Origin of the sequence: Planctopirus limnophila DSM 3776 (assembly GCF_000092105.1) — a bacterium.
GTDB classification, from domain to species: Bacteria; Planctomycetota; Planctomycetia; order Planctomycetales; family Planctomycetaceae; genus Planctopirus; species Planctopirus limnophila.
The window spans coordinates 1,449,900-1,680,585 of record NC_014148.1 but is presented as its reverse complement, the minus strand read 5'-3'; the positions used below and the strand labels follow the sequence as shown (position 1 = coordinate 1,680,585).

The window sequence follows — 230,686 nt, the reverse complement described above, 5'->3', positions numbered from 1 at the left end:
GACTTCAACTTCATACGGATTCCAGACTTAAACAGCGTCTTGTGTGCCATGCCTGCGGCTCCGAGCAAGCAAGATCAATGACCGTCAACTCACGGTTGATGCCTGGGATGTGTCTCAGAAGTTGCAAGCAATTGAGACATCCCTCAGAAAGGAAAAACCTCACACATTCCGACCAGTTCAGTCGAGTTGTGTGAGGCATGTAGATGGCGTTTATCGATGGTCGATCATCACCAGACAAGATCTTCGGCTGCAGGAACCGGCGGGGCCGCCGGAAACGAGAGGGGCAATGGGGCCTGATAAGGTGAAAGATACTTCAGGGCCGTGGTTCCGACTGTTGGAAGTGTGTAGGCATCGCTCGACCATCCCGTTGAAGGAGCAGGAATCTCACCGGCATGGACGGCGTTCAATTCCGGCTGTGAGCAAACGGCAGCTTGTGGCATGACGGATACCGAAGTTCCTTCCCAGTTGAACGGTACCGGCACCACTGGTACAGAATCGGCCCAACTGGCTGCACCATAGGTCACTCCGTCAAGGGCCTGCTGACAACCCACGGGAGTCCATTCGGGAGCACTGCAGGCCAACGGTTCACTACAAACGAGCGGGCGACGGGCATGATGCCTGCGGCGACCACTGCAACTTTGGCATCCAGAAGTGGATTCCCACACCGGCGATGAACAGACACTTCCAGCACATGCAGGCCCAGAACATGCAGGCCCAGAACAAACGGGTCCGGCACAAACGGGGCCAGAGCAGACCGGCTGAGCACAGGTATATCCAGGGCCACCATTCGCCCAGACCAGTCCAGTTCCTCCCGAGAACGAAGAGCCGGCACAGGTGGCTCCGCTGCATGTTGGAGCAGAACATCCCGAACAATTCGATCGGTGTCGATGGCCCGCTTGTAAAGATTCTGAGGGGTGAAAAGATAACGACAGCAAAAGAGCACTTGCCAAAGTCGAGATGGCAGCCATGCGAAACATTTCGAATTCCCCGTTATGTGATTCAAACGTGTTGGTATCGGTCGTAGCGAAAATCAAAGGCACGGCTGAAGCCACACATCTGGAAGACTTCGCAACCATGCCTCGCTGGAGAATACACGCAATCGAGGGTTTGGCAAGATGCCCGTCATGCTCTCTGGTTCAGAAAAGAGAAGGCTCCTGCCAGCAGGCTTTCAAAGTGTAAAAGACTTTGAACACCGCGTTGCGATCTCGCATCAAGATCAGCCAACCTCACCACTTGTTATTGAATGGCGAAGTCTGCGGCCGCCTGGATTTGAGTGACCAGTCGGTGGAGATCTTCGACGGGAAAGAGGCACCAGGGATACTCGCGCGACTTGAGAATTTTGTTCGCAGCCACTTCCTGACGGAGAATTTCGATATCCTCACGAACCTTTTGGATCTGCGGAGAAACGATCGTGAGTAACTCTCTGCGAATCTCATTCAATCGAAGGTAACGTTGACGATTTTTTTGACGGCGCGTTCTTCGCGGTAGATTTCGATCTGCTTTCTGATCACAGATCTTTTGCTCCATCAGCAGTAAATCCCGCTCTTGACGAAGCTGGGCCAGTTGTCTGCACAGCATCTGGTGATTGAGATCTGCCCGCGACGAGAGTTCTTCACATGAAGGGAGATGCCTCCACGGGTTCTGCTCCAAATCTCTCAGTAAGGCCTGATGTCTGCGCACATCCGCCATCGTGGCCGAAAAGCCTTCACCCAGTGGCAGATGTAATGTGGCCGTTACGACAAGAAACTGCGGGATGTGCTGACCATAAATTGTTTCAATGAGCCGATCTGTAATCTGATCGTAAATCGCGCCACCGATCCCGTGAATGAACAGATCGCAAAGATAGAGCCTGGCAAACAAGGTCGTCGTCAATGCTCGTGAGCGGATGCGTAGCCCCTCCTGTGCCCAAATGCTGAGTTGTTGGATTGCCGCCTCTGCATCATCGGGTGAGGCAGGCAGGTAGCCAATGATTTTTCGGGAAGTGGAGAGTTCGAGCTGCTGGTCAACATGCCGCACAAAGAGTCGCTCTCGTTCGACCGATGCTGCCTCTTCAGGCTCATTCCATACCCAGAAGGGGATCTCCACTCTTTCGCCATTGAGACTTTCGGGGAATGCGGAATGATCAAGTGCCGATACTATTAAGAGATTCGGGACGGGTCGCTGTTGCCCCTGGATTCCATATTCATCCCGGAACGCCTGAACGATCCGATTGTAGGCATGGCAATGACTGACTGCGTTTCGCATCCAATCGAGCAGAAAGAATTGAAACGATCTGGTACTGGCAATCTGAGAAAGGGGAATCTCCAGGTTCTCGATCTGCTCGCTACGTTCCCACTGCAGCCGGACGGAGGCAATCAGATCACACAGGCGGGCATCATTCGGGCTGAGCGAATCCTGTTCATTGCGCTCCACGTCGGCATGCTTTGAAGGATGATCTGCAGAGGGCATTTTGAGAGCAGAGATCGCGGGTACGACTTGCCATGGCTTTAACGCTTCGAAAATGTTCTGCGAGAACTGATCGAATTTCAGATGATTCTGATTACGAACTTCTTCCCAAGGGGTTCGTTTCGTCAAAGTGAAAAATGGCAAGGGATTGATCTGCGGAGCTTCCCGGGTTCCTGTGGGAACGGGAACAGTGACATCGTCCAGCTCGTCACTGTCGACAATCAGATTGATTGCGATGGCATTTTTTCCCGATTGACGGAGCTTTTGAGCAATCGCATGGGCGGCAATGTTTTTTGCCAGAACGCCGGGATGAAACCACTCCGGTTGATGGCCTGTCGCAATGATCAGATCAGGATTAAGTTCCGCCGAATTCAATCTTGCTGAAATCTGACTCGCAGGCACCCCTGCCCATTGAGCGAGCTTCCTCGAGTATTCGACTGCGAGGGTCAGAACTTCATTTCGGGCAACGTTCTGGCCGGGAGTCCGATACGCGGGGCTGTGCTGAACATCCTCAAGCAAAGAATTGATGACCGAGCTGATCGATGGCTCAATCAGAAGCTCGCCATCCCCTTGCGGGGCACGATAGCGACGAACGGTCATGCGAGTTTTCTCCGCTGCTGAAACTCTACTTGTCCGATCTGCAGTTGGATCGGCCAAAGGACGACTGGAAACTGGCATTGGCCTTACCCTCTGACACTTCCCGCGAGTCGCGCATGAATCACTCTTCGCCACAAAAACCCATAATGCATCTTAGCTGTCAGCTCCCACTGGCAACAATCAAACCCGCAGAAAGCCCCCAAAAGTATCCGCAGCCGCCTCGCGAGCATCCATCAGATCGGGTTCAGCAGCGTTGCAATGGGTCGTTTTGGAATCCATGCGCTGCCATTCAAATGCAGCCTCGATGCTCAGATCTGATTCAAAACGATCTGCTGATGATCACTGACACCCGTTTCAAACAGTCCCGTCTCGATCAGCGCCTGACGAATCACTGCCTCATAATGAGCTTTCCTGCGGACGGAGTCATCCAAAGATCCACCAAACGAACGCTCTTCTTCGAGGTACACTAAAGGTACTGGAAACTCCACAATCTTCATTCCAGCAGCGGCAGCCTGAACCCAGAGCTGCAGGGGCATGGCATACCCGAGATCCGTGATTTGAAACTTCTTCAGCGAAGGAACTCGGTAAGCTTTAAAGCCGCAGAATGTGTCTGTCAGATTCCAATGGAGAATTTCATTCAGGTACGCAGTGATCTCCATGTTGATCCGCCGGCGATCAACGGGAGGAAGGCTATCACCTGGGAATCTCTGCAGATACCGACTCCCGGAAACAATTTCGACGGCGTCTCCACTCGCGGGATAAAGCGCAGCAACCAGTTCTGGAATCAAACGAGGTTCATGCTGCCCGTCACAATCAATGGTTACCAGGGCATCATAATGGTGAGCCAAGGCATAATCGAAAGCCGTTCGCAAACCGGCTCCATAGCCCTGATTCTTCGAGTGGTGAACGACGTTAATCCCGGCAAACTCGGCAAGAACCTCGGCAGTTCCATCCGTTGAGCCATCGTTCACCACGAGAATGTCATCGCTGTACTTTCGAACGACAGAGAGCACCTCGTGAACGTGCCTGGCTTCGTTGTAGACCGGGAGTGCGGTCAACACGCGGTGTTTCTCGAAAATTGCTGGCTTCACCATTGTCGTCTCGATCTTGAAAGCAGAGTTGCTTGGGCAGGTTCAATCAGGGGGTGTTCAGAACCAGTTATCTTGTCCAACTGTCACCAGATCCCCATCGGCAGTGCATAGAAATGACGCTTACCGCCCAATTGTAGCTGGCCCCAGAGGAAGATCCCCACTCATGATGATCATGTTTCCCACACCGGGGTGACTCCCGCATTTCACAGCTTTCCAACTGCTTGGTCATACTTCCGCGGTGGTGAGGCAAACAAAATCAACACATCTGTCATTACCCCGGTCTGTTAACGAATCTTACAGACAGCTGCCAACCTTGCATTAAAATAGTAACCTCACGATCACTATTAATTGTGCCGCCGGCTTGAACTGGAAAAAGCCGATTCTCATGGTGGGACAGAGACCACAACAGGGCAGATGTTCTTTTTCTACGCAAATTGAAAAAAAATCCTCGATTCTCGACTCAATTCTTGACCATTCCCAAAATGACGCCCTAGTCTGGAGGAAGAAATACTGTGCATTAGCACCAGACTCACCAAGACGCTTCTGGTTTCAAGCGTCAACCGGTGCTCATCTGCTGACACATTCACTGACGGCAAAGTGCCATTATGAAATTCATCCACCACCTGCCAATGCGTGCTTTCTTCTGGGGAGCTCTGATCGGCCTTACTCTCCTGGGCTCTGTGCCTGCCGAGGCCGGAGGGATTGCCAGCACAGCAAGCTCATTGGCAGCATCCTCAAGCAACACCTCTTCGGCCGCGACAGGCTGGTACTGGGGTTGGGGTCGATACGGCTACCGCGGCTATGGCTGGGGTTACAACCATCCTTACCACCGCACACCTTATCTCAACTTCGCCTACAGCAGATATGGCTGGGGCAACACCTATGGTTATGGCCCGTATTACAATTATTACGGATACGGCTTCAATGGCCGTGCTCCCTACGCCTGGGGCTGGCCCTATCGATACACCTATGGCTGGAATGCAGCCATGTATGCACGACCCTTGGGCGTTTATTCGCCAGGTTATTACTCCTACCAGGGAATCAACGGCTACGCTTACACCGCCTCAAGTGCTTACTACGCTCCTGCTGTAAGTGGTGTTGCCATTGTGAATACAGGATTCGCAGGAGATTATGCGCCGTACGTCTATTACGGCGAATCTCAGTACGCTCGCCCGGCACTGATGGGCTTGCAGGGCATCAACGGTTCCTGCTGCCAGGATCAAGGTACGCCGGTCATCAACAGTACAGGCTCTCAACCCATCCAGTAGCCGACAAACAGGTCGTAGCCAATGTGGCAACCTGCAGCGATCCCAATGCCGCGAAAGACCAGCAGAGCTCCGAATAAACTTCCTGCCAGGCAGCGAAAGCTGAATGCGGACCAGACATCACGGTGCTGGATGATGTAGTCGGCTGTAGCCAGCAGCGAAATTCTCCCGGTCTCAAGATCCACCTGAAGATAGTGGGCAGCAGCAAAAAGTAACGAGCTGGCCCCGATGGCAATCACCAGTGTGATCACCCGCGGAATCCCCAACATTCGCACAAGCCCATAGAGAACTGGAATCAGGCCCAGCCGGAAGAGAAACTCTTCATAAATTCCCGCACCGAGACAGGTGACCCAATGCAATCTGGGAGATGGATTGGGCCATGCATCCGCCACAGGCGTCGCCAGCTTGCCAGCGATGTTTCCGACAGTGTTCTCAGAGAGCAACAGAGCTTCTCGTGAATGAAGCAGCTCCATTTCTTGAGGAAACTGGGGAATGTTAGCCGAGCTCCAGGGAATTAACTGACCAAGAATCACCAGCAGGGCGGCAAACAACGCCGCTTCGGCCATCATGCCACCGATGACTGAAGGTCGAATGTTCCAATCCTGGCAGGACAGAATGTGCCTGCCTGCCAGCGTAAGGAGGACTAATGCCGGGACACACCACTCATGATCGAAACCCAGCCATCCCATTTGCGTGCGGAGCCAGATGTCGACACCGTTACGCAGAGTGATCACAGCGGATGAATCTTGGCAGGCGGCATGCCATTCATAGATCAACAATAACGGCGCCAGCAGCACCAGACCTGCGAGTGGTCGGGAAGCTTCATCCCAATACTCTCGATGTGAAACAGCTTCTTCTCGGGAGTTCATGAAGCATCAGCCTCCACAGAGGCCGTGATGTTCTGCTTCCACTTCCGCATCGCGTGCAAACCCGCATGACGTCGTCTGAGCTGTTTTCGATTTAACCAATGAGGCCCATTCAGTAGCGCTGCCGCAGTCTGTCCCTGATCGACCCGGTAGCGTCGTCCTTCGAAGGAGACCGTTCGCAACTCCCCGAGTTCCTCAGGCGCCAGGGATTGTGCGAATGTACGAATCAAATCTTTGGAGAGTTTTCCCCGCAAAGCATCTTTCCAGACATGTCGGATTCCCGCTCGCCAGGGATGATTTTCTTTCCCCTGATCACTAATGGAATTGACGAGCTGACAAACTTTCAGCACAGCCATCAGGTGCTCCATCCCTGGTGCAATCGTCAATCCTGCATAGGTTCGGTGAGTCTCGCGAGTCACTCGGTTTCGATGACGATCCAAAGTCAATTCATGGTCTGCAGGAACTGCATCATCAACGCCATGCTGACTTACCCACGATCGAAGTCTGGGAGTGACGGACTCCACCGACATCATCATGGCGGCACTGATTTGCCCATGCTGATGCTGGTAGGCTGGCCATTGTGAGGGCTGAATTTTTTGATGTTGGAAGTGAACTGCCAGTAAAGACCAATCACAGACCAACAGAGCCAGTGCCAGTTGATACTGATCTCGCCTGGTGAGTTGGATCTCCCGTTTCGAGAGTTCGCATAACAACTGCCCACACTGCAGCGCAGCGAGAATGATGTGAACTGCGTCCTGATCCTGTTGAAAACAATTTTGAAGCCCGACATCCGCATGAAGGCGATTGAGCATCAATAGCGGTAATCGACCTTTGGGAATGGCAGGGCTGGAAATCCATTCCAGGACAATTTCGCTGGCGACCTGCACATACTTGTGAATGGAGTGCCGGGCTGCATTGAGGAGTTCTCGGCACCAGCCTTCGCGCTTTGTCCACTGGGCTAGAAGTGCTCTACCAGCCTCCAGTTGCAGTGATAATGGCTCCTGAAATGTCAGATGGCGAATGAGCCGAAAGGCCGGAAGCATCGAAACCGGGCGAACAGCAAATTGATCCATGGCAGAAAAGAACTCCTGCCGCTCAAGATCAAAGGCTTCCTCGCGATCGCCAGAAGAATGCACATTTTTTGGGAGAATGTTTTGAGTGAACGAACGAGCATGCCAGTGATCATTCCCTTTGGGCTGTGGAATTTCGTTCCAGGGCTGGTCAGATCGTATGGGCATGGCACATCATTTCCCTCGGGAAAACTCTCGGTGTCAGCAATCTCCAAAACCGCTTCTTCCACAATAGAAGGGCATGGGTGCGTCGCTGATCTCGTCAGGTTTCATCGACGGACGGGCCTGCTGCTCCAAGAAACAGATCGAACTCTGGAATTGATGATAAGTTCCTTGCTCAATGTGACTTACAACATACAAGGGGTGCCAGTGGCAGAATTGACCAGACGATTTTTTGGCAGAAAGTGCGGAAGGTAAGTTTTACGCGAACTTCTCCAGCAATAAGCAATCTGACACTGGCAGGAATTTTTCACGTCCGGAAGAATGTATAGCCGACCTAGCATGGTGGTAGATGCAGATTATATGGGAGAATCATTCGACCACTCCGGATCGAACGAAACCCAGGTGTCCCTGACAGCAGCAGAGACTGAAGTTGCTGTGGATGCATTTCCGGGAAGAATTAGGGACTTTGTTATGGCTACGGATCTTCGACTCAAAGACCAGTTGCCGGAAATCACTGATCGGATTGTCGAATCGTATCGCGATTTTGCGACGACCCACCATCTGGGACATTGCCCATTGCCCAGCAGTGAAGCGGTTTACGAGATCGCGCAGGATCTGCAGGAGATTCTCTTTCCGGGATATCGCCGTCGGCAGAATCTGCACATGGGCAATGTGACCTATCATGTGGGCGATCTGGTCGACAGTCTACATGATCGCCTGACCCAGCAGATTGCCCGTGCACTAAGGCATGATTATCGCCGCCAGCATGGGATTTCCTGCGCCGATGAAGTCTCACACGATTTTGAAGCGTTGGCCCAGGCCAAAACCATCACGTTACTGGAATTATTGCCGCGTTTGAGAAGAACACTCGCGCTGGATGTGCAGGCGGCATTCGATGGTGATCCTGCAGCCGGAAGCCTCGATGAGATCATCTTCTGCTACCCGGGACTGCATGCTGTCACGATTTATCGCCTGGCTCATGAGCTATATCTGCTCGATGTTCCATTGATTCCCCGCATGCTGACGGAATGGGCACACAGCCAGACCGGAATTGACATCCATCCCGGTGCCACCATCGGACATTCTTTCTTCATCGATCACGGGACGGGGGTGGTGATTGGAGAAACCTGCGAGATCGCCAATCATGTCAAGCTGTATCAGGGTGTAACTCTGGGCGCACTCAGCTTTCCGAAAGATGAACAAGGAAATCTGCTCCGCCGGCACAAGAGGCACCCCACGATTGAGGATCATGTGGTTATTTATGCCAATGCGACTGTCCTCGGCGGAGAGACTGTCATTGGCTCGCATGCCGTGATTGGATCAAGCGTCTCGCTCTCGCACAGTGTGCCACCGAACACGATTGTGACCATTGAAAAACCATCGCTACGATATCGCGAAGCGAGTTGAATTCGATCAGTGGGAGAGTCGCTGGAATGGATTCCCACCAGCGGCTCACCCTTTTCGATGGCTACTCCTGGCGGGCTTCTTGCACAGCGCTACGGCCTTCAAGTTCTGCGGAATGAGCCAGAGCGAGTTGTAATTGAGCCGAAGTCTGGACTCGACGAACTCCCTTGATGGTTTCCAGCAACAGGTAGATCCCGACGACAGTCACCACCAGACCCTGCATCAGTTGTGGCTGGCCATTGGCAAATTTACCCAGGAGCAGCACACTTCCTGTGGCCAGTGCCCCTGCAGCGAGCATCCCTTTCACCAGCACCTGCATGCGTGAACGTTTCCAATGACTGCTCTTGACGGCCGTCCGTGCAGAGACATTGGCGACTTGCCGCATCGATTCCAGATGAGCACGGAATTCGTCTTTATCGACTTTGTGCCGGGGTTCTTCACTCCAGGTAACGGGGACTTCCGGAGCTATTGTCGCGACTTCCTGCACAGGTTTGTGACTTGCCTGTGATAAGGCTGAAGATTCCACTGATCGGCTTGTTTTGGCAAGTGCATCGGCCTTCTGTCCATAACGTCCCAGCAATCTGGCCATGTACGAAGCGACCGAATCTTCTTCTTCATCTGCGGTCTGCGTGGCGTCGTTCTGAGTTGACTCGCGACTTACGGAACTGGCCGAATAGGTATCCGCAGTGTCCATCGACTCATTGGGCGTAGCCGATGAATCTGCTGAGAAATTGCGTGTTTCTGGTTCCTGTATCTCTGCATCCAAAACTGGTTCGGAATAAGACGCGGCTGAGACTTCTGCATGGGCAGCCGTCGAGTCTGGTTGATCATGGGTATGGACAGGTGCTGGATATCCAGCGGCTGAGTCGTCGTGGCTCGCAAGCTCTGCTTCCTGCGATTCAGACTCTTCCACTGACGATCGACTGGCACCCAGATCCTGGATTCCAAAGAGTTGAGCCAGTTCTGCCCGAAGACTGAGTGCCGGATCTGACGCGGCAGAATCGTTCGTCAAATGGTCATTTGTCGTATGACCGGTCTGCTGAAGACTGGATCTCTCCAGATGGCTCAACGAGGTGAGGCTCGCAGGTTTCGCTGCCGGGATTTCGTCATCGGGCTCATTCCACAAGCGGCGACTGGCTAGAGGTTCTCCAAAGGTCGACTCAGCGGGTTCTTCAAGATGCGACGCATCAGCCAAGACTTCATTGGCCCAGGGGTTGATACTGGAGATATCAAACGCAGGCAAACTGTCCGCCTGATCTTCTGCTTCGAAATTGCCATCCAAAGATTCATGCAAACCCGAGGAGTGACCAACCGGAGTAAACTCATCTGTCGGGTGATAAGGCTCCAAAGGACTCAAATCACCAACAGGCGAGAATTCCTGTGAAGCGGCAACTTCCAAAGCTGCGGCCGGGTCGACCGGCGTGGAGATGGTTTCTGAATGATCGATTTCAGGAACATACGACTCACCGGGTGTCACCGGCAGCCAATCGACAGTACCAGGCATGATCGTCTCGGTATCACTCTCGATCAGGGCGTTCGGTTCGATAATCAAGTTCTCTGGAACAATTTCAGAGTGATCAACAAGAGTGTCTTCCGCCAAGGCAGGCTCGGCTGTATGGCCACTAATCTCAGTATGATCAATGGCAGGGTTCTCAATCTTTGAATGAGATTGTGCCTCTTCCGTATCTGCACGCTCGGCAGGTTCATCCGAGATTGAGAGAGCTTCAACTGCTGCTGCGATGGTCTCCAAGGCAGCGGCAGCCTGCTCGGACGCAGGAATATCTGTTATGGGCTCCAAAGTCGATGCGACGATCGCAGGGTGATTTTCAGCCTGGGTATCGAAATTTTCATCGACCGCATCAACAGCCAGTTCCTCTACGGATTCAGGTTCTGAGAACGGAGAACTCAAGGTTTCTGGCGTCATCTGAGGGCCAGAGGCCATGGATTCGAGTGAAGCCCGCTCCTGTTCGAGGGCTTCCATTTGCGAGCGGAGATCGGCTGTCGCCTTTCTCATCGATTCATCCCAGCGACTCCAGGTCTCTTCCTGTCGGGCCTGCTCTTCCTGAAGCGAAATTCTGGCGGCTTCAGCAATTTGTTCAATGCGGTTTTTCTCGTTGACTAACGCCCGCTCACGAAGATCTAAAGCCTGATGACACTCGTCGATCGCTGCTTCTCGAGCTGCCTGTTCACTTTGTTGAATGGCCAATTGTGCCAGATCGTGCGAGAGTGTTGACCGCTGTAAATCCACTTCATGCCGGGCACGCTGAAGCTCTTCTTCCTGCTGGACAAAAGCGGCTTTCAACTGTGACAGTTCAGAGTCTTTGGATGCGACTTCCGCCTCCCGGCGGCTCAACGACTGCTCCAGGAGTGCTAACGCTTCACTGCGTGACTCCATGTCGGCAAGCTGCTTTTCGATCGATTCCGCTTCGCTTTTCTGTGCCGCAAACTTCACCTGCCAGATCGCTTCGTCATCGCGAAGTTCGGCCTCGCGCTGTGCCAGTTGCAGCTCAAAATCAGTCAATGCCTGTTTCTGGATTGCCAGACTCTCGACTGCCTGAGCATGTTCGGCCTGGCTTTGCAGAAGGTTCCGCTCGAGTTGCTGCAGCGAGGCTGATTTTTCTTCGACTTGCTTTTGAAAACCTTGTTCCGCTTCAGCCAGTTCGACTTGCCGCTGCAGCAGCTTGATCTGAGTTCTTTCAAGTTCTTTACGCAAGGTCTGCTGGGCAGACTCTGTCGTCTCAATGGCCTGCATTCGCAACGAAAACTCGGTCTCCCTTCGGACAAGTTGAGTGCGCAATCGCTCCAGTTCGGTACGTTGCTCAACGAGACGGCTATTTTCTACAGCCAGCGTACGGGTTTGATCGAGGGCCGCTTGTTCAAGGTGCAACCTCTGTTCCATAACGGAGGCCAGCGTGCGCTGCAATTCCTGCTTGATCACTTCCCGATCAGCGAGTGCTGACTCTGGTTTTTGTTCGACTGGAGCTGAAATTTCTGCGGACTGAGTGACATCGCTCGCGAGATCTTTCTCCAGCCGATTGTCGGAAATCGACAGACTGGAAGGGGAAGAGCTGGCAATTCCCGCAGTGAGTTTTGATTCTGTGATTGGCAAAGAGACTTCTGGCACTGCGATGACAGGTAAAGCTGCTGTTACGTCGCTAACGACCGATGGATTGGCTGCTGTTACGTTGGACCCAGAATTTTCGGGTACAAACTGGAGGAGTTCATCAGCCGTGGCCAATCGAAAGCGGAATGTCCATGGCCCGATGGTGAGCCGATCATTCGGCTTGAGTGTTGCTTCCCGGACGGGCCCATCATTGATCCAGGTTCGGGAATCCCAGGCTTTCACAATAGCCGATGAGGGCCCCACAATCAGCAGGCAATGCTGAGCACTGATCCCTTCACTCGATAGCTGCAAGGTGGCTTCTGACCCGCTGCCCAGCACATGTCGCCCTCGACGAAGAATCCATGGTGCCCCACCTAATGTTGGCACGAGCACAAATGCGCCAACAGTTTCCGTTTCACGAGGTTGAAATGCGATCGGGGCCATCAATGTCGTCACTCTGGAACTCCTCAATCAAGAACCGCTGGGAAGTATGCGCAATACAACCCACCATGAGCCCTATAGCTTCTGGATGTCTCGCTGCGCGCGTCATGTTGCCTGTAAGCAACATTTCCAGTTTCAGCGAGAATGACTTTTCCGGTTGTTCCGATTTTGACGATTCACAGATCGGCCATTGAACCACGGACTTGGTCGCCTAATAATGCACTCAATGAATGGATGACATGGCGACTCAACAGGTGGAACGCAAACTGGGCAACTCAGCCTTTTAAGAGTGTGAGTCTATGGCAGGCTGGTTCAGCCAATCTTCGAAATCTGCTCAATCGGTTCCACCGGTCGCGGTACCCTTTGAAATTGCCTGTGGATGTGGCAACACAATTACGGGGGAACGTTCCTCTTCGCATCAGTTCATCCCTTGTGTGCAATGCGGCCAGAAGGTCTTTGTCCTCCCGGCAAACGTCTATCCACCGGTGGCGATAACAAAGACTCTTTCGAAAGCCCAGCCGGAGAGTTCGCAAAACTCAGGCGATGATCCGGAACTGAACGAAGCCCTAATGGCTTCGACCGCTGGTGAAGCCCCCATCGTGAAAGGTGCCAAAGCGATTGGCCGGAAGGTGAAGCCGCTTCCAGTGCCGATCACCTTACCTCAGGATGCAGCACCACCCGAACCTTCGGCTGTCGAAAAGTTGATTGCCAGTTGGGGAAAACGCCTCCATCAGCTGAAATCGTCCTGGCGCATCTGGCACTCAATCGTGAGTGCGACAGCAGTCGTTCTGGTACTGACGGGACTGGTGCTCTGGAGACAGTCGGCCATTGCCTCCGCCAAATTGCGAGTTGATGTGGCCACTGAAGCCGGGATCAAAGCTCTCAAAGAAGGGAATTTCCCGGAAGCCAATCGCCAACTGACAGATGCCGTCACAGCACTCAACTTATTGGGAATTCAAACAGACACATCGCGAATGGTGCGGCAATATGCTGCCGAGGCCAGAGCTGCAGCAAATCTGGTGGAGATCCCGTTTGAGGAGGGATTGCCAGACCTTCGCGGGCCGCAGTTTTCAAGAGAACTCAAGGATAGTGTCCGTCGAAACTATGCCGGCAAGTGGCTAATTTTCGACAGTTCCGCAGAGCGTGACCGGTCTGAGCCTGAGACAAACGGCTGGAAATTTGATCTCCCGTTGCAGGTTGCCGGCCGAAAAACGATTGTGCTGCTCAATCCGGATCGGATGAGATCGAGTTTTCCCAATGGTGATGAATCGCAGCGAATGATTGTGGCTGGGCAGATACAGGAGATTGAAGTTCCCGCAGATCGGCCTGAACTGCGTATTCGACTCAGAGGCGATACGTTTTCACTGTGGGCACATGAGGAAGTGCTGCAGACGCTGGGACTCGATTCCATTGATCCAGATCTGAAAAAAGAAACTCAGGAGATTCTTGAGCGTCAGATGGCAGCGATGGGCTTCAAGAGCACCGGACAAACGGCTCCCGGAGCTGATCAAGCTGGCGAGAACAACTCCGGTAAGAAGGAGTCATCGCCATGAGAATCGCTCATTTCATGAAGGCCAGACGTACCATGGCGGGATTGATTGGATCGTTACAGGCTGCTCGACTGTCCATCATGTTTACGCTGGCATTGTTTTGCCTCGTCACGACATGCCAAGTCGAAGCGAGTGAAGAAGCCTGGTCTACCCAGCATTTCAATGATCTGAAAGATCGCTGGGATAGCCTGGTCGATGTTCCGGTAACGATCGAAGGCAGAATCACCTCGCTATCGAAAAATTCGATGCGACTGGCTCGATGCGCGATGCCATTCGTTCTCAAAGAGGAAGATGCCCGGCAGGTTTCAAGTGGTAAGAGTGTGGTTGTGCGAGGGACAGTCCGCAAAGAGAAAAACACGGACAAACTTCTGTTTGATGTTTCCAAAGTCAGCGTGGTTGCGGGCGATGGGGAAAAGTATCGCATTCGAGCCGGAGAGATTCGTGCCGGCGAAGCACAGCCGTGGTATGAACTGGCTGACTGGGCTGAGAACCGAGCCACTTTTTTTGCTGATAGCGAGCTTAAGGTATTGGCCGACAGTGCCCGCATGCGGGGGTTGCAGACAGAAGCTCGAATTCTCAACCCGCGAACCCCCGAAGCCCTGGAGAGTTTGGCCAGAAAAGCCCGCGAATTGAAGCTCGATGAACGCTTCGCGATGGAATTGCAATTCGAAGGCATGTGGCTCCAGGTCACGACCATGATCCGCGATGGACAGCCAGATCCGGCAGCACTGGCCAGCACCGTTATGCAGATCAGTCGCAAGTTTTCCGGTGCAGAGACTCCCTTAGCGAAATGGATTCCGGTTGATCTGCAGAAAGCCGAGGTTCTTAATGATTATGCTGCAGCCGATGATGCAAACCGAAAACTATGGCATCGCCAGTTGATGATTGCTGCGACAGCAGCAGAAATTCAGGCACGCTTGTTGTCTGATGGCAGGAATGGCGTTGAGCTGGCAGAAGAATGGCGGATCCGTCTTCCGGAAAGGGCAAATGAAAGCCAGAGTTTCCTCGACCGCTATGATGCATTTCGAATGGCACGGCTCAAGACGATGACTCGCGAAGAACTCCTGGCGTTTACCAAGGATCTCGAAGCGCGGAAAAAAGCCGACGTTGCCACTCAAGCTCGCCGGGCATGGATGGAACATCGAGCGGAACTCTCCATCCCGCAAGGTGGTGCAGGTGTCGTCCGCATGGCTGAAAATCACCGCGCAATCTACAACGATGAACAAGGTACGATTGCCATCCTGCAAAACGGCTGGCTCAAATTTCCTGAGGACAAAACCCTTCGTGAAGCATTTGAAGGACTAGGTTATCGGCTCAGTGGAAATCGCTGGACGAGAGAACTCTCAACAGCCAATTCACCCGCAACCACTTCAGCGAAGGCTCCTGGTGAATTGGCGAACGGCATGACAATGGAACAGGCCAAGAGCCTCCTGGGTGCTCCGCCTCGACGAACACGGCTGATTCTAGGCAGCGGGCCGATTGAACACTGGATTTACGGCGAAGGGGCGAACCGTCTGATTCTTGAATTCAAGTCGGGGCCCGGCAGTTCATTTCGTTTGAGTTCGTTTTACACAGATGCAAATCGATAATTCAGCTATCTGAATTTATTCAGTTATGATTCGTTTGGCCTTCATCTCGAAACGTGGCAGAACTCCCGGTTCGACAAGTTCGATGCTGGCTTCGAAGTGATGCCGCTCTTTGATCTGCTGGCGAATTTTCATGGCGCAACTCTGACATGCTGCCTCACTGAGACCGCGCCGGCATTCGATCCGTATACTCACTTCCTGCATCTGCCGGTGAGAATGAACACGAAGCTGGAATTCCTCCACTTCCGGTATCGAGCGAATGATTGCTTCCAGACTCGAGGGGAAGACGTTGTTGCCACGGATAATCCACATATCGTCTGTGCGGCCCTGGATTCCACCCATGAGCCTGACAAAAGGGGGATCGCCTGCGACCCGCTGCCAGGATGGTGTCACGATATCACCTGTGGCGTAACGAAGCAGTGGTGAGCCGACTCGCCCCAGATTCGTGATGACCAGTTCTCCGGATTCTCCTTCTGCGACGGCACGATGAGTCTCAGGATTGAGGATTTCAACGATGCATTCTGTCTCAAGCACAGATAACGAGCCGGGATCATGTTCGGTTTCCATGGCCAGCGGGCCCACCTCAGTCATGCCCCAATGATCAAAAACCCTGGCATTCCAGGTGGTTTCGATCAGTTGTCGGGTCGCTGGGATATTTCCACCGGGTTCACCAGCCACGAGAATCGCGCGAACAGATGACTTTGTCAGGTCGATCCCCTGCTGCCTGGCCACCTCGGCTAACCGGAGTGCATAGGTGGGAGTACAGGCGAGAATCGTGATCTGATTTTCATCGATGAGTTTCAGACGAGCTTCACTGCTCATACCGCCAGCAGCCAGACAAAGATTTCCCATCTGTGCAGCCCCTTCGAAGCCTGCCCAAAAACCGAGAAACGGGCCAAAAGAAAAGGGGAATATCAGGCGATCTGTCGCTCGCAGCCCCATAAGTGCATAGATCTGCTTCCAGCACGACATGATCCAGCCCCATGATTCCGGCGTGTCGAGCCAGCGTAAAGGCTTCCCGGTGGTCGTGCCGGAGGTCTGATGTAACCTCGCGTAGTCTGAAAGAGGAAACGAAAGATTGGTGCCGTAAGGTGGGTTTTGTAACTGATCTGCCACCAGCTCGGCTTTGCGAACGATTGGCAGCCGATCCAGCAGGGCTCGCAAGTTTTCCGCAGTCGGAGGGATGGACGAAAGTTTGTCTGATGTCCACTCCGCTGATTTGAGCCTGGGTTGCCAGAAGGCGTTGTGCTCCAGTCGACCGACAAGTTTGGCCAGACGCTCGAACTGCTGATCGAGAAGTTCTTGCCGATGCGATGGAAAGGAGACGTTCATCCGCTGGGACCTTTTCACGGTTGTCAGACGATGGGCTTACCAATCTTTCACAGGAATCTTGCAAAGATCTACCACACAGTCTGATTTCATCGTGCGTAGCCCCTAAGTGATGGACTCGAATCAGCCAATAACCCATCTCACCCAGTACCAGCCAACACTTCAACACCTCTTCAATCGTACGAACACTAAAGTTGCTTTTGCTTTCAGAAACCTCTTGCAAGCCTATTGCATTAAGTGTGTTGCATGGTAGGCTAATGTTATCACGGGATTTGTTTTCATCATTTTCATTACCCACTGAGAGTCAGCCCATGTTCACGATAAATGCTCCAGGTTTATCGAAGATTTGTCCTGCAAAACATCATACCCGCAAAGGATTTACACTGATCGAACTGCTGGTGGTGATTGCGATTATTGCCATTTTGATCGCTCTTTTATTGCCAGCAGTTCAGCAGGCTCGTGAAGCGGCCCGGCGATCACAGTGTGTCAACAATCTCAAGCAATTGGGATTGGCACTGCACAACTATCATGACACACACGGTGTTCTGCCACCGGGCTGGATTGGAGTGGATGCAGCCACTCGGCAGCCACATGCCGAAGATGGTGTCTCTGGGTTCTCGTGGGGAACGATGATTCTTCCAATGCTGGATCAGACACCACTTTATAACCGTATCAACTTTTCTGACTCATGCATGAGTACTGCAGGCAACAACAACCAAACTCTGCTGCGTACGATTCTGCCAGCCTTCCGCTGTCCATCGGATAGTGGGCCACAAACGTGGCAGATTTTCGATGAAGCGACTGGCGCTACCCCATTGGCAACTCTGGCAAATGCCAACTATGTCGGAGCCTTTGGAAATTCAGTTCAAGGATATACAAACTACTCATGGGAAGATGACATCGAAGATAACGGGCCAGATCATCAGATTCGTGGCAATGGGATGTTCTGGCACAACAGCAATGTTCGCTTCCGTGATGTCAGCGATGGACTCAGCAATACGGTACTGGTGGGCGAACATAAAACTGACTTGCTTCCAGATCCCTCAGAGCCTGACGAGCAGTGGTTCAGCACCTGGGGAGCCGTGATTCCTGAAGGGGCCGAAGCGATTGCCCGCGTGTTGGGTCTGGCCGATCACACGCCGAACCATCCTTCAACTCACCTGGACGATTTTAGCAGCCCGCATGTGGGCGGGGCTCACTTTCTCTTCGGAGATGGTCGCGTGCGATTCCTGACCGAAAACGTCGATCTGGGTCTGTTTAAAGCCATCAATACTCGCGCAGGCGGTGAAGTGGTCGGCGAATACTAATCGCCAACAGTTAAGTCTTTACATAACGACTATCACCAGGAAGCAGACCATTTATGGTTTGCTTCCTGCATTTACTGCTACCCTAAAAGCAATGAAAACAGTGCTTCAAGGAAGTCTGGTGAGAATCTGATCAGCAGTACGCTGACGGCTGCCAGGTGGAACTTTGGCGGGATAGCCGTACCAAATCAGGCCCACGATGCGGTCGTTTTCTGGATTGAGACCACAAATCGTGGCGAAGTCCGCTCGCTTTGTGATGTCGCCTGTGGACCATTTGCTGGCAATGCCTCGTGACCACAGACTTAACGTGAGATTCTGTATTGCACAGGCACAGGCTGCATAATCTTCTTCGGCAATTTCCGGGTTGTCCGAGACTTTACAACCGACCACCAGCCAGCCGGGGATTTCAGCCCACTGTTTTCGCTTCGTGGCAGCAAATTCGGCCCCTTTACTGGCTGTGAGAATCTGATCGTTCAAGGTCAGAACTTTTTCGATCGTCTCAGGCCCCAGATTGACAAACAGCCATGGTTCTGTCCGCCGGTGGTTCGGAGCCCAGCGGGCGGCTTCAACCGCTTCGAGCAGAGCATCCTGAAGCCCGTTGGCTTCAGGCAAAAACGCACCAATTGTCCGGCGAGTCGCCATGAGTTCCTGAATCGACTTCGACACATCAGATGGAGGCAATAAAGACTCTGTCATAACGAACGCAAATCCTGCAAAAAACGGGAGAACCTGATCCCATATCAACAACCAGCCATATCACTGGCTCAGGGCTTTTTGGCGGCTGGTTCCGGGAGTGAGTCGACTCGAATCTCAAACAATTGAGGCCAGTTTTTCCCGGTGACAAACAACCGGCCTTTCACTGGATCATAAGCGATTCCATTTAGAACTGCCTCCTGATGAGGACGACGATTGGAAGGAAACAGATGGCTCAGATCGATCCAGCCAATCCCCTCTCCTGTTCGAGGATCAATTCTCAGGATGAGATCGCGATGCCAGACATTGGCCCAGATTTCGTTTCCCACAGTCTCGAGTTCATTGAGATCGGAGACCGCTCGACCATCCGCGCGGACCGAGATTTTTTTTAATACTCGAAAGGTCTCTGGTTCTAAAACCTTGAGTACAGATGAACCATCACTCATGACCAGATGTTCGCCCCAGCGAGTGAGACCCCACCCTTCACCCGCATAGCGGATCGTCGATTTGTATTCCAAAGTTGCTGCGTCAAACACAAAGGCTTCGCGATTCTTCCACGTGATCTGAATCAGTTGGTCACCCCGTTTGGTGAGCCCCTCACCGAAATACTGATCGTTCAAGCGAACAATCTTTTGAACTTTCCCGGTTTCCAGATCCACAATCCGCAACGAAGAACTTCCAAACAGGCCCGTACTTTCGTAGAGAGTACCGCCCTCGACCACCAACCCCTGGCTGAAGGCTTCTGGATCGTGTGGAAAAGCGGCCACAACCTCGGCCTTTTCGACAGGCAAGACTCGATCTCGTGAGTGAGCCGTCGAGTGATCGCAAGCGACCTGAGACCACATGCAGCACAGGACAACAAAGAGCGACCATTCCCTGGAGAATTTGATTGGCATGTGAGCTCTCATTGCTGCCGCCAGTTGGATTCGAAGACTGATTTACCTCTTTGGTCATACCCGAAACACCAAGATCAAACCAGACGAAATGAGCCTTCGGGATAGCCGAGGTTTGATCGACGGCACGGTCATCCAAGAAATTTATCTCACCAGAGGTGGATGATGGCCACCTGAAAACTACTGGTCGAGTTGGCGAATAAAAATGTAAAATTCCGAAGCAACACGTTTTCTCAACAGAAGTAAAATCCAATATCTCGCTTCCTTCCGTTCATTTTGACGGACGACATAAAGAGAACCTGATGGCTGAACTTGATGCAACGATGCTGACCAAGGGTGAACTTTCACACATGCTGGGTGAAAATGTCGTCCTCGACACTGTGGCCAATTATGTGATTGCCGGTCGCCTGGTGAGTGTGAACGGCGTTTTTGCGACATTAGCCGATGCTGATGTTCACGATCTGCGAGACTCGAAATCGAGCCGAGAGTTATATGTGATTGAAACCAGGCGGTTGGGAATTCGAGTCAACCGCAAACAGGTCCTCGTTCGGTGGCAGGAGGTGGTGGCTCTTTCCTGCCTGGCAGACGTTGTAATCTAGCCAGATTCCATCTTCACAAATGCACAATACGCAGAGATTACCGGGTTCGTTTCTGTTCCTGAAGTCCGAGGACCGCATAAGTTTGATTCTAGCGATTCAGAGGCCACGAATTGCGGTAGAATTCAGGCATCGACACCCCACGACTGGCAAACCGTAGTCAACCGAAATACCATTAGGTGCAGAAAGATGATGAGATTGTCTTTGACGAAGCGATCCATCCCCTGATGGAGATAAGGACTGTCGGAGACGATTCTGGTCAGCATACCTGGCCATCATCGATCGTTGTATTCACCGTATGGCATCCCTGACGAATTTCATCCTTTGACGATACCAAAGCTATGCTGCTGATCATTATTCGAATTCTGTACGCGGTCATCTGCGCGGGAGCCATTGCATCCTTCGTGGCACCCTCCAGCAATCCTCCGGCGTTTATCGGAGATTATCCATTCGTCTGGTTTGTGGGGCTGATGCTCTTTACGCAGGCCTTTACGCTGGCTGACTTACTGATCCCCCGCAAACGGTTGGATCTGATTTCTTCGATTTACTTCGGACTTTTGATTGGTGTCCTCCTGTGCTATCTCCTTTCGGTGGCACTCGAACCACTCAGCCTGTTGCCATATGTGAAAAGTGCCGTGATTGGCTTGGGACTGATTGTGCTGCCCTATGTCTGTATTTCGCTGCTGTTGCAGACGCGCAACGATTTCCGCTTCGTGATTCCTTATGTCGAGTTTGTGAAGGAGATCAAAGGGGGCCGGCCTCTGGTGGTGGATACCAGTTCGCTGATCGATGGCCGCATTGCCGATCTGGCAGAAACAAAGTTATTCGACACAGAGATGATTGTCCCGAGCTTTGTCCTGGAAGAACTTCAGGAGATTGCCGACAGCAATGACAAATTGCGACGCACACGCGGGCGTCGCGGTCTGGATGTGCTGACCCGTCTACAGCAGAACTCAAAGGTCGACATTCGTGTCGAAGAGGTGAAAGAAAAGAATCCCGAAGGTTTGACAGTCGACCAGAGAATTGTCGGACTGGCCAAACAGCGTGGTGGCCGTGTGCTGACCAACGACTTTAATCTGAATAAAGTTGCCAGTGTTCAAGGTGTGGATGTCATTAATCTCAATGATGTCGCGAATGCATTAAGACCCAGATACCTCCCAGGCGAGCAGTTGCGAATCAAGATCATCCGTGAAGGTGAAGCTTACGGGCAGGGCGTGGGATATCTTGATGATGGCACGATGGTGATCTGCGAACAGGGGGCAGTTCATCTGAACCGCGAAATTGAAGTCGTGGTGACCAGTGTGCTGCAGAACAGTGCCGGCCGTATGATTTTTGGACGTATGCAAGGCACCCCTGCCCCAGCACCAGCGAAAAGCGTCTAGAAGATTCCACCTGTGGTTCGAGGCAGTCTCTATCCCTCTGAGAACATGCCAATTGGTTGAGGATCTGCTGGATATCGATCGGTTTTGGATAAAATCAGGATACTCAACATTTGCAGGATGTGATCCAGGCTCGCCATGCTCAATGTGAGTGTTTTCTGCATCTTTGCCAGCTATCTCGTGGCCTTTGGCTTTGAGTTGACACGATTACGTGGCCAGGGCTGGTTGGCACGAACACTGACTCTGGGCTTCGCGACTGCCGGGCTCCTGGCTCATACCCTGTATCTGCTGGCAAGAGCCAGTGCTGAGAACTTGCCGCCCTTACTCAGTTCCTCACATGACTGGCTGCTGGTTCTGGCCTGGCTGCTGATGGTGCTATATCTGGTCCTGACAATTGTCGATTCGCAACTGGCTGTCGGGATCATTTCGTTTCCGTTGATTATTGGACTCGTGGCCACCTCATGGCTGCTTCCAGAGACATCGGCCCGGAGTTGGGATCCTTTAAGATCGTGGGCCATGCTGCATGCCAGTTCGCTAGTACTAGGGACAGCAGCAGTCCTCGTCGGATTTGTCATCAGCCTGCTCTTTTTGTGGCAGAATGAACGCCTCAAACAGGGGGCCATTGCCAAACGCAGTTTGAGCTTACCAAGCCTCGAACAACTGGCGCGACTCAACTTATGGGCGATTTCGACAGCCGTTCCACTTTTAAGTGTGGGAGTCCTTTCAGGCATCATCCTCACGAACTGGACCTCCGAAAATGTATGGATCGACCCTGTGGTTCTCGGCGGCACGATCGGCTGGGCATTGATTTGCGGCTTGCTGACATGGCAACTCTCTCGAACACGCACACCGGGCCGGAAGGTGGCTGTGGCCACGGCGTGGTCATCGGGGCTGTTACTGCTGGCTTATGTCGGATTGCAGGTGCTGACATCGGCTGCCGGTGTGAGTTCAGTGCATGGAGCAAAACCTGCCAAAGAGGCTCCTAAAGCAGTAACTCTTCCCATAAAGTCTTCAAACGAGGAGGGGCAGAAATGAACCTCCATGTCGTCTCCTGCAATCATCAATCCTCAGGATTGGCAATTCGTGAAAGACTCGCTTTTTCCAGTGCCGAAGATATCCAGCGGGCTTATCAGGAGTTCCACGAGCGCTTCCCGACATCAGAAGTCGTGTTCCTTTCGACCTGTAATCGTGTGGAAGTCTATGCAGCGAACACTGAAGAAGATCCTGCCGTCGTCAGGCAGAATCTGGCTTCGTTTCTCTCCGAGTTTCATCATGTTCCTCTGGAAGAGTTTTCCGAGGAACTGACGGAACATACTGGCCCAGAGGCGGTGCAGCATTTGTTTCAGGTCGTGTCGAGCCTGGACAGCATGGTGCTTGGTGAGCCGCAAATCGTGGCTCAGGTGAAAGATGCTTATCGTAAAGCAGACGAAAACGGCAGTTGCGGTGCTTTGACGCATGCTCTGTTTCAAGGTGCGATCCGCACATCCAATCGGGTGCGGACAGAGACCAGACTTTCCAATGGTCGGGTATCGATTGCCAGTGTCGCTGTTGGAGAATTCGGGAAGAGCATTTTCGATACGTTTGCCGACAAAATCGTCGTGGTGATCGGTGCCGGCGAGATGGCGGAGGAGACACTCCGATACCTGGCGGATGAAGGTGTGCAGCAGGTCATTGTCGTCAATCGCAGCCGAGATCGTGCCGAGCGTTTGGCAGAGAAGTACCGAGGACAAGTTGCCGACTGGCAGCAACTGGACGAATGGCTGGGGAAAGCCGACGTGATTGTGAGTACCACTGGTGCGGATGAACCTGTGGTGACGATGGCTCGTTTTGAATTGGCTCGCAGAAAGCAGAACCGCTACAAGCCTGTGTTTATCATTGACCTGGGTGCTCCCAGAGATTTTGACGTGAAGATCGCTTCGCTCGATGATGTTTATCTGTATGACATTGACAGCCTGCAGAAAACCTGTGACCGCAACCGCAAGCTGCGTCAGGCCGAAGTTGAAAAAGCGAACCGCATTATCGAGGAAGAAACTCAGCGGTTCATGAGTGAGTTTTACAGCCGGGCGGGCGGTGCGATCGTTAAACGCCTGCGCGATGACTGGCATTCGATCAGCCAGCAGGAATTGCAGAAGCTGTTTTCAAAACTTTCGCATCTGCCTGCCGAAGACCGAGATGCCATTGAACGTACGGTCGCGCGAATTGTGAATAAGCTGTTGCACCCGCCGCTGGAAGCCTTACGTGACGAATCGAAGGGTGGCTCGCCCAATGGCTTGCTCGATGCTTTATCGAGACTCTTCCGCTTGCGATGAAATTGGGATGTCCGCTCATCAAAGCCGGGTGGCGTAATGATCGCTACCCGGCTCATAGGAATTCCAATAAACAATTGCGCGGCGGGTGGCTGGGGTTGAGTCTTCGAACCCCCAGCGATTTTCGGCACGAACTGGGGGTTCGAAGACTCAACCCCAGCCAAGAAGCGTAGCGGAATATTGAAATCCGTATCGAAAGACCCTGCCAATCGTAACCACAGACAACTCGAAGAACGAGGCTCGATAAGTGGCTCCAACTCTTGCTTGAAGACGACTATTCGTTGTGGAACTTCTCATGACAGGCTTCGCAGCGTTTCATCCCTTCAGCGAAGACTGTTTTGGCTTTTTCGAGATCTTTTGATCGCATGGCGGTCGCAGTCTCAGTCATTTCCTTCTGGAAATTTCCAGCCAATTCCTGCCAGTAAGGTTTGTCGGCTGCGTTTTTCACTTCGTGGGTATCTGCATAAGTGGCCACAGCCAGTAATGCAAGAGCAGTGGCATCGCGGGCCTCTTCCTCGGGTTTACGGAGTCTCTTGAGAGATCGGCGGACGGCGGCAGCTCGCGAGTTCATTTCTTCCATCGAGGGGTGCATTTTGGTGAGCTTAGCCCAATCGGCCTCAGGCTTCGCGTCGGCAGCAAAGCGACCAGCGACAGCTTCTGAAATCATCTTCTGGCCCGCTTGAGCTTCAGCCAGTGTTTTGCTGCGAGCAACTTGTATGGCCCCCTGACGAATGGAAGGTGCTGCCGACTTCAGTGAGCTGGCCTCGGGATGTTCGACAATCGCCTGCGAGACGACCGCTAACAGGCTGGCCCCCTGCTTCCAGACTTTGGCATCCTTCTTGTAAGTTTCTTCCGATTCCAAAGTTTTACCAACAGCAGCAATCAGAGCTTCTGCTTCCGCATTGAGATCGCTGACGGGAGCGACGTTGGCAATGGGAATCGGACTTTCTGCTGTAGCGAAGGTAGAAACTCCGATGATGCAGCCCAACACCATCGTGCTCTGCAGCAAACGACCGGCAATCACTGAAACCACTGGGTTCGTAAAAGACTTCGGCAGCACGGGTTTCCTCCTCACTGAGATTTAACTGAGAGTTTTCTTAGAGCGGTTTGTTAAAAGAGTCCTGGACTCAGGTAAGATTGTGGGGGTGTAAGTGCATGTCCGCAAGTGCCGGTCAGAGAGTTCACCGGAAAAGTGAATTTCCATCGATGGCGTAACCCGCAGGGATACCGAACGAGATGATCTTCGGAAAACAAATGCCACTGAATATCGTCGCCATCTGGTGCAGATCACTCAGTACACTCCTGCACTCGGGTGTGGCTCTGATTCGAGCCTTGGAACTTGCCGGCAAGCGGGCAGGCGATCAACGCTTCGGGCCTGTCACTCAACGATTGATTCAGGAAGTGCGGTCTGGCAATGGATTATCCGAAGCCTTGATCGCTGAAGGTTCCACATTTCCGGCTCTGCTGGTGGATATGGTCAGTGTGGGTGAACAGACGGGGAATCTTCCCGAAGTTTTGACATCACTGGCTGGGCATTTCGATCATCAGGTGCAAATGCGGCGCACCTTTATAGCCGCCATCACCTGGCCTGTCCTGCAGGCCGTCGCTGCCATACTGATTGTGGCCATTCTGATTGTCGTTCTGGGGATCGTAGCTCAGGTAACCGGCTCATCACCACTGGATGTTCTGGGTGTGGGATTGACGGGAACAACCGGCGCAGTGGCATGGCTGAGTGGTTGGGCCATGCTGCTGGTGGCCGGTTGTATTGGCTGGGAGATGATCAATCGCATGGGACAAAGAGGGGCCTTTGACCGATTACTGCTGACGATCCCTGTCGTGGGCCATTGCCTGAGATCGTTTGCTTTGTCTCGTTTCTCCTGGGCGTTTGCCATTACTCAGAATTCGGGCATGATGATTGGCCCAAGTATTTCGGCCAGTCTCAAAGCCAGTGGTAATGCCGCTTTCGCTGCGACGGCACCAGAAATCAACGCAATGGTTATGTCGGGCGAGGAATTATCGGATGCCCTGCAGGCCACGGGGTATTTTCCCACGGATTATCTGGAAATGATTCGCGTCGGTGAATCTTCGGGAACTGTTCCCGAAGTGCTGGAGAGAATGGCTCCCCAACTGGATGATGATGCCAGACGCAGCCTCGCTCAATTGACGATGGCCTTCAGTTCAGCCATCTGGGCAGCTGTGGCCATCATGATCATCGTCCTGATCTTCCGCGTCTTTTCGATCTACCTCGGATTGATCAATGGCGCACTCAAGGACATCTAGGCTGAACACTCATCGTCGATTGTCACCAGAGTTCCAACTAAACCTTAGAAGCATGTTGACGCTGCCGGTTGGTATCGAGCAGGCTCTCAAGACGATCCAGCCGGTCATCTAATGACTGAGCCGTCGCGGCATCAACGATATCATCCCCGAAGCGGACTTTATAAAACAACTCGGTCAGTTCTTCAGGGAGTTTCAACACAGATTCGTCGTGGAGTCGGTGCGAAAGTTTGTGAGTCACCTGCAGTGCAAATTCTCTCTGGGTCTGAGCTTCATCCCGCTTAAAGCCAGCCTGAGCGATGACTTTCTGGAATCGCTCGTAAAACTCGACAACCTTGCGTTCAACTTTTCGCTTCTGGGAATACTTCGAGAACCCCTTCAGTGAAAGTTTGATGCCGTATCTGAGGACATACAACAGGCCCGTGAACAAGACGAGAATAATCAGCAACCTCAACATACCACTGACAGTGAGCCACTCTTTGGGTGACGCCAGAATCGAGAAGAGGCCGTACAGGAGGCTCTGAATGCCACCGGTGCGATCCTTTAACTGACCACCCAGCGATGCCACCCAATCGCGCAGCGGGCCGTAGACCCCCTGCTCCTGATCATTCAGAGTGACATTCACCACATAGCGAGACCAGAACATGGAAATCTCACTCGACATGGCCTGCCAGAAAGTCATTTTGCCACCGATGGTTTCCAGTTCTGTATTCCGCTCTGCGACAGGCGTGGCATCAAAGGTGCCCCAGAAGAACTTGCCATTAGGCTCAGTTAGAAATGCCTCCACCCAGACATGAGCATGCCGCTGCTGGACTTCAAATCGGCCATTCAAAGGATTCGTATCTCCTCCTTTGAATCCACTCACTAAACGTGAGGGAATTCCGGCAGCCCGCAGCATGAGTGCGAGGGCTGTATTGAAGTATTCACAATGCCCTTCCTTGCGGTTGATGAGAAAATCGATCACGGGATCAACCGTCAGATCCACACGCGCCTGTTTGAGCGTATACTTGAAATTCCCACTGTCGCGCAGCCACGATTCGAGCGCGACTGCCTGTTGTACAGGAGTCAGTTTGCTGCCCACCTGTCGGGTTTTTTCTTCAAGAATGCGCTCGACAATCGGCCGAATCGCCGCGACATCATCATTGAGGATCAGCAGGTCTTCCAGATAATTGCGCGAGAGATATTCCTGCCAGAGCCTGGAGGAAACCGGCATGATGGCAAAGGGCTGCACAACAGCCGGCATTGGTGCCGAGTACGCAGTATAGCCAATCCGTTCCGCACTTCCCGAACGTCCCACGCTATCGCGTGTCAGCACAGAGGTTGTGGTATGCTTCACAACCCGACGGCGTTCGGAACCATCAAGATCGCAAGCCCTCACATCGCCAATGACAAAGAGCAGATCTGTCCCGACTGGCTCCAGAACATACTCCTGGCGCACTGCCGGCTCCGCGAGAATGCGTGGTAATGGATCTTGTGAAGAAAAGACCACATCGGCCAGCCATTGGCTCGATTCGTAACGGCTCAGCACAATGCCTCGAAAGAGAGGCTCGGCATAACCAAGTCGCTCACAATACTGATTGACATCGATTTCCCGATCTGTTTCGGAATCGAACAACCTGACCTGAAGCACCGGTGTTGAATTTTCCAGAATTTCGCCCAGTGAGCCCAGTTTCACCTGAGACGTGAAGCCTGTCATGGTATTGCGGCCCAGACTGCCCACCGGACCATCGGCTTCATCACCTAATGATAAACGCGGGCCAATCCACACTCGCGGCACAAGCGTAAAGAACACGCCACTGAGCATGAGCGACATGCCGGCAATGGTCATGACGCCCAGGATGAAACGCGGCGTGACCCACCTTGCCGAACCATCGTGACGAATAGTGCTCCAGGTTTCACTGGGCATAATCACGGAAGCGGTCGTCATGGCGATCGAAGAACCTGCCATCGGAGATCGAGACACCGGTTCGCGTCGTCCGGATTCAAATTGCTGATTGGCCTGATGCAGCGAAAAGATCGCCAGCGACCACATCGCCACTACGGAATAAAGGACGAGCATGCCACCATACCAACTGTCGTTCGTCAGAACGGAGGCGACAGCCACCTGCAATAAACTCAGTGCCGCCATAGCCCAGTATTGTCGATTGGTTTTCTTTTGCAGCAGCACAATCCAGTTCAGATAAACCACCAGATGCGCACCAGCCAGAAGCTTTCCTTCACGGTCACCCACAGTGAATTCAATAGCTGCGACGAGAAAGGCCACAAGCCCCAAAGCATTGGCGACAGGAACAGTGACCATCCATTTTTTGTAATGCTCAGTCAGCATGTAGCCGACCATGGCCACAAGAATCGTGAGATAAGGGATAAAGTTGCCCTCAGCTCGGCCCAGAATAAAGCCCGCCAGACAGATCGTGCCATACAGACTGGCATGAAAGACAGTTGTCAGCGGCATTGAAACATCCTTTGCAATCCCTGCGGAACGTTGTGCAATACTGATACGAAAAACAGCTTGAAAAGGCGTGTTAAAAATTGAGAAAGCCTGATTGCCCAAAGCGGCAAGCATGGCACAGATCGAATCAAAGCGACAATCGGCTTGCCGCCGTCTCAGACGGATTCCAATAACAAACTACGCTCCTTGGTATGGGGTGGCTGGGGTTGAGCGTCTTCGCGAACCCCCAGTTGGTGCCGAAGACTGCTGGGGGTTCGAAGACTCAACCCCAGCCACCCGCCGAAGAAAAGTCGTTGACGACCTTCCCTATGAGAATGCACAATTTGCCCGGGGCAATCCACCCTGTTTCCCCAGAGCAATCAGGATGACGTGCGGGAACCGTAATATCCTTGAGCGGTCAGCGATGTTTCCTGCTGCAAACGCTTCACAATGTGATCAACCTCGGCATCTGAGAGCGGTGTGACAATCGCTTCGGCAGGTGGTCGTGCGACTGTGTAAACCTGGACCAGAGAAATCTGGCCACCTGCGGAAAGAATGTCTTTTAAGCGGCCCAGCCAGGCGGAGATTTCGGCGTCTGTCGGAGGCACACCAGCCACATTCATAAAGAGGGCCTGGATCACGACAGGCCAGCGCAGCGAGACATCGAGAATGTTCTCCAGAATTCTCGCCAAGGGAATGCGAGTTCGTTCAATCAGGTGGTAATACTCTTCAGTCCCGGCATCGAGCTTGGCCCAGATCTCTCCCTGATGAGCCATCAGCACCACCAGCCCGCGCTGGCAGGCTGGTCGATGGAACATACTGGCATTGGTGATCAAGACCATCTTTACCTGGTCGACCCCGGCATTCATCTTCCTTTGAGCAACTTCATTCACAATCAAGTCGAAGTTTCGAAACGTGGTGGGTTCTCCATCACCGGAAAAGGCTATGTCATTGAAGCGACGAAACGCCTGAGGGGTGGCTCCGAATTTTTCATCGTCCCAGAGCCTGCCGCTAGTCACCAGTTCAATCACTTCATCGAGTTCGGCCAGAAGTTGTTCAGTACCGACAAAATTCGTCTCGGCTTCACTTCGCCGATCGACCTGACAATAGATGCAATCGAAGTTGCAGACCTTATCCGGATTGAGATTAATCCCGACGGAAATGCCACCGCTTCGTCTGGAAACAACCGGATAGACGTAGCGATTCTGATGAAACAACCTCGAATGGTCGCGATGAAGTGGAATGATTTCCGCCATAGGCCAGCCTGTTTGTTCGAAGTTCAGCGCCTATTGAAGACATACACTACTTAGGCGGGGATCAAAGATCACGCCTTTTCGCAGAACCTCCGAGGCGTGCCACCCATTTGATAGCCCGCTCGGTTGGGTACGCCAACAGATCAAGTGGAAGATCAGCCGGGGAAGTAATCAGGATTGTTGCCTGGTTTCCACTTGATGTTACAGCCAATCGATGGTGTCTGTTCTGCTGCAGGGCTTTGACCTTTGAGAACCGAGTCGATCGCTGCCCGCAGATCGCTCCCTGTGACGGGGATTTCATTCCCGGGTCGTGAGGCATCAAACTGGCCCCGGTAGACCAGCCGGTGGGCTGCATCAAACAGGAAAAAGTCTGGCGTACACGCCGCCCGGTAAGCTTTGGCCACTTCCTGACTCTCATCGAGTAGACAAGGAAAGGTGTAGCCCGCTTCGGCTGCTTCGCGTGTCATGGCTGCGAGATCATCCTGCGGATAGGCCACGACGTCGTTGGAACTGATGGCCACAATTTTGAGTGCTGTTTTCTGGTAATCACGTCCGAGTTGAGCCAGTCCACTTCGCAGATGCTTCACGAACGGACAGTGATTGCAGATGAACATCACCAGCAGAGGTGCACCGCTGGCAAAAGCACTTTTTTCAACGATTGTGCCATCGATATTTGGCAGTGAAAAACCGGGAGCAACTGTTCCCAAAGGGAGCATGGTCGAAGGGACACGAACCATTTTTGCCTCGCTGAAGTCGATACCAATGAATTGCAGAGCCAATAAACGACTCTTTGGTTATAGCGAGGTCGAGGCTTGCAGACACGCGTCGAGAGCAGGGAATCTGGTGCCAACAGCTGACAGTCACCAATAAGATGGTCACTTTCGCTGGCTGGCCACCTGATGGACTTTTTCCAGAAGTGGTTGAATCACAGCTTCGGGAACAAACTCAGAGAGTCGATTGGCAGAATTGCTATTCCCCAGCAGTGCAATCTGCTTGATCAACGAACTCGAAATGTGAGCATACCGCTCACCAGCCATGAAAAAGATTGTCTCGAGTTGTGGTGCCAGCACTTTATTGGCGAGCCCCATCGTGAACTCGGACTCAATATCTGAAAGGGAACGAATCCCGCGTAAAATGGCATTCGCCTGAGAGCTGCGGGCGAAATCAATGGTCAGGCCGGAGAAGCATTCGACGGAAACATTCGGGAGGTCAGCCACAACCTGGCGGGTGATCTCCAGCCGCTCCTCTGGTGAGAAGAGAGGTCGTTTATCAGGATTGACGCCGATCCCCACAGTCAGATGTGCAAAGAGCGAGGCCCCCCGTCGAATGATATCCAGATGCCCCAGCGTCAGGGGATCAAAACTCCCCACATAGACCACTCGCAGTGGAACAGAGGTCATGGGTATCCATCCGTGAAATGACGAGGAGAAATCAGGGCTGTCGGCTGGCAGTTTCCTTGGCTGCACTGGGCAATCGTTTCACAAGAGAGACGTTCTCTTCCTGAGTTTTGCCCAGCTCGCTCGAAACCTGCCGCAATTGCTGGCGAAGCTGATCGACATCGATGAGGAGTTGATTGCGCATTTCTTCCACTTCCTGAAGTGCTGCGACTAGACCGGCCTTTTCTTCTGTGGGTCGGAAATCTTCTTTGGGCAGGCTGGGGCCACCGATGATTTCTTCTCTTCGTCTCATCAGTTGTGCGGTGGCTTCTTTCAGGAGTTTCTGCTGCTCAGTGACATTCGCCGTGCGATCGACCAGGAGTTCGTCGTTCTTGACGAGTTGGAGCTGGAGATCGCTGTGGCGGGCGGGAAATGCTGCAGGAATCAGCGTACGCCAACGCCAGTTACCACTTTTGAGGCTGGCGATATCTTCCGCACGCAGACGGAAGGTCGGCACGAGTGCCGTCTGGTTATCACCCAGCTGGGCAATCTCAAAAGCCCCTCGATAGACAGGTTGTCCATTGGCATTGAGTTCAAAACCATAGAGCCATTGTTTGTCTTTAAGGCCGTTCGCCCGACCGAGATTGACGGTAATCCGCCCCTGACGAGGATCAATAACAGAAGTATCGCCCTGCAGCGGAGCACGATCCCAATTGAGCAATTCCCGTGCAAGCTCGGCCTTGAGTGAATTCAGTTCGGCCTCGGCCTTACCGAGTTGATTTGAAACGCGGGCAAAGTCCGCATCGAGTTTTTCGGCCTTGCGAGTGTGGCTGTTACGCACTTGAATCAGCTTGGCAGTCAAGACGGTTCCCGCACCTGCAGCCAGCACCACCAGCCAGATCAGCACTTTACCAACTGTATGCATGAGCACGCCTCTATCGGCTTCGTGATCGAAATCCGTCAATATGACTGACTCGATCACGGTTCATCGAAATAAGAAACAAACGAGATCGACCCGGCACAAACTCCACAGCCGCCTGTGAATAATGATCGGCAATGTCCCCTCGACTGGCAAAACTTCCTTACCAGTGGAAGAGTCAGTGACCCACACCTTTCTCAGACTTCCAGTCATACCGGGAATAACTGGAAAAAACGGTCCGCGATCAACCCAATCCTCTGTGCAAACTGACCAGCAATGAGCGTAAACTGCCTCAGGGAGTGTGGTCAACATGCTCCGGCGAGGATTGCACTGAACATCAGAAATTCTCCCATCGTCAAACTCAACCTCAGTCAGCCAGCGTTTTTAAAACAGAGCTTTGGATCGATCATATCACGAGCACAAGAGCTGATGATGCTGGTGATTGCAGCGACTGTATGCTTTTGGCAGGAATTAGCGGATGTTCTCGCGAATCTGGCAACAACTGTCAGCGGCTTCACCGGTTGCGAAAGTCACAGCCACATTGTGGCTCTGCCTGCTCGTACTCCTCGAACTTCTGGGTCGAGAGACGAAGTCGGACTGGTTTGACCTGGCCTCATTCGTGGCTTTGATTATAGCGTTCATCCTGACAATTCGAGTTCATCGCAGGCAGCCACTGGCCATTGTTACATGGCTGATACTGAAAATTGACCGGGGGTTGAAGCAATTCCGAAAAAGCCTGATGAACTTTGGTGTCGACTTTCGCCCCCCAGCCCAACACAGACTTTACGGTCTGCCTCGGCTTTGGGGTGCGATTGCGATCGCCACATTTCCGCTCACGCTGCTGGCAATCGTTACCACATTTTACCCGGCTGCCTTCTTAAGAGAGTTGGCCGCAGGGAATTTTTACCTGCCGTGGCTTGGCCTATGGTCACTGATCGTGATCACTGGCATCTCAGCGATGCTGATCCATGGGGTATTTTTCTATCTGGGTCTGCATGACATGCTGATGGAGCATGCGGGGAAACTGTTGAATAATCCCCGTCAGGCTGATGCAGAGGATGACCAGATCCGCCGCCGAATTCATCAACTTTCGTGCCTGGCGGTGGCCTTCGTATTCGTTGCTGCACTGCTGCTTCCATGCCGATGGGGAGTCAACCTCATCCTGGGCATGTATGCGCTGATTCTGCTGTCAATTCTCTGTTGCGGTCAGGGTTTACTTTTCACTTGCCGACAAGCCGCCGGAACACGACTGATGCATATTGATGGCCGCTGGTTAATGGCGATTCAGTGGTCATTTCCCATCTCTTTAGCTGTTCCGGCACTCATTTTTGCAGGGACGTTACCAAACGCGACAGCACATCAATTGCCGGCCCTGCATCTGCTGCAAGGATTGATCACATGGGTTGCTTGCCTGGGATCGCTGATGATCACTGTCATCAATCTCAGATATTTGCTGCTGGCAACAGTTTTTCACCCAGCGAGAATTCCTCACGAATTATCTGTGAAGCCAGTCGCGACTGTTCGCTGGAAACGATACGCACGACCTGTCGCACAACTCTTTTCCGCGACGTTGGGACGAATTCAAAAGCTGGTCATTTCCCAGAGGGTCCACACAGCGTCAGCAACCAGACCAACAGACTCTGCAGATTCGATGGAAGCGAATTCAAGTCTTGCGCCAACGGGCAGTTTGTGGCATGACTCGGAGACCTTTCTGCGCGTGAGACGATTTGAAATCGCTGCCCGGAGAGAGCTACTCCGTGGTCTGGAGAAACTCATGAAACCACTCGCCAGGCAGAGCGAATCTCCACCAACCGGGATTCTGGTGGGATTGCAGCACTGGTTCATGCTGGGTCTGGCTGCGGATGGTGACCGGGAATCCCGATTTCTCCGGGATCGAACCATTCTCGACCCGATTCTTTCATGGCCTTTTTACCGGGCTATTTCTATGCGTGCGAGACATCATTACTACCTGCTGACGAAAGCCCTCGATATCGATCTGATCTATCTTGAGAAGGGAATTTCCTTTCGTAAGTTTGTCAAAGTCTTGCGGGTGATGTTCGAAACTTACGACATGCATGGGGGCAGGCAACGTGCCGAAGAACACCAGTTTACCGGGCTTCGCGGGATTCGCGTGATCGTTGCCGAACTTGATATTCATCGCTCCCCGAATCTTGGTCGGAAGAACTATCCCGAGCCGGAGTACGATGAAATCAGCCGTGCCCGGATCCTGCATGTCTTTCGAGACCGGGGGATGGACGAAGCCCTGGAAGAGGTGCCGACAGATTTTGAAGGAGCCCCTGTCTTTTCGGGTTGGTAAGTTTTCTCTAATCGGTGAGCCCGACCCGTTGAGCGTTTTTGGCAAAATCACAGAATTTCAGCTCAGCCCGACCAGTAAAAAAACACGAATCCTGCGAGAAATATTTCATCAATGCTCGTGGATCTGTTTTGTGTCCAGCCTCAGTGGTAAACTTCGCGCACTGCAGAGCGATGGCCGCTCGCACATTCACTCATTCATGCCAAGAAGCACTGCTCATGTCGTACTTTCCTGAAATCTCGAAGATCGTCTACGAAGGCCCAAAGTCTAAAAATCCGCTGGCTTTCAAGCATTACAACGCGGACGAACAGATCGAAGGGCAATCCATGAAGGATCTGCTCCGGTACAGCGTGGCCTACTGGCACACCTTCCGCGGCACCGGAAGTGATCCATTTGGTGGAGCCACTTTGCAAAAGCCCTGGGATGACGGCACAGAATCCGTGGCCAACGCCATCAAGCGAGTCGATGTGGCCTTTGAGTTCGTCGAAAAGCTGGGAGCCCCGTTCTACTGCTTCCATGACCGCGATGTGGCTCCCGAAGGGGCCACACTGGCTGAGTCGAACAAGAATCTCGACGCCGTGGTCGCTCGACTGAAGGAGAAACAGCTGGAAACCGGAATCAAGCTTCTCTGGGGCACTGCCAATCTCTTTTCGCACCCACGGTACATGCACGGAGCTGCGACCAGCCCCAATGCCGATGTCTTTGCATATGCCTGTGCACAGGTCAAAAAAGCACTGGAAGTCACCCACGAACTCGGCGGTGAAAACTATGTGTTCTGGGGTGGTCGCGAAGGCTATCAGAACCTCTACAACACCGATATGAAACGAGAACTCGACCATCTGGCCAAGTTCATGCATCTCGCGGTCGAACATGCCAAGGCCATTGGCTTCAAAGGTCAGTTCCTGTTTGAACCTAAGCCGAAAGAACCGACCAAGCATCAGTACGATTTCGATGTGGCAGCCTGTATGAACTTCTGCCGGGCTTATGGCCTGACAGATTACGTCAAAATGAACATCGAAACGAACCACGCCACGCTGGCGGGCCACACGATGATGCATGAACTGGCGTATGCCTCAATGCAGAATGCACTGGGAAGCATTGATGCCAACACTGGCGACCTGCTCCTGGGCTGGGATACCGATCAATTCCCGACAGACATTTACCTGACGACACAGTGCATGCTGGTGATCCTCGAACAACAGGGACTGGCACCGGGTGGGATCAACTTCGATGCCAAGGTTCGTCGTGAAAGCTTCGAGCCGGTGGATCTCTTCTATGCTCACATTGGCGGAATGGATGCTTTTGCCCGTGGTGCAAAGATTGCGGCCGCCATTCGTAAAGATGGCGTGCTCAAGGATTTCGTAAAGAATCGTTACGCCACCTGGGATGCAGGGATTGGCAACAGCGTTGAATCTGGCAAGATCACCTTTGCCGATCTGGAAAAGTACGTATTGGAAGGTAAAGCGGTTGCCAAGAATCAGTCGGGGCGACAGGAACTGCTGGAAAACATCATCAATGATTACATTCAGTAATCTTTGGGCATGAATGTCGGCATGAGAAAAAGAGCTTCGTTCCCTGCAGGACGAGGCTCTTTTTTCAATCCGGCACCTCTTATACGGTTCCCAGGAAACAACTGTGTGTTGTTGGTCGCGAAGACATGCTTGCACAAGGCTGCAAGCATGGCACACGGAGCCCTTTGTTCTCATGGAAAGTGTATTAGCAGAAAGATGGTGGGCCTGGACTGCCTGGCAACCATCACGATCGTCCTTGCCTGCTGGCTTTTGCACTTGGGCTGTGTTAGAAACACTCTCGAAATGAAACCATAAGCGATGGGATGAGTGGCTCTGGCAACTCACTTCTGGCTTGTAGAAAGCTTGGATATTGAGCAGGTTGTAAACGTATTGACGGGAGCGTCAAGGCAAGATCGAGTCACCAGGCTCATTGATCTCTTGACCTGACTGCTCCCCGGAACCGTCCTGCTTTGATCATATTCCTTCGAATGCGAAGAACGGACGAAAGGCACATCTCATGTCATTTTACATCGGTGAAGCACTGGCTGGCGAAGGCAACGAAATTGCCCACATCGACCTCATGATTGGTGACAAGAACGGCCCCGTCGGCGTGGCCTTTGCCAATGCCCTGGCCGACCAGAAAGCTGGACATTCAAACCTGCTGGCTGTCCTCACACCGAATCTGGCTGTCAAGCCAGCCACCGTGATGATCACCAAGGTCACGATCAAGGGTGCCCGCCAGGCTGTCCAGATGTTTGGTCCTGCCCAGTATGCAGTAGCGAAGGCTGTGGCGGATTCTGTTGCCGAAGGGGTTATTCCTAAGGATCAGGCTGAAAAGCTCGTGATTGTTTGCGGCGTCTTCATTCACTGGGAAGCCGCCGATGATCGCAAGATTGTCGACTACAACTACGAAGCAACTAAGCTCGCGATTGCTCGCGCCATGAAGAACGAGCCGAGTGCCGATGAAATGATCGCGAAGAAGGATTCCGCCAAGCATCCATTCTCTGGCATCTAGTTTTCCAGTGCCTCAAGCACAACACAAAAGCAGCCCTCGGTTCGAATCGAAAGATTCAGCCGAGGGCTGTTTGCTGGAGTGATCAAGAAAACATGGTCGACCGAAGTCTTCAGACATAGCACTTAGCCAGTAATATCATTCATCCGGCCCGCAGCTCCCATTATGCAACATTCGTGTTCAGATCATCGGATCGTCATGGGAGATAGAGCAGCGAAAATCGGCGATCCGGGGGCAGATAACCGGGGTTCGTTGTCCCTTGCTGGTTGTTCCAGGAGTTAAAGGCCCAGGGCGGAGCCACCTGATAAGCCGCATCATTCCGCAAGAGTTGCCTGGCGTAGCCGGCTTCCAGTTGGGGAATCCCCTGTGGATACCAGCGCGCTGCCTGCTGTCCATACGCTTCCAGCGGGTCCTGTCGCACGCCGACGACCACTCCTGCTGAAGGCCAACCGGCAAACTGCTTGATGCTCTGAGGTGCCTGAGGACTTCCGACGAGATACCCCGGTTGCTGAATCATCATGCGATTTTCCATCCAGAGCACCTGTTCAATGCCGGGCTGAATCTGCCGTGGATCGATGGCAGGATCAGCCTGGGGCCGCATTGAGTCTGCTGGAGGCTCCATGATTGCTGCGGAGGAGACGGCCACTTGTCCAGGCGCAGGAACATCATCCAGTTCCAGTTTAGCGACTGTTGATCGATTCAAAGTTCGCCGAATGACCAGACCATCGCGTATCGTTTCAAGAATCAGACTCTGTCCATTGCCCGAAAATTCCGCCGTATCGGCTTTCAAAATCCGTCCATCGACCAAAGTCACCACAGCGCCAGCTTGCGCAACCTCTAAAGATCCCCAGAGGCATGTTGCAAGAATGCCACAGATGATTCGCTGGTTGACCATTGCGTTGCCCTTTGTCATCAAAACGAGGAGTCGTCTCCCCTGGTTGACAACAATCGCAAATTGAACGCCGGTCGAAAGGAATTCCTGGCTAGTGAGAACCCGGTTCCTGAGAACGATGGTCCAAGTCACCACCACGGAAAAGTAAAAACCTTCTCAACAGCAGTTGTGTTGAGAAGGTTTTTCATTCTGTCAGAATCTATTGATCAAAGTCTCAGACACTCACATTGATCTCATAACCCTTACGCTGTTCGCGCGAGAGCCACTGGTTCAAAGCGGGGTCGTTGGTGATGGTTTCCGATTGTGAATCCCAATCGATCTTCTTGCCTGTACGAATCGCGATGTTCGCCAGATGGCAAACCGTCATGGCCCTATGATGCGAGTAGACATCCGAGATGGGATCTGTTCGATCCTTGATGCATTCAAAGAAGTTCCCCATGTGATTACCGGGGACCTTCCCTTTGTAAATCTTCACGAGTGCTTCTTCGGTAATCGGGTTCTCTTTCAGATCTTCCACGGGTTTGCCCTTCATGGCACCCCGGCTGACGTGGAAGCGACCTTCAGTTCCTTCAAACAGAATTCCGTTGCCGTCTTTGGACTTGCTGACGATGTGCATTTCGACATCGTTCGGGCACATGACCTTGACGTCGAATTCCGTGGCAGCGTTGTAGCGATCGACCTGCTGAGGCCAGCCATCTTTCATTTCGCATGGATGTGTGGCCGAAATGCCTTCAACTGAGGTGGGGCCGCTGGAATCCATTTCGATGGCCCAACTGGCAATATCGACGTGGTGAGCACCCCAGTCGGTCATCTTGCCGCCCGAATACTCGTACCACCAGCGGAATTCATAGTGGCAGCGGCTGTTGCCCCATTTGCTGCCTGTCTGTTTGAAACGGAAATCGACCATTGGCGCCTGGCCCAGCCACATATCCCAGTTGATATCGGCGGGAGTGGGAACAGCCGGAATTTCTCCACTGGATGGAGCACCACCAATATCGCAGGTAATTTTCTGCACTTTTCCAATACGGCCATCGCGAATCATCGCGACCGCCTTGAGAAAGTTCAGCCCCATTTCACTGCGTTGTTGTGTGCCAACCTGGAAAACACGTTTGGTCTCTTTGAGGACCTTGACGATCTGCTTGCCTTCCTGGATGGTCAAAGTGAGTGGTTTCTCACAGTACACATCTTTGCCAGCCTGCATGGCTTCAATCGCAATCTTCGAGTGCCAGTGGTCAGGGGTGACAATCGTGACGACGTCGATATCCTTGCGATCAAGGATCCTGCGGTAGTCTTCGTAGGCCTCGACATCACGCGTGAGATTTCGTTTGCCGTGGATTTCGAGGACCTTTTCGCGTCCCTTGCCGACGTGGGATTTATCGACATCACACACTGCAGCCCCATCGGAATAGCGGAGTGCTCCACCCACAATCTGGTACCAGCGATCCCCTGTCCCGATACAACCCAGCACTGGTCTTTCGTTGGGACTTTGCATGGCGCGAACTGAGTTGGTCATCGCCCAGTAGGGCATCGTGGCACCGGCCAGAGCAGCCGTGGTTTTGAGGAAGTCACGACGATCGACGCCGGTTTTCTGAACAGAACGCTGAGTCATAGAGAGGTTGCTCCACAGAAAAGAGGGGTACAGACGAGGGCGACAGTATGGCCAGTTGAATCAACGTCATCAGATCACACACGTTGTTGATCAATGACTCCTCGAATGGTGACGAAAGAATCATAACGATCAACGATCATTGATGTAAACAATCTCTGTTCTGTTTGGATGAAGATCGAGACCGGATTCTTTGCATAGAAGATTTTCCAGGAGAAGGATTTCTGTTCTGCGAAATCAGGCAACGCCAAAGCTTGTCGTCAGTTGGAAAAATCAAAGGGCAGGACATCGCCTGGATGTCCTGCCCTTAAAATGGATCACAGCTATGTCTTAAAAAGACGTCTCAGGTGACTGAGGACGCTTCTCAATTCACAGATCATTCGGAAGCGAGATCGAAATCCTGAACACTGTATTCGGCTGTGTTGGAGCGCCGCTCATGATCGTAAGCTTTACGCCAATCGACCGAGTAGGCGTCTTCGTCATTGTCTCCCAGATCTTCCTGGCGACGTTGACATTCGACACAAACCGTGGTGAATGGGACAGCCTGAAGTCGGGCCAGAGGAATAGCTTTGGAGCATTTCTGGCAGACTCCGTAATGACCTTCTTCAATCAGCGCCAGGGCGCGGTTGATTTGCATCAACTCACGTGTTTCCAAGGCGGCTAACTGAGTATGAAGCTCGGACTGCTCCACCAGTGCAGCGGTTTCACCAAGGTCATTAATGCCATCGTCTGGCGAATAGGCCAGACCCATTTCTTCTGCAATTTTCGACCTGAGATCTTCACGTTGCAGGAGCAGGTGCTTCTTGATCTTGGCGACAGCGTCATTGCGAGACATGGTGCACCTCCTGCTAAATTAAAGCTCAATACTATCCGGGCACGAACGATCGCCCGGTTCCTTCTTTCCAACGCAGTTATCATGCCAGTCGATTTCAGCATTCGCCTCAATTATTTCGCTTGGCGAACGATTTTCCGCTGAAACAGCATTCACAAGATGTACCTGCGTAGAGCATCTGCCTTTCAGGCAAACTGGTTGAACGCTCGATGAATACTACGACCAAGACCAGAAAAGCGTGAGGAAAACTGATTTGTGATTCATTTGAATTTGCAAGTTTTTATGTCTGTCGCTGGATTTTAGAGAATCTTCCACTTTTGCAACTAGCTTTTCATGGACTGAAAAAAGCTCCCGCATCTCAGAGATGTCACAAAAAATGGACTTAACCATTGACTGCATTTAAACTTCTGTAAACAGATACCCAGCGATCCACCATTTGAGAAATCGTAAATTCACTGGAAACTCGCTGCCGCGCCTGCTGGCCCAGATGATGCCGCAGTTCGGGCTCATCAATGAACCGCCGCAGCCCTTGCATCAATCCCACAGCATCCCCGGCATTGAACAAAAGACCACTTCTGGCATTCTCGATCAACTCTGCGTTCGCTGGAATTGCACTTGCCAGGCAGGGAACTCCCCAACTCATCGCTTCTAACAGGCTATTGGACATCCCTTCAAAGCGACTCGGCAAACAAAACGCATCGATATGTCGATAGATCTCATCTGTTTTGTTCACATGTCCCGCAAAATGGACATGGGCATTGGCATGCACGGCATGTACCAATCTCTCCAGTCGACCTCGTTCCGGGCCATCTCCCGCAATGTAAAGATGACACTGAGGACGAATCTGCCTTAAGGTTTCAATAGCCCAGATCAGGTCTTGAATGGCTTTTTGCGGGGCCAGTCTGCCGACATAACCCACCACAAAACTTTCTTTGGGAATCCCCTGCTCGCTTCTCCAAGTCTCTTTGGAAGCCAGCGAAACTGGTTCGATTACAGGCAACTCAATGCCATTGGGAATACAACCCAGCTTGCTCTCTGGAATGCCCAACTTCCGATAAAACTCCACCACGCTTTTCGAGTTACCGATGAGTTGATCGGTCCCGGCGATGAGACGCCGATCAAGGAATGTCTGCCAACCAGCTTTCCAACTGTCGACGCAACGCTCAGAAACGACCACTTTGGCGCGAGGAACGGCTCTGGCAGCCAGACGACCATAAGCATTGGCAGCAAAAAGCCAGGTATGGACAATATCTGGATCAAACTCGATCAATTCGCGTCGAAGCCGTGAGTAAGCCCAGGGATCGAACTTCCATCGCTTGTTTAGAATACGCACTTCGATGTCGTGCTCTTGCAGAATTTTCTCATAAGGGCCGCCTCTGGTGAGTGCCAGGACTCTGCAGGTAAAATCCGCTTTCGACAAATGAGTCGCTAACAGCGTGAACTGCTTTTCAGCCCCTGACTGATCCAGCGTCGGAATGATCAGAGCAATCCTTTGTGGCACAAACACGTCCCTTAGCGAGCCTGACAGTCAATTTTCGAAAAACGAGCGTCGATTCCACTCAATTGGCTTCAATGACTGACAGACAAGATCGTCTTTAACTGAAAAAGTTGCAACAACTGGCTCACTTCACAACCCATCAAATCCATCTGTTCGACGGCAAGGAACACAGCTATCTTGCCGACGAACCAGCAAATGGCAATCCTCAACAGGCTTTCAGAGAAGCCGATCAGCTTGTCATCCCTTTGGGGTTGGGCCACATTCCCCCTGCGACCCGAAGGATCATCACCTCGGAACCATGACCTGAGCATCCCGTCACACAAGATCGATAACCATGTTGCCAGGCCATTTGATGAGCGATCCGCAACCGGCACTTGCCTCTCTTCCCGAACCGCGGCAGTTGGTCATGTCCGATGGCTCTGTGCTGAATTATCGCCTCTGGCAACCGACCCAACCGACTGGTCGTGCTCTTATTCTGCTGCATGGCATACAAAGCCACTCGCTCTGGTACGATCGATCCTGCTCCCATTGGGCTCAACAAGGCTGGCTGATCCTGGCCCCTGATCGACGTGGATCAGGACTTAACTCCACCCATCGAGGTGATGTCCAGCATGCCGATCGCTGGTTATTCGACATTTCCGCTTGGATCAACCTTGCCAGAAGTCTCACAACAGGCTCACTGAGGCAGTCATTTCGTGATCAACCCTTGGTATCATTCCAACCTCAGATTGTGCTGGCAGGAATGAGTTGGGGTGGTCGCCTGGCAGCCGCCTATGCAAGTTTGTGGCCTGAAAAAATCTCAGCCTGCATGCTGTTGTACCCAGGGATCTGTCCCCGGATCGAGCCGAATCGATTGCAGAAATTACTATTGAAATTCGTTCAAAACACCTCAATGAGCCCAAAGCTCAAAAAGATTCCCGGGCTGGAACCTGAGCGATTCACCAGAAACATCTCAGCTCAGGAATTTATTGCGCATGACTCTCTCGCCCTCAGAGAAGCCACATTACGATTTTTCTGGCACCACCATCAATTAGGGCCGCTGGCGCTCCAGGGGCTGAGCCATCCTCAAAGACCCGTCTTCCTCGCTTTGGCCGGCCAGGATCAGATAATTGACAGCCATCGCACTCAAGCTCTTTTCCAGAAAGAACTTCAACATTCGCCACTTCCCCACGAACTCCAGTGGTATGCAGAGGCGGCTCACACCATCGAATTCGAACCTTGCCACGCGTTGTTCCTCGAACAGAGTACAAACTGGCTCAACCGTGTCTGCCCTGCCTTCTCCCAAAGCGCATGAAGCTGCTTTCTGCCATACCTCATCACCGGCATAAACTGCCGATCATCGCCATAACCTCCTGAATTGGCAAAGAGTTGCATTGACCCATTCCAAGTGAGCGGCATATATCTTGCATGTTATGTCCTGTGCGAGAAGGAGTCTGGCACGATTGCTCGACAAGCCAACTCAACTGATATGAATTCTCGATCTGGTGTCTCCAACGGAATGGCTCCATGGCGGGCTTTCAGACACATATTGGCGTCGCAGCAGCAGTAGGCACGGGGTATGCCTACTGGGGCTACTACACCTTGCAAATGCCAGTTCCCACCTGCCTGCTGGCTGGTGGCTTCGTAACCATTGCGGGAATGATGCCCGATCTCGACAGTGATTCTGGAATTCCTGCTCGGGAAACGATCACCTTTGCAGCCGCCATTATTCCGATGATTTTGATGAATCGCCTGATCTCATCAGGGCTCTCAGCCGAACAACTCGTTCTGGTGGGCATTCCTCTTTATCTATTTATTCGCTTTGCCATCGGAACACTTCTGAAGCGTTTCACGATTCACCGGGGAATGTTCCACAGCATCCCCGCGATTGCCATTGCCGGAATGATTGGTTTTTTGATCTGCGATGCCGATATGCATGGAGCTCGTATCTATAAAACCATCGCCGTCATGCTGGGCTACACCACTCATCTGGTGCTGGATGAAATCTGGAGTGTCAATCTGAATGGTGCTGTCCCGACTCTCAAAAAATCCTTTGGCACAGCTCTCAAATTCTTCAGCAACGACCCCACAGCTACATCAGCCACTTACGGCATGCTCCTGCTGCTGGGACTGTTTGTCCTGCGTGATGCGTCTCCCGAAGTGAAACAGCGTATGGCTGGCTTCGTCCCGTCCATCTCGGCTTTTGCAACAAACGAAACAAACCAGAAATCCGCGGCGATTCCTCCCAGAAACTCTCCACAGAGCCGGAGTTCACGCGAAATATCTCCAACCATAGAGCAACCACCTGTGAGAGACTGGGCGAGAACTCCCTCTCGATCAACCGGGGATCAGCCAATGGACCCCTGGTCACAATCCGCGCCTTTGCCTCCATCGCAAAGATGGACACCTCCCCGCGATCCAACAAAAAATCGAAGTTCAGACTCCTGGTCAGAAGTTCGCAAGTCTGATGAATTCGCTCCGGATCATTTCAGTAACGGTTGGCGCTGAAACTGCTGTAATTGGTGCAAACTGCTCTGTATCAGAAGGACAAACTCTGTCAGATTCCCTACAGATTCCAGCTTTCAGGTTCATCGCCGATAACGGGCGACGACTCCTCGGTGCAAACCAGCAACGAAAGCTGGAATTGGTTCGCCAGATTCAAGGGCATTGCTCATGACCACTTACGACATCGTGATGCTGCTGATTGTGGTCGGTATGGCCATTCAGGGTGCCTGGCGCGGTCTCGCATGGCAGGTGGCTCCCGTCGCCTCATTAATTCTGGGCTACATGGTCGCAGGGCCAGTTTCTCCTTCACTGGCTCCTTTGTTTGGTGACCCACCTTTGGCCGATGTTCTGGCACTCATTGCCGTTTACGTGGCAGTCTCACTGGCCGTCTACCTGATGATTCGCTCGGTCAAGGAGTCACTCGAAAAACTCAAGCTGGCCGAGTTTGACAAGCATCTGGGATTCCTGCTGGGGGCCGTCAAAGGGGTGATTCTCACTGTGGTCGTGACTGTCCTGCTCATCACAGTTTCACCCGCTGCTCGCCAAATGATTCTGCAGACGGAATCTCATTCGATTGCTCGACTCATCATTGGGGAAGCTTTGCCCCTGATGCCCGAAACATTTCGCAATACCCTTTCGCCCTATCTCCGCGAATTCCAGACTGACTCAATTGCGTATCGAAATGATGACAGCAATGCCTACTCTGGGAACAGATCGCGCCCTGGAGTTCGTCCTTCACCGGCTCGCCCAGAGCCTGGGGAACTGACGGATCGGAGTCGCAGATCTTCCAGTGAAGTTCCCACGCAACCAGTCTCTCAAGGCTCATCGAGCAGCCGGCTGACACAGATGTGGGATCAACTTTGGGGGCAGACTGCTAATCCTGGTTCTGAGCCTCCTGCTGCCCAACCTCGTCAAAACCTTCCTGCAAACAACTCGCGGGATCGCTTCCGGAATTACGATCCTTATGGCGGTTCGAATAACACCCGCGAGAACCCCTACTCGGCCCCCACTCGAAGTTCTGCAGATGATCGCTTTGCACCGCCCCGCAATTACGAATCAACAAGTCAGTCGAATTATCGCAGTGAGCCAGTCCGTCCTTATTCGCCCGTTTTGTGGGGCGATAATGCGGAAGGTGGCGATGCCCCCCTGTTCGATGCCTCCAGTGTGACTCGCGATTTTGTCCGCGATCAGGTGATTGCTCCTGCCGTCGGCCGCATGCGTGACGAACTGGATCGCAGCATTCGGGAAAGCTGGCCCGACTCATTCAATCGCCCCACCTCTGGCAACTATCCCGGAAGCAGCTATGAGAGCAGCAGCTATCCGAGCGACAGATATCCGAGTAGCAGTAATCCTTCTGGCAGCAACTCGACCGCGAGTCCGGCACCAAGACGATCCTCCTCGGGTGGTTACTAGAACAATTCTGATTCACCGGGAATAGTTCACTTCTCGCAATCAGGCTGTTGAGAAAACTCGCTTCAAAGCCGCGGCGTGTAGCGATAGACCACAATCCCCGCCTGTGGATCTTCGAAGCAAATTTCGGTCTGATCTCGAAACAGGGCGATCTCTTTCCAATCGTTGACCGGACAGACACTGGTATCGATCACCAGATATCTTACTCCCGCCAGAGTCAGCAGCCGCATCGATTCTTCGCTGGGGAAAGTCTCCATGGCATCTCGCAATTCCAGATAGGCATCTGGAAAGAAACCTGAGTAACCATTGACCATGGGACGGTGATGCCGGGTTTGCCAGTACATCCACAGCGTCGTGGATTCATACGCACTGGCATCGCTTCCATTAGCAAATGGTAAGCAAGCAAGCACTTCATGCGGCTCCGTCGTCTGCCGGAGATCATCAATCCACTGAGGTGTCGGATGAACCTGCGGCACAGGATGACAGACCTGTGGCATCGGCCAGACCTCATAAACAGCCAAGCCCAGTACGAGGATGGCTGGCGAAGTCAGCAGCGCCTGAAGGCTGAGCTGTCGCCAGCCGAACTCATGATCTGGCCCGCTTTCGACCAACTTTCGGAACCATCTCCAGCGATCCAATGAAAATGCTTCCGCACCTTGAATAGCCAACAAGTGCCAGCCCAGTTGGACAAAAGCGCCAAATCGAAACGGGCTGCGCAAATGAGAAAATCCAGGATAATGATCGCGCAGCCATAACGATGGCGACCAACCGAAAATCTCGTACTCCGGCCCAAAGGAAAGGAGCAGCGAAACCACACTGAATGTCAGCACGGTACAAGTCAGCAGCCTTCGATCCTGTCGATAGAGACCCACGACCAATCCCCATGTGCCGAGGATCGTCACGACAGCACCACAGCCCATGCGCCAGATGTTTTGCCGGGCTGGCTCAATCGCTGTGGGATAATCCCCCAGTCGGGCTGTGAGTGACCAGGTGTAATCACTCCACCGGGCCGAGAGATTCTGCACGAGTTCTAACGGCCGCTCGGCTTGCCACTTTTCTTCTCGGGCGGCTTCCTGCTGAACACGCGCCATCGGCCCGATCAAACAGGCCGCCAGTATTGCTGCTGCAAACAGGCTGGCCCAGACTTTCCAGCGTCTCCAATCGGGGAGCAGAAACCAGCCAGCGGTGAACAGCAGCAACCCACTGATCCCAATCGATAAACTCAGTAGCAAGCCAAAATAGTTACACGACCAGTACGTCAATCCAAAACTCAAGCCCAAACCCAAAGAGGTTCTCCAACCTGGCTCCCGGCAACATTTCAAAATCCAGTAGATCGTCCAGAGGGGCCCCGCCAGTGCCAATAACTGCAACACACCCATTTGCCAGAACGAAAAGGGAAGTCGCTGGATGAGTAAGCCACCTAATAGTGCCAGAGGAGACGAAACATGGACCAACCGGAGCAATGACCAACTCGCATGTCCACACATTGCCAGTAAAATCAGCACAGCCAGGTTGTAGCAGAGAATCATGGAGTCAGTGGCGACATAGACGGGGGCTAAGAGCATCGTGGTGGGCTGTGGCTCTGAAAGTGCGAATGTCAGCTGCGCCGGTGAGAAGATCGGTGCATGCCAATACTCCGCAAAACCGTGTCCTAACTGATCAATGTTCCACCAGATGGTCCAGAGATTAAACAACGGTACCGTGGCCTCTCCTTCCAGTCCGATCGGGATGGCCGTCAAGAGCGTTGCCGACATGGGCCACGTCAACCAGATCGCCGTCAGTAGAAAAAACAACCCCGGCCACAGCTTGAGCAGCCATGGCATGAGCTTGGATCCCGCTTGTAAGGAAAGTTCTTTTTCAGTCACAACGAGGTCTGTCTGAGAGGCATTGATCGAAGGTCGTCCACAGGTGAACTGGCTGAAATGCAGCAAACGGAACATCGTCCATCGCAATCAGCAAGCGAGCTGAAACATGTGCAAATTGTAAGCATACACACAAATCATCGTTAACGATTCAAATCCCGCTACTTGACCCGCAGCGAGACATCGCTCCAGATCAATTGCATCCCCTGGTCGCCCGCCGGGCCACTCTTCGCTCTGAAAGTCAGCTTTTCTTCCTCAGTCACGATGAAATCTAACTGGAACGCTTCCGATTTGTTTTGGAGGTTCATTTCCTGGCTGCCCCAGAGAGTTTTTCCATTCTGCTCGATACTGGCCTTGGCAGCAGCGGAAAGTGTGGTGGCCCCCGGAACATGGACTCGGCCTGAGAGTTGATATGCCCCTTTTGCTAACCGCCAGGTCACCTCGGCTTCTGGAGACATACTGAGTGACCAGAAAGCGGTTTCGTCAAATCCTTCATGAATCCCCGTGAGACGATTCCTGCTTGTCTGTCTGGTGAGAAGAATGTTTTTGGTCGTTGAGGAGCCTTGAACGGTCGCCGGGAGCCAAGGGTGCCAGGCATGAGATTCCAGTGGCAGATCATCGAGCCATTGGAGCGAATCGGGAGCAAATTCGATGGTCAGAATATCCTGCATAGGAACTACCAGTCGAGTTCCCGTCATCAGCAGAAATTCGAGCTTTACTGGAGGTTCCTTTTCGCCATTGACAGTTCGAAGTTCTCGCACCGTAAACGCCGAACCGTCATTGGTCACCACGCGCCAGCGCTGCTTCGCAGGTTGAGGTACGACCAGTAGCTCTTCATTAAAGACCAGTGCCGCCATGCGAAAACGAGGAACCTGCACCGATTCTTTCAAACGCATCAATGTCGCCTGCTCAGCACCGAGTTCTATGAACTCGCCAGGGAATTCGTCGCCATTGGAGAGAAGTGCGACATCGTCCTTTCGAGCGGCAGCGTCTCTCAATGATTGGATCCGTCTGCGAAAACTGGCTCTGGCAAAGGAACTGGTCGGAGCTTTCAGGACAGCCACTTCGACCGATTCCAGCGGGATTGGCTCAGCCTGCCATTTGGTCTGCTCAACCCAGCCAATCTGGAGTTTTTCGTCTTGTATCTCTTTGACAAATGCGGCAATCCGGTCGCCGTTGGTCAACCAGATTTCGTGTTGAGGGACAGGGAGCCCATCGTAAGCTGCCTTCGACTCAGAACGAAAATCGATGCGAGCGATTTCTTTCCATGGCCAGCGCGATGGAGTCCCATCAGCCGCAGTGATCGCCAGCTCATTTCCATCCATTCGCACCTGATGCGCTGTAATCACCTGCGCATTGACGAGTTGAATACGAGCTGGCAAGGCGGGTTCGTGATCAGCACTCCAGACTGGTATCGAGCCCAGCAGATAAACGGGCATCAAAGCATTGAAGATCAGGAGTCGAGTGTTCACAGGCGGGCCCGTTATCGCTGAAAGATTGGCAAATAGTTATTGGGCATTTGCAGAATCAGACAGGCCATGGCAGTGCCATACTCGGCACAAATCAGCGAATCGGGCCAGCTTCCATCGGGGAGTTGCCGCTCGAGGAGTTCATCTCGAATGCCAGAGTACCAGTTTTCCCAACCCTCACCACCGCGATGCCACATGACCTGCACTGCGTAGTAATGGCCGTAATAGAAATGATTCTCATAGCGAAAGAGTTCTGCTCTGGGTGAAAACCTCAGCAGGTACTCAATCCCGGTGCGAATTTCCGGCCCTTCATAGATACCGGCACTGTTCAACGCCACCAATGCTGCAGCAGATCTCGGAAACTGGCTTTGTGGTCGGGGCTCCAGTCGATACCGGAATCCGCCATCACCATTCTGGCACTTCTTCACATATTCGGTACAGCGATCGACTGTTTCCCGAGGGACGGCAATCCCTGCATTTCGGGCCGCCCTCAAGGCCATCATCTGACAGACAGTCACCGAGATATCGGCATCTTTTCCATCCGGGTCATAACGCCATCCTCCTTCGGGATTTTGCGAGCCTACAATCAGATTCACGGCATTTTTCAGGGCTGTGCGCACATTTTCCTGAGGAGTCATGCCATAGACTTCCGCCAGATAAAGTGTTGCAAAGCCATGCCCGTACATGGGCCCATGCGAAGGACTCTCCTCGCAAAGAATGTAACCTGAGGGCTTGGAGTGCTTGAGAATGAAGTCGATCGACAGCTTGATTTCCGTCGCATACTTGCCGCGGCTGGGAGTACTGCCGGCAGCCAGCATCGACATCCCTGCCAACCCGGTGACTGCCACATTTCTCCGATAAATTGACCCGGAACCAAACGAACCATCGGTATGCTGGCGGGCAGCAAGAAAAGCCAGCCCTTTATTAATGCTGGCGTCTGTCGCGGGTGTCAGCAGCTTACGGGCATCGATCTCGATGGTATCCCGACGTGGGAGAGGTTTTTCAATTTGAACATCCGCTGGTGATCTTTCAGGCACTTGCGCTGAAGCGACTCTTCCCCCAAAGACCAATGAGATCGCCAGCAAATAGATCATGACTGCCGGCGAAAAATCTCGCTTCCGGCCACGCCCCTCAGAAAGGATCAACGGCCATGCCATTCGCAGTTGTCGCCACAGGCGGAGCAGCAACCATGGCCGCTCGACTGGACGGAAAACCACCGTCAGGCCGTGCGACCATAGTGGCGGCACCATCAGGCCCGGGAAACTGCCTTTGTTCGTAGACCAATCGAGGAGTTGCTTCTGGTTTCTGATAGGGCACCGGCTGCTCAGCAAAGGGAGAACCTGGGCGTGCCTGGCCAACTGTCGCCTGGATCGAACGGAGATCGAATGACTGGCGTTCGTCGGTACGCGGAGCAATGAATGCTCTCGGGCGGTTAAAAGTATCGGGGGCGACATACTTTTCAGGGTAAGGGTCATGTATTTCAGACGCCTTCCGTTCTGTGGCGATAGGCCTGGGCATCAGCGTGAGATAGCGGCCTTCACCAGCACAACCAGAGAAAAGTTGTCCTGACAGGATGAGTAAACCAATCGTCAACATCGAAAACAGTTGCGGGCGATCCATCGGGCAGTTCCTTCTGCACAGGGCTTCCTGCCATCTCCCTGAAGAACTGAGAAAGCCTAAACGCGACTATAGGCAATTTCTGCCGCTTTGCCTAGAACGGCTTTGTGTCGAGATTTTCCGATAGCACCGGCAACAGGAACGCTTGCCAACAGCCGTAGACCTTCGGCGAAAATGGAATATGCCCGTCACGGAACCATTCCGAGACGGGCATATCATTTTTTCATAGCCAGCTTGACGCAGCAAAACCTGAAAAGGCAAAGCCATGAGCCATGCTGATTAATAGCGATTCATCAACATCATCACGATTGATGACGCGTGGCTGATTCGATGTCACAGGCTGCTTCAATGTGAAAGCCGTCGCATGTGCAAGCCGAGGGCAAAAAAGCCTTCAGCATACGGCAGTCATCAGCAGAGCGACTTTAGAATATACCGCCATGGGTGCGATACGGTGTCGCCAGATCAGGCATATCGAGGCCCCAGACGCGATCCCAGATTTCCGGAATATGGCGATAGCCTTCCGAAACGTAGATCAGCTGGCGGGCTCGAACGTCTGGTGAAGACGAATAAATAGGAACTATGCATCCCACCTGAAAGGTGGTGGCTGCAAGCAGTAAAAGTCCGGCAAACAATCGAGTCCGCATGTTCCCCTCCCTGGGAAATTGTCCGACACACCGCGTGCATCAGACAGCCTGCAGGGCAGCTCCTTACCGCCCTGAATGGCTCTCGTTCTGCTGGGAGTTATCGACGCAATTCCCCGTTAACTTTGGAAAAGTCGTCGTATTCGCGCAAAACGTTTATCTTTAGGCATTCTTTGCTCTTACGTTTTCACATTGATGCAGTTTCTGCCTGTTGGAAGCCTGTTTCGACACACGATCTCCCTAAGCATCAGTGCTCGAACGCCACTGGCAACTGTGGCTTGATCAGAAAACGAAAAAACCGCTCTCTCGAGCGGTTCTCTGTACTGATGACAGGATAAGGCAGGAAACGTCAGGCGTCTTTAATTACGCATCAGACCTGCCCTGAGTCTTGGGAAGTGCCGGGAACTGCGGTCTCGCTGATACCCGATTCATGCCCATTGACTGAAGGCAACGGGGCTGGAACTGGGCTGATGGCAGCAGCAGGTTCGGCATAGCTCGGTGGAGGAGTTGCTGCAACTGGAGCAGGAATTGCCGCAACCTGCTCAGCGGCGCGTTCAGCAGCCTGTTCCTGTTCGTGGCGAGCCATGGCTTCACGGGCAGCAGCTTCTTCCAGCTGCCGCACCTTTTCTTCCATCTCTTTCCCGGGCTTGAAAGTGACCACGAACTTTTCGGGAACAAAGACCTTATCGCCCGTCCTGGGATTTCGAGCCTTACGGGCTGCACGCTTCTTCACTTCGAAGACACCAAAGTTGCGAAGTTCAATGCGTCCGTCCGCCACCAGAGTCTCCACAATGGCGTCGAACGTCTTCTGGACAATCTCTTTCGTTTTGAGTTGGGTCAGCCCAATCTCGTCGGAGATCGCTTTGACAATTTCTTTCTTTGTCACGTTCGAGGCCTCCCGAAGCTGGAAACGGCTAATGTGAAGCGGTTGTCAGTCCATGACACGGACGCTCAAAATGTAGTTCGCATTATGACGTAAAGTCAAGTGGTTCTTGAATCTGCCGCTTCTTCAAGGTTGACTTATGTCAAATTCATCACTTCCTGCCTATTTCGAAGTCCCCAAAGATATCTTCCCGGAAACCCTCGTCTGGAGTCGGTCAACTCCTCTCAATCCGTTAAGATTCTGGAAACAATTCTTTGGGCTAAGAGAACATTCCTCGTCGTCGAGAACCTGTTCCTCGCGGGGATCTCTTCATAGAAACCAAGCTCTCAACGAACATACTGGAACTGCATGAGCAACATCGGCCCCATCGAACTCGAAACCAAGCGGCGGTACCTGGTGGAGTTCGATCCCAAACGAATTCCTCACCTTTTCACCGATGTACTGATCATTGGCGCAGGCATTGCCGGCATGCGGGCGGCCTTGGCCATCGATCCCTCATTACAAGTCGTTGTGGCGACCAAAGACCAGGTCTACAACTCGAATAGTGCCTGGGCGCAAGGTGGCATTGCCGGTGTGTTCGATCCCTACGACGACATCGCGAATCATGCGGCAGATACCATGACGGCTGGCAAGGGACTTTGCGATTCCGTCGTTGTCGATACAGTTGTCCAGGAAGCCTCTGAGCGAATCCTCGAGCTTGTCGGCATGGGTGCCAGGTTCGATGAAGTGGCCGGTGGTGGGATTGCCCTGACTCAGGAAGGTGGCCATAGCCACAGGCGCGTCGTCCATGCCTTAGGAGATGCGACCGGGAAAGAAGTGATGCGGGCACTTATTGATCGAGTTCGTGCTTTACCCAACGTCGATATCTGGGAAAAAACCTTTACGATTGACCTGCTCACCAGAGATCGCGAATGCCGCGGTGCCCTCGTTTGGAACCCAAATCACGGCAAAACCTTCGTCTGGGCCAAACAGACAATTCTCGCGACGGGTGGTGCGGGCAGACTTTTCCGCGAAACGACCAATCCGGATATTGCCACGGCGGATGGACAGGCCATGGCCTTCCGTGCCGGTGCTGTTCTTCGGGATATGGAATTCATGCAGTTCCACCCCACGGTTCTTTACATCGCGGGTGGCTCGCGCCATCTCGTCTCCGAAGCGGTTCGAGGTGAGGGAGCTTACCTGCGGGATTGTCATGGATATCGCTTCATGGCCGATTACAACCCGCTGCTCGAACTGGCACCACGCGATGATGTCAGCCGGGCCATTACCCGACAGATGGAAAAAACGCGGCACCATTGCGTCTACCTCGACTTGAGTCACCTGCCCGTGCAGCTTGTTCGCGAACGGTTCCCGCACATCAGCCAGGTCTGCTCCGATTTCGGCCTCGATCTGGCCAAAGATCAGATTCCTGTTCGTCCCGGTGCCCACTATATGATTGGCGGTCTGAAAACCGACCTCGAGGCACGAACATCTCTGCCCCGGTTATTCGCTGCCGGCGAGGTTTCCAGCACGGGTCTCCATGGAGCCAATCGATTAGCGAGTAACAGCTTATTGGAAGGACTGGTCTTCGGTCTCCGGGCTGGGCGCAATGCCTCGAATGCTGCCCTGTCTGAGTCGGATGTCTTTACGGCCCATACGATTGATTCGTCGCCTCGTTCGCCGGCGGAAAACATCGAAGAACCTCTCCGCGTCGACGACCTGCTGAATTCACTCACCAGTGAAATGTGGCGTAACGTGGGGATCGAGCGAAATGCAGCCGATCTGCTGGCGGCTTTGCATCAGGTCGATTTCTGGGATCGGTACGTGGGCCGCAGGGAATTCTCGACGGTTGCCGGTTGGGAACTGCAGAACATGCTCCTCGTCGCCCGGACGGTGATTCATGCCGCCATGAAGCGCGAAGAAACCCGCGGCACACACAGCCGCAGCGACTTTCCGCTCACTGATCCTGAACAGGCAGACCATATTGAAGTGGTGCGAGCCAGCTAATCTGTGATTCTGCCGAGTTGTTGAGATCAAAGAGGGTAACATGTTTCCTCACCCTGCCTGAAACTGCTCAAATGGAGTGAGTCAATCCGTGAACGAACCTGACTGGTTTCGTGGAATGATCTTCGGATTCCTGGGCCTGATCATTGGTCCTGTCATCGCATGGCTTGTACTGGCGATCCCCACGCAACTCTTCTGGCCACGTGGTGGAGAAGCAACAATTGCTGCCTCGATGATTTATCTCTGGAGTGCTCCCGCTTATCTTCTCTCGGGTCTTGTCCTCGGGCCATTGGCTGGTCTGATTTGGGGCTTGTATTCACCAAACATCATCAGCCTGCTGAATCGATTGATCAACTGGATGATCAACTTCTTCCGACGTTAAAATGAATCAGCACATCGCGGAGATCATCGATCATGGCATTTTCTGGCCGCTCACCGAAGGCCTCAAAGCCAGCCCTTGCTTCATTGGAAAGCAAGCTCGAACCCGAAAACTCGATCCATTGCGAGAACCGCAATGCGTGGCGAGCGTGGCTGCAAACACATCACCTCGCATCGACAGGCGTCTGGCTCATCACCTACAAAAAAGGCCGGCATCACGAATGGCTGGGCTATGATGCCATCGTCGAGGAAGCGCTTTGCTTCGGGTGGATCGACAGCCTTCCACGAAAACTCGACGAAACCCGCACAATGCTTTATGTCTCTCCCCGAAAGCCCAAAAGCGGTTGGTCGAAAGTCAACAAAGAACGTATCCACCGTCTCGAACAACAGGGACTTCTAGCTCCAGCAGGCATGGCCAGAATTCAAGCGGCCAAAGAGGATGGCAGTTGGGATAAGCTGACGACAGTCGATGAACTCGAAGTGCCGGATGATCTTGCCGAGGAATTCGCCCGCTGGCCTGGTTCGTCGGCGAACTTTGCAGCTTTCCCTCCTTCGGCCAGACGCGGCATTCTCGAATGGATTCTCAATGCCAAAAGGCCACAGACTCGTCATGCGAGGATTGTCGAAACAGCGAGTCAAGCAGCGCGTAATGAGCGTGCCAATCAGTGGAAACCCAAATCATCGCCTGGGGCCAATTCCTGATGAACGTCCTGTTCTTTGCCTCAGGCCGAAATGTACCATCAACTCGCTTCCGCGTTGAACCTCTCGTGAGCATATGGCGTAAAAATGAGACCTTTTCATGTACACTTGGGCTCATTCGATTTTGGCTCCGCGGCATGCAATTTCATTAAAATTCCCTTATTAGTAATGAACGCTTGCCGTCAACTGCCCCGTGACCTTCCATATTGAGAAGAGTTGCTGTTTGCTCAAATTCAATTCTCCTCATCCTAAGCTGTCGTCATGCCTGCTAAAGCACGAATCATTATCAAACGTTTACTTGAGTGGTGTGGCCTGAAAATCCGGCGTACCGATAACGATCAGTTCTTCGATTTTGAAGCTTTGTTGTGGCATAGAATGCACCGTTCCAAGCTTTTTCGTTTCATTCAGATTGGCGCCTGCGACGGAATGCGATTTGACCCGATTCATGATTTCATCAAGGCCAATTCATCCACAATTGAGGGGGTGGTTGTTGAACCTTTGCCCGATCTTTATGCCGCTTTATGTCGTACCTATGCAGCTTGCCAGGGAATTCGTCCAATCAACTGCGCGATCCATAATTCTGCCACAACCATGCCCCTGCACCGTGTCCGCAGCAGCAGTTTAGGAACACTCCCCGAATGGGCGATCGGGATCTCATCTTTCGATCGTTCACATCTGCACCGACTGGGTATTCCCGACTCTGCTATCGAAGAGGTTCCTGTTCCGTGTCAATCGTTAGCTGAACTCGTCGAGAAAACGGGTTTCTCCTCGGTGGAACTCTTGCAGATTGACACAGAAGGCTATGATGCCGAAATCATCCTCTCCATCGACTTCTCCTCTTTTCGTCCCACCGTGATTCGTTTTGAACACAGTCGAAACAGCCAGGGCATGCCGGACAATATCTACCATCAGGTCATCGACCATCTGCATGCTGGTGGTTATGAAGTGATCCCCGTCGAGTCGGATGCCATCGCATTTCAGCGATCAATTCTTGAAACTTCATCGCCCCCTGGGAATCTCCGGGTATGAGCAGCGAACAATCTCGGATTCGTGTTCTGTGTGTGATCGGCTCCATGCATGGAGGAGGAGCAGAGAAGCAACTTTTCGAGATCCTGCATCGACTGAACCGAAATCGATTTGAACTCGAACTCTATCTCTCCCACCGTGAAGGAGAACTCCTGGAAAAGCTCCCGACTGATATTCCGATCCACTCGTTCTGGGATGGGTATGCAGGCACGATTCGCTCGAAGTGGGATCATCTCTGGGGAAGAACAGAGCAATCAAGAATCGGCCACTTGGCTCAAACAATTCATCGCAGGAAAATTGATCTCGTTTACGATCATTGCTATCTGGCGACACTTGATGCAGCACAAGCCTCTTTCAAAACAAAAGTTCCCCGCGTTTCGGTAGCAGTGATTGATCCTCAGAGTGAAGTTCACTTCTACTCAGGCGGTCATCCGGCTGACGAGTTGCAGAAAGCAAGCCAGGCCTATGCATCTGCCGATGCTGTCATCGCTGTCTCTGACGGAGTTAAACGTGGCTTAATCGCTGATCTCGCGGTTCCTCCCGAGAAGATTGAAGTCATCTTTAACATGATCGACGTCGAGAAGGCTCTCGAATTATCGCTTGCCCCCGGGCCAGATTTTGAAGTCGATCATTTCCATGTCGTGACTGTCGGACGCCTTGTCGAACAAAAAGGCATCGACATCGCGTTGGCCGCTATCGACATTCTCGTGAATCAACGAGGTTTGAAAAACTTACGTTGGCATTTTGTGGGCGATGGCCCACTGAAAAATGAATTGCATCAACTCGCTGTTAGCCTTGGTCTCGAACAGTACACCAAGTGGCATGGTTATCAATCGAACCCCTACCCGTTTTACCGAGCAGCAAACCTGTTTGTGCTCCCCTCGCGGTACGAAGGTTTTGGGTGCGTGCTCATCGAAGCACTTGCCTGTGGAATTCCAGTTGTGGCGACCGATTGCCCTAGTGGCCCGCGGGAAATTCTCGAAGATGGGCAATACGGCACTCTCATACCTGTCGAAAGCCCCCTCGATATCGCAGATGCCGTTCAGAAAGCGGCCTCACTTGCTCGATCGCCAGAAATGGAAGCAGTATCACAGCGAGCCTACGTCAGCAGCAGATTCTCATACGAAGCAGGGATCCCCCGCATTGAGACATTGTTCGAGCGTGTGATCGCCAGCCGACGGTGCATCTAATGTCTCAGACGCTCAGCGGTTCGCTTCAGAAGTCACCACGATAGTTCCCGTCATCTCTACCTTCCAATACTTCCCGAACGCGACATCCCTCGGCGTTCGGCTACCAGAGAGACACTTCCTGCGCCCAGTGCATCATTCAGCCCTTCGCGTAAATCCTGATTGCACGAAACCTTGATTGGTAAGGGCTTAAGGGCCGTGTATCTCAACCGCTGATCAGGATCCGCCTCATCGATGGTATCCACCACAATGATCACTTCGGATTTGCCAGGATATTTGCCCAGGAGATCTTTGACTCGCTGAATCACAGCCGCATCGTGAATCCCCCGCTGGAACTTGATCGCCAGTGCTTTGGTAAAATCCCGCTCCACTTCGGCCATCGTCCAGATCTGGTCAATCACCACGTTCGGCTCACGGCTCCGCTTATCGACCTTTCCCTTAACGAAGCGAATCTCATCCGCAACGACTTTTTCGCCCGCCACCGCATACTGCTCAGGCCACATAATGCACCGCACCACACCTGTCGGATCTTCCAGATCGAAGTTCACATACCGGCTGTGCCCATTACGGCTGGGCTTCTTTGTGGTGGCCTTCTTAATAGAGGAAACCATCCCTCCCAGCATCACCTCGACACCATCCTCAAGTTCGGCCAGTTGCATCGCCTGATAAGACGTGTATCGACCGATCGTTTCGGCCTGCTCGGTGAGCGGATGAGATGTCAGGTAAAATCCCAAAACTTCTCGCTCATAAGCCAGTTTTTCTCGATGTGACCATTCAGGCACATCGGGAAGTGTCGCCGACGAAGTGCTTTCACCGGGCTGAGAATCCGCTTCATCACCGCCAAACAGATTCTTCTGCCCCCGGGCTTTGTCTTTCTGTAGCGACTGTGCCGCCTGCACAGCCCGCTCAATACACGCGAACTGGGAAGCGCGTTTCGGCGAAATACTATCAAGTGCCCCAGCCTTTACGAGAATTTCCAATGAACCCTTCGACAGGCTCTTGGCATCGACACGTTCACACAGATCAAAAATGCTGGTGAAAGGGCCTTTCAACTGTCGAGCTTCGACAATTGCCTGCGTGGTCGCCTCACCAACACCTTTGATGGCTCCTAATCCAAAGGCCACCTGACGTGGCCCGCGAACCGTGAATTCCACATCGCAGTGATTGATGTCGGGCGGCACAATCTCAATGTTCATCCGCCGGCAATCATCAATATGCTCGTTAATCCGGTCGGTGTCTTCCATTTCGCACGAAAGAAGCGCTGCCATGAACTCTGCGGGATAATGCGCTTTCAAAAAAGCGGTCTGGTAGGCTACTGCGGCATAGGCCGTGCTGTGAGATTTGTTGAAGCCATAGCCGGCAAACTTCTCGATCATTTCGAACAGTTCGGTGGCTTTCGCCTCCGGCAAGCCGTTCTTCTGCGATCCCTCCACAAATTGAGCTTTATACTTGGCAATTGTCTCGAGTTTTTTCTTACTGATGGCTTTGATGCACTGATACGACTGAGGCAATTCGATGCCACCCAGCCGGTTCAAAATTCGCATCACCTGTTCCTGGTAAACCATCACGCCGTACGTTTCATCCAGGATGGTATCCATGATGGGATGAACACGCGGCAACGGTGCCCGTTTATGCTTCACTTCGACATAAGTCATCACCATGCCACCTTCCAGTGGCCCAGGGCGATAAAGCGCCGATGTTGCAATGATGTCGTTAAAACTATCAGGCTTCATCTTGGTCAGCAGGTCGCGCATGCCGCCCGATTCGAGCTGAAAGATCCCCTTGGTTTCACCACGCTGCAGAAGCGCGTAAGTCTCCTTGTCATCGAGTGGCAACTTCACTGGGTCGATGGTTACTCCCCGATGAAGAGCAACGTTCTTGACGGCCTTATCAAGAATTGTGAGATTTCGCAGGCCGAGAAAGTCCATTTTGAGAAGACCGGCCTTCTCGACTGTGGGCCCTTCCCATTGCGTGACAAGGTCTGTCTTGCCACTGATGGTCTGCAGTGGCACGTAGTCGGAAATCGGACGATCAGAAACCACCACACCTGCGGCATGAGTGCCAGCACTGCGGGCCAGGCCTTCGAGTTGAATGGCGTAATCAAACAGCTCGCGAATCTGCGGGTCTGTATCGTAGGCCGCTTTCAGATCACTGCTTTTCTCTAGCGCCTCTTTTAACTCAATACCCAGTTCTTCGGGGACGAGCTTGGCAATCTCATCCACACGCTTCAGTGGGACTGCCAACACGCGGCCGACATCGCGAATGGCGGCCTTGGCCTTCAATGTTCCAAAGGTGCCAATCTGTGAAACATTCGCTTCGCCGTATTTGGCCTTGGTGTAGTCAATCACGTCCTGCCTTCGATCCCGGCAGAAGTCGATATCGATATCCGGTGGCTCGGTACGACTGGGATCAAGAAAGCGTTCAAAGAGGAGATCGTACTTGATGGGGCAGACATGACTCAGCCCTAGCACATAGGCGACGAGAGCACCGCACGCCGAACCTCTCGCACTGGCGGGAATCCCTTTCTCGATAGCAAATCGAACAAAGTCCCACACAATCAGGAAGTAGCTGGGATAGCCCATTTTCTCGATCACACTCAGCTCGAAAGCGAGTCGATCGCGATGCTCCTGGCGGATATTCTCTTCGCCATAACGCCATTTGAGACCTTCTTCGCACAGTTCTCGCAGATAATCGATATCCCGTTTGTTTTCAGGCGTGGTAAAGACAGGAAAGTGCCTGGTCTTCAGGTCGAGATCAATATCGACCCGATCAGCAATTTCCTGTGACCTCGCGACGGCATCTTCGAAACCCTCAAATGCCGCGTACATCTCCTCGGGTGTGCGAACGAAGAGCTGGTTACCCTCCATTTTCATCCGCTTCGGGTCACTGCGTTCCGACTTCGTATTCACACAGAGCAGGACATCCTGAACAGCGGCATCTTCGGTATTCAGATAGTGGGCGTCATTGGTGGCGACGAGTGGTAAGCCCATTTTCTTCGCCAGATCGACCGTCCGTTCGAGACAATCCCGCTGGATCTGATATCCCGCGTTCTGAATCTCCATAAAAAAGCGGTCGCCAAATGTCTGCGAATACCAGTGGCACAGCTTCTCGGCCTCTTCGAATCGCTCACCTAGTAAATGCTGCGAAAGCTCTCCAGCCGCACAACCGGAAAGACAAATCAATCCTTCGCTGTGAGCTTCCAGAATTTCTTTATCGATGCGGGGCTTGTAGTAAAAGCCCTCAATGAATGCCTTGGACGAAAGTTTGACAAGATTCTGGAATCCCACTCGGTTCATGGCCAGCAGTGTCAGATGGTAACTGGCCTCTTTCATACGAGAGGCCCCGGACTTTTCGAGTCGTGACCCGGGAGCAATGTAAGCTTCCATCCCCAGGATGGGGTTAACGCCAGCCCCTTTGGCCATCAGATAGAAGTCGAGCGCGCCATACAGATTCCCATGATCGGTAATCGCGACGGAGTTCATCCCCGAAGCTTTAACTTTTTTGATCAGACCGTCGAGTCTTGTCGCACCATCCAGCAGGCTAAACTGTGAGTGACAATGCAGGTGTGCGAAGGGGCGTGATGAAGTCATGATTCGGGACACTTTCCAATTCGAAAGACAGGCCCCAGCCTGCCGATTCCACAATGAGAATACAAAGTTTCAAAACCTTGAAACATCCTCATCGAAAGAAAGATCACTCACCGACGGCAGGAGACAACAAGCCCAGACAGGCGGAGCTCAACCTCACGGTTGACCGTCTCCATCGTCAGGGAGAAATCTGCTCCCATTGACGTGTGGCGATGTCGATCAACAAAGCAAGTCTTAGTTGGTCGAACAAGCGACAACCTGGGTCTGTTCGTAAGTTCTGCGAGGGGCGACGTGGATCCCTTGTCGCTTCTTGGCGGCATCATCCACAGCCAGTTGATAGAGCTGCTCACCCATCGGTGTGGGGTATTCACCCGTCAAGCAACCCCGGCACAGCTTCCCTTCCGACATGCCCAGGCTACGAGCAATGGCAGGCAATGGCAGATATCGCAAAGAGTCGGCCCCCAGCACGCGAGCCATCTCTGCCTGAACTTCCGTCGTCAGTTCGGCATTCGACTGAATAAATCGAGGTGCGAAGAGCTCGCTGATCGATGACATATCGATCCCGTAGAAACAAGGCGCCACAATGGGGGGGCAGGCGACGCGAACATGAACTTCTTTGGCACCGCCACGCTCACGCAATTGCGAAATCAGCACCTGCATTGTCGTGGAGCGAACAATGGTATCTTCGACCAGCAGCACCCGCTTCCCTTCGAGAACTTCACGAAGAGGCGTGTACTTGAGCCGGGCTTTATCGGCGCGATCTTTGCCTTCGATAAACGTCCGCCCGATGTATCGATTACGAATCAGCCCTTCGAGACTGGGCACCCCCAGTTTGTAAGCCATTGCGTCAGCGGCAGCTTTCGAAGTATCAGGAACAGGAACCACGATCAGGTCGTCACCACGCTCGATATCTTCGAGGGCAGCAAGTTCTTCGCCAAGAGCTTTCCGCGAGAGATAAACACTGCGATCATCAAGCGTACTGGCCACGTTGGCGAAATAGATCCACTCGAAGAAGCAATGCGCCGTCTTGGGTGATTCGGCAAATTTTTTCACTTCGATCTGATTGTTTTGAATAATGACAGCATGGCCAGGGGCCAGCGTGTGAATGTTCTCATTGCGAAAGCCAAGATTCGACAGGGCCACACTCTCACTGGCGGCGGCGAACATGGGCCCTTCGATGGCGTAGCACAGTGGCCGCAGCCCCAGTGGATCACGGGCGACAAACATTTCACCCAGTGCATTCAGAAAGACAATGTTGTAAGCCCCATCCAGCTTTTTGGAGAGTTCAGTCAACAGCTCGACCAGCGAGGGGCGGCGGTCACCGGAAAGCTGCTGCGAAATCAGGTGCATCAGAATTTCAGTATCGGTCTGTCGGGCGAGATGAAACTCCCGCTTGGCCTGAATCTCTTCCATCAACTGTGTGTAGTTGGCAATCTGCCCGTTGAAGGCAAACGAAAACCACTTGTTCTTCTCGATATGCGTCCGCTCGAAAGGATGGGCATAACAGCGGTCTTCTTTGCCACAAGTCGCATAACGAACATGCCCGATGGCTGCCGGCCCCTTGAGCCTTTGCATCAAGGGGAGATATCGATCCTGATGCTGAATGTCAAAAACTTCTGAAACCGTCCCCACATCTTTGTGGGTTTCCAGAATCTGGGCACTTTCGGGATCGTACGACGTCATCCCGGCGGCCAGTTGCCCTCGGTTTTGAATCTCCAGCAAAAGTCGCGGCATATGCCACGAGGTATGACTTGCTCCCTGTCGCGGTGCCAGCGGGCTCTCCACCAATCCAGGCAAGTGGTAGATCGCCGCTACACCGCACTCGTGATGCAATTCCGCCATGTCGCTGGATTCCCGTTAGAAGTCAACCAGACATTTCGAATCATCAGGATTATCCACACTCAATCGAACAAAGATTGAGCCGACAAACCTATTACTGACAAACCTTGTACCGTCAAAACATTATCAAAGTCGAATCTCGAAGCACTCGAGCAATTTTTCCAAATCACAATTGAATTGCCATTGAGAAGTTTGCAGCTTCAAGTTTCCCGGCTGTATTCACACAGCTTCAATCCATAGCTCAGGCTCAGCAGCTGATGTGTTCAACTCATCAACGAAATGAACCGACCAACTTCAGTCTTTGAGCATGATCCAAGCTTCATACAGCCTTCATCATTCCGATCTTACAGGAAACCTGCAATCACTTCAGCCATGGTTTTTCCCGGAAATGAACTTCTGGCCATGCAGACGATCCCTTTCAGTTCTTCTGAGAGTAAACTGCACACTTGCAGGGTCAAGGCGTTTCAGCATCACATGCGTGGTTATCGATATTGGTAGAATTGTTTGACATTCCTGACGGCATCTTGGGTGAGTGAGAATGCGAAATCAGTCTGGGCATGCCTTGACTTTCGAAATCTTCGATACCGGTAAAACTTGATCCATTGAAACTTGATCTCACGAAATTCAACTTGCAACTTCGACCATGTCGGTTTGAAGTACAGATGGTCTGTCATTCATTGATTGACTATCCGCCCAACGGCAATTTGGAAAACTGATTGCGGGAAGACGCCGGATATCAACTCGTGATCACTTCGAATCAACGGACGATTGCCACACGAAAAAGGATTCCCTTTGTGATGACCCATCAACGCTGGCTGCTTTGGCTCATTGCCGGATTCGGTGTGATGCTCTGCGCCCTCGAAACGCAGGCTCAGGATCTCCCCACCATCAAGCTGAAGTCGGTCAAAACGGTAAAACTTGATGGGCCAGCCTATTCTGTCGCAGCACATCCACACCAGCCGTGGATTGCAGTGGGACTCGATAAATCGATCCTGCTGACCCATCTGGACGGTTCCAAACTTCACACTTGGAACTGGCCCGCAGGTCAAGTGCGTGGACTCGCGTTTTCACCAGACGGATCGACGCTGGCGGCTGGAAGTTACCAATCCGTACAGCTATTGAAAGTTAACGCAGGGACAGATGGAAACCCTACTCTGGAACCGCTGAAAACACTTCCCGGCCACCGTGGTTATGTGCTGGATCTGGCGTGGAGCCCGGATGGGAAACAACTGGTAACGGCCTGTGACGATGAAGCCACCCGAGTCTTTCTGGTTGAAACGGCCCAGCGCCAGTTAATGCTGATTGATCACGGTTTCCCGGTCACCAGCGTGGCCTGGTCTCCCTCTGGTGAATGGTTGGCGACATCGGCAGGCGATGAGACTCGAGCCTTCAAAGCTGGCGAAGTGTTTCTTCGAGAAGCGACCACTGGTGAGGTGCTTCACAAGCTGACGGGATTTGAACGCCCTGTCCTGGCGATTCAATTCACACCTCAAAGTGATTTCCTGATTTGCGGTGGTCTCGATGAGAAGTGTTTTGTCTTTCAGACCAAAGACGGACAGCCATTAGGCTTTTATGGTGGCCATGCCCGACCAGTTCGAAGAATTGTCACCGCGACCAGTCAATCTCCCCGGCTCCCTATTGCCATTACAGGTTCAGGGGGGCGATTTGCCGGTAAGAACGAAACTCACATCTGGACTGTCGATTCGGGCGACCAACTGGCCCTGGATGAATCCCACACATCTCAGATTACCGGAGTGGCACTGAGTCCATCAGCCAATCGACTGATCACTGTCAGCAAGGATCAATCGCTATCGATCTTTGAAGTGCAAGGCCTGGAAACTCAGCCACCGCCAACTTCCCCGCAAGACAAGGATGCTACTCAGCCTGCCCCCAGGACTTGGCCACCTGCACCAGCAACTCCTCGTGAATGATCACGAGCCGATCTTTTTCAAACTCCCTGGCAGACTCTGTTGCGAACTGCGGGGGCCATTGTTGTGACCCGACCATCCATTCAAGCGAAGAGTTCCATCACAGGTTGGGCTTGGCCATCGACCAGAGGAAACGACGATCCATCTGGCCCTGGAAGTGGATGCTCAATATCAATTCCCAGACTATGGTAAATCGTCGCGAGAATTTCTGGCGGTGAGACGGGCCGTTCGATGGGAGACCCGCCCAATGCATCGCTTTTTCCGACAATCCTTCCGCCCTGCACTCCACCACCGGCAAAGCCCACGCTCCAGCACTTCGTCCAATGATCTCGCCCGCCAGCCGAGTTGATCATAGGCGTTCGGCCAAACTCAGCCAGATTGCAAACCAGAGTGTCATTCAGCATGCCCCGTTCTTCGAGATCTCGAATCAGAGTGGCATAGCCTTGATCGTACATGGGTGCAATCAGACTTTTCATTTCCTCGACTGAGGCAAACGGGTGTGTGCCGTGAACATCCCAGGTGATTTCAGTTTCGATATTCAAGAACGTATTGATCGTGACAAAGCGTACTCCCGCTTCAATCAAGCGACGGGCAAGCAGGCACGACTGACCGAATCGACTTCGGCCATATTGGTCTCGCACCGCGTCTGGCTCATTGGCCAGATCAAATGCGGCCCGAGCCTCCGGACTGCTGATCAATCGAAAAGCCGCTTCACCATGACTGCCCAACTGAGTGGCCGATTCACTCTTTTCAAACTGAGAAAGCGAACTTTCCACCACTGAACGCAACTTCTGGCGACGATCCAATTTCACAGTTCCGAGCGAAGGAGGAACGTTCCTCTCTGCTCCGCTGAAATGGGGAAGTGAAGGGTCATCATTCAAGACCAATGGATCATAAGCTTTGCCTAAAAAGCGACCGGTTTGTTGATCAGCACGAGGATCTCGACCAGCATCCCTTCTTGCGGGAAGTACGACAAATGGTGGCAAACCAGCCCGCTTTTCCTTCAGGTAGCTTGCCACACTCCCGACATGTGGCGACTGCCAACTACCTGTTGAATATCGTCCAGTTTGGAGATATTGCCAACCGACATCGTGCAAGGCAGGTGCGTTGTGATAACAACTGCGGATGATCGAAAACTTCTCTGCAATCGCCGCATGCTGAGGCAGAATCTCTGTCAAAAAGATCTCGGGAGAAGCAGTCTGAATTGTGGAAAATGGGCCGCGAATTTCGCGTGGTGCCTCTGGTTTTGGATCGAAGGTATCCAACTGACTGGGAGCACCGAGGTTGCAAATCATGATCACGGATCGGCGATCACTTCCTTGATGACGCTCATCGCGAGAAGCAACTCGATCGTTGGTGGAAATGGCTTCCATTGAGATCAGATCAGCGAGGGTAAAACCTCCAGCCCCGAGAGATCCCACCTGGAGGAAGTCGCGGCGGGTGAATCCGATAGCAGGCCGGGCATATCGATCGTCCGTTACGGTAAGCATTAATGACTCCTGATGGATCGATTCCGCTCACGACCAACACTGCCACCTGGGGCGTTTGCTCCAAGTCAAAATTTGAAGCAGTCTTGAGAATAATCAAAACTCACGAGGAGCACATCAATTTCTGTTGATACCAAAAGAATGCCTGAGCACTTGATGTTTAAGGAGATTCGTGGGATGTCATGGATTTCCGTCGGGTTGAACCGCCTGAATCTCGTTTTGAAACCGGAAAACGCACTGGAAAACAGAAATGTCAATCCAAAGAGTGTGAAACTTGGCAAAACGGAATCTTTGTGACTTCCCTGAACGAAATGTCTCTGCTATGATCTCTGTCGAAAGAATGCATGCTGGGCAAGTCTCAGTCTGACCTCATTAGAGGTGAGTTACCTTGATTGGTAACAATGTCTCGTGGTTTGGCTGTCTTGGGTTTGGTGATTTGCTCTCATTTGATGAGAGATTCCCAAAAATTTGGAAGGCGGCCTCCAGTTTCGCACATCATTTTGACGTGTTTTGTATTTAAAGCACCAAAACTGATGGCGAGGTGTAGTCCTGAGCAGTTCCTGCCGCGTTCGATCGTCCCCTGCCATTTTAGCTGGTCATCATCTGATTCCTGAGTGAAGTTTTTCTTCATTTTCGAGTCTCAGATGTTGCAGCGGCTGACAATGGTATCGGTTCGAATGATGGTCCAGACGAATGCTCCCACAATCGATGCAACACATTACGTTGTCATCGCTGAATCGTAGTGTGGTTTTGGCATTTTCTGCGGGCAACATCGAGTGGGTAGTCATGTGTTCTCACATTTGCGGTAGCAATTGTGGATCGCCAGGGGCCTGAATTTTTGTGAATTGTCCAATCTTTTTGCCAGAACTTAACTTTCGAAATCGAGACACATGACTGAATTGCCCGCTGACATCGAAACCACCACGACTTTTGCTGATTTGAACATCAGCCCGCCGATTCTCTCGGCTGTCACTGCCTCCGGATATGTGAATCCGACTCCTATTCAGGCTCGGACGATTCCCCTGTTGATCGAGGGCCGAGATGTCCTTGGTATGGCTCAAACCGGGACTGGTAAAACCGCTGCTTTTGCCATCCCCATGCTACAGGCCATTGATCTCTCGTCATCGGCCACGCAAGTGCTCATCCTGGCACCGACTCGAGAGTTGGCGATGCAGGTGGCTGAAGCCTTTGAAAAATATGCTGCCAACCTCAAAGGGTTGCGTGTTGCCGCCATTTATGGTGGTCAGGATTACCAACTCCAGTTCCGCCAGTTGAACCGTGGTGCCCATGTGATTGTGGGAACCCCGGGCCGAGTGATGGATCATATTCGTCGTGGCTCACTCAAGCTCGATTCACTCAAGGGTCTGGTACTTGATGAAGCCGACGAAATGCTGCGCATGGGGTTCGCCGAAGATGTCGAGTGGATTCTCGAACAGACACCTTCCCAGCGTCAAATTGCACTCTTCAGTGCCACCATGCCCGATTCGATCCGTCGCATCGCGCAGAAACACCTGAAAAATCCTGCCGAAATCACTATCAAGCGTCGTACGGCGACTGCCGAAACGATTCGCCAGCGGTTTATCACCGTGCCGCCTTTCCAGAAGGAAGCGGTTCTCGCCCGCATTCTCGAAACGGAACCCATCGACGCGGTCATTATCTTCGTCAAAACCAAGAGCACGACAGTTCCATTGGCTGAATTTCTCGCCAGCCAGGGCTATCGAACAGCTGCCCTTTCGAGCGATGTTCCTCAAGCTCAACGCGAGCGTATTGTCGAACATCTCAAGTCAGGTCGGCTGGATATTGTCATTGCCACAGATGTCGCTGCCCGCGGACTCGACGTCCAGCGCATCACGCACGTCATCAACTTTGATCTCCCTTCGGATAGCGAAAGCTATGTCCACCGCATTGGCCGAACAGGTCGTGCGGGTCGTCAGGGCGATACCATTCTGTTCCTGCATCCCCGCGAACGTTTCCAACTCCGCCGCATCGAACAAGTGACTCGCCAGCCCATTGAACCGATGCAGGTGCCTGCTGCTGCTCAGGTCAACGAACGGCGCATTGAACGTTTCAAATCCAAAATCAAAACAGCACTCGATCACCGAGATCTGGAAGCGTTCTCTGGTATCATTGAAAGTCTGCAGAAAGAATCCGACACGCCGATTGAGCAGATTGCCGCTGCCCTGGCTGTGCTGGCTGCTGGCGATGCACCGTTGCTGGTGAAGGACGACATCCGGGATTTCAACTCGATTGAAACTCGAAATCGTGAACCAGCACCCGGGCGTGGCAATCCGCGGTTGGCACGTGCTCAGGATGCCGAGCGCAGCATGCGACCTCGAGGGCGAGAAGCGGGACGCGAAGAACGTGCTCCCCGTTCCGAAGGTCGCTCCTTCCGCCCGATGGAAACCTTCCGCATTCAGGTCGGGCAGATCCATCAGGTCAAGCCGGCGAACATTGTGGGTGCCATTGCCAACGAAACTGGTCTCGACAGTTCATGCATTGGGCGGATCGAGATTTACGATAACTACAGCACTGTCGATCTGCTGGCCGGTATGCCGGACGATGTGTTCCATTCACTCAAAGCCGTCGAAGTGCTGGGCCAGCAACTCAACATTTCCCGGGCCACAGAGCACCCTGCCAACGAAGAATTTTCCGCTCGGAAATCCAAAGGACGCTTTGACTCCAAGCGAAATCTGAAACCCAATCAGCAGCGATCGTAGATCATCTTGATTGTCAATGGATGACCATCATGTGATCCTGCTCACCATCAAGAAGACCGGCTTGGCATGCAGCCCAGCCGGTCTTTTTTCAATTGGTCTTTGAGCGATGAATAAACGCATCGACGATCATTCAATTCGACTTCAGTCGGATCGACTTCGCAAATTCCAGAATCGCTTCACGATGCTGTTGAATGGTGGCCTGGGGTCCGGTGGCTTTAATAAAGAAGTTTGTGTTCTCCAGCGGTAAGACGATGCCAACCATCGCTGCATTGGGGATCACAGCGTTCTCTTTCGCAAAGCCGTCGGTAAAAGTTCCCGCCAGATCGAGCACAATCGCCTGCTTGCCGGCAATCTCAATTTCCGTCCGCTTCGGGCGTACATCGCTACCGGCCGTCTGGAATTGTCCTCGCCAGCGATCCAGATTCATTTCGACATCGCCACCGGCACCGGAACAGGTCAATCGCCCGACCCCTTCTGTTCCGGGAAGCTGGAACTCAGCCATGAGGACATCGCTTCGCGGAGGGATTTCAAACCAGCCTGTGGGGACTGTGATTTTGAGCAGCCCCAGGTCTTTTTCGTACGGCTCAATGATCTCGGCCTGATCGCTGGTTGACCTGGAATCGCTTGTCGCTGTGGCATCCGGGGGTGTTGCCACAACAGGCGCAGCATTTTCACCACAACCCGAGAGCAGGAATCCGGCTACGGGCACAACCGTCCAAACCACTCGGTTCCATTTTGAAGGCTGGGCAGCGTCAAATTGCGTCAACATGGTTCCCCCTGAGGACAGGTCTCAAAGTTTCACTCCCGACGGGCCAACTCTCCACGAGTTTTCAACCATCGGGAATACCATGTTATACCTGCAAACTGCCATTTGCCCTCTATGATGAAATGTCGAAATTTTCTGACATGTTTTCGTTCTGATCGGCCTGCATCGTCGAACAAAATCACTGTTGCAACCAATGGGCAGCACAGCTTTCGATCATCATGCAGGAAGGGGATGCACGAACCAGCTCTTAGAGCCCACCCCAGATCAGATTCACTTCGCGGAACTTCTTTTGAAACTGCACGAAGTCCGATGGCTTCAGAATCTTTGACATCTTCGCTTCCAGTTCGGCGTTCCAACTTTCCATGGTCGGTGCATGCTCACCACGCAGATTCTGTACTCGACGATGATGCTCAGAAATGATCTCCAGCACAGTGGCTTCCTTCGCCGGAGAGAGCCCGTAGTCATACGCCATGATTTCTGCAATTCGCTTCGGCATATCATCTGGATTCTGCTTCATCTCCAGCAACGTTGCCCGCAGCCAGTAGGCATGAATGATGGCGCCCGTGACCCCACCAGCCAAAAAAATCCCCAGCCAGATCACACTCATCAACAAAAACCGCCAGCCAGATCGCTGGCGCGATGATGGCTGTTTACCACTTATCACCAGCATTTCCGCTCGATCGTCTGAACGAGCAGAGACATCTGCTGAAATCGCAAGGTCTGCGGATACTGGAGTCGTCATTGGGTCTTATTCACTCTGGATTTTGTCACGTTCACTAGGCACGAAGAATCCAATGTTTCGCCCGATCGGGACGACTTAGCTCATAGTGAAACGAGGACATTGGGGAATGAGAACTTCAAATATCAATGGCACGCCAGGCAAGGCTGGGTGAACGAATCCACATGCCCGTGGGATCGGAGAGAAATTGCAGCGAGGAGTAGCCCCACCAGATGCTGAACAGCATCAAGGCAGCCGAGGCTGCTGCAGCCCAGATCCCACTTCGCAGACCCGCATCGACCCTTCCCCACAAGCCGTCCGTGTGGCTCTTCAATGCGAAGGTGGCATTTTTCGTTGCGTAACGGCTGGCGAACTCTTCCTGATGGATCTGCTCCATCACGGCATCGACCACCTGGACTTCAGGAATCTTTTCAGCCCTGGCCAAGTGCAGCAGGCCTTCGAATTCTGCGAGCGGGGATTCACTCCCGAAGTTTGAACGATCTGGTTTCATGATTGAGCCCTCTCCAGGACCTGGGCCAGTTTTCTGCGCGCTCTGAATGCCTGCACCTTGACCATGGCCAGCGACCATCCCGTCAGCGCTGAGATTTCCTTCAGCGAACGCTCTTCCAGATGCAGAAGCGTCAACACCAGTCGATCTCGTGGTGGCAAAGTGGACAGCACCATGTGGACTTTGGTTGCGGCATCGTGGGCAGCCTCAGAATTGTCTTCCCGGGCGACGGGCTCTGGTAAAGCCTCCAGGCGGGCATGGCGTTGCCTCTGTTTGGCCTGCTGCTTCCAGAAACGGTACCCAGTCCGGGTGCCAATCACAGTGAGCCAGTGAAGGAGAGGAGCTTCGCCACGAAAGTTATGAATCTGCCGCCACGCTTCGATAAAGACTGTCTGAACGAGTTCTTCAACAACGGCCGGATCGCGAGTAAAGCGGCTCATTAATCGCGTCACAGACCGTTGATGCCGCTCGACAACAGCCCGATAGGCGGCTGAATCTCCCTGCTGAACCCTGTTGACATCCGCCCAATCCAGAGCCGCATCCGCCGTAACCTGCACGTTTTCAGCAGTAACTTCGGCAACTGGCATCCAAGCCCAGTTCCAGACGTCCCGAGTGAGCTTCGGAAGCCGATCAACAGCAACAGCACCGCGACAATGAGCAAGAAGATTCCAGTCAAGAAATCGACCACTCCACAATTCGGCAAAACCACTTTTTGCACACGACGGCATGCTTGTTTCCCAGGCTCACATTTTGCGGGAAGTTGAGAACCTGACAGCGTGGGTCTCGTTTTCTCAGGAGAACCTCGGTTCACTCGCTGACATAAATCTCAATATCCGCGTCGAAATTCTACCCTTCTTGTGGGAGAACATCGACAGGAGGTTACAGCCGTCAGCGACCATCGAGAATTTTTCACGCCAATTCAACTGGCATGATACTCTGCTCAGATGGCTTGCAATTCCTGTTTTCCTCTAAAAAAGGCCTGCTGCAAGTCCCACCAGCCCGCAGCTGGTGTCATCACAGTTGACGATCAGGCAGCCTGGGACTGGCTCGAATTCTCACTGTTATGAGCCTTCGCACGAGTTTGCCACTGGCGCAAATCCTCAAGATCTGGTGGATGCGAACCTCGCAGGAGCCTCTCGGCTTCAGGGGTTGTCAGAAAGTTATCCACGAGATCCCAGAGCGTTTCGATCTCGGCTTCGACAAATTCATCTTTCGTCTGAATTCCAATAGCCGTCAGAATCTGAGCCATATAGCCCCGGAACTTTGGAATCTCGCAACAGAGCCGAGCCTGACACTGCCATTCGTAAAGAGTGACAGAATCAAGCGATTTCTGGCTCAGTTTTCTGGCGAGTTCATGAGGTTCGGCATTCACAAACTCGCCAACCGTCCGAATCCCGGCGCTGGTGAATTTTTCGGCTGTTTTTGGCCCAATCGAAGGCGCCTTTTCCAGCGGCATATTCATCGCCAAATAGAATTGCGACTCATGCTCTTGAACCATTCGCCCGGTCGCTGGTTCTGAAACTGCTTGAACTTTTCCTGCTGTTGGCAAACCTTGAGGCTGAGGTTGAACACGATTCACCGAAGAAGGTGATGGTGGAGTCGAAACAGGTGGCTGCGCATGGATCACAGGTTGTGGCAGAGGTTTTGCCGTTGGCTTTTCAGCAACTTCCTGAGATTTCGTCTTTGCCTGTGACTTGGTTTGTTCTGCTTCGACTTTTAGTGCCTCTGCATGCTTCGATCCCGCTAAGGCCACCGATTCCTGCCCAAATGTCTCGACAGGAACTTTGCAGACTTCAGTAGCGTAGGCTTCGCGAACCACTTTCTCGTCAGCCGAAAGTGTCTTCTCACAGCGGCCAGTTTTTTCAACTTCCTTTGCAATCGCCAGAACTGCGGCCCGTTCGCTGGAATTGGCCATTTTCTTAGTCACAGAAAAAATCGGTACTGTCATGGCAGCCAGCACGCCATAAATCGTGACCGGGCTCGAAGGTGGTGTCACCCCGGATTCCTTGAGGCATTCCCCCAGCACCAGAGCGTACCCGCGTATCGTTTCTCCAAGGATGCGGGCGATCGCTCGCTTGCCGGTTTCGTCATAACCTTCAACCGGTTTCTTGGAACCAATCGCCAGCGAGTAATGCGAAATGGCCAATTCATACGACTGATTCGCGAATTGTGCACCCTGACGAATGATCTGAGGCAGCCACTCAACCCCTTGAGGCAAGCTCTTTGCTGGTACACCACCCAGTTCCTGGTCGAGCAAGAGCCGCAATTGATCGTAAGAGCAGGCAATGGTCCACTCGGCGGCCCGGTGAACAATCGTTTCAGCTTCCGACTGCCCCGTATGGAATGGCTGAAACGGATCGGTCACATAATGACTGAGGACACCCGCACTATAGACCCCTTGTGACCAATCCTTCTGACGGAAGGCTGTAACCGCTTTCTCGTACCAGATTTGTGCCGTCTTGATCGCACCGCCCCACTCGCGATCCCGCACATGCAGCACGTGGTTTTGAAAGTCTTTGAACTTGTCATCGGGAGCTTTCGATCCATCGAGATACTGATCGATCCGCGTCAAAAACAGATCGCTCCATCTCTCCGCGTCTGGTATTTCAAGATACCTCAGTGCATCAAGGGCCAGTTTGTGGTGCGTGTTCTTGCACTTGTAGGCAAAGAGGACTGAAAACAAGAGGGACATGTCAGCCACTTCCCGATACCAGGCGAAGTGTTCAGGCTTCGCCAATTGACCCATCTGCTTCTGAAACTGTCTTTTTCGCAGATTGAAGGCATGCTGACGAGTAATCTTCTTTCGGCAGAAACCGCTTATTGAACGAAGCGAATCCCTTGCTCCTGGGCTGCCCGGTGAGCAACAGAATTATTGGCGTAGTGCTTCCACGTGCGTTCAATCCGCCAGGCAAGTTCTGGAGAAACTTCACGGATCTGTCGTGCGGGAACTCCGGCCCAGAGTGTCCCTGGGGGCACAATCGTTTCTTCCAGCACCAGTGCGCCAGCCGCAATGAAGGCTCCCCGTCCGATGACAGCCCGGCTCAACACGTTCGCACTGATGCCAATAAGCACATCGTCTTCCACCGTGGCCCCATGCACCAAAGCACGATGTCCCAGCGACACCCGGTTTCCGATTTTACAGGGAGAATGTGGATCCACATGCAAAATGGCTCCATCCTGCAAATTGCTGTCTTCCCCGATGTCGATGCGTTCGTGGTCGCCGCGAACGACGGCTCCAAACCAGATGGAACTGCGCGCCCCGACAGAAACCCGGCCATAAAGCGTTGCCCCAGGGGCAATCCACGCAGTGGGATCAATCACCGGATTCTCGGTAATCGCCGAAAAATCCCAGTGAATCTGTGGAAAAGGGACTTCAGGGGGCTGGAACATTCAAAACCTCTTCAAGAGTAAGGCTTCGGAAACTTGGAAGTCGCACGCAACTCCTCTACTCTATCGGCTGATTCCGTCATTATCGAAACCGGTGTTGAAACCACATTTCACAGGGCGACAGTCAGCCAGACTGACGCACCGCATTGTTCCTGGATCAGGGTAAATTTTCATGGCCAAAAAGACCATTGCCGATGTCGACGTTCAGGGGAAGGCCGTTCTCATGCGGTGCGATTTCAACGTCCCGCTCGATGACAATCTTGTCATTACCGATGACCGCCGCATTACAGAAGCTCTCCCATCGATTGAATCCGTCCTCAAACGAGGTGGTCGTGTGATTCTCATGAGCCACCTGGGACGTCCGGAAGGTGTCGATCCTGCGGCCGATGCGAAGTACAGCCTCAAACCTGTGGCAGCCCGCCTGAAGGAACTTCTGGGAGTTCCCGTTCACTTTGCCAGCGATACGGTGGGTGCCGACGCCGAAGCCAAAGTGAAGGCTCTCCAGAACAATGAAGTTCTGCTCCTTGAAAACGTACGTTTCAACAAAGGAGAGAAGAAAGGCGAAAACAGTTACGTCAACATTCTCGCCACCTTTGGCGACATCTACTGCAACGACGCTTTTGGCACCTGCCACCGTTCCGAAGGTTCGATGGTCGGTGTGCCCAATGCCATGGGGAACAAACCCAAGGTCTGCGGCTTCCTCGTCGAGAAGGAAATCAAGTTCCTCTCCGATGCCATTTCGAATCCGGCCCGTCCATTTGTGGCGATTGTGGGTGGGAAAAAGGTCGATGATAAAATCAACGTTATCAAGAATCTGCTCTCCATCTGCGATACGGTTTTGATTGGCGGGGCGATGGCCTTCGCCTTCTCGAAGGCTCAAGGGGGCCAGATTGGCAAGAGCTATCTGCCGAATCCGCCCGAAGCCAGCCTCGCGCTCGCCAAGGAACTGCTGACAATCGGCGGAGAAAAGCTGCAACTTCCCGTCGATACCCATTGCGGCGATGCCTTCAAGGGTGACTGCAACAAGATGATCGCCAAAGCCGGCCAGATTCCCGAGAACTTCGAAGGTTTCGACATTGGCCCGGAAACTCAGAAGAGATATGCCGAGATCGTGAAAGCCGCCAAGACGATTGTCTGGAACGGCCCGATGGGTGTCTTTGAAATGCCTCCTTTTGATGCTGGGACTCGAGCGGTCGCCGAGGCGATTGTTGCCAGCGATGCCACCAGCATCATCGGCGGTGGCGACAGCGCTTCTGCCATCCAGCAGTTCGGTCTGGCCGATCAGGTCACGCATGTCAGCACGGGCGGTGGAGCCAGTCTCGAAATGCTTGAAGGCAAAAAGTTCGCTGCTGTCGAACTTCTCGACGACAAGTAGACTTTGCCAAGCTGCATTTTGCTTGCTGTCATGTCACGCATCGAAATGCGACGACTCTTCCCCCTTCTCCCATGCCGATGGGAGAAGGCCGGGATGAGGGCGAACCTGCCGAATAGGATACGTACGCAACAACTTGTTTCCGCAGAAACGAGCAACTGATGCTCTTTCGCAGTCGTCGCTATGCTCAATCCATCGTTTCCAGAGAGCCGCCTCTATGCCAATTCTCTCAGCCGTCACGATCAGCCTGGTCGAAGAAGCACGCGGCGGCCCCTTCGTGTTCTGGGATGATGTCGAGGCCAGTTGCCAGGTCGCGAGTGAACTGGGCTTTGATGCCGTCGAACTCTTTGCTCCCGAACCAGGCTTTGTCCCTGTCAAAACCTTCAAAGAAATCCTCTCGCGATACAATCTCAAGCTGGCAGCTGTCGGAACAGGGGCCGGCTGGCTTAAAAAGCAGCTTTCACTGACCAGCCCAAATGCGGAAATCCGTCAGGCCGCCAAAAAATTCATCACCAGTATGATTGAATATGGTGGCCAGTTGGGTGCCCCGGCGATCATTGGCTCCATGCAGGGAAAAGCCGCCTCGTCTGCTTCGATTGCTGAGTGCCGGATGTTGCTGGGTGAAGCCCTGGCGGAACTTTGTCATCACAGCCATAGCCGATTCGGCCTGCCGCTGATCTACGAACCGCTCAATCGTTACGAAACCAATCTCTGCAATACTCAAGGAGATGGTGCTCATCTTCTACAGACTTATGGTGCCCCGGACTGCAAACTTCTGGCCGACCTGTTCCACATGAACATCGAAGAAATCAACATCACGCAAGGGCTGCTCGATGGAGGCTCATGGATCGGCCACATCCATTATGTCGATTCCAATCGGAATGCGGCTGGAATGGGCCACATTGACTTTGCCCAGGTGATCGCGACATTAAAACAGATTAACTACGAGGGTTATCTTTCGGCAGAAGCCCGCAGCCTCCCAGATGCGAGGACAGCCGCCCAAGCGACCATCGACAGTATCCGCCAGCATCTCGGCAAATAGCCAGCCACCGGATGCAGACGCAAAAATTCGCGATTTGTGACTTTGCTGGCTATCCTTAAGAATGCAGGAAAGACGGTGTGATTACTAGTAAGCCATCTCTTGAGGACTCCCCATGACTGAGGAATTCCCCATCGACCAGCCAGCAGAATCCCAGTCCACCGCCATCACGACAACTTCCAGTTTTCGAGCGTCTCCACAACCAGATACCAGGCTGTATATCCCCAACCACGAAAACTGGCAGGCCCGCATCAAGGCCGACACTGAGAAAATTTACTGCTACTCAAAATTGCCAGGGGAAGACTTCTTCCATCTCATTCTCAATGGCGAAATCTACCTGATTGGGGAAACCGAAAAGTACTGCCTCCGCTGTGCTTTGAGGCTTGGTATCGCCACACAAGATCGACTCTTCTGGCAGAACCGTGTGCTCAAGCGGTCTTCTTCCAAGCTGTAAGCGAGCCTCTCAAAACCCGAGCCGGAATCATCGACTTCTCTCTGGAGGATCAATCGCCATGAAACAAAGACTTCTCATCGTGCTCGTCGTTTTACTGTGTCTAACGGCTTTCTTTGCAGGCATTGTGGCCGTTCAGCCCGAAGAATTTCATATCACTCGATCGGCAGTCATGAAGGCGACACCCGACAAGGTGGGCGAAAGAATCGATCACTTCAAAGCCTGGGCAGACTGGTCACCGTGGGCCAAACTCGACCCCAATTCGAAAGAGGAATTTGAAGGACCGGCACAAGGTCCCGGTGCCATCATGAAATGGTCGGGTAATGACGAGGTCGGCGAAGGGAAGATGACGATCCTCGAAACACGCCCCGGCGAGTACATTAAAATTCAGCTCGACTTCATCCGCCCCATGGTCGCCTCTAATCTCGTCGAATTTCAGTTAGAACCTCAAGGGGAAGAGACCAAAGTCACCTGGTCAATGTCGGGCAAGAACAACTTCGTCGGCAAAGCTTTTCACCTGATTGTCGATTGCGACAAAATGATCGGTGGTGACTTTGAAAAAGGGCTCAATAGCATGAAAGCTCTTGTCGAAGCCCCACCAGCACTCACAGAAGAACCTCAGTCAAAAGCAAAACCAGACGCTGATGCCGTCCTGGAAAAACCGGCTGAAGTGAACAAACCCAGCGAACAATCAGCCCCCGTTGATAGCGTGACCACTCCACCTGCTCCATGATTTCCCGGAGTCTCAACTACCGTAGTAACGATCAACGATCGATCAAGCATAGGCAGTTCCCGATATGACGTGGGCCATCGACAGAATCATATGCGGGATTCGTCTAATCGATTGATTGCTGGTCACAACTTGACTAGCCTGCAAGAGCGTTTCTGGAGAAGCCAAGGAACCTCTGACGATTGAAACGATCAGAGCAAGCTGTTTGAAGTTTCCACCTGCCCCGGCAGTTCCCCAGGGAGGATTCGAGCGAAGTTCTGACCTGCTCTCGGGTCGATAAGCTCTTCGGGATGAGGAAAACCGATTGGAAAGTTCAGACATCCCATTCACTTCGCCTATCCAGTCTGCGATTCTCTGTATTCGAACCGGTTCACGACCGGCCTTGGGTCACTGCCATTCTGACTTGCGGGATTGTTCATGACGGCGGCTTATCGCACAGCACCAGACCAGACCTTAACCACCATGCCTCCGGGCATTCCGTATATCATCGGGAACGAAGCCGCCGAACGGTTCAGCTTCTATGGCATGAAGGCCATCCTGTATCTGTATCTCACAAAATACATCGTGGATGCAGCGGGAGTATCGGCGGTCTATGACAAAGAAGATGCGACGGCCTTATTGCATCTGTTCGTCGCGGCGGCTTATCTGTTCCCGATTGTGGGTGGCCCACTTGCCGATTTTTATCTCGGCAAGTACCGAGTCATCCTGTGGCTCTCCTGGGCCTATTGCCTCGGTCATCTTTCGCTCGCTGCGATTGATGGGCGAAATGGCCTCTGGCTGGGACTGGCACTCATTGCCATGGGTGCGGGTGGTATCAAACCCTGCGTTTCGTCCCATGTCGGTGATCAATTTGGTCAGGGAAATCAGCATCTGATCAGCCGCATCTTCCGCTGGTTCTACTTCGTGATCAATGTCGGTGCTTTGGCGGCGATGTTCTGCATACCCCGCACGCGAGACATCTTCCTCTCCCCGGAGAACGGCCGGGCTTATCTGAAGTACATTGTTCCTGCCGACTGGCTAAACGCGATTCTCCCTCACTTCAGCCCGACCTTGGCACACCACGTGGCCTTTGGGATTCCGGGGGTCTTGATGCTTCTGGCCACGATTGTCTTCTGGATGGGCCGCAACAAATTCGTCCACATCCCCCCATCAACCGACGAATTCATGAAAGAACTCGAACCGATCCTGGAGCGAGCGCCGTTTCTCAAGTATTTTCCACCCATCATGTTCGTCGCCATTTTCATGAATCCCGAAAACCGGCGGGCGATCTTGAAACTGCTGCCGCTTTTTGCATTCATTGTCGTGTTCTGGGCGCTGTTTGATCAGACGATGTCCACGTGGGTCGAGCAGGCGACGCATATGAATTTGACTGTTCTCCGCTGGCGCGACTGGGAATGGAAAGTTCTGCCTGATGAAACCCAGACGTTGAATCCTCTCTTCGTGCTCATGTTCATACCACTGCTCGATTTTGTGGTTTTCCCAGCCCTGGCAAAAGTGGTTCAACTTTCGGCATTACGCCGTGTCTCGGTCGGTTTGTTTCTCGCCTCGATGGCCTTTGCTGTCAGCGGCTTTATCCAGATGGAGATCGATCAGAACTTTACGCCCTGGGTGCTGTGGCTTGTCTTTCCCTATGCCATCATCACGGTTGCCGAAGTTCTCGTTTCGACAACCTGCCTCGAATTCTCCTACACACAGGCTCCCAACCGACTCAAGTCGATCATCATGTCGCTCTACCTGCTCTCAGTGTTCGGCGGCAACCTGCTGACCTCCGGCGTCAACTGGATGATCTCCAGGGATGATGGGACCTCCATGCTTCCCGGGGCCAGCTATTACTGGTTCTTCTCGATTCTTATGTTCGTGACGGCGGTCTGCTTTATCCCTTATGCAGTCCTGTATCGCGAATCGCGATTTATTCAGGGTGAAGACGCACCCACGGCTCCACAAGGCAAACGTAAATAGTCAATCGACTCTTTCTCCAGCCACTTGAATGACTCACTTCCAACCTGTTAGGTTCATGGACTGGAAGTTTGTTTCAATTCGACTGGAGAACCACAACATGATCGCATTCAACCGCGCCGTTGCCTTATGCCTCACCCTTTGCACCTTAGGCCTTGGGGGAATCTCAGCTTCCGCTGCCGACCTCAAGGTGGGAGACAAAGCCCCCCAGTTTGAAGCACTGGATACGCAGGGCCAAGCCTGGAAGTCGGCCGAACATGTGGGCAAGAAGCTGATTGTCGTTTACTTCTATCCTGCCGATATGACGGGTGGCTGCACCAAGCAGGCCTGTGCCTTCCGCGACGATCTGTCCAAGCTGGCGGGCCAGGATGTTGAGGTCGTCGGTGTCAGTGGTGATTCTGTCCGCAATCACCAGTTGTTCTCCAAGAAGCATAATCTGTCATTCACGCTGCTCGCTGATACCGAGGCCAAAGTCGCTGAGGCGTTTGGCGTTCCCTATACCAAAGGGGAAAAGTCGGTGAAGGCCGAAGTCGATGGCAAAGAAGAAACGTTGCTTCGCAATGTGACCATCCAGCGCTGGACTTTCATCATCGACAAGGATGGCAAGGTCGCCTACAAGAACACGAAAGTCGCCGCCGCCGATGACAGCAAAGCTGTTGCAGAAGCCGTCGCGTCGATCAAGAAGAAGTAACTCCTGTCCGATCAAGATGTGAATCACTCTACAGCCAGAGTCAGGTCTTACGGCCTGTCTCTGGCTGTCTTCTTTTTTGCAAAGTCTCAACTTCCCGGAGTGACATCACTCCAGATCATTCGGCTTTCAGTGATCACGAGATCGACTGGCAGATCATGTTCTTCGACAGGAACTTCCTCGACCATTTGAACCTCAAAAGCCAGGCCCACTTTAATCGCATGGGGATTCAGCTCCATCAGCAATCGATCAAAATAGCCCCGTCCCTGCCCCAGTCTTCGCCCCTGCTCATCGAAAGCCAATCCCGGCAAGACGACCAGATCGATCTCCGCAAGATTCGCACAGCGATCCGGCTGAGTTCTCATTTCAGCGCGTGGCTCTGGAATCCCAAAAGAGCCAGCCGATAACTCATCGAGACTCTGCAGCCAGAACAGCCTCAATTCATCGCCGTCACACCACGGGACGATCAACTTCCGAGTGCATCCAGCGGTCTGTTCAAGCTCCTTCAGCACTTTCTCGACAAGCGGCCAGGTCATCACTTCGCTGCCACTGGAGAGGTAAACCAGAGGTACCCGGCACTTCTTCCATGGTTCTGAACTTTCCAGTTGATCGAGGATCCGATGACTCCGCTCAGACCGATCTGTCATTGCCAAACGGGCCGACCGCACACTTTGGCGAAGCTCTTCTTTTTGAGTGATAAAGCTCTTCTGGAAATTCTCAGATGACATGACTTTGCCCTGCCTCGATCATGCCGATTCCTCGTCATCGATCTCTAATCCGTCGCCAAAATTGTCCTCAGTCGTCGTTTCGACCAGAGGCAACTCTTCGCCATCGGCTTCACCAAAACCGGGTGGACGAGGTGGCAGTTCAATTTCATGTACCACGGGAACATCGTTGGTTTCCCCCTGCAGGACATCCCGTGCAGCATTGGTCGCCAGAGCCTGCTCCGTACTTTGGGGATCCACCGCCTCGCAGCTCCACGAAATCCTGGTTGCCAGTTCCAGAAGCTCATCTCTCCACGCTTGCGGATCTCGATGGGGAGGAGGGCAATCTGCAAATTCTTCTAATAGCAGCACCATTCTCAACAGATGCTTAAAAACGAGCCCTTCCTGTTTGGCCAGATCGCGACCGCCAATCAGCTTGTAGAAGTTGAAACCAAATTCTTCGAGATCGGCCACCACATAGACTGGTGTCATGGGGATACTGATGCCGGGATAATCGGATTGAAACAGCATCAACAGCTTCTCAGGCAACGTGGGTGCATACTTTCGCTCTTCCGGCGGCAAGGAGGGATCAAACTCGGGATACAAGTCTCCGGCAGGCAAAATCCCTCGAGCGATAATCTCCGGATCAAGCACCTCCAGAGCCAGTCGTCCCGGTGGCAAAAATCGGGGAGGCGGAATGCGGACAGACCTCACCAGCGATTTGGGGAACTCCAGGACACTTTCGAGTGCCAGCATCCATTCGATGCGATCAGCCTTTTCGAACTGATCCGCGAGAAACACTCCATAGAGCGGATGAATGCTGCGAAAGGCAAACATGCGATCCATAGCCGCCGTCGGTTTTGCAAGAAGTGGTCGATAGACGCTCTTTTCGGTTTCATCCTGCCGCTTCAGTTCTGTCGCCGATTTCTTCCCCTGCTGGGCGCGCTTCTCATCAATCGATTTCTGCAGATGCTGCGACAGCCAGCTCAGCTTTTCAGGAATCTCTTCAGTTATTGTTTCCGTCGTTTCAGGTTTTGAGGGTTCGCTGGCGACCGGTGGTGGAGGATCGAGTTCCACAAACCCGGCATGATGCAAGGCCACCAGCATCTGCTCAAAGTCACGTTCGCACGCATTGAGCCGACCAGGATCCATCAATCGTTTCCGCACGAGGACACGAATTCGATCCACTTCGGGTGAGAGTTTGAGCAGATAGGCCACCAGCCGAATGGGAAACTCGCCCTGACTCACCAGGTCTCTGGGTGGAGCCGTTTTCAATTTCTCGAATTGTGCATCGTTCCAATACTGTTTGGCAGGATTCCGCGTGGGCATCTTCTTTTTGAGTGCTTTTTTCGCCTTAATCAGCAGAGGATCTTTCGTATCCTCCGGTATCTGGTCGTACTTCTCCTTCCAGCGGGCAATCCGCACATCATCCTCGTGGGGTAAGGCGTAAACAAATCCCTCTTTATCAAATTGAGGCCGCCCCGCGCGCCCAAAAATCTGATGCGCCAGGCTCGCGTCGATCGGTTTCTTTTTGCCGGGTGGCCCTTTCAAGAGACAGGTCATGACGACCGATTTTGCGGGCAGGTTGATGCCTGCGGAAAGCGTTTCGGTGCAAACACAAATCGACAGCAGCTTCTCTTGAAACAGTTCCTCGACCAGCCGCCGATGCTTGGGCAATAACCCCGCGTGGTGGACGCCCACACCGCGATGCAACAGCTGCTTCAGCTTCGGCCCCACGCCATGTTTGAAATCGACATCTTTCAATCGGGCGGCCAGCTGCTTCTGCTGATCACCTTGAAGGACAGATCGCCCCTTCAACTCTTCTGCGGTGCTCCAGCACAATTCCCGATCAAAACAAAAGACGAGTGCCGGTGTCCTGCGAGCTTCCCCTTCCCCCTGAGCCATAAACTCCAGATGTTCGGCAACGAACTGATCACCAATCCAATGAAACGTGAGAGGAACCTTTCGCTCCGTCCCCACCACAAGTTCCAGTCTTCGCCCATGGCAGCGATGCAGCCACGTCACAAATGGATTGGCATTCCCGATGGTCGCAGAAAGGAGCATCAGCCGGACATGCGGCGGCAGCAAGGAGAGCGAGAACTCCCAGACAATGCCTCGCTCAGGATCAGAAAAGCTGTGAAACTCATCCATCACGACGGCGAAGACATTCGCAAAGTCGAAAGCATCCGGGTGCAGCAATCGATTGAGGAGAATCTCCGCCACCACCACCAGTACACGGGCATCAGGATTGACCTTGCGGTTGCCTGTCACCAGCCCCACATCGTCGCGCGAGAAACCCCAGCGTTCCGCAGCATCTTGAATCTCGGAAAACTTCTGGTCGGTGAGCGCAATCAGAGGTGTCGTATAATAGATGGTTTTCTGGTTCTTGAGGGCTTCAAAGATCGCCCCCTCAGCAATGAGCGTTTTCCCCGTCCCCGTCGGAGCCGAAATCAGCACACCAGTTTCAGAAGTAAACCAGGCAAACAGCGCTTCCTCTTGAACCGGATAAGGTGTGTAACCAAGCGTGTCGTAATACTGTTCGAGAACCTGGTCTCTTCGGAGTAATTCCTGATCAGACAACGACATCATCCTCAGCTTGCAGCCATTCAAATCGCGAAACAGTTTCAACCAAAGCGATGGACATAACCACCGGGAACCAGTTCTTTTGACTCTCCCGTCTCGCTGACGATCCTGCAAGCCTCTTCAGAAACAATCGTGCCAATTTTTGTGAGGGCAATGGGCAGCTTCCAGTTCTGCCGCAATGTCTCCCACTGAGCTGGGGAGAGCGTGAAGAGGAGTTCAAAATCTTCACCATCATGAAGGGCATGTGCGAGCGCCGGTGGAGAACTCAGGTTCACGACGTCGGCATGATGGCGGACATCCTCATGGACAGGAATCCGCTTCTGTTCGAGTACAGCACCCGCATGGCTCGCTCTGAGGATGTGCCACAAATCGGAAGACAGTCCATCACTCAAATCGATCATTGAGTTAAGTTTGGCCAGCTTCAATAGCTCAGCAGCCACATCCAAGCGGGGTTCGAACTTCAGATGCCTGCCATAGATCGAACCACCCAGAGCACCGCTCACAACAATGACGTCACCCACCTGCGCACCGGCTCGACGAATCGATGTCGCTTCAATCGTTTCGCCCACCACTGCCACATTGATCACCAGGCGACCATCCCAACTGTTCGTATCTCCTCCAGCAACAGGACAATCCCATTTTGCGGCCAATTCCAGAACGCCGCGCATTAATTCATCCGCTTCGTGGGCGTTCCAATTACGCGGGATGGCGATCGAAACAAACGAGGCGATGCACCTCCCACCCATGGCTGCAAGATCGCTCAAGTTGACAGCGAGTGCCTTCCGACCAGCCCAATAGGGGCCGCACTCCTCGACGACAAAGTGTACACCATCCAGGAGCATATCCGTGGCGACGAGTGTCTCTCTGTCTTCTCGAGAACCTAAACCGGCGGCATCATCACCAATTCCCAGAAGCACACGAGATGAACCCCCGGCTGCCTTTCGGATTCGCTCAATCAGGGCAAACTCGGGTCGAAAAGTCATTCTGCCGCCTGTCGCCTGCATACACTGTTCAAGATGGTTCTCGATTGAAGATTAGCAACCTGCTCCTTCGACAACCAAGCCGTCGCGAAAAAGATTAAGCCGCAAGCTCTTTCCGGACATCCGGTGAAAGCTTGCGGCATCGTCTTCACGCATGGTTCAAGTTAAAACGCATTCAGTCGACAGTGATCAGAATCTACTGGCGGCTGGCGGTCTGCAGGTGGCCGAACAATGTTTCCTGACCGCGTACAATGTAAAACTTGATTGGGTTCAGCTTGATTTCGTTCGATTTGTTGACGATCCAGGTCACGTTCTCGACAGAGAGTGTTTCCCAATCATGCAGACCGACGAGAATATCGCCCTTGGTGATCCCGTTCGAAGCAGCCGGGCTGTCCGGGCGGACATCGACGACTCGCAATCCACCACGGTAACGTGTACCTGTCAGCAGCTTTTGATCAGCAGCAATCGGTGCCAGTTTCAAGCCCAGAATCTGCCAGAACCGTTGAGCTTCCGTCTCATTGATTCCGGTGGATGCAGGACGAAATGCCTGATTCTGCACAAGAGAGATATTGGATTGCCCGAGAGCAAAATTCAGTTTTTCATCCCGATCATTACGCCGAACAACCAGATCCAGATTATCGCCAGGCTTACGGCCCAGGAGCGATCGTTCGAAATCGACAGAATCACTTACTTCCAGTGAACCGGCCTTGAGAACCACATCACCAGCCTTCAAACCGGCGCGTTGTGCAGGGCTGTCGGAGAGCACATTTTCAATAATCAACAGCTTTTGTGTTGCCGTTTTCAGATCTCTGAGAATCGCGCCGTGATAACCCAAACCCATCTGCTCAACAGAGATCAGTCGAGCCACCACCTTGCGAGCGTCGTCGATGGGAATCGCGAAGCCAATTCGCTGCGCCCCGGCCCGGATAGCAACATTCACACCGATCACATCACCGTCCATATTGATCAGCGGGCCACCGCTGTTGCCCGGATTGATGCTGGCGTCGGTCTGAATCAAATTGCGGTATGATTGCGTCTCATTGACTTCCACATCGCGGCCCAGAGCACTGACAATGCCTTCTGTCACGGTGTGGCGATAACCATAAGCGTTACCAATCGCCAGTACGCGTTCAGCAAGGTAGATATCGCTCGATGTTCCGAAGGGAGCGACTTTGAATGTCTTGGTGCCATCCACCTTGATGACCGCCAGATCCTGTTCTTTATCGACGCCGATGACGCGGGCATCGTAATCGCTGCCATCTTCGAATGTCGCACGAATCAGTTCGACATCAGCCACCACATGGTGATTGGTGACGATATACCCGCGTTCGTCAATGACGATGCCGGTCCCCATGCCGTTAATCTTGCGACCTCGGCTAGAGGCAAAGACAGAGTCCCGTTCCTGAGCTGACTTCTCAGTGTGAATGTTCACAACGGAAGCCGATGCCCTTTTGTAGGCCCGGACGGCTGGGGTTTCACGAAGCTCCGAGGCACTGGACAGCACTGCTGTCAGGCAGAGAACTCCGTAAATCGCTGGCGTGATAAGCCACTTAATCATGGGGAAGATCACTCGTGGTCCGCAGGGTTGCGTTGTGGTCAAACGGCTCAGGCTGCCACGATCCATCGTGTTGTATTGGAGCAATCCTCCATGGCTCCGCCGGGATGGCATCGACCAGTTACCCGGCAGGGTTGAAATGCACTTGCGTCATGGCGTACAGATTGCCAAGTCGTTACTCGTGAAATGGGGTAAACTCTTCGGCTGTGCGGCCGCTGAGTTCGTCCAAAACCAGAGGGTTTAGAGACTTTTGTTCAAGAGTGTCTGTGAAACTTCACCAAAGACCAGCAGTAGTAGTACGAATCGGCAGAGATTGCCGAACCGCCGGGATCACAACGAAATAATTCACTCCAACTGATAGAACACAGCCGGGGAGCAGTCATGTCGCGTTTAGAGAAATTGAAGCAAATGTTGCAGGAAACTCCTCAAGATTCGTTCCTGCGTTATGCGCTGGCCCTCGAGCTTGTCAAGTCGGGAGAAACAACCTTGGGGCTGGAAGCGCTGGACAGCCTCATCGCTGATGATCCTGATTACGTCGCAGCTTACTTTCGAAAAGCACAGGTTCTGGCCGAAGACGAACAGACCGCTCAAGCCCGTGATGCCTGCCGGGCAGGAATTTTGGCTGCTAAGCGTGTGGGAGATGCTCATGCCGCCGGAGAAATGACAGCTTTTCTGGAAACTCTTGAAGATTGATCGTTTCTCTGGCGAGCGAGAAATCTGAATTTTCACCTGGTGACAACTTCTACGGAATCCAATAAACAATTTCGCGGCGCGTGGCTGGGGTTGAGCGTCTTCGCGAACCCCCAGATGGTGCCGAAGATCGCTGGGGGTTCGAAGACTCAACCCCAGCCGCCCAAGACCAGGGAGCGCGGTCAAATACTGGTATCCGTATTAGTTCTGTGATGGACGGCTTTCTGGAAAGATCACTTTCCAGTCGCGCTGCATATCAATCACGATCCACCCTTTGGAAGTGGCGTCTGTCAGTGCCCGATCCAGCCGACCAAACGGAGACTGTCGATCGTAGGCAAATTCCCGAACAGCATCTGTATGGTGCACAATCAGACCCAGACCATTAGCCGGGCCCGATGTGACATATTCCAGCATTTCGTAGTCGCCATCCGAATTTCCTACCGCCATCACCGGTCTCCGACCAATGACTTGTCGGATTCCCACCGGTTTTCCCGCCTGATCATCAATGAAATTCAGTTCGGCAAGACGTACGAGCACAGGTTTTCCATCGCGCAGTTCGTACTTCAGTTTCACACTGCTGCCAATGACCTGTTCAGGAGGAATCCCATAGACTTCTTTTGCCCAGGGCCTCATGAATTCGATGCCTGCGCCCGAAACGATGAAGGTCTTGAACTCGTGCTGGCGCAGAAAGGCCAATAGCTCCAGCATCGGCTGATAGACACATTCGGTGTAGGGTCGATGAAACTTCGGGTGCCGGGCCTTGCGAATCCACTCGGTCACAATGTTTTCAAACTCGTCGTCTGTCATACCGGCATGAGTCGCCATGGTCAGTTCTGTCAGACCTTTGGCACCCAGCTTTGCCAATGCGGGGAGATCTTTTTCGATCACTGCGCGAAAAGGCTCTTCTGTCCGCCACTCGGGATGTTTGTCTGCCAGCAATCGCACTCGATCCAGCGCAAAGGCCAACTGCACATACATGGGCTGCTCGCACCAGAGCGTTCCATCGTTATCAAAAGTGACAATTCGCTCAGAGACAGGCACAAACCTGGGCGAGCCCTCAGTCGTTACCGATTTCACATATTCCAGAATCGCTCGGCGTGCTGCACTGTCATTCCAGGAAGGTAATGGTTCCTCTGCCAGCAAATTTGTCGCCATCCCCACCACCGCCAGTGCCATGAAAAAGATGTGCCTGGATTGTGTCATCGTTACTCGCTTTGAGTCATGATCTCTGAATTGCTCACGATTCAAATACACTCAAATCATGGCTGCTTCCCAACACTGTTGCAGAATAGCCATGCACTAACCCATCCTTCAAAGGAAATCGTGATTCTGTGTTGAATCACAGAGACGTTCTTGAATCACGGGCACGTTTCGCTGGTGATCTCTGGTTCGCTATTGCCGAGTCATAGCTTCCAGCGGCAGCGACAACTCCGCACTAAACTTTTCCAGAGCCTCGGGACTCACACTCCGATTTCGATCCCGCAATTGACAAACTGCTGATCGAACGGCCAGCAAATGCGGCTCAAGTTTCTTGAGAACGGGTAGCATTTCTTCTCGAATCTGGCCGGCAATGGCGAGCAGCATCCCAGCAGCGACCAGTTCATCTCGACAAGCACTCAATTGTTCCCAACTGTAAACGTCGGTCATCGTTTGACCCGTTTTCTCATAACTGTCAATCAGCACGCCGGCCAACTGTTGCTGGATGGCAAAAGTCTTGACTTCTTCCAGATCGGGGGCTCGTGCCGCAGAGTCAAAATAGGCGACTGCCATCCAGCGGAAACTGCGTTTTGACAGAGCTTCTGTTTGCTCTCGGAACTGGAGCCATTTTCGAGTCCAGCCTTCTTGATCTTCCCGTTGGCCTGCACACTGTTGCCGTCCACACTGAGCTAACCCCACTTTTAAGACATCAACGCCTTCCGGAATCGCACACGGTTCAACTTCTAAAAGTTCCCCGAGTGCGAGTGACGTCACCAAACCAGAATGGACACGAGTCGGCCTGCCTGAGGACTTTTCTGAGACCCCAGGCGCAACCCGATGTTTTCCGGCAACAGCCAGAATTTCTCTCCAGACAGATTCGTCGGCCCTGCCCAGGGCTCCCCGCGCAGGGTCTTTAACGTCCAGCACAGCGACCCCGGAATTGACCACCAGCCTGGCCTCTTCGGCATTCCGGACACTCACCAGAAGCTGGTTTCTCCTATGAAGGAGCTGATTCCAGGAAGAGGCCATCCCCGAACACATCAACAAGCTCCAATCTAATTGATCCAGAATCAGCCGATGAAATAGGTACGATCAATCGAAAATCCATATTCTTCGCGAGATTATCACAAGTCCCGGGCCGTGACAGGCTTTCGAGTCGGGAACTATGAAGATAGACTAATACCTTGGCAAAACCGCCTCAGGTTATTCAGTCTCAGGCTCATAGAACATCGGAACTGGTTGAAACCAGTTTCCGCGTCCGGTCTGGCTGAGTTTTGCGCGTCGACCGTAATGGTGGACTATGCGATGACTCAAAGACCGAGTTGCCAAACTAAACGCTGACAAGGTTGTCAGCCCCGTATTTCCTTGCGGTGAACTTACTGTTCGACCCGCCCAACTTTTTGATTTGAGAACATGAAGCGACGAAACGACATCCGCAACGTGGCCATTATTGCTCACGTTGACCATGGCAAAACCACTCTGGTGGACAGTTTGATCAAGTTCAGTGGCCAGTTCCGCGAGTCACAACTCCAGCAGGAATGTATCCTGGATTCTAATGACCAGGAACGCGAACGCGGCATTACCATCCTCGCCAAAAACATCGCCCTGACCTATGGCGATACCAAAATCAATATCATCGATACTCCCGGCCACGCCGACTTCGGTGGTGAAGTCGAACGCGTCTTGCGGATGGCCGATGGCGCCCTGGTACTCGTCGACTCGTTCGAAGGTCCACGCCCACAAACTCGCTTCGTGCTCCAAAAAGCACTGGAAGTCGGTCTTCAGCCACTCGTGGTTGTCAACAAAATTGACCGTCCCGATGCCCGGCCTCTCGATGTTTTGAACGAAACTTTTGATCTCTTCGTCGAACTGGGTGCCGACGACGCGACTCTCGATTTCCCTTATGTGTTTGCCAGTGGCCGCTCAGGTTATGCCTCTCATGATCCAGCGACACGCAGTGGAGATATCCGTCCACTGCTCGATCTGATCATTGAGCGGATTCCCGGGCCGGAAGTTGATGAAGAGGCTCCGCTGCAGTACATGGTCACTTCGCTGACCTACTCGGAATTCGTGGGCCGGATTGCGACGGGTCGTATTTCGTGCGGCAAGATCAAGACTGGCCAGACGATTTCGCTGATGAAGGCCGACGGGTCGATCAAGAACGAAAAAGTCGTCGCCCTGGAAGTTTTCGACAAACTGGGACGTACTCCCGTTCAAGAAGCGACCGCTGGTGATATTGTCGCGATTACCGGGCTATCCAAGCCTGAAATTGGCGATACCGTCGCCGACCCGGCCTTTCCTAAAGCCATGCCTCGAATCAGTGTGGATGAACCCACCATTTCGATGGTATTCACAATCAACAGTTCTCCCTTTGCCGGTGCTAAAGAAGGTGGCGGGAAGTATCTGACCACTCGCCACTTACGGGATCGACTGGATCGTGAACTTGAATCGAACGTGGCTCTGCGAGTGACAGAAGCCTCTGACAAAGAAGCCTTCAACGTCTCCGGACGTGGCGTGCTTCACCTCTCCGTGCTGATTGAGCAGATGCGACGCGAAGGCTACGAACTCTCCGTGGGCAAGCCACAAGTCATTCGCAAAAGAATTGACGGCAAGATTTACGAACCATTCGAAATTCTTGTCGTCGATGTCCCTCAAAACGAAGTTGGCCCCGTGATGGAAATTGTGGGGAATCGCCGCGGCGAAGTCACCAATATGACCACCAACAGCACCGGGATGTCCCACCTCGAGTTCTCGATCCCGGCCCGTGGCCTGATTGGGATTCGAACCCGGATGCTCAATGCGACGCGTGGCGAAGCCATTATTCACCACCAGTTCGACTGCTATAAGCCAATCGAAGGCGATGTTCCTCGCCGGGCGAACGGTGTTCTCGTTTCTCAAGAGCGTGGGAAAGTGGTCGCTTTCGCCCTCGGGAAACTCCAGGAGCGTTCGGAACTCTTCGTGGCCCCGGGCGATGAAGTCTATGAAGGGATGATCGTGGGAGAAAACTCACGAGATACCGACATGGTGGTCAACCCGATTCGTGAAAAGAAACTCACGAACATGCGTGCCTCAGGTTCTGATGAAAACATCATCCTCAAGCCACCACGCCGCCTCTCTCTCGAAGCGGCTCTCGAGTACATTGAAGATGATGAATATGTCGAAGTGACTCCCTCTATCATTCGTCTCCGCAAAATCCGCCTGACAGAAACCGAGCGCAAGCAGCACTCGCGAGGTAGTGTGACCGAATAGCTGCCATTTCCTGATTGATGTGCACTATGAGACTTCCATGGCATTTGCCGTGGAAGTCTTTCTTTGTAACCACTATCGAGAATTATAATCGTTTCAAGAATGTCACTTTCCCGATACCGTCCGAGTAGTAGTCAGGAACAGTCGCCACGTCGTTAAAGCCGTGCTTTCTATAAAATTGCCGGACTGGTCCGAAGTCGTCGGTGGAACTGGTCTCGATGAGAAGCAACCTTCCGCCCATTGATCTGATGTGCTCTTGGCAGGCCTCGATCATAAGCGAGCCAACCCCCTTGGTTTGGCGTGTTGCACGCACCATAATCATCAGAAGTTCCCATGTTCGATCAGTCAACTCCCTGGGTAAGTAGTAAGCCACGGCTATGAGTTCATCTTCGTCTTCACAAACCAGCGCATGATGTCCTAATCGCGATTTCGTCAAGTGATAATCATCAAACAGGAGTTGTAGCGTCGGAAGATCTTCGATCGTGAATAGACCTGTAGTCTCACAAATCGCCAGAAGTTCGGGAGTATCCTCAGGTCTAATCATTCGAATCATTTTCCCATCCTTGTCGAGTGCTGTTCCCGATCGCTACGGACGACCTCAAATACGATTTCATAATGCGTCCTATTCAAAATGGATACGAGGAAACGCATGAGGGTATCAGGAAATCTTTTGCTGCTTCCCCTTTTCACAAGTCGAAGGAACTTCAGGGCGCTACAACTCACTGGTTGTGAAAGTCGTTCTCTTCTTCTTGCGACCGGGTGGCTGGGGTCAAACGTCCTCGTTTGCCCCCAATTCGTTGAGCGTTGATGTTCAAGGTCATCATGATGAGAAGGAACGTTACCGGTGCAGTCATACTTGCGAATGGTGATGACCAGGTGGCGGATGAAGACATCCGACCCCTGCCACCCCGGCGTGAAGGCATGCTTGCCCAGAGCTGCAAGCATGGCACACAAAGTAAAGCAGAATCGTCGGATGCGTATCATTCTCTGAATATAGAATTCAAGATCTGGCCTTCGCAGCCTTTTCTTCTGCAGCACTGAGCCTTGCGTAGAAAGGCTCGAGCGTCCAGGGATCTGAAAACTGTGCCTGGTCATAGAGTTTCTGTGCCAGGCGGGCAATTGTGGTCGCGGGAGGAGCTGCCACGCTGGCTTCGATTCGCTGAGCTGCGGTCGATAACTCCACAATTCGAGACAATCCCGGGCCGATCAGCACATCTGTGGTCGTCAGGCCCGCGAGCCATTCCCGCGATTTAACGATCTGAATGGCATCACTCCGTGAAAAACCAATTGAACTTCGCTGGTAATGCCCCACGAACAATTCACCACGCTGGGCATCTTCAATCGCCCAGACTTGACGATGTTCGCCACTCCAGGCGGTCGCGCTCGCCAGCAGACTATCGACCGCCAACAGTTTCGCTCCCGTCGTATAGCAAATGGTCTTGGCGACAGTACAACCCACTCTCAGTCCCGTAAAACTTCCGGGGCCAATACTCACGCTAACAGCCGTGATCTCGTGAGGTTGCACTTGCGCCTCACGGCACATCTGTGCCAGCTCAGCCACGAGTGTTTGCGCATGCCGGCGGCCCGTCGTTTCGAGCTGACGGTGACCGACAATCTCGTCCCCTCGAACAAGTGCCAGCGAACCTTCACGGCCTGAGGTTTCGATCCCCAGAATCAGAGGCAGTTGATCGCTCACAACATTTCTCCATGTGGGGCGGGATGGCCGGTTCGTCCGCCGCCGGTTGTCCGGGATCGGGCCGCTGTATCAATACCCGCTCCCTCCGGAGCGGCAGTGGTTTCGATCGCAGTTCGCATTTCTTTCAAAAATCGCGACGGCTTGGTCTCGCGTTTCTTGCCCCATTTCACCCGGCTCTGCGAACGGGTAATTGTCAGAAAATCTTTCGCCCGAGTAATTCCCACGTAACAGAGCCGCCGTTCTTCTTCGACAGAGGATGGGTTTTCAAACTCTTCATCGACACTGCGTTTATGTGGCAATATCCCCTCTTCCAACCCCACAAGATAAACCCGCTCAAACTCCAGACCTTTGGCACTATGCAAAGTCATCAGAGTAATGGCATTTTCATCGGGTCGTTCGGGGGCAGCAAAATCAGATCCTCCCAAAGAGATCTCATCGAGATATCCCTCCAGTGAAGGGGACCTCGACTGGGCCTCATATTGCGAGACGGCATTTGCGAATTCACCCAGAATCAGATTTCTCATTTCCTGCTGCTCGGCTGATTTATAGGTTCGCTCAATTTCACGGGCGTAACCAGTGGTCTCGACCATCCGCAGGAATGTTTCGCTTAACTTGACCCCGGGTTGTTTAAAGGCTTCTCTCAAACCCGACATCTGCTTTTCAAACTGTCGCAGGTTATTGAGTGCCTTGGATGTAATCTCGCCAGCGGCAGCCGCATCCGGAATCACATCCCAGAATCGACGTTTCTCTTTGACAGCTCTGGCCAGTAATCGCTCGCAGGTTGCGTCACCAATCCCGCGCGGAGGTACGTTGATAATCCGCAGTAGCGAAAGATCGTCCCGCGGATTCACAAGCACTTTCAAATAAGCCTGCAGGTCTTTGATTTCCTTGCGATCAAAGAAGGATTGTCCACCGACAATTCGATAATGAATCTGCTTGCGGCGAAGTTCATGCTCAAAAATTCGAGGCTGCTCATTGGTGCGAAAGAGGATCGCGATTTCGCAGGGGCGAACATTGAGCTGATGAATCAGATAAGCAATATCCCGCACCACGCCTTCGGCTTCTGCCTGCTCATCGGGATATTCCCGGAACACCACCGATGTTCCCCCCCGATGAGCAATCAATCGCTTCTCATGACGACCACGATTATGGGCCACAAGTTGATTGGCCAACTGAATGATCGACTCTGTGCAGCGATAATTGTCTTCCAGTCGCACCACTTTTGCAGCAGGAAATGACTGCTTAAAACCTAGAATATGCTTCACCTCGGCACCGCGCCAGCCGTAGATAGACTGGTCATCATCACCCACCACACAGAGATTCTGGTGCCGCCTCACGATGGATTCGATCAATCGAAACTGCAGTTCATTCGTGTCCTGGTATTCATCAATCTGCACAAAGTCGAATCGATTCTGCTGTCGCTCAAGTGCTTCCGGATGATGTTTGAACAATTGAAATGTCAGGAATAGCAGGTCATCAAAATCGACTCCGCCAGCCGCCTTGAGCGCCAGTTGGTACCTGCGGTAAGCCATGCCGGCGAGTTGTTCATGATCCGAATCGGCAATCTCCTGTGCGAGATCGGGCATGACTCCCTGCATCTTCCAGCGACTGATCTGGGCGAGAAGATCTCCAGGTTTCAAAGCCGTATCGGTCATCTTAAGGACTTGCAGAGCTTTTCGTGCCGCTGACTCCTGATCTCCGCGATCATAAATCACGAACTGTTTGGGATATCCCAGTGAATCAATTTCCTGTCTCAGAATGCCCACACACCAACTGTGAAACGTCGAGATTGTGGGCCGCTTTTTCATGGTGCGGCCTAAGAGCAATGAGGTTCGATCCAGCATTTCCCGGGCCGCTTTATTGGTGAACGTCACCGAAAGAATTCGTTCAGGATCAACGCCAGCAGCGATGAGATCGGCCATGCGATAGGTAATGACTCGTGTCTTGCCAGTTCCAGCGCCGGCCAGAACCAGAAGTGGCCCGCGATGTGTCCGCACGGCCTCCTGCTGTGGGCGATTCAAATGCGAAATATCCAGCATAAGTCCCAGGAATCCATCGAAGACTTGATGAGAAACTGCCTGACCACACTCAAGACGGCCTCGTCAGACGCCGAGGTTTGTGGTCAGCATAATCAGAAGGCCCACTGCTTTGAAAGCTGATGGATACCGTTCATGAGTTCGCTGGATCTTTGGCACTCTGCTCCTGATGCACAGATCTTAGAACCTCAATCATTTCGCTGATCCTCTGCCAGCGATCATTCGTCTGGATAGCCAATCCCTTCATGACGGCCTGAACAATTCGATCATCAAGATCGGGGCAATAGGTTTTGAGATCGGCTGGTGGCGAATTTAAATGGGAAAGAATCGATTCGAGTGTCTGCCCAGATTCCCAGGGTAACTGGCCGGCAAACATTTCAAAGCAAGTGACGGCATACGAGAAAACATCAATCCGCTGATCTGTCCGTTGCCGGCGGATCAGTTCAGGTGCCATGTAGTTCGCAGTGCCTGTGCGATTACCAGGAGCCTGAAAATGCGGTGTATTGGGAACCACCAGTCCAAAGTCGATCAACTTGATGCGGTGATTTTCATCGAGCAGGATATTTCGTGGACAGATATCGCGATGGATCCAGTTCTGCCGATGGAAATAATTGATCGCCTCTCCCAATTCGATGGTCATTCGCAAGCAGTGCTTTTTCATGACTTCGTTCTGAGCACTGATCAGAAAACTCAGAGCGACCCCTTCGACAAACTCCATCACGAGATAAGCCTCGTTTTTGGTCGTCACCCCGTGCTCAAACGTCTTGACAATATGGGGATGTTTGAGGGTGATGGCAATCTCACCTTCGGATGGTTTTTTGAGCCCCTTAAATCGAGCCTCCAACCGGTTGGTCTTGTCGATGTCGAGGACTTTCAGGGCCACAATCTTGCCGAGTTTGGAATCCCGCGCTTTCCAGACTTTGGACATACTCCCCTGACCGACACGCCCGTAGAGTTCAAAACGACGGCCGATATCGACCTTCTGAACACGGGGTTTGCTTTGGAACAGTTTTTTTAGAAAGTCCATCACGAGAACGACTCTTCCACAAAGCGATTCAGAAAGGGTTCAGTAAGACACTCTCTCGATGGGCCCAAAGAAGTCTGCAACAATCTCAGTATAACCGGGAAACTGGCTCCGGACTACTGGCCATCAGGACCTGTTCAACCAGTCGACCACCGGAAGAAACAACGCACCACAGATTGGCACCTCAAAAGTCTCGTCAAACGGAAGTTGCCAGTCCCTCCCTCGATGACTCCTGATGGGAAATTGCTAATCTCGAATCGGCTTTACTTCCGAATCGAAGGCGAACTCGGTCAAGAAACAGGTACACCACAGGTGTTGTATACAAGGTTAAGACCTGGCTGAAGATCAAGCCGCCCACAATGGCAATCCCCAGTGGCTGGCGGATCTCGGCTCCGTTGCCAGAACCCACAGCTAATGGCAAGCCCGCAAAAAGTGCGGCCATCGTCGTCATGGTGATAGGACGAAACCGCATGAGACAGGCTTCAAAGATCGCTTCTTCCGGTGATTTCCCTGCGGTGCGTTCAGCTTCAATGGCAAAGTCGATCATCATGATGGCGTTCTTTTTCACGATCCCGATCAAAAGCAGAATCCCGATCAGCGACATGACATTCAGTTCATAACCACATAACAGCAAGGCCAGTAAGGCGCCGACTCCCGCTGAAGGCAAAGTTGACAGAATGGTCAACGGATGGATGTAGCTTTCATAGAGAATCCCCAGCACGAAATAGACTGAAACCAGCGCCGCCAGAATCAGGAGTGGTTGAGTATTTAACGACGATTGAAAGGCCTCGGCGGCACCCGCAAATTTCCCCTGGATATTTTCCGGCAAGCCGAGTTTGACCGAAATCTGCTCGATCTGAGGGACAATCTGACTCAACGAGACACCCTGGGCCAGATTGAATGAAATCGTCGCTGAGGGGAACTGCCCCGAATGATTGGCAGATAGCGATGAGTTCGTTTTCGTGATGGTGCATAACGCCTGAAGTGGAATTTGTGCCCCTTCCGGCCCCTGCACATACAGCCCGTTCAACGCATCCGGATTCTCAGCAAACTCCTGCTCGACTTCCATCACAACGCGGTATTGGTTCTGGGATTTGTACATGGTTGAAACCTGCCGCTGACCAAAGGCGTCGTACAGCGTGTTATCAATCTGCGCAAGCGAAACTCCTAACCGGGCCGCTGTTGTTCGATCGATCTCCAGCCGGGTCTGCAGGCCGCCATTCTGCTGGTCAGAATTTAAATCGACGATGCCCGGTATCTGCCGCATCTGGTCGAGAAGTTTCGGCGTCCATTCATTCAGCTCTTCAATACTGTCTGCCTTGAGGCTGTATTGATATTGAGCACTGCTTCCGCGTCCACCGATCCGAAGATCCTGCACGGACTGCATCAGAAGTGCAGCGCCGGGAATCTTCGAGGCTTTTGCACGAATCCGTCCCATGATCTGTTCGGGGGTCGCTCTTCGTTCACTCAATGGTTTGAGCATCACAAAGATTCTCGCTGAGTTTGTGGCGCCACCAAAACCTCCTCCAATCGAAGCCTGAACGGTCGCGACAGCCGGATCGTCTTCAATAACAGCGGCAAACTGATCGAGCAGAGCCGTCATGGCTCGAAAGGAGGTGGCCTGATCTGCCACAAGATTGGCAGAGAGACGCCCCGTATCCTGCTGAGGGAAAAACCCTTTGGGAATCACGGCATACAGGTAACCTGTCAGGGCAATTGTTCCCATGGTCACAATCAGTGTCATCCACTGATGCCGCAAGACGACACGCAAGCTTGAGGCATACATGCGAATCCATAAATCAAAAATCGCTTCGGTCCAGCGAAAAAACCAGCCGCGATCTTTGACTTTACGATGCTTGAGCATCCAGGCACACATCATGGGTGTCGTCGTTAAGGAGACCACCATTGAGACGCCAATCGCCACGGAGAGTACCACTGCAAACTCACGGAACAACCGTCCCACGAGTCCGTTCATGAGCAGGATCGGAATGAATACGGCGACTAGAGAAATACTGATCGACAAAACGGTAAAACCAATTTCGCGGGCCCCTCGAATCGAAGCCGCCATGGGCGACATACCCTCTTCCAGATGGCGAGAGATATTTTCGATGACCACAATCGCATCATCGACCACAAATCCCGTGGCAATGGTCAGTGCCATCAGCGAGAGATTATCAAGACTGTAATTGAGTAAATACATGGCCCCAAAAGTTGCCACCAGTGAGACAGGGACCGCTACCGAAGGGATAATCGTCGCCCGGAGATCTCTGAGAAAGAAAAACACGACGAGAATCACCAGGCCCACTGACAACATTAAAGTAAACTGCACATCTTCCAGTGATGCCCGAATCGTGGCCGTTCGATCCATCGTGACTCTCAATTCCATTTCAGCCGGAATCTGAGCATCTAACTGAGGCAGCATCGCGTTGATCTTGTCGACAATTTCGATGATATTCGCACCGGGCTGTCGGAAGATGAGCAGGGAAACCGAACGAACTCCGTTGCTGATGCCGTAGGACCGGCTGTTTTCGACAGAATCAGTCACACGGGCGACATCCCGCAGTCGAACAATTGCCCCATCCTGTTGATAAAGTATCAAAGAGGCATATTCTTCCGCCTGATAGAGCTGATCTGTGGCATCTAACGACCACGCTTTCTGACCATCGTCGATCAATCCCTTGGGTCGGTTGGCATTTGCATTACCCAACACTTCGCGAACATCTTGTAATCCGAGGCCAAGATGATTCAGCAGTGCTGGATTCACGTCAACACGCACTGCCGGTGCCGAACCACCGCCAATAATGATCTGCCCCACTCCGCGCACCTGCGACAATTTCTGCTGCAGAATCGTTGCAGCCGCATCGTACATTTGTGCTTGTGTGTAAGTATTAGAAACAATACTGATTCCCATGATCGGGGCATCGGCAGGATTCACTTTTCGATACGATGGGTTATTCGGTAGATTCGTGGGAAGCTGGCCTCTGGCAGCGTTGATCGCTGCCTGAACATCACGGGACGCTGCATCGATATTGCGATCCAGATCGAACTGCAACGTGATCGATGTGTTTCCCAGCGAACTATTGGATGTCATCTCTGTAACACCAGCGATTCGCCCAAACTGTCGCTCGAGAGGTGTCGCCACAGCCGATGCCATCGTCTGAGGGCTGGCTCCCGGCAGATTGGCACTTACCGAAATCGTGGGAAAATCAATCTGGGGTAAAGGTGCGACCGGTAAAAAAGAATAGCTGAGCGCACCCGCCAGCATGATTGCCATCGTGAGCAGCGTCGTACCGACGGGCCGTAAGATAAATGGTGTCGAAAGATTCATGCACGCTCTCCGGAAAGAGCGACAAAACCACTCTCATGGTCATCTCGATCGAGCTCTTGTTGCAGAATTTCTGCACGAGAAGCCGAGAATCCCAATCGTTCGCCGAGGTGTTCAAACCACAAGAAGATCACGGGTGTCGTATAGAGAGTGAGCAACTGACTGACAATCAGTCCGCCGATAATCGTGATCCCCAGCGGGCTGCGGAGTTCTGAGCCAGAACCATGACCTATGGCTAAAGGGACTGCGCCCAGCAGTGCCGCCATGGTCGTCATCATGATCGGACGGAAGCGTAACAGACAGGCTTCAAAAATCGCTTCTTCTGCCGACTTACGATCAACCCGCTGCGCATCAATCGCAAAATCGATCATCATGATCGCATTCTTTTTCACGATGCCGATCAGCAGAATAATCCCAATGAGACCAATCACACTGAGATCGACCCGGCAGAGCAGCATGGCAGCCAGTGCTCCCACTCCAGCGGAAGGGAGTGTCGAAAGAATGGTCAATGGATGGATAAAACTTTCATAGAGGACTCCCAGGACGATATAGACCGTCACTAAGGCTGCCAGTATCAGCCATGGAGTACTGCGCAGTGAAGCCGTAAAGGCCTCGGCTGTTCCTTGGAATCCACCGACGATACCTGCCGGCATATCCAGTTCCTCGTGGACGCGGTCAATCGCTGCGACCGCCGCTCCTAAAGAGACTTGCGGAGCCAGATTGAACGAAACCGTCACAACCGGAAACTGCCCTTGATGGTTGACCGTTAAGGCTGTATTCGAATCTTCCAGAGTGGCAAAAGTGTTCAATGGGATCGGCTGGCCGCCCGGAGGCTGGATGTAGATCTCACTGAGATCTTTCGGCGAGTTGCGGAATTCGGGAAGAACCTCCAGGATCACGCGGTACTGGTTCAGCTCTGTAAACATGATCGAGATCTGCCTCTGGCCATAGGCATTATAGAGAGCCTCATCGATCATGAACGGAGTAACTCCCAATCGCGAGGCAATATCACGATCGATTCGGACTCTCAGTTGCAATCCCCGATTGAGCTGATCACTGGCGACATCCCGGAGTTCAGGCAGCTCTCGGAGTCGCTCCACAAATCGAGGTGCCCATTCTTCCAGATCTTTGGTATTGGGGCATTCCAAACTGTACTGGTATTGAGTCCGGCTTAATTTCGTCTCGACTGTTAAATCCTGAACGGGCTGTAAATAAAGTTGAATTTCCGGAATGCTATCGACTCGTTGCTGAATCCGACTGAGAATCTCACTGGCACTGGCGTGGCGCTCTTCGAGTGGTTTGAGATTGATCTGAATTCGGCCACTATTGACCGTGGTGTTCGTACCATCAATACCAATAAAGCTGGAGAGACTGGCGACATCTTCATCTTCCAGTATCGCACGATTGAGTTCGAGCTGTCTCTGGGACATTGCCTCAAACGAAATACTTTGCGAAGCTTCTGAAATCCCCAGGAGCACTCCTGTATCCTGCACCGGGAAAAAGCCCTTCGGCACAATCATGTAGAGGTAGATCGTGGCGACGACGGTGGCCGCAAACACCAGCATTGTGGCCAGTTGATGCCTGAGAACCACTTTGAGTGAATCGCCGTAGCGGGCAATAATCCACTCAAAAAATGCTTCCGACTGGCGATAGAGCCAACTCTGCTGAGCCTGATGAGTTTCTTTGAGCAGGCGGGCACACATCATCGGAGTGAGCGTTAAAGAGACCACTGCCGAGACGAGGATTGTCACACTGAGCGTCACGGCAAACTCACGGAAGAGTCGTCCGACGATATCTCCCATAAACAATAGTGGAATCAGCACTGCAATCAGAGACACACTCAAGGAGATGATCGTAAAGCCAATCTGGCGGGCACCTTTGAGGGACGCCTCCAAGGGGGAATCTCCTTCCTCAAGGTAGCGGATGATATTTTCGATCATCACGATGGCATCATCGACAACAAAGCCTGTCGAGATCGTCAGCGCCATGAGCGTGAGATTATTTAGGCTGAAGCCCAACAGATACATCACGCCAAAGGTCCCCACTAAAGAGAGGGGAACGGCGACACTGGGAATGAACGTGGCGCGAAGATTTCTAAGGAACAAAAAGATCACCAGCACCACGAGTGCAATGGTCAGGAGCAGTTCAAAATGGACAGCTTCAACCGATTCACGTACCGTCTGCGAACGGTCTGTCAGGATGTGGATATCAATCGCTGACGGGAGTGATTCTTTCAGTTGTGGAAGCAGGTCACGAATCCTGTCCACCACTTCAATCGTATTCGCACCGGGCTGTCTCTGAATGTTCACCAGTACTGCGGGGGTCGTATTCAACCAGGCGGCCAGTCGTTCGTTTTCCACACCATCGATCACCCGAGCAACTTCCGAGAGTAAGACCGGCGCACCATTGCGATAGGCCACAATCAAATCTGCGTATTGGCTGGCGGCGTAAATCTGATCGTTCGCTCCAATGGTAAAGGCCTGCTTCGGGCCATCAAAACTTCCTTTGGCCTGGTTGACGTTGGCGCCCGCCACGACATTACGAATGTCATCCAGACTTAAGCCCAGATGAGAAAGGGCTGCAGGATTGGCCTGAATTCGCACAGCTGGCTTTTGGCCACCACTGAGACTGACAAGCCCCACGCCACTGAGTTGAGAAATCTTTTGTGCCAGGCGGGTATCGGCCAGATCCTGCACTTTCGACAAAGGTAATGTCTGCGATGTCAGGGCTAAGGTGAGTACCGGGGCATCGGCGGGATTGGTTTTGGTGTAGATCGGCGGATTCGGGAGATCTCGGGGAAGAAATGTCGAAGCGACGTTAATCGAAGACTGGATCTGCTGAGCAGCGACATCGATATCGAGTTCCAGTTCAAATTGTAATGTAATGACAGAACTGCCGTCGGAACTGGTCGATGTCATCTGCTGCAGGCCTGGCACCTGCCCGAACTGCCGTTCCAAGGGTGCGGTCACGGATGACGCCATCACATGGGCACTGGCACCCGGATAGAATGTCACCACTTGAATCGTGGGATAATCGACCTGTGGCAATGCTGAGACGGGTAACAACCGATAAGCGATCATTCCCGAGAGGAGAATCGCAACCATCAGCAGGACAGTGGCGACGGGCCTGAGAATGAAAATCCTTGAAAGATCCATTTCGATTTTCGATCCTCACCAGTCCCAAGCAATGTACAAAAACAAGTGATTCCGTTGATCGGGACTTCAGGCGGCATCGAGAGGTCTGCTTTGGCAAAGCCACTTGATGACTCACTCATCAATGCCCGGCACCCCGTTGAAAAGACCTATCTGGCTGCAGGCGGCGTGACATCGCTGGACTTTTCCTTGCGACCTGCCGGTTGATCGCGAAGAGTGATTTGTGCTCCCGGTTTGAGCTTATCGATTCCCTCGATCACCACGATCTCACCGACTTTCAGACCTGACTCGACAATCGTTTGATTCCCTTCAGATGGCCCGGTCTGAATCGGTCGGAAATCGACCTTCTGATCGGCATTCACCACATACACAAACGAACCCTCGGGTCCCTGTTGAATGGCTGCTGAAGCCACGGTGATGGCACCGATCCGCTCATCGATCAGAAGACGAGTATTCACAAACTGATTGGGAAACAACTGGTCGGCATCGTCTTCCACAATGGCTTTGAGCCTTAATGTCCCGGTGGCAGAGTCCACCTGGTTGTCGGCCGCCAGCAACTCCCCTCTCGCCAGCAGATTGGAAAAGTCTCGGTCGTAAGCGAGAACTTCAAGTGATTTCTGCTCGCGAATCCTCTGTTGAATGCGTGGGATTTCATCTTGTGAGACAGTGAAGACAATCGTAATGGGCCGCACCTGATTGATGACTGCAATCCCAGTCGGATCATTCGCGCGGACGATGTTTCCCAAATCGACCAAGCGCAACCCAATACGCCCTGAGACAGGTGCAGTAATGCGGCAATAGGCAATCTGCAACTCAGCGTTGGCAATGGCTGCCTGATCCGACTGAATGATCCCCATCGTCTGATCGACGATGGCGCGCTGCTCCTGTACCTGCTGCAAAGGAATGATTTTTTCTTTCAGCAATTGCTCGTAGCGATCAAGTGTCAGCCGGGCAGAAGCGAGTGCCGCTTCGTCGCGAGCCAGTTGCCCAATCGCCTGGTCTCGCTGCAATTCGAAGGGGCGCTTATCGAGCTCGGCCAGAAGTTCGCCTTCCTGAACCATTTGCCCTTCTGTAAAGGCAATTCGAATCAGTTCACCCTCGACTCGCGCCCGGACTGTGACCGTCTTAAATGGCGTGACCGTTCCTAATCCATTGAGATAAAGTTTGATGTTCTGTTCGCGAACTTCGGTTGTCCCGACGGGGATGATGCGGGACGGTGGCTTTTGAACTTCCGATTTCAGACCGACAAATGCCTCCACGCGGGGCCACCAGTCGTCTCTGAGATACCAGACCAGAAAGGCCATCACAAACAGACCGGTGAATACGAAGAATACCTTCTTCGAAGAGCGTGTGGTGGAAGGTGATCCGCCGGGCTGCTCGATTTGAGTGACCGACTCGACACGCTTTGCAGATTCTTGGTTGATCGTCATGAGAACTCACTCCTGAATGCAGGAGCACTCAAACTGGGGGATGCGGGGCAGGATGACAGACAGAGCTTCTTCGAGGACCGCCTGAATTTGCCAAAAGTTAGCGCGGCAGACAATCTCCTAAGAGCATACGTCTACCGGGGGTACTCGACCAGTTTATTGCGTCTTACAGACTGAAATTCATTGAAAATCAGAATTCAGGCTCACTTCAGTTTACCGCTAAAACTCGCAGAACGCCCTAACCGTTGAGGATCTTGTGTGAATCCCCTTCAGTGGATTGTGCATGTCATCTTCAAAGTCACCAGTGAGTTCATAAAAATACGACCTGGAAATACAAGAAGGCCCACAGAACTGCGGGCCTCCGTAAGAACTGAACGGCAAATTTCCCATTGAATCCGTCACTCAGGCAATGAGCTATTGATTGCCGCTCGTCAAATCCTGATTGACCATTCCCATCTGTGATTGGCAATTGCCGGTCGATTGCAACGTCACTCGGAATGGCTTGGCGGCTTGACTCTTGGGCAGCTTGACATGCAGCACTCCCTGATGGAGAGAGGCTTCGATCTGCGCCAGATCCACTGCTGCGATCAATTTGACGCGCTGTTCAAACTGACCATAGACCCTCTGATCGTTTTGATGCTTTTCCGCAGGTGCCTTGCGTTCGCCCTTCACCACGAGATGGTCTTCATGCACTGTGATCTCAAGATCCGCTTCGTGGATGCCAGGGAGATCCATTTCAAAATGAATCGCTCCTTCATCTTCCCAGAGACTGGAGGGAAAACCAGTCCAAGACTGGGACGCTGGAGCGAGAAAGTCTTCGAACAATCGGTCGAAGACTGGGGACAGCCGATGCCCTGGCAAAGCTGCCACCAGATGTCGGCCATTTGAGTTTTGAACTGCTGGAATCATGACGATCTCCTTGACTTGTCCACGGGCAACTTAGAAAAGAAAACCACTCTTGATTTGATGTCTGATTGTTGGTGCCCGTGCCCCCGGAACTCAGACGTTCCAGCAAAAACGCAAACGGCATTCCCAAAAATTCTCCGAAATGTATCCTGAAATTTGATGAACACTTACGACAAACGCCATCTTGGCAGGACGTTTCAAAGCCGCCATTTTGACAGCCAAAATGTCAGTTTGGCAATGCCCGATCTGCCCGTCTTCATTCTGAATCCTTACGAATGAAAATCACTTGGGCCAGTGGCCGCGATTCTGCAGGCAGGCGCGCACGACTCGCAATTTTTCGTAGGTGACCTGACCATTCAGCCGGTCAAACGCGGGCTTCAATCGGCGGTGATCCTCTGCCTCGAAAGCTCCCTCAATCTGAGAGAACTCGCTCTTTTCAACCCACGGGAGACCATCCTGCAGTCCCCGATCCAGAATGTATTCTTCCAGATATTGCGCGACAGTGGATCGGCTTCGCTCTAGAACTTTTGCCACAGCCTCAAGCTCCTGCCCGCTGGAGAACAATTCATATGCTCGCTTCTGGATCTCTCCGGGCTCTCGCTTGATCGGCGGGCTTTGATCGACAGTTGCCGGTGGAGAGTTTTGACTTTGTTCTCTCACGGCAAACTGATCGCCAGCCAGATTGCGTTCGTGACAATACCGCGAAATCACAGCGACAAAGACCTCGCCGTACAGGCTGGTCTTTTTATCTCCAATCCCACGAATCTGTCGAAAACTGATCGTACTCAACGGACGGACAGCCGCCATCTCCCGCAGTGGAGCATCTCCGAAAATGATAAATGGGGGCACTCCACGCTCTGTTGCCAGTTGCCTTCGCAAATCACGCAACTCTTCGAAGAGTTCACGATCAACACCTGCCCACGCCACTTGAGCAACACCTGTCTGTCTGAACGAGGTCGAATTCGCGACGAGTAATTGCGGGCTCTGGACACCCTTCAAAACAAGCCGACCTGCCGGCGTGACCCGCAGGAGGCCGTACTCGCCATATCGTTCGAGAAAACTTTGCGAGATGAGTTGCTCGATCCAATGGCGCAGGACTTTCAAGTCCACGCCCTTCAACAATCCAAATGTGCTCAGTTGGTCATGCCCACGATTAAGGATGTTTTTGGCGCGCGATCCCACCAGCACTTTACAAACATGATCTGCCCCGAAACTTTGTTCGACTCTTACGACACAAGAGAGAATCATTTGCGAGACCACCAACGAATCTTCAACTTCCGTCAGTTCGCCCAGACAGATATCGCAGGCACCACATTCACCCGATTCCCCCGCCTGTCCAAAGTATTCGATAATCGCTCGATGTCGACATTTTGTCGATTGGCAGAACCCTTCCATTCCAGCCAGGACCTGCTGCGCTGTCTGTTGAGCCTTCTCTGGAAGATTAGCCTGCAAGCTACGCCATAAAGCAAAATCCCCCTGGGCATAAAAGAGCCAGCACTCGGCATCGAGTCCATCGCGACCTGCCCGACCACTTTCCTGCTGGTAAGCTTCTAAAGATTTTGGTGCACCGGTGTGGATGACGAACCGGACATCCGACTTATCAATCCCCATGCCAAAGGCGACTGTCGCGACGATGATCTCGACATGATCATTGAGAAATGCATGCTGGTTGGCATGCCGCTCTTCATCGGGCAGACCGGCATGGTAAGGGAGTGCTCGAAATCCGGCCTGCTTGAGCATCGTCGTTACATCGTCGACATCTTTTCTGCGGAGACAGTAGACGACACCTGATTCTCCGGGATGCCGCCGGATGGTCGAAATCACCTGCTGATCTCGATCTTCTCTGGGGATGACCCGGTAGATCAAATTCGGTCGATCAAATGATCCGACATGGAATTGAGGATTGGCCAGGCCGAGTTGCCGGGCGATATCCTGACGAACTTCCTGTGTGGCGGTTGCCGTAAATGCATGGATGGGGAGTTGTGGAAAGCGATCTTTCAAGCCCGAAAGCATCCGATATTCCGGGCGAAAATCGTGTCCCCAGTCACTGATGCAGTGAGCTTCATCAATGGCCAGCATGGAAAGCGGGACTTGCTCGAGAAAGCCCAACATCCGGTCGGTCATCAATCGCTCAGGAGAAAGGTAGAGCAATCGAAGTTCACCCGAGCGGATCTGACCGGCAATCTGCTGCCGCTCCTGATTGGACAACCCGCTGTGAATGGCCGCAGCTGCAACACCTACTTCCTGAAGTGACGACACCTGATCAAACATCAGTGAAATCAACGGTGAAACGACAATCGCCAGGCCTGGCTTTAACAGAGCGGGAACCTGGTAGCACAGTGATTTCCCGCCGCCCGTGGGAAGCACCACGACACTTTCCCGCCCAGCGAGCAAAGCTTGAATCACCTGTTCTTGAAGAGGCCGAAAATCTTCGTATCCCCAAAGTCGTTGAAGTAACAAACGAGCTTCATTGAGGCAGGAACCTTGAGCGACGAATTGAGAACTCGAAGCTTGATCGAGTTTTTCACGGGTGATTTCGCAATCAGCCAAATCAGTAACGTCCACCATACTGACCAAGCTTTCCTCCCTGAATGCTGAACTGAGTGGCTGCAACCCGTGCATGGATTACAAGCCCTATATCCCGTAAACAGCCTACAAATGATTCACTCGATCCCCAAGTCACTGGCGGCTTTTCAATCACCGGCCACAGTTCCAACCAAATGGAACTTCAAACAACGGGGAGCAGCATGATCAATTTTAACGGTCATAAGTTCTTTTTCGGCATCGTCAAGCGTCAGGCGGTTTTTGCCACTGATCGCCCAGCAAAGGTTCTCACTCGCTGATCGAAGATCCGATGTTCATTGCGAATCAACGTTGTAGAGCTTGGCGAAGGTCTCGAGCATGCATCTTCATTTCCAGACGGAAAGAGAAACATCTGTGTTTCAGGTCGGCAGCACATCACAAAATGAGCCTATGTTCAAGCACTCATCTCACCTCGGGTTCCCTGGCTGCTCACAAAAAGTTTCTCGAACTTCTTCCCTGTGCACATTACCAGCCATGCTGCTGATGCTGGTGGGGACAGCCTCCACCGCCCTGGCGAATGAAACATCACTCGAGGAGCCAGGCTGGCTTCCCGTTGTAGTGGCGACCGGCCCATTGAGAACACAGATCGATGCGACGCCTATCGAGCTGAGGCCTTACCGTCCCTTGCACTTCTACGGGAATACGATCCGCCGGGTGTATTACCGCGGGACGCCCATGCCTCGCGTCGGCGAGATGGCAGCACTTCCATTTCGCACCATCGGTGTGGGCAGCCGTACCCGCCGTGAAGAATTTGCCACGGGTCAGCTCACTTCGAACCGCAGACAAACTTCTGGTTCCCGGAAGAAATAACTTACCCAATTGCTTTCAAAGCCCTCGGATCGCTGTTTCAAGCTACTTTAATGCCTGTTTCCGCATGATGAGGCTTTTGATTCATCCACTCGTGGATCTGTGCCTTGTCAATCAATGCGCCGCGAGGCATGCCTTTAATCTGATTGAGAATGAACATCACATGGGCATCGGTCGCCTGATACCCCAGATTCTGCAGATGATGAGCCACGGCACCTTTGCCACTATGCCTCCCCAGCACAAGTTCAATCGCGGGACCTCCGACGACTTCCGGCCGATAGGGCAAATAAGTATCCGGATGCTTGAGCAGGCCGTCCTGATGAATTCCGGCTTCTGTCGCAAAAATCGTGCGGCCTGCCACGGGTTTATTCAAAGCCATCGGTACGCCAGTCTTTTTCGCGACCAACTGGCAGAGCGGAAAGAGTGACTCATAGTTGAGCTTCACTGCACGGCCATACTGCTCCTGATTGACATAGAGCGCCATGGCCACTTCTTCCAAGGCTGCATTTCCGGCCCGCTCACCAATCCCATTAACTGTGCATTGCACAATGTGAGCACCAGCCGTTAATCCAGCCAGGCTGTTCGCCACCGCGAGGCCCAGATCATTGTGCATGTGCACCGCAACCAGAACTTTCCTAATCGATGGAACATGCTCCATCACATGACGAATGGCAACGTACGCCCTCTCAGGTGTCAGAACACCGACGGTATCCGGATAGCCGATGGTTGTCGCACCGGCCTGGATGGCTGTTTCGTAGCATTCCACCAGAAAGTCTGCTTCTGTCCGACTGGCATCTTCCGGGCTGAAGGCCACAATATCAAACTTTTTCGAGGCGTACCGTACCGATCGATCAATGATCGAGAGAACCTCAGTGCGAGATTTTCTGAGCTTATATTCCCGATGCAGAGGACTGGTCCCAATGAACAGACTCACCCCTCTTTTATGAGGTGCCAGACCGGCTAAAGCCTCATCCGCGGCGTCAACATCTCCCTCGACTGTTCGGCAAAGGGCCGTCATCACAGGCCGTTTGATCACCTGGGCCATCAGTCGAATCGCATCAAAATCCTGTTGAGAACTGGCGGGAAAGCCTGCATCAAGCGAGTGAATCCCGGCAGCTTCGAGAGCCAGAGCAATTTCTCGTTTCTCTTCGGGCTCCAGGGTCGCTCCGGGCATCTGCTCACCATCGCGAAGGGTGGTGTCACTCAGCATGATCCGGCCAGAGCGCCGATGACTCTGAATGATCGCCTGCTGAATCGGCTTCTTGATTGGTCGAATCCATGCTCTCAGCCAATCCATGGCATACCCATTTTTAAAAGCCTGCGGAAACAACCCAACGAAAATCTCAACAAGAAGAGAGTTCGATATCGGCGTTACCAAGTCTTGTAGAAAGTCTCGCGTCGATACTTACTTCAGGATCTGGGGTAAAGTCGTCTTCAAATCCTGAACTGTGGCTCCACGGTTCACCACACGACCAGCTCGATCTGTCAGAATCATCGTAGGCAATGTGATGACACCCAGTTGGACAGCCGCCGGACTTTCCAGACCACCTCGCTCGTAGATCTGCGGCCAGCGCATCTTGTTTTCCACGCGGAATTTGTTCACGTCCTGAGGTGACGTATCCACATCAAGGCAGACGCCTACAATTTCAAATCCCTGTGCGCGATACTGTTCGTAAAGGGCTCGAATCTGAGGGAGATCGGCTGCACAAGGCTGGCACCATGTGGCCCAGTAGACCACCAGAACTGCCTTCCCTTTCAGTTGCGATACATTGAAACTCCCACCCTCAAGCAAAGTTCCCGAAAGCTTCAGTGGCTGCCCATTGAGTTGAATTCGAGTTACTGCACCAGCGGCCCTTTTCCCCGCGATGGATTGAGGCTGTGCCGCTGCCAGCTTGCTGTACCAGGCGACGGCTTCTTTGATACGGCCATTGAACTCTTCGGTAATCGCCAGTTGCAGCATCGCTTCGCTGGCATCTTCTGAGTTCGGATAGGTCGTAATGAATCCTTCGAGGCTTTCCAGCCATGCTTTCTGAATATCCGCCCGCTTGGCCTCATTCGCGGTATTCATTTCGACGCTGTACTGGGCCAACATGCGACGGTAAGTGACATAAGGCACCAGTGGGGAAGCTGCTGCATCTTTTTTGAGCTTCGTTTCCATATCCTTTAATCGATCCAGACTGTCTCCACCCTGGCCCGTCTGAATAGCAGCGGCATAACCATCGGCCAATTGCTGCATCCACTGCTCTTTGTCATCTTCAGAAGTGGTGGCATTCACGATCTGCAGGAGCAGTTCAATGCGAGCATTGTTGAACTTCGCCATGGCTTCCGGTGTGCCAGCCAGGGAAGCCGAGGAAGCATCCAGTTTCTGTAGCTTATCCAGCAAAGCCTGCATTTCCGGGGAGACCGAGGGAGCCGCACTTTCAGCGCTGGCCAAGAGTGGCTGCATCAACACACCACCTGCGACGGTAATCGAATCGCTTCCAATCGGTTCAGGGATCTGAGTCAATTTCCAGGCATCGCCCACGCGTACCAGTTCCCCTAACTGAATCAGCGCGGTCTTGCCCCCACCGTTATCAACAATGCACATCGCATTTTCGTAAACCTGAAGATCGGTCTCGGCTTTTCCGTCGTCCGCAGGAATGGATCCGGGCATTAATGCATCAAATCGCACCCAGACAGACTTCGGTGTGAAATCTCTGGACTTGGAGAAAATCTGCCGCACTTTGGCTTCCGGCTGGCTGACATTCTCGAGCATTTTCTTTTGCAGTGCGGCGTTAACTCCCAGAGTTCGCAAATCAGCCGCATTGATCAGCAACGTCTCCAACAGGCCAAAATCCCCAGTTGTCATCGACTTGATGGCTTCTCGAGAGACTTCTGCGGCAGAAATGGATTTCCATGAATCGACTTTACCATCTTCATTCTGATCGATTCCCCAGCGACTTCCGCCCAGATTCACATAACGAAACTGATCGGGTTTCTCGTTGAAGTTGGAATCGACGTCGCGGTAGACCTCAATTCCGTGATTGTAGTAGCGCCACTGGTCAACTTTGTTATCACCGTTGGTATCCATGAAGCGACGAAGTAACTGGCCCTGAGCACCCAGCACCACGTATCCAGAGACTTTGCCCAGCCGTTCGACAGTCACCTGGCATTTTTCCAGATCAGCGGGCGTTGGCACCTCATAATCGACATCCTTTTGTCGAGGCGAGTAAGCCTGGAGAATCTGCTTGGCAGTCACCTGTGCTTGAGCTTCGCGGCCCGGGCACATCAGGGTAATCATCAACGCCAGCGCCAGGCTCGTTCGGAGTTGAATACTGGAGTTACTGAAAAGTGAACCTGTTGACCGCCCGGAGTAAGTCGCGCGATCCACCACGTTCTGTGAGTGAGAACCTGAGCCATCAACAACGGGGCGCACCCGTGAACTCCACAGCCATTGTTCGGACATCCGTGTCAACTCCATTCCAGATGAAGCTCAAAAGCCTCATTTTCTCGACTTTATCTGAGACCTCTCGTTCTCACCCCCGAGTCAACATCAGGTGCAGAACAGGTCATTTCCGATCAATCGTGTGACCGGATTTCGTGAGACTACCAGAAGTCCTCCAATCCGTCATGCCAATTTTCTCCTGGGCCACTCTTGCTGGAGTCGTGCCTGTTTCGCTTGACTTGGCCGTTGTGATGAATGAATCACGATCGCAGTTGCTGAGTCCACGATTCTGTAAGGTGACCCTTGAAAACGGTGACTTTTGAGCACTGATCTAGTGGCTGACTGGCGGCTTCGATAATGTTGATGCGTGTTCTGGCGAAGCCTTCGAACGTCGGCACCGCTCACTGCAGTATTTGACGTCGTTCCAGACGGACTCCCATTTCTTCCGCCACGCAAACTCCCGCCGACAAACCTCGCAAAGTTTTGTGGGCAGATTTCGATGATGAGTCATACTGACGCTTCCGGAAGTGTTCGACTTACCACCAATCCCAGGCAATTACCTCCAAATTCTATCCGAAATCAGACCAGCGACTGGTCTCGATCGCCTGCAGAGTAATGACCGCCAGCAGACCTCAATCTCATAAACGCTTCGCTCCCTTGCCAAATCGACGAATTCTCATTGCAATACATGCAGATCTTGATCCTCGATCAAGATGACTCGCGCCCATAGCTCAGCTGGATAGAGCATCGGATTTCTAATCCGACGGTCTGTGGTTCGAATCCACATGGGCGTAGTTTCGTTTCTCACAGCAACGGCTCGCACGGGTTCGCATAATTCGTTCTCTGGCAATGAGTTATGCGGACTGTCGCCACGTGCTGACTGGTCAGCCTTCTGGCACACAGCCGCAACCTTCCGCACTGCTCCGCTCTCTGACTGCTGTAATTTGCGCTGTAGGTCGTCGTCGGATTTGTGGCCGATTTTGGCTTTTTGGTACTCAGTCACCAGATCCACAAGCCCTGCCTGCTCTCCAGGCAGCAGATGACCGTATGTATCCATGGTTAAGGTAATGGTGCTGTGGCGCATGATTGCCTGGATGGCTTTGGGATTCGCTCCAGCCTGACTCAGCCAAACTCCGCAAGTGTGCCGCAATGAGTGAAAGTCGAGAACTCCCTCCGATGTCGAATCACAAAGGAATTCATCTTGCTGACGTTTTTGTTTCTCTGGGAGATGGATTTCATCAGATGACAGATAGGCTTTACGTGCAGCCAAAAGATCAGCACGCAACATTTTGGGAATACGTTCGGAGCGTGGCATGTCAAAGGCTACTTCGTTGTCACGCTTTGATTTCAGGAATTCATCCAATCTTGCTGCCAGATCAGATGGAAGGTATTGGCGGCACTTTTTCCGATTCTTGGTGGCATGAGCCAAACACAACACGTGCGGCTGATCAGTCTTCAGCACAAAGTTAGACTTCTTCAAGCTGCGAAGTTCTGCCGAACGGAGCCCCGAAACGATGGCCAGTTCGTACAGCAAGGCTCTGGCGTAACCAGACATCCCGAAAGCTCGTGGGCTGGCCTCAGTGACCGCTTTTAACCAATCAAACTCTTCAACCAAAAGAAATCGGCGGGTTCTCCGACGCTCTTTTCTTGGATCTGGCAGACGGATAGACGAAAGAGGGTCAACAGAAAGTTTGTGATTTCTCCACAGCCAGAGCGTGAATGCCTTCATGGCAGAAAGATGGGATTGAATCGTTCGTAAAGAACGTTTGCCTTTCAATGAGGAAGCGTACCGGTTGACGCCTTCCGCAGAAATTTCATTGATGCGTCCAAAGTGTGCTGCTGCTGAAATCTTGCGGACAACTCCCACGACATGTTGGACATGCTTGTCCGTACGATTGGAAGAGACCATGGAAGCCTCGAAGTCTTTCAAGTGGCTTTCCACTGAAAGCTGCCCTTGCTTTGTCAAGGTTTCCATTCTGGGATCAATCACATTCTCACGACGAAGTGCAGCCTGTGCTTCCCACTGCTTCACAATTCTTTCAGCCGCTGCTTTATCAGATGTTCTCGTGGATTGAGTCATGCGGTTTCCCAGATGGTCAAACCACGTTGCGTAGTAATTGCCTTTGCCATTTCGTTTGAAGACGCTGGACATATAAAAAACCTTCCTGGATGCTGATTTTCTGGATGATCTCTAAAATCGGTCTGATTTTCTGGGAGATAGTACCTTAATCACCTCACCGGGGTGCAAATCATACGATTTCGGCACTCAAACAGTGTGGAGAAATTGAAAAACCATTTCGTGAAAGAGGGGGTGAAACCCTATGTACATACCCCTAAACCGTGGGGAAAATGGCCTGCACTGGCAAAAACCTGAACAAACGCACCACACACCCCCCCTGGAGCGTGGGGAAAATGGACAGCCCCTCACGTGCGTGCGTGCGTTAATTACACAACCATAATAAAGTCTCTTAAAGAGCCTTATTATCTTCTCTGGGAGTTGGTTATTAGATAATAACCAACTCCCAGAGAAACTTCAGAAATTGTAATTATTAAATATATAATATAATAATTACGCACGCGTGCACGTGAGGAGGCTAGCCAGGGTGCCCTTCGTTGGCTTTTGCTGAAAAAGCACAAGATTTGCTCACTTTCCGGCCCTTTTCCTGGTGACTTTTCGGTGCGGCACATTTCAGGCACCGGGGGCGGTATCTTGGACAACGTCAGGTTCGGGAACCTCCCCCCCGGTACTGACTCTGGGTGGACTGCCGAATCCACTCTTCCAAGCCAATCACGGAATAACGAACACTTCGTCCGATTCGAATAGTGGGAATTCGGCGTTGGTTCGTTAAAGACCATAGACTACGCTCACTGATAGATAGCCGCCGAGCTGCCTCCTTAGCAGATATCAAAAGTTTCTCGTTAGGGTTGCTGTGGAAATCATCGGCTGGGCTGGCTGCGGTTACACTGGACATGCTTGGAATCTCCCTGAATGGATTGAAGTGTTTGAATCAGTTCCAAATGACGGTGTAAGCGTTCTGATAGCTTGAGCATGGAACGCAGGAAAGCGGCCTCCCTGGTGATGGCTCCCAGGTCACGCCGAATTTCGGCAGGTGGTGGAAGCTGGCGTAATGAAGGAGCACGAATTAAGGACTTGGACATAATCACCTCTCTCACAGGTCATGTTCTCCGCTCGTCGTTGATGCGGTAGGGGAACTATGCCACGAGAGGCCGACAAATCAGGGGACAGCCATGTCCTAAAATTTGTCCGCTGATTTGTCCGGCTGCTGGGAATTGCCTGAATGCTTCAATAGCTCGAACTGAACTCGGTCTGTGCTGGGATGAAACGAAATTGTCAGGTTGTCTGCAAATTTCAGATTGAGCCGCTGAATTGCCTTTTTCACAGTTTCAACCGAAGTGTCTGGCTTATCTCCCCAGGCAGCATCAATTAGACTTTGAATGTCGGATGCGTGCTTTCTCTCCCAGAAAAACCTGATAATCCGCTGCTCAAGAGGCGTTGCAGTATTCAACAATTTTTCTTTGATTTCTTCAGGCCATGCGTTGAGTTTGCTGGCTGGCGTTGCTTCTCCACCTGCTGGAGCACTGCCTGTAATGATTGGCTCCAGGTTTGTGGCTGGCTCAGGCGGAATGATTGCCACTGCTGAAGAGCTTTTGCCAAATCGTTCCGCCAGCACATCCAGGAAGACCACAGAAGCTGCTGCCAAATCCTTCAGGCCACTGCACCAACAGATGGGGATTCTGTCAGCAGGAATTGAAGACATTCCTGTTTTCTTCTGGGAGAGAGAAGACCAGAGTTTCCGTTTGATGTTGTAAGACGTCTGTGCAGGAATCCACTTCTCAATCACATAGGGTGAATGCACAAATTTCGATTGGCTCACCCAGTAAACCAATTCGGCCCACAGATGAGCCTGTAAAATGGGAGTGCACGAAAACTTCAAGGCTGGGCAGAACTCTCTCAGAATCTCTGAAGCTGGCCACCAGTTCTCCAGAGCCTTCAAAACGTTTTTCTGAAGCTTCTCCAGTTCAAAATCAAAACCGTGCAACTGTCCGAAAAACCTCAGTTCCATAACTCCACCAGAGAGCTGATGTCTGGATGTTGTGGAGGAAGTGGAATTTGTCACCTGCAAGATCTGGCCATCTGGCGTGGCATACGATCTTGACTGTAATGAGCTGGTGGCTGGGTTCTCTGGGAGTTGGCACTCCGACAGCTCATCAGCAGAGCTGGCCAAAATTTGCAGTTGAGCCGAACGTAATCCCGCTCCCTGAAAAGACTGGTCAGACCGGCCATCAAAACGAATAACGCGTTGAAATGGATCAGCTTCTGTGTCGTTTGGCTCGGGAGCACGACTTGGAAACTCTCTGGCCCACAAAATCTTGTCTTCCGTCAAATCCCAAACGTGATCTGGTGGTGAGCAGCCAGTGGCTGGGAACTCTATACCGGCAGATTTCCAATCCAACTTGCAGAGAATGACAACTCCCACTGTTCCATATTTCCCCCGGAACAGCTCGAACTCCCGACGATAGGCACGCAAAACGGCTGGCAGCTCGGACATGAAACCTCATGTGTCTGGAAGAAACTCACAATCAGGTCGTTGTGAGCATAACAGCAGCACTGGAATTTGACGCAACTTAAAACCTGCACTTGGGTTGTGAATTTCACACAAACATGAACAAAAGAACACACCAAGCATCGATGACTGATCAAAAACCGTTCATCCCGGACACGCTCTCATCGTCATTAAGGCCTCTCGCTGGCCCGGAAATCGCCTCTCGTGGCCCAGGACGAACAATCCATCATCCCGGCAACCAAAGCGATCTACGAGCGATTTCTGAGGCTCGGCCAAACTTACCCAAAAGCGCATTAAAACTGAACACAAGAACACACCCATGAGAGGGTGCCATACACCCTTGGAGTATGGGGAAAATGGAACACACTCTTGCCTGACCTACACAAACCGAAAATCAGTCACCTGGAATAAAGGCTGATGAATCTCTCCCATGCAAACACCCTTTCGAAGGGTTCACCAATCATCTACTCTTTTTCACTGGTACAACATTTTTCTAATGACGGCTTCCCCCTTAAGACTGCTCCTCTATCCATGGCCAACGGACACACCGAAATAGAACGCCGCTTGTGGGCTTCCGCAGATGAATTGCGGGCTAACAGCAAACTGAAATCGTCCGAGTATTCGGTTCCCGTGCTGGGGCTGATCTTCCTGCGGTATGCCGATCACCGGTTTACCCAGGCCGAACGAGAACTGAATGTTCTCTTTGCGAAAAAGAGCGGCAGCCGTCGGGCTATTGGCAAAGAAGATTTTCAAGCCAAAGGGGTGATGTTCCTCCCGCCAGAATCCCGCTTCTCCGCTCTGCTGGAACTTCCCGAAGGTGAAGACATCGGCAAGGCCATCACTACGGCTATGAAAGCCATTGAAAAAGAGAACGAAGAACTCAAAGGCATTCTTCCCAAAACTTACAGCAAAATTGAGAACACCACGCTGGTCTCTCTGCTCAAAAATCTTTCCTCCATCCCTGTGGATGCCGAAGGAGATACGTTCGGGAAGATTTACGAATACTTCCTGGGGAACTTTGCCCGAGCCGAAGGTCAAAAAGGGGGTGAGTTCTTTACTCCCACCTCATTGGTGAAACTGATTGTCGAAATCATTCAACCTTACCATGGCCGCATATACGATCCTGCCTGTGGTTCAGGCGGAATGTTTGTGCAATCGGCTGACTTCATCAAAGCTCACCACAACAACCCTGCTGTCGAGATTTCGATCTACGGACAAGAACGCGTGGATGAAACCCGTCAGCTATGCCAGATGAACTTGGCAGTTCACGGCTTATCAGGAGACATCCGCCAGGGGAACACCTATTACGAAGACCCTCATGAATCCGTGGGCAAGTTTGATTTCGTGATGGCCAATCCTCCCTTCAATGTGGACAAAGTCGATAAGGAGAAGCTTAAGGAAGATCCCCGGTTTCCTTTGGGAATGCCCCGAGCCGACAATGCCAATTACCTGTGGATTGAGTTGTTCTACTCGTCATTGAATGCCACAGGCCGGGCTGGCTTTGTCATGGCCAACAGTGCCGCCGATGCCCGGCAATCCGAAATGGAAATCCGCCAGAAGCTGCTCAAGGCTCATGTGGTGGATGTGATGATTGCCATTGGCCCGAACTTCTTCTACACGGTCACGTTGCCCTGCACGCTCTGGTTCCTCGATAAAGGGAAAAGCAATCTCAGCGGGAAAGGTTCCCAGCGGAAAGAGCAGGTGCTCTTCATTGATGCTCGGCACATCTTCCGGCAGGTGGATCGTGCCCACCGCAAATTCAGCCCGAAGCAACTCGAATACATTGCCAATATCGTGCGGCTCTATCGTGGTGAACAACCCGAATTCACCGCTGGAGACGACCTGGAGTTTCCTGGAGTCGAACCAGACCTGAAAGCCACCTTCCCGAAGCTGAAGTATGCGGATGTGGCTGGACTCTGCAAAATCGCCACACTCCAGGAAATTGAAGCCCAGGGCTGGAGTTTGAACCCAGGCCGGTATGTGGGAGTTGCCGACAAAGCCCCGGACGATTTTGTGTTTGCCGAACGGCTGGAAGAACTGAGTGAAGAACTGGAAGTTCTCAACAGTGAAGCCCGTGAGTTGGAAGAACGAATTGCCGTTAACGTCGTCAAATTGTTGGAGGCAGCATTATGAATATGCCTCCAAATGGCTGGACGACAGACGCCCTTAGCAATCTAGTGACTTTCAAGACGGGCAAGCTGAATTCAAATGCTGCTGTATCAAACGGTGCATATCCCTTTTTTACATGCTCGCAAGAGACGCTTCGCACAAACACTTTTGCCTTCGATACAGAATGTGTGTTACTCGCCGGAAACAATGCCAACGGCATATATCCACTAAAGTATTTTCACGGACGATTTGACGCGTATCAACGCACGTATGTTGTTACGCCACAAGATTGCACGCGACTCAACACGCGTTTCCTTTACTACTCTATGTGGCCCTTGCTTGAACATTTGCAAAGTATATCCACAGGTGCCGCAACCAAGTTCTTGACTTTAACAATTTTGAACGGTTTACAGTTGACATTTCCATCCGAGCCAGTCCAACGCAAAATTGCGGGGATTCTTTCGGCGTATGATGATCTGATTGAGAACAACACCCGGCGAATTGCCATTCTGGAAGAGATGGCCCAGGCCATTTACCGGGAATGGTTCGTCCACTTCCGCTTCCCAGGCCACGAAAACACCCTGCTCGTCGATTCCCCACTCGGCAAAATCCCTGAGGGTTGGCAGGTTAAACGATTGGATTCAATTTGCGAAAGAATTACTAGCGGAGGGACACCAAGAACTAATGTCAATGAATACTGGGATGGTGATATTCCGTGGCTATCATCCGGCGAAACCGGAAACACCTTTATTACAGAGACTGAAAAGAAAATCACACAGGAGGGCGTGACTAATTCAAGTACCCGTTTTGCACGATCTGGCTGCACTGTTATTGCAAGTGCGGGCCAAGGCAAGACTCGTGGCCAAACGTCGATGCTTTGCCTAGATTGCTACATCAATCAGTCAACAATTGCTGTAACGGCTGATGGTAAGCAAACTACTGATAGTTTTTTATTTTTTGATTTAGTGCAAAGGTATGACCAGTTCCGGCAGATCTCTGACGGTAGCTCTCGTGGAAGTCTGACAACAAAATTGATAGCGGATCTTGAAATTATTCTTCCGCAACCATTTTTAATTCAGAAGTTTGACGTTCTTACAACCCCCGTAGTAAAGCACATTGAAAATATCCTTAGAAAAAACAAAATCCTTCGCAAAACCCGTGACCTCTTACTTCCCAAACTCATCAGCGGTGAACTGGATGTTGAGTCTCTGGAAATCGATTTTGATGAACCGACCTTTCAACAGCCGGAAGTAGAAAAAGTTATCCAACCGCCAAAGCCGCAAATTGTTTCATCTCCGACTGCCGAAACAGGTACACCTTACAAAGACGATGCGGCGATTCTGTGCTTGTTACTGCAAGAGCTTCTTCATCTGGCACCAGATAGACCAAACAACGAGTTTGTCATTCAGAAGCACATGTTCGGCCTGAAACATCTCCGCAGGCATGCCATCAATTCAAAATTTGTCGCCCAGAAGGCTGGCCCCTGGTCACAGGAACTTCGCCATAAAGCGGTCTTTGCCGCCGCTGGCTTTGATTGGTTGCGATTTGATAATCAGGGGAAAATTCTGCTTCCCGGTCGGAAATTCACAAAAGGTGTTGAATACGCAAAATCTCTTCTGGGAGAGAAAGCAGCCCTTGTGACGGAGTTCGTGCAGGATCTCTCCAAATTCGGGAAGAGTGGCCTGGGGAAATGGATGACCATTTTTAAGGTCGTCTGTGATCTTCACGACGCTGGCCAACCCATCACGCGGCAGAATATCCAAACTGGAATCGACAACTGGCCCGGGAAGCGAGACAAAAACAATTTCTCTGTTGAGAATGTGGACGACACGATTTCAAAGATGGTGCGTCAGAAGTGGTTCACGTTGCAGGCAGGATCGTAGGTATGCAGCCACCACGCCAACCCGTTATTGAAATTCTGGAACCTGTGATGGTGGAGATTCTTCGTCAGAAGACTCCCGCCGAACGGTTGACTCAGGCATTTCGGATGTGGGAAACCGCCCGGGAAATGATCCGGGGGACGATACGTCAGCAACATCCGGATTGGAGTGAAGAACAGGTTCTGCGGGAAGCTGCCAACCGACTCAGTCACGGAGCCACTGAACGTGTCCCCCGCTGACCTGACACCTTTTCAACTGTTGCAGAAGACTGCCAACTGCTTTGAACGGCTGGGAGTGCCGTACCGGGTCGTCGGTTCCATGGCCAGCATGGCTTACAGTGAGGCCCGCTTTACGAACGACATTGATTTTCTGGTGGATCTGCAAGAAAGCCACATTGCTGAACTGGATCAGGAATTTCCGTCTCCAGATTTCTATCTTTCGACCACGGCTGTGGCAGAAGCCATTCGTACCCGCCACCAGTTCAACATCATTCATGTTCCGTCAGGCCTCAAACTGGATATTATCCAGCGGAAAGAGACGCCTTTCAGCCAGTTGGACATCAGCCTGGGACAAAGGCTGTCCAATCCCGGCTTTTATGATGCCTGGTTCGGTTCTCCGGAAAATATCATCCTGATGAAGTTGCGGTACTACCAGGAGGGGGGTTCCGAAAAACATCTGCGGGATATTGCCAGCATCCTGCTGATCCAGAAAGACGCCATTGACCGGGATTATCTCACACAATGGGCTGAAACTCTGGGAGTGACCACAGAATGGAAACTGGTGCTTCAAAGAATCCATGAGGCAGCCCCATGATCAATCCTTACACTGAAGATGCACTGGTTGAACAGCCCACGATAGCCCTGTTTCAGGAACTGGGTTATGCCACGGTGAATGGCTTTGCCGAGAAAGTGGGAGCCAACGCCACGCTGGGACGGGAAACCACCAGTGATGTGATTCTCTGGCCCCGGCTGAAATCTGCATTAGAGAAACTGAATCCCAGCCTGCCGGATGATGCCGTTCAACTGGCTATTGAGGAACTGGGAAAAGACCGCAGTGCCGCCGCTCCTGCTCAGGCCAACCGAGACGTTTACAAACTCCTCAAGGAGGGCGTGAAAGTCTCTTATGCCGATGAGAATGGAGACGATGTGGATGAAACCGTGCGGGTGATCGATTGGAATCAGCCCGCCAACAACGATTTTCTGCTGGTCTCTCAGTTCTGGATTTCGGGAACAGTTTACAAACGACGGACAGACCTGATCGGCTTTGTGAATGGCCTGCCACTACTTTTCATTGAGTTAAAGAAGACTCACGGCAGGCTGGAGCAGGCCTTTTCAGGCAACCTTCAAGACTACAAAACCACCATTCCTCAGCTCTTCTGGTACAACGCTCTGGTGATCCTCTCCAACGGGAGTGAAGCCAAGATTGGCAGTCTGACGGCAGGGTTGGAGCATTTTGCCGATTGGAAAAGGATCAACAGTGAAGGAGAGAAAGGGATTATCTCTCTGGAAACATTGATTCGGGGAACGTGTGAGAAAACGAAGTTTCTGGATCTCGTGGAGAACTTCACCCTCTTTGATGAGTCGAAAGGTCAGCTCTATAAGATTACTGCCAAGAATCATCAGTTTCTGGGAGTGAATAATGCCACATCAGCTCTCAACCAGATTCAATCCAATCAAGGACGGTTAGGGGTTTTCTGGCACACTCAGGGAAGCGGCAAATCGTATTCCATGGCTTTCTTTGCGCAGAAAGTCCTTCGGAAAGTTCCCGGCAACTGGACGTTTCTGGTCATTACCGACCGCACGGAACTGGATGGCCAGATTTACCGCAACTTCCGCAATACGGGAGTGGCCACTGAAGAGTGTCAGGCCCAGAGTGGAGAACATCTGAAGCAACTTCTTCAGGAAGATCACCGGTTTATCTTCACCCTGATTCAAAAGTTCGGCACCAAGAAAGGTCAGACGTACCCGAAACTTTCCGACCGCAGCAACATCATCGTCATGACTGATGAGGCTCACCGCTCCCAATATGACACGTTGGCTTTGAATATGCGGAACGCCTTGCCGAATGCGGCGTTTATCGGGTTCACCGGAACTCCGCTGATGGCTGGTGAGGAGAAGACCAAAGAAGTCTTTGGGGATTATGTTTCCATCTATAACTTCCGCCAGTCCGTGGAGGATGGTGCCACTGTCCGGTTGTTTTACGAAAACCGGATTCCCGAACTGCAACTGGCCAATGAAAACTTCCAGGACGATCTGGACGCTCTGATTGAATCGGCTGAACTCAATGAAGAGCAGGAAGATTTGCTGGAACGGGAATTTGCCCGTGAATATCACCTGATTACCCGAGACGACCGCCTGGAAAAAGTGGCGGAAGACATTGTGGCCCATTTTCTGGGACGTGAGGGTGGCGGCAAGGGAATGGTGATCTGTGTCGATAAGCTCACCGCAGTGAAGATGTATGAGAAAGTCCAGAAATACTGGGGTGCGTTTCTGGCAGATCTGAAGTCTCAATTGCTGGTGGCCGATTCAATCCGTCAGCCTGTATTACAAGAGAAAATTGCTTACATGGAATCCACGGATATGGCCGTGGTGATTTCTCAGCAGCAGAACGAAATTCAATACTTCCAGGAGAAAGGCTTTGATATCACCGTGCATCGGGCACGCATGGTGAATGAGGATCTGGAAAAGAAGTTCCGGGAACCCAAAGACCCTTTCCGTCTGGTTTTTGTCTGTGCCATGTGGCTGACGGGCTTTGATGCTCCGTGTGTCTCTACGGTTTACCTGGATAAGCCGATGAAGAATCACACACTCATGCAGACGATTGCCCGAGCCAATCGGGTGTTTGGAGAAAAAACCAACGGTCTGATTGTGGATTATGTGGGCGTTTTTCGTGACCTGCAAAAAGCATTGGCCATTTTCGGTACAGCAGCATCAGGGCAGGCCCAGGAGGGTGAATGCCCGATTGAGAAAAAGACGATGCTGGTGGAAGCTCTCCACGAAGCCATTGCGGAAGCCAGAGCGTTTTGTGATTCACGCGGCGTGAGCTTGGAAAGAGTGATTGACGCCAACCCGGAGAGTTTTCACAAAGCTGCGGAACTGGCCCAGGCCGCTCATTTGCTGGTGGAAGCCGAAGTGGTGGAAGCCGTGGATGATGCTGTTGAAAAAATCATCCTCAATGATGACCTGAAGAAGCAGTTTTTGTTTCATGTGGCCCAGGTGGTGAAGCTTTACAAAGCCATATTGCCTGACCCCAGAGCCAACGAGTTTGCGGCAATCAAAACGTGTCTGGTGGTTCTGGCAGAGAAAATCCGCAATCTGACCGACAAAGCCAACATTGATGATTTGCTGGATCAAGTGGGAGAACTGCTGGATGAATCTATTTCCACTGTTGGCTATGTGATCCATGCCACAGAAGAGACTTCATTGATTGATTTGAGCGAAGTTGATTTTGAGGCGTTGAAGGCTCATTTCAGTAAAGGCCGGAAACATACGGAAGCAGAAAAGCTGAAAGCATTGGTGAGCCAGAAACTCACCAGAATGGTTCAACTCAACAAATCCCGCATTGAGCTGTTGGATAAGTTCAAGACGCTGATTGAAGAGTACAACAAAGGAATGGATGTTGAAGCTTTCTTTGCCAAGCTGATGGCGTTTGCCAAAGACTTAAAGGAAGAGGATAAGCGGGGTGTATCCGAGCAACTGACTGAGGAAGAACTGGCCATTTTTGATATCCTCATGCGGCCCGAGTTAGACCTGACACCAGCCGAGCGGAAGCAAGTAAAGCAGGTGGCGCGTCGGGTACTGCAATCTCTAAAGCAAGCCAAGTTGGTTCTGGATTGGCGAAAGAAGCAGAGAACGCGAGCCGACGTGTACTCCACTGTAAAGGAAGTGCTGGATGATCTTCCGAGGCCATTCACACCAGAGCTTTACAGCCAGAAGTGTGACAATGTCTACCAGCATGTTTATGACAGCTATCAGGGAGAAGGATTGAGCCTGTATTCGACACTTTGAAATGTACGGCAGGATTTTCAGGCACGCTTGGCAGTGTGTTCGGCGCAAATGGTGATTTTGCGAAGATCCTGCAAACCATGACGAAATCCTCGGATCAGTGCTGAAGCAGTGAGGAATGCGACAGCCTGGAGGAACCCAAACAGAAGTATGACAAACACTGAACCTTGCGTTGCACGCTCGTTGTTAGCCTCTGCAAAGCTGATCATGATCGAACTCACCATGATCAACACTCCCAGGATTGCTGATAGCCAGCCGTAGGTTTCCAGTTCTCCGTATTTGGGAACGTCATCTTTTGCAATCCCTGACCACTTTGGGAGTTGATTTCTTACTGGTTGTGGAACAGATGCTGTTGGAACCTGTGGAATTGGTGGAGTGACTGAAGCTTTCTTCGCAGGAGTCTCCGAGTCTGAGGGAGAGTTCTGGGAGAAATCCTGATCCGACAATGTTGTCGGCGGAGTTGGCGTTGATGTCCCCAGGACGTTGTCAATCAAGGCTTCTATGGGATCAATGGTATTGGTTCCCTGATCCAGAATCTGGATTGCTTCAGCAGCAGTCATCCAGGCACCACCACTTTCTGGACGCACTTCAGTATCAGGTTCAATTCGTCCCATCTTCATGAGTTTACGAATCTGCAATTCGTTGAGTGGCCCTTGAGCTTTTCCATCTATTTTGACAAACCACTGATTCGACATTTTGGCCCCTTTGATTCTCTCATCTATTGCCAAACGCGTTACCACGAATGAATGCGCTTTGGCCAAAACACCTGACCACTTTTAAGAGCTACCAGATCAGTGAAGCTGATCGATTGATGAGCAGCCTATTACTGTGAATTCTGGCGGAAACTGGCTACTGTGAGCGCCAGTGATTTCCGCAGAAACTCAGGCAGGTGCGGCCATTCAGAAAGTATGTATAGAAGTGAAGCGTCGTCAATTGGCAGTGATTGTGGATTAATCGGCAACCATGCTGTAGTTTCCGAAAAACCTTCGTTTTCTAACTGGTTTTCCGCAGAAAGCATCGGATTTCTAATCCGACGGTCTGTGGTTCCAATCCACATGGGCGTAGTTTCGTTTCTCACAGCAACGGCTCGCACTGGTTCGCATAATTCGTTCTCTGGCAATGAGTTATGCGGACTGTCGCCACGTGCTGCCTGACCAGCCTTCTGGCACACAGCCGCAACCTGACGCACTGTTTTGCTCCCTTCCGTTAACACCTCTGCCGCAGGTTGCCGTTCGATGGATAAAGGCGTTCCTGGCTGGATGTTCTCAGCTTCCAGGTTGGCGTCACAGGCTTCAGAGCTTGAGATTGAATTTGTTCTGTGTTGAACTCAATGCAGGAATTGTCAGCACGTCGAATTCAAAACCATGGCTTCCCCTCGCCAACCAGTGATTGAAATTCTGGAACCCGAAATGGTGGAGATTCTTCGTCAGAAGACCTCTGCCGAACGGTTGGCTCAGGCATTGCGTATGTGGGAAACCGCCCGGGAGATGATTCGGGGCACCATACGCCAACAACATCCCGATTGGAGTGAAGAACAGGTTCTGCGGGAAGCCGCCAACCGACTCAGTCACGGAGCCACAGGACATGTCCCCCGCTGATCTGACATCTTTTCAACTGTTGCAATATCTTCGCGAGTCCCAAATATCATCGATTAAGAGTGACTCCAGAATGATGACCAACCATGAGTCGAAATTTGATAGGCTCTCTTTGCTAACTTGCATGCGATACAGAGCAGCGAATTTCTCAGAGCACCGGAGATGATGAGTCATGAGACAATGGTTGTACGGGCAATTGGAAGCAGGCTGTTCACAGATCTCTGCATTCGCTTTCTGCATGCTGGCTCTGGTGATCACCCCAGTGATTGCAGCAGATCGCCCCAATATCCTACTGATCGTCGGGGATGATATGGGATATGCAGACGTAGGCTTCCATGGCTGCAAAGACATCCCGACTCCCAACCTCGATGCCTTGGCAAAATCGGGAGTTCAATTTACCAGCGGATATGTCACTGGCCCTTACTGCTCACCCACCCGGGCCGGTTTACTCACGGGGCGTTATCAGCAGCGATTCGGACACGAGTTCAACCCGTCAGGTGCCAATACCGGTCTTCCATTAACTGAAGTGACGATTGCCGACCGATTGAAACAGGTCGGTTATACAACGGGCCTGGTAGGGAAGTGGCATCTGGGTTCGCAACCCGCTATGCACCCACAAGAACGTGGGTTTGAAGAATTCATCGGCTTTCTGGGAGGGGCACACAGCTTCTTCGACGCCCAGGGAATTTTGCGCGGTCACGAGCCCGTCAAAACCATCGATTACACCACGGATCTCTTTGGTCGAGAAGCCGTTTCATTTATTGAAAAACATCGGGACAAACCATGGTTTTTGTACCTTTCGTTTAATGCCGTCCATACTCCCATGCATGCCACGGAGGATCGCATGGCGAAGTTGGCCAGCATCTCTGATCAAGAACGCCGCACTTATGCGGCCATGATGCTGGCGATGGATGAAGCGATTGGCAAAGTCCTCACGCAACTGGAAACCACCGGGCAGAAGCAAAAAACGCTGGTCATGTTCATCAGTGATAACGGCGGCCCGACAATGCCCGGCGTCACCATTAATGGCTCAATCAACACCCCTTTAAGGGGCTCCAAACGTACTACTCTGGAAGGTGGGATCAGAGTTCCATTCGTCGTCTCATGGCCCGGCAAGATTGCACCGGCGGTCTTCGATTCACCGGTTATTCAGTTGGATCTCACAGCGACTGCGCTCGCAGTGGCAGGTGTAGAAAAAGATGTTAAATCGGATGGCGTTAATCTGCTTCCTTATCTTCAAGGAAAGCAAAGCGAAGTTCCACACGCCGCACTCTTCTGGCGATTTGGGGAGCAGATGGCTGTCCGTGCCGGCGATTACAAACTTGTCCGTTACGATTCCAATGCTGACACGCTGACAGGCAAAGGGAAACAGCCCGTGACCGCTGCCAGGCTCTATGACCTCAAAGAAGATCTGGGAGAAACCAGAGATCTTGCGGCTTCCATGCCCGAAAAAGTCGCCGAACTGCAAGCGCAATGGGATCGCTGGAATCAACAGAACATGCCCCCACTTTGGGGTGGTGGCAACAAGGTCGCAAGCGATGGCGAGCCCCGCTCTGGCCAATCGGGAAAAGCGTCTCAAAAATTTGAGAAGTCAGAAAAAAGAGCCAAACAGTCGACGAGTGGCGAAAGTCAATAACCGACCACGATCTGTTCGAGAAACCCGTCTGAACTATATCCTCGACTTTTTTACATTTTTGGGCGAACTTCTGTGTGTGAACCTCTGTCATTCCTGGCGGCAATTGTAGGCATCGCGTGATTCCTCCAATTGATTCACTGAGCATCGAGAGTAGCAGAGTTTCATCATGTCCCAACAGAGCGGATCTCAAGCCATACAACTGGTAGATGCCCAGAGGAAACACAGCCCCGTGGCATGTTTTCATCAAGTCGACAGCCAAGTACCGCATTTTTCAGGCTTGATCGTTTTGATCCGTGAAAAGTATCCGGCTAATGCAGAATCCGAGTTATCCAGTGAGCTCTATCGACTCAGGTGACAACTGCGGGATGTTCGCCCGGCTGATCAAGCCCGGCATCACCTGCTGAACAGCCAGTGTGATGCCGGGCTTGCTGTTGATATTGAAGCTCTATGCAACGAATTAAGGGCTGGTAGCTGAGATGGTGTAGCGTCTGGCTGAAGACCAGAAGACAAGGATTCGAGCGCCTTCCAGCCCAATTCATTTCCAGTTCAGAACTGAATCACAATTCACGAAAAGACAATCTGGCTCGTTCGACTTCTGGTGAGGTTACCAGCCTTTCACGCTGGGCAGGTTGGGTTCGAATCCCACACGAGCTAATGAATCATTCGGGATGAAGGGCACCGGCCGCCCGCGTGTCTTGGGCACACGACGAAGTCAGTTCGATTCTGACCTTCCCGACTCTTTCGTTCAGATTTGTTCCGCAACCAATTCATCTTGATTCAATAGTAAAGACTCCCTGATGACTATCGATAATCCCGATAAACGCCCCGCCCCTCCCTATTGGGGTTGTGGTGTAATGGTAGCACATCGAGCTTTTAACTCGTTCCGTGGGGGTTCGAATCCCTCCAACCCCATCCAGCATCTCAGGGTCTGAATCCTGAGAACAGATATCTTCGAATTTACGAGAGATCGACCTCATCCACACAAACTACGCACTCATGATGTAGCACCAATAACCCGTCTTGCCATGACGGAAGAGCTGGTTCAAATTCCGCTGAGTGCAGTGCATGATTTCAAGCGTCGGCTGAGTATGGGCGTACTCAAGTGGCTGTAACGCACCCGCCTGCGGGCATTGATGGTTCGAATCCGTCCCGACGCAATCATAGAAGCGGCTCTATATGAAATAGAACTCACTCGTCACGCATTCCGGACGATTTTCAGAAATGGGTTGAACAGGAAGTTCGATGACCAACCTTCAATGAGCCGAATTACACGATCAAGTGGTGCAACTGGTAGACACGCGACGCTCAAAACGTCGTGCCCGATTCGGGCTTGGGAGTTCGACTCTCCCCTTGATCAATTATCGAGAATCGATTCGCGGAGACGATCAGATACGCAAACTGGAAAAGCGGCCATGTCGAGAACGTGGTGAGTTTGTGGGTTCAACTCCCACTCTGATCAATGGCGCTGCGCCCTTCGCCTCTTCGAAAGACTCCAGCCCAACCTGCTGAAGAAAAAGGTACCTACCTATTGGCGATGATGACGAGATCGACCACAGGCGAGGGCCGGAGAGTCAGCATTTCGCACTAATAACTATCGAAAGTATTTTAGAACTTTCGATTCGACGACTTCTTCAAGGAAAGGAGCAGACATTGTGGTTGCCATGTTGACAAGACCCACTCTGGTGCTCAATCGAAACTGGCAGCCGGTCGGTGTCGCTTCGGTCGCACGCTCATTATCTCTAGTTGCCAGTGGCAGAGCGCGCATTGTTGACCCTGCTGATTATCAACTCTATACCTGGCAAGACTGGTCGAGACTCATCCCTCAGCAGGATAAGCCCTTCGTACAATCGGTCACATTCCGCCTGCGCGTCCCTGAGGTGATCACATTAACCGGGTATGATCGAGTTCCCCGCCAAGTGGTGACATTCAGTCGGCTGAATCTCTACAAACGGGACCAGTATACCTGTCAGTATTGTGACGCAAAACCTGGTTCAGAAGAACTGACGATCGACCATGTTCAACCGCGGTCGCGTGGAGGAACCAGCACCTGGGAGAATTGTGTACTGGCGTGTATTGCCTGTAACAACAAAAAAGCGAACCGCACGCCTCAGGAAGCCCATATGCCCCTGCGGAAAATGCCAATTCGCCCCACATGGCAGCCACTCTACTCCCGGCACAATCTGAAGATTCAAAGCTGGAGAAAGTTCCTGAGTGAAGCCTACTGGACAGTCGAACTGGATGGTTCGTAACTCATTGCAACCAACCAGCCGACGAACGCGGAAACGAATGATGCTGCATAGGCATCAAAAAAAGCTGGCGGTTAGAGAATCTTCTCTAACCGCCAGCTTTAAGTCTTCAGGCAACTTCAAATGGTGCGATCGATGGCACGCATGGCTCGTCGATGAACCAACACCTGTTAGCGACGAACGTCTGAGTAGAACTTGGTTTGTTCTTCGATCAGCAGTGGTTCTTCGATCGAGTTGCTGGTGACGCGGGCCCGGAAGCGGAGATTCCCTTCCTGTGTGCTGCGAACATGAACTCGGAAGATCGCTTCGGTTCCTGGAGCCAGACTGGCCAGTGGTTTGAAGCCGACGATGCGACCATCGCTGATGCCTTCTGTCGCACCCCGGGCATTGATCAATTCCAGACCGGCGGGCAGATCACAAGTGACAGTGACACCTGTCGCGGCCTTGGTCCCTTCGTTGGAAACTCGAATTTCGTAGGCTGTTTCGCCACCCACTTCGACAGGATCATCCAGATCGATCACCTTCATCGAGAGTGCTGAAGAACCTTCGACGTTCGTTGTTGTTGAGGCTTCCACCATGGAGGCGGTGTCGTTGGCAGCCTGAGCGGTAATGGCAAACGAACCCAGAGCATTGGCAGTCAATTCGCAGATCAGATTGACAGATTGATTCGGCTCAATCCGACTCACGAGCCAGGAAACCTGATTGCGGCTGGAATCGAACTTTCCACCCTTATCTGCCGATACAAATTCAAAGCCTTCAGCCACATTCTGAGTGACACGTACATTGGTGGTCGGGACACTTCCGTCGTTCTTGACTGTCACGACATACTTGGCATTACGACCTTTGTATCGCAAGCCAGGCCCCTCGATGGCGACCTGAAGTGCAGGTGCGAGAACATTGATGACAGACGATGCGGTATGACCTGCATCCGAGGTGCTGGTGGCAACGACCGTCACAGTTTGACGGCCACCTTTGACAGCAGCCACAGGGAGTCGAATCGTCTGAGATTCACCCGCATTGATCGAACCCACATCCATGACAAACTGACTACCCTTGCTGCATTCGAGCCCTTCGCTCAACGTGACGTCGAGCTTGACATCGTGAGCAATACCGCTGCCAGGGTTAGAAATCACCACTGTCTGTGATGCAGGATCACCGACCATGATGTCTGATGGCCCCTTGAGTGCGACCTTGAGCAAAGGCTCTTCCACGCGGAAGGCAGCGGAAGCCGAACCTGTCAGGCGGACAGTGGCGTTCGTTGCGAGCTCGCCACGACGGCTGGGAATCATCTTGATGGTAACTTTGTACTCACTACCGGCAGGAATCGCTTCGATGTTCCAAGTGAGATGATCGGTAATGGTCGCTGGTTTTGGCACAGCACTGGTCAAGCGAACGGTTGTCGGGAAAAAGCCATCAACCGAAACTTTTGACGCTGTCGTTGTCCCCGTGTTGCGAACAATCAGATCGACCGTGCATTCTTGACCGACGTTGATATCGGATCTGCGGACCCACTCCACATTCAGTGAAGGAATCTGTGGAGCAAGATCGACGCGAGAGGTGCTGTTCGCTTTAGGAGTGCTGCTCGCGGCTCGTTCTTCTGTATGACGCACAGGCTGAATAAAACTGTTATTCCCTTCGGCCTTCTTGAAGGCCGCTGTACCTAATGGAGCGTCGTTATCGGTCTCACTGCTCCAGGCAGCGGTTCGCTCTCCACCGGCACGCATCGCACCGGTTTTATCAGGTGCTGCGGATTTGGCTGAAGCTCCAGTGACTTTACTATCTTTAACAGGCGTCGCCTTGGGAGCTTCACCAAATAGCTCACTATATTTGCTAGAACTGGTGCTGCTAGTACCAGCCCCGGCCTGTGCAGGCTGAGTTCGCGAGTACTTCGTCGGCACATCGGCCGATGGTGTCGCAGCAATCCGTCCGGCTGGCTTGGTTGTTGAAGTTTCAGCAGCCGGGCACAGGCTGGGAGCGAGTGCAGCCGCTGCAGACATAGCGAGAACCCACACTCTTCTAGGCATCGAAACGCTCCTTCCATGAGCCGGTCAACGGCGATTTTCGCCGCAATTTGCCTCGTCATTCCGGAGGGGCTTATCTCCGGATCCATCCATCATCTCGTATCGGCGCAAATAGAACTGCGGATTGATTCGAATAGAGTGACTGTAACGATTTTTCTCAAGGTTCCAGATGTTTGTGAAGAATTGAAGGAGATGATGAGATTGCAGAGATCGAAATCCAACTCTCTAATTGTTCGCACCCCAGCGAACAATGGCGTGTGGAGAGGCTGTTAAACATGCTTGCTCAGAGCCGCCAGCATGGCACGATAAGGGCTGTTGAATCCTCGAATCAGTATTAAAACCTATTGATCTGCAGCAAAAAAAAACAGCCAGAGGTTGCCATCTCTCGGGCGAACCTCTGGCTGAAAGGAACTGGAACTTAGGGGGGGCTTATTCGTTGGGAAGTTCCGGCGCTGGTGTCGTATTGGCAGGAGTTGTGGCCTCATGTTCTGAAGGCAAAGCGGGAGCCATCGACTTGGCGGCAGCCTCTGTCTTTGCTGCGACATCGGCAGTACCGAGATGAATGGTTCCCCGACCAATTTTGGCCGAGACGGCTTCAGTGATTTCGACACCGGGTGAGATCGCCAATAGTAAACCATCATTTTTGGGAATGATGACGGAGTAGCCTTTCTCTTTGGCGATTTCAGCCATGACCGGCTTGATCTGCTCACGGAACTGGGCCACCAATTTCAGTCGCTCCTGGTCGAGCAGAGTTTTGGCGGTGTTACGAGCACTCGCCAGAGCACGATTCGCGCTTGCCTCGAACTGTTGCAGTTTCTGGGCTTCTTCACGAGAAGGCAATTCACCGGCTGCTGTTTTCCGGTTCGCCAGTTCCTGCCTCAATTTTGCTTGAGCAGTCAGCAGTTCACCATTGAGGGTCTGTTCTTTTGCAGCGAGTTTGGTTTTGATTTCTGCCGTGACGCCTGTCAGTTCTGCCACCTGATCCAGATCCACCACAGCCACGGCACCACCTGCTGGCTGCTGATTGCAACCGGTCGAAAACGGAGCCAGAAGGCTGAATCCGAGGAGTGGAGCGAAAAAATTCCAGCGTTTAGATGTTTTCAAACCGCACATAATCTTTGACATGGTCTTGGCTTCCCGAAACATAACTATGGGGCCCAATCGGGCAATGGGCGTGGGTTTCGCTCCTTTCGAAAAGCATGTCCAGAGGGAAATCAAACAAGTAGCAATACGTTCCAAAGAAAAGCGGCCAATCCTGCCGATCGGCAAGAGTGGCCGCATGTTTCTGCCATCCATTTGGTGCCTGTCGCCTTCAGCTTGCCCAGAATTCAGATTTTATCTGATCACGGGCAACAAGGTCAGCTTTGCCAGGTCGCGAAGATTTTATCCATACGCCCCGAGATCTCTGTCAGGCGTTCTGCACCACCGCCGCCCACTTCGGCAGTCGCCCAGCCCGAAAAGCCGACTTCCTTCAGTGCGGCAAGAACTTCAGGCCAGTCACAGTCGCCTTCCCCAATCTCGACGCCAAAACCAGCGCCCTTCCCCTGGGTATTGGCTTTCGACCGGCTGAATTCCTTGATATCGATTTTGCCAATCCGCGGGCCTAATGTCCGAATCCAATGTTCAGGCCAGCCATAATGGACAATATTGCCGACATCAAAATAACTGCCAACGAGAGGCGATTCGAACTCGTCGATGTAATGGGCACATTCGACCGGGCTGAGCAGGAAGTTATTCCATACATTTTCAAAGAGGATCTTAATCCCCAACTCTTTGGCTAAAGGCAACGCCTTGCGAATCTCTGCCTGTGATCGTTTGTAGGCGTCTTCGTACGAGATCTTTTTGTTGACGACTGCTGGAACAAGCAGGACGGTATCACCGCCATAGAATTTTGCGTCGTGCAAGGATTCTTCGAGTGCTGCCAACCCTTTGGCACGCACTGCTTCATCTGGGCTCGACAGCGGCAGTGACCAATGGTCGTAATCCACAACGCCATGAACAAGCAAGCCAGTCGATTTGGCAGCCTCGACGACTTCATTCTTGTCTTTAACCCGGGCATCCATGTCGATCCCCTCGAAGCCAGCGGACTTCACCGCTGCAAACTTCTCGGCGATTGTCCCTTTCACACCCACCATGCTGTATTTGACAGCTTTCCTGAGTGGCCCTTTGGGTTGAGGGGTACTCTGTGAGGCGGAGGGTTCCTGGGTCATCGCAAATCCATGGTTTGCAAGGAGGGATGTGGCACCATAGGCACTGGCGGCAGTCATCAGAAAGTCTCGTCGATCCATGGGGCAGTTTTCCTCTTGGTTGGCTGGGCACAGAGTTTGATACGTCCATCAAGGCAGGTCTGTGGGCTGGCAACACTGTGCCGAAGGGTGATGGCAGATCTGCAGACAGTCTGATCATCATCTTGCTGAAAATCTGTTCCCACGAATAAGCCAAGATTTTCGTAAAGATTTCTCGCGATTCACAGTCTCTATCTGGTACAGTGTTGCGGGCGGAAAAGTCAATCCGCTTGGTAACTTCCACACACGCCTTTTCAAATCCTGCCGAGGTATTGATGACAGACACCCCCGCCACACACCCATCAGCACAAGCCAATCGTCGAGACTTTTTGAAGACCTCTGCCGTCGGGGCCACTGCCGTGGCACTGGCTTCACAAATTGCCACACGGGCCTACGCCGCTGCTGACGATACGCTGCGGATTGGACTGGTCGGCTGTGGTGGCCGTGGAACCGGTGCGGCAGCACAGGCCCTTTCGGCTGACAAAAACACCAAGCTGGTCGCTATGGCAGATGCCTTTGGCGATAACATCGAAAACTCACTGAAAAATCTGCAGTCCAACGACAGCTTTGCAGGTCGCATTACCGTCGACGACGCCCACAAGTTCACAGGCTTCGACGGCTGCAAGAACATGCTGGCTGCGGGCGTCGATGTCATCCTTCTCTGTTCGCCACCACACTTCCGGCCAGAACATATGAAGCTGGCTGTTGATGCGGGTGTGCACATGTTTGTCGAAAAACCGATTGCGGTTGATGCCCCTGGCGTTCGCTCGGTTCTGGAGACTTCAAAGAAGGCGGCCGAAAGAAACCTGGCTGTTGTCTCGGGCCTCTGCTGGCGCTATGACTACGGCATGCGAGCTACGTTCGAGCAGATTCATCAGGGAACGATTGGTGATATCGTTGCCATGCAGTGCAGTTACGACACACGCGGTTTATGGCGTAAACCCCGCAAGCCCGAGTGGAGTGATATGGAGTGGCAGGTTCGCAACTGGCTCTACTTCACGTGGCTTTCGGGTGACCATGGCAACGAGCAGGCTATCCACAGTCTCGACAAGATGGCCTGGGCGATGAAGGATGTTCCACCAGTGGTTTGTAGTGCCACGGGTGGTCGTCAGGTGCGTGTCAGCCCCGATTTTGGCAACATCTACGATCACTTTGCCGCCACTTACGAGTATGCGAATGGCGTCAAAATGTTCTTCCGCAGCCGCCAGCAGGATGGCACCCAGGTCGATGTCAGCGATCACGTTCTGGGAACCAAGGGCCGTGCAGATATCTTCAAGCACCGGATTGTGGACAACGAAGGCAAGGTGATCTGGAAGTACGAAGGCCCGAAGAACAATATGTATCAAACCGAACATGACGAACTCTTCGCTTCGATTCGCAAGGGACAGCCGATTAACAATGGCGAATACATGTGCTACAGCACCATGCTTGCCATCATGTGCCGCATGTCGGCCTATACCGGTCAGAAAATCACCTGGGAGCAAGCCATGAACAGCCAGGAAGTTCTGGGCCCCAAGGCTTACGAGTGGGGTCCACTTCCTGTGGAACCAGTGGCCATGCCCGGCTTGACACAGTTCATCTAGTCACACGTCAGATGATTGACTCAATGCATGCTTTCGGGGCTCAATCAATGATTGAGCCCCGTTACTTTTCGACGTGGTTTCAGGCTGATACTCCAAATTCAAAGAGAGTTATTCAAGCGCCATTGAGAGAAACTCAGCCGTCCTGACGAGTCACTCGCAACGAGAGATCCATGGCGAGTTGAGGTCAATGAAGCATGCTTGCTCCGAGCCGCAAGCATGGCAAAATAGCGGTGGGGACCGACTGACTTCAGAAGAGATCAAATCGGGTTGGCGAACTTACTTGTCAGATCCCGATTTTTCTGGAGCGACCTGATCGAAGTAGGACTTGATCGACTCATGATAACCCGGGGGAATCTGCTCCTGCTGGATGGCTTCGGCAACGCCCTGCTTCACTGCCGTGGCGGCTTTTCGATAATCTTCGCTCGCCTGACCTTTTTCGCCCAACCCTTGAGTTTTGATCGAGAGGAGCATCTTACCGGCAGTGACCTGAGATTGTGACTTTTCATCAACGAAGGATGTTTCCACCGAATCATCCTCCTGAGCTTTGCCACCTCTGCCGATCCCTTCTCCTCCTAATCCATTACCATTCCCTTTTCCTTGTCCATCACCTTGACCATTGCATTTGGCCAGCATTTCCTTGTAGAGCTTCTCATAATCAGAAAGTGACTGGCACTGCTTGCACTTTTCCCCATCGAGAGGGTCAAGCTCGTTGAGCTTTTTGGCAGCCTGAATTGCCTTAAGGGCTTTCTCCAGATTCTGCATGTCCTTCAGATTCTCCATGGCCTGGGAGAGTTCCATCTCAGAGAGTTCCATCGATTCCATCGCAGCCTGCATGGCTTCGCTGGGATTTCCTCCATCTTTCTGGGCCAGTTGAGCCTGTTGCCGGGCTCGTTCGAGGGCTTTGGCCATTTCCTCAGAACCGAACTCTTCCCGAGCGAGCTTTTCGAGATTTTCCAGCCGCTTTTTCAATTGTTCCAGCTTCTCTGCCCGCTCGACAGGGTCTTCTGTCTTGGCCAGCTTTTCCAGTTCGTCCTTAATTTGCTCCATCGTCTCTTTGAGAGGTTGCATATTGCCCGAGCGCAACGCCTCTTTGGCCTTTTTCCTCAAGGTCTCGGTCTCTTCATCTCCAAATTTCTGACCTTCTTCAGAGGGGGATGATCGACTGGCCGAAGGTGAACTTTTCGAAGCGGCTTTGACCTTCCACTGCTGGCTGATCTCTTTCTGCTGCTTCAACAATTCTTTGCGGTTTTCTTCTTTGCGGGATGGTTCCATTTTCTGGAATGCGAGCTTGAGATTTTCCTCAAGCTGCTGGTCTTGAGTGGTGTCCCGTGATTCCTGGGCCCGCTTGAGCTCGGTCTTGCGAACTTCTGTCATCTTGCGAGTGAGGTTCAGTTGAGCCGAACGCTGCTCAATAACGGCGGCCTGTGCGCGATTGCCAAAGAGATCCCACTGGGGAAGAAAGAATTGGATTCCGCCTGCCAGCAAAATTAAGCCGAGCAGTGGACGAATTCTTCGTGAAGGATTCCAGGGTGACACTTTGGCTGGCACCACGGATTGGGCTTTGGCATGGGCCACAGCCAGGACGACAGGCTGATACTCTCCCACGGATGACGACAGACGAGATACTGTCAAAAACAGATCTTTCTCGCCCAGTGCACGATCCACCTGATGGGCCGCTTCCGAAAGTGTGGGCCGCTTCAGAAAAATGGCAGCCAGTAGTGCTGCTGCGGGGACAATCGCCAGCCAGACGTACATGATCATCTGTTCCGGCGCAAATGCCGTTAGTCGATTCACAATGGTGAGTACAGTCATGGAAGCTGTGAGCACCAGTAGATTGAGCATGGCAAGCTCAGCCCATTGGCCCAGTGCCATCCGTCGGCGAACTTTTTCGAGCAGGTGAGTGGTCACATCATTCATGGACATATTCCCGCCAGACTGAACAAAAACTTCATAACGAAGTATAGCCAGAAGTTAGCACCGAAACGAGAGGGGATTATTCAGCGAATCTGATGCAGATCTCGGGAAATTCGTTCCCGATTTCTCGACCTCGAACCAGAATCTCAGGTTTTGGAGATATTTTGCGTCAGAATCAGTCGCTACCTGGAACTGAATTCGTTCCCGGTTGCTGGCGAATCCTGGCCGGTCTTCACGACCCAGCGGTAGTTCAGAATTCGTCGGCCATTTTCCTGTTCAAGCCGCAACCAGAGCGTCTGACCATCAAAACGTGCCCCGTCGGGAAGATAAAAAATCTTCTTGTCGAGGCCCTCGCCAAGTCGAGGGATATTCACGCGTTGCCTGCGTTCATTGGGGATAAACAGGCTGCAACGGAAATCGACAATCTCTTCGGGAACTGTCCGATTCGTCACCCGCTGCTCGATTTCGAGTCGTCCATCGGGAAGGAGTCGATCAATCACTTCGATGGTAATGTCATCCAGCCCCACTCGATAAACCAACGGCATGCGGAATTCGTAGTGCTGATCTGCATCGATTTTGAAGACGATCTCGGCCTCGTGATCACCCAGACTGGCGGTGGCCGGCAATAGAAAGCGGAAAGGAATCCGCCAGGGCTCACGAGCTCTCAACTGAAGATTGCTGCTGCGTGGCTCCGCGTTCCATTCTTTAGGAAGCAAAAGCTCAACTGTGGCAGAAGCCCCTTGTGGAAACGTATTCGTGCCAACCAGTGCATCCTCATGCATCCCATATTCACTGCGGCATCGACCCCGTTCAAAATGAGTGGCTACGCGCCATTTCGCCAGTGCCGGCGAACATTTTCGAACAATGATCGGGACTGGGCCTACCGGGAGAAGCTGCTGTCCAGTGACTTGATCAATCAATAGTTTTCGCTGGCGTCCCCATAGATCGACGAGTACGGCCTCATTTCCCAGATGCGCTTTCTCGATGGTCTCCCGTTGGTTCCAGAGAACCACGCAGGCTTCATGCTCATCAATAAAGACCGCATTTTCGCTGCGCTGAGGCAAAGTGAAGGCCCCTGCAAACTCCTTTCCCGACAACGAGATCGCCAGAGTTCGCCAGGGGAGAAACATGTTTCCTGGCGAACCATCTGGACTGAACACTCCGGACTGTGGATGAAACGGATCTCCATGCAGAATGGTTTCGATACCAGCTTTGCGCTGCTCGATCATTCGTTTGGCCAGTTCGCCCGCAATCTGAGGGGGAGTTGTTCCCTTCAAATCGGATGCTTGCAGAACCACCCACTGCTCAGCAGTCTCCGCGGAATTCCGTTTGGGCAACTCGAGACTTGCCGGACTGATGACAAAGTCGATCCCGCGAGGAAGTTCTTTGCTTTGAGGTGTCCAGGCAGTTCCCACCATTGAGCCACGACTGATCGACTGAATTTCACTGCGGGCCACGCGAAAGCCAAGGACCGTATTCAGGCCATCAACAAAACTGTGATCGCGATCACTCCCCAGTTGCCAGCGTCTGATATGCGAACCATATCTGGCCAGGGCAGGATGCATCGAATCTGCCCAGATTTCTCGCGGCAGCGAAAAGATCTCGGCAGAGCCCTGCCACTCCTGGCTGGTCATGGCCTGTAATGGTTTGGGAGGCGCACCAAAGACGCCCACAATTGTGACACCCTTTTCGGCCAGATCTTCAAAGAACTCTGTCGTTTCACTCATCAGAGCTGGATCGTCGGCTGATTCCCAGACAGGGTACTTCACCCAGGAAGTCGCTGTCTGATCGACCATGGCCGAGAGAGTATTCAAAACTCTTTGTGGCATGACGGAAGGGACTGACCAGCCAAACTCGCCTGTGGTCAGTGGTTTTTCCAGAGTTTCGAAACGCACGAAGGGCCTGGTCTTCTGCAAGACCAGCACGCCAGCATGTGTCAGCCGGGCTTCCATCTGGTAGTGACCATACTCCAGTTGATCCAGATTCCACGTCACTCGCCTGGGTTCCGCCACAGTGGTGGGCTGCGCGTTTGCACTTTGATCGACAGGCTTTGACTGCTCAGGCTTCAAAGTGCGTTGATCTCGGGCAATCAAGTTGCCATCCACATCGCGCGCCGTCAGATCGAGTTGATACTCAAGAGTAGGTTCCAGCCCGGTAAATGCCATATCCAGATTGAAGTTCAGGTCTTTATCCTGAAAGCAATTGAGAGGCGAACTGCCCCAGTCGATATTGGGAAGTCGCACCACCTGCAGATCTGCAAACCAGACATCCCCGCGGACGTCGGTTTGAAGTCCATCCACTACGTGACAACCGACAACCACAAATGCTGCTTGAGGCGGGAGGGAAACGGGGCCAATTACAGCCGCTTCCCATGCCTGACTGCCGGAGACGGGCTGTGATAACCAGCGTGCCAATCGCTCTCTTCTGGCATCGAGAACTGAGATCGAAATGAGACCCGCAGAATGATTCAGCCCTGAGGTCTGAATACTCCCGGTCACCGCCAGATTGTAATTGGGATCGACTCGCACCAGTGGACTGTAAAAGACCGCCGGGCCACCGTTGACTCGAAATCGCAGTGCATGATGATCCAGCCCCGGCGGACTTCGATCAATCATCGATTCGACATAGCGTGGAAAAGGTGCCCCTTTGCGTCGAAGCCAACCATCCGGCAGGTCATCCTGATCAAGATCCTCCTGATCATCAAACCGAAATTCCTGAACAACCGTGGCTCCGGAAAAATGCCGAGCGATCTTTGGCGCCGAAAGTTCCTTGCGGAAAGTCTCAGCAACTTTTTGAGGAGCGATCACCGGCTGGTTGGCGGGAAGATTTCCTGAGGGGAGAGGTTCACTATGGGCGTTATCCAGATGAATATCGCTGGCGGATGGTTTACCTGCTGCCTGATTCTCGGGTGGTGCCGCTGGTCGAGATTCTTCGGCGAGCGTCTGAGTGTGTAAAACAATAAAATAGACCCAGACATACCAGCATCGAAAGATGACGGGCCATGTCTTGAACAAAGACCTTCGCAAGCTGGTACTCAGGCGGAACCTCAGCATATTGGCCCTGACGGCGAAAGAATCGCCCGCCAGACTCCCCTGGAAACTATGAATCTGCATTCTTGGAAACCTGGACATACAGATTCATCGGCAGAAATTGCAGCCCGAGCCGACGAGACAGTCCCTGATTGATCACAGGAGACGAAGGAGTTTGCCGAATGATTGCAATCTGTCGATTTCGAAGAGTTTCGGGGACGTCCGTGTTCCCAAATTCCCGTGTTCCCCAATACCACTGCGCACGAGTTCGGCTTTTGAGCCGACCGGAACAATAGCAGCCCGGCTTGCCGAGAAATTGCTCGTTCGACGTGAATCTGAACCCGGCTTAAAAATCCCAGTTCACACGCATGCCGACAAAATTGGCCGAGCTGGTACCGAAGTTTTGTTTGTAAAGGATCGGGTGAATGTAGTTGAACTGCACCTTCGTGTAAGGGTTCAGATACCAGTTGACCCCAAAAGTGAGGTCATGGAGATTGCCTCCCTGAATGTTCTGGTCATTCAGATCAAGCCAGGACCAGCGAGCAGCCAATTCCCAGGCACCCGGCCCCGAAGGTGTCTCTGTTGATCCCGGTGCTGGCAAAACATTAGTGAAAGGAATCGGGCGCCCAAACATGCCAATTGGCCTTGAGTTTTTGTTCTGGGCGACGGCGTAGGGTCGATGCTCACCAGTGACGAACCAGCTTACAAATGCATAAGCTCCGTGGAAATTCACACGCGGCCCATTGATCTGATCGACCTGCACATAGTTGTATTCGGTCTGAAATGAAAGCGGCCCACGCACAAAGGCCATTTCAAAATTGATCAAGTCGACCGTACTGGCAGGAATGTTCCCCGTGTTCACAAAGTTCGGAATGCTCGCCCCACCAGATTCGGACATACGGATTTCTGGTGTCGAAGCAATGCTGTAAAGACGATCATCCGGCCGCCGGATGCTGTGAGCAAATCCAAAGTGATTCAAATAGCGTGTGTTGGCTTTATCCAGCCCCGGTGCCCACACAATACGGTGAGAAAAAGCCCAGTCAGGAGAGTCTCCTGTGTCATCGCCGTAGTTGTCGCTGCCTGACTTGAAAAAGCCATATTGCCACATCAGACGCTGAGATTCTGTGGCGTTATGGACAGCGATTCCTGTGTTGCGTGCCGGAGCAATCGCATCGGCCAATCCTCGCTCCATAAAAGTGCTGAACCGATTGGCCGAGAGCCTTTCGAGGCTGAAGGGTTCAAAGAAATGCCCAACACGGATGGTCCCAAAATATTTGACATTATGATGCCCCACCCAGACATCCAGAAATGAGGGTCTGCCGGGGAGAGCAAAATCCATTTCGATGCGGTACTCGTAATACTCCTGATATCGTCCGACGGCTCCCAGCCGGGCTCTACGAAAATCGGTACCATTGGGTGCGTTGCCGACGGCCAGACGATTTTCCTCGGATTGATCGGAGAAGACCGTGTCGACCTGAAGTTGGGCAGTCCAATCGATGGAGGGAAGTTTTTGCTTGGCGGCCTTGGCTGCGAATTCAGACTTCTTCTGCTGTGCTCTTTCTTCCGCCAGCTCGTTCTCAATGAGATCCAGACGTTGTCTCAGGAGACGAAGATCCTCCATCAATTGATCATTTGTTGAATCCGATTCATCGGCGGCAGGGGCAGGCAGCAGCTCGTCGGGAAGCTTCAGAAAATCCTGATCGCTCTGTGTCAGTAACTCCGGCTCAAAGTGAACCGGTGCCTGAGAGTGCTGGGCAAGAACCGGGTCTGCACCTAGACAGAAAGTCCAGGTCGTTACCAGCCCAGCAATAAGCATCACTTTGGTGAAACGTAAAGTTCGCTGAAATCGGGCAGATGAATTCAAACCAATACGATGGCTCTTACGTCTTCGCTGAACCTCTGGCAAGAATATTTGCTGAGCAAACATTGGGAGGAGTTCAATCAGTGAAGAGGGGCAGGCAGGCTGAACTGGTGCCAAATGGCACGAACAGTTCAGATGAATGAAAGGCGGGATTAACGATTATATCGACTGGCGAAGCTACGAAAGTTAATCCACTGATATTCCATTTTTTGAACAATTACTGCTCAAAAGCCTCCATTATCCTCAATCCCCTGAGGCTTTGGCAGATTCTGCCTGTTCAAGCCCGGTTCCTTCCTCACGAACTCCAAATCAAATCGCGAGTAAACGCATCACTTTTCAATCGAACTGATGGCCTCTTTCAGGACGAGAGCGCTTTTTCGCAATCCCTGATGCTCCTCCGGAGCCAGATGCAACGGAATCGTCGATTGGACGCCAGAACCTCCCACAACCCGGGGCATCGAGAGTGTGACGTCCTCGACACCTTCAATCAGCTTTTCGCGCGCACAGACTGTCAGCACGGCTCGATGGTCATTCAGGATGGTTTTCACCAGTCGCGCCAGTGCTGAACCGATCCCATAGTAAGTCGAGCCTTTTCCTTGAATAATGCGATACGCGGCACCACGCACCCGGTCATCGATAATCTGCTTCTGATGCTCATGCAGACAGATTCCCAGCGAATGGCAGTATTCATCGAGGTGCAGCCCGGCCACTGTGGCCAGCGACCATGTTAAAACCTCGGAATCGCCATGCTCACCAATCACATAGGCATGGACATGGTGAGAATCGACCAGTAAGGCTTCTCCCACCAGCGTACGAAACCGCGCGGTATCCAGCATGGTTCCCGAGCCAATGACTCGACTCGAAGACATGCCGTAACGCATGGCGATATTCGCTGTGAGGTGTGTCATGACATCGACAGGATTTGAGGCCACCACAATCATGGCACCCGGCGCATATTTGAGGACCTGAGGAACAATCTCTTCAAAGACCGCCTTATTGCGGCCCAGGAGTTCGAGACGAGTTTCCCCGGGTTTCTGACTGACACCTGCTGTGAGAACAACAACACTCGCATTGGCCAGATCTGAATATCCACCAGCTTTTACCCGCAGATTATGGGCAAAAGGGACGGCATGAAAAAGATCGTCGGCTTCCGCTTCGGCTCGTGCGGTGTTGCGATCGACCAGAACAATTTCCCGGCCAATACCACTCATGATCATGGCAAATGCAGCCGAGGAACCGACCATACCACAACCGACAATTCCAACCTTCATGTGATGTTCCTATCTGTTCCGAAACGCCATCTTGCCGATGGACGCACCAGCAAATCTCCGGGCAAACACAGACTTCCCCCTCATGAGGTGAGTCTCTTCCCGAAAGAACTGCGAACCTGACAAATCGCATTAGACTCTGGCAGGGATCCACAAACAAAGAAGATTTCACTCGAACCTGTTGGCTTTGGGGAAGTGTGTCTTTTTCGCAGGTTCAGGTCAGCTCGACTGACGAGTTCCAGTCAGCTCAAAGAAAACATCAAAATGAAGTGAAATTCATGTGACCACAGGGAGCAGAATTGTTCTGATCGCAACTAGGGAATTGCCGCAGGATTTTTTGACGGTTACAATTCGCAAACCAATTGTGGATGACGACTCTCTGAAATGTGTACTGATTGTTTGTGGTTAGTATGTGACGGGTCTTGATTTACAGTTTGTGTTTTTGTCGAGCCACCAACGTGATGGATGATCCAGCCCGGAGCAGGAAAGGAATCAAGTCGCGATGATTGCGGGTCGAACGACAGGTCTGCATGCGAGCGTCCTGGCATTGAATCGCCATTACGCTGCCGTGCAGGTGATTTCCGCCAAGCGTGCCTTTTGCCTGCTGGCGAAAGAATTGGCAGAAGTTATTTCCGTAGAAGAAGGTTCCTACCAATCCCTTGATTTTGGACAGTGGCTGGAAATCAGCCAGATCAAGGCCTCTTTGGGAGATTACGAAGAGGATGCGGACTGGGTGCAATCGGTCAGCTTTGCAATTCAAGTTCCGAAAATCATTCGTCTGTTGTCTTACGATCGCATGCCTCGCAATGCCGTCAAATTCAATCGTCGCAACATCTTCCTGAGAGATGAGAATCGCTGCCAATATTGCGGCAAGAAGTTCAGTCTGCACAAACTCAGTCTCGACCATGTGATGCCCAAAAGTCGAGGCGGGCCGACCTCCTGGGAAAACATTGTCTGCTCGTGTCTGGATTGCAATGTACGCAAAGGTGGTCGTACTCCTCACGAAGCCGGCATGAAGCTGATGTCAACTCCTTCCAAGCCATCTCGCAGCCCGACTATGCAGCAACACCTGGATTCTTCTAAGTATCGTTCGTGGAAGGCATTCATCCATGGAGAGTGATTTCTGATCCGGGTAACTCACGGTCAGTTCATGCGTCTTCCAATTCTGGTCAATCAATGTGACGAGGTCTGAAGTCTACGCATTTTTTGATTGGCAGAACGACCTTAGGGTGCCTTCTTTTTGGGTCGAGCAAACCACAATAAACCCACGAATAGAGCGGCCGCTAAAACAAAATAAACCAGTGGAATGCGCACGCGGGACATGACGACGATGGCCAACGTCGTGCCACCGATCAGCCACCATGAGAATTTCGACCGGAGACTGAGATTCCACTGTTTCGGGCCCAGGAGCCAGAAGGCACCCACCACGATCCCGATGCGGATCAAGATTCCCCCCAGGCCATCCGCCTGTTCGCGATCTGTCAGAATCAGAAAGATCGCCGTCCCTAGAATGCCAATGGCAAGCCACCCCAGCAGTGTGCGATTCACTGAGGCGGACGGTGCCATTCGATTTCCTGGGACATGAGAATTTGCAAAGGGATGAATTCAAACCCGGAGGTGTGACCTCGCCTGATCGAGCTCGGATTACGTCGCAGGTTTCAGTTCACCCGAGGGGCCAGATTCTCCCGGTGTTCGCCAGCGATGGCCAGACTCCCACAGGAGTTCATCGGCTTCACGCGGCCCCCATGAACCTGCTCGATAAGGTTCCGGAACCACGGTTTTCTTCTCCCAGAAATTCAGGACCGGATCTACGAATTGCCAGGCGGCTTCCAGCTCGTCGCTGCGCATAAAGAGTGTGGAATCTCCGCGGAGAACTTCCAGCAAGAGGCGCTCGTAGGCCTCTGGCAAAGCCTGAGTGAAGGCCTCTTCGTACTTGAAATCCATCTTCACGGGGTGAATCTGGTACTGCATGCCGGGTTGCTTGGTCGAGAATCTCAGCGAAATGGATTCACTGGGCTGAATGCGGAAGATCAATGTGTTCGGACGAGCCCCCACGAGGTCACAGATATCCCCTTCACATTCCACCGTGCTGAAGAGATTCAGGGGTGGAAGTTTGAATTGAATGGCAATCTCGGAAACTCGTTTAGGAAGCCTTTTGCCAGTTCGCAAATAGAACGGGACACCGGCCCAGCGCCAGTTGTCGATTTCCACTTTCATGGCGACATAGGTTTCTGTGCGGGAATCCGGCGCGATGCGATCCTCTGAGAGGTAACTGATGGCGGTCTGACCATCGACCATCCCTGTGGAGTATTGGCCGGGAACAACCCAGGACGAAATATCCCCTTTGGTGCCTGGTCTCAAACATTTCAGGACTTTCAGCTTTTCGTCGTGCAGATCGGCAGCCAGAAAGCGAGCGGGAGGCTCCATGCCAATCAGGCAAAGAAGTTGCAGCACATGGTTCTGCAGGACGTCGCGTAAGGCACCCGATTTGTCGTAGTAACCGCCACGACCTCGTTCCATTCCTTGAGATTCTGCCACCGTAATCTGCACATGTTCCACGTGACTGCGATTGAGGAGTGGTTCAAAAATCGAGTTTCCAAATCGGAATAGCAGGATGTTCTGGACAGTTTCTTTGCCCAGGTAATGGTCAATGCGGTAAATCTGATCTTCACGCAGCAAACGCTTCAGATTGGCACTGAGTTGCTGGGCCGATTCGAGATCGTGCCCGAATGGCTTTTCAAAAACGACGCGCAACCAGCGCTCGTCGTCACGATCCGGGATCATTCCCGCCAATGACAGATGCTCCACAGCTGGTAAAAACAGATCTGGCGATGTCGCCATGTAAATGACTCTGTTAGCACCCTGAGCGGCTTGAGCCTCCAGAGCTTTCAGATCTTCATCCAGACCCGCATACTCGTTGGCATCTGAAATGTCTGTCTGTCGGTAATACAGCCGTGCGGAAAAACTGGCCCATTTTTCGGCAGGAATTTTTCCGTCGCGCACAGAGGATTGGATAGCATCGAAGATCTCGTTGCGAAATTCTTCATGCGATTTTTCTCGGCGGGCCACCCCCACAATCGGTGAGGTATCGCTGAGGTAACCATCGTTCCAGAGATCGTACAGAGCAGGAAGCAGCTTGCGTGCTGTCAGGTCGCCAGAGGCACCAAAAATCACCACGGTCGCTTGAGGTGTCGTCGTCGACTGACCAGTCATTTCTCTTCCTTCAGGACGGCTTGTCGCCAGAATCGTTGATGCCAGGCACTGCTTCAATCTGCAGAAGTCCCAGTGTTGGAGCATCCTGCCATGGGCACACGATTTGAGCAACTCCCCATGGGCGGTTTCAGACAACCACTCAATTTCATGAATATAAAATCAATAGCAGAGCCAATCATTCCAATGGAAGCAGTATTTCGAGTGAAAACTTGTTAGCCACAGAGATTCCAAGGAAATCGCCCTGGCAAATTCAACTTTCACCAAATGGAACGGGATGCTGAATCAGTGACTATTTGCACATGCAATCAACGGCCGTAAAAACATTAGAAACCATTGCGTTTCTACCAGCCCAAAACGGTGTAATTTCTGTAAATTCAGTGATTGTGTCGGGCCAGAAGTCGGATATTCTGAATACAGTCAAAATATTTGACATAACAACTTTGTCAGTTTTATCAACATTTAAATGCTCTTGCGAATCGTTCGCAGGCGAAGTCCAATCATTAACTGTCGATTCGACGACCATTCAAAGAGCATCGTTCGTTTGCTCAATGACCGACAACTTGTCTGATTTTCCGACACACTCATCTTTACAAATCCTTCTTTCAAATTGGGCCCATCTTGAGACAGTATGATTTTGAAAGCAGTGTGGGGTATTGGTTAGGGACAGCCACACAGAGTTACCAACGAGCACTCAATGCCGAACTCGAGAAGTATGGCATCACCTATCGTCAGTCCCATGTGATTGGATGGCTGGCGAAGGATAAGGAACTATGCCAGACCGAACTGGCCGAACGGATGATGATCGAACCTCCCACACTCGTTCGAATTCTGGATCGAATGGAGCAGGCAAAACTCATCGAGCGGACAGAAGCCTATGGCGATCGCCGCAAGAAGATCATTCGACTGCTCCCAGCGGCAGAGCCCATCTGGGAAAAGATCGTGGATTGTGTCCTCGATGTCCGCGCCATGGCTGTCGAGAATTTCACAGCCGAAGAAATTCAGTCTCTGATTGCCGGGCTGAGAAAACTTCACGACAACGTCGTGGCACAAACTCCGGAGGTCGTTCAGCCTGTTTCCTGAGCGCCCTCTTGAAGCAATTCCTTTGGTTACTTCATATGGAATTCGATGATCTTCAACTCATGATCTGTGCAGAAATTTTTGATTACCATGGTTCGAGCCATACTCACGACATTTCTGTTGTCAGCCGCATTGCTTTTGAGTGCTCTGCTGATCGACGTCGCCAGAAATCGTGGCATGACTCGGAACAGTGAAACCTATCGCCTGCAGTCGGCTCTGCGAAGCACAGTTCAAGAGTTTGTAGAATCCCTGCGCAGCCGTATCCAGCAGAAAGATTAAGGCAGGGCTTTGATCTTTCGTGAAATGACGAATTCTCACAGGGATTATCTCTTCCGCCTTAACGGCCCCCATTCAGGGATCAGTGTAAAATAGGGACCAGTGCAAACAGTGATCATCGACGAACTCGCGAATCAGCACTTTTACTCTCATTGCCACCCGGCCATTACCAGAGCCTTGCAATTCCTCGCCTCGCCAGCGGCCCATGAGTTACCAACGGGAAAACATCGGCTCGATTCGGATGCTCTGATTGCCATTGTTGAGGAGTATCAGACGAAACAGCCGACGGATGCTGTCTGGGAATCTCATCGAAAATATGTCGATGTCCAGTACATCGTCCGTGGAGAAGAAGCGTTTGGGCTCGCACGGACTTCCGACAATCTTGCCATTCGCACACCCTATTCGGATGAGCGAGATGTCGTCTTTTACGGCCCGGGAACACAACGATTTGTCGCATCAGCCGGGATGTTTCTTGTCTTCTTTCCGCAGGATATTCATGCTCCGGGACTGGCGGTCAATGAACCCAGTCCCGTTCGCAAAATTGTCATGAAGGTGCGCGGCGACTGGGGTTTCAACCAAGACTGAGCTGATCCGGCATCCACAAGGATGCAACTCAAGCAGAGTTGCGGAAGTTGTTCGATTTCCCCGAGAAAGTCGATGGTTTTCCGAGCAGATTTTCCTGTGGGGTCGATCAGCCTGATAACACCTGGGGATGACACGCGGAGTAACCATCCTGTTTGAGCGACGATTCGTCACCAGGCTTTTCTGTGGCGGCACCATCTGATGACTTCTGAGGTGCGAAAACACTCGGAATCTGGCATGATAGCAGTTGCTATTCTGGCCGACTAAATCAAACCTGCATAATGGGCACACTTTGAGTGTCTGCTCGTAAGTCAACCATGGCCAAAATCACTCGAACTCATGGCTATGAGTTACCAAGGAGACTGGATGCTGGTTCCTGAACTGTTCTTGCGGGTTGCCAAAGTCGAAACCTATGGCCAAGGCCAATTATTGACAAATGCCAGCGGTTTCTTTTTCGAATGGCAATCCGAGCTTTACCTCATCACGAATCGACATGTTTGCTTCGATCAACTGGCCGGGCATCGGCCCGATACTCTTAAACTTCAGTTGCACACTGTTCAGGACGATCTCACGAAAAGCGGGCCTCTGGAAATCCAGCTCTACAAGCAGGGCATGCCACTGTGGAGGACTTATCCCCGTCGTGAGAACGATATCGATGTCGTGGCTGTCCCTTTACCTGGTAAACTGCTCAAACAGAATTATGTGATTTCCAGTTTTGGAGCATCGGATATTCTGGGCCCTGAGGAAACGTTACCACCTGGCCAGCAAGTGCTCATCACCGGATTTCCTCTCGGATTCCACGATACATTAAACAACTTGCCACTTGTCCGGCAGGCCGTGGTTGCGAGCGACTTTTCGAGGCCCTTTAAGGGGAACCCTTACTTCGTCACCGATGCGCGGACGCATCGCGGCACCAGTGGATCTCCTGTGGTGACGAAACTGCTCAGACCCACCCCGGTCGCTGGTCAATTTGAGGAGCGCTGGTGCCTGTTGGGGATTCATGCCGCCACATTAGATGTTTCCAATCGAGACCCGATGTACGATGATCGACTCGGGTTAAACGTCACCTGGTTTGCCAGCTTGATCCCGCAGATTATCGAAGGAATACTTCCAGCAAATCCAAATCCAACGCCGACCAGCGATTCGGTTTGCTTCAATTAATCTCGAAGCTCAGAACTCAAGTCTCGATCAAAGGTAACAGTCTTAAGAAAACTGACATTGTCAACAATTGTTTGTCATGTTGAACTCACATTAAGATCATGTGGGGCAAGGTAAGTCATTGACTTACCAGATTGAAATCCAGAGGAGTCCAAGGATGGACATGCTGATTATTCGGGGAGGCATCCCACTGGCCGGCAATGTCCGCCTCGCTGGCGCCAAGAACGCCTCTCTCCCGATTATGGCTGCATCGATTGCAGTCAGTGGCTTATCACAATTGCGGCGTGTGCCTCACCTGGCGGATGTCTCGACGCTAACACAAGTGCTCGAATCATTAGGAGCGGTCGTCACCCGAGATCTCTCGACTGGCGAACTTGCCATTTCCCCTCCCCACGCAACCACCGGGATTGCCGATTACGATCTGGTCAGGCGCATGCGAGCCAGCGTCTGCGTCCTGGGCCCCCTTCTGGCACGCTGGGGAAAAGCCGTTGTTTCACTTCCCGGCGGGTGCAATATTGGTCACAGGCCCATTGACCTGCATCTCAAGGGATTGGTGGCACTGGGAGCTCGGATTCGTATTGAAAGAGGCTACGTTCACGCCGAAGCAACACGGTTGCATGGCGCAGAGATTTATCTGGGTGGCCCATTTGGCAGCACGGTCACGGGGACGGCGAATATCATGACAGCCGCCAGCCTGGCACGAGGGATGACCCGAATTTCTGCGGCAGCCTGTGAGCCAGAAATCGTCGATTTGGGAAACTATCTGAATGCTGCCGGGGCCCGCATCACCGGGCACGGCACACCCGTCATCGAGATTGAAGGTGTTGACGAGTTGCATGGCGTGGAGCATGAAGTCATTCCCGATCGCATTGAAGCCGGCACAATGATGATTGCTGCCGCAGCCACTTGCGGCGATGTGTTCATTGAAGATGCCCAGCCGCGTCACCTTTCGGCAGTGATCGATATCCTGCGTCAGATTGGAGTCTCAATTGAACCCTCATCAACGAATGATGGCCGGATGGGTCTGCATATTTCAGGTGCCGCCCACTTGAATCCGGCTGATTGCACCGCATTACCTTATCCGGGAGTGCCCACCGATCTTCAGGCACAACTCACCGCTCTGCTTTGCCTGGTCCCGGGGATCAGCGTGATCACTGACAAGGTCTTCCCCGACCGGTTTATGCATGTGCCTGAATTGTTACGGATGGGGGCACAAATTCGCCGGGAAGGGGCGAGTGCCATAATTGCCGGGCCCGCGCATTTGAGTGGTACGAATGTGATGGCTTCCGACTTAAGAGCCAGTGCTGCCCTCGTGATTGCTGCTCTCGCTGCAGAGGGCGAATCCGTCATTCGTCGTGTGTATCATCTGGATCGTGGCTACGAAAAGCATGATGAAAAGCTGCGACAACTGGGTGCACAGATTCAAAGAACAACCGACCATCCCGAAGCACTGCCGGATAGCCTCCGCATGACGGGAGAATCAAGTATGGAACAACACAAGGTCCAGGAAATCCCGGGCCGGTTCACTCAACCCATCCAGAATCCGTTGGCAAAACCACACTTTCTCAGCGACGGTTATGCGATTGCCAGGCCTATGGTTTCACAATCCGATGATTCTTCAGGACCAGTTGCCGATCTTTAATCGTATTCATTTCTCGGGTTATTGAACCCCTTATGGACTCCGCACCGCTCCCACAGACCGAATTGACTGCGACTGCCTATCACGAAGCGGGGCATGCGGTGGTCGCACTTTTTTTGGGTAGACCCGTTCACGAAGTGACCATCGAGCCCAACAGCTTGCGCCTGGGTCAATGCCGATTGAACAAAGGAAACTTCAAGCCCAGCAAAGATGTGCTGGAAGGAGAAATACTGATTCTCCTGGCGGGTGTCGCGGCTGAAGCCAGGTATCGAGGCGATTATCGCTGGGAAGGCGCCGTGAGTGATTTAAGACAAGTCAGACATTTTTCGAGTATGCGGGCTACCAACATCAAGCAGATGGAACGTCTGGAACAGCGGTTGCTCAATAAGGTCGAGCATATTCTTTCCCAGGCAGGCCCATGGCTGGCCGTTGAGGAGATTGCCCGGGAACTGGTCAGCCGTACGACCATCAGCGGTCGCTCAGCCAGACATCACTTCGATCTTGCGATGGAGCGTTTTGCGGAGTAGGACAACCCGCCTGGCATCTCATCTGATAAAAAATCGACCCCGATTGCAGCGAGTACAACCGGGGTCGGTGAATGAGATTGCGAGAGATTCCTGAGAATCGACGCTCTCGATGTTTACGGCTTAAAACTCTTTCGCATTGATCCACTTCATCATTTTGCGAAGATCGCGGCCAACCTTCTCAATCTGATGCTCGCGTTCACGACGGCGGACAGCCTTGAAGCTGGCCTGATTCACGCGGTTTTCGAGCAGCCAGTCACGAGCGAACTGACCCGATTGAATCTCACCCAGAATCTTCTTCATTTCCTGCTTGGTTTCAGCCGTAATGATTCGTGGGCCACGCGTGTAGTCCCCATACTCGGCTGTGTTGGAAACACTGTAGCGCATGTAGTTCAGACCGCCCTGATAGAACAGGTCCACAATCAGCTTCATTTCGTGCATACACTCGAAATAAGCCATTTCGGGCTGATAGCCAGCTTCAACCAGAACTTCGAATGCCGCCTTGATCAAGGCACTGACACCGCCACAAAGAACGACCTGCTCACCGAAGAGATCGGTTTCGGTTTCTTCGGCGAAGGTGGTTTCGATCACGCCGCCGCGTGTTCCACCAATCCCTTTGGCGTAGGCCAATGCCAGTTTACGGCTGTTATCGGAAGCACCTGGCCACAAAGCGATAAGTGATGGGACTCCACCACCCTTTTCATATTCGCTACGGACGAGATGTCCCGGCCCCTTGGGAGCCACCAGAGCGGCATCCACACCTGCGGGCGGTACAATCTGACCGAAGTGCAGGTTGAAACCATGTGAGCAGAGCAGCAGAGCGTTGGGCTTGAGGTTCGGCAGAATTTCCGCCTTGTATGTATCCCCCTGCACTTCATCCGGGAGGAGGATATTGACAAGATCGGCCTGCTTGACTGCTTCAGCAATTGACAGGGGCTTGAAACCATGGCTGACAGCGAGGTCGTAGTTCTTACTGCCAGGACGCTGACCGACGACAACATTCAAACCACTGTCACGCAGGTTCTGGGCCTGGGCATGCCCCTGGCTGCCGTAACCTAGAATTGCGATGGTTTTCCCTTTTAACAAAGAGAGATCAGCGTCATCGTCATAATAAACCTTAGCTGCCATGGTGCTGTGATTCTTTCGTAGAGTGTCAAAAAGCAACGAGTCTCGCTCTGTTGATTAACAGACAGAACAAACCAGGATGCCCCTCAAAAGTGGTCGAACCTTCTTAGGCATCAACTATGAGCAAGTGAGTTTAATCAATTTCCGCAGATTTTCAGCCGAGTGGGCACCAATTGCAAGAAAAGGTGCGATAAGTTCGCAGATGGCCGTCAATTCCCGCGCGGTCGAATTCCTGTCAGAGGAGTCATTCCATCAGAAAGTGCGAACCCGCATCGATTCGGCTTAGACGATTCCCAGAAGATAAGAGCGCGCCGGTGGTTGCGAAAACATGCTTGCCCAGAGCTGCAAGCATGGCACACAGAGCGCCCACATTGCTTGGAAAGCGACTTAGACTTCGATTTCGACTTCAGAAGTGTCGAAAGGGGTCGGAGGCTTCAGAGCATCTTCGACAGAAAGTGATACTTCGCGAGCCAGTGCAATCCGTCCGGTACGCACCAGTTCGAGGATGCCAAATGGTCGCATCAGATCGATAAAAGCGTCGATTTTGCGTTCCGGCCCCGAAAGTTCGATCATGACATGGCTTTGGCCCACATCGACGATCTTGGCGCGGAAGATTTCCGCCAGTTCCTTAACCTTGGACAGTCCACTTTCAACCGTCGAGACCTTCAACAGCATGAGATCCCGCTCAAGAATGTCCTGATCCCGGTAATCCATCACCTTGACCACGGTGACAATCTTTTCCAACTGCTTACGGACCTGATCGACGACCTTATTGTCGCCTGCCACAACAAACGTGATCCGGGAAAAATCAGGCCGTTCCGTCTCTCCGACAGCCAGACTTTCAATATTGAATGCACGGGAAGCCAGCATCCCGGAAATATGGGCGAGAACACCCGGCTGATTCATCACCATGGCCGACAAAACATGTTTCATCATCGACTTGATCTCTTCATTGATACGCTTCAAACAGGACGTCGTGAGGCGAATTGAAACCATTCAATCCCGCTCATATCCTGAGGCCAGATTCCGTCCAAGCCTCAGCAATCATTCAATTGCCAGTTTTGACACTGACAATCCTGACACGGACAATCCTGTCTGTCGAATGTTCACCTTGTAAGGAGGCAAAAATCTGCCACCTCGGAACTTCCTCTGTCCGAAGGAAGTCTACTTCCGCGCTCAAGGATCTACAACCTGGCACGTCAGCGGAGAGTTTTGACGCAACGTGCAGAGATGGACTGCGCCATATTAAGTCAGAGAAAGCGGAGAGAAGGATTCACTGTTCATGCATTGAACAATTCTCTGCGAATGTCTTTTCGGCAGCATCCAAGCTGGAATCTGGAGATGAATTCTCAGCGCATCCCACCAGAAATCTGTGGAACCCGCCCGGTATCCGGACCAGTCATGCCGTTCTGCGAGACCTGAGAAAAGGTGTCTTTTGTGGGAAAGCGATCTGCTTTGAACCACTTCTCAAACAAAGTCGCATGCCGAAGTCTGGGATCATTCATGGCGACTTGATGCTGCTTGCCTCGACGAGTCACCAGTTGCAAGGTGCCATCAGGAGAGACTGAGCGAACTGTCCAGTACTTATCAACGTAGTAGTTGTAAGTTTCGCCATAAGGGGCAGGGCGCACATCCTGGGCACGCGGCCCAGGCTCAGTACTGAACTTGGTGATTCGAAAAACCACATAGTCACCTGGATGAAACTGCGCCATCTGTACACCTTCAAGCCATTTACCACCAGCCCTTACATGAACCAACAGTCACCATGTCCATAAATTATTACGCCATCTATCGATTCGAGACAAGTTCGGAAATCGACTTAAAGTTGACTGAGAGTAAAATTCACGAAAAAAACAGCATTTCTCAACACTTTCTCAACCTGCTCGTTTCCTCTCACCACTAACGCACCTTGCCTCTCCAGAGATTTTTGATCGACTGCCGAGAAAGTGAACTTCGCGAATTTCGTGGGGTTGGCACAAAATCATCTCATGTTTATAACTACTGATAATCACAGAAGTTGGGACATTTGATGAAATCAGTTACAGTCAGCTTCCGGGGGTGATCATCGTGGATCTGGCAGACCTGGTCAGTGGAATCCGGATTGTCGAGTTGACTGCCAAAACGCGTCAGGGAGCGATCCGCGCTCTGGTTCAGGCCGCCAACTGGGATGATGATGGAATCAATCCCGAAAATGTTCTCGAAGCCATCGAGGAACGTGAGGCCGCCGCACAAACTCTTGTGGCTAATGACTTTGCATTACCACATGCATTTATCGACTGGGATGGTGACTTCCGCATCGTGCTTGGTCGCAGCAAAACCCGTGTCGATTATGGCGGGCCTGCGGGCGTTAATGTCCAACTGATTGTGCTCCTGGTCATTGGGCGCCGACTGCAACAGACACATGTGGAAGTCCTCGCTGCTCTTGCCGAACTGCTGAAAAGTCCCGACTTCCGACAAAACCTGATTGACGCCAAAGACATCAAGGCCATCGATCTGCTCCTGATGACACAAGCGGGCATTCAACCCGAGAATCGTCCCGTCCGTGGGCCGAGCATTCCCCGCCTGACTGTCAATATGGTGAAGACTGCCATTCAACTGACAGAAAGCCTCGCCGCCCAGGCTTTGCTTCTGGCGGTCGAACGAGTGGAGAACGTTCCGTGGGAGGCACTGGCCAACTACAAGGGCCGCCTGCTCCTGGTCACTTCGCAACACTCTGAAGAGTTCGACCACAAGCGAGAAGATCTGCATATTTTTGATGTGGCACACGCATCGCTTTCCCGTGCAGATCGCGCCAATCTGGGCTTGCTATTAGCTGCATCCAGCGGTTTACTCACCGAAAAAAACAGCGTGGTCTGTGTGACAGGCCCCGATGGTCGCCGGCTCGACAGCATCAATGTCACAAAACCGGAAGTCCATTTTCGGGCGATGCTCTCAGAGAAAAATCGACGTGGTGCCGATGTCGTCCGTCCCGCCGTCATGCTGCGCGTCTTGACTCTCGCGATCGAGATTGCCGCCGAAGGTCGCGAAGCGCACCCTATTGGTGCCTTGTTCGTGATTGGTGATTCCCGTCAGGTACTAAGGCACTCACAGCAACTCGTGCTCAACCCTTTTCATGGTTATGCCCGGCAACTGCGAAATGTCCTCGATCCGAGCCTGGCAGAAACGATGAAGGAGTTCGCTCTCATCGACGGGGCTTTTATCATTCAGGGCGACGGAACTGTGCTTTCTGCGGGAACCTACCTCACTCCCAAATCGGCTTCGGGAAGTGTGGCCCATGGGCTGGGGGCACGTCATCAAACCGCAGCCGCCATCTCGGCTCACACACAAGCGATGGCGATCACAGTCAGCCAATCCACCGGGACAGTCACCGTCTTCCGCAATGGGAGCTCTGTTCTCTCACTTGAGCGTTCCGGTCGCACCAAGTGGTAGTGGGTGGTTGTGGCAATATTCTTCAACTTGATCGTGCTGCGGGAGTTGCCTTATGCCCAAAATCTCCGGGATTCAGGCCATTGATCTCCGTTTTCCCACCTCGCGTCTGCTGGATGGTTCCGATGCCATGAATCCGGATCCTGATTATTCAGCCGCGTATGTGATTCTCAAAACTGATGATGCTTCGCTCCCTGTGGGGCATGGCATGACATTTACCATCGGTCGAGGAAATGAACTGTGTGTGGCGGCCATTGAATCGCTGGGCAAACTCCTCATTGGTCGAGATCTGCGCGAGTTCACCGAAGCTCCCGGCCAATTCTGGCGCGAACTGACGGGTGACAGCCAGTTACGCTGGCTGGGCCCTGAGAAAGGTGTGATCCATCTCGCCACGGCGGCTCTGGTCAATGCGCTCTGGGATCTCTGGGCGAAAATCGAAAAGAAGCCCCTCTGGAAACTTGTCACGGACTTCACTCCGGCGCAATTGGTCAACTGTATCGACTTCCGATACCTGACCGATGCGCTGACACCCGCTGAAGCGATCGAACGTCTCGAACGAAAAGTGGCTGGCAAATCGGCGCGCGTCGAGCAGTTGCTGGCCACAGGCTATCCCGCCTACACCACCAGTGCCGGTTGGCTGGGATACTCCGATGAGAAACTGAGACAGTTGTGTCGCTCCAATCTGGCGCAAGGCTGGGAAGTCTTCAAAGTCAAAGTGGGGCGAAACCTCGAAGACGATCTCCGTCGCTTAACGATCATTCGCGAAGAGATTGGCCCTGAGCGCCGCCTCATGATCGATGCGAATCAGGTCTGGGATGTCTCGACGGCAATCGACTGGGTACGTGAACTCGCGAAATTCCACCCTTGGTTCATCGAAGAACCCACCAGCCCGGATGATATTCTTGGTCACGCGGCCATTGCCAAAGCGGTGCATCCGATTGCCGTCGCCACTGGCGAGCATTGCGCCAACCGAGTGATGTTCAAACAGTTTCTGCAGGCGGGGGCGATTGGCATCTGTCAGATTGATAGCTGCCGCCTGGGAGGTGTGAACGAAGTTCTGGCGGTCATGCTGCTGGCAGAAAAATTTGGGATCCCCGTTTGCCCCCACGCCGGTGGTGTCGGGTTATGCGAATACGTACAGCATCTCTCGATGATTGACTTCATTGCGATCAGCGGCAGCTGGGAGAATCGCTTCTGCGAACATGCCGGTCATCTGCATGAACATTTCATGCATCCGATATCGATGAAGAATGGGCGCTACCAGGCTCCTTTGGCACCGGGTTACAGCATCGAAATGCTTCCCGAGACCATTGCGGCCTATCGATTTCCAGAAGGTGCCATCTGGGCGTGACAACTTCTGTGGAGACATTGCCGAATTGTCCATGTGGTCATCTTGCTGATTCTTCCGGCGAACTGTGGCTGGCTGGTTCGCTTGCCGGTTCGACGTGAATGATCACATCTCTCAGCATGGGATGCTGCTGCATCAGTTCGGCTTTCACCTGATGAGCGAGAGCATGTCCTGCGAAAACGGTGATTTCCGCAGGGAGCCGCAAGTGCAGTTCGGCAATCTGTTCAATCCCTGATTTCCGAACGCGAAACTTTTCAATGCCCTGCACTCCGGGAACTTTCTGGACAGTGGCGCGCATGGCATCCACTTCAGTTTCATCGATTTGCAGATCCAGCATCTCGCGAAGACTTTGCCGAAAGATGCTGGCTGCGGAAAAACCGACCACACATACCACCACGAGCGAAGCGACCTCATCTGCTGATCGCCAGGCCTCGCCGCCGATGCGCACGACACTCAGGCCAATGAGTACGGCCACAGAACAGAGAGCATCGTTGCGGTGATCCCAGGCATGGGCGAGCAATGCGGTGCTGCCAGTGCTTTTGGCAATCTTCAATTTGTACCAGTAAAGCGACTCTTTAATGACCGCATTCGCTGCCGCCACCGCCAATGTCCACCACGGTGGCAAACCGTGCTGGACTGTGAGCCTTTCGATCGCTTCCCATCCGAGAAGAAAGCACGAAATGAGAATTGCCAGAGCGACATGCGAGCCCGCGAGAGCCTCGGCTTTCGAGAAACCATAGGGATGGTTTGAGTTGGCAGGCCTTTGCGAATAGTTGAGTGCGAAGATCACCGCCGACGAAGTGACACAGTCACTCAATGAATTGAAGGCATCGGCCAGCAGCGCAAAGGATTGACCGATAATCCCGGCGATCAACTTGATGATTCCTAAAGCCAGATTGATCCACAGGCCCAGCCAGGCTCCAAAGAGCGCATCTCGATATCTCAACTGCCGAAAGGTATTCGACGTTGGTTTTGATGCCTCAGGATGCACTTCGGGTAATTGTTCCAAAGGCTCATTCCTGATCATGCTGCGGCGGGATGACGAGCGGTGACCAGTTCGCCTCGGCTTGCATGAGCTGAGCTCGACTGGTCAGATCAAAGTGCAATGGAGTGACAGTCACATAGCCATCGACCAGGGCCGCCACATCACTCCCTTCAACCAGCTCATGACCATGAATAGGTTCCAGACCTGTCCAGTAATAAGTGCGTCCTCTGGGGTCGATCCGTTTTTCCAAAGTCTCCCGTTGCCTGCTGACTCCCATCGAAGTCAACCGGACTCCCCTGGGCCAAGGCTCATCTGAGGATTGGTCTTTTGTAGACCACGTGGGAAAGTTGATATTCCAGAGCGATCCTGTGGGTGGATTTCGGGCCATAATCTGCTGGATGAGTTGAGCCCCCAGGCGCGCAGCTTGGGGGAATCTCGGCGCACTATTCCCCAGCCATTGCGACAGTGCGAAAGAGGTCACTCCGAAAAAAGCCCCTTCAATCGCAGCGGCCACCGTCCCTGAATACAGAATGTTGATACCCACATTCGCCCCGTGATTGATGCCACTCACCACCAGATCTGGCCGAGGCTGCGCCAGTTCCATGATGCCGAGTTTCACGCAGTCAGCCGGGCTCCCCTCGACTTTCCAGCCAAAAAACTCGTCCTGCCGATACTCACGATGGGCCAGAAGTGGATGCAGATAAGTGATCGAGTGCCCGACCCCACTTTGTTCGACAGCCGGAGCCACAACGGTCACCTGGGCGAACTTCACCAGTTCGGCATGCAAACTATTGAGGCCGGGCGCGTGGATGCCGTCATCGTTGACTAAGAGAATGTGCATTCGCGGAAACCAGTGGTTTTTTAATGGGAGAAGTTGGATATCTGACAATAGTCTCTGCCGGCTTCACAGACTATCCAGGAGCATCTTTTCAGAATGGCTGCTGCGCAAAAACCATTTTTTCCCTGCCCCGCATCGAGAGCTTGCGGCACGGTATTTCCCCATAACCTCCGATTCAAACAGCTCTTAAGGAGAGCCCTCGACTCAACAAAGTCCTGAAAAATCTTCGATGACGGTCATGGCGATTTCAAACCGTCCAATCGAAAGTCCGCAGAGCCCGACAATTTTTCCATGTTTTTTCGGCTCGGCACGTTACCCTGTGATTGGGCGATATGATCGTCATGATGACGATTATCTGAAGACCACATGACGTGGAGCATCGTCTTCTGCAAAGAAGTGGCTCTGCTGGCATGAATTCGATCTATCCTTTGGCAGTGACCCGGCACCTCATCTGTGGTGTTCGGGTAAACTTGATCGCCTTTGCATACGGTTTTTGCGGACGGCCCCCTCCCTGCAGAACTATTCCTTTGCAACTGGTGTGTCAGAATGCGCATAATGCCGGGCTGTTGGAGTTTTAGGGAATCCAGCGATTCGGCGGCATTGAGGAAATTGGTTAAAGTCGGGTAAACGCGGTTTCTGTCACTGCACACCCACCCACTCATTACCAAGTGATGCGGACATTGAAGCACACCTGAAACATGATTTTCCAAGTCATTTCCGGTTGTGAGTTCTTCAGTGAACTTCGGGATTGAGCGGGACGACTGAACAAACATGACGGTAAGTATTCTCCAGGGGGAACGGAAATGAAGAATTTTTGGATCAGCGCAGCGATCACGCTGGTCACGATGGCGAGTGGACAGTTTGCCGAAGCGGCCAGGTATTGCGGGGCAGCCAGCTATAGCTGTTGTCCAACCACAGCGTGCCAGCCGACGGCCTGCTACACCACCTGCCGCGTTGAACGGCAAACCTGTCAGCGAACTGTGTACGACACCGTTCAAGAACCACAGCAGTTTACAGTTCAACGCACCGTCTATGACCAGACATTCGAAGATGTTCAGGAAACTTGCTACCGCAACGTAGTTGAAACCCAGTATCGGGAACAATCGTACCAGGTCTGTCGGCCCGTCTACGAAACCAGTTGCCGCGAAGAGCGTTACACAGTTCAGAAGCCAGTCTTTGAGACCAGCTTCCGCGACTGCAGTTACACGGTTCGCCGCCCGGTTTATGAAACACAGATGCGCGAGTGTCGTCGCGTCGTGCAGCGCCCAGTCTTTGAAACCATCGAGCGTGAGTGCCGCCAGACGGTCATGCGTCAGGTGACAGAGACTGTCAACCAGGAACGCTGCTTCAATGTCTGCGAGCCAGTGACAACCTTCCGCACAGTTCGCCAGGATTGTGGCCGCTGGGTGACACAGCAGGTTCAACTCCCTGGTCGCTGCTGCCCGACACTGGTCCCAGATGCCTGTGGATGTCCACGGTTGACGATGGTTCAAAGACCAGGTCCCGTGGTTTGCCGTCGTGTCTGGTGCCCACAAGTTGTGGAACGCCAGATCCCCTGCACCACTTACGTGACACGTCAGGTTCGTCAGTCCTGCCCGGTGACAGTCTGCCGCCTCGTTCCCGAAGTGGTCGTGACCAAGGTTCCTCAGCGAGTTTGCCGCATGACCTGCGAAACGGTTGTTGATCAGGTGCCTGTGCAGGTTTGCCGCTGGACGGAACAGGTTGTCAGCCAGAAGGTACCCGTTCGCACCTGCAAGATGGTGAGCGAAGAATGCGTCCGCAAGATTCCTGTTCGCACCTGCAAGATGGTTACCGAGACCAAGACTTGCCGCGTTCCGTTCTGCGTCACCCGTCAGGAGCCATTTACGGTCACTCGTCGCGTGGCACGCTGCGTTCCTCGCACTGAGAACGTGAACTGTACTCGCTATGTGACGCGTTGCGTTCCCCGCGTCGAAAACTACGAAGTCTGTCGGTTAGTGCCACAGACTGTCTGCCCAACGACCGCCTGCAACAGTTGCGTAACTGGAGCTTGTGCCGGCGGCTGTGCTGATGGAAGCTGCGGCGGAGTTTCTGCTCCGGCTGCTGGTGTGCCGACACCAACCGATACCGCCAAACCACCGATCGCTCCGATTCCGGAAACAACTCCTGCTGCTCCGGCACCAGGCGTGTAGTCGAAGTATCCACTGAGCGATGACTTTTCAAGACCTGCATCAACCTCACGTTGGTGCAGGTCTTTTTCTTTTACCCGCGGGGGTGGCATTGTTTGTGGATGGCCTTGAGCCGGGAATGTTCGACATGGGTGTAGATCTGAGTTGTGCGAATACTGGCATGCCCCAGCAGTTCCTGCAGTGCACGAATTTCGGCTCCATTGGCCAGCATATGGGTGGCAAAACTGTGCCTCAAAGTATGCGGCGTGACCGCATCGCTTAATCCAATCCGTGAGGCATACCTCTTGACGAGTTTCCAGACCTGAATGCGGTCGATGGATCGACCAGATCTCGAGGTAAACACCGGACTGTCGAGGTTCGTTCCCGCGCGAGCGGGGCGCTCTCTGGCCAGATAGGTCTTCAGTGCTGAGACTGCGACTGGATTCAAAGAGACTAGACGCTCCTTATTCCCTTTGCCCACACAGCGGCAAAAGCCTTCGTCAAGTTGCAGATCGCGCATTTTCAGACTGCAGACTTCACTGGCCCGGCAACCCGTCGCATACAACACCGCCAGCAAAGCACGGTCGCGATAAGGATTCAAATCCTGATGCATCGGGGCATCGAGAAGACGATTAACCGCATCTTCTGAAAGCACCTTTGGCAAATGCTCCCAAAGCTTGGGAGAGTTCAGCAGATCGGCGACACTCTCTTTGAGAATCCCTTCCAGCATGAGATACCGAAAGAACATCTTCAGCGAAACCAGATGCCTGGCAATTGTGCTGGTCGCCAGTTTCAACTCGTGCAGATATCTCAAGTAACCCGAGAGATCCTGTAGCGTGATGTCTGTCACACGCACCACACCGGATTCATGGAACCAGTCGCTGAATCTTTTGATATCGCGCTCGTAGGAAATGACCGTGTTCCGCGCGAGCCCGCACTCCCCCTGAAGATAGGCCACAAACCCTTCGACATGAGTCGATGGCAAGGCCGTTGGTAGAGCACTGGCGACCGAATTCTGCACTGGCTTGAAGCGTGGTGGCATGGCGGTCTCCCGAAAAAGTGTCGCTCCCTCCTGTCAGTATCGGCCAGAGAGACTTTCAGAAGAGACACATCCGCACAGTTCCCGGTCGATTTCTGCCAAGCCGGCGCGAGCTCAGCGATCAGCGAAACTTTGACTGTTCGTTTGCGAGCCGGAAGCGGGGATTCACCGAAATGAACAAATGATTGCCGCATCTTATTACTTAAAAACACCTTACGTCGTAACCAATCTGGCGAATCAATGAGATCGGGCCAGCCGACACCAGCCCCTGGGGAAGATTTCTTCAAAGAAGGGATCGCTTTCGTCAATTTTCTGAAAGAGAACTGCACAGATCCAGTAACATAGTTCGACAGGTTCCTATATTTCAAACAGTGAGGTTGCCATGACGATCCCCACCATCCTGCCCATCGAACTGAAAACCCGCCTTGATGCTGCAGAACCAGTGACCATTATTGACGTTCGCACGCCCCTGGAATTTCAGGAAGTGCATGCTGAAGGTGCAGTCAACATTCCTTTGGATGAGCTCGAAGCGGAGAAGCTTTCCCGTTTTGTGAATCCTGAGAGCAAGACGGTCTACCTGATCTGCCGTTCTGGAGGTCGAGGCAAGAAAGCCTGCGAAAAACTCTTGGCCACAGGCCCTTGGCAGCCCATCAATATCGAGGGGGGAACTCAGGCCTGGGAGGCAGCCGGCCTGCCGGTTCATCGTGGCAAAAAAGTCATGTCGCTGGAGCGACAGGTTCGCATCGCGGCTGGTTCGCTGGTCGTTCTGGGCTGTGCCCTGGGAGCTTTTGTCACTCCTTACGCCTTCGGACTGGCTGCCTTTGTCGGAGCCGGTCTGGTCTTTGCCGGTGTGACCGATACCTGCGCCATGGGATTACTCATCGCTCGCATGCCCTGGAATTCGACTCCCCGCTCGACGCCCTCATGCAGTTTGAATCCCACGAGCCCACCGGTCACCTCTCATTAAACAGCTTTCTGACCTAGCGTCTTTCATCCCGCTGGAAGCGGGAACTCGGAGAAAGTGCGTCCATTTCGAAGTCGCTTTCCAAATCTCAACAGGAGACTCACCATGCTTCTGAAATATTTTTATGACCCGGCACTCGCCCATGCTTCCTATCTCGTTGGTTGTCAGCGCACGGGTCAGGCCCTTGTGATTGATCCTGGTCGCGATGTCGATGGCTATATTGCAACGGCTCAGGAGCAGGGCCTGAAAATCGTGGGGGCGGCAGAGACACACATTCACGCCGACTTTGTTTCCGGTTCACGCGAACTAGCCGATCGAGTTGGGGCGACGCTGTATCTCTCTGACGAAGGCCCTGCCGACTGGAAGTATCAGTACATCTCAAAACATCAGGTGCAACTGCTGCACGATGGTGATGTTTTTGGCGTCGGGAACGTGCAGCTTAAAGTGATGCACACGCCGGGCCATACCCCGGAACACATCTCCTTTGTGCTCACAGATGGTGGCAGTGGTGCTACCGAACCCATGGGAATCTTTACGGGAGACTTTGTCTTTGTGGGTTCAATTGGTCGACCGGACCTTCTCGAAACCGCCGCTGGTGTCGTGGGAAGTGCTGAAGTCGGCGCTCGCCAACTCTTTCACTCCATCAGCAAATTCATGTCGTTACCCGACTTCCTGCAGGTCTGGCCTGCCCATGGTGCCGGAAGTGCCTGTGGCAAAGGGTTAGGAGCCATCCCATCTTCCACAGTGGGTTACGAAAAGCTCTTTAACCCGGCACTGCAGATTCGAAGTGAACAGGCCTTTGTCGATTACATTCTCGATGATCAGCCCGAAACACCTCCCTATTTCGCCGTCATGAAGCGTGTGAACAAAGTGGGCCCTCAACTGATTCGTGAACTTCCTGCGGTTTCGCGTCTGAACATTGAACAACTGGTCGATGCCCAAAGCACCAGGCTGGTCATCGACACTTCACCGGCTGCGCTCTACGCCCAGAAATCGATTCCTCAAACCATCAACATTCCGGCAACCCAGTTGGCCCAATGGAGTGGATTCTTTGTGGACGATGGCGAACCAGTTCTGCTGATCTCCAACGCAGAAGGTCTGTCTGCTCAACTGAAAGCTCTGCGATCTATCGGCGTCGACAATATCCAGGGTTACGTCGATCGCTCCGATCTCGAACAGAATGATTTGGCAACGGCAGCCTATCGGTCGATTTCTCCGACAGAACTCAAAGAGCTCATGGAGAATCACTCCATCGAACTGCTCGATGTCCGCTCGGCACACGAGTTCGCAGAAGAACACATTGAAGGGGCCACGCACGCATTTCTGGGTGGGCTCCGAAAGTCCTCGAAAGAGTTGTCACCAGACGAAACCTTCGTCGTGCAGTGTCAAGCCGGGGGACGTTCAGCGATTGCGGCCAGCCTCCTGAGCCGCTCTGGTCTGAAGGTGATCAATCTGGCAGGTGGCCTCAATGCCTGGAAGCGAGCCAACCTCCCGGTCGTTCATCAGAGCGTGGACCAGCACGTTGTTGGTGCCTAGGGAGGAATCCCGTATGAGGAGACCAAGCCATGTTGATGTCGTGGCCTGAATGGATCGAGTTCAGCCTGCAGTTCAATCATGTTCTGGCCATCATCGCCGGGAGTCTGGTAGGGCTTTCACTGGGCCTGACGGGAGGTGGTGGAGCGATTTTTGCTGTTCCACTGCTTGTTTACGGGATGGGTGTGGATCCCCGTGAGGCCATCACGATTTCGCTGATCGCTGTCGGATTAACTTCTTTTACCGGATTTTTATCCCGCTGGCGGATGGGAGAGGTGGATCTCAAGACAGGATTCCTGTTTGCCCTTTCGGGCATGATCGGGACACCAGCCGGAACGTGGATTGCCAACCTGATTCCGGAGACCGTGTTGATGCTGGCCTTTGCCGGTCTGATGCTCATCGTCGCCGAAAGAATGTGGAAAAAAGCGACAAAGCCTTTCGTCAAAGATTCACTCTGCCAGCCGACTGGTCATGAAGAACTTGATGACCAGATGACATGCCAGCGCAGTCTATCGGGGCAATTGATACTTACTTCCCGATGCGCGGCACTGCTATTGATGGTCGGTGTGCTGACAGGTGTGATTGCCGGTCTGTTTGGTGTCGGCGGGGGCTTTGTCATTATCCCGGCCCTGGTGCTTTTCAGTGGTATGCCTATTCATAAAGCGGTGGGGACATCTCTGTTTGTGATTTCACTGGTGAGCCTCTCGGGAGTGATCTCTCAAACGGTTGCCGGACGAACTGTCGATCTGCAAATCACTCTTCCATTTGTCTTAGGCGGCCTGGCGGGTGTTGTGGCCGGACAGGCCTTCGCCAAGCGACTCTCGGGCCCCGCACTTCAAAAAACGTTTGTCGTGGCGATTGTTTTGGTGGCGACGATGGTCATTGTCCGCAATCTGACAGCTTGAAGAATTTCCTTGAACTTCGAAAATATGCTCAAAGCAGATACTCAGTTGGAAAGTATGACTATGAATTCACTGCGATATTCACTCGCGAAAAAGCTGCTGATTCCGGGCCTGTTTGTGGCGAGTCTGTTGATCAACTTCTCAACAGCCACTGTGGCTCAGGAGACGAGCGTCAAGCCCGGGATTAATCGCTCGTTTGAAAACGCTAAACCGCAGGAGTTCATCGAGAAGTTCGAAATCGAAAGCCGCGAGGTGTTTCACCAGCGTGAGGAGATTCTCAAAGCCTGTCGAATATCACCAGGTTCGGTCGTCGCTGATATTGGTGCCGGGACGGGTCTCTTCACCAGAGCCTTTTCACCGCTTGTGGGAGAACAGGGACGTGTGATTGCCGTCGATATCTCGAAGAACTTTCTCGAGCACATCCAGTCCACCAGTGAAAAACTTCGACAGCAGAATGTGGAAACAGTGCTGGGCAAGGACGTTTCTGCCAACCTGCCCGAAGGATCGATTGACCTCGCTTTTATTTGCGACACCTACCATCATTTCGAGTTTCCTCAAAAAATGATGGCCTCGATTTTCAACGCACTTAAGCCCGGAGGACGCCTGATTGTGGTCGATTTCCGCCGTATTGAAGGACAAAGTTCGGATTGGACACTCAGTCACGTTCGCGCAGGTCAGGATGTCGTCACACAGGAGATTCTCACCACGGGATTTCGTTATGTTGGTGAACGCTCAGGCTCACTGCGCGACAATTATCTGATCGAATTTCAGAAACCTGCCGGTGTGCCAGATCTCAAGTCGTCCATCATTCCTGGTATTGGCGGTGTGGCTGAACTGACTGGTGCCCCGGAAGCGCCGCGAACCGGCGCCAAAGTGATCTTCGATGTCACGGCATCCTCAGCTGCGGGTGAGGTCAACGCCGGACTGGAACGTGCTGCCCGCCTGCTGAATCTTTATGGGGCAGCCGGTCTCAAAGCGACCGATGTCAACATTGCCATTATTCTGCACGGTGATGCAGCACTTTCGATCCTGACGAATGACAAGGGAAGTGCAGCAGCAAGTCTTCCAAACCCGAATCTTGAACTGATCCAAAAGCTGAATCAGGCCGGTGTTGAAATCATGGTCTGCGGCCAGACCTTAGCCCGCAAGAAAATCGCTCACATGCAGGTCGGCGAAGGAGTGATCATTACGACATCGGCCATGACGACTCTCATAAACCGCCAGACCGATGGCTACAGCCTGGTACCGGTCAATTGATGCTGATGGTACTCATGCCAGATACTTTTTCTGCTGAGTTACTCATCTATGCTTTGTGCCAGCCCTTTGAGTCGGGCGATGATTGCTGCTTCCCCGACCACGGGGAGCTGGCAGACTCCCTTTTGACAGACATAGAGCACCGGTTCACTGGCAGGAGCCAGGCGCCCCTGCACCAGCCCGGCTGCCAGTGTCCCCTCCCATTGCGCTCTTCCTGTGAGAAACAGGACGTTCGGCAGGTACAGCTCATGAGCCACTCGCTGAACCGCATCCTGTTTCAAAGGCTCAGAATCCGTTGTTGATGTCGTCTCAGCGGGTACATACACACATTCGTAACTGGGACCCAGCCACCAATCGAGAGCGGCCAGCGAGTGGGCTGTGGCCATTGTGGATTGCTGCATCAGGCCCGAGGCAGCCTGAAGAACTTCATGTGCCAACTCTTCACTGCGGGCGTCTCCCGTGATTCGACCGAACTTCAGCAGTGCATTGGCCACAGCCGCATTGCCAGAGGGTGTCACGTTATCCTGAAAATCTCGACTGCGACTGATCAGTTTCTCGGCTTGACTGCTCGTAAAGTAAAAACCGCCCTGTTCATCATCATGAAACTCATTCACCAGGCGGTCGATCAGTGGAACAGCCCGTGATAACCAGGAGGGATCACCATCCGCCAGGAACAATTCGATCAGTGCTTCCAAAAAGCATCCATAATCATCCAGATAGGCACCATGCTTGGGCTGCCCCTTTTGAATCGAATGAGGCAAGCCATACGGCAGGCTCTCCGCCATGTCGAGAATCACGCGGGCGGCCCGTTGAGCGGCCTGAAGTGCCTCTTGATCATCGAGCACCAGTCCGGCACGGGCCAGTGCAGAAATCATCAAACCATTCCAGGCGACGATCAATTTTTCATCACGACCTGGGGCAATCCGGTTCTTTCTGTGCTCAAACAACTTCGTCCTCAGCAGAGAAAGCTTTTGCTCGAGGGCAGTTTCCGCCATGCCGAGTTCGCGTCCGAGTGCGGCGATCGTCTTCGGCAAATTCAAAATGTTATGACCTTCCCAGTTCCCTCCCGAGGTCACACCGTAGGCCCGCTCAAAAAGCCTCGAATCGTCATTCCCCAGTTCACTTCCTGAGAGGACATCGCGAATTTCGGACTGTGACCAGACGAAAAATCGCCCCTCTTCACCCTCGCTGTCAGCATCCTGGGCCGCACAGAATCCACCAGGTAGTTCGGCTCTGGGAACCTGCATTTCCCGTAATACATAATGCACGATCGACTGGGCCGTCCGGCGATAAAAATCAGTCTTGTTAAACTGCCAGCCATCGAGATAAGCCTGCAGCAACAACGCGTTGTCATACAGCATTTTTTCGAAGTGCGGCACCAGCCAGATTTCGTCTGTCGAGTAGCGGGCGAAGCCGCCTCCCAGGTGGTCATGAATCCCGCCTTTGGCCATGGCCGTCAGCCCCAACTCAGCCACTTCGGCTGTTTCCGTCGTATCGAATCGATGCGCGAGGCGCATGGCGAGCCGTAAATCCATCGCATGAGGAAACTTGGGGGCATGTCCAAAACCACCATTCACACGATCACAAACTCGCACCAGCGTGCGGCCAGCCTTCTCCAGCAGATTCTCATGGAGAGTCGTTGGTTCCTGTCGTTCAGAAAGTTGATCGTGGACAGTCATGGTTAATTGAGAGGCCTGCTCAGTCACCACTTCACGACGGTTCTCCCAGGCGTCGTGAATGGCGGCGAGGACTTCAGCGAATCCCGGTCGTCCGTATCGGCTGGTCGGCGGAAAATAGGTTCCTCCGTAAAACGGATGTCCCTGGGGTGTGAGAAAGACCGACATTGGCCAGCCACCCTGCTGAGTCATGGCAATCACGGCTGCCATATAGATCTGATCGAGGTCTGGCCGCTCTTCGCGATCCACCTTGATACTCACAAACCACTGATTGAGCAGTTCGGCAATGCGTGGATTCTCAAAGCTTTCGTGCTCCATCACATGACACCAGTGGCAGGCACTGTACCCAATCGACAGAAAGACTGGTCGATCGAGCTCGCGCGCAAGTCTCCAGGCTTCATCATCCCACGGCTGCCAGGCGACCGGATTCTGAGCATGCTGATTGAGATACAGGCTGGTCTCTGCCGCAAGGCGATTCACAAGATTCATAAGATTCACAGACCCTGATGAGATTTCACTGGCGGACAGAATGCTTCGATCGAGAGAGCATGCCACTCGTCACGCAGCACGACGCTTATCTTGCAGTATTGTATTACGAATGCACTGAATCTGCCTTGAAAGCCTTGGAATTCGTCTCGGGCAGAATCGTGATCTTCCAGCCTGAGGCAGAGTTCAAGAGCTGCATCTGACCGGCTATCTGTTGCTTCCCCAGATGATCTTGAAAGGCTATCTGCAGGAAATCTGGTAAGACAGGCGGCCCTTCCAGCGGCGAGAATTCGAATGGATCAGTCCATTGAAATTCCCCTTGAAAGACAATCGTCACGAAGCCGCGAGATGTGCCATCGGCGGCAGGAGTCACGGCCCCCTGATAATCGAGATAATGGGCCCTGTGGTCGGTATTCCGTTCGGCTTCAAACAAGCCACCCTGCCGGAACAATGTTTCCCAGGCCTTTCGATCGCCCGGAAATCGCCACGTCCAGCACAGCTCAAGACCATCGCGAGACTTGAGCCCGGGGACTTCGAGAAGAAAATCTCCATGATTTTCCGGCCAGTCATGTTCCAGCAGTGCGAATCGCGGCATGGCATCTCTTCGTCACTGGCAAACACAGCGTCTTTTGTCAGTACTCAATCTCAGTGTGCTCAACATGGATCTGATGCCGATTCCAATAAACAACTGCGCGGCGGGTGCCTGGGGTTGAGCGTCTTCGCGAACCCCCAGTTCGTGACAAAAATTGCTGGGGGTTCGAAGACTCAACCCCAGCCACCCCAGACCGAGGAGCGCAGATGAATACTGCAATTCGTATGAGTACCGGCATCATCCATGAATTTGGCTCTGTCATTATTTCTTGATGGGCATTGATAAGCCGCGAATCCAGGATAACCGCTCGGTGGCCTGTGGAAGTGTTTGCAGGTGAGTCACGATTTTGGCGGCTTCTCCCAGATGATGGGCAGCATGTGCCGCGAATATCGAGGCCTCTTCCCTCACGCTCAAATCGCTCGTCTGGCCGACCAAGACCAGTGCGGGCTCAACCATGCCTGCATCCTTTAGTTGACTGGCAAGAAGACTGGTCATCAAGGCTCGTGTGGGAGCATCAGCCTCTTTGAGCACAGTCGCAGCACCAGAACCATCTTTTGCCCCAAACCGAGAAGCGGCCAATAATGTTGCCGAGGGTGTAATCGCGCCAATTCTCGTGATGCCGGAATACCAGTCGGTCACTGCCTGGGCCTGTGTCGGTTCATTCGCTAACTGGAATGCCGTTGCCAACGAAGAAACCAGTTTCATCGAGATTTCGCTGGGAACCTGCTTCTGGACAGCATTTGTGTCAGATGCCAGCTCCTGTAGCTTCTTCCAGACGATCGCTTGACCGCCGGCTTGTGCTAATCGATCCAGAGCCTGGAGTTCGAGATCATATCGAATGGCGGCATGTTCTCGATAATTCAAAGTTCCCCGGCGATAGCTGGAGAAAGCTTGCCGGGCCGCATCTTCGGTTCGAATTCCCAGTTCATCTTTGAGTCGATCGCGAATACTGGCCACATCCGGGCCATTGAGCTGTTCCAGAAATTGATCGACGTAGTTCAATGCCGGGCCAACTCCTTGCAGTGTCGCTAAAGCTTTACTCAGTGCTGCATCACAACCAGCGGCATCTCCCGCCAACTGACAGGCGATGGAAACCTCTGCCCAGGCCACGAAGAGGCGTTCTAATGGCGCGATCGCTGGCAGCTGTGGATTAATCAGCCCCTGGGTATTGGGCCAGGTGACGGGTGACGGAAGTTCCACAGATTCAAGGAGTGCCTGGGCCTCCTTGATGAGCCCCAGTGCTGCGGGCTTCGAAACGGCAGCGGCGGCAGCTGCTCCCCGCGCGAGAATATAGGCTTTCGAAGCTGGTAATTTCATGACAGGAGCGTTGGCACCCCAGCTTTCGATTTTGGCCTTTAGTGCTTCAGCAGTGATGTCTGGTGCTGCGGTTGCGCCTTCGAAAGCAGCGATTTCACCCAGAGTTTCCAGCTGTCGAACTTCGGGCTGGCTGATGGCCCAGGAGATGGCCTTCTCGCTGAAACCATGCGCTGCAGCCGATCGAGCCATTGCTGCAGCCTGCGGCTCAAACCAGACAACTCCGGGTCTGGTCGATGTCACCTGTGCAATTGAGCCTGCGAAGTCATCCAGACCTGCCTGAAGTAAACTGGCGACCTGACCATCCTGGCGTTCCAGTCGTTCGGCGACCTGATTGGAATCAATCAGCCCCGGCTTCCATGTGGAAGCGTAGTCATTCGCCAATTGGGTAGCTTTATCGGCTTCCCCCGTGGCAATCAGCAGGCTCCCCAAGCGCGATGCAAAAATCAGCCGGGCTCGACCATTGCCAGGCAGTTTATTGACAAGATTGTAGCCTGCCAGTGCTGAAACTTTGGCTGCTTCGCTGTTTCCCGCTCGAAGTTGTGCCCAGCCCAGTTCTGTGAGAATCGAGATCTTGTAGAAAGGGACATTCTGCCCCACACGATCAAAGGCCACGGCCTGCTCTTGTGCTTTTTCAATGTTGCCGAGAAGCGCATAGGCTTCCGCAGCCATTTGCCGAGAAAAGGGCAAGCTGCGATTCTGGCTCCCCCTGATCAGGACTGTCTTCTCAATGAGAATGGGCAGCTCTTTTGCAAGATCAACAGTCGAGCTGGCCGCGGTTTTCGTATCGCCCGGGTTGGGTTTTGTGTCTGTTGTGGTCTGTTGGTTTCCGTCGGGTGTGCCGGAATTCTTGGTTTGATTACTTGTGTTATTGGCGGCAGGTGCGGTTTCGGCCAGCAGGCGAGCAGCTTCCTCCGGAGTCATCCGGTTGACTGCCACAGGACTCGCAGCTGGCTGGCCTGCCACAAAGAAAGCTACGATGCCGCCAACGATGCAGATCGCGGCAGTTCCTCCACCCAGCAGAATATAGTTTGGCTTACGTGGAGGTTCTGGCGGCTTTTCGGGTTCGGGTGGAGGCAATTGCGGGGCATCAAAAACAGGAACCAGACATTTGGGATTCGCGCACTTGACTCTTGTGCCCGCTGATTTTGGTGAGATGTACCCGACAGTCTCACACATCGGGCAGACGATCCGAAATGATCGCTGCTTGGTCGCTGTGGCCACCGCAACGGTCGTAGCGGCTCCCGTATCCGTTTCGAACGGAAGATCATCTGCCCCCGAAGTTTGACCAGCAGAAGCTGAATTGCTGGAACTCTTGTTGACAGCACCACGATTCACTGTGTTGGTGGCACTTACTGTATTGGCGGCACTGGCAGAAACAGATTTTGGAGACTGCGCAGCTTTGGATGCAGCCGGTTTGGCCGGTGCGCCACCAGGTCTGGGGCCACCTTTCATCGGTGCACCACAAAAGGGGCAGTCAACGGCATCATCATCCAGGACCGACTGCTTGCAACTGGGACAGACAGCGAAGTCCATAGCAGAATCTTTCAGCGTGGTGACCTGGTACCTGAGAGGTACCATGCGGAACATCATCCGCAATACAGGAAAGGATCAGCGATTGGAAACCAGACGATGGTTTGACGACAGTTTCAACACCAGTACGCCTGTTAAATCAGATTTAACTTCATTTTATGCCTTGAACCCTGTGAAAGCGAGAAGACAACAACATCATCGACTCGATTTCACCAGTTCCGCCGCCACGAGACGCCGCTGGCACCCGGTGATATGGCGTTCGTTGTGTCCGATCGATTCCACTTGAATCCAATGGGACACAACTCACAACGCAAGCACACACCATGCATGGCCGAAACCCAATCATTCGAGGCAACGAAGTCTAATCAACCAGCAGGACACTTCGACCTGAAGCGGCTCGAATCACCTTATCGGCGACACTGCCAATCAGGTTTTCGGAGAGATGTTTGGCACCACGGCGACCAATGACCACCAGGTCGTAGTTCCCACTGGTCATCTCTTCGATCAGGCCGGCAGCGGCGGCCACCTGGCGAGATTCAGGAGTGGCATCAGCGACGTACAGCTTGATATGAATGGCTGATTCCGGCAGACCACTCTCCAGCAGCTTGGCCTTGGCTTGAGCCAACGCCTCTTCTCCGGCCGAACGCGATTTTTGCGACCATGCCGAAGCAAGCTCATTGGCGTGCATGCCCACTTTTTCGCTGATTTCGAAGACATGCTCAGGAAGTGATTCGCAAACTGTAAAAAGTGTCACTGAGTTTGACTTGGAGTGGCCTAAACCAAGTTCAGTCACGCGGGAGATCGCTCGGTCTGATGATCCCGATGCATCGACACAAAGCAGCAGTTTCACGGTGTCATCCTCAGGCTGTAAGTTGGAGATAAAGGTCACGATCGCCCGGGCCTCACGATCCATCAGCACTTTTTCAAGGCGACGGCGCAAGCCCCTGCGGCGAATCATATCAATGACAGTAAAGATGTTACCCCGTGAGGCTTCCATTCAGCAAACGTCATTGATGAATCCTGGCTTGAGCCTCACGTTGAAAAGTTGAGTGAATTTGTCGCTCACCCGACGGCACGATTTCGAGAGGGGGAGATCTCCCTCGTTTAAGTGCGGGCTATTTCTCTCGAATCTGGCATGGAGTAGGCCGGTGAGCAGGCGAAATTCAGCATCACTCTGAACCTGCCATAGTGGCAGATGATTTCGAGCGGAATTCCCTTTTCCACCGCCAAAGGCCTCGCTCGGCATTTGCGCCCTGATTCTGGTCTTGCTCTATAACTCAAATTGCTGAATACCTTTGTGTCGAATCAAAGATTCGCCCAATGAATCACACCTGACTGGCATGTCAGTTGCGTCTTCAGAGATTTGATGTGGATTCAGGAGTAAAGCAATATGGCCATCTTTCGATGGGGAAATGCCTGGCAGGCCATGGAGAACTTCGAGCAGGAGGTCGATTCCCTGCTCGCTGGTGTTCTTCAAGGACTGCGCGTTGTCAGACATTACCCTGCTGTGAATCTCTATGAACTTCCTGATCAACTGCTGATAACCGCAGAGTTGCCCGGAATTCGTCTCGAAGAACTCGATATCAGCGTCAACGAAGGTTCCCTCACGCTTAAAGGGCGGCACCTCGGCCCGGAAGGTGTTCCCGACGAAGCCTTTCGCCGGCAGGAACGACCTCGCGGCAAATGGCAGCGTACTCTCAAGCTGCCCGATGGTATTCGTGAAGAAGCGGTCTCGGCACAGTTTTCCAACGGTGTGCTCCTGATTCGTCTGCCTAAAGTGCCTCCCAAACCCGCAAGGCAAATTACGGTTACGGCTGTTGCCGAAAATCCTCCTCCCGTCGAGTCGGTCCCAGAAGCGATCCCCACACCGGCGCGGAGAATCGCGACTGAGCCAGGTCAGGTCTCCGGATTGATCGAACCCAAGGAAAGGGAATCTCATGAGAGCTGAACAACCTGAGATTCCGTCCGGTCGAGCATCACTCCGTCACCCGGGAGATGCCGCTATTGAGCAGCCGGTCGAACAACAAGTGGTCTTCACACCGCCGATTGATATTTTCGAGCGGCCGGATGGCCTCATTCTGCTGGCGGATCTGCCGGGTGTCACGCTGGAAACATTAGAGCTGCAGGTTCAGGATAACCGTTTAACACTCTACGGTCGTGTTCAGACTCAATGGCTGGAAGGGGTCCAGACTCTTCATCAGGAGTATCCCATCGGGCACTTTTTGAGATCATTTATTCTCAATGACGAAGTGGACCACGAGAAAATCACAGCCAGACTCGCCCACGGCGTGCTGGAGGTTTTCCTCCCCCGCGCGACGAAGGCCATCCCCAGGAAGATCGAAGTCAAAACCGACTGATACTCATCCCGAAGATCAACGGCGCGTCAAGAGTCGATTACGCATGCCTGCTCCGCAGGGTGGAAGAGGTTGCCCGTCTGCGAGCTACCTGTGGGCCGGAGGCAAACGAGGTTTGGCTGGCGTAAGAACTGTCATGTGAGTCTCCGAAGATCTCAGATGCGACTCTGCCAGTGCCCTCTTGTGGCTTGGCTACCCCGGTAGAAATCGGAATTTCCACCGGGGCCACCCTGCGAGATTTCCTGAATTCTGAGTTGTGGGTAATGACATAAACATTTAACAGGTGCGACCCGGACTTTACGTATCTCAGTTCAAAACTGGCAGATCCTTGCGAATCCCATCACTGACGAGATCCTCAACAGAAGTCATACCTGAAAACTGAAAATTTGCTACATCAAGGTAACCATCAACCTCCATGAGAGGAACCTCTTCAACGTCATGAACCCCCTCACAATTAACTACAACAACACATCCTTCCCTATTTCTATAGCTGTCGTTCAATGATTCAACAGAAGCCCGTGCTCTCTCAAAAGCCATATCTCTACTAGACGCCGTTGTGAGAAAAGACTTAATATGCGTCACATTGATGTCTGAGTTTTCGACATGCACAGACAGGACGAAATGAACAGTAAATAATTTCTCACAAAGACTGTCAAGAAATTTAACTACTTGCTCCACAACGCACGCTCCAATCTACACACAATATTACACTATGATTCTCAATTGTTTCCCACCACTGTAACTAGCGCCTTAAACATCATCAAATTCTTTTGTTTGGCGGTTGTTGACTAACACGAAGTGGGTCAGCAATAACAATAAATCCATCATACCCAATAAGAAACTGCAAATCGCAGAGTGGCACAGGTTGCTCGTCTGCGAGGTACCTGTGTGCCGGAGGCATAAGAGTTTTGGCTGGCGCAAGAACTGCCATGTGAGTCTCTCAGGATCTCAGATGCGACTCTGCCAGTGGCTTCGCCACCCGGGTAGAAATCGGAATTTCAACCGGGGCCACCCAGCGACTGCTGGTCGGATGGCTGCTGAAGAGTTGGTTCTGTGGTGACGCCTGGCAATGGGATGGCACCTGCCGCTGGTTTTCCGTGACCTGCCCGGATATAGGCCGCACGAGAGGTCGCATACTCTTCGAGGGTGATTTCCGGGGCTTCTTCTGCGTGGGGATCCAGTCCACCCGATGTCGAGTGCATGCGCCCTTGTGACTCCTCAAAGTACCTTTTGAGATACTTACGACACCAGCCGCAACCCGTCCCTGCACCTCCACATTCACTGACCTGGCTGGCCACACGGGGGCGGTGGACACGAATAAAGTTCATCACCTTCCGCTTAGTGATATGGAAGCAAAAGCAGATCGTATCGTCCAGTTCCATCATCAACCTTTGAGTACTCAATCTGTGCTGCGGATCCTCCATTGATCAGTGAGGACCCATCGCAAAAAGTCCGTCAACTTATGGAACCGCCACTTCGCGAGGTTCTTCCCCTGTTGCCGGGGGCTGGCCTGGGACGACCTCGCTGCTGAGTTGTATCAGTAACTGACCATCCTGAAGACTCCACCGGGCCTGAGAATCGCGAAAGATCTCATGGAGCAGATTCTCGATCGAAACTTTTTCGAGATCGATGGTGATCTTCTGATCAAGAATCTCCACGAGTTCTGCCGGGAGAGGTCCCTCTGGAGTAACGACTGGAGCCCCCAGAAGATCAGCGGCTGACTTCACCAATCGTCGGCGAGCAACAGGTTCATCCGTCCGAAATCTCAGGAGCGACAATCCCAGATTAATCTTTAAATCCTGCTTCTGTACGACCATCGCGGGGGGCAAGGGAGCCTGAGCCGCAGGTGGAGCGATCACTTCGGCCGTTGAGGATTTTTCCCCATTGCCATGCGGTTTTTCAGCAGCAGGATCATCCTTTTCTGGACTGATCCCGGTGGGAGCTGAAGAATGACTGTCGGCCACAGATTCACTGCCGCCGGGAGAATCTGCCATGGGCACGGTCCGACGAGATGCGGTGCTGGCGGGAAAAAGTGGAGCATCTGGAGAGGCGGCCTCTGCGAGATCAATCCCCTCAGCCATTGTGAACATTCGCCTCATGATGACTGGATCTGTCAACTGGTTCAGTTCTTTGACACTTCCATCCGCCATGAGGAGCAATTGTCCCGATTGCCCGACAATTCCAAAGCCATCCGGCCCGTCAATCACAGGTGCCGCTGTCAGCGAACGAATACTCCCCTTGCCTCCGCTGGCCCAGGAGGCAAGATCTTTTTTCACGGAAGCGACCATCGCCGTCTGACTCAATCCATCGAGAATGTCGCGCTGACGGGTGGTTCGACCGTACGCAAATATCCCCGCATACTCAGAACTTGCAGGTAAGTGGGGGCCATCAATGCCGACTCCCGCCACACCGACCAGTTGAGTCGCTGGATATCCATCACTGCCCATGAGGCCCTCCTGCTCATTGATCAGGAGGGAATTCATACGACGACGCACAAATCGATCGTGAGTCGGGCCGCGCCATGAACCATCAAAAGGTGGTGGCACGATTGTCGGCTGAGTCTGAGCGACGTATCGGTTCAGCCAACCCCAGGCATCCTCCGGGTTCTCACTCTTACCAGTGGTGGCAGCAGGAAATGCTCCCTGGCTGGCCAGTTGGCCAGAGAGCCACTGTCCCAGGCCAGCGAGCTTTTCATGCGAGGCAGGAGGTGGCTGCGGCACGAGTTCTTTTTCACCCGTTGTTTGACCGGGATCGGAATTCTCAATTGGCTGGACAGGCTGTTTCTGTGAGTCTTCATTCGGTTGCTGAGTCACTAACCCGCGGGCCTGGTGTTCCCGACGCGAAAAGGACTGCACGATGACCATCACGATACAAAATGTGATGACTCCTGATCCGATCCAGGCCATGACAAATGGCGAAGGTGCTTTCAACTGCCGGCCGCCCACACGCAGGGTACCAGCCCCCTGTGGTTTGACGATTGCCGGGCCTGTTGACGCATGCACCCCTATCGTTTGCTTTTCCAGATTCGATTTCGCTGAATGGCTTGTCGCTGCGGATTGTCGGGCGTACTCCTCTGGAAGGATGACTTGCCATTCATCGTGCCCAGTCACGAGCGGCACAATGGGCGCAGCACAGCTTGGGCAGGGAATCTCCCGACCGACAAACTTCCGATCGCGAATACGAATCGGAGCCAGGCACTTAGGGCAGGCAGGAAATGGCATTGAGCCCACCAGATCAACAAAGTTTCGCCAGATCGAAAATCAACACGCTCAGTACAAGAGACGCTAACGCCTTGAGTGAAAATTACTTAACGACATGTTCAAGGAGTCATTTACTCCTTGGGGAAGACATAAGGGGTCAGCTTCTGCGTTTCCGCGACAGGATAGGTCGTTACCAGGACTCGATTCTGCTTCTGATCAATCACCAGGCACATTTTGTCGTATTTTTTCAGAATTTCAGCCAGGGCTTTATTGGCACTCACCTGAGTCAACTGAAACTCTTGAGGCATGTTTTTGGTGTAACCTGAAAGCTTGAGAGCATCACCATCGATATCGATGGTGATCTTCAACTCATCGGCCACATAGGCAAATGCTTCCTGGAGAGGCGTTCGCCGGAAATCAACATCAATGACCTTACTCAAAGCCTCAGGAAGTTTGGGGCCTGCTGCGGGAGCGTTCGTTTGTGCCATGGTCTGGGCTGCAGGCTTACGCGAGAAATCAGTGCGGGTCGATTCATCCCACGCCAGCAGTGCTGCTAGCGCCAGGTTGGGTGCCGCTCGTTCGGGTAATGGTGTAATGACTTCGACATGATGCGAGCCGACTTTGGTTCGACTGGCCATACTGAAGGCTCTGGCCATCGCTGGAAATCGGCCAATCAACTGACGCTTACCCATCTCCCGCGGTGACATGGACTGAACGGCACTCAGAAAAATCTGCGGCAACGCATCGAGCTTCTGATCGATCAGCTTGGCCAGGCGATTGGGCTGAATGACATTCGAGTTTCTCAGCCACATGTGCGAGAACAAACCTTTCTCACTTAAATGCAGGCTCCATGCGGCTGCTTCGACATCATCACCCAGCCAGTCCAGCATTTTGTCGAGCATCGGGCGGGCGGGAGCGGGGACCAGAAATTCGGCATCGAGCCGGACAGCCAGAGGTTCAAACACAACTGTCATCTGCCGACTGGAATCGAGTAATGGCAGCAATTCTTCAATTCCGCCAATCGTCGGATTGGGATTGGTCGAAGCCTGAGCCATCTCGGGGGCGAGTTCAATCGGAGCAATGGCCATGGTTTTGGCATCACTGGAAAGCAGGTAGCCTAATTTATCGGTGAGATAGATCGGATACCCATTCGTGTCATCGCGCTGACCGCCGTACTTTTCGAGAAAGTCGCTCTTTTTAATGGGCTCCACGAAAGTAAAGACGGCAGCGACACTGGGGGCCATGCCTCGTTGTGTGGGTATCAGGCAGAACGTGGCCTGCTCGACGTTGGCAGGTTCTACCCCGGAGTAGAGCTTGATCTGTGCTGCGGCGAACTCGGCAATGGGCCCCAATGAGTAGCGAACCTCTTCTTCCAGCGTATTCGCTTTCCAGAGATCAGCGGGACGCAGATGGACAATCACTCGTGTTCCCGCAGGGACATAACGGAGCACGAGTGGCTGCTTCGTGGTGGGTGGCTGAAACTCGATGGAGTCAATTGTAAATTTGGGAGCTGCCACAGGAGTGGTGGCGGTGAGATTCACGGCTGGTTGTAACTCGGCGGGATTGGGCGAGAAAGCTGCTGGCTTGCCGACAGCGGACGACCCGAACGAAACATAAGCAACGGCGGCACCACCAGCCACCACAGCAAGTGCCAGGATCGGGCCGACCAATCGGTTGACTAGACTTTTGGGCTTACGCTTGGATTTCATCGAGCGAATCGAAGTCGGTTCGACATCAAGACCGGGAAAGGCCCCTGGAAATCCCGCCGGCTGGGTCATTGGCTGGGTCATCGGTTGTGCCTGAGCAGCTACAGAAGCTGCCGACCGGATGGGTTCAGCCGCTGGGGTTTCATCAACGGCTTCTAACACCACTTCCGGCGGTTCTTCCATCACGAAGACATGCTGGCATTTAGGACACTTCCCCTTGCGGCCCAGCATACGACGATCATGAATCTTCAGTTCCCGCTGACAGGCGGGACAAGTGATAATCAGGCTGGCTGACATCGTGAATTTATCCTTCTGCAAGCCGGACAACGATTTTTCCGAGCCTGCAATAACCATTGAGCTGATCGCAATCGCGGATGAGGCCAGAGCCGTCGTCGGCAATGAGTTCCAGTGAATGACAGTTTAACAGAACCCAAACACGCTGACGACAAATCTTTTCAATATCTCAACTTCCAGAAATTCTTCGCCTGGCCCATGATCCGTCGATCAACCTCGTCTTGACCTGATAGACCCCCGGAAACTACTCTTCAGAATCAAGGTCTACCTTCCTCCTGCTCACGTCAATTCTCATTCCCCTCTCTTTCCATAACGTTCCAGCCTGCCATTTGAGTTTTCACCTCAAGTTTTTCGCCTTCAAACTTATCGATTTTCGAGTGGCAAGACCCTTTGCCAACACGATTGATCCGTTCTCGTTTGCATAAAAAGCGTGCCAACAGGCCGCTTCCCGCCGGGAGTTCTCCATGATCTCTGGACATCGATTTTGCTGGTCGCTGATTGTGCTGTTAGCCACCACAGGCTTTTGCGCTACTCACATGGCGATGAATCCCTTCAAGTTCGGGAAATCTGAGAAGTCCAAGGCCGCATCGGAATCGAAATCTGAAGAAGAGATCGAGGATGAATTCGCCACAAAAACCGAAACTCCTCTGATTGGAACTTACGCCAGTTTCGCAGGGCTTGAGCCTGTGATCCTTGAAGGTGTCGGTCTGGTGGTCGGCCTGAATGGAACTGGTGGAGACCCTGCTCCTTCGCAATTCCGCTCGTTGCTGCTGGAAGACATGAAGCGGAGAAATGTTCCCAATCCCAACCAGATTCTGGCTTCGCCGAACACGGCACTTGTGGTCATTAAGGCTTACCTGCCACCTTTGATTGAAAAAGGGGCCACCATCGATGTGGAAGTCAAAATTCCCGAAAGTGCACAAGCCACCAGTCTTGAAGGTGGCTATCTGCTCGACTGCGATCTGACGGAGCATGCGTTTGTTCCTGGGCGTGGTGTGCTCGAAGGACATACTTTTGCCAAGGCCAAAGGCCCGATCCTCACTTCGTCTGTCCTGGGTGGCTCGAAATCGGAAGTCGAGCTGCAAAAGCGGATGGGGCGAGTTCTAGGTGGCGCGACTGTGCTGCGCGAACGCGATCTGGCGATTTTTCTGCGGAACGATGTGCGGTCTGTCCGTAACTCTTCGCGTATTGCCGAAGCGATTGGCATTCGCTTCCATGATTACGACAAATCGGGCATCAAAGTTTCGATGGCTGAGGCCAAAACCGATCAGAAAATCATTCTGAAAATTCACCCCACCTACCGCGAGAACTACCCCCGCTACCTGCAAGTGATTCGGAGCATTGCCTTTCGAGAAACAACGGTCACTCGCCGGGTCAGATTGCAGAAGCTGGCGAAAGATATCTTTGAACCAGATAAAGCCGAGAGTGCCTCGTTACAACTGGAAGCTGTGGGTAAGGATGCAATTCCGACATTAAAGGGAGCACTGGAAGCCCCACTCCTGGAATGCCAGTTCTATGCGGCTGTCGCATTGGCCTACTTAGGGGATACCTCAGGCGTGGATGTGCTTGAGAAGTGCGTTCGGGAAGAACCAGCATTTCGCGTGTTTGCCCTTTCTGCACTTTCGACGATCGAAGACGCCGAATCGTATGTCAAACTTCGCGAACTCATGAGCGAACCAACGGCAGAGACTCGATATGGCGCCTTCCGGGCCATGTGGACGGCTTCTCGCGAGGAGCCTTTCATCCGCGGAATTCCACTCAAAGATAAGCAGTATCAACTGCATGTCCTCAAAACAACTGGCCAGCCGATGACACACGTCACGCTACGAACACGACCGGAAATCGTGCTGTTCGGTGCCGATCAGGAGTTTATTGCCCCCATGTACGCGACGGCTGGTCGCGGCATTATGGTCACGATTCCCCCTGGCAGCCGTACGGTCTCCGTCGCGAAGTTTGCTGTTGGCCAGGCCGACGAACGGAAAGAAACCTCTCTCAAAGTGGCTGACGTGATCTACGCTGCTGCCGAGATGGGCGCCAGTTATCCAGATATTGTGCAACTTCTGGTGCAGGCGAATCGTCAGCAGAATCTTCCCGGTGAGTTTGCTATGGATGCACTCCCGAAAGCCGGGCGTTTTTATAGTCGCCCCGATGCTGATGGATCGCTGCCAGCCAGCCGTAAAGCTCGCGTGGGCCGTGAAAATCTCTCACCCAATATGTTCCCCATCTCCCCCGAAAAGGCTATTGGTGAAGAATCCGATCCCCTGGCACTCAAGACCGATGCAGAGAGTCTGAAGGCCGTCTCGCAGAAGCCTGATGCCAGCGAAAAGAGTCTGGCAGATAAGAATGCTGAGCCTTCGATGGCGAGTGTGAAAACCGATGGTTCCGAGAAGAAACCGGCCTCCAGAAAAACACCGGAAAAGAGCTCGGAGAAGAACGAACCAAACTCGGGGCTGCCTTCTCAATCTGAGCCGGATGACTCCCCACGAGCTGAGAAAAAATCGTCCTCAAAACCGACAGCCGATCGCTCCGCTGCCGATGATGAGCCAGATTCATCGTCAGAGAAAATCCAGTCTCGCTGGCTCCCTGCGTTCAAACGTACTCCTGTGAAATAAGACAATTCCTCGGGGTATGTGATTCCGGTTGTTGATGTTCCATTGTTTCAAGTGTTCTTCCCATGCTCAAAGCGCTGGAACTTTTCGGCTTCAAGAGCTTCGCGGATCGAACACGTTTCGATTTCGCCTCGGGGATCACGTCGGTTGTTGGCCCCAATGGCAGTGGAAAAAGTAACGTCGTCGATGCTCTGAAGTGGATTCTTGGCGATCAAAGTGCCAAGAGCCTGCGCGGCAAAGAGATGACCGATGTGATCTTCAACGGTTCGGCTGGACGAAAACCCAATGCCTATGCCGAAGCCACATTAACCTTTGATAATTCCTCGGGCCTCCTGCCGATTGAAACTCCCGAAGTGACTGTCGGGCGGCGCATCTGGCGAAATGGAGAAGCCGAATACTTAATCAATCGGCAAAACGCGCGGCTCAAAGATGTTCGCGATCTTTTCATGGGAACTGGCGCTGGTGCGTCGGCCTATTCGATCATCGAGCAGGGGCGAGTCGATCAGATTCTTCAGGGAAACCCCTCCAGTCGGCGTGCTGTTTTTGAAGAAGCCGCGGGGATCAGTCGATTTCGAACTCGCGAGCAGGAAGCACTGCGCAAACTCGAGCGTGTCGATCAGAACCTGTTGCGACTGACAGATATTGTTGATGAAGTCGAAGGCCGGTTGAACTCGACGCGCAGCCAGGCCGCTAAAGCCGTCAAATATCGGGAACTCCATCAGGAACTCACTCGATGGTGGCTGGGCCTGGCGGCAGACGATACGCGGGCTTTGCAATTCCAACTGAATGAACTCGCTGCAAAGATTGTGGCTCTCGATGCCGAGCGGGAAAATCTGACCAGCGAGCATCAGAAGATCGAAGCCGATGAAAAACTGACCGAGCACGAGTTATCCGCACTCGATGGAGAGATTCGTCAGGTCAACGAGAAGTTGAACGGCCTGCGACAGGAAGTTGCTGGGGATCAGGCGACTGTTCAGTTTCTCAAATCTCGGATGAGTGAGCTCGAAAGCGAACTGACACGTCTCTACCGCCAGCGGGTCATGCTCGCTCAGCGATATGATGCTTCATTCCAGGAAATTCAGTCTTCTGCAGCTCGATCTGCTGAAATTCAGACAGAATATGCCCAGCGCCGGGAGAGTTTTGAGAAACAGCAAACACAGTTGGTTCATCTCGATCAGCAGCAGGAAAGTGACTCAATTCAACTGCAGTTACAGGAACAGCAGTTGCGGGAACTTGAGCGCAAGACCCAGCAGATCGAGAGTCAGTTAACACAACTGGCGGCACAGACTGACAGTCAGCAACTGGCATTGCTGATGAATGAACAGCAAATCGAAGAACTTCGAGAAAAGCTGCATCACGCTCAGCAGAAACGGACAGTGCTTCACGCCGAGATGAATCTGGCCTCGACGCATCATGCACAGACGCTGGAACATCTCAAAAGCGTGCAATCTCAGAGATTCCAACTGATTGGTACTCAAGACAGTGCTCGCGAAAGATTGTCCAGCCTGCGTGAACAGCGCAGTGCTGCCATGGCCAGAAAATCAGTACTTGAAGATCTCGAATCGCGCGAAGAGGGTCTCGGGATTGGTGTGCGTGAAATTCTGCATCGAGCCCGTACGACAAGGCAGGCTCCGTGGGATTCCGTCGTCGGAAGTCTGTCCGATCTTCTGGATGTCGATCTCAATGATGCCGCTCTGGTCGAAGTGGCACTGGGCTCGCGCGCCCATATCATTGTGCTGCGAGAATACCAGCCACTGCTGGATTACCTGGGACGCAGTCAGGCTCAACTTTCGTCGCGGGTTCAGTTTCTGGCGATCCCCGAAACAGAAGGATCTGATTTCCGTCAGCCAGCGTGGCAGGGAACCCGATTCATTCACTTCCCACTCGATCACCGTCGGCTGGTTTCTCTCGATGGACAGCCGGGTGTTGTCACTCGGGCCGATCGTCTGATCCGTCAGGAACGTGGTGTCCATGGACTGGCGGCGGCTGTCCTGGCAGATACATGGATCGTTCATGACCTGCCGACGGCAGTCAGACTTTCCGCAGGGGAAGGGCAAAGCTGTCGGTTCGTCACTTTGCAGGGAGAAGTTCTCGAAGCCAACGGCGCGATTGCACTGGGAACACTACGCACAGATACCGCGGTCATCCCGAGAAAAAGCGAATTGCGTCAACTGCGCATCGACATTGCACGCCTGGAGCGGGAGATCGAGCGGCAAGAACAATCGGTGAACATCACTTACACCCAGTTGTCTGCTGCTGACGCCTCTCTCGAAGCCGCCGCAACTGAAGCGGACACGGCAGCCACACGACTCGCCGAGGTGCGTTCACAGGTTTCGTTGGCCGAACAGATCGAACAACGACTGCAGTCTGAACTGGAAAAAGCCCATGCCAACCGTGCTGCCGTAGAAACTCAATTACTCCATTTACAGACTTCTCAAACCGAATTCACTGAAGAGAAAACTCGTCTCGAAGAACAGCGCCGTTCTCAAGAGACCGCACTCCAGAAAGCTCGTAACCTGCTGGATCAGACCGCGCTGGCGCGCAGGCAACTCATCGAGGCCATCAATCGCGAACAACTGGAACTGGCGACACAGGCTGAACGCCTGGCTGGCTGGCAAAAGCAAAGTGCCCGTCTGGCCGAAGAGGTGCAAAGCCGGTTGGCTCAGCGCGATGAAGCCGAACGTCGGGTTCAGGAAGCCTTGGCGACGCGATCCGAGTTGACGCTGCAGATGCTGAATGCTTCCGCTCTGACAGACGAATCGATGATCGAAATTGAAAGCCTGGCGATCACTTCCTCCAGACTCGAACACCAGAAGCAGTCGCTCCGTTCCAGCCGCAGCCAGACACTGCAATTAGAACTCAAATTACGTCAACAAGAGCGAAAACTCGACGATGAGCGGCAAGCGATCGTCATGCGGCAACGCGATCTGGAACATGCGTTAGCTGCCATTGCCGAGCGACTTCAGGAAGAGGGGCATCCGCAACCTGCGGAACTGGCGGCTTCGGAACATAGTGCGCTGAAAAACTATCGGGAGCAGCGTTTATCAGCACATCATGAAACCGCCTCAAGCGAAGAAGAGACAGCACCGTTAACGAGCTCTGATCTGGCTTTGGAAGACATTACTTTTGAGGCCATTCGCCCCGAAGTCGATGCACACGTCCAGCGATTAAGACGAAAACTCAAACTGCTGGGGAGTGTGAACACAGAGAGCCTTAATGATCTCGAACAACTGGAGCAGCGCTATCAACAACTGGCGGCACAACTTCAGGACCTCGTGGAAGCGAAAGCAACGTTAGAAGACATCATCCGGAGGATCAAACAGGAGAGCCGTAAGCTCTTTGCTGAAACCTTTGCCACGATTCGCACCAACTTTCAGGATCTTTTCCGAAAGGTCTTTGGTGGCGGTGAAGGAGATATTGTTCTCGAAGATCCCAATCAGATTCTTGAATGCGGCATCGATATCAAGGCTCGGCCTCCAGGGAAAGAACTGCGCAGTATTTCGCTGCTTTCAGGTGGCGAACGCACGATGACAGCCATCGCGCTGATCATGGCGATCTTCCGCACCAAGCCCAGCCCCTTCTGCATCCTGGATGAAGTGGATGCAGCCCTGGATGAAGCCAACGTCGAACGATTTACGGCTGTCATTCGCGAGTTTCGAGAAGACACTCAGTTCATCATGATTACTCATCACAAGCGATCGATGGTCGTCGCTGATGTGCTGTACGGTGTCACGATGGAAGAATCTGGTGTCTCGAAACGAATGTCTGTCCGTTTCGAAGATGTCTCCGATGATGGCCACTTCCGCCCAGCGACATCTTCAGGTGCGGCCTAAATCGGATTTCAATCAACAACTGCACTTCTGGTGGCTGGGATTGAGTCTTCGAACCCCCAGCCACTTTGGGCAAGAACTGGGGGTTCGCGAAGACGTTTGGCCTCAGCCACCCCATAACCATCTTCAGGTGCGGCCTTAGTCGATTTGAGTTGCGGTCATCGAGCAATTCTCTGCGAAAATACGACAGATAACGCTTCGCAAAGTTCTGTTGAGAGAATTCAATTCAAGGTTTTGAGCCGCAAACGTCGGTATTCCATCTGGCCACGGTCTCCTTCGAGGCCAATGGGGCCTGTTTCAGGAACAGTGAGTGCCGCTTCCAGAACTTCACCATTGCAGGTGCAGTAGGCCTTGCCGTCTTTGACCACGACGACGAGTTCGTTCCAATCCTGAGGCTTGTAGTTTTTGAGATTTTTGTAGGGCCCGGCTAAAGGATAATCGCGACATTGAAGCTGCGGCTTGCGAATAAACACACCACTGTCGGCATTGGGTGTAGCTCGAAATTCCAGTCGCAATTCAAAGTCTTTGGGGAACTCAGCGGTCGTCCACAATTGCTGGACCCGTCGGCCTTCAATGGGTGTGGTAACTACAATGCGACCATTGATCACCTGATAACGACCGTCATCGGATGCGGTTTTCCCATCGAAGGAAACGATGCCTGCGGGATTGCCGGGAGCGGTCTCACCCTCGGGTTTTTTTTTGCCACGCCAGCCCCAACCTGTCAGATCTTTGCCATTGAAAAGGCTGACGAATCCTTCTTCGGGTACAAAAGAATCGACTTCAGTCTCGACCAGGCCAGCAGTGGCGAACAGTGGCCGCAGAGCCTTGGCCCACTTTTCATAGCCTGCATCATTCGGATGCAGCAGATCGGGGAATTCAGCGGCTTTGGCATCACCCGTTTCATTGGCAAAGAGTGTCCAGGTATCGAGAACTGTCACCTGGGGAAAATCTTTCGCCATCTTGGCCAACCCTGCGTTGATCGCTTTGATTTGAGCAGCGGGGCGTTTTTTCGTTTCTGAACTCGGGAAGACGAGTGAGAGGATGACGGGCATCTTCGCGTTGGAAGCTTCGATCGCCTGCAGAATGAGTTGCACGTTGGCGACGATCACCTCCGGCGAGGCCCCTTCTTCGAGGTCATTTGTGCCCATGAGGAGCACCATCCCCTTCGGAGCAAGCCGCAGGGCATCGTCATTCAGGCGGAGGAGCATGCCACGGGTCGTGTCGCCGCTGATGCCTCGATTGGCCGTCTTTAAGCCGGGGAAAAACTGGGAGAAGCGATCACCCCAGCCCTGGGTAATCGAATCGCCATAAAGGACGACGGCCCCTTGATCGTTAGCCGCATCTTTCACCCACTGACCGCGTCGCTGTTTCCAAAGATTCTTGAACCAGTCATACCTGCGAATGGGTCCGGCACCAGGAAGTCCTTCATCCGTTTCCGGGATCGAAAGATGCTGAACGATTGCCGGTGGTTCCTTAACCAGCGGTTTGTCTGCTGCCTGGCTGAAGCCGGGAAGGCAGAGTGTACTGAACAGGGCAAGAGCGATGGTGGCGAAGGTATTTCTCATACTGAGAATCCTTCCCGATCGAATCAACAGATGCAAGTGTGTTTCGTGAAATGTGTGATCAATCGATCACAGCCATCAACTTCAAAGGGGTCAGTTGAGCGACCAACATCGGGACGTCCAATAACAAACGGGGATCGAAAATCGATCCCCGCCTATTGCTCACGGCTATGTCTGAAGACGATCTTCGCTATGCAGCAGCGCGATCGTCATCCCAATCCGCCAGGCGATTTTTCTTCTCGCGATCCATGCGCAGTACATCGCTTCCAAAGGGCGAGTAAGCCATCTGGTAAGCATCTTCATCGGTATCGACGTAATGACCGCGCAACACATCGACCGCCTGGCAGCCACGGCTCTTGAAAAAGAGCTGGGCAGCGAGATTTGTTTCGCGGACTTCGAAAGTGATTTCCTGCCGGCGCTGCATGGCCAGTTTGCCAACCAGCTTATCCATCAGACGAGTCCCTACGCCTTGGCGACGATGACCCGGAGCGACTGCAAAATTCAAAATATGAAGCTGGTCCTTCAGCAGTTCGTAGACCATATAGCCCACAATCTGCTCATGATGCTCGGCCACCATGCCAATGCAGTTTCTCTGGCGAAGGCAGTTCAGAAAGTCTTCTTCAGACCAGGAGTATTCGAAGCTCTTTTTCTCGATTTCGAGCACTTCCGGCATGTCTCGGCGGATCATCCACCGAATCTGCATATCACACAGCCAGGCCGAAGGATTGCTGCTCGTGGTTTTGCCGGTTGTCACCATGGCCTCCTTGCCAATCAAACGTCGAGTCTATCGAGGCTCGTTGTAAAATACGAAAACCTTCAGCTCATCCATAATCTATCACGACATCCTGTCGGAGAGTACGGGAAAGTAACAAAGCTTTTGATGGACGAAAAGAGAAAATTCAGGATTTGGCAGCCGTTCCCCACTTTTGCCTCAAGTTCCGGGCAGCAGCCACATCATCTGGTGGCTGGAAAACGGGAAAGCCCAACCTGTCTCGCCTGTTCCGGGAAGACCACAATCGGATGACTCTCGTTTTTCCACAGTTCATTTGGCATTCGACATCATGCCCCCCTGCCTATAATGTGGATGAGTGGGCGGATGTGGGTCGCATATGGCCTGGAATTTCATTGTTAGAGGGCAGGTAATGGTGGATCGTCCCCAGACAGTTGGTCAACTTCGGGAATCGGGTTATCGACCACAGAGCGTTAAGGACGAAATGAGAAAGAACCTCATTCGTAAATTGCGCTCAGGCGAAAATCTGTTTCCGGGAATTGTCGGCTACGAGGAAACCGTCACGCCGCAGATCGTCAACGCGATTCTTTCCCGTCACGATATGCTCTTTCTGGGTCTGAGAGGTCAGGGCAAAACTCGCATTCTGAGGTCGTTAACGTCACTGCTGGATGACGCCTTGCCCATGGTGGCGGGATCGGAAATTCATGATGACCCTTTGGCACCACTTTCGAAGTATGCCCGTGATCGAATTGCCGTCGAAGGCGACAATTGCCCCATTGATTATGTGGGGGCCGCGGATCGATACTTTGAAAAGCTGGCGACGCCTGATGTGACGATTGCCGATCTCATCGGCGAAATCGATCTCGTTAAACATGCTTCAGGGAAAGAGCTTGCCAGCGAAGATGTACTTCACTTTGGACTGATCCCGCGTGCTCATCGCGGAATCTTCTGTATGAACGAAGTCCCCGACTTAAGCCCCAAAATTCAGGTGGGATTGTTTAATGTGCTCGAAGAGCGAGACATTCAAATTCGCGGATTTCCGATCCGCCTGAATCTGGATGTCTGTATCGTCTTCAGTGCGAATCCGGAGGATTACACGAACCGAGGGCGAATTGTCACCCCTCTCAAGGATCGAATTGGGTCTGTCATTCGCACACATTATCCCCTCACGCGTGAACTGGGAATGTCGATCACCGATCAGAATGCCTGGACAGATCGCGATTCCTCTACTCAAGTGATTGTGCCGACATTTCTCAAAGAAATTGTCGAAGAAACGGCTCGCCTCGCACGCCAGAGCCCCCATGTCAATCAGGCATCGGGAGTCAGCGTGCGGATGTCGATCGCCAACTATGAAAACCTCGTCTCCAATGCGGAAAGACGAGCCATTGTGCAGCATGAGAAGCTGGCTGTGGCCCGGACTTGCGATCTCAATTCGATGGTGAGCAGTTCCCGCGGCAAGCTCGAACTTTCGATGTCGGATGAATCGGGTGAGGAAGATAAACTGCTGGGACGCATTATTGACGAGGCCACCAAGAACATCTTCGACCAGCATTTTAATCCCAAGCAGTTTCGAAACGTTGTCGAACATTTCGATCTGGGAGAGTCGATCGAGCTAGGCGATGGGCTGTCGTCTGAGCAAACTTGGCAGAAATTGAGTGCCATTCGCGGCTTCAGCGAGCAAGTGGAAGCTGCTGCCAAAAAGCTCGAGCCAACGCTGCTGGAGGGTGCCACAAGAACAGCAGTGCTCGCGAGCGTGGCCGAATTTCTGCTGGATGGCCTGTACTGCAGCAATCGATTGAGCCGCCAACCCCGCGGGACTGGGCTCCATTACGGCAAGTAATACGGTTCGCAGGAAACGTGTTTCAACGAGAATCTGCCTCCCGGGGAACTCTCCATTGCGTTGGATTCCCGGGAGGCAACGTCTTCCCTTTTTCCTTCTTTCCTTCTTTCACACAGAAAAATGTAGCAGCAACTTGCAGCAGCAGGATCGAGCACAACTTGCTCTATCCCGAAATCCACATCGCTGATATATCACGTCATCCTGCCGCTCCACCTCCCCTTTGACGTTCTGTCAAACCGCGTATTCCCGTCAATTACCGCTGAATTCGGAGACCGTCCGATGTTTGCCCAGTGCCAACGTCGAGAATTTGCCATTGTCGGGCCATCCCGTGTTGTGCTCGCCATCACCATGCTGATCCATGGTCTGAGCAGCGTCACCAGCTCCATGGCCCAGACCGAAACCTCAAACATTCGCAATCAACAACCAGCACATTCCCAAAGTTTGTCTGCCGTGCAGGAGCCCGTCGTTTTGAATCCCGTGGTTCCCCTCGAAAAAGAGGTAGAGCAGCGTCTACGAGAAGTTGCCAAAGCCTCGGCTGGTCGCTCCTCGTGGAACAAAACCGAGCTGGAGCGAATTCGCTGGTCAACGAGCGAACCACTTCCCGGGCACGTGGTTGATCTTCTCGAAAAACTTTCGGGCGAACTCCGCTTTGAAGAACTCCATCAACTCTGCCAGTGGCGGGTGGATCACCAGAAGTCTCTGGTCGGCATACCGAGGGACGAAGACCTTCGCCTGTTTGTCCGCCAGATTGAAGTTGCTTCTTTGTCGAAAGAACAAACGTTCCCGAAAGTGGTGCTGCACACGCGAACTCGCTCGGGCCCGACACTGCTCACATTGGTTCCACCAGCAAAACCAGCAGCATCGCTTCCTCCCCAGAATCGAGTCACTCCAGCCGGTGGCACCTTCTCGAACGATCACCAGACGCTCATGCCCGCAGGCTATGTCGTCGAGCAGGCCTTATCCACTGAGCCTCGCAAGAGACCCTAATCAATATCGAGTCTCCTCTGAACCCTGCTCACGGCACTACACGTTCAAGAGCCTAGGCGAAGGCGCATGTCGCATTAACATTGCGGCAAATTACCCGAAGCACTTACTGCCTGTGACAGCCATGAACTGTGTCCGGATTGTCGAAGCAAGTCTTCATGGCAGATCAAGGTTTTCGCTTCGCCATCCGGCACAGGGCTCACACTTTCACGCCGGCAGGAAATCTCGTCGAGGTCTAACCAGCCGGGCATTCTCTCGTTATGATCAAAATGCTGATGGATGACATCGCTATCGACCTGCTGATCACGCGCGAGATGAATATCGGAGCATCATGCCCCCATCGAATCGACCCACAATGCACTTTCTTACGGCGTCTCTGAGCACTCAAGTAGCCGTCCTGCTCTTCATTCTCGCCTGTGGTGGCTGTGCTCAGAATTCTCCTCCTGAAAAGCCTGAACGCACTCAGTCTGCGGAAACTCTCCCCAAAGCTTCGCCTTCTCAGCAATTGCCCGCACCAGTCATCGAACTGGAACCTGACGAGCAGCGACTCGCCTTAGCCGATTTTCTCACCTTCCCCGAAGCCAGCGACGATGTCGCTACCAGTGGTTGGACTGAAGAAGGCGTCATTATTCGCGGCACAGGCACCCCCAAAGGTTACCTCTACACGCAGAAGACCTTTGAAAATTTTCGACTGCGGTACGACCTGCGATTTCCTGCCGCTTTGTTGTCATCCGCCTCACCACTCAAAGAAAACACAGGCGTTCTCGTCTATATCACGGGCGATCAGAAGGTCTGGCCCCTCTCGATGGAAGTGCAGGGAAAGTATGTCGATCTGGGCTCCGTCAAAGAAAATGGCGGTGCTGCCAAAGCGACACAAACCTTCGATAAGGAACTGCAGCAGAAGGTGATTGGACCAGCCCATGAGTGGAATTCGCTGGAGGTCATTTCTCAAGGCGGCGCTCTGACGGTGCTGCTCAATGGCGAAAAGATCACCACGTCCGAGCCCAATTTTCTCAGCAGTGGGCCGATTGGATTGCAGGCGGAAGGTTTTCCTGTCGAGTTCGCCAATCTCCGCATTCTCGTGTTGCCATAATCCGGCATCTCCGCTGCTGGCTCGTGGATTCCTAATTCGGATTGCAGTATTCAACTGCGCTCTCTGGTATGGGGTGTTTGGGGTTGAGCGTCTTCGCGACCCCCCAGATTGTGCCGAAAATCGCTGGGGGTTCGAAGACTCAACCCCAGCCACCCGCTGCATAGGAATCCGCGTAAGAACGCTAAGACCTTTTGCGGTAATTGTCGGCATCGATCCGATAAAAGGTGTAGTCCACCAGGATGCCGCTCAATTCTTTGGGAGCTTCATGGGAGAACACCGCTCCCACCTTTTCTGTCGCTTTGCGTGAACGCCAGTTATCGCGACCAATGTGGAACCAGACCACCTGGGCCCAGGTAAACGCATGGTCGAGCATCAGTCGCTTCATTTCGCCATTGGTCATACCACCCCAATGGCTGCGCGACAGAAATGTGTAACCGATCGCCACTTCCCTCGCTTCCAGATTCCATTCATAGAAGCGGGACGAACCGACGAGTTTTCCACTCGCCTGGTCAACAACGACATAGGCACTCCCGGAAGCGATCGCTCCCTCAAAAAAACGCTGTCGAAACGGCTCCCGCTGATAGCGCTGACGATCCGGATGCTGCTCCCAGATCAGTGGATCGGCCGCAGCCTCATACAGCGGCTCAAAATCCTCCGCACAAATCGGCCGCAGCACCACCGTGGGCCCCACCAGCGAACAGGTCATATCGATCGGAAGCAAGTTCTTATCCATCAGACAACCACATGTCACATGAATTCCAGTATTCAACTGCGTCACTTGGTATGGGGTGGCTGGGGTTGAGCGTCTTCGCGAACCCCCAGGTCGTTCCACGCAACTGTTTGTTGGAATCCGTATAACGAGGTTACGGCAGTTTTAACTCTCGGGGACACGGACGAATCGGAAATGGTTCGCTGCACTTCACGCCTCATCTGGCAGCCATTCTCTAAGGCAGAAACGGAAACAGTTGCTTTTTCGCTTCTACCGTGAGTGGTGCGCCGTATTCGCACGGTTCAAATGCTTCAATGAACTGAACCTGCCAGGCTTTCTCGGGTCCATAGGTCGCTTCGATCTCTTTGTGGAAACGACTGGCCAGCGGCCCGTTGAATCCCTCGTAAAAATCCTGGGCCGCCTGTCGAATGGCGGCTGCTCCCTCCACTTCGGGTTTGAGCATCGTGTAGGGCAACCATTGACCAAACTGACACGCATGGCACGCGAGCTGATCCAGAATCGATTCAAATACAGGCGTCACATCGACCACCACGGCGGGCTCAAAAGGGGTCGGCTTCTGGAAGTTATCCGAAAGGTACATGATCACCGGATTCTCGCGCAGTGCCGGTACTTCGGGAACAATATTCGGGACAATCAGCAGGTACGCCGCATCAGCCACCACCTGCGATGTCCCTCGATGATCCGGATGATAATCATTGGGCCGGTGTGTCAGGACGAGATCAGGCTGCTCACGCCGGATCAGCGCAATCATCTTCTGCCGCAGTTCCAGCGTGGGCAGAATCTCTCCGTCATTCTGGCCCATGATGATGTAGCGAATGCCCATCAGCCGGGCGACAGCGTCCGCTTCGGCTTTTCGCACTTCGGCGAGTTCCCGGGGCTGTAGCCGATGATGTCCCGCATTCCCGCAACTCACCGAAACAAATGTCACCTCATGGCCCGCCTGGCGGTATAATGCACAGATTCCACCAGCCTTGAGTTCACAATCGTCAGGGTGGGCACCAATCACGAGTATGCGGAGGGGTCGATTCACTGCGGAATCCTCATTAAACTATATTGAAGAAAACGACACAGAATAAAATTGACACTTTGACGTTACAGATCAGCCAGCCGGGATTGCCTCAAACTGCTCATGAGTTGAAAGCGCCGAACATGTCTTTGCCAGTCATTCAGAATCCGGGCGAGCCTGCCACTCATTTTGCCAATGCGATCGCGGAAGATCCATTGGAGCTTATGGATGAGATTGAGGCACTCAAAAAAGAGCGCAACGCCGCCATCCTTTCTCACTTTTATACCGATGGCGACCTGCAGGAGATTGCCGATTTCACCGGCGACAGCCTGAAACTCGCTCGCGATGCCGCTTCGATCACCAATCCGGTCATTGTCTTCTGTGGTGTGCACTTTATGGGAGAATCGGCCAAGATTCTCAGCCCGGAAAAAACCGTCCTCATGCCCGATCTTCAAGCCGGATGCTCTCTTGCTGAAAGCTGCCAGCCGGAAGATCTCGCCCGCTTCCAGAACGAGCTTCGAGCCGCCGGTCGCGATATTCAGACCGTCGCTTACATCAATACCTCTGCTGCCGTCAAAAGCCTTTGCGACTGGATTGTGACCAGTGGCAACGCCCGCGAAATCATCGATCGCGTACCGGCTGACAAAGAAATTCTCTTTGTTCCCGACCAGCATCTGGGCCGCTATTTAAGCGAAGTCACTGGCCGCAAGATGATTCTCTGGCCCGGCTCCTGCATGGTGCACGAAGTTTTCAGCATTCAAGACCTTCTGCGTGCCAAACGGAACAATCCTCAGGCCGTCATCATGGCTCACCCGGAATGCCCGCGCAACATTCTTGAGCATGCCGATGTCATTGGTGGCACTGAAAAGATGCGCCGGCATGTGGCTTCGATTGCCGAGCCCACAACATTCCTCGTCGCGACCGAAGCAAACATGATTCATCCGCTGCAGAAGATCGCCCCGCAGCACACATTTATCCCCGTCCCCGGCATCATGACCAGTACGGGAGAAACTTGTGCCTGCAACCGCTGCCCTCACATGGCACGAAACACTTTGCAGAAAGTACGTGACGCCTTACGAGACATGCAGCCCGAGATTGTCTGGCAGCCATTTTTCGCCGACGCCCAGGAAGTCTTACGCCGCAGCCTTTTAGAACCCGTCAAACCCTGATTTCTTGTAGGGTGCATGAAGTTCCTACGGAATGCACCACTTTGAGATTTATGCAGGGCAGGCTCCCGCCTGCCGATCACGTCTCAACCTCTGGATTAGGAACTGCATGCGGCTGTCGATTCTCATTCCCGTCTACAACGAATCCGAAAGTCTCGCGGAACTTCATCGCGAGCTTTCTGTCGTCCTCGATGGGCAACCCTTCGACAGCGAGATTCTCTTCATCGATGATGGTTCGCGCGACGCTTCGTGGGCCACCATTCGCGATCTTTCCCGGCAAGACTCTCGCGTGCGGGGTATTCGCTTCCGTCGAAACTTCGGTAAAGCCGCCGCACTGAGTGCCGGCATGCACTCCGCCCGTGGTGAACTCATGATGATGCTCGATGCCGATCTTCAGGACGATCCCGCGGGAATCCCACACTTTCTCGAAACTCTGGGAGACGACTGGGATGTCGTCAACGGCTGGAAGATCCGGCGCCTCGACCCGTGGCACAAGGTCTACCCTTCATGGGTCTTCAATGCGATGGTCAGCCGCTTGACGGGCCTTCGTCTGCATGATCATAACTGCGGCATTAAACTCTTTCGTGCCGAAGTCGCCCGCGAAATCCGACTCTACGGCGAACTCCATCGATTTATTCCGGTCCTCGCTCACATGCGCGGCTTCAAAGTGACCGAAATCGAAGTCCACCACCGCTCCAGACAGCATGGCCATTCCAAGTACGGCTTTCGCCGTTTCACACGCGGTTTTCTCGATCTTTTGACAGTTTCCTTTCTGTCGTTCTATCGCCAACGACCCCAGCATCTCCTGGGAGCCACGGGATTAATGCTCTTCGGCGTCGGGGCTGCAGGCCTCTTCTGGCTCGCCATTGAATGGTTTCTGATGAACATTCTGCAAACCTGGCCCGCTACGCCCATTGGGGGCAGACCACTCCTGGCCTACTCGCTGGCCTTCGCTGTCCTGGGGGCACAGGCCATGACACTCGGGTTTCTTGCCGAACTGATTGTCCATTTCAACAGCCGAGAAAGCGACGGCTATAGCGTGGCAGAACAGATCGAACATTCACCACAAAGCATTTGCAGTTAAGTTCATCAGATTCTCCTTGCGGTCTGCTCCTGGTCAGCCAATAACAGCCTTTTGCGATCCTTTCAAAGATTTCGGGAACTATTGAGAGGCGTCCGTGATCTACTCAGCCAAACCGTGGTGAAAGGCTCCTTTGGCCGGAAACTACTACACCCTTTCTCCATTCCGATTCTCAATGAACCCTTCTCTGCTCGATTCCACCGCCTGTGTGTCCATTCTCTCAATGTTTTTGAGAACAAAGATCAGTGGGAATTGAGTGACGTCAGCCCTAATAGACCTCTGTAGAAGATACTGCCATGAAACTTGATGCCATCGTTAAGCTGCTTTGGTCAGGAAAGCGCTGGGCCACTTTGTGTGTGCTCGTGGCCTGTATCACCCTCATTGCCGACTTAACACTGGGTTGGAGATTCGTTATGGCCGAGAAGCAACCCGGCCCAGCCACAGTTTCACAAACCAAAGAACTCATCAAACAAGGCAATTTTCTTAAAGCCCTGGAACTCATTGAGCCTCAGCTTTCGAATCCACAGGCCGATCCCGCACAGATCAGCCTGTGGCTCCCTCAAATGATCGATTGTCTGCAGCGCTTAGGTCGTATCGAGCGAGCCGATGAGCTTCTGGAAAAGGCCGTCAGCACTCATGCGAAAAGCTATCAGGTCCTGGCGGCTGCGGGAGAGACTTACCAAAGCCTCCTCCCCAATGGGCAGATGATTGCGAACGAGTTCATTCGCGGGAACGGCGATGGCCGCGGCAAAACCGTCTGGTCAGATGACCGCGACCGCGTGCGCGCGCTGCAACTGCTGAACCAGGCCTGGCAACTGGCCCCCGAAAATCCGCCCAAAGTTCGCGTCGATATTCTCAAGCAAATGGTCAATGCCCTGACTGCCAATCGCAGCGATCAACAGGCCTGGCGATTGCAGACACTCACCAGTCTCGATCTCCTGCCCGAATTTGAAGAAGTTCCCATCTGGTTTCGAGGTCGGGAATCGTCAGATGCTCCTGTCACAGCCGATGGCCAGCCACTTTATTATTCCATCCCGGAAAGCTGGGCCGCAGCGAAGTCCGATGGCGAGCGTTACCGCTGGTTGCTGGCCGAACAGAAAAAGATCCTCCCCAGTGAAGGCCCTCGCGTCGATCTCGAATTCGCACAATTTGCTCAGTCGCAATTCGGCGTACAGACTCTCAGCTCACGCGGCTGGTTCCACCTCCCCGATCCCACAGAAGAAGGCCAGACCGGTGCGATTCTTTCACTCGAAACCTTAGCTCCCAACGAAACCGTCGCACGCCTGGCCAACGGCATTCGCCGTTTTCAGCTTCGCGAAGACTACGCCTTTCTCAACACTTACCAGGCGCTGGCCGAGAGTAAAAACACAGGCATTGCCCAGACAGCCCGCGAGTTACTGGCCACTGCCTTTGAAAATCGCAGGCAATATCCTCAGGCCGCCGCCGAGTGGCGGGAACTCCTCAAGCAGAATCCCAAAGCCACAGAGGCGAACAGACATCTTGAGCAGATCGTCAACAGTTGGCTCGCACTCGAACCCGCCCGTTCGCAGATCTCAGGGACCAACGCTAAGTTGAGTGTGCGGTATCGCAATGGCAAGAACATCTCTTTCGTTGCCGAGCCCATTCGTGTTGCTGAACTCTTTCAGGAAGCGCAACGCGTTCTCAAAACCAACCCGCGCGATGTCGACTGGTCAGCGTTGAATCCTGACCAGATTGGCTACTCGATTGTCACGCGCGATCAGAAAAAATTTGTGGGTCCTTCAGTTGCCCGATGGTCACAGGTTGTCGTCCCTCGCCCCGAGCATCGCGATAGCCTCGTCGAGGTTGATGTTCCCAAGCTCCCAGCCGGCGCCTATCTGATCACTGTCACCATGGAAGGTGGCAATCAGGATCAGATCATTCTGTGGCTGAACGATCTCGCACTCGTGCGCAAAGCTCAGGATGCCGGCCCGCTCTACTTCGTTGCCAACGCTTCGACAGGGACTCCCATTCCCAATGCCTCCCTCGAATTGTTCGGCTGGAAACAGCAGTGGGAAGACAACGGTCGTCGCGTCACCGTGCAGACGAAAACACTCACTGGCAAATCCAACGCCCAGGGAATCGCCACCTTTCCTCGCGAAGAAATGCAGGATTATCAGTGGTTTGTCAGTACCAAAACACCTGCCGGGCAATTGGCCCAGCTTGGATTGCAGGGCTATTGGTATGGCCAGCGCAGCACTCAACAGGAAGAACGCAAAAGGTCGTACGTCGTGACCGATCGACCGGTCTACCGTCCCTCGCAAACGGTACACCTCAAGGTCTGGCAGCAGTTAGCCACTTATGCCGAAGTGCGGGCCGCAGTCACACCCGAAGGTCAACCACTCACGATCCGTCTGCGCAAGCCTCAGGGTGAAGTTCTTCTCGAGAAGAAGCTGGCGATGGATCGATTTGGTGGCGTGGAATTCGATTACGAACTCCCCTCGGATGCCGCACTGGGCGAATATGCGGTCGAAGTCGAAAATTCGGATTGGGGCCGCTTCCGCGTGGAAGAATACAAAAAGCCCGAATTCGAAGTTCTCGTCGATGGCCCCGAAATTCCCACTCGTCTCGGGCAGAAGTTCACAGCCAAGATCACTGCCAAATACTACTTTGGCTCACCCGTTTCTCAGGGAACCGTCAGCTACAAAATCGAGCGCCAGGCCTCGGAAGATCGCTTTTTCCCCATCACTCCGTGGGATTGGCTCTACGGCCGCGGCGCCTGGTGGTTCGCGACCGATGCCACCTGGTACCCCGGTTTTGAAAGCTGGGGTTGCTTAGGGCCAATTCGCGGCTGGTGGCCACGCCAGGTCGAAGCGCCAGAACTCGTCGCCTCCGGCGAGGCGCCCCTCTCAGCCGATGGCACCTATGAAATCGAGATTGATACCGCCATCGCCAAAGAACTTTTTGGCAAGACCGACCACAAATACACCATTCAGGCCGAAGTGACCGATGGCTCACGGCGCATGGTCTCTGGCAGTGGTTCTGTCCTCGTCACCAGACGACCTTTGCAGGTGACTGTCTGGGTTGATCGTGGCTATTTTCAAGCAGGCGATACCGTCCAGGCAACGGCCATGATCACACAACCAGGAGGAGTTCCCTTTGCTGGCGAAGGTCAGTTTACGCTCTATTCGGTTCGCTATGACGAAGATGGCACTCCCCAGGAAACGAAAGTGGAACAATGGGCCTCAAAGCGAGGCGAGGATGGTCTGGCGAAGCAGTCGTTTGTCGCTGCGAAAGCCGGCCAGTATCGACTGGCCTACCTCGCACAAATTCCCAGCGCTACCGATAAAACCCAATTGGAAACTGTCGAAGGGGCCTATCTTTTCACTGTCCGTGGGGAAGAAGTCGTTCCCGGTGGCTTCCGCTTTAACGATCTCGAACTCACGACCGATCGCAGAGAGTACGCACCCGGCGAGACCGTGCAGTTGATGGTCTCCACGAATCAGCCCAACTCTACTGTCCTCGTCTTTCTGCGCTCTTCGAATGGTGTGGGCGGAAAGGTGGAAGTCAAGCAGCTGGTGGGACAGACCATGTTGATCCCCATACCGCTCGATGCCGCCGATCGCCCCAACATTTTCGTCGAAGCGATCACGGTCTCTGCAGGTGTTGTTCACTCGGCTGTGCGGGAAATTTTCGTCCCTCCTGCTGGAAAACTTCTCGACGTTTCGATCACTCCCTCACAGGTCGAGTATCTGCCAGGAAGTGAAGCTCAGGCCACGCTTGAAATCAAAGATAAACTCGGTCAGCCATTTGTGGGTCAACTCGCGCTCTCGGTCTACGACCGCAGCATTGATGCCATTGCCGGCGGCCCACTCTCAGGCGACATTCGTGAATTCTTCTGGAGTTGGAAACGCAGTCATACTCCCCAGAACGAAAACAATCTCTCGCGCACGTCGTTCCCCGCCCGCATGCCTCATCAAGTGGTTCTGCAGCCTATTGGTCTCTTTGGCAGCATGGATGTTGATGACAAAGTGTTGAGAAAACGTTTCGGCGGAGGTCTTGGTGTTCGCCGGGGTGGAATGGACAATGCGGAGCGATTCTCCGCCATGGCAGGTGGTGCCCCCGGTGCACCTATGGCTGCGATGGCCGCTCCGATGTCCAAATCTCAAGTAATGGAAAGTGCTGATGCCGTCGCCCTGAACATGACACAAATCGAGGCCGCCCCCGTCACTGTTCGACAGGAGTTCGCCGATACTGCCTTCTGGAATGGTTCGATCATCACCGACGAATCGGGCCGCGCTGTCGTCAAATTCAGAATGCCCGAGAACATCACCGGTTGGAAACTCCGCACGTGGGCTATGGGGCCACAGGCTCAAGTCGGCGAAGCGACTTCGCAGGTTGTGACTCGTAAGAACCTGATTGTCCGTCTGCAGGCACCACGATTCTTCGTCGAAAAAGACGAAGTGGTGCTCTCTGCCAACGTTCGCAACGAATTCGCTGAGGCTCTGGCCGCTCAGGTGAATATCGAGTTCGAGGGCGACACCCTCCAACTGCTCACACCTGCGCTTGCGGACGTCGTGATCGATGGTCAAGCCGAAGTCCGCGTCGATTGGCGGGTCAAAGTCGTTCGCGAAGGGACAGCCACCATCCGCATGATTGCCCGCTCAACTAAAGAATCCGATGCCACTCAGATGAAGTTCCCGGTCTATGTGCATGGTGCCCCCAGACAGGAACCATTTGCCGGGACGCTCAAGCCCGGCGTTGATTCACTGGCTGTCGAATTCAAATTACCAGCCGAGCGCCGGCCCGAAACCGCCATTCTCGATGTTCGCTACTCGCCCACTCTGGCAGGTGCCATTGTCGACGCTCTCCCTTATCTCGTCGAATTTCCTTATGGCTGTACTGAGCAGACACTCAACCGCTTTCTGCCCACACTCGCCACGCAGCGACTGCTCCTGTCGATGAATCTGTCACTTCAGGAGATCGCCGCCAAACGGAGCCAGCTCAATCCTCAAGAGGCTGCCGGGCCGGATGAACGAGCGGTTCGCTGGAAACGCTTCAACCGCGAGCCGGTCTTCAACGAGGCCGAAGTGGCCAAAATGAGCCGGGAGGGGCTGGAGGCTCTGGTCGAGATGCAACTCTCCGACGGTGGCTGGGGCTGGTTCAGCGGCTTTGGCGAACACTCCTGGCCACACACCACGGCAGTTGTGGTGCATGGTCTGCTCCTCGCCAAAGAAAACGGTGCTCCTGTCAACGAAGAATCATTAGCTCGTGGCATTGCCTGGTTGCAGAATTATCAGGCAGGAGAACTCCGCTGGTTGAAACTCCCCAAAGAAGCTCATAACCATAAATCCAAAGCCGATGATACCGATGCACTGGTCTTTTCAGTCCTGGGCGAAACCCGCCAGTTTTCAGCCGAAATGCGGGAGTTTCTCTACCGCGATCGAGTCGATCTGTCGGTCTATTCGATGAGTCTATTCGCTCTGGCCCTGCATGCCGAAGGCCGAGCCGAACAACTCGCCATGCTGCAGGAAAACATCGGCCAGTTCGTCGTTCAGGATGCTTCGAACGAAACCGCATTCCTCAAACTTCCCGCTGGCAATCGCTGGTGGCTCTGGCATGGCAGCGATATCGAAGCGATGGCCACGTACCTCAAGCTCCTCGTACGCACCAATCCCCAAAGCGAGGTCGCTCCCCGACTGGTCAAGTACCTGCTCAACAATCGCCGGCATGCCACCTACTGGAACAGCACTCGCGATACGGCGCTGGTCATTGAAGCCTTCATCGAATATCTCAAAGCGACAGGAGAACTCAATCCTCAGATGACAGTCGAAGTCTGGCTTGACGGCAAGCTGCGCCAGGAAGTCGCTCTCTCGAAAGAGAACCTGTTCACCGCCCAGACACGCCTGCTGGTCACTGGTGACGAATTAACCACAGGGGCTCATCGCGTCGAATTCCGCCGCAAAGGGGCCGGGCCGGTCTACTTCAATGTCGATGTCAGTTACTTCTCTCTGGAAGATCCCATCCCAGCAGCAGGATTAGAAGTCAAAGTCGATCGCAAGTTCTATCGGCTCGATCCGATTGTGAAAGACGGCGTCCGCCCCACTCAAACCGGTGCGGCACAAAATGTCGATGAGGCCGGCTTTAAGAAGACCCCGCTGGCCCGTCTCGATGAACTGAAAAGTGGCGACCTTCTCGAAATCGAATTGATCATCGAAACCAAGAACGATTACGAGTACCTGCTCTTTGAAGATCTCAAAGCCGCAGGAAGTGAAGCGGTCGATCTCCGCAGCGGCTATACAGGCAATGAACTGGGGGCTTTTGTCGAATTCCGCGATGAACGCGTGGCGTTCTTTGTCCGATCGTTGCCACGCGGACGGCATCAGGTCAGCTATCGTCTGAGAGCCGAAATCCCAGGGCAATTCAGTGCCTTACCCGCTCGCGGACACGCCATGTACGCCCCCGAACTTCGCGGCAACTCCGATGAGTTCAAACTGCGGATTGTCGATTGATCATGCTCCGTGGCTGGGTTTAAATGATGGAATACGGATTCCAGTATTTGACTGCGTTCCTTGGTATAAGGTGTATGGGGTTGAGCCTCTTCGCGAACCCCCAGATTGTGCCGTAGATCGCTGGGGGTTCGAAGACTCAACCCCAGCCACCCGCCACGCAGTTGTTTATGGGAATCTGTAGAATCCTAGCCATCAGTCATCGATAAAGGGCCGGTTCCGGATGAGTGATCAACCGCTTGAGGAAGGGGAAGACTCTCTCGAATCCCAATGGTACGCTGAGAAATCGGCCCGCATGGTCGAATTGCTGGGTGAAGAGCACGACATGGTCATGCACGCCATCATCCCGTATGCGGTGGGTGGCGGGCTCGACCTCTATTACTACCCACATCTCATTCCGGGAACAGGCATTGCCACCAAGGAGCTCTCGAACAGTCCGAGCGAAGGCTCGACCAACAATGTCTTCACCACCTATGAGTTCGTCATGTTCACCCGCCATGATCTTTCGCTGGAGGATGCACAAAAGCCCGAAACTCCCTTCGGGAAGATGCATTACACCATCAATGCCATTCTCAACATGATGGCTCCCTATAGCGCTCAGGCGAAGCTCAATCCCTTCGAAACCGTAGAGTTTCCGAGCGATATGGAAGTTGTCGGCGGGCGCTGCCTGATTCTCGACGCTTATGGCATGACAGACGCACATGCCGATTTCGGCCTCATGCTGATCATGGAGATTCATCGCGTCGAAATGGATTACGCCCGCCAGCATGGCGGACAGGCGCTTCTCGAAAAGCTGATGGCCGCGAATTATTACCCCTACTCCGACCTTGATCGTCCACCGGTGGTTGAAGGCCAGGAAAGCAGTTTAGAAAAACTCTGGAATCGCATCTCGAAGTGGTGGTAGCCTGCTCTGGCAAAGAGTCCAACCCATTCACAGAATGGGTTGATATTCTCTGCGGAATGGTTCGCTCAGTCACTTTCGCTGGTTCAGGAGTTTGTGGGTGTTGAAATCTCTGATCGCTCAATTGGCTTCATTATTAGGGATAAAATCCAAGTCGATTCCAGCGGCCAATATCTTCATGAGTCCTGAGGCCGAGATGGCCCTGAGGAAAGTCTTCGATGAAAATCCGGGAGCCAAGTCCGTCTGGCTCGACGCATCGCTGATTGGCAATATACCATTTCCTCAATACGACATGGGTATTGACGGTACGACCAGCAGGGAGGGCTTTACCTGCCAGGTTGTTGGTGGTTTTCTCTATCTCATCAGTCGCGACGACGTTCCATTCCTTGATGGATTAATCATTCAATATGATGTCGCCCGGGGAGCATTTCACTTTGACCATCCCCATAAAAAGATGCAACTTTTGAAGGAGTATCGAGCGTTACAGAAAAGAGAGGCACAAGAGGCTGCCGCACAGCGAAAACGGGATTGCGAGGTCGCGAAAGACGTCGTCCCTGAGAAGATTGTTCACGAACTTCTGGGGGAAAATGCCCAGGAAGTCTACGACAAACTCCATGCCTGGTGGCGTTGTCATAGTGAAGAGCCTGGCCGCTTATACCATCGTAAAGTGGAAAATGTCCAAGTGATAAATAGTACCAGTGGACATCCGCTGTATGTGGTTTACAGAAATTCTCGTGATGATGGCTCAAGTACAGTCTTTGATTTTGTCGACTATCGAGGTCGCTACATACTCCCTTATGGTGGGATGAATGTTATTGAACCAGATGACATCATAAGGGATGTTAATGGCGATGGCATCCCGGAATTGGTGAAGTATGGTAGAAGAGAGAATCGTCCAGATCCAGTCGCCGGCCACTATACTTGGTCTGGCCAGTGGCTGGTCATTACCCCTTTCTCCGAAAAACAAGAATCGCTTTTGATCTTAAATTTCGGGTACTCACGAAACACAGAACCTCATGCACTATGGAGATGGTCCATCGAAGAATCTCCCGATGGCTATCCCTTGGTGGTTCTATATGACGAAAGCCAACCAGGCAGACCAAAAAAATATGAATTCAAATGGTCGCCAGAGCTGAAGACGTTTCAAGGCCCTTCAGGCGGCTCAAGCGAGGGCTTTATCGCGGTGTTTGGTCATGTCGAACCTGTTCAGCATTATAAAATTGTCGATCAGTTCATCGAACGCCTGACGAAGTGACCAAGCAAGGTTTCGGCCTGAAGTCGCTTATTGCGATGTTTTTAGCGTCAATAGTCGCTGGAAATGATTCTGAACGATCTGCACGTCGTTCTTGATGAACAATCGCGGATGGATTTGGGTACCGATGTTTGGAGAAAGCGAAAAGCTGTTGCGTGAATCATGGGTCCAAAGAGAGCCCATCGTTCCTTTGAAAGGCCATAAAAACATGATTCCAGAATTGCCTTGAAAACATCGAAGTATGGTCAATTGTTTTCGCGTGACCGAAACAGGATGATGCTGCAAAACACCTGGCATTCACATCCTGCAGCGAAAGCCGATACATGCGGAAACTGACCAATCAATTTGCTGCCGCTCTTCTCGTCGTGGGGAATTGGATCTCGCTTCTCCCTGCCGCCGAAGTTCCCCCCAAAGTTCTCGACGATCGCCTGCAACTGGAATGCGTTCTCGATTCCCCCGCCATTGCCACTCCCACCGGGCTCGAAGTTGACTCTCAGGGCCGCATCTGGGTCATCGAAAACAACACCCACTTTCGTCCCGGCAGTTATTCCAGGCATCCGCAAGATCGTGTGCTCGTCTTTCAGCCCCAAAGTCAGGCTTCAGGAAACGCTTCTAAACCCACCGAAGTTCCTCTCACCATCTTCAAAGACGATCTCAAAAACTCGATGAGTCTTCTCTTGGGCGAACGCGATCCTCTCGCCCGGGAAGCCACCAGAAACCTGGTCTTCATTGCCACGCGGTCTCAGATACTCAAATGTCAGGATCACGATGGCGACGGGAAATGTGATGAATCCCAGGTGCTGATCAATTTCGAGACCACAGGCAACTATCCACACAATGGACTCTCAGGCCTCGCCTGGCATCCTTCCGGAAAACTGATCTTTGGCTGCGGCGAAAACCTGGGGGCCTCTTATGAACTCAAAGGGGCCGATGGAAAAGTCATTGCTGGCGGCGGCGAAGGGGGCAATGTCTATCGCTGCGATATCAACGGCCATGCACTCGAACAGGTCGCCACAGGTTTCTGGAACCCGTATGCCAGCGCCTTCACAAAGGCAGGCGACTGGTTCACAGTCGATAACGATCCCGACAGCCGTCCTCCCTGCCGATTGCTTCACATCATCGAAGGTGGAGATTACGGCTACCGCTTCCGCAATGGTCGCAAAGGGACACATCCTTTCACCTCCTGGAATGGCGAAATTCCCGGCACACTCCCCATGGTCTGCGGCACTGGTGAAGCCCCTTCGGGCATCATTGTCCATTCGGGGAAAGGTTTCCCTGCTGACTATAACCAGACGTTGCTCGTCACCAGTTGGGGCGATCATCGGATTGAACAATACATGCTGAAGCCACGAGGAACCTCCTTTAGTGCCGAGTTCAAAACCATTGTGATTGGTGGTGAAGATTTCCGCCCTGTTTCCATCCAGCAGGATGCCGCCGGGAATGTCTACTTCAGTGACTGGGTCAAACGCGATTACCAGCTGCATGGGCAGGGCCGCGTGTGGAAACTTTCACCCAAACTAGCCACTTCGTCCAAAGATGTTCCAGTTGCCATGGGGGCACCCCGTTCCTCTGCATCCTCCGGACTGGCAGATCCATTTGTTTTCAGTCGTCGATTGGTCGAATCGGCCAAACAGCCTTCAGAGGAGTTGATTCAGGCTCTGAAAGTCGCCACGAATCCTTACGCCGCCGAACTGGCGTTTCTCGCATTGAGGCAGCAGAAAGGACTGACTCCCGAAGTCTTATCGCTGGCTGCAACGAGTCCGCATCCCTCTGTTCGTCGGCTGCTGGTACAGGCCGTGGCCGAAGATCGCTTGCCAGATGCCCAGAAATGGATCGAACAGGTTCTCGCAGGAGATTTATCCTCCAAAGATCTCTTTCTCGCGGCACTGGCGGCTCGTGCCATGACCTCCGGCCAGCCACCAGCCGAGTTTGAGAAGGCTCCCCCGGCGACTTTGGCAAAGCCGATTCTCTTCGACAGTACACAGAATCCAGGGATCCGGGCACTCGCTCTCGAACTCATCAGCCCCGATGATCTCGCTCTCAACGAACAGTTTTTTCAGGCAGCTCTCAAAGGTCCCGAGCCATTACGCACCGCAGCCGTCCGCTCGCTGGCCCGTGCCAGTCAACCCGCCAGAAAGCAACTGCTGACGAACATTGCGATCGATGAGTCTCTACCAGTCGAACTGCGTCTGGATGCTCTCGCCGGTCTCATATTGCCACCACCAACCACAGCAGAAGCTGGAACCCAGTCATCAGCAGAGATTACTCCTTCAATCCTGAAACTGCTCGATTCGTCAGACCCGCGAATTCAGTCCAGTGCCATTCGCACTTTGCGAAATGTGCTCAAACCACAAATTGCCGCCTCGCCGGAACTCGCTCGAAAAATTGAAAAGATCCAATCCACGAGACAAGGCGATGTGCTTGAGCAACTCAGGCTCGCCACAGCTTCAGGGGAGCAGATCACCACTTCAGCCTCGATCGATTGGATCTCTCCTGGAGACCATCTTGCAGGCCGTCGCGTCTTTTTCTCAGCCGATGGGACAGCCTGTGCGAAATGTCATCGCGTCGATGGTGCGGGTGGTAATGTCGGGCCAGATCTGAGCGGGATTGCCCGCACGATGAACCGGCAGAAGCTCGCCGAATCGATCATCGAGCCCAGTCGGGAAATCTCGCCCCAGTTTTCCACTCTCGCGTTAGAAATGACCGATGGTCGCACCATCACCGGCATGCTGGCCGATGGCTCACCCAAGGGGATGATTCGCATCCGCAATCACGAAGGAGTCGTTTCGGATATCCCGCTTGATCAGATCGAAGAGCAGTCCGTCTCCAGGGAATCGCTCATGCCTAAAGGGCTGATTCAGCAAATGACTCCTCAAGAGTTCCGCGATCTGCTGAGCTACCTGGAAACCTTGAAGTAACTGGCCTCAGCTGCTCACAGCTCTCCCCAAACGCACCATGCTTCAGACCTCGAAAAGTGCCATGCTTGCGGCTCTGAGCAAGCATGTTCTCGGAAAGCTTCATTGCATAGTTCATACTTGAAAGGCACACCAAAAGCCCGAGGGGCGACACACTATGAAAGTGTGCCGCCCCTCAGATCTTTACATTTGACGAACTGCAAAATTTCAGCAGCCCGGCCTAATCCAATTCGAATTATCGCTTGGCTGTCTTCGCCTGACGCAGCAAGGTCACATACTCGCTGGCGATCTTGAGCACTTCATCATTATAGGGCGTCTTCTTGAAGATTGGCCCATTGGTTCCCTTGGTTTCGTGCTCTTCCTCTTCCTTGCGGATCTCTTCCACAGCCTTCTCTTCATCGCGCTCTTTCTTGAGCGTTTCCTGATTCAGAGAGATCGTCTTGCGGTTCTTGCGAGCATCGAAGCGTGTGACATCATTACGAATCTTGTCAAAGTCAGCTTCAGCAGCGATACGACGGGCACTTTGTTCTTTCAGAGCAGCCAGAACATTGGCAGGTGTCATGTCATAAATAGGATGTGCCGCCTTGGGAACCTGATCGAAAGCCAGTGCATTCTCGAGGAAGGATTCCCCCAGATCCATGTGATCGACAAGTGAAGGGAGCACCACATCCGAAGGAACTCCACGGTTCTGCGTGCTGTCACCATTGACCCGGTAGAACTGATTAATGGTCAGCTTGACCGAACCCAGATCCTGGTTGTTGAGTACTGAGAACATCCGATTACTGATCGGCATCACATGCTGCACAGTCCCCTTACCGTGCGTTGTGGTATCACCCACCACGATCCCACGGCCATAATCTTTGATCGCCGCTGCAAAGATCTCCGAGGCAGAAGCACTCAGTCGATTGCACAGGACGACCAGCGGGCCCTTGTACATCACTCCGGGGTCTTCGTCGTCGTAAGACTTGATTTTGCCGTTGGGTTCCTTGATCTGCACCACTGGTCCCTGATCGATAAACAGCCCTGAGACTTCAATCGCTTCGGTCAAGGCACCGCCGCCATTCATTCGCAGATCAATCACGACGGCATCGACTCCACCCTGCTTGTCAAATTCCTGCAGGGCTTTGGCAACATCGCGGGACGTGCTTTTGAAATTGTCCTGTCCAGCCTGTGCTCCACCAAAATCACGGTAGAACGATGGAATATTAATCACACCAATCCGGCCCTTGGCACCAGGAATGCGAGTTTCGAGCGGGATAATCTCCCCCTTGACTTCCTGGGCCTTCAGTTCGATTTTCTGACGGGTCAATACGACTTCGCTGGTCTCGTTAGCAGCATTCACCACTTTGAGCTTCACTTTCGTACCGCCCATGCCACGAATCAGGCGGACCACGCGATTAAGCTTCATCTCGACAACATCGACGTAATCTTCACCGTCCTGGGCGACAGCGACAATCTTGTCATTCGCTTTGAGACGGCCATCCTTCTCGGCGGCACCACCAGGCACAACTTCAGAAACCGTGACATAACCATCGATGGAACGCAGAGCCGCTCCAATCCCTTCGAGGCTCAATCGCATCGAAATCTGGAAATCTTCCACAGTCTGAGGCGACATATAGCTCGAATGGGGATCAAACGAGTGAGCCACAGCCGAAAGATAAATCTCGAGAATCTCGGAAGGTTCCGTTCCCTTGGCAGCTTTCAGCAGCGTGTCGTAGCGCTTATGCACCTGCTTCCTGGCCTCTTCAATCGTTTTGTCATCCAACAAGAGCGAGACGAGCTCAAACTTGATGCGTTTTCTCCAGCGTTCGTTGAGCTCTTCGGGAGTGGCGGCGTACGCCAGCAGATCGCCATCGGTCACCATCGATTCATCAACGGTGAAGTCGTGGGGCAAATCAATCAGTTGGTGAGCAATCGCCACCCGTTCGGTGAGTCGTTGCAGATAACGCTGGAACACCAGATGGGAAAACTCCACATTCCCCGCCTTCAGCAGGTCATCCAGCTTGTCCTTGTAGGGACTGAATTCGTCGATATCTGCCTTGGTGAAGTAGAGCTTCGCCGGATCAAGATCCTTCAAGTATCGGGTAAACGTCAGTTGGGAAATTCGGTCATCCACCGGCTTTTGGCCGATGTGGTACTTACTGATCATATCCGCAGCCAAGCGAGCAGTCGTTTGCTCACTGGAGGAGGTCTTCCCCAGGTTCTGGGCAAAAATCGTGGAGGCAGCCATGAAGCACAAACATGCGACAAGACCTGCCACCGCTCGAGACGGCAATCGCTGAATCATTCCAACATCCCTGAATTCAATGGGAACAAACCTGCCACAATCACACCGGCTTTACGGATCGTATCGAAGTTTCTCAAAGATAGGCAATACGCCTCTTGGCAGAACCCTCACAATCTTTCCATTCCCACCGTCAGGATGACACCTGAAGCTGAACATCGGGTCACAGTGGAGTCGAAAAAATAGTGATCAACAACCTTGAGACGAGTCAGGCAGCTCTGTTGGCACTTCTCCGGTAATTCGCCCGATCAAAATCCGCAATTTAAAGCCAGATCCGGAAGACGATGTGAAGAGATACGCGAGTTCGCTTCATTTTGTGAGAACAATTCGTGCGAGGCTTTTCAGAAAACGCCTTTGATTCCTGCGGCGAGCCGCGCCAGAACACGGCTTATATAGAAGTTCTTGTGCGGAATTCCTGGTCAGGGAAAAACGATCTGAAACCCTCAGAACACAAAGACAAATAAAAGTTGGCTTGAATTTTGTCAGAAGTCCGATAGCCTAAAGTGTGTTAATAGCCTGCTCGATGATTCGAGCTACCCTTTGTCAGGGATCTTCAATTTCTGTTGTGACGCATGAATCACCACAGAAAATTCTTTGGCAAAGTGGACTGGCGCCGGGTGTTCCCATGAGTTTCATGGCTCCGGCGCTGTGTGCGACATGCGATGATTCGTCATGTTTTCACACGGAGCTGGGCTGGCAAGTCGGGTATTGCCGTAGTGAGCGCGACGTCTGAGTCAGCATAAATTTGTGCTGACGGATGAAGCTTACGAGTGCAAACCGCAAGACGAGCATCATGAGGCTCAAGGGAACGGTTTCTGGTTGCAGCCAAAACTGCAACAATTGTTGACCGCTCCTTTCGGTTCCGGATGTGCCATGCCTCAACCCGCCTGCCTTTTTGGACAATCGTTCCCATCCCTTGCGGATCTGTTGTCTTTTGTTCGCAATCTTCTCTGTCGCGCCACGTTCGCCATTCTGATGGCTGCCAGCAGCATCGGACTTGCCTCGTCATGGGCAGAAGATCAGCCTAAAGAGGGTGCCGAGACCAAGCCTGTCAGCTTTCATTCTCAGATCAAGCCATTGCTGCAGTCTCGATGCTCAGGTTGCCACCAGGCGGCTAAATCGCAGGGCGAGTACATTCTCACTGATTTTGCCAGCATGATGAAGCCGGGCGAAACCGGCTCGCCCTCGATCGTTCCCGGCAAGCCCGAAGAGAGCTACCTCATTTCGCAAATCCAGCGGAATGACAAAGGGCAGGCCGAAATGCCCAAAGGCCTCCCCGCCCTTTCACAGGTGGAAATTGATCTGGTGACGCGCTGGATTCGCGAGGGTGCCAAAGATGATTCTCCACCTGCAGAACTGAGAATCTTCGATCAGGAGCATCCCCCCGTCTATAGCCGGCTCCCATTGATCACCTCGCTGGACTATTCCAAGGATGGCAAGCTCCTTGGAGTGGCAGGCTTCCATGAAGCGTTGATTCTCGACAGCACGACAGGTGCTGTGGTCGCTCGCTTGATTGGACAATCGGAACGCATTGAGACTGTCCGGTTCTCGCCTGATGGGACCCGTGTTCTCATCGTCGGTGGAAATCCTGGTCGCACGGGCGAATTCCAGATTTGGAAAACTGCAGACTGGTCGCTCGAAACGTCGGCTACAGTCACTTTCGATACCCTCTATGGCGGAAGCTGGTCACCCGATGGAAAACTCGTCGCGCTGGGCGGGGCTGATAATTCTGTCCGAGCCTTCAATGCCGCCACGGGAGAGCAGGTGCTGTTTCAAGGGGCACACAGTGATTGGGTGCGCGATACCGTCTTCAGCAAGGATGGCTCGCACTTGATTTCTGTCGGTCGCGATATGACGACCAAACTGACCGAAGTCGCCACTCAGCGGTTTGTTGATAACGTGACTTCGATCACACCCGGTGCACTCAAAGGCGGCATACAGGCCATTGCCCGGCATCCTGAGCGCGATGAGATCATTGTCGGTGGATCCGACGGTATTGCCCGCGTGTACCGTGTTTTCCGCGTGACGAATCGCGTGATTGGTGATGATGCCAACCTCATCCGGCATATGCCCGCTCTGCCGGGAAGAATCTTCTCCGTGGCAGTCAGCCCCGATGGTCAGCGTTTTGCAGCAGCCTCTTCTCTCGATGGCCAGGGCCACTGGGCGATTTATGATTACACATTTGATACGTCACTTCCTGATGACATCAAAGCAATTAATCAGAAAGTGGTCACTTCCCGGTCAGCCGAAGAGAAAGAGAAGCTCGAAAAGTACCTCACGTTGAACACGAAAGTTCTGGCCCAGGGGAGCTTGCCAGAAAGTTCGCTCTACACACTCGCCTTTTCGCCCGATGGGCAGACATTGGCAATTGGTGGAGCCGACGGTCTGCTCCGGCAGATGAACGCGACCACTGGCGAACCGACGAAAACTTTCCCAGTTGTCAATCTCGCGCAGAATGACCAGACGGCTTCCGCAGGAGCCGCCACAAAGAAGGTGGCTCCACCCGCGACAGCGAGTCAGGAAGGGCTTTCCAGCCAGGAATCTTTGCCTTCTGGCCGGACAATTGTCTCATTGTCAATGGCTCCGGAAAATCTGGAGTTCACCAGCCGTTTTTCATCTGTGCAACTGCTGGTCTTCGCCAAACTGGATAACGGCGACGTGATCGATGGCACGCGACTGGTCAAGTATTCGACAAGTCAGGCACCCTTCGTTGTCGTCTCTCCCACCGGGCTGGTCGAACCTCGCGAGACCGGTGCAGGTGAGCTCGTGATTCAATGGGGCGAACTCTCCGCCAAAACTTCGGTTAAAGCTCATTGGCCGGCCCAGGAAAGCCCGGTCGACTTTGTGCGTGATGTGAATCCCGTGTTGTCAAAGCTGGGTTGCAATCAGGGAACCTGCCACGGAGCGGCTCAAGGCAAGAATGGTTTCAAGCTCTCATTGCGAGGCTATGACCCGCTGTTTGATCTGCGGGGGTTCACCGACGATCTGGCTGGCCGACGTATCAATCTGGCTTCACCTCAAGACAGCCTCATGCTCTTAAAGCCCACGATGGTGACACCCCACGTCGGCGGACATCTGCTCAATCGCGACGAGATCTATTACTCCATTATCGAAAGCTGGATCGCTCAGGGTGCCAAACTCAATCTCTCGACGCCGCGAGTGACCTCTATCAGTCTGGAGCCCGAGAATCCTATCATCCAGAAAGTGGGCGGGCAGCAACAGTTCCGTGTCATGGCCACCTATGCCGATGGAGCACGGCGGGATGTGACTCGCGAGTCATTTATTGAGACGGGCAATATGGAGGTGGCGACCGCCAGCCGTTCGGGCCTGTTGACATCTCTGCGCCGGGGTGAAGCTCCCATTCTCGCCCGCTTTGAAGGCGCTTACGCCGCAACGACGCTCACCGTGATGGGGGATCGCACTGGATTTGCCTGGCAAACGCCTGAAAGTTGGGGTCGCATTGATGAACTCGTGGCCAACAAGTGGGGGCGAATGAAGATTCAGCCCAGCGGGCTCTGCTCAGATGCTGAATTTCTCCGCCGGGTCAATCTTGACCTGACGGGCCTGCCACCCACGGCTGACAAAGTCAGGTCTTTCCTGGCAGATCCCAGGCCCACGCGTGTCAAACGCGACGAAGTGGTCGATCAACTTGTCGGGAGCCCGGACTATGTCGAATTCTGGACCAACAAATGGGCCGATTTACTGCAGGTGAATCGCAAGTTCCTCGGAGCCGAAGGTGCGGCCGCCTATCGGCAATGGATTCGGGAACAGGTGGCTGGCAATCTCCCTTATGACGAGTTCGCCCGCAGAGTTTTGACCGCGCAAGGTTCAAACAAAGACCAGCCCGCAGCCTCATACTTCAAGATCCTGCGGACTCCCGAAGATGCTATGGAGAACACCACCCATTTGTTCCTGGCGATTCGCTTCAACTGCAACAAATGCCACGACCATCCCTTCGAAAAATGGACTCAGGATCAGTATTACGAAACGGCTGCTTATTTCGCCCAGATTGATCGCGAACGAGATCCTGCCTCGGGAGATCGCCGCATTGGTGGAACAGCCGTCGAAGGGGCCACACCTCTTTACGAGATCATCAAAGACAAGTCCTCAGGCGATGTGATACATGATCGCACCAAGGCGGTGGCACCACCTCGCTTCCCTTACGAAGTGAATGCCAACTTGCCCGAGCAGGCATCGCGTCGGGAGCAGCTGGCCGGCTGGATGACGTCCACAGACAACCGCTACTTCGCGAAAAGCTATGTCAACCGTTTGTGGGGTTACATGCTGGGTGTCGGGATCATTGAACCGATTGATGATATTCGCGCCGGAAACCCGCCGAGTAATCCCGAACTGCTCGATGAGCTCACTCGCGAGTTCCTCACGCACGGTTTCGACACTCAGCACATGATGCGGCTGATCTGCAAATCGCGCACATACCAGCTTTCTGTCGATGCCAACAAATGGAACGAAGACGACAAAATCAACTACTCGCACGCCATGGCTCGCCGTCTTCCTGCAGAAGTCCTCTTTGATTCGATCTTCCGCGGGACCGGGGCCGTATCGAAGTTTCCTGGTGTGCCGGCAGGAGCACGGGCCGCTGCACTTCCCGATTCAGGAGTCGAATTACCCAGTGGTTTCCTCAATACTTTTGGTCGCCCCACTCGTGAAAGTGCCTGTGAATGCGAACGGAGCAGCGGGTTGCAGTTAGGACCTGTCATGGCACTCATCAGTGGTCCCACAGTGGCCGAAGCGGTCGAAGATCCTGCCAACGAACTGGCCAAACTCACACAGCAGATCACCGATGACAAGCAACTGATCAATGAAGTTTTCCTCAGAATGGTCGGACGCCCTGCCACAGATGCCGAAGTCAATGCAGCTGTCGAGAGCATGAACCAGATTGCGGGTGATCATCGCAAGGTGGAAACGCTTTATCAGCAGCGCGAAGCCCAGTGGAAAGAAATCTTCTCCCGTCTGGAAGCCCAGCGTCTTGAACGCCTGGCACTGGCCGAAAAGGAGTTGCAGAGCTTTGAAGCAGAGTTTCTCCCGAAGCGCATGCAGGAGGAACAGCAGAGACAGCAGACTTTGGCTCAACAACAGGAGGCCAGCCAGAAACGCCGTGAAGAATTGAAAGAAACGCTCGTGAAAGAGTGGAAATCACCAGTTCCCATCGAACAGCTATCGCCGGCATGGCACACAGTTGTCCCTAAAGAGGCCAAATCGAGCCTGAATGCCTCGCTCACCATCCAGCCTGATCAATCGATTCTCGCTGAGAGCAAGCCCGGCAATAACCACCTCTACACCATTGTGGCAGAGACCCAGGTGCGCGGTATTACCGGCTTCCGCCTCGAAGCGTTGACGGATGTCAGACTTCCTTCGCGCGGCCCGGGTCTGGCCCCCGGCGGCAACTTTGTCCTGACAGAAATCGAAGTCGAAGCGGCACCGCTCGATAAACCGAAGCAAAAGAAGAAGCTCAAACTCAAGCGGGCCGTCGCCGATTTCTCACAGGAGAATTATGCGGTAGAAACCGCCTTCGACGGTAAACGGAACCCCAACAACAATGGCTGGGCCATTCATCCTCAAGTCGGCAAAACTCACTGGGCCACCTTCGAATTCGATCAGCCCATCGACTTTGAAGCCGGCACTCAACTGACGTTCCTGCTCGATCAGCGTTACACCGATGGTTTGCACGCCTTGGGCCGATTCCGGATCTCGCTCACGACCGCCTCCGTTCCGCTTCAGGTGGGCTTGCCGCCTCTGGTCGAAATGGCCGTGTTGAATCCAGAAGCTCGTACACCAGAAATGCAGGCCGCCCTCGAAGAATTCATCATCGCTCAGGATGAAGGACTTCGGAAAATTGAAACCGAAATTGCCAGGCTAAGTTCTCCATTACCACCTGATCCCAGGCATGTCGCACTTCAGGAGGCCGTCGCGACAGCGAAACAGCCCATCCCGGAAGATCGTCTGCTCGTCTCACGCCGCACAGATAAAGAGATGAGTACAAAGCAACTGGAAAATCTCCGGTTGACGATGGTGCAGGATGTCGCCTGGGCTCTCATTAACAGTCCCGAGTTTCTGTTTAACCACTAGACAAGATTAGGTTTTCCCAGTGTCAGTCGAGAGATTGAGTTTCACGAACTGAGAACGAGCACACTGGGTCGATCATCCAAAGAACGACTTCGAATAAACTTTTGAACCTGCAACTTTTTATGGGCACCTCGCCATGTTAGTTATCCCCGGTCAAGCTGGAAAAGATATGTGCGATCCCCATCTCGGGGTTTCGCGTCGCGCTTTGCTGCGTGTGGGCGGTACTGGCCTGTTTGGTCTTTCACTCGGTCAGATGCTGGGCCTCAAGGCACAGGCCAATGATTCGGCTCTCGCCACCGGTGGCCCGGGCTGGAACAAAGCCAAAAGCATTATTCTGGTCTATCTTCAAGGGGGCCCGAGTCATCTCGACCTGTGGGATCCCAAGGAAAATGTTCCCGATAATGTCCGCAGTGCGTTTGCCCCCATTTCGACCAAACTGCCAGGCGTCAAATTCACCGAGATTCTGCCCAAACTGGCCCAGGTGAATGACAAATTCACATTGATCCGGTCGATGAGCTATACGCCCAATGGCCTCTTCAATCACACCGCCGCCATTTATCAGATGATGACTGGCTACACGACAGATAAAGTCAGTCCTTCAGGCCAGTTGGAACCTCCTTCGCCCAAGGATTTTCCTAACTTTGGCTCCAACATCATCCGCTTGAAACCACCCAAAGAGCAGATGCTTCCCTTCGTCATGCTCCCCAGACCACTTCAGGAAAGTAACGTCGTCGGCAAAGGAGGCACGGCTGGCTTTTTGGGCAAAGCCTACGATCCTTACACGCTCTATCCCGATGGCGACGACATGGACATGGCCAAGATGGAGCGTATTCGGATTGACGATCTGCAATTGCGGCCCGAAGTTTATGCGACACGTCTCGAACGGCGGGCACGCCTCCGTGAACAGATCAATTCACTCATGCCCCGCATGGATGAAGCCGTCGCCGACTACAAACTGGGTGAATACTACGATCAGGCTCTCGGTCTGATTATCTCCGGCCGCGCCCGGGAAGCATTCGCTATTTCCACCGAAGACGATGCTACCCGCGATCTCTATGGACGCAACACCTTCGGTCAAAGCCTGCTATTGGCTCGCCGCCTGGTTGAAGCCGGGACCCGTGTGGTCGAAGTGGTCTGGCCGAAAGTGGCGAACAGCGATAATCACTCGTGGGATCATCACGTTGGTTTGACAGATCGCATGAAAAAACAGTCCGGCCCCATGTTCGATGCCGGTCTGTCAGGTCTCATTACCGATCTCGATCAGCGTGGATTGCTCAACGAAACCCTCGTGGTCGCTGTCGGTGAGTTCGGTCGCAGCCCGCAAAAGGGCGTCAGCACGTCCGGTAACGGTAACAGTGCTGATGGTCGCGATCACTGGCCTTATTGCTATACCGCCATGGTGGCCGGTGCAGGTATTACGCCAGGAGCCGTCTATGGCGAAAGTGATAAAACGGCATCAGCCCCCAGCAAGTCGCCCGTTCATCCGGCAGAACTTCTGGCCACGATCTACCACTCGTTTGGCATCCATCCGGAAACGATCGTCTACAATCACCTGAACCAGCCACGAGAGTTGGTCAAGGCCCAGGCCATTACCTCACTCTTCGTGTAAAACCTGACACACGTAACAAGCGAGAACATTCACGCGAGTGTTTCCACAGTTGCGTGATGGTTCAGATTCAGGGCGGCTCACTTCATCGAGAGTGAGCCGCCCTTTTTCATTTTATACGGATTCCAGTATTCAACTGCGCTCTTTGGTAGGGGGTGGCTGGGGTTGTGCGTCTTCGCGAACCCCCAGTCCGTGCCGAAGAGTGCTGGGGGTTCGAAGACTCAACCCCAGCCACCCGCCGCGAAGTTGATTATTGGAGTCCGTGTTACATGTTGTTTTCTGTACGTAGTAAAGACGTTCGGCAGCCAGCACTCTGATCACATCTTCTGTGGAAGTGGTTTCTCAACGCACATTGGTTGCAGTTTACGCGGCACGCGCAGGTCGGCGGGCTGTGACCATTTCCTCCATTCCCGCACGATCCATTCGGCCGGACACTTTGCCGGGGTTCCCTTGGAGCATAGACTGTAATGACTCATTGAAAGCCTGCACTCAGGGAACAGGGATTGCACCAACATGCCCTATTTTGAAACAACTGCCGGTCGAGTCTTTGCTGTCGTTCAAGGTGAAGGGCCGCCCGTTGTTCTGCTGCACGGCTTCCCTTTGACTCATCGCATGTGGCGCGAGCAGATGGTGCCGCTTTCAGCGAATCATCAGTTGATCGTCCCCGATTTTCCCGGCTTCGGGCAGACTTCGCTGGCGAAAGATAGCCTGTCGATCGATGACTATGCGATCGTCACCTTTGCCCTTCTGGATGTCATTGCCCCGCAGCAACCTGTTCATGTGGCGGGTCTCTCCATGGGAGGGTACATCGCCATGGGGATGTTGCGCCAGGCGGCTGATCGAATCCGTTCGCTGGCACTGCTCAATACGAAACGTGAAGCCGATTCCGCCGAAGCTGCCCAGAAGCGGTTGGCCATGGCTGATAAACTGCTGGTCGAAGGCAGCCGGGTGGCTGCCGAGGCCATGATGCCGATCGTGATGGCGCCGGATGTCAACGAAGACCGGCCGGCACTCTTTGATTTTGTGCGTGATCTGATGATCTCACAGGCCGCCCGTGGTTTGGCTGTCGCCCAGCGGGCCATGGCCAGTCGACCAGACTCGACAGAACTACTGGCCAAATGCTCCGTTTCTGTGCTCGTCGTGGCCGGTTCCGAGGACAAGATCACACCACCACAAGGGATGGCGGAAATGGCTCGCGATATTCCCGGCTCACAGTTCGTCACAATTGCCGATGCCGGGCATCTCTCTCCACTGGAAAAACCAGTGGCAGTGAACGAAGCACTGCTCAGCCACTTTCAAAGATGTCGGTAAACAGTCTCGAAAGTCGTCTGTTGTTCGAATCCGCCAGTCTTTCCGCCAGGACAAAGTCATCTCCTATGCCTCAGCCGCTGGTGATCATCAATGTGGTGGGTCTGACATACGAACATCTGGGTCAGCACACGCCACACCTTACGGCACTTGCCAAAGCCGGTACAGCAGCGCCCGCCAGCGGAGTTTTTCCGGCAGTCACCTGCACGGCACAGGCCTCGATGCTCACAGGTACAACTGCGACGCAGCATGGGATTGTGGCCAATGGATGGTACTTTCGCGACACCAGTGAAGTGCGCCTCTGGCTGCAATCCAATCGATTGATACAAGGGACAAAACTTTACGAGCAGTTGACATCGATTGATCCGGGCCTGACCACCGCCAAAATGTTCTGGTGGTACAACATGTATGCACCAGTCGCGTTCTCGATGACTCCCCGGCCCAGCTACCCGGCCGATGGTCGTAAAATCTTCGATTCCTATTCGCATCCCACGGAACTGCGCGATGTTCTCCAGAGCAAACTGGGGGTCTTCCCTTTGCAATCCTTCTGGGGGCCAATGGCGGGAATCGAAAGTTCCCGCTGGATTGCCACAGCCTCCATCGAAGTGATGAAGAGTTATCGACCGTCACTGACATTGGTTTATCTGCCCCATCTGGATTACGACCTCCAGCGATATGGCCCGCACGATCCTCGCATTCAGAAAGCTTTGCAAGAAGTCGACCTCGAAGCGGGACGTGTCATCGAGGCTGCCCGAGAATCTGGTGCCGAAATTCTGGTTGTCTCGGAGTACGGGATTACGGAAGTGTCAAAACCTGTGCACATCAATCGTGTGCTCCGAGAGGCTGGCCTGCTGGTCGCTCGCCGCGAGCCATTAGGATATGAAACCCTCGATTGTGGCGCTTCGCAGGCATTTGCTGTCAGTGATCATCAGGTGGCCCATGTCTACGTTCGAGACGCGTCGGATATCCCGAGAGTCAAAAAACTTCTGGAGCAGACTGAAGGCATTGAGCGCGTGTTAGACGAAGCGGGTAAAGTCGAGTTGGGAATCGCCCACGAACGCTCTGGCGAACTGGTGGCGATTGCCGCACCACAGGCGTGGTTCACGTACTATTTCTGGCTCGATGATCATCTGGCACCGGATTATGCCCGCACGATCGACATCCATCGTAAACCTGGTTACGACCCCACAGAACTGCTGCTCGATCCGCAACTAAAGTTCCCGAAGCTGCGCATCATCCGGCGTCTGCTCCAGAAAAAACTGGGCTTTCGTTACTACATGGACGTGATCGGACTGGATGCCTCCATCGTTAAGGGTTCGCATGGAAGGCTCGCGACGAAAGGCCGCGAACCCGCGGAAGGGCCGGTCATGATTGCTTCCAGACCAGACATTCGCTCTGAGAACTGGAGTCTGCTCGATGTCCCTCAAATTGCCCGAGCCTTGATGGGCTTGTAATGCGCAGACCTGCTTTTGCAGTCGACAAAATCACAACCTGAGTTGATCATGGAATACTGGAGTTCGGCATGGCAGTGAAAGATGCACTACGGTTTCCACCGACAGATGTCACGCCGATTTTTGATCTCTTTCGAGGCAACTTCGCGACAGAACTTCTGGCAGCTTCCGTCGCCCATTTGCATGTGTTTGACATTTTGAACGAGAGTCCTTTGTCGTTGGACGAATTGCAGAGGCGCCTGGTTCTGTCCGAGCGAGCGACACAGGTGCTTGTCACCGGCCTTTGTGCCATGCAACTGCTCACCAAACGTCTGGCTGGCGAGATCGACTTGACACCTCTGGCAAGAAATCATCTGGTCACTACCAGCCCCTTCAGTGTGGGTGGCTACATTTCGCTGGCCGCACAATCAGCTGGCACACTGGCATTGGTGGAAAGATTGAAGTCCGACCGGCCTGAAGGAGCGGAGAGTGAACAGGGGGCCGCTTTTATTTTTCGTGAGGGTTCCGAATCGGCCATGGATCGCGAAGACTCCGCCCGGTTTTTGACGTTGTCTCTGGCCGGCCGGGCGTGGAACGTAGCTCCCCGGTTTGCAGATGTTCTTCCCGCAGGCCAACCTGGAAAAATTCTCAAAGACAATTCTGGCAGTTCTGGTCGAGTTCTGCTGGATGTTGCTGGCGGCAGTGGGATTTACACTATGGCAGTTCTGCAGAAGTACCCCACCTGGAGAGGCATCATTTTTGATCGCCCCGAAGTGCTGAAAATAGCCGCTGAGTTGGCGGAACAAACGGGGGTTCGCGATCGATTGGAATTGCATGCCGGGGATATGTGGGTCGATCCCTTCCCACCGGCTGACGACATATTGCTCTCGAATGTGCTGCACGATTGGGATCGCCCCCAGTGTGCTCGTCTGGTGGCGAAGGCCACTTCCGGATTGCCGGAAGGTGGCCGCCTGCTGATTCATGATGTGCTGTTAAACAGCGATTTGACGGGCCCGCTGGAAATTGCCCTCTATTCGCTGGCGCTTTTTTCGCTGACGGAAGGCCGGGCCTACAGTCTGGAAGAATATCGTGGCTGGATCGCTGGGGCTGATTTAAAATACGTGGATTGCATTCCGACATCAGCACATGGCCACTTGATTCTGTCGGAGAAGGTTTGATCTGCAAAAAAGATGACCATTGATCATCAATTTGACGAACAATCGACGTATCTTCAGGGTAAGAGGCTAAGGATGGGTGCTTGACCCCTCAGTCGAAGCTTCGTAGCATCAATAAACATCAGTAATCTTTGATCAATTTCATATCTGTCGGCGATTCGCCATCTGGTGGAACTCCTCATCACTGGGGCTTCCACAGAACAGGAATACTTTTGCATGGCCACAACGATCCAGAATTCTGGTGCAGTTCGGACTCCCGAACGTACTTCCGTAACGGCTCGCCTCGAGGGTGCACAGACCAAGGGTGCCAAATGGTCTGAAATCGCCGTGACAGTCGGTGTGAGTACCTTTTTGCATGCCATCGTTCTGTTTTTGTGCGCAATGATTGTCTTTGACAATCGTCAACTGGAAGAAATCTTCACCACGATTGCTTCGATCAATGAAGTCGAGCCAGAGCCGATTACCGAAACGTCGCTGATTCAACCCGAAGAAATCATTCAGACGAATGTCGATCCCAATCAGTCGGAATCGAATGCGCTCGATGTAGCGGATGTCCCGGTCGATATGCCGAACATCAACGATCTGGATCCCTCGATGGTACTCGACTCGGTCGAGGCCGATAGTGGCTTGAACATCAAGATTGGCGATGCGATGGCCGGTCGTTCCGCAGCAGCCAAATCTCAACTGCTGAAGGAGCAGGGTGGGAATGATGCCAGTGAGGCCGCCGTTCTGACCGGGCTCAAGTGGCTGGCCAATCATCAGGCCGACGATGGCAGCTGGAACTTCAATCATGTCGGTACGAAGGGATGCGATTGCAGTCAGCCAGGAACCTTAAAAGCCTGTAAAACCGGTGCGACAGCCATGGCCATGCTCGCATACATGGGTGGTGGGCATACCCACAAAAAGGGCGACTACCAGAAGGAGATGAAGGGAGCCGTCGACTTCATGATCAAGAGTCAGAAGGTGACTCCCGAAGGCGGCGATTTCCGAGGGATTGTCTCCAGTAACGAAGGCTTTTATACCCAGGGGCTGGTCACTATCGCCCTTTGCGAAGCTCTGGCTCTCACCAAAGATGAGCGCTTACGGACACCCGCCTTCAATGCTGTCAAATTCATTGTCAACGCTCAGAATCCCAAAGATGGCGGCTGGCGATATCAGCCGCGCCAGGCCGGTGATACATCAGTCGTGGGTTGGCAGGTGATGGCTCTCAAAAGTGCTCAGATGAGCAAGATCAAGGTCCCTCCGCAAACCTTCCGGGGTGCCGAGAAGTTCCTCGATGCCTGTGCGAAGAATGGTGGCTCTCAGTACACCTATGTTCCTGGAACTGGTGATGCCAAAAATTCAATGACGGCCGCTGCACTCCTCTGCCGCATCTATATGGGGTGGGAACCCAATAAGCCCGCACTTAAGGAAGGTGTGGCTCATCTGGATAAAGCCAAACCGGCTAAGGGAGACATGTACTACAACTATTACGCCACACAGGTCATGCACCACTGGGGTGGGCCTGAATGGCAGCGATGGAACGCGGTCATGCGTGACCAGCTTGTCAAAACCCAGTTAAAACAGGGACATGCCACCGGCAGCTGGAACGTCGCTGATCCTCACGGCGGCTCGGGCGGTCGGCTCTACATGACCTGCCTCGCCGTCATGACTCTCGAAGTCTATTACCGCCATTTGCCCATCTATCAGCGGGAAAATGTGAAGGTTGACTTCTGATTCCTTCAACCTGAAATTGAGTATTCGAGTTCGCGTATTCGAAGCGTTTCGATTTCGCCCGGAAAATCAGGTTGGTACTGGCCTTTAAACTTCCGTTCACGCAGAGTGTGGCGATCAGTGGAGCAAATACGACTGGTGCCTTATACTCCTTCCCAGAGATACCGGGACGTAAAGAGGCCGCAAGATGCCACTGTTTGAAATTGAGACGTCGGCACACATCATGGTCGCCTGGACAGAATCCCGCGAGGATGCCGAGGCATTGACACAAGAGACTTTTCCTGACGAGGAAATTCTCCGTATCGGTCGGCGGCCGCGGGATGCGTGGGTGATTTCCAAAAGACTGCTGGGATTAACTGGCCCTGCCTCACCCAGTGAAATGGCGCGCGATTGCCTCGCCAAATCTCATGGCAACAAAATCGAAGCCATCCACTTGTATATGGTCGGCATGGGAGTTTCGGAAGATGAAGCTCAACGAGCCATCGAGACCAATATGTCACTGGGTTGGTGAGGCTCCTCCAGGAGTTTCTTGTTGAATCCGTTTCCCCGGATTTCATGATCTGCATCAGGGTGGAGTAGTTCGTCCATGAGTCGGTTGCTTGAAGGCAAGGTCGCGCTGGTCACGGGTGCAGGGCGAGGCTTGGGCCGCGCGTTTGCCGAGCATCTGGCCAAACTCGGATGCCATGTCGGAATCCATGGCCTGCGGGAGAATGGCCCCTCCGAATACGGCGAAGGGACAACTCTGACACATACGGCCACAGAGATTGCAACGGCATACAGTACAAAAACTTATCGTGTTCTGGGTGACCTCACCGTCGAGGCCGATGCCACTCGCGTCGTTCAGGAAGTGACTTCTGAATTGGGGCCGATTGATATTCTGGTGCACTCGGCTGGTGGAGATATCGCCGCCGCCGGTGGAAAGCCCAATCCCAACGATGCGGTCATGATCAAAGCCATCGATGTCCGTTCGGTGCTGGATCGAAATCTGATGAGCACCATCCATATCTGCCAGCAGGTGGCCCGCGGAATGATGGAGCGACGACAGGGCCGCATCATTACCATCAGCTCGATCGCTGCATTCCGGGGAAATGCCAACAGTGCCATTTATTCAACTGCCAAGGCGGCTGTGGTCGAGTACACGCGTTGCCTTGCCGAACAGCTCCGGCCGTACGAAGTGACCTGCAATTCTCTGGCGCCCGGCGATACGCGAACAGGTCGATACCTGGGAACACGAACGGTCGATCAGAGTCGTCTGGTCGAAGCCGGTACGCTCGATCGAATTGGCCTGGTTGAGGAAGTGGCCCAGGTGGTGGAGTTCTTTGCCGGCCCGTTAGGACAATTTGTGACGGGGCAGGCCTTGCGTGTTGATGGCGGCAGCCAGATCTGGCCTGCCTGATTCCTTATGGTTGGGCATCAGATGAGCTGACGATTCGGTCACTGGGTGATCCGCGATCCCGTCGAAAAGCTTCCTCTTTGAAAGCGAATTTCAGCAGCCTGCCAGCCCTGCTCTATGATTTTCATCGAATCGTTCTGAGAAACGTTACTGATGACACGTCAATTCCTCAGGCAAAATCGGTTCAAAATGCTCTTGTCGTGCGATGATCCGCACATTTTTTATGATTTGTGGCTGGTTGGTTTTACTCTGTGAGATCAGCGGCTACACTCGTCATCTTGGCCACTCATGGCCATGCCGTGGTTTCATCGCCAGCAGGTTGGAATCAATCAGAATTGATGAATTCGCCCTGATTTGTCGAATTGTCATTCGCGGCCTAACATTCTGCAGATATGAGAGCGTAGCTCAGTCGGTAGAGCAACGGACTTTTAATCCGTAGGTCGAGGGTTCGAGTCCCTCCGCTCTCACTCCATATTTTTGACTGAATGTTCGGAGGATTGAGTCCTTCCCATGCTCTTGAGTGGCTGAAGTCTGGATGTCACTTCCGCAAGGCTCTCCTCAAGACCATTGAGTAACTCTTCAACCAGATCGACGGGCATCGCGGGTGCCGGGTAGAGGATGACAGAGTCTCCAATGTTTCTCTGGATGATCCCTCGCTTTCGGCAGGCCAACGTGACCTGGTGACCAGCACGTAGTTCGGCCGGATACGGCGTCATGGGCTCACGATGGTGCACCAGATCGATAGCCATCATCGTCCCCAGATGTCGAATCTGATCGACGTGCTGTAACCACGCCGGTGCCGATGATTGCCACTCTTGAATTCGCTGTCTCAGGCAGCGTTCAATCTCACGGGCGTTTGCAAGCACATCTTTCGTTCGCATGCGCCGTATCGATGCGAGCGCCACAGCACATGCCAGCGGATTCCCGGTGTAAGTATGGCCGTGGTAGAAGGTGCGGCCTTGCCAGGGTTCACCAGCAAAACATTGGAAGATTTCCTCAGTCGCTAATGTCGCTGCCAGTGGCAGGTAACCTCCGGTCAGCCCTTTCGACAAGACCAGCAGATCAGGTGCAACCGCTTCGTGCTCACAGGCCAGCATCTTGCCGGTACGACCAAATCCGACAGCAATTTCGTCGGCAATCAACAGAATGCCACGTTCCGCCGTCATCTTGCGAAGTGCCTGCAGATAGCCTGGAGGATGAACCAGAATTCCCGCGGCGGCCTGGACGAGTGGTTCGACAATCACTGCCGCCAGTTGATCACGTTGCTGATCCAGCAATTGTTCGGTTTTTGCCAGTATGGTTTCGAGGGGTAGAAATTCAGGGCTGTTGGTCAATGCCCGTGCTGGTGTGGGAAGTTTCAGGGCTGGAAATGTCATGCCGCCAAACAGGCTGTGAAAGACATCAATTCCGCCCACGCTCACGGCACCTACTGTATCTCCGTGATAGCTTTGTTCCAGACAGGCGAACAACCGGCGATCTTCCGATTGAGCTTTCTGGCGATGGTATTGCCAGGCAATCTTCAGAGCTGCTTCCACGCCAGCCGCACCACAATCCGTATAGAAAACTTTGGTGAGACCCGGCGGAGCGAGCGCCACAAGTTCTTCTGCAAGTTCTATGGAACTGGAGTTCGCAATCCCCAGCAAAGTGGAGTGGGCCACACGCTCGATCTGGCTGGTTAAGGCGGCATCCAACTCAGGGACGCGATGCCCGTGAATATTGCACCAGAGCGAAGAATGCCCATCGAGATATCTGTTTCCCTGACTGTCAAACAGAGAAAAGCCCTCCGCATGGGTGATGATGGGGGCTTCTTCAACAGTGTAGGAAGACATGGCTGTAAACGGATGCCACACATGGGCATTATCCGCAGCTCGAAGCTGTAAGTGGTGATCAGAATCCATCAGACCATTCGATGTTTGTGGTGCAGACCCAGAGCTTTCAGCGCCTGTTTTCAGAATCACTGAAAGATCTGGCGTGTGAAAAATTGTGACACCATCCAGATTATCGCAACAGCTTCGTGACAGATACCAACCGCTGTATTTTGAAACCCGTAAAACGATCAGGTGCAGTGAGCGGTTCCTTGTTCGAGAACCACACACTGCACCTGATCAAAGCCATTGAATCGCTGGCGAAATTTTACTGAGCAAATTCCGGTCTGCGGCGGCCAAGCTGTTCTTTGAGTCGGTTGACGATACTCGAATGCATCTGGCTCACGCGAGATTCTGACAGCCCTAAAGTGCTGCCAATTTCCTTCATCGTCAACTCTTCGTAGTAGTAGAGAATGATGATCAGGCGTTCGTTGCGGTTGAGACCTTTGGTGACCAGTTTCATCAGGTCACGCTTCTGGATGCTGAGAGTCGGGTCTTCGCCTTTAGTATCTTCAATGATGTCGATTTCACGAACATCTTTATAACTATCGGTCTCGTACCACTTCTTGTTCAGGCTGACGAGATTAACAGCACTGGCTTCGCTCTTGAGCTTTTCGTACTCATCCAGAGGGACGCCCATCTTGGCAGCGACTTCATTATCAGCCGGAGGTCTGCCGAGTTCGGCTTCGGCCTGCTTGCGGGCCGATTCCAGCTTGCTGGCTTTGCTGCGCACAAGTCGAGGAACCCAGTCCATGGTGCGGAGTTCGTCGAGCATGGCTCCACGAATTCGCGGGACACAGTAGGTTTCAAACTTAACTCCACGCTCCATATCGAATGCTTCAATAGCATCCATGAGTCCGAAGACTCCAGCGGAAATCAGGTCGTTGATATCCACGCCATCCGGAAGCTTGGACCACACTCGCTCTGCGTTGTATCGCACCAGCGGGAGATAATTCTCCATGAGGCGATTACGCAGTGCTTTGCTCGACTGGTCCTGCTTATAGGCATTCCAGACGGCCTGAATGTCTTCGATAACCCTGGTCACCATCCAACCCTCCGTGAACATCCGTGATAGCTAATGAGGGTTAGCTATCTTGCTTGCATCGTGGCGAATGCGGTTCTGAACAATATGCATAGAGCCGCAGATAAATAACTAACTATCGGGCAGTGACACTGTCAGTCGGCAGTCCAGGCGATGAATCAGCCAGATCTTTTCTTGTCAGATCTTTTCTGGCCATATCCTCCGCTGTCTGGCGACCCAGTTCTCCCAGGAACCAGCCCAGCGGAAAGAAGATCATCATCGCTATCAGACCTTTTCTGACAGTCTCTATAAATCCACTCCCTTCGATAGCTCCTGCAGCACAGGCAGCCATTAAAGAAAGCAGGCTTAAATACGCTGCATACTGCCTTACCATGACGGCCCTGTTGTGGTTCAGGGTGGCGAACTGATGAAGAGGCTACATAGCTTCGTTCTTCAGTATCGACATACTTCAGCATGCAAATTCAGTGAATCTGTTGAAATCAACGCAGAGTCCGCAGACGGAATTTCTCCGACTGCATTCTCAAAAAGTGATACGCAGGTAGGAAATAAGCTCAAGAAAACGATAGGTAACGAACAGGTTTCGTTAATTAGGAAGGGAGTCAAAAGTCGAGGCGGGAAACGAATGGAATGTGGGCAGGCTTTGACAGCGCGAGGCGGAATCAGAGTGGGCTATGTTGTGAAGGGTATCATGAGGCGAGGCAGGAATTCGAAGTGAAGCGGCAATAAGAAGCAATGCGGAGAGGATCACAGGCGGGAAAGGCGTTCAGGCAAGATTCAAGATCAAAACTCGTTGGCGAAGAGCAATCAGGTGATTGCCGTCGCGTGGATGCAATTCATCGCTTTTTCTTCCGTTTCCGACAAGACCAACCTGAAGAAAGATTTTCGAGGTGCGAAAGATCTGGTCGTCCATTTCCCTGCAAATCGGCGAATTTGTGCACTGACTGGGCAACTCGTCTTCAGGACAAACGGAGTTCTGGAGCCAATCGACGCCATCACGTCTTCGTGGTATCCCAGTTTGCCCAGTTTCTCGATGCCGTATTGCAGAAATGTTCGGCTCGTGCGGGCTAAACGCTCGAAGATGGCCTCCGCGTGCTGATCCTCATGGCAACTGGTAATCAGGATGCCGGCAGAATTCTGGCAGCGTACTGATAGATGCTTGAGGACTGCATAGGTATTCGCGATGGATGTCGGTTCAGGAGTCGTGATCAGATCGATGCGATCGGCAGCTCTCACAAAGGGATAAACCAGAGGAAAACTGGCGGTTCCTGCATCG

General features: G+C 52.9%; 168 protein-coding genes, 6 tRNA genes and 1 pseudogene (1 of these 175 running past the window's edge). 83 read left to right on the top strand and 92 right to left on the bottom strand.

The window, feature by feature from the left end; genetic code table 11:
- Window positions 1-227: 227 nt before the first annotated feature.
- From PLIM_RS06785 to PLIM_RS06770, 4 genes are all read right to left on the bottom strand, one after another.
- Window positions 228-551: a hypothetical protein gene (locus PLIM_RS06785; RefSeq protein WP_148227011.1), complete on the bottom strand. Its 324-nt coding sequence runs from the start codon at window positions 549-551 to the stop codon at window positions 228-230.
- The gene (locus PLIM_RS24100) at window positions 521-766 is read right to left on the bottom strand and encodes a hypothetical protein (protein ID WP_148227010.1); all 246 of its coding nucleotides are present in this window, start codon (window positions 764-766) and stop codon (window positions 521-523) included. Before PLIM_RS24100 ends, PLIM_RS06785 begins: the two co-directional genes overlap by 31 nt.
- 470 nt (window positions 767-1,236) lie before the next feature.
- Window positions 1,237-3,045, bottom strand: coding sequence for a hypothetical protein (locus PLIM_RS06775; protein ID WP_013109577.1), 1,809 nt, complete (start codon window positions 3,043-3,045; stop codon window positions 1,237-1,239).
- A gap of 305 nt (window positions 3,046-3,350) precedes the next feature.
- Window positions 3,351-4,136: a glycosyltransferase family 2 protein gene (locus PLIM_RS06770; protein ID WP_013109576.1), complete on the bottom strand. Its 786-nt coding sequence runs from the start codon at window positions 4,134-4,136 to the stop codon at window positions 3,351-3,353.
- 602 nt (window positions 4,137-4,738) lie between these two features.
- On the opposite strand from PLIM_RS06770, the gene PLIM_RS22570 reads away from it, so the two are divergent.
- Window positions 4,739-5,401: a hypothetical protein gene (locus PLIM_RS22570; protein ID WP_148227009.1), complete on the top strand. Its 663-nt coding sequence runs from the start codon at window positions 4,739-4,741 to the stop codon at window positions 5,399-5,401.
- Here PLIM_RS22570 and PLIM_RS06760 read toward each other — a convergent pair.
- Window positions 5,386-6,267, bottom strand: a complete 882-nt coding sequence (locus tag PLIM_RS06760) for a CPBP family intramembrane glutamic endopeptidase (RefSeq protein ID WP_013109574.1) — start codon at window positions 6,265-6,267, stop codon at window positions 5,386-5,388. The genes PLIM_RS22570 and PLIM_RS06760 overlap by 16 nt on opposite strands.
- Window positions 6,264-7,502: a hypothetical protein gene (locus tag PLIM_RS06755; RefSeq protein ID WP_013109573.1), complete on the bottom strand. Its 1,239-nt coding sequence runs from the start codon at window positions 7,500-7,502 to the stop codon at window positions 6,264-6,266. Before PLIM_RS06755 ends, PLIM_RS06760 begins: the two co-directional genes overlap by 4 nt.
- 465 nt (window positions 7,503-7,967) lie before the next feature.
- Between PLIM_RS06755 and PLIM_RS06750 the strand changes: the two genes are divergently transcribed.
- A complete protein-coding gene (locus PLIM_RS06750; RefSeq protein WP_013109572.1) occupies window positions 7,968-8,903 on the top strand; it encodes a serine O-acetyltransferase in 936 nt (311 codons plus the stop codon).
- A 61-nt stretch (window positions 8,904-8,964) separates the two neighbouring features.
- On the opposite strand, the gene PLIM_RS06745 is transcribed toward PLIM_RS06750, so the two are convergent.
- The gene (locus tag PLIM_RS06745; protein ID WP_013109571.1) at window positions 8,965-12,459 is read right to left on the bottom strand and encodes an FHA domain-containing protein; all 3,495 of its coding nucleotides are present in this window, start codon (window positions 12,457-12,459) and stop codon (window positions 8,965-8,967) included.
- Between the two features lie 284 nt (window positions 12,460-12,743).
- Here PLIM_RS06745 and PLIM_RS06740 point away from each other — a divergent pair, with 284 nt between their 5' ends.
- Entirely contained in the window at window positions 12,744-13,997 is a 1,254-nt protein-coding gene (locus PLIM_RS06740; RefSeq protein WP_013109570.1) for a hypothetical protein, read from the top strand.
- Window positions 13,994-15,583 carry an OB-fold nucleic acid binding domain-containing protein gene (locus PLIM_RS06735; RefSeq protein ID WP_013109569.1) on the top strand — a complete coding sequence of 530 codons (1,590 nt, stop codon included), beginning with the start codon at window positions 13,994-13,996 and terminating at the stop codon, window positions 15,581-15,583. Before PLIM_RS06740 ends, PLIM_RS06735 begins: the two co-directional genes overlap by 4 nt.
- A 15-nt stretch (window positions 15,584-15,598) precedes the next feature.
- Here the strand turns inward: PLIM_RS06735 and PLIM_RS06730 are convergent, their stop codons facing one another.
- Window positions 15,599-16,912 carry a phenylacetate--CoA ligase family protein gene (locus PLIM_RS06730; RefSeq protein ID WP_013109568.1) on the bottom strand — a complete coding sequence of 438 codons (1,314 nt, stop codon included), beginning with the start codon at window positions 16,910-16,912 and terminating at the stop codon, window positions 15,599-15,601.
- A gap of 308 nt (window positions 16,913-17,220) precedes the next feature.
- On the opposite strand from PLIM_RS06730, the gene PLIM_RS06725 reads away from it, so the two are divergent.
- Window positions 17,221-18,216 (top strand): DUF1559 domain-containing protein, encoded by a 996-nt coding sequence (locus PLIM_RS06725; protein WP_013109567.1) that lies wholly within the window; start codon window positions 17,221-17,223, stop codon window positions 18,214-18,216.
- 105 nt (window positions 18,217-18,321) lie between these two features.
- Here PLIM_RS06725 and PLIM_RS06720 read toward each other — a convergent pair whose 3' ends face one another.
- Together PLIM_RS06720 and PLIM_RS06715 are read right to left on the bottom strand one after the other, a co-directional pair.
- Window positions 18,322-18,909 carry a nitroreductase family protein gene (locus PLIM_RS06720; RefSeq protein ID WP_013109566.1) on the bottom strand — a complete coding sequence of 196 codons (588 nt, stop codon included), beginning with the start codon at window positions 18,907-18,909 and terminating at the stop codon, window positions 18,322-18,324.
- A 68-nt stretch (window positions 18,910-18,977) separates the two neighbouring features.
- Complete coding sequence (locus PLIM_RS06715; RefSeq protein WP_013109565.1) at window positions 18,978-19,802, bottom strand: glutaminyl-peptide cyclotransferase; 825 nt, start codon at window positions 19,800-19,802, stop codon at window positions 18,978-18,980.
- A gap of 299 nt (window positions 19,803-20,101) precedes the next feature.
- Between PLIM_RS06715 and PLIM_RS06710 the strand changes: the two genes are divergently transcribed.
- Window positions 20,102-20,398, top strand: coding sequence for a hypothetical protein (locus tag PLIM_RS06710; protein WP_013109564.1), 297 nt, complete (start codon window positions 20,102-20,104; stop codon window positions 20,396-20,398).
- A 122-nt stretch (window positions 20,399-20,520) separates the two neighbouring features.
- Here the strand turns inward: PLIM_RS06710 and PLIM_RS24360 are convergent, their stop codons facing one another.
- Window positions 20,521-20,661 carry a hypothetical protein gene (locus PLIM_RS24360; RefSeq protein WP_155523242.1) on the bottom strand — a complete coding sequence of 47 codons (141 nt, stop codon included), beginning with the start codon at window positions 20,659-20,661 and terminating at the stop codon, window positions 20,521-20,523.
- Window positions 20,662-20,736: 75 nt separating this feature from the next.
- Here PLIM_RS24360 and PLIM_RS06705 point away from each other — a divergent pair, with 75 nt between their 5' ends.
- From PLIM_RS06705 to hemA, 3 genes are all read left to right on the top strand, one after another.
- On the top strand, window positions 20,737-21,777 hold the full coding sequence (locus PLIM_RS06705; protein ID WP_013109563.1) for a PIN/TRAM domain-containing protein: 1,041 nt from the start codon (window positions 20,737-20,739) through the stop codon (window positions 21,775-21,777).
- A gap of 135 nt (window positions 21,778-21,912) precedes the next feature.
- On the top strand, window positions 21,913-22,809 hold the full coding sequence (ccsA, locus tag PLIM_RS06700) for a cytochrome c biogenesis protein CcsA (RefSeq protein WP_013109562.1): 897 nt from the start codon (window positions 21,913-21,915) through the stop codon (window positions 22,807-22,809).
- Window positions 22,806-24,083 carry a glutamyl-tRNA reductase gene (hemA, locus tag PLIM_RS06695; RefSeq protein WP_013109561.1) on the top strand — a complete coding sequence of 426 codons (1,278 nt, stop codon included), beginning with the start codon at window positions 22,806-22,808 and terminating at the stop codon, window positions 24,081-24,083. The genes ccsA and hemA overlap by 4 nt, the downstream gene beginning before the upstream one ends.
- Before the next feature lie 271 nt (window positions 24,084-24,354).
- Here the strand turns inward: hemA and PLIM_RS06690 are convergent, their stop codons facing one another.
- On the bottom strand, window positions 24,355-25,140 hold the full coding sequence (locus tag PLIM_RS06690) for a cytochrome c (protein ID WP_013109560.1): 786 nt from the start codon (window positions 25,138-25,140) through the stop codon (window positions 24,355-24,357).
- Between the two features lie 194 nt (window positions 25,141-25,334).
- On the opposite strand from PLIM_RS06690, the gene PLIM_RS06685 reads away from it, so the two are divergent.
- Window positions 25,335-26,360, top strand: a complete 1,026-nt coding sequence (locus tag PLIM_RS06685; RefSeq protein WP_230849418.1) for a type II secretion system F family protein — start codon at window positions 25,335-25,337, stop codon at window positions 26,358-26,360.
- 37 nt (window positions 26,361-26,397) lie between these two features.
- Here PLIM_RS06685 and PLIM_RS06680 read toward each other — a convergent pair whose 3' ends face one another.
- The 5 genes from PLIM_RS06680 to PLIM_RS06660 form a co-directional block, all read right to left on the bottom strand.
- Window positions 26,398-28,809 carry a transglutaminase TgpA family protein gene (locus tag PLIM_RS06680; protein ID WP_013109558.1) on the bottom strand — a complete coding sequence of 804 codons (2,412 nt, stop codon included), beginning with the start codon at window positions 28,807-28,809 and terminating at the stop codon, window positions 26,398-26,400.
- A gap of 356 nt (window positions 28,810-29,165) precedes the next feature.
- Window positions 29,166-30,041, bottom strand: a complete 876-nt coding sequence (locus tag PLIM_RS06675; RefSeq protein ID WP_013109557.1) for a radical SAM protein — start codon at window positions 30,039-30,041, stop codon at window positions 29,166-29,168.
- Window positions 30,042-30,193: 152 nt separating this feature from the next.
- Entirely contained in the window at window positions 30,194-30,775 is a 582-nt protein-coding gene (locus tag PLIM_RS06670; protein ID WP_013109556.1) for a thioredoxin family protein, read from the bottom strand.
- A gap of 138 nt (window positions 30,776-30,913) precedes the next feature.
- The gene (coaD, locus tag PLIM_RS06665; protein ID WP_013109555.1) at window positions 30,914-31,438 is read right to left on the bottom strand and encodes a pantetheine-phosphate adenylyltransferase; all 525 of its coding nucleotides are present in this window, start codon (window positions 31,436-31,438) and stop codon (window positions 30,914-30,916) included.
- A gap of 31 nt (window positions 31,439-31,469) precedes the next feature.
- Window positions 31,470-32,339 (bottom strand): hypothetical protein, encoded by an 870-nt coding sequence (locus PLIM_RS06660; protein WP_013109554.1) that lies wholly within the window; start codon window positions 32,337-32,339, stop codon window positions 31,470-31,472.
- 472 nt (window positions 32,340-32,811) lie between these two features.
- Between PLIM_RS06660 and PLIM_RS06655 the strand changes: the two genes are divergently transcribed.
- The 3 genes from PLIM_RS06655 to fae all read left to right on the top strand — a co-directional run bounded on the left by PLIM_RS06655 (window position 32,812) and on the right by fae (window position 37,173).
- Entirely contained in the window at window positions 32,812-34,650 is a 1,839-nt protein-coding gene (locus tag PLIM_RS06655) for a hypothetical protein (RefSeq protein WP_013109553.1), read from the top strand.
- Between the two features lie 215 nt (window positions 34,651-34,865).
- Complete coding sequence (gene xylA / locus PLIM_RS06650) at window positions 34,866-36,179, top strand: xylose isomerase (RefSeq protein WP_013109552.1); 1,314 nt, start codon at window positions 34,866-34,868, stop codon at window positions 36,177-36,179.
- A gap of 496 nt (window positions 36,180-36,675) precedes the next feature.
- Window positions 36,676-37,173, top strand: coding sequence for a formaldehyde-activating enzyme (gene fae / locus PLIM_RS06645; protein WP_013109550.1), 498 nt, complete (start codon window positions 36,676-36,678; stop codon window positions 37,171-37,173).
- Between the two features lie 193 nt (window positions 37,174-37,366).
- Here fae and PLIM_RS06640 read toward each other — a convergent pair whose 3' ends face one another.
- From PLIM_RS06640 to PLIM_RS24095, 5 genes are all read right to left on the bottom strand, one after another.
- Complete coding sequence (locus PLIM_RS06640) at window positions 37,367-37,984, bottom strand: hypothetical protein (RefSeq protein WP_148227008.1); 618 nt, start codon at window positions 37,982-37,984, stop codon at window positions 37,367-37,369.
- A gap of 292 nt (window positions 37,985-38,276) precedes the next feature.
- Entirely contained in the window at window positions 38,277-39,671 is a 1,395-nt protein-coding gene (locus PLIM_RS06635; RefSeq protein WP_013109548.1) for a Gfo/Idh/MocA family oxidoreductase, read from the bottom strand.
- Between the two features lie 373 nt (window positions 39,672-40,044).
- Window positions 40,045-40,503, bottom strand: coding sequence for a TraR/DksA family transcriptional regulator (locus tag PLIM_RS06630; protein WP_013109547.1), 459 nt, complete (start codon window positions 40,501-40,503; stop codon window positions 40,045-40,047).
- A 379-nt stretch (window positions 40,504-40,882) separates the two neighbouring features.
- Entirely contained in the window at window positions 40,883-42,001 is a 1,119-nt protein-coding gene (locus PLIM_RS06625) for a glycosyltransferase (RefSeq protein ID WP_013109546.1), read from the bottom strand.
- Window positions 42,002-42,069: 68 nt separating this feature from the next.
- Window positions 42,070-42,258 carry a hypothetical protein gene (locus PLIM_RS24095; protein ID WP_148227007.1) on the bottom strand — a complete coding sequence of 63 codons (189 nt, stop codon included), beginning with the start codon at window positions 42,256-42,258 and terminating at the stop codon, window positions 42,070-42,072.
- 74 nt (window positions 42,259-42,332) lie between these two features.
- On the opposite strand from PLIM_RS24095, the gene PLIM_RS06615 reads away from it, so the two are divergent.
- From PLIM_RS06615 to PLIM_RS06605, 3 genes are all read left to right on the top strand, one after another.
- Window positions 42,333-43,292 carry an alpha/beta hydrolase gene (locus PLIM_RS06615; protein ID WP_041401299.1) on the top strand — a complete coding sequence of 320 codons (960 nt, stop codon included), beginning with the start codon at window positions 42,333-42,335 and terminating at the stop codon, window positions 43,290-43,292.
- Window positions 43,293-43,504: 212 nt separating this feature from the next.
- Complete coding sequence (locus tag PLIM_RS22565; RefSeq protein ID WP_013109543.1) at window positions 43,505-44,485, top strand: metal-dependent hydrolase; 981 nt, start codon at window positions 43,505-43,507, stop codon at window positions 44,483-44,485.
- A 165-nt stretch (window positions 44,486-44,650) separates the two neighbouring features.
- Window positions 44,651-45,895 carry a CvpA family protein gene (locus PLIM_RS06605; protein ID WP_013109542.1) on the top strand — a complete coding sequence of 415 codons (1,245 nt, stop codon included), beginning with the start codon at window positions 44,651-44,653 and terminating at the stop codon, window positions 45,893-45,895.
- Window positions 45,896-45,957: 62 nt separating this feature from the next.
- Here the strand turns inward: PLIM_RS06605 and PLIM_RS06600 are convergent, their stop codons facing one another.
- The 6 genes from PLIM_RS06600 to PLIM_RS06575 all read right to left on the bottom strand — a co-directional run bounded on the left by PLIM_RS06600 (window position 45,958) and on the right by PLIM_RS06575 (window position 52,367).
- Window positions 45,958-47,832 carry a hypothetical protein gene (locus PLIM_RS06600; protein WP_013109541.1) on the bottom strand — a complete coding sequence of 625 codons (1,875 nt, stop codon included), beginning with the start codon at window positions 47,830-47,832 and terminating at the stop codon, window positions 45,958-45,960.
- 83 nt (window positions 47,833-47,915) lie between these two features.
- Entirely contained in the window at window positions 47,916-49,226 is a 1,311-nt protein-coding gene (locus tag PLIM_RS06595) for a hypothetical protein (RefSeq protein ID WP_041401297.1), read from the bottom strand.
- 11 nt (window positions 49,227-49,237) lie between these two features.
- On the bottom strand, window positions 49,238-50,380 hold the full coding sequence (locus tag PLIM_RS06590) for a prenyltransferase/squalene oxidase repeat-containing protein (RefSeq protein ID WP_196349539.1): 1,143 nt from the start codon (window positions 50,378-50,380) through the stop codon (window positions 49,238-49,240).
- On the bottom strand, window positions 50,355-50,843 hold the full coding sequence (locus PLIM_RS06585) for a hypothetical protein (RefSeq protein ID WP_013109538.1): 489 nt from the start codon (window positions 50,841-50,843) through the stop codon (window positions 50,355-50,357). The genes PLIM_RS06590 and PLIM_RS06585 overlap by 26 nt, the downstream gene beginning before the upstream one ends.
- 419 nt (window positions 50,844-51,262) lie before the next feature.
- Window positions 51,263-51,484 (bottom strand): hypothetical protein, encoded by a 222-nt coding sequence (locus PLIM_RS06580; protein WP_013109537.1) that lies wholly within the window; start codon window positions 51,482-51,484, stop codon window positions 51,263-51,265.
- A 367-nt stretch (window positions 51,485-51,851) separates the two neighbouring features.
- A complete protein-coding gene (locus PLIM_RS06575; RefSeq protein WP_013109536.1) occupies window positions 51,852-52,367 on the bottom strand; it encodes an HU family DNA-binding protein in 516 nt (171 codons plus the stop codon).
- A gap of 345 nt (window positions 52,368-52,712) precedes the next feature.
- Between PLIM_RS06575 and nadB the strand changes: the two genes are divergently transcribed.
- The 5 genes from nadB to PLIM_RS22560 all read left to right on the top strand — a co-directional run bounded on the left by nadB (window position 52,713) and on the right by PLIM_RS22560 (window position 57,640).
- Window positions 52,713-54,350, top strand: coding sequence for an L-aspartate oxidase (nadB, locus tag PLIM_RS06570; protein ID WP_013109535.1), 1,638 nt, complete (start codon window positions 52,713-52,715; stop codon window positions 54,348-54,350).
- Window positions 54,351-54,438: 88 nt separating this feature from the next.
- Entirely contained in the window at window positions 54,439-54,729 is a 291-nt protein-coding gene (locus PLIM_RS06565; RefSeq protein ID WP_013109534.1) for a hypothetical protein, read from the top strand.
- 32 nt (window positions 54,730-54,761) lie between these two features.
- Window positions 54,762-55,427: a YdeI/OmpD-associated family protein gene (locus PLIM_RS06560; protein ID WP_013109533.1), complete on the top strand. Its 666-nt coding sequence runs from the start codon at window positions 54,762-54,764 to the stop codon at window positions 55,425-55,427.
- A 258-nt stretch (window positions 55,428-55,685) separates the two neighbouring features.
- Window positions 55,686-56,453 (top strand): FkbM family methyltransferase, encoded by a 768-nt coding sequence (locus tag PLIM_RS06555; RefSeq protein WP_013109532.1) that lies wholly within the window; start codon window positions 55,686-55,688, stop codon window positions 56,451-56,453.
- Complete coding sequence (locus tag PLIM_RS22560) at window positions 56,450-57,640, top strand: glycosyltransferase (protein WP_013109531.1); 1,191 nt, start codon at window positions 56,450-56,452, stop codon at window positions 57,638-57,640. The genes PLIM_RS06555 and PLIM_RS22560 overlap by 4 nt, the downstream gene beginning before the upstream one ends.
- A 56-nt stretch (window positions 57,641-57,696) precedes the next feature.
- On the opposite strand, the gene dnaE is transcribed toward PLIM_RS22560, so the two are convergent.
- Together dnaE and PLIM_RS06540 are read right to left on the bottom strand one after the other, a co-directional pair.
- Window positions 57,697-61,227, bottom strand: coding sequence for a DNA polymerase III subunit alpha (gene dnaE, locus PLIM_RS06545; RefSeq protein WP_013109530.1), 3,531 nt, complete (start codon window positions 61,225-61,227; stop codon window positions 57,697-57,699).
- A gap of 231 nt (window positions 61,228-61,458) precedes the next feature.
- Window positions 61,459-63,066, bottom strand: coding sequence for an amidophosphoribosyltransferase (locus PLIM_RS06540; RefSeq protein ID WP_013109529.1), 1,608 nt, complete (start codon window positions 63,064-63,066; stop codon window positions 61,459-61,461).
- 794 nt (window positions 63,067-63,860) lie between these two features.
- Between PLIM_RS06540 and PLIM_RS06530 the strand changes: the two genes are divergently transcribed.
- Entirely contained in the window at window positions 63,861-64,994 is a 1,134-nt protein-coding gene (locus PLIM_RS06530; protein WP_013109528.1) for a WD40 repeat domain-containing protein, read from the top strand.
- Between the two features lie 80 nt (window positions 64,995-65,074).
- On the opposite strand, the gene PLIM_RS06525 is transcribed toward PLIM_RS06530, so the two are convergent.
- Entirely contained in the window at window positions 65,075-66,481 is a 1,407-nt protein-coding gene (locus tag PLIM_RS06525; RefSeq protein WP_013109527.1) for a DUF1501 domain-containing protein, read from the bottom strand.
- Between the two features lie 887 nt (window positions 66,482-67,368).
- Here PLIM_RS06525 and PLIM_RS06515 point away from each other — a divergent pair.
- Window positions 67,369-69,195: a DEAD/DEAH box helicase gene (locus PLIM_RS06515; protein ID WP_013109524.1), complete on the top strand. Its 1,827-nt coding sequence runs from the start codon at window positions 67,369-67,371 to the stop codon at window positions 69,193-69,195.
- Between the two features lie 130 nt (window positions 69,196-69,325).
- Here PLIM_RS06515 and PLIM_RS06510 read toward each other — a convergent pair whose 3' ends face one another.
- From PLIM_RS06510 to PLIM_RS06480, 6 genes are all read right to left on the bottom strand, one after another.
- A complete protein-coding gene (locus PLIM_RS06510; RefSeq protein WP_013109523.1) occupies window positions 69,326-69,964 on the bottom strand; it encodes a hypothetical protein in 639 nt (212 codons plus the stop codon).
- Between the two features lie 244 nt (window positions 69,965-70,208).
- Window positions 70,209-70,703, bottom strand: a complete 495-nt coding sequence (locus PLIM_RS06505; RefSeq protein WP_041401291.1) for a hypothetical protein — start codon at window positions 70,701-70,703, stop codon at window positions 70,209-70,211.
- A gap of 115 nt (window positions 70,704-70,818) precedes the next feature.
- Window positions 70,819-71,190 carry a hypothetical protein gene (locus PLIM_RS06500; RefSeq protein ID WP_013109521.1) on the bottom strand — a complete coding sequence of 124 codons (372 nt, stop codon included), beginning with the start codon at window positions 71,188-71,190 and terminating at the stop codon, window positions 70,819-70,821.
- Window positions 71,187-71,774 carry an RNA polymerase sigma factor gene (locus tag PLIM_RS06495; RefSeq protein ID WP_013109520.1) on the bottom strand — a complete coding sequence of 196 codons (588 nt, stop codon included), beginning with the start codon at window positions 71,772-71,774 and terminating at the stop codon, window positions 71,187-71,189. The genes PLIM_RS06500 and PLIM_RS06495 overlap by 4 nt, the downstream gene beginning before the upstream one ends.
- Before the next feature lie 440 nt (window positions 71,775-72,214).
- The gene (locus PLIM_RS06485) at window positions 72,215-73,879 is read right to left on the bottom strand and encodes a DUF4332 domain-containing protein (RefSeq protein ID WP_013109519.1); all 1,665 of its coding nucleotides are present in this window, start codon (window positions 73,877-73,879) and stop codon (window positions 72,215-72,217) included.
- A gap of 125 nt (window positions 73,880-74,004) precedes the next feature.
- On the bottom strand, window positions 74,005-74,577 hold the full coding sequence (locus tag PLIM_RS06480; protein WP_013109518.1) for a gamma carbonic anhydrase family protein: 573 nt from the start codon (window positions 74,575-74,577) through the stop codon (window positions 74,005-74,007).
- Between the two features lie 169 nt (window positions 74,578-74,746).
- Here PLIM_RS06480 and PLIM_RS06475 point away from each other — a divergent pair, with 169 nt between their 5' ends.
- From PLIM_RS06475 to PLIM_RS06445, 6 genes are all read left to right on the top strand, one after another.
- Window positions 74,747-75,949, top strand: coding sequence for a phosphoglycerate kinase (locus PLIM_RS06475; RefSeq protein WP_013109517.1), 1,203 nt, complete (start codon window positions 74,747-74,749; stop codon window positions 75,947-75,949).
- Window positions 75,950-76,163: 214 nt separating this feature from the next.
- On the top strand, window positions 76,164-76,988 hold the full coding sequence (locus tag PLIM_RS06470; RefSeq protein ID WP_013109516.1) for a sugar phosphate isomerase/epimerase family protein: 825 nt from the start codon (window positions 76,164-76,166) through the stop codon (window positions 76,986-76,988).
- 112 nt (window positions 76,989-77,100) lie between these two features.
- Window positions 77,101-77,439 (top strand): hypothetical protein, encoded by a 339-nt coding sequence (locus PLIM_RS06465; protein WP_013109515.1) that lies wholly within the window; start codon window positions 77,101-77,103, stop codon window positions 77,437-77,439.
- Window positions 77,440-77,497: 58 nt separating this feature from the next.
- Entirely contained in the window at window positions 77,498-78,169 is a 672-nt protein-coding gene (locus tag PLIM_RS06460) for an SRPBCC family protein (protein ID WP_013109514.1), read from the top strand.
- Between the two features lie 414 nt (window positions 78,170-78,583).
- Entirely contained in the window at window positions 78,584-80,125 is a 1,542-nt protein-coding gene (locus PLIM_RS06450; RefSeq protein ID WP_013109513.1) for a POT-type proton-dependent oligopeptide transporter, read from the top strand.
- A 97-nt stretch (window positions 80,126-80,222) separates the two neighbouring features.
- The gene (locus tag PLIM_RS06445; protein ID WP_013109512.1) at window positions 80,223-80,813 is read left to right on the top strand and encodes a peroxiredoxin; all 591 of its coding nucleotides are present in this window, start codon (window positions 80,223-80,225) and stop codon (window positions 80,811-80,813) included.
- Between the two features lie 86 nt (window positions 80,814-80,899).
- Here PLIM_RS06445 and PLIM_RS06440 read toward each other — a convergent pair whose 3' ends face one another.
- The 4 genes from PLIM_RS06440 to PLIM_RS06425 form a co-directional block, all read right to left on the bottom strand.
- On the bottom strand, window positions 80,900-81,538 hold the full coding sequence (locus tag PLIM_RS06440; RefSeq protein ID WP_013109511.1) for a 5-formyltetrahydrofolate cyclo-ligase: 639 nt from the start codon (window positions 81,536-81,538) through the stop codon (window positions 80,900-80,902).
- Window positions 81,539-81,556: 18 nt separating this feature from the next.
- The gene (locus PLIM_RS06435; protein ID WP_041401285.1) at window positions 81,557-84,100 is read right to left on the bottom strand and encodes a DEAD/DEAH box helicase; all 2,544 of its coding nucleotides are present in this window, start codon (window positions 84,098-84,100) and stop codon (window positions 81,557-81,559) included.
- 38 nt (window positions 84,101-84,138) lie between these two features.
- The gene (gene thiL, locus PLIM_RS06430; RefSeq protein ID WP_013109509.1) at window positions 84,139-85,080 is read right to left on the bottom strand and encodes a thiamine-phosphate kinase; all 942 of its coding nucleotides are present in this window, start codon (window positions 85,078-85,080) and stop codon (window positions 84,139-84,141) included.
- Window positions 85,081-85,273: 193 nt separating this feature from the next.
- Window positions 85,274-86,635, bottom strand: coding sequence for a trypsin-like peptidase domain-containing protein (locus PLIM_RS06425; RefSeq protein ID WP_013109508.1), 1,362 nt, complete (start codon window positions 86,633-86,635; stop codon window positions 85,274-85,276).
- On the opposite strand from PLIM_RS06425, the gene PLIM_RS06420 reads away from it, so the two are divergent.
- On the top strand, window positions 86,634-86,876 hold the full coding sequence (locus PLIM_RS06420; protein WP_041401284.1) for a hypothetical protein: 243 nt from the start codon (window positions 86,634-86,636) through the stop codon (window positions 86,874-86,876). The two genes, PLIM_RS06425 and PLIM_RS06420, sit on opposite strands and share 2 nt — an antisense overlap.
- Before the next feature lie 137 nt (window positions 86,877-87,013).
- Window positions 87,014-87,325 (top strand): hypothetical protein, encoded by a 312-nt coding sequence (locus tag PLIM_RS06415; RefSeq protein WP_013109507.1) that lies wholly within the window; start codon window positions 87,014-87,016, stop codon window positions 87,323-87,325.
- 198 nt (window positions 87,326-87,523) lie between these two features.
- Here the strand turns inward: PLIM_RS06415 and PLIM_RS06410 are convergent, their stop codons facing one another.
- Window positions 87,524-88,525 (bottom strand): HAD family hydrolase, encoded by a 1,002-nt coding sequence (locus PLIM_RS06410; RefSeq protein WP_013109506.1) that lies wholly within the window; start codon window positions 88,523-88,525, stop codon window positions 87,524-87,526.
- Window positions 88,526-88,714: 189 nt separating this feature from the next.
- Window positions 88,715-89,500 (bottom strand): (5-formylfuran-3-yl)methyl phosphate synthase, encoded by a 786-nt coding sequence (locus PLIM_RS06405; protein ID WP_041401282.1) that lies wholly within the window; start codon window positions 89,498-89,500, stop codon window positions 88,715-88,717.
- A gap of 432 nt (window positions 89,501-89,932) precedes the next feature.
- Between PLIM_RS06405 and typA the strand changes: the two genes are divergently transcribed.
- Window positions 89,933-91,768 (top strand): translational GTPase TypA, encoded by a 1,836-nt coding sequence (gene typA / locus PLIM_RS06400; protein ID WP_013109504.1) that lies wholly within the window; start codon window positions 89,933-89,935, stop codon window positions 91,766-91,768.
- A gap of 82 nt (window positions 91,769-91,850) precedes the next feature.
- On the opposite strand, the gene PLIM_RS06395 is transcribed toward typA, so the two are convergent.
- The 9 genes from PLIM_RS06395 to recQ form a co-directional block, all read right to left on the bottom strand.
- Complete coding sequence (locus PLIM_RS06395) at window positions 91,851-92,318, bottom strand: GNAT family N-acetyltransferase (protein WP_013109503.1); 468 nt, start codon at window positions 92,316-92,318, stop codon at window positions 91,851-91,853.
- A gap of 447 nt (window positions 92,319-92,765) precedes the next feature.
- On the bottom strand, window positions 92,766-93,461 hold the full coding sequence (gene tsaB / locus PLIM_RS06390) for a tRNA (adenosine(37)-N6)-threonylcarbamoyltransferase complex dimerization subunit type 1 TsaB (protein WP_013109501.1): 696 nt from the start codon (window positions 93,459-93,461) through the stop codon (window positions 92,766-92,768).
- On the bottom strand, window positions 93,458-95,500 hold the full coding sequence (locus PLIM_RS06385) for an ATP-dependent helicase (RefSeq protein WP_013109500.1): 2,043 nt from the start codon (window positions 95,498-95,500) through the stop codon (window positions 93,458-93,460). Before PLIM_RS06385 ends, tsaB begins: the two co-directional genes overlap by 4 nt.
- 130 nt (window positions 95,501-95,630) lie before the next feature.
- On the bottom strand, window positions 95,631-96,524 hold the full coding sequence (locus PLIM_RS06380; protein ID WP_013109499.1) for a serine/threonine protein kinase: 894 nt from the start codon (window positions 96,522-96,524) through the stop codon (window positions 95,631-95,633).
- Window positions 96,525-96,717: 193 nt separating this feature from the next.
- On the bottom strand, window positions 96,718-99,849 hold the full coding sequence (locus PLIM_RS06375; protein ID WP_013109498.1) for a multidrug efflux RND transporter permease subunit: 3,132 nt from the start codon (window positions 99,847-99,849) through the stop codon (window positions 96,718-96,720).
- Complete coding sequence (locus PLIM_RS06370) at window positions 99,846-103,001, bottom strand: multidrug efflux RND transporter permease subunit (protein WP_013109497.1); 3,156 nt, start codon at window positions 102,999-103,001, stop codon at window positions 99,846-99,848. The genes PLIM_RS06375 and PLIM_RS06370 overlap by 4 nt, the downstream gene beginning before the upstream one ends.
- Before the next feature lie 146 nt (window positions 103,002-103,147).
- Window positions 103,148-104,428, bottom strand: coding sequence for an efflux RND transporter periplasmic adaptor subunit (locus PLIM_RS06365; protein ID WP_013109496.1), 1,281 nt, complete (start codon window positions 104,426-104,428; stop codon window positions 103,148-103,150).
- 411 nt (window positions 104,429-104,839) lie between these two features.
- Complete coding sequence (locus tag PLIM_RS22555) at window positions 104,840-105,334, bottom strand: Hsp20/alpha crystallin family protein (RefSeq protein WP_013109495.1); 495 nt, start codon at window positions 105,332-105,334, stop codon at window positions 104,840-104,842.
- Between the two features lie 279 nt (window positions 105,335-105,613).
- On the bottom strand, window positions 105,614-107,899 hold the full coding sequence (gene recQ / locus PLIM_RS06355; protein ID WP_148227006.1) for a DNA helicase RecQ: 2,286 nt from the start codon (window positions 107,897-107,899) through the stop codon (window positions 105,614-105,616).
- A gap of 405 nt (window positions 107,900-108,304) precedes the next feature.
- Here recQ and PLIM_RS22550 point away from each other — a divergent pair, with 405 nt between their 5' ends.
- Window positions 108,305-108,724, top strand: coding sequence for a hypothetical protein (locus tag PLIM_RS22550; protein WP_148227005.1), 420 nt, complete (start codon window positions 108,305-108,307; stop codon window positions 108,722-108,724).
- Between the two features lie 37 nt (window positions 108,725-108,761).
- On the opposite strand, the gene PLIM_RS06345 is transcribed toward PLIM_RS22550, so the two are convergent.
- From PLIM_RS06345 to PLIM_RS23630, 3 genes are all read right to left on the bottom strand, one after another.
- Entirely contained in the window at window positions 108,762-110,018 is a 1,257-nt protein-coding gene (locus PLIM_RS06345; protein ID WP_013109492.1) for a homocitrate synthase/isopropylmalate synthase family protein, read from the bottom strand.
- Window positions 110,019-110,126: 108 nt separating this feature from the next.
- Window positions 110,127-112,166 carry a TlpA disulfide reductase family protein gene (locus tag PLIM_RS06340; protein WP_013109491.1) on the bottom strand — a complete coding sequence of 680 codons (2,040 nt, stop codon included), beginning with the start codon at window positions 112,164-112,166 and terminating at the stop codon, window positions 110,127-110,129.
- Between the two features lie 310 nt (window positions 112,167-112,476).
- Window positions 112,477-112,656, bottom strand: a complete 180-nt coding sequence (locus PLIM_RS23630; RefSeq protein ID WP_081440221.1) for a DUF2256 domain-containing protein — start codon at window positions 112,654-112,656, stop codon at window positions 112,477-112,479.
- Between the two features lie 209 nt (window positions 112,657-112,865).
- On the opposite strand from PLIM_RS23630, the gene PLIM_RS06335 reads away from it, so the two are divergent.
- Window positions 112,866-112,939 (top strand) — tRNA-Arg (locus PLIM_RS06335).
- A 302-nt stretch (window positions 112,940-113,241) separates the two neighbouring features.
- On the opposite strand, the pseudogene PLIM_RS24985 reads toward PLIM_RS06335, so the two are convergent.
- The 4 genes and pseudogenes from PLIM_RS24985 to PLIM_RS24090 form a co-directional block, all read right to left on the bottom strand.
- A pseudogene (locus PLIM_RS24985) lies at window positions 113,242-113,700 on the bottom strand (tyrosine-type recombinase/integrase); the annotation flags it as partial.
- 1,165 nt (window positions 113,701-114,865) lie between these two features.
- A complete protein-coding gene (locus PLIM_RS24980; RefSeq protein ID WP_013109490.1) occupies window positions 114,866-115,117 on the bottom strand; it encodes a helix-turn-helix domain-containing protein in 252 nt (83 codons plus the stop codon).
- Complete coding sequence (locus PLIM_RS06325) at window positions 115,083-115,304, bottom strand: hypothetical protein (protein ID WP_013109489.1); 222 nt, start codon at window positions 115,302-115,304, stop codon at window positions 115,083-115,085. Before PLIM_RS06325 ends, PLIM_RS24980 begins: the two co-directional genes overlap by 35 nt.
- A gap of 95 nt (window positions 115,305-115,399) precedes the next feature.
- On the bottom strand, window positions 115,400-115,801 hold the full coding sequence (locus PLIM_RS24090) for a helix-turn-helix domain-containing protein (protein WP_148227004.1): 402 nt from the start codon (window positions 115,799-115,801) through the stop codon (window positions 115,400-115,402).
- A gap of 1,461 nt (window positions 115,802-117,262) precedes the next feature.
- Between PLIM_RS24090 and PLIM_RS06315 the strand changes: the two genes are divergently transcribed.
- From PLIM_RS06315 to PLIM_RS06295, 5 genes are read left to right on the top strand one after another with little or no spacing between them, the layout of a single operon-like run.
- Entirely contained in the window at window positions 117,263-118,864 is a 1,602-nt protein-coding gene (locus PLIM_RS06315; protein ID WP_013109487.1) for a type I restriction-modification system subunit M, read from the top strand.
- On the top strand, window positions 118,861-120,723 hold the full coding sequence (locus PLIM_RS22545; RefSeq protein WP_013109486.1) for a restriction endonuclease subunit S: 1,863 nt from the start codon (window positions 118,861-118,863) through the stop codon (window positions 120,721-120,723). The genes PLIM_RS06315 and PLIM_RS22545 overlap by 4 nt, the downstream gene beginning before the upstream one ends.
- 2 nt (window positions 120,724-120,725) lie before the next feature.
- Complete coding sequence (locus PLIM_RS06305) at window positions 120,726-120,959, top strand: hypothetical protein (protein ID WP_013109485.1); 234 nt, start codon at window positions 120,726-120,728, stop codon at window positions 120,957-120,959.
- Entirely contained in the window at window positions 120,946-121,533 is a 588-nt protein-coding gene (locus tag PLIM_RS06300) for a hypothetical protein (protein WP_013109484.1), read from the top strand. The genes PLIM_RS06305 and PLIM_RS06300 overlap by 14 nt, the downstream gene beginning before the upstream one ends.
- Window positions 121,530-124,727 carry a type I restriction endonuclease subunit R gene (locus PLIM_RS06295; protein ID WP_013109483.1) on the top strand — a complete coding sequence of 1,066 codons (3,198 nt, stop codon included), beginning with the start codon at window positions 121,530-121,532 and terminating at the stop codon, window positions 124,725-124,727. The genes PLIM_RS06300 and PLIM_RS06295 overlap by 4 nt, the downstream gene beginning before the upstream one ends.
- A 17-nt stretch (window positions 124,728-124,744) precedes the next feature.
- Here the strand turns inward: PLIM_RS06295 and PLIM_RS06290 are convergent, their stop codons facing one another.
- A complete protein-coding gene (locus PLIM_RS06290; protein WP_013109482.1) occupies window positions 124,745-125,419 on the bottom strand; it encodes a DUF4339 domain-containing protein in 675 nt (224 codons plus the stop codon).
- A 669-nt stretch (window positions 125,420-126,088) separates the two neighbouring features.
- Here PLIM_RS06290 and PLIM_RS06280 point away from each other — a divergent pair.
- The 7 genes from PLIM_RS06280 (at window position 126,089) to PLIM_RS06255 (ending at window position 130,204) form a co-directional block, all read left to right on the top strand.
- Window positions 126,089-126,322, top strand: coding sequence for a hypothetical protein (locus PLIM_RS06280; RefSeq protein ID WP_013109480.1), 234 nt, complete (start codon window positions 126,089-126,091; stop codon window positions 126,320-126,322).
- A gap of 169 nt (window positions 126,323-126,491) precedes the next feature.
- Window positions 126,492-127,955 carry a sulfatase-like hydrolase/transferase gene (locus PLIM_RS06275; RefSeq protein ID WP_013109479.1) on the top strand — a complete coding sequence of 488 codons (1,464 nt, stop codon included), beginning with the start codon at window positions 126,492-126,494 and terminating at the stop codon, window positions 127,953-127,955.
- Window positions 127,956-128,416: 461 nt separating this feature from the next.
- A tRNA-Phe gene (locus PLIM_RS06270) sits at window positions 128,417-128,488 on the top strand.
- A 48-nt stretch (window positions 128,489-128,536) separates the two neighbouring features.
- A tRNA-Glu gene (locus PLIM_RS24085) sits at window positions 128,537-128,609 on the top strand.
- A gap of 186 nt (window positions 128,610-128,795) precedes the next feature.
- Window positions 128,796-128,867 (top strand) — tRNA-Lys (locus PLIM_RS06265).
- 360 nt (window positions 128,868-129,227) lie between these two features.
- Window positions 129,228-129,312: transfer RNA gene (locus PLIM_RS06260), tRNA-Leu, on the top strand.
- A 295-nt stretch (window positions 129,313-129,607) separates the two neighbouring features.
- Window positions 129,608-130,204: an HNH endonuclease gene (locus tag PLIM_RS06255; RefSeq protein WP_013109477.1), complete on the top strand. Its 597-nt coding sequence runs from the start codon at window positions 129,608-129,610 to the stop codon at window positions 130,202-130,204.
- A gap of 167 nt (window positions 130,205-130,371) precedes the next feature.
- Here the strand turns inward: PLIM_RS06255 and PLIM_RS06250 are convergent, their stop codons facing one another.
- The 3 genes from PLIM_RS06250 to PLIM_RS06240 all read right to left on the bottom strand — a co-directional run bounded on the left by PLIM_RS06250 (window position 130,372) and on the right by PLIM_RS06240 (window position 134,510).
- A complete protein-coding gene (locus PLIM_RS06250; RefSeq protein ID WP_013109476.1) occupies window positions 130,372-132,225 on the bottom strand; it encodes a DUF11 domain-containing protein in 1,854 nt (617 codons plus the stop codon).
- Between the two features lie 426 nt (window positions 132,226-132,651).
- Window positions 132,652-133,347 (bottom strand): OmpH family outer membrane protein, encoded by a 696-nt coding sequence (locus tag PLIM_RS06245; protein WP_196349538.1) that lies wholly within the window; start codon window positions 133,345-133,347, stop codon window positions 132,652-132,654.
- Between the two features lie 233 nt (window positions 133,348-133,580).
- Complete coding sequence (locus tag PLIM_RS06240) at window positions 133,581-134,510, bottom strand: sugar phosphate isomerase/epimerase family protein (protein ID WP_013109474.1); 930 nt, start codon at window positions 134,508-134,510, stop codon at window positions 133,581-133,583.
- A 272-nt stretch (window positions 134,511-134,782) separates the two neighbouring features.
- Between PLIM_RS06240 and PLIM_RS06235 the strand changes: the two genes are divergently transcribed.
- Window positions 134,783-136,090, top strand: coding sequence for a Gfo/Idh/MocA family oxidoreductase (locus PLIM_RS06235; RefSeq protein ID WP_013109473.1), 1,308 nt, complete (start codon window positions 134,783-134,785; stop codon window positions 136,088-136,090).
- Window positions 136,091-136,366: 276 nt separating this feature from the next.
- Here the strand turns inward: PLIM_RS06235 and PLIM_RS06230 are convergent, their stop codons facing one another.
- From PLIM_RS06230 to PLIM_RS06215, 4 genes are all read right to left on the bottom strand, one after another.
- Complete coding sequence (locus PLIM_RS06230) at window positions 136,367-138,007, bottom strand: hypothetical protein (protein WP_013109472.1); 1,641 nt, start codon at window positions 138,005-138,007, stop codon at window positions 136,367-136,369.
- 179 nt (window positions 138,008-138,186) lie between these two features.
- Window positions 138,187-141,117, bottom strand: coding sequence for a hypothetical protein (locus PLIM_RS06225; protein ID WP_013109471.1), 2,931 nt, complete (start codon window positions 141,115-141,117; stop codon window positions 138,187-138,189).
- 262 nt (window positions 141,118-141,379) lie between these two features.
- Window positions 141,380-142,849 (bottom strand): OprO/OprP family phosphate-selective porin, encoded by a 1,470-nt coding sequence (locus tag PLIM_RS06220; protein ID WP_230849443.1) that lies wholly within the window; start codon window positions 142,847-142,849, stop codon window positions 141,380-141,382.
- A 374-nt stretch (window positions 142,850-143,223) separates the two neighbouring features.
- Window positions 143,224-144,165 (bottom strand): L-lactate dehydrogenase, encoded by a 942-nt coding sequence (locus tag PLIM_RS06215; protein ID WP_013109469.1) that lies wholly within the window; start codon window positions 144,163-144,165, stop codon window positions 143,224-143,226.
- 499 nt (window positions 144,166-144,664) lie between these two features.
- On the opposite strand from PLIM_RS06215, the gene PLIM_RS06210 reads away from it, so the two are divergent.
- Window positions 144,665-145,282, top strand: a complete 618-nt coding sequence (locus PLIM_RS06210) for an HNH endonuclease (RefSeq protein ID WP_013109468.1) — start codon at window positions 144,665-144,667, stop codon at window positions 145,280-145,282.
- Between the two features lie 104 nt (window positions 145,283-145,386).
- Here PLIM_RS06210 and PLIM_RS06205 read toward each other — a convergent pair whose 3' ends face one another.
- Together PLIM_RS06205 and zwf are read right to left on the bottom strand one after the other, a co-directional pair.
- On the bottom strand, window positions 145,387-145,728 hold the full coding sequence (locus tag PLIM_RS06205) for a hypothetical protein (protein WP_013109467.1): 342 nt from the start codon (window positions 145,726-145,728) through the stop codon (window positions 145,387-145,389).
- 78 nt (window positions 145,729-145,806) lie between these two features.
- Window positions 145,807-147,375: a glucose-6-phosphate dehydrogenase gene (gene zwf, locus PLIM_RS06200; RefSeq protein ID WP_013109466.1), complete on the bottom strand. Its 1,569-nt coding sequence runs from the start codon at window positions 147,373-147,375 to the stop codon at window positions 145,807-145,809.
- A 618-nt stretch (window positions 147,376-147,993) separates the two neighbouring features.
- Here zwf and PLIM_RS06195 point away from each other — a divergent pair.
- The 6 genes from PLIM_RS06195 to PLIM_RS06170 all read left to right on the top strand — a co-directional run bounded on the left by PLIM_RS06195 (window position 147,994) and on the right by PLIM_RS06170 (window position 152,634).
- Entirely contained in the window at window positions 147,994-148,455 is a 462-nt protein-coding gene (locus PLIM_RS06195; RefSeq protein WP_013109465.1) for a MarR family winged helix-turn-helix transcriptional regulator, read from the top strand.
- 87 nt (window positions 148,456-148,542) lie between these two features.
- Window positions 148,543-148,731 carry a hypothetical protein gene (locus tag PLIM_RS06190; protein ID WP_148227003.1) on the top strand — a complete coding sequence of 63 codons (189 nt, stop codon included), beginning with the start codon at window positions 148,543-148,545 and terminating at the stop codon, window positions 148,729-148,731.
- Between the two features lie 99 nt (window positions 148,732-148,830).
- Window positions 148,831-149,313, top strand: a complete 483-nt coding sequence (locus PLIM_RS06185) for a YhcH/YjgK/YiaL family protein (RefSeq protein ID WP_013109463.1) — start codon at window positions 148,831-148,833, stop codon at window positions 149,311-149,313.
- A 363-nt stretch (window positions 149,314-149,676) separates the two neighbouring features.
- The gene (locus tag PLIM_RS06180) at window positions 149,677-150,471 is read left to right on the top strand and encodes a S1 family peptidase (RefSeq protein ID WP_013109462.1); all 795 of its coding nucleotides are present in this window, start codon (window positions 149,677-149,679) and stop codon (window positions 150,469-150,471) included.
- Window positions 150,472-150,631: 160 nt separating this feature from the next.
- The gene (murA, locus tag PLIM_RS06175; protein ID WP_230849415.1) at window positions 150,632-152,110 is read left to right on the top strand and encodes a UDP-N-acetylglucosamine 1-carboxyvinyltransferase; all 1,479 of its coding nucleotides are present in this window, start codon (window positions 150,632-150,634) and stop codon (window positions 152,108-152,110) included.
- Between the two features lie 32 nt (window positions 152,111-152,142).
- Entirely contained in the window at window positions 152,143-152,634 is a 492-nt protein-coding gene (locus PLIM_RS06170) for a M50 family metallopeptidase (RefSeq protein ID WP_013109460.1), read from the top strand.
- A gap of 120 nt (window positions 152,635-152,754) precedes the next feature.
- Here the strand turns inward: PLIM_RS06170 and ilvC are convergent, their stop codons facing one another.
- From ilvC to PLIM_RS06150, 3 genes are all read right to left on the bottom strand, one after another.
- A complete protein-coding gene (gene ilvC, locus PLIM_RS06165) occupies window positions 152,755-153,759 on the bottom strand; it encodes a ketol-acid reductoisomerase (protein WP_013109459.1) in 1,005 nt (334 codons plus the stop codon).
- Between the two features lie 384 nt (window positions 153,760-154,143).
- Window positions 154,144-154,689, bottom strand: coding sequence for an acetolactate synthase small subunit (gene ilvN, locus PLIM_RS06155; protein WP_041403086.1), 546 nt, complete (start codon window positions 154,687-154,689; stop codon window positions 154,144-154,146).
- Window positions 154,690-155,105: 416 nt separating this feature from the next.
- Window positions 155,106-155,468, bottom strand: a complete 363-nt coding sequence (locus PLIM_RS06150) for a hypothetical protein (protein WP_013109457.1) — start codon at window positions 155,466-155,468, stop codon at window positions 155,106-155,108.
- A 355-nt stretch (window positions 155,469-155,823) separates the two neighbouring features.
- Between PLIM_RS06150 and PLIM_RS22540 the strand changes: the two genes are divergently transcribed.
- Both PLIM_RS22540 and PLIM_RS06140 read left to right on the top strand, forming a co-directional pair.
- The gene (locus PLIM_RS22540; RefSeq protein WP_148227001.1) at window positions 155,824-157,185 is read left to right on the top strand and encodes a diadenylate cyclase; all 1,362 of its coding nucleotides are present in this window, start codon (window positions 155,824-155,826) and stop codon (window positions 157,183-157,185) included.
- Between the two features lie 52 nt (window positions 157,186-157,237).
- On the top strand, window positions 157,238-158,533 hold the full coding sequence (locus PLIM_RS06140; RefSeq protein WP_013109455.1) for an L-fuconate dehydratase: 1,296 nt from the start codon (window positions 157,238-157,240) through the stop codon (window positions 158,531-158,533).
- A 37-nt stretch (window positions 158,534-158,570) separates the two neighbouring features.
- On the opposite strand, the gene PLIM_RS06135 is transcribed toward PLIM_RS06140, so the two are convergent.
- Both PLIM_RS06135 and surE read right to left on the bottom strand, forming a co-directional pair.
- Entirely contained in the window at window positions 158,571-159,539 is a 969-nt protein-coding gene (locus PLIM_RS06135) for a cation diffusion facilitator family transporter (protein ID WP_013109454.1), read from the bottom strand.
- A gap of 4 nt (window positions 159,540-159,543) precedes the next feature.
- A complete protein-coding gene (gene surE / locus PLIM_RS06130) occupies window positions 159,544-160,356 on the bottom strand; it encodes a 5'/3'-nucleotidase SurE (protein ID WP_013109453.1) in 813 nt (270 codons plus the stop codon).
- An 800-nt stretch (window positions 160,357-161,156) separates the two neighbouring features.
- Here surE and PLIM_RS06125 point away from each other — a divergent pair.
- Window positions 161,157-162,524 (top strand): hypothetical protein, encoded by a 1,368-nt coding sequence (locus PLIM_RS06125; RefSeq protein ID WP_013109452.1) that lies wholly within the window; start codon window positions 161,157-161,159, stop codon window positions 162,522-162,524.
- 70 nt (window positions 162,525-162,594) lie between these two features.
- On the opposite strand, the gene xerD is transcribed toward PLIM_RS06125, so the two are convergent.
- Window positions 162,595-163,542, bottom strand: coding sequence for a site-specific tyrosine recombinase XerD (xerD, locus tag PLIM_RS06120; protein ID WP_013109451.1), 948 nt, complete (start codon window positions 163,540-163,542; stop codon window positions 162,595-162,597).
- A gap of 379 nt (window positions 163,543-163,921) precedes the next feature.
- Between xerD and PLIM_RS06115 the strand changes: the two genes are divergently transcribed.
- The 4 genes from PLIM_RS06115 (at window position 163,922) to PLIM_RS06100 (ending at window position 168,195) form a co-directional block, all read left to right on the top strand.
- A complete protein-coding gene (locus PLIM_RS06115; protein WP_013109450.1) occupies window positions 163,922-164,506 on the top strand; it encodes a rhodanese-like domain-containing protein in 585 nt (194 codons plus the stop codon).
- Between the two features lie 102 nt (window positions 164,507-164,608).
- Window positions 164,609-166,039, top strand: coding sequence for an MBL fold metallo-hydrolase (locus tag PLIM_RS06110; protein ID WP_013109449.1), 1,431 nt, complete (start codon window positions 164,609-164,611; stop codon window positions 166,037-166,039).
- A 29-nt stretch (window positions 166,040-166,068) separates the two neighbouring features.
- Entirely contained in the window at window positions 166,069-166,941 is an 873-nt protein-coding gene (locus tag PLIM_RS06105) for a sulfite exporter TauE/SafE family protein (RefSeq protein ID WP_013109448.1), read from the top strand.
- A gap of 60 nt (window positions 166,942-167,001) precedes the next feature.
- Window positions 167,002-168,195 carry a methyltransferase domain-containing protein gene (locus PLIM_RS06100; RefSeq protein WP_013109447.1) on the top strand — a complete coding sequence of 398 codons (1,194 nt, stop codon included), beginning with the start codon at window positions 167,002-167,004 and terminating at the stop codon, window positions 168,193-168,195.
- Between the two features lie 38 nt (window positions 168,196-168,233).
- On the opposite strand, the gene PLIM_RS06095 is transcribed toward PLIM_RS06100, so the two are convergent.
- From PLIM_RS06095 to PLIM_RS06075, 4 genes are all read right to left on the bottom strand, one after another.
- The gene (locus PLIM_RS06095; RefSeq protein WP_013109446.1) at window positions 168,234-170,357 is read right to left on the bottom strand and encodes a thioredoxin domain-containing protein; all 2,124 of its coding nucleotides are present in this window, start codon (window positions 170,355-170,357) and stop codon (window positions 168,234-168,236) included.
- Between the two features lie 103 nt (window positions 170,358-170,460).
- Window positions 170,461-170,949: a hypothetical protein gene (locus PLIM_RS06090; RefSeq protein WP_013109445.1), complete on the bottom strand. Its 489-nt coding sequence runs from the start codon at window positions 170,947-170,949 to the stop codon at window positions 170,461-170,463.
- Between the two features lie 258 nt (window positions 170,950-171,207).
- Window positions 171,208-173,841 carry a zinc ribbon domain-containing protein gene (locus tag PLIM_RS06085; RefSeq protein WP_013109444.1) on the bottom strand — a complete coding sequence of 878 codons (2,634 nt, stop codon included), beginning with the start codon at window positions 173,839-173,841 and terminating at the stop codon, window positions 171,208-171,210.
- A 313-nt stretch (window positions 173,842-174,154) separates the two neighbouring features.
- On the bottom strand, window positions 174,155-174,790 hold the full coding sequence (locus PLIM_RS06075) for a universal stress protein (protein WP_013109443.1): 636 nt from the start codon (window positions 174,788-174,790) through the stop codon (window positions 174,155-174,157).
- Window positions 174,791-175,183: 393 nt separating this feature from the next.
- On the opposite strand from PLIM_RS06075, the gene PLIM_RS22535 reads away from it, so the two are divergent.
- Both PLIM_RS22535 and PLIM_RS06060 read left to right on the top strand, forming a co-directional pair.
- Window positions 175,184-175,741 carry an Hsp20/alpha crystallin family protein gene (locus PLIM_RS22535; RefSeq protein ID WP_013109441.1) on the top strand — a complete coding sequence of 186 codons (558 nt, stop codon included), beginning with the start codon at window positions 175,184-175,186 and terminating at the stop codon, window positions 175,739-175,741.
- Window positions 175,731-176,150 (top strand): Hsp20/alpha crystallin family protein, encoded by a 420-nt coding sequence (locus PLIM_RS06060; RefSeq protein ID WP_013109440.1) that lies wholly within the window; start codon window positions 175,731-175,733, stop codon window positions 176,148-176,150. The genes PLIM_RS22535 and PLIM_RS06060 overlap by 11 nt, the downstream gene beginning before the upstream one ends.
- A gap of 303 nt (window positions 176,151-176,453) precedes the next feature.
- Here the strand turns inward: PLIM_RS06060 and PLIM_RS24080 are convergent, their stop codons facing one another.
- The 4 genes from PLIM_RS24080 to PLIM_RS06045 form a co-directional block, all read right to left on the bottom strand.
- Window positions 176,454-176,825 carry a hypothetical protein gene (locus tag PLIM_RS24080; protein WP_013109439.1) on the bottom strand — a complete coding sequence of 124 codons (372 nt, stop codon included), beginning with the start codon at window positions 176,823-176,825 and terminating at the stop codon, window positions 176,454-176,456.
- A gap of 320 nt (window positions 176,826-177,145) precedes the next feature.
- A complete protein-coding gene (locus PLIM_RS06055; RefSeq protein ID WP_230849413.1) occupies window positions 177,146-177,475 on the bottom strand; it encodes a (2Fe-2S)-binding protein in 330 nt (109 codons plus the stop codon).
- A gap of 132 nt (window positions 177,476-177,607) precedes the next feature.
- Complete coding sequence (locus PLIM_RS06050; protein WP_013109436.1) at window positions 177,608-179,368, bottom strand: hypothetical protein; 1,761 nt, start codon at window positions 179,366-179,368, stop codon at window positions 177,608-177,610.
- Between the two features lie 110 nt (window positions 179,369-179,478).
- Window positions 179,479-181,350: a zinc ribbon domain-containing protein gene (locus PLIM_RS06045; protein WP_013109435.1), complete on the bottom strand. Its 1,872-nt coding sequence runs from the start codon at window positions 181,348-181,350 to the stop codon at window positions 179,479-179,481.
- 461 nt (window positions 181,351-181,811) lie between these two features.
- On the opposite strand from PLIM_RS06045, the gene PLIM_RS06035 reads away from it, so the two are divergent.
- Complete coding sequence (locus PLIM_RS06035) at window positions 181,812-183,959, top strand: flagellar basal body P-ring protein FlgI (protein ID WP_013109434.1); 2,148 nt, start codon at window positions 181,812-181,814, stop codon at window positions 183,957-183,959.
- A 62-nt stretch (window positions 183,960-184,021) separates the two neighbouring features.
- Entirely contained in the window at window positions 184,022-187,789 is a 3,768-nt protein-coding gene (gene smc / locus PLIM_RS06030) for a chromosome segregation protein SMC (RefSeq protein ID WP_013109433.1), read from the top strand.
- Between the two features lie 218 nt (window positions 187,790-188,007).
- Here smc and PLIM_RS06025 read toward each other — a convergent pair whose 3' ends face one another.
- Window positions 188,008-189,351, bottom strand: coding sequence for a GDSL-type esterase/lipase family protein (locus PLIM_RS06025; RefSeq protein WP_013109432.1), 1,344 nt, complete (start codon window positions 189,349-189,351; stop codon window positions 188,008-188,010).
- Between the two features lie 187 nt (window positions 189,352-189,538).
- Window positions 189,539-190,105 (bottom strand): ribosomal protein S18-alanine N-acetyltransferase, encoded by a 567-nt coding sequence (gene rimI, locus PLIM_RS06020; protein ID WP_013109431.1) that lies wholly within the window; start codon window positions 190,103-190,105, stop codon window positions 189,539-189,541.
- A gap of 385 nt (window positions 190,106-190,490) precedes the next feature.
- Between rimI and PLIM_RS06015 the strand changes: the two genes are divergently transcribed.
- The 3 genes from PLIM_RS06015 (at window position 190,491) to PLIM_RS06005 (ending at window position 193,995) form a co-directional block, all read left to right on the top strand.
- On the top strand, window positions 190,491-191,918 hold the full coding sequence (locus tag PLIM_RS06015) for an AAA family ATPase (protein ID WP_013109430.1): 1,428 nt from the start codon (window positions 190,491-190,493) through the stop codon (window positions 191,916-191,918).
- 279 nt (window positions 191,919-192,197) lie between these two features.
- Window positions 192,198-192,905 carry a hypothetical protein gene (locus tag PLIM_RS06010; protein WP_013109429.1) on the top strand — a complete coding sequence of 236 codons (708 nt, stop codon included), beginning with the start codon at window positions 192,198-192,200 and terminating at the stop codon, window positions 192,903-192,905.
- Window positions 192,906-193,233: 328 nt separating this feature from the next.
- Complete coding sequence (locus PLIM_RS06005; RefSeq protein WP_013109428.1) at window positions 193,234-193,995, top strand: 3-keto-disaccharide hydrolase; 762 nt, start codon at window positions 193,234-193,236, stop codon at window positions 193,993-193,995.
- 181 nt (window positions 193,996-194,176) lie between these two features.
- On the opposite strand, the gene PLIM_RS06000 is transcribed toward PLIM_RS06005, so the two are convergent.
- Together PLIM_RS06000 and PLIM_RS05995 are read right to left on the bottom strand one after the other, a co-directional pair.
- Window positions 194,177-194,728, bottom strand: coding sequence for a GNAT family N-acetyltransferase (locus tag PLIM_RS06000; protein ID WP_013109427.1), 552 nt, complete (start codon window positions 194,726-194,728; stop codon window positions 194,177-194,179).
- Between the two features lie 211 nt (window positions 194,729-194,939).
- Window positions 194,940-195,755 carry a PIG-L deacetylase family protein gene (locus PLIM_RS05995; protein WP_013109426.1) on the bottom strand — a complete coding sequence of 272 codons (816 nt, stop codon included), beginning with the start codon at window positions 195,753-195,755 and terminating at the stop codon, window positions 194,940-194,942.
- 119 nt (window positions 195,756-195,874) lie between these two features.
- On the opposite strand from PLIM_RS05995, the gene nadA reads away from it, so the two are divergent.
- The 6 genes from nadA to PLIM_RS05965 all read left to right on the top strand — a co-directional run bounded on the left by nadA (window position 195,875) and on the right by PLIM_RS05965 (window position 209,516).
- A complete protein-coding gene (nadA, locus tag PLIM_RS05990; protein ID WP_013109425.1) occupies window positions 195,875-196,900 on the top strand; it encodes a quinolinate synthase NadA in 1,026 nt (341 codons plus the stop codon).
- Window positions 196,901-197,006: 106 nt separating this feature from the next.
- Window positions 197,007-197,981 (top strand): glycosyltransferase family 2 protein, encoded by a 975-nt coding sequence (locus PLIM_RS05985; protein ID WP_013109424.1) that lies wholly within the window; start codon window positions 197,007-197,009, stop codon window positions 197,979-197,981.
- 293 nt (window positions 197,982-198,274) lie between these two features.
- Window positions 198,275-204,448, top strand: a complete 6,174-nt coding sequence (locus PLIM_RS05980; RefSeq protein ID WP_013109423.1) for an MG2 domain-containing protein — start codon at window positions 198,275-198,277, stop codon at window positions 204,446-204,448.
- A 220-nt stretch (window positions 204,449-204,668) separates the two neighbouring features.
- A complete protein-coding gene (locus tag PLIM_RS05975) occupies window positions 204,669-205,349 on the top strand; it encodes a suppressor of fused domain protein (RefSeq protein WP_013109422.1) in 681 nt (226 codons plus the stop codon).
- A 97-nt stretch (window positions 205,350-205,446) separates the two neighbouring features.
- On the top strand, window positions 205,447-206,601 hold the full coding sequence (locus tag PLIM_RS05970; RefSeq protein WP_013109421.1) for a hypothetical protein: 1,155 nt from the start codon (window positions 205,447-205,449) through the stop codon (window positions 206,599-206,601).
- A 320-nt stretch (window positions 206,602-206,921) separates the two neighbouring features.
- A complete protein-coding gene (locus PLIM_RS05965) occupies window positions 206,922-209,516 on the top strand; it encodes a PVC-type heme-binding CxxCH protein (protein ID WP_013109419.1) in 2,595 nt (864 codons plus the stop codon).
- A 232-nt stretch (window positions 209,517-209,748) separates the two neighbouring features.
- Here PLIM_RS05965 and PLIM_RS05960 read toward each other — a convergent pair whose 3' ends face one another.
- On the bottom strand, window positions 209,749-211,800 hold the full coding sequence (locus tag PLIM_RS05960) for a carboxy terminal-processing peptidase (protein ID WP_013109418.1): 2,052 nt from the start codon (window positions 211,798-211,800) through the stop codon (window positions 209,749-209,751).
- A gap of 744 nt (window positions 211,801-212,544) precedes the next feature.
- On the opposite strand from PLIM_RS05960, the gene PLIM_RS05955 reads away from it, so the two are divergent.
- From PLIM_RS05955 to PLIM_RS05915, 9 genes are all read left to right on the top strand, one after another.
- Window positions 212,545-217,884, top strand: coding sequence for a DUF1549 domain-containing protein (locus PLIM_RS05955; protein ID WP_148226999.1), 5,340 nt, complete (start codon window positions 212,545-212,547; stop codon window positions 217,882-217,884).
- A gap of 133 nt (window positions 217,885-218,017) precedes the next feature.
- Window positions 218,018-219,490: a DUF1501 domain-containing protein gene (locus PLIM_RS05950; RefSeq protein ID WP_041401262.1), complete on the top strand. Its 1,473-nt coding sequence runs from the start codon at window positions 218,018-218,020 to the stop codon at window positions 219,488-219,490.
- Between the two features lie 510 nt (window positions 219,491-220,000).
- Window positions 220,001-220,798, top strand: a complete 798-nt coding sequence (locus tag PLIM_RS05945) for an alpha/beta fold hydrolase (protein WP_013109415.1) — start codon at window positions 220,001-220,003, stop codon at window positions 220,796-220,798.
- A 65-nt stretch (window positions 220,799-220,863) separates the two neighbouring features.
- Entirely contained in the window at window positions 220,864-222,249 is a 1,386-nt protein-coding gene (locus PLIM_RS05940) for an alkaline phosphatase family protein (RefSeq protein WP_013109414.1), read from the top strand.
- Between the two features lie 68 nt (window positions 222,250-222,317).
- Window positions 222,318-223,403, top strand: coding sequence for a methyltransferase (locus PLIM_RS05935; RefSeq protein WP_013109413.1), 1,086 nt, complete (start codon window positions 222,318-222,320; stop codon window positions 223,401-223,403).
- Window positions 223,404-223,616: 213 nt separating this feature from the next.
- On the top strand, window positions 223,617-225,116 hold the full coding sequence (locus PLIM_RS05930) for a prenyltransferase/squalene oxidase repeat-containing protein (RefSeq protein ID WP_013109412.1): 1,500 nt from the start codon (window positions 223,617-223,619) through the stop codon (window positions 225,114-225,116).
- A 184-nt stretch (window positions 225,117-225,300) separates the two neighbouring features.
- Window positions 225,301-225,624 carry a DUF6793 family protein gene (locus PLIM_RS05925; protein WP_013109411.1) on the top strand — a complete coding sequence of 108 codons (324 nt, stop codon included), beginning with the start codon at window positions 225,301-225,303 and terminating at the stop codon, window positions 225,622-225,624.
- 75 nt (window positions 225,625-225,699) lie between these two features.
- Window positions 225,700-226,509, top strand: a complete 810-nt coding sequence (locus PLIM_RS05920; RefSeq protein WP_013109410.1) for an SDR family NAD(P)-dependent oxidoreductase — start codon at window positions 225,700-225,702, stop codon at window positions 226,507-226,509.
- Between the two features lie 391 nt (window positions 226,510-226,900).
- Window positions 226,901-226,973, top strand: a tRNA-Lys gene (locus tag PLIM_RS05915).
- Here the strand turns inward: PLIM_RS05915 and bioA are convergent.
- The 4 genes from bioA to PLIM_RS05895 all read right to left on the bottom strand — a co-directional run.
- Window positions 226,971-228,404, bottom strand: a complete 1,434-nt coding sequence (bioA, locus tag PLIM_RS05910) for an adenosylmethionine--8-amino-7-oxononanoate transaminase (RefSeq protein ID WP_013109409.1) — start codon at window positions 228,402-228,404, stop codon at window positions 226,971-226,973. The genes PLIM_RS05915 and bioA overlap by 3 nt on opposite strands.
- 235 nt (window positions 228,405-228,639) lie before the next feature.
- Window positions 228,640-229,419: a FliA/WhiG family RNA polymerase sigma factor gene (locus PLIM_RS05905; RefSeq protein WP_013109408.1), complete on the bottom strand. Its 780-nt coding sequence runs from the start codon at window positions 229,417-229,419 to the stop codon at window positions 228,640-228,642.
- A 109-nt stretch (window positions 229,420-229,528) separates the two neighbouring features.
- Entirely contained in the window at window positions 229,529-229,786 is a 258-nt protein-coding gene (locus PLIM_RS24075) for a hypothetical protein (RefSeq protein ID WP_013109407.1), read from the bottom strand.
- 431 nt (window positions 229,787-230,217) lie between these two features.
- A protein-coding gene (locus tag PLIM_RS05895) for a P-loop NTPase (RefSeq protein WP_013109406.1) crosses the window boundary here: on the bottom strand, window positions 230,218-230,686 show its end. It continues 491 nt past the right edge of the window; only the last 469 of its 960 coding nucleotides appear in the window; its start codon lies beyond the right edge, outside the window — the gene reads right to left on this strand; it ends in the stop codon at window positions 230,218-230,220.

Bases quoted from the DNA above. Each gene is read 5' to 3' on its own strand.
- PLIM_RS06775 (WP_013109577.1), bottom strand. From the start codon at position 3,045: ATGACCGTTCGTCGCTATCGTGCCCCGCAAGGGGATGGCGAGCTTCTG.
- PLIM_RS06770 (WP_013109576.1), bottom strand. From the start codon at position 4,136: ATGGTGAAGCCAGCAATTTTCGAGAAACACCGCGTGTTGACCGCACTC.
- PLIM_RS22570 (WP_148227009.1), top strand. From the start codon at position 4,739: ATGAAATTCATCCACCACCTGCCAATGCGTGCTTTCTTCTGGGGAGCT.
- PLIM_RS06760 (WP_013109574.1), bottom strand. From the start codon at position 6,267: ATGAACTCCCGAGAAGAAGCTGTTTCACATCGAGAGTATTGGGATGAA.
- PLIM_RS06755 (WP_013109573.1), bottom strand. From the start codon at position 7,502: ATGCCCATACGATCTGACCAGCCCTGGAACGAAATTCCACAGCCCAAA.
- PLIM_RS06750 (WP_013109572.1), top strand. From the start codon at position 7,968: ATGGCTACGGATCTTCGACTCAAAGACCAGTTGCCGGAAATCACTGAT.
- PLIM_RS06740 (WP_013109570.1), top strand. From the start codon at position 12,744: ATGGCAGGCTGGTTCAGCCAATCTTCGAAATCTGCTCAATCGGTTCCA.
- PLIM_RS06735 (WP_013109569.1), top strand. From the start codon at position 13,994: ATGAGAATCGCTCATTTCATGAAGGCCAGACGTACCATGGCGGGATTG.
- PLIM_RS06730 (WP_013109568.1), bottom strand. From the start codon at position 16,912: ATGAACGTCTCCTTTCCATCGCATCGGCAAGAACTTCTCGATCAGCAG.
- PLIM_RS06725 (WP_013109567.1), top strand. From the start codon at position 17,221: ATGTTCACGATAAATGCTCCAGGTTTATCGAAGATTTGTCCTGCAAAA.
- PLIM_RS06720 (WP_013109566.1), bottom strand. From the start codon at position 18,909: ATGACAGAGTCTTTATTGCCTCCATCTGATGTGTCGAAGTCGATTCAG.
- PLIM_RS06715 (WP_013109565.1), bottom strand. From the start codon at position 19,802: ATGCCAATCAAATTCTCCAGGGAATGGTCGCTCTTTGTTGTCCTGTGC.
- PLIM_RS06710 (WP_013109564.1), top strand. From the start codon at position 20,102: ATGGCTGAACTTGATGCAACGATGCTGACCAAGGGTGAACTTTCACAC.
- PLIM_RS24360 (WP_155523242.1), bottom strand. From the start codon at position 20,661: ATGCTGACCAGAATCGTCTCCGACAGTCCTTATCTCCATCAGGGGATG.
- PLIM_RS06705 (WP_013109563.1), top strand. From the start codon at position 20,737: ATGCTGCTGATCATTATTCGAATTCTGTACGCGGTCATCTGCGCGGGA.
- ccsA (WP_013109562.1), top strand. From the start codon at position 21,913: ATGCTCAATGTGAGTGTTTTCTGCATCTTTGCCAGCTATCTCGTGGCC.
- hemA (WP_013109561.1), top strand. From the start codon at position 22,806: ATGAACCTCCATGTCGTCTCCTGCAATCATCAATCCTCAGGATTGGCA.
- PLIM_RS06685 (WP_230849418.1), top strand. From the start codon at position 25,335: ATGCCACTGAATATCGTCGCCATCTGGTGCAGATCACTCAGTACACTC.
- PLIM_RS06680 (WP_013109558.1), bottom strand. From the start codon at position 28,809: ATGCCGCTGACAACTGTCTTTCATGCCAGTCTGTATGGCACGATCTGT.
- PLIM_RS06675 (WP_013109557.1), bottom strand. From the start codon at position 30,041: ATGGCGGAAATCATTCCACTTCATCGCGACCATTCGAGGTTGTTTCAT.
- PLIM_RS06670 (WP_013109556.1), bottom strand. From the start codon at position 30,775: ATGGTTCGTGTCCCTTCGACCATGCTCCCTTTGGGAACAGTTGCTCCC.
- coaD (WP_013109555.1), bottom strand. From the start codon at position 31,438: ATGACCTCTGTTCCACTGCGAGTGGTCTATGTGGGGAGTTTTGATCCC.
- PLIM_RS06660 (WP_013109554.1), bottom strand. From the start codon at position 32,339: ATGCATACAGTTGGTAAAGTGCTGATCTGGCTGGTGGTGCTGGCTGCA.
- PLIM_RS06655 (WP_013109553.1), top strand. From the start codon at position 32,812: ATGTTCTCGCGAATCTGGCAACAACTGTCAGCGGCTTCACCGGTTGCG.
- xylA (WP_013109552.1), top strand. From the start codon at position 34,866: ATGTCGTACTTTCCTGAAATCTCGAAGATCGTCTACGAAGGCCCAAAG.
- fae (WP_013109550.1), top strand. From the start codon at position 36,676: ATGTCATTTTACATCGGTGAAGCACTGGCTGGCGAAGGCAACGAAATT.
- PLIM_RS06635 (WP_013109548.1), bottom strand. From the start codon at position 39,671: ATGACTCAGCGTTCTGTTCAGAAAACCGGCGTCGATCGTCGTGACTTC.
- PLIM_RS06630 (WP_013109547.1), bottom strand. From the start codon at position 40,503: ATGTCTCGCAATGACGCTGTCGCCAAGATCAAGAAGCACCTGCTCCTG.
- PLIM_RS06615 (WP_041401299.1), top strand. From the start codon at position 42,333: ATGTTGCCAGGCCATTTGATGAGCGATCCGCAACCGGCACTTGCCTCT.
- PLIM_RS22565 (WP_013109543.1), top strand. From the start codon at position 43,505: ATGGCGGGCTTTCAGACACATATTGGCGTCGCAGCAGCAGTAGGCACG.
- PLIM_RS06605 (WP_013109542.1), top strand. From the start codon at position 44,651: ATGACCACTTACGACATCGTGATGCTGCTGATTGTGGTCGGTATGGCC.
- PLIM_RS06600 (WP_013109541.1), bottom strand. From the start codon at position 47,832: ATGTTCCGTTTGCTGCATTTCAGCCAGTTCACCTGTGGACGACCTTCG.
- PLIM_RS06590 (WP_196349539.1), bottom strand. From the start codon at position 50,380: ATGGCATGGCCGTTGATCCTTTCTGAGGGGCGTGGCCGGAAGCGAGAT.
- PLIM_RS06585 (WP_013109538.1), bottom strand. From the start codon at position 50,843: ATGGATCGCCCGCAACTGTTTTCGATGTTGACGATTGGTTTACTCATC.
- PLIM_RS06580 (WP_013109537.1), bottom strand. From the start codon at position 51,484: ATGCGGACTCGATTGTTTGCCGGACTTTTACTGCTTGCAGCCACCACC.
- nadB (WP_013109535.1), top strand. From the start codon at position 52,713: ATGAGCAACATCGGCCCCATCGAACTCGAAACCAAGCGGCGGTACCTG.
- PLIM_RS06560 (WP_013109533.1), top strand. From the start codon at position 54,762: ATGGCATTTTCTGGCCGCTCACCGAAGGCCTCAAAGCCAGCCCTTGCT.
- PLIM_RS06555 (WP_013109532.1), top strand. From the start codon at position 55,686: ATGCCTGCTAAAGCACGAATCATTATCAAACGTTTACTTGAGTGGTGT.
- PLIM_RS22560 (WP_013109531.1), top strand. From the start codon at position 56,450: ATGAGCAGCGAACAATCTCGGATTCGTGTTCTGTGTGTGATCGGCTCC.
- dnaE (WP_013109530.1), bottom strand. From the start codon at position 61,227: ATGACTTCATCACGCCCCTTCGCACACCTGCATTGTCACTCACAGTTT.
- PLIM_RS06540 (WP_013109529.1), bottom strand. From the start codon at position 63,066: ATGGCGGAATTGCATCACGAGTGCGGTGTAGCGGCGATCTACCACTTG.
- PLIM_RS06530 (WP_013109528.1), top strand. From the start codon at position 63,861: ATGACCCATCAACGCTGGCTGCTTTGGCTCATTGCCGGATTCGGTGTG.
- PLIM_RS06525 (WP_013109527.1), bottom strand. From the start codon at position 66,481: ATGCTTACCGTAACGGACGATCGATATGCCCGGCCTGCTATCGGATTC.
- PLIM_RS06515 (WP_013109524.1), top strand. From the start codon at position 67,369: ATGACTGAATTGCCCGCTGACATCGAAACCACCACGACTTTTGCTGAT.
- PLIM_RS06510 (WP_013109523.1), bottom strand. From the start codon at position 69,964: ATGTTGACGCAATTTGACGCTGCCCAGCCTTCAAAATGGAACCGAGTG.
- PLIM_RS06505 (WP_041401291.1), bottom strand. From the start codon at position 70,703: ATGACGACTCCAGTATCCGCAGACCTTGCGATTTCAGCAGATGTCTCT.
- PLIM_RS06500 (WP_013109521.1), bottom strand. From the start codon at position 71,190: ATGAAACCAGATCGTTCAAACTTCGGGAGTGAATCCCCGCTCGCAGAA.
- PLIM_RS06495 (WP_013109520.1), bottom strand. From the start codon at position 71,774: ATGCCAGTTGCCGAAGTTACTGCTGAAAACGTGCAGGTTACGGCGGAT.
- PLIM_RS06485 (WP_013109519.1), bottom strand. From the start codon at position 73,879: ATGTCCCTCTTGTTTTCAGTCCTCTTTGCCTACAAGTGCAAGAACACG.
- PLIM_RS06480 (WP_013109518.1), bottom strand. From the start codon at position 74,577: ATGTTCCAGCCCCCTGAAGTCCCTTTTCCACAGATTCACTGGGATTTT.
- PLIM_RS06475 (WP_013109517.1), top strand. From the start codon at position 74,747: ATGGCCAAAAAGACCATTGCCGATGTCGACGTTCAGGGGAAGGCCGTT.
- PLIM_RS06470 (WP_013109516.1), top strand. From the start codon at position 76,164: ATGCCAATTCTCTCAGCCGTCACGATCAGCCTGGTCGAAGAAGCACGC.
- PLIM_RS06465 (WP_013109515.1), top strand. From the start codon at position 77,101: ATGACTGAGGAATTCCCCATCGACCAGCCAGCAGAATCCCAGTCCACC.
- PLIM_RS06460 (WP_013109514.1), top strand. From the start codon at position 77,498: ATGAAACAAAGACTTCTCATCGTGCTCGTCGTTTTACTGTGTCTAACG.
- PLIM_RS06450 (WP_013109513.1), top strand. From the start codon at position 78,584: ATGACGGCGGCTTATCGCACAGCACCAGACCAGACCTTAACCACCATG.
- PLIM_RS06445 (WP_013109512.1), top strand. From the start codon at position 80,223: ATGATCGCATTCAACCGCGCCGTTGCCTTATGCCTCACCCTTTGCACC.
- PLIM_RS06440 (WP_013109511.1), bottom strand. From the start codon at position 81,538: ATGTCATCTGAGAATTTCCAGAAGAGCTTTATCACTCAAAAAGAAGAG.
- PLIM_RS06435 (WP_041401285.1), bottom strand. From the start codon at position 84,100: ATGTCGTTGTCTGATCAGGAATTACTCCGAAGAGACCAGGTTCTCGAA.
- thiL (WP_013109509.1), bottom strand. From the start codon at position 85,080: ATGACTTTTCGACCCGAGTTTGCCCTGATTGAGCGAATCCGAAAGGCA.
- PLIM_RS06420 (WP_041401284.1), top strand. From the start codon at position 86,634: ATGGGGAAGATCACTCGTGGTCCGCAGGGTTGCGTTGTGGTCAAACGG.
- PLIM_RS06425 (WP_013109508.1), bottom strand. From the start codon at position 86,635: ATGATTAAGTGGCTTATCACGCCAGCGATTTACGGAGTTCTCTGCCTG.
- PLIM_RS06415 (WP_013109507.1), top strand. From the start codon at position 87,014: ATGTCGCGTTTAGAGAAATTGAAGCAAATGTTGCAGGAAACTCCTCAA.
- PLIM_RS06410 (WP_013109506.1), bottom strand. From the start codon at position 88,525: ATGACACAATCCAGGCACATCTTTTTCATGGCACTGGCGGTGGTGGGG.
- typA (WP_013109504.1), top strand. From the start codon at position 89,933: ATGAAGCGACGAAACGACATCCGCAACGTGGCCATTATTGCTCACGTT.
- PLIM_RS06395 (WP_013109503.1), bottom strand. From the start codon at position 92,318: ATGATTCGAATGATTAGACCTGAGGATACTCCCGAACTTCTGGCGATT.
- PLIM_RS06385 (WP_013109500.1), bottom strand. From the start codon at position 95,500: ATGCTGGATATTTCGCATTTGAATCGCCCACAGCAGGAGGCCGTGCGG.
- PLIM_RS06380 (WP_013109499.1), bottom strand. From the start codon at position 96,524: ATGGACTTTCTAAAAAAACTGTTCCAAAGCAAACCCCGTGTTCAGAAG.
- PLIM_RS06375 (WP_013109498.1), bottom strand. From the start codon at position 99,849: ATGAATCTTTCGACACCATTTATCTTACGGCCCGTCGGTACGACGCTG.
- PLIM_RS06370 (WP_013109497.1), bottom strand. From the start codon at position 103,001: ATGGATCTTTCAAGGATTTTCATTCTCAGGCCCGTCGCCACTGTCCTG.
- PLIM_RS06365 (WP_013109496.1), bottom strand. From the start codon at position 104,428: ATGACGATCAACCAAGAATCTGCAAAGCGTGTCGAGTCGGTCACTCAA.
- PLIM_RS22555 (WP_013109495.1), bottom strand. From the start codon at position 105,334: ATGATTCCAGCAGTTCAAAACTCAAATGGCCGACATCTGGTGGCAGCT.
- recQ (WP_148227006.1), bottom strand. From the start codon at position 107,899: ATGGTGGACGTTACTGATTTGGCTGATTGCGAAATCACCCGTGAAAAA.
- PLIM_RS22550 (WP_148227005.1), top strand. From the start codon at position 108,305: ATGTTCAAGCACTCATCTCACCTCGGGTTCCCTGGCTGCTCACAAAAA.
- PLIM_RS06345 (WP_013109492.1), bottom strand. From the start codon at position 110,018: ATGGATTGGCTGAGAGCATGGATTCGACCAATCAAGAAGCCGATTCAG.
- PLIM_RS06340 (WP_013109491.1), bottom strand. From the start codon at position 112,166: ATGTCCGAACAATGGCTGTGGAGTTCACGGGTGCGCCCCGTTGTTGAT.
- PLIM_RS23630 (WP_081440221.1), bottom strand. From the start codon at position 112,656: ATGACTCATCATCGAAATCTGCCCACAAAACTTTGCGAGGTTTGTCGG.
- PLIM_RS24980 (WP_013109490.1), bottom strand. From the start codon at position 115,117: ATGTCCAGTGTAACCGCAGCCAGCCCAGCCGATGATTTCCACAGCAAC.
- PLIM_RS06325 (WP_013109489.1), bottom strand. From the start codon at position 115,304: ATGTCCAAGTCCTTAATTCGTGCTCCTTCATTACGCCAGCTTCCACCA.
- PLIM_RS06315 (WP_013109487.1), top strand. From the start codon at position 117,263: ATGGCCAACGGACACACCGAAATAGAACGCCGCTTGTGGGCTTCCGCA.
- PLIM_RS22545 (WP_013109486.1), top strand. From the start codon at position 118,861: ATGAATATGCCTCCAAATGGCTGGACGACAGACGCCCTTAGCAATCTA.
- PLIM_RS06305 (WP_013109485.1), top strand. From the start codon at position 120,726: ATGCAGCCACCACGCCAACCCGTTATTGAAATTCTGGAACCTGTGATG.
- PLIM_RS06295 (WP_013109483.1), top strand. From the start codon at position 121,530: ATGATCAATCCTTACACTGAAGATGCACTGGTTGAACAGCCCACGATA.
- PLIM_RS06290 (WP_013109482.1), bottom strand. From the start codon at position 125,419: ATGTCGAATCAGTGGTTTGTCAAAATAGATGGAAAAGCTCAAGGGCCA.
- PLIM_RS06280 (WP_013109480.1), top strand. From the start codon at position 126,089: ATGGCTTCCCCTCGCCAACCAGTGATTGAAATTCTGGAACCCGAAATG.
- PLIM_RS06275 (WP_013109479.1), top strand. From the start codon at position 126,492: ATGAGACAATGGTTGTACGGGCAATTGGAAGCAGGCTGTTCACAGATC.
- PLIM_RS06250 (WP_013109476.1), bottom strand. From the start codon at position 132,225: ATGCCTAGAAGAGTGTGGGTTCTCGCTATGTCTGCAGCGGCTGCACTC.
- PLIM_RS06245 (WP_196349538.1), bottom strand. From the start codon at position 133,347: ATGTCAAAGATTATGTGCGGTTTGAAAACATCTAAACGCTGGAATTTT.
- PLIM_RS06240 (WP_013109474.1), bottom strand. From the start codon at position 134,510: ATGGATCGACGAGACTTTCTGATGACTGCCGCCAGTGCCTATGGTGCC.
- PLIM_RS06235 (WP_013109473.1), top strand. From the start codon at position 134,783: ATGACAGACACCCCCGCCACACACCCATCAGCACAAGCCAATCGTCGA.
- PLIM_RS06230 (WP_013109472.1), bottom strand. From the start codon at position 138,007: ATGAATGATGTGACCACTCACCTGCTCGAAAAAGTTCGCCGACGGATG.
- PLIM_RS06225 (WP_013109471.1), bottom strand. From the start codon at position 141,117: ATGCAGATTCATAGTTTCCAGGGGAGTCTGGCGGGCGATTCTTTCGCC.
- PLIM_RS06220 (WP_230849443.1), bottom strand. From the start codon at position 142,849: ATGCTTATTGCTGGGCTGGTAACGACCTGGACTTTCTGTCTAGGTGCA.
- PLIM_RS06215 (WP_013109469.1), bottom strand. From the start codon at position 144,165: ATGAAGGTTGGAATTGTCGGTTGTGGTATGGTCGGTTCCTCGGCTGCA.
- PLIM_RS06210 (WP_013109468.1), top strand. From the start codon at position 144,665: ATGATTGCGGGTCGAACGACAGGTCTGCATGCGAGCGTCCTGGCATTG.
- PLIM_RS06205 (WP_013109467.1), bottom strand. From the start codon at position 145,728: ATGGCACCGTCCGCCTCAGTGAATCGCACACTGCTGGGGTGGCTTGCC.
- zwf (WP_013109466.1), bottom strand. From the start codon at position 147,375: ATGACTGGTCAGTCGACGACGACACCTCAAGCGACCGTGGTGATTTTT.
- PLIM_RS06190 (WP_148227003.1), top strand. From the start codon at position 148,543: ATGGTTCGAGCCATACTCACGACATTTCTGTTGTCAGCCGCATTGCTT.
- PLIM_RS06180 (WP_013109462.1), top strand. From the start codon at position 149,677: ATGCTGGTTCCTGAACTGTTCTTGCGGGTTGCCAAAGTCGAAACCTAT.
- murA (WP_230849415.1), top strand. From the start codon at position 150,632: ATGCTGATTATTCGGGGAGGCATCCCACTGGCCGGCAATGTCCGCCTC.
- PLIM_RS06170 (WP_013109460.1), top strand. From the start codon at position 152,143: ATGGACTCCGCACCGCTCCCACAGACCGAATTGACTGCGACTGCCTAT.
- ilvC (WP_013109459.1), bottom strand. From the start codon at position 153,759: ATGGCAGCTAAGGTTTATTATGACGATGACGCTGATCTCTCTTTGTTA.
- ilvN (WP_041403086.1), bottom strand. From the start codon at position 154,689: ATGAAACATGTTTTGTCGGCCATGGTGATGAATCAGCCGGGTGTTCTC.
- PLIM_RS06150 (WP_013109457.1), bottom strand. From the start codon at position 155,468: ATGGCGCAGTTTCATCCAGGTGACTATGTGGTTTTTCGAATCACCAAG.
- PLIM_RS06140 (WP_013109455.1), top strand. From the start codon at position 157,238: ATGCCCAAAATCTCCGGGATTCAGGCCATTGATCTCCGTTTTCCCACC.
- surE (WP_013109453.1), bottom strand. From the start codon at position 160,356: ATGCACATTCTCTTAGTCAACGATGACGGCATCCACGCGCCCGGCCTC.
- PLIM_RS06125 (WP_013109452.1), top strand. From the start codon at position 161,157: ATGAAGAATTTTTGGATCAGCGCAGCGATCACGCTGGTCACGATGGCG.
- xerD (WP_013109451.1), bottom strand. From the start codon at position 163,542: ATGCCACCACGCTTCAAGCCAGTGCAGAATTCGGTCGCCAGTGCTCTA.
- PLIM_RS06115 (WP_013109450.1), top strand. From the start codon at position 163,922: ATGACGATCCCCACCATCCTGCCCATCGAACTGAAAACCCGCCTTGAT.
- PLIM_RS06110 (WP_013109449.1), top strand. From the start codon at position 164,609: ATGCTTCTGAAATATTTTTATGACCCGGCACTCGCCCATGCTTCCTAT.
- PLIM_RS06105 (WP_013109448.1), top strand. From the start codon at position 166,069: ATGTTGATGTCGTGGCCTGAATGGATCGAGTTCAGCCTGCAGTTCAAT.
- PLIM_RS06100 (WP_013109447.1), top strand. From the start codon at position 167,002: ATGAATTCACTGCGATATTCACTCGCGAAAAAGCTGCTGATTCCGGGC.
- PLIM_RS06095 (WP_013109446.1), bottom strand. From the start codon at position 170,357: ATGAATCTTGTGAATCGCCTTGCGGCAGAGACCAGCCTGTATCTCAAT.
- PLIM_RS06090 (WP_013109445.1), bottom strand. From the start codon at position 170,949: ATGCCGCGATTCGCACTGCTGGAACATGACTGGCCGGAAAATCATGGA.
- PLIM_RS06085 (WP_013109444.1), bottom strand. From the start codon at position 173,841: ATGGTACCTCTCAGGTACCAGGTCACCACGCTGAAAGATTCTGCTATG.
- PLIM_RS06075 (WP_013109443.1), bottom strand. From the start codon at position 174,790: ATGGAAGCCTCACGGGGTAACATCTTTACTGTCATTGATATGATTCGC.
- PLIM_RS22535 (WP_013109441.1), top strand. From the start codon at position 175,184: ATGGCCATCTTTCGATGGGGAAATGCCTGGCAGGCCATGGAGAACTTC.
- PLIM_RS06060 (WP_013109440.1), top strand. From the start codon at position 175,731: ATGAGAGCTGAACAACCTGAGATTCCGTCCGGTCGAGCATCACTCCGT.
- PLIM_RS06055 (WP_230849413.1), bottom strand. From the start codon at position 177,475: ATGAACTTTATTCGTGTCCACCGCCCCCGTGTGGCCAGCCAGGTCAGT.
- PLIM_RS06050 (WP_013109436.1), bottom strand. From the start codon at position 179,368: ATGCCATTTCCTGCCTGCCCTAAGTGCCTGGCTCCGATTCGTATTCGC.
- PLIM_RS06045 (WP_013109435.1), bottom strand. From the start codon at position 181,350: ATGTCAGCCAGCCTGATTATCACTTGTCCCGCCTGTCAGCGGGAACTG.
- PLIM_RS06035 (WP_013109434.1), top strand. From the start codon at position 181,812: ATGATCTCTGGACATCGATTTTGCTGGTCGCTGATTGTGCTGTTAGCC.
- smc (WP_013109433.1), top strand. From the start codon at position 184,022: ATGCTCAAAGCGCTGGAACTTTTCGGCTTCAAGAGCTTCGCGGATCGA.
- PLIM_RS06025 (WP_013109432.1), bottom strand. From the start codon at position 189,351: ATGAGAAATACCTTCGCCACCATCGCTCTTGCCCTGTTCAGTACACTC.
- rimI (WP_013109431.1), bottom strand. From the start codon at position 190,105: ATGGTGACAACCGGCAAAACCACGAGCAGCAATCCTTCGGCCTGGCTG.
- PLIM_RS06015 (WP_013109430.1), top strand. From the start codon at position 190,491: ATGGTGGATCGTCCCCAGACAGTTGGTCAACTTCGGGAATCGGGTTAT.
- PLIM_RS06010 (WP_013109429.1), top strand. From the start codon at position 192,198: ATGTTTGCCCAGTGCCAACGTCGAGAATTTGCCATTGTCGGGCCATCC.
- PLIM_RS06005 (WP_013109428.1), top strand. From the start codon at position 193,234: ATGCCCCCATCGAATCGACCCACAATGCACTTTCTTACGGCGTCTCTG.
- PLIM_RS06000 (WP_013109427.1), bottom strand. From the start codon at position 194,728: ATGGATAAGAACTTGCTTCCGATCGATATGACCTGTTCGCTGGTGGGG.
- nadA (WP_013109425.1), top strand. From the start codon at position 195,875: ATGTCTTTGCCAGTCATTCAGAATCCGGGCGAGCCTGCCACTCATTTT.
- PLIM_RS05985 (WP_013109424.1), top strand. From the start codon at position 197,007: ATGCGGCTGTCGATTCTCATTCCCGTCTACAACGAATCCGAAAGTCTC.
- PLIM_RS05980 (WP_013109423.1), top strand. From the start codon at position 198,275: ATGAAACTTGATGCCATCGTTAAGCTGCTTTGGTCAGGAAAGCGCTGG.
- PLIM_RS05975 (WP_013109422.1), top strand. From the start codon at position 204,669: ATGAGTGATCAACCGCTTGAGGAAGGGGAAGACTCTCTCGAATCCCAA.
- PLIM_RS05965 (WP_013109419.1), top strand. From the start codon at position 206,922: ATGCGGAAACTGACCAATCAATTTGCTGCCGCTCTTCTCGTCGTGGGG.
- PLIM_RS05960 (WP_013109418.1), bottom strand. From the start codon at position 211,800: ATGATTCAGCGATTGCCGTCTCGAGCGGTGGCAGGTCTTGTCGCATGT.
- PLIM_RS05950 (WP_041401262.1), top strand. From the start codon at position 218,018: ATGTTAGTTATCCCCGGTCAAGCTGGAAAAGATATGTGCGATCCCCAT.
- PLIM_RS05945 (WP_013109415.1), top strand. From the start codon at position 220,001: ATGCCCTATTTTGAAACAACTGCCGGTCGAGTCTTTGCTGTCGTTCAA.
- PLIM_RS05940 (WP_013109414.1), top strand. From the start codon at position 220,864: ATGCCTCAGCCGCTGGTGATCATCAATGTGGTGGGTCTGACATACGAA.
- PLIM_RS05935 (WP_013109413.1), top strand. From the start codon at position 222,318: ATGGCAGTGAAAGATGCACTACGGTTTCCACCGACAGATGTCACGCCG.
- PLIM_RS05930 (WP_013109412.1), top strand. From the start codon at position 223,617: ATGGCCACAACGATCCAGAATTCTGGTGCAGTTCGGACTCCCGAACGT.
- PLIM_RS05925 (WP_013109411.1), top strand. From the start codon at position 225,301: ATGCCACTGTTTGAAATTGAGACGTCGGCACACATCATGGTCGCCTGG.
- PLIM_RS05920 (WP_013109410.1), top strand. From the start codon at position 225,700: ATGAGTCGGTTGCTTGAAGGCAAGGTCGCGCTGGTCACGGGTGCAGGG.
- bioA (WP_013109409.1), bottom strand. From the start codon at position 228,404: ATGGATTCTGATCACCACTTACAGCTTCGAGCTGCGGATAATGCCCAT.
- PLIM_RS05905 (WP_013109408.1), bottom strand. From the start codon at position 229,419: ATGGTGACCAGGGTTATCGAAGACATTCAGGCCGTCTGGAATGCCTAT.
- PLIM_RS24075 (WP_013109407.1), bottom strand. From the start codon at position 229,786: ATGGTAAGGCAGTATGCAGCGTATTTAAGCCTGCTTTCTTTAATGGCT.